This is a genomic window from Roseibium porphyridii (assembly GCF_026191725.2).
GTDB lineage: Bacteria > Pseudomonadota > Alphaproteobacteria > Rhizobiales > Stappiaceae > Roseibium > Roseibium porphyridii.
In genome coordinates this window covers 3,150,603-3,381,288 of record NZ_CP120863.1, presented here as the reverse complement: position 1 = coordinate 3,381,288, position 230,686 = coordinate 3,150,603, and the positions used below count along the sequence as shown (strand labels likewise).

Annotated in this window: 198 protein-coding genes, 3 tRNA genes, 1 pseudogene and 1 riboswitch (2 of these 203 only partly in view); of the genes and pseudogenes, 94 read left to right on the top strand and 108 right to left on the bottom strand. The window is 53.4% G+C overall.

Translation table 11 applies throughout. The features are described from left to right. The 4 genes in view from secD to K1718_RS15710 are tightly spaced (at most 27 nt apart) and all read left to right on the top strand, a layout consistent with a single transcriptional unit that may run on beyond the window. Positions 1 to 1,430, top strand: the 3' portion of a protein-coding gene (gene secD, locus K1718_RS15725; RefSeq protein WP_247649426.1) for a protein translocase subunit SecD. It extends 181 nt beyond the left edge of the window; only the last 1,430 of its 1,611 coding nucleotides appear in the window; its start codon lies off the left edge, out of view; it ends in the stop codon at positions 1,428 to 1,430. 15 nt (positions 1,431 to 1,445) lie between these two features. After that, positions 1,446 to 2,396 carry a protein translocase subunit SecF gene (gene secF / locus K1718_RS15720; RefSeq protein WP_247649248.1) on the top strand — a complete coding sequence of 317 codons (951 nt, stop codon included), beginning with the start codon at positions 1,446 to 1,448 and terminating at the stop codon, positions 2,394 to 2,396. A 12-nt stretch (positions 2,397 to 2,408) separates the two neighbouring features. Beyond that, complete coding sequence (locus K1718_RS15715; RefSeq protein WP_265681642.1) at positions 2,409 to 2,786, top strand: Mth938-like domain-containing protein; 378 nt, start codon at positions 2,409 to 2,411, stop codon at positions 2,784 to 2,786. 27 nt (positions 2,787 to 2,813) lie between these two features. Further along, a complete protein-coding gene (locus K1718_RS15710; protein WP_265681644.1) occupies positions 2,814 to 3,665 on the top strand; it encodes a phytoene/squalene synthase family protein in 852 nt (283 codons plus the stop codon). A gap of 27 nt (positions 3,666 to 3,692) precedes the next feature. Here the strand turns inward: K1718_RS15710 and trmFO are convergent, their stop codons facing one another. Together trmFO and K1718_RS15700 are read right to left on the bottom strand one after the other, a co-directional pair. Next, complete coding sequence (gene trmFO / locus K1718_RS15705) at positions 3,693 to 5,111, bottom strand: methylenetetrahydrofolate--tRNA-(uracil(54)-C(5))-methyltransferase (FADH(2)-oxidizing) TrmFO (RefSeq protein WP_265681645.1); 1,419 nt, start codon at positions 5,109 to 5,111, stop codon at positions 3,693 to 3,695. A 203-nt stretch (positions 5,112 to 5,314) separates the two neighbouring features. After that, positions 5,315 to 5,989, bottom strand: coding sequence for a hypothetical protein (locus tag K1718_RS15700; RefSeq protein WP_265681646.1), 675 nt, complete (start codon positions 5,987 to 5,989; stop codon positions 5,315 to 5,317). Between the two features lie 245 nt (positions 5,990 to 6,234). Between K1718_RS15700 and K1718_RS27590 the strand changes: the two genes are divergently transcribed. Beyond that, positions 6,235 to 6,612 carry a GFA family protein gene (locus K1718_RS27590; RefSeq protein ID WP_470424750.1) on the top strand — a complete coding sequence of 126 codons (378 nt, stop codon included), beginning with the start codon at positions 6,235 to 6,237 and terminating at the stop codon, positions 6,610 to 6,612. Between the two features lie 233 nt (positions 6,613 to 6,845). Here the strand turns inward: K1718_RS27590 and K1718_RS15690 are convergent, their stop codons facing one another. The 4 genes from K1718_RS15690 to K1718_RS15675 form a co-directional block, all read right to left on the bottom strand. Next, complete coding sequence (locus tag K1718_RS15690) at positions 6,846 to 6,995, bottom strand: DUF1127 domain-containing protein (protein WP_152501844.1); 150 nt, start codon at positions 6,993 to 6,995, stop codon at positions 6,846 to 6,848. A 410-nt stretch (positions 6,996 to 7,405) separates the two neighbouring features. Further along, positions 7,406 to 7,555 carry a DUF1127 domain-containing protein gene (locus K1718_RS15685; RefSeq protein ID WP_152501843.1) on the bottom strand — a complete coding sequence of 50 codons (150 nt, stop codon included), beginning with the start codon at positions 7,553 to 7,555 and terminating at the stop codon, positions 7,406 to 7,408. A gap of 246 nt (positions 7,556 to 7,801) precedes the next feature. Then, entirely contained in the window at positions 7,802 to 10,732 is a 2,931-nt protein-coding gene (gene uvrA / locus K1718_RS15680) for an excinuclease ABC subunit UvrA (protein ID WP_265681649.1), read from the bottom strand. Continuing rightward, complete coding sequence (locus tag K1718_RS15675) at positions 10,729 to 10,998, bottom strand: hypothetical protein (RefSeq protein WP_265681651.1); 270 nt, start codon at positions 10,996 to 10,998, stop codon at positions 10,729 to 10,731. Before K1718_RS15675 ends, uvrA begins: the two co-directional genes overlap by 4 nt. A gap of 306 nt (positions 10,999 to 11,304) precedes the next feature. On the opposite strand from K1718_RS15675, the gene K1718_RS15670 reads away from it, so the two are divergent. Further along, a complete protein-coding gene (locus K1718_RS15670) occupies positions 11,305 to 11,835 on the top strand; it encodes a single-stranded DNA-binding protein (RefSeq protein ID WP_152501840.1) in 531 nt (176 codons plus the stop codon). A gap of 57 nt (positions 11,836 to 11,892) precedes the next feature. Here the strand turns inward: K1718_RS15670 and K1718_RS15665 are convergent, their stop codons facing one another. Further along, on the bottom strand, positions 11,893 to 12,369 hold the full coding sequence (locus tag K1718_RS15665) for a hypothetical protein (RefSeq protein ID WP_152501839.1): 477 nt from the start codon (positions 12,367 to 12,369) through the stop codon (positions 11,893 to 11,895). Positions 12,370 to 12,806: 437 nt separating this feature from the next. On the opposite strand from K1718_RS15665, the gene K1718_RS15660 reads away from it, so the two are divergent. Continuing rightward, positions 12,807 to 14,804: a L,D-transpeptidase family protein gene (locus K1718_RS15660; protein ID WP_265681654.1), complete on the top strand. Its 1,998-nt coding sequence runs from the start codon at positions 12,807 to 12,809 to the stop codon at positions 14,802 to 14,804. A gap of 85 nt (positions 14,805 to 14,889) precedes the next feature. On the opposite strand, the gene K1718_RS15655 is transcribed toward K1718_RS15660, so the two are convergent. After that, the gene (locus K1718_RS15655; protein ID WP_265681656.1) at positions 14,890 to 16,155 is read right to left on the bottom strand and encodes a zinc ABC transporter substrate-binding protein; all 1,266 of its coding nucleotides are present in this window, start codon (positions 16,153 to 16,155) and stop codon (positions 14,890 to 14,892) included. Between the two features lie 169 nt (positions 16,156 to 16,324). Here K1718_RS15655 and K1718_RS15650 point away from each other — a divergent pair, with 169 nt between their 5' ends. The 8 genes from K1718_RS15650 (at position 16,325) to paaZ (ending at position 23,636) form a co-directional block, all read left to right on the top strand. Further along, positions 16,325 to 17,185: a PaaX family transcriptional regulator gene (locus tag K1718_RS15650; RefSeq protein WP_265681657.1), complete on the top strand. Its 861-nt coding sequence runs from the start codon at positions 16,325 to 16,327 to the stop codon at positions 17,183 to 17,185. A gap of 126 nt (positions 17,186 to 17,311) precedes the next feature. Continuing rightward, positions 17,312 to 18,304, top strand: a complete 993-nt coding sequence (gene paaA, locus K1718_RS15645; protein ID WP_265681659.1) for a 1,2-phenylacetyl-CoA epoxidase subunit PaaA — start codon at positions 17,312 to 17,314, stop codon at positions 18,302 to 18,304. 5 nt (positions 18,305 to 18,309) lie between these two features. After that, positions 18,310 to 18,792 (top strand): DUF3291 domain-containing protein, encoded by a 483-nt coding sequence (locus K1718_RS15640; RefSeq protein WP_265681662.1) that lies wholly within the window; start codon positions 18,310 to 18,312, stop codon positions 18,790 to 18,792. A gap of 24 nt (positions 18,793 to 18,816) precedes the next feature. Next, the gene (paaB, locus tag K1718_RS15635; protein WP_265681664.1) at positions 18,817 to 19,101 is read left to right on the top strand and encodes a 1,2-phenylacetyl-CoA epoxidase subunit PaaB; all 285 of its coding nucleotides are present in this window, start codon (positions 18,817 to 18,819) and stop codon (positions 19,099 to 19,101) included. Beyond that, on the top strand, positions 19,101 to 19,877 hold the full coding sequence (gene paaC, locus K1718_RS15630; RefSeq protein WP_265681665.1) for a 1,2-phenylacetyl-CoA epoxidase subunit PaaC: 777 nt from the start codon (positions 19,101 to 19,103) through the stop codon (positions 19,875 to 19,877). Before paaB ends, paaC begins: the two co-directional genes overlap by 1 nt. 5 nt (positions 19,878 to 19,882) lie before the next feature. Further along, entirely contained in the window at positions 19,883 to 20,383 is a 501-nt protein-coding gene (gene paaD, locus K1718_RS15625) for a 1,2-phenylacetyl-CoA epoxidase subunit PaaD (RefSeq protein WP_265681666.1), read from the top strand. Between the two features lie 64 nt (positions 20,384 to 20,447). Beyond that, complete coding sequence (gene paaE / locus K1718_RS15620; RefSeq protein ID WP_152501830.1) at positions 20,448 to 21,521, top strand: 1,2-phenylacetyl-CoA epoxidase subunit PaaE; 1,074 nt, start codon at positions 20,448 to 20,450, stop codon at positions 21,519 to 21,521. A 66-nt stretch (positions 21,522 to 21,587) separates the two neighbouring features. Continuing rightward, positions 21,588 to 23,636, top strand: a complete 2,049-nt coding sequence (paaZ, locus tag K1718_RS15615; RefSeq protein ID WP_265681668.1) for a phenylacetic acid degradation bifunctional protein PaaZ — start codon at positions 21,588 to 21,590, stop codon at positions 23,634 to 23,636. Between the two features lie 54 nt (positions 23,637 to 23,690). Here the strand turns inward: paaZ and paaK are convergent, their stop codons facing one another. The 3 genes from paaK to paaG are packed head-to-tail and all read right to left on the bottom strand — an operon-like array spanning position 23,691 to position 26,281. Beyond that, positions 23,691 to 25,001: a phenylacetate--CoA ligase PaaK gene (paaK, locus tag K1718_RS15610; RefSeq protein ID WP_265681669.1), complete on the bottom strand. Its 1,311-nt coding sequence runs from the start codon at positions 24,999 to 25,001 to the stop codon at positions 23,691 to 23,693. 39 nt (positions 25,002 to 25,040) lie between these two features. Next, positions 25,041 to 25,466: a hydroxyphenylacetyl-CoA thioesterase PaaI gene (gene paaI, locus K1718_RS15605; protein WP_265681671.1), complete on the bottom strand. Its 426-nt coding sequence runs from the start codon at positions 25,464 to 25,466 to the stop codon at positions 25,041 to 25,043. A gap of 20 nt (positions 25,467 to 25,486) precedes the next feature. Further along, on the bottom strand, positions 25,487 to 26,281 hold the full coding sequence (paaG, locus tag K1718_RS15600) for a 2-(1,2-epoxy-1,2-dihydrophenyl)acetyl-CoA isomerase PaaG (protein ID WP_265681673.1): 795 nt from the start codon (positions 26,279 to 26,281) through the stop codon (positions 25,487 to 25,489). A gap of 252 nt (positions 26,282 to 26,533) precedes the next feature. Between paaG and K1718_RS15595 the strand changes: the two genes are divergently transcribed. Further along, positions 26,534 to 27,853 carry an HlyD family type I secretion periplasmic adaptor subunit gene (locus tag K1718_RS15595; protein ID WP_265681675.1) on the top strand — a complete coding sequence of 440 codons (1,320 nt, stop codon included), beginning with the start codon at positions 26,534 to 26,536 and terminating at the stop codon, positions 27,851 to 27,853. A 6-nt stretch (positions 27,854 to 27,859) separates the two neighbouring features. On the opposite strand, the gene K1718_RS15590 is transcribed toward K1718_RS15595, so the two are convergent. Further along, positions 27,860 to 28,390: a GNAT family N-acetyltransferase gene (locus K1718_RS15590; RefSeq protein WP_265681676.1), complete on the bottom strand. Its 531-nt coding sequence runs from the start codon at positions 28,388 to 28,390 to the stop codon at positions 27,860 to 27,862. 285 nt (positions 28,391 to 28,675) lie between these two features. Next, on the bottom strand, positions 28,676 to 37,354 hold the full coding sequence (locus K1718_RS15585; RefSeq protein WP_265681677.1) for a cadherin domain-containing protein: 8,679 nt from the start codon (positions 37,352 to 37,354) through the stop codon (positions 28,676 to 28,678). A 330-nt stretch (positions 37,355 to 37,684) separates the two neighbouring features. Here K1718_RS15585 and K1718_RS15580 point away from each other — a divergent pair, with 330 nt between their 5' ends. Both K1718_RS15580 and K1718_RS15575 read left to right on the top strand, forming a co-directional pair. Beyond that, the gene (locus K1718_RS15580; RefSeq protein ID WP_285806017.1) at positions 37,685 to 39,277 is read left to right on the top strand and encodes an ABC transporter transmembrane domain-containing protein; all 1,593 of its coding nucleotides are present in this window, start codon (positions 37,685 to 37,687) and stop codon (positions 39,275 to 39,277) included. Then, positions 39,274 to 41,490, top strand: a complete 2,217-nt coding sequence (locus K1718_RS15575) for a peptidase domain-containing ABC transporter (RefSeq protein ID WP_265681680.1) — start codon at positions 39,274 to 39,276, stop codon at positions 41,488 to 41,490. Before K1718_RS15580 ends, K1718_RS15575 begins: the two co-directional genes overlap by 4 nt. Positions 41,491 to 41,499: 9 nt before the next feature. Here the strand turns inward: K1718_RS15575 and K1718_RS15570 are convergent, their stop codons facing one another. From K1718_RS15570 to K1718_RS15520, 10 genes are all read right to left on the bottom strand, one after another. Continuing rightward, on the bottom strand, positions 41,500 to 42,786 hold the full coding sequence (locus K1718_RS15570) for a BatD family protein (protein ID WP_265681682.1): 1,287 nt from the start codon (positions 42,784 to 42,786) through the stop codon (positions 41,500 to 41,502). Next, positions 42,783 to 44,312 carry a VWA domain-containing protein gene (locus K1718_RS15565; RefSeq protein ID WP_265681684.1) on the bottom strand — a complete coding sequence of 510 codons (1,530 nt, stop codon included), beginning with the start codon at positions 44,310 to 44,312 and terminating at the stop codon, positions 42,783 to 42,785. Before K1718_RS15565 ends, K1718_RS15570 begins: the two co-directional genes overlap by 4 nt. Then, positions 44,309 to 45,292: a VWA domain-containing protein gene (locus K1718_RS15560; protein WP_265681686.1), complete on the bottom strand. Its 984-nt coding sequence runs from the start codon at positions 45,290 to 45,292 to the stop codon at positions 44,309 to 44,311. Before K1718_RS15560 ends, K1718_RS15565 begins: the two co-directional genes overlap by 4 nt. Then, entirely contained in the window at positions 45,289 to 45,759 is a 471-nt protein-coding gene (locus K1718_RS15555) for a DUF4381 domain-containing protein (protein WP_265681687.1), read from the bottom strand. The genes K1718_RS15560 and K1718_RS15555 overlap by 4 nt, the downstream gene beginning before the upstream one ends. After that, positions 45,756 to 46,763, bottom strand: coding sequence for a DUF58 domain-containing protein (locus tag K1718_RS15550; protein WP_265681688.1), 1,008 nt, complete (start codon positions 46,761 to 46,763; stop codon positions 45,756 to 45,758). Before K1718_RS15550 ends, K1718_RS15555 begins: the two co-directional genes overlap by 4 nt. Positions 46,764 to 46,793: 30 nt before the next feature. Continuing rightward, entirely contained in the window at positions 46,794 to 47,798 is a 1,005-nt protein-coding gene (locus tag K1718_RS15545) for an AAA family ATPase (RefSeq protein ID WP_265681690.1), read from the bottom strand. Positions 47,799 to 47,846: 48 nt separating this feature from the next. Then, positions 47,847 to 48,824 carry an HAD family hydrolase gene (locus K1718_RS15540; protein WP_265681691.1) on the bottom strand — a complete coding sequence of 326 codons (978 nt, stop codon included), beginning with the start codon at positions 48,822 to 48,824 and terminating at the stop codon, positions 47,847 to 47,849. Positions 48,825 to 48,905: 81 nt separating this feature from the next. Further along, positions 48,906 to 50,510: an arylsulfatase gene (locus K1718_RS15535; protein ID WP_265681693.1), complete on the bottom strand. Its 1,605-nt coding sequence runs from the start codon at positions 50,508 to 50,510 to the stop codon at positions 48,906 to 48,908. 224 nt (positions 50,511 to 50,734) lie between these two features. Beyond that, the gene (locus tag K1718_RS15530; RefSeq protein ID WP_285806083.1) at positions 50,735 to 52,525 is read right to left on the bottom strand and encodes a cytochrome c3 family protein; all 1,791 of its coding nucleotides are present in this window, start codon (positions 52,523 to 52,525) and stop codon (positions 50,735 to 50,737) included. Between the two features lie 618 nt (positions 52,526 to 53,143). After that, positions 53,144 to 53,596, bottom strand: a complete 453-nt coding sequence (locus K1718_RS15520) for a MarR family winged helix-turn-helix transcriptional regulator (RefSeq protein WP_265681696.1) — start codon at positions 53,594 to 53,596, stop codon at positions 53,144 to 53,146. Positions 53,597 to 53,729: 133 nt separating this feature from the next. Between K1718_RS15520 and K1718_RS15515 the strand changes: the two genes are divergently transcribed. Continuing rightward, positions 53,730 to 54,275, top strand: a complete 546-nt coding sequence (locus tag K1718_RS15515) for a ricin-type beta-trefoil lectin domain protein (RefSeq protein ID WP_265681698.1) — start codon at positions 53,730 to 53,732, stop codon at positions 54,273 to 54,275. Between the two features lie 9 nt (positions 54,276 to 54,284). Beyond that, positions 54,285 to 54,833: a cytochrome b gene (locus K1718_RS15510; protein ID WP_265681699.1), complete on the top strand. Its 549-nt coding sequence runs from the start codon at positions 54,285 to 54,287 to the stop codon at positions 54,831 to 54,833. A 124-nt stretch (positions 54,834 to 54,957) separates the two neighbouring features. On the opposite strand, the gene K1718_RS15505 is transcribed toward K1718_RS15510, so the two are convergent. Further along, a tRNA-Gln gene (locus tag K1718_RS15505) sits at positions 54,958 to 55,031 on the bottom strand. Between the two features lie 445 nt (positions 55,032 to 55,476). Here K1718_RS15505 and K1718_RS15500 point away from each other — a divergent pair. The 5 genes from K1718_RS15500 (at position 55,477) to K1718_RS15480 (ending at position 61,178) form a co-directional block, all read left to right on the top strand. Next, positions 55,477 to 57,045: a Ppx/GppA phosphatase family protein gene (locus K1718_RS15500; RefSeq protein ID WP_265681700.1), complete on the top strand. Its 1,569-nt coding sequence runs from the start codon at positions 55,477 to 55,479 to the stop codon at positions 57,043 to 57,045. Then, positions 57,042 to 57,752, top strand: coding sequence for an RlmE family RNA methyltransferase (locus K1718_RS15495; protein WP_152501778.1), 711 nt, complete (start codon positions 57,042 to 57,044; stop codon positions 57,750 to 57,752). The genes K1718_RS15500 and K1718_RS15495 overlap by 4 nt, the downstream gene beginning before the upstream one ends. Before the next feature lie 73 nt (positions 57,753 to 57,825). After that, positions 57,826 to 58,194: a YunG family protein gene (locus K1718_RS15490; protein WP_265681702.1), complete on the top strand. Its 369-nt coding sequence runs from the start codon at positions 57,826 to 57,828 to the stop codon at positions 58,192 to 58,194. Between the two features lie 140 nt (positions 58,195 to 58,334). Further along, positions 58,335 to 59,837: an IMP dehydrogenase gene (gene guaB / locus K1718_RS15485; protein ID WP_152501776.1), complete on the top strand. Its 1,503-nt coding sequence runs from the start codon at positions 58,335 to 58,337 to the stop codon at positions 59,835 to 59,837. A gap of 48 nt (positions 59,838 to 59,885) precedes the next feature. Further along, on the top strand, positions 59,886 to 61,178 hold the full coding sequence (locus K1718_RS15480; RefSeq protein ID WP_265681704.1) for an RsmB/NOP family class I SAM-dependent RNA methyltransferase: 1,293 nt from the start codon (positions 59,886 to 59,888) through the stop codon (positions 61,176 to 61,178). A 26-nt stretch (positions 61,179 to 61,204) separates the two neighbouring features. Here K1718_RS15480 and K1718_RS15475 read toward each other — a convergent pair whose 3' ends face one another. Then, positions 61,205 to 62,368: a tetratricopeptide repeat protein gene (locus tag K1718_RS15475; RefSeq protein ID WP_265681705.1), complete on the bottom strand. Its 1,164-nt coding sequence runs from the start codon at positions 62,366 to 62,368 to the stop codon at positions 61,205 to 61,207. Positions 62,369 to 62,628: 260 nt separating this feature from the next. On the opposite strand from K1718_RS15475, the gene guaA reads away from it, so the two are divergent. Together guaA and K1718_RS15465 are read left to right on the top strand one after the other, a co-directional pair. Beyond that, the gene (guaA, locus tag K1718_RS15470; RefSeq protein WP_265681706.1) at positions 62,629 to 64,203 is read left to right on the top strand and encodes a glutamine-hydrolyzing GMP synthase; all 1,575 of its coding nucleotides are present in this window, start codon (positions 62,629 to 62,631) and stop codon (positions 64,201 to 64,203) included. Positions 64,204 to 64,425: 222 nt separating this feature from the next. Then, entirely contained in the window at positions 64,426 to 64,791 is a 366-nt protein-coding gene (locus K1718_RS15465) for a hypothetical protein (RefSeq protein ID WP_265681709.1), read from the top strand. Here the strand turns inward: K1718_RS15465 and K1718_RS15460 are convergent. Together K1718_RS15460 and K1718_RS15455 are read right to left on the bottom strand one after the other, a co-directional pair. Beyond that, on the bottom strand, positions 64,788 to 65,120 hold the full coding sequence (locus K1718_RS15460; protein WP_418068039.1) for a TraR/DksA family transcriptional regulator: 333 nt from the start codon (positions 65,118 to 65,120) through the stop codon (positions 64,788 to 64,790). The two genes, K1718_RS15465 and K1718_RS15460, sit on opposite strands and share 4 nt — an antisense overlap. A gap of 62 nt (positions 65,121 to 65,182) precedes the next feature. Beyond that, positions 65,183 to 66,196 carry a zinc-binding alcohol dehydrogenase family protein gene (locus K1718_RS15455; protein WP_265681713.1) on the bottom strand — a complete coding sequence of 338 codons (1,014 nt, stop codon included), beginning with the start codon at positions 66,194 to 66,196 and terminating at the stop codon, positions 65,183 to 65,185. Positions 66,197 to 66,303: 107 nt separating this feature from the next. Between K1718_RS15455 and K1718_RS15450 the strand changes: the two genes are divergently transcribed. After that, positions 66,304 to 66,708: a winged helix-turn-helix transcriptional regulator gene (locus K1718_RS15450; protein ID WP_152501769.1), complete on the top strand. Its 405-nt coding sequence runs from the start codon at positions 66,304 to 66,306 to the stop codon at positions 66,706 to 66,708. A 172-nt stretch (positions 66,709 to 66,880) separates the two neighbouring features. Next, complete coding sequence (locus K1718_RS15445) at positions 66,881 to 67,258, top strand: hypothetical protein (protein ID WP_265681716.1); 378 nt, start codon at positions 66,881 to 66,883, stop codon at positions 67,256 to 67,258. Between the two features lie 11 nt (positions 67,259 to 67,269). Here the strand turns inward: K1718_RS15445 and K1718_RS15440 are convergent, their stop codons facing one another. Beyond that, a complete protein-coding gene (locus K1718_RS15440) occupies positions 67,270 to 67,905 on the bottom strand; it encodes a MarC family protein (RefSeq protein ID WP_152501768.1) in 636 nt (211 codons plus the stop codon). A 302-nt stretch (positions 67,906 to 68,207) separates the two neighbouring features. On the opposite strand from K1718_RS15440, the gene gyrA reads away from it, so the two are divergent. Then, positions 68,208 to 70,949 (top strand): DNA gyrase subunit A, encoded by a 2,742-nt coding sequence (gene gyrA / locus K1718_RS15435; protein ID WP_285806082.1) that lies wholly within the window; start codon positions 68,208 to 68,210, stop codon positions 70,947 to 70,949. Between the two features lie 93 nt (positions 70,950 to 71,042). Here gyrA and K1718_RS15430 read toward each other — a convergent pair whose 3' ends face one another. Further along, complete coding sequence (locus K1718_RS15430; RefSeq protein ID WP_152501766.1) at positions 71,043 to 71,459, bottom strand: phosphopantetheine adenylyltransferase; 417 nt, start codon at positions 71,457 to 71,459, stop codon at positions 71,043 to 71,045. Between the two features lie 165 nt (positions 71,460 to 71,624). Between K1718_RS15430 and coaD the strand changes: the two genes are divergently transcribed. The 5 genes from coaD (at position 71,625) to tgt (ending at position 75,656) form a co-directional block, all read left to right on the top strand. Next, positions 71,625 to 72,131, top strand: coding sequence for a pantetheine-phosphate adenylyltransferase (gene coaD, locus K1718_RS15425; RefSeq protein ID WP_265681722.1), 507 nt, complete (start codon positions 71,625 to 71,627; stop codon positions 72,129 to 72,131). A 45-nt stretch (positions 72,132 to 72,176) separates the two neighbouring features. After that, a complete protein-coding gene (locus tag K1718_RS15420) occupies positions 72,177 to 72,704 on the top strand; it encodes a peptidylprolyl isomerase (protein WP_418068135.1) in 528 nt (175 codons plus the stop codon). Positions 72,705 to 72,747: 43 nt separating this feature from the next. After that, on the top strand, positions 72,748 to 73,221 hold the full coding sequence (locus tag K1718_RS15415; protein WP_152501763.1) for a peptidylprolyl isomerase: 474 nt from the start codon (positions 72,748 to 72,750) through the stop codon (positions 73,219 to 73,221). Between the two features lie 202 nt (positions 73,222 to 73,423). Continuing rightward, complete coding sequence (gene queA, locus K1718_RS15410) at positions 73,424 to 74,497, top strand: tRNA preQ1(34) S-adenosylmethionine ribosyltransferase-isomerase QueA (protein ID WP_265681723.1); 1,074 nt, start codon at positions 73,424 to 73,426, stop codon at positions 74,495 to 74,497. A gap of 7 nt (positions 74,498 to 74,504) precedes the next feature. Continuing rightward, positions 74,505 to 75,656: a tRNA guanosine(34) transglycosylase Tgt gene (gene tgt, locus K1718_RS15405; protein ID WP_265681725.1), complete on the top strand. Its 1,152-nt coding sequence runs from the start codon at positions 74,505 to 74,507 to the stop codon at positions 75,654 to 75,656. A 39-nt stretch (positions 75,657 to 75,695) separates the two neighbouring features. Here tgt and K1718_RS15400 read toward each other — a convergent pair whose 3' ends face one another. The 3 genes from K1718_RS15400 to galU form a co-directional block, all read right to left on the bottom strand. After that, a complete protein-coding gene (locus K1718_RS15400) occupies positions 75,696 to 76,130 on the bottom strand; it encodes a DUF4864 domain-containing protein (protein ID WP_152501760.1) in 435 nt (144 codons plus the stop codon). A gap of 183 nt (positions 76,131 to 76,313) precedes the next feature. After that, positions 76,314 to 77,618 (bottom strand): nucleotide sugar dehydrogenase, encoded by a 1,305-nt coding sequence (locus K1718_RS15395; protein ID WP_265681727.1) that lies wholly within the window; start codon positions 77,616 to 77,618, stop codon positions 76,314 to 76,316. 105 nt (positions 77,619 to 77,723) lie between these two features. Beyond that, positions 77,724 to 78,617, bottom strand: a complete 894-nt coding sequence (gene galU, locus K1718_RS15390) for a UTP--glucose-1-phosphate uridylyltransferase GalU (protein ID WP_152501758.1) — start codon at positions 78,615 to 78,617, stop codon at positions 77,724 to 77,726. Positions 78,618 to 79,008: 391 nt separating this feature from the next. Here galU and kdsA point away from each other — a divergent pair, with 391 nt between their 5' ends. Further along, a complete protein-coding gene (gene kdsA, locus K1718_RS15385) occupies positions 79,009 to 79,857 on the top strand; it encodes a 3-deoxy-8-phosphooctulonate synthase (protein ID WP_265681729.1) in 849 nt (282 codons plus the stop codon). A 145-nt stretch (positions 79,858 to 80,002) separates the two neighbouring features. Then, the gene (gene eno, locus K1718_RS15380; protein ID WP_152501756.1) at positions 80,003 to 81,277 is read left to right on the top strand and encodes a phosphopyruvate hydratase; all 1,275 of its coding nucleotides are present in this window, start codon (positions 80,003 to 80,005) and stop codon (positions 81,275 to 81,277) included. Positions 81,278 to 81,350: 73 nt separating this feature from the next. Here the strand turns inward: eno and K1718_RS15375 are convergent, their stop codons facing one another. From K1718_RS15375 to K1718_RS15360, 4 genes are all read right to left on the bottom strand, one after another. After that, positions 81,351 to 82,025: a DsbA family oxidoreductase gene (locus K1718_RS15375; RefSeq protein ID WP_152501755.1), complete on the bottom strand. Its 675-nt coding sequence runs from the start codon at positions 82,023 to 82,025 to the stop codon at positions 81,351 to 81,353. Positions 82,026 to 82,119: 94 nt separating this feature from the next. Next, the gene (locus tag K1718_RS15370; protein ID WP_265681732.1) at positions 82,120 to 83,301 is read right to left on the bottom strand and encodes a PleD family two-component system response regulator; all 1,182 of its coding nucleotides are present in this window, start codon (positions 83,299 to 83,301) and stop codon (positions 82,120 to 82,122) included. A gap of 9 nt (positions 83,302 to 83,310) precedes the next feature. Continuing rightward, complete coding sequence (locus K1718_RS15365; RefSeq protein WP_265681733.1) at positions 83,311 to 84,942, bottom strand: class I adenylate-forming enzyme family protein; 1,632 nt, start codon at positions 84,940 to 84,942, stop codon at positions 83,311 to 83,313. Positions 84,943 to 84,966: 24 nt separating this feature from the next. After that, entirely contained in the window at positions 84,967 to 86,838 is a 1,872-nt protein-coding gene (locus K1718_RS15360) for an extracellular solute-binding protein (protein WP_265681735.1), read from the bottom strand. 265 nt (positions 86,839 to 87,103) lie between these two features. Here K1718_RS15360 and K1718_RS15355 point away from each other — a divergent pair, with 265 nt between their 5' ends. Then, positions 87,104 to 87,715 carry an invasion associated locus B family protein gene (locus K1718_RS15355; RefSeq protein WP_152501752.1) on the top strand — a complete coding sequence of 204 codons (612 nt, stop codon included), beginning with the start codon at positions 87,104 to 87,106 and terminating at the stop codon, positions 87,713 to 87,715. Positions 87,716 to 87,806: 91 nt separating this feature from the next. On the opposite strand, the gene hspQ is transcribed toward K1718_RS15355, so the two are convergent. The 3 genes from hspQ to K1718_RS15340 form a co-directional block, all read right to left on the bottom strand. Then, complete coding sequence (gene hspQ, locus K1718_RS15350) at positions 87,807 to 88,130, bottom strand: heat shock protein HspQ (protein WP_152501751.1); 324 nt, start codon at positions 88,128 to 88,130, stop codon at positions 87,807 to 87,809. 102 nt (positions 88,131 to 88,232) lie between these two features. Then, entirely contained in the window at positions 88,233 to 89,276 is a 1,044-nt protein-coding gene (locus K1718_RS15345) for an HpcH/HpaI aldolase/citrate lyase family protein (protein WP_152501750.1), read from the bottom strand. Positions 89,277 to 89,369: 93 nt separating this feature from the next. Beyond that, positions 89,370 to 90,335 carry a lysophospholipid acyltransferase family protein gene (locus K1718_RS15340; RefSeq protein ID WP_265681737.1) on the bottom strand — a complete coding sequence of 322 codons (966 nt, stop codon included), beginning with the start codon at positions 90,333 to 90,335 and terminating at the stop codon, positions 89,370 to 89,372. Between the two features lie 228 nt (positions 90,336 to 90,563). Between K1718_RS15340 and K1718_RS15335 the strand changes: the two genes are divergently transcribed. Beyond that, the gene (locus K1718_RS15335) at positions 90,564 to 91,514 is read left to right on the top strand and encodes an AEC family transporter (protein WP_152501748.1); all 951 of its coding nucleotides are present in this window, start codon (positions 90,564 to 90,566) and stop codon (positions 91,512 to 91,514) included. Positions 91,515 to 91,532: 18 nt separating this feature from the next. Beyond that, positions 91,533 to 91,964, top strand: coding sequence for a DUF1801 domain-containing protein (locus K1718_RS15330; protein WP_265681738.1), 432 nt, complete (start codon positions 91,533 to 91,535; stop codon positions 91,962 to 91,964). A 15-nt stretch (positions 91,965 to 91,979) separates the two neighbouring features. Here the strand turns inward: K1718_RS15330 and K1718_RS15325 are convergent, their stop codons facing one another. Continuing rightward, positions 91,980 to 93,182: a UbiH/UbiF family hydroxylase gene (locus tag K1718_RS15325; RefSeq protein ID WP_265681740.1), complete on the bottom strand. Its 1,203-nt coding sequence runs from the start codon at positions 93,180 to 93,182 to the stop codon at positions 91,980 to 91,982. Between the two features lie 234 nt (positions 93,183 to 93,416). Between K1718_RS15325 and K1718_RS15320 the strand changes: the two genes are divergently transcribed. The 13 genes from K1718_RS15320 to K1718_RS15260 all read left to right on the top strand — a co-directional run bounded on the left by K1718_RS15320 (position 93,417) and on the right by K1718_RS15260 (position 108,495). Continuing rightward, entirely contained in the window at positions 93,417 to 94,337 is a 921-nt protein-coding gene (locus K1718_RS15320; protein WP_265681742.1) for a DUF2182 domain-containing protein, read from the top strand. Positions 94,338 to 94,525: 188 nt separating this feature from the next. Next, positions 94,526 to 95,242, top strand: coding sequence for a CDP-alcohol phosphatidyltransferase family protein (locus K1718_RS15315; protein ID WP_265681744.1), 717 nt, complete (start codon positions 94,526 to 94,528; stop codon positions 95,240 to 95,242). Between the two features lie 191 nt (positions 95,243 to 95,433). Next, positions 95,434 to 96,411 (top strand): quinone oxidoreductase family protein, encoded by a 978-nt coding sequence (locus K1718_RS15310; protein WP_265681745.1) that lies wholly within the window; start codon positions 95,434 to 95,436, stop codon positions 96,409 to 96,411. Positions 96,412 to 96,477: 66 nt separating this feature from the next. Next, the gene (locus K1718_RS15305) at positions 96,478 to 97,377 is read left to right on the top strand and encodes a LysR family transcriptional regulator (protein ID WP_209006577.1); all 900 of its coding nucleotides are present in this window, start codon (positions 96,478 to 96,480) and stop codon (positions 97,375 to 97,377) included. Between the two features lie 103 nt (positions 97,378 to 97,480). Continuing rightward, complete coding sequence (uraH, locus tag K1718_RS15300; RefSeq protein ID WP_265681746.1) at positions 97,481 to 97,831, top strand: hydroxyisourate hydrolase; 351 nt, start codon at positions 97,481 to 97,483, stop codon at positions 97,829 to 97,831. Positions 97,832 to 97,834: 3 nt separating this feature from the next. Further along, the gene (xdhA, locus tag K1718_RS15295; RefSeq protein ID WP_265681748.1) at positions 97,835 to 99,319 is read left to right on the top strand and encodes a xanthine dehydrogenase small subunit; all 1,485 of its coding nucleotides are present in this window, start codon (positions 97,835 to 97,837) and stop codon (positions 99,317 to 99,319) included. Beyond that, a complete protein-coding gene (gene xdhB, locus K1718_RS15290) occupies positions 99,303 to 101,639 on the top strand; it encodes a xanthine dehydrogenase molybdopterin binding subunit (RefSeq protein WP_265681750.1) in 2,337 nt (778 codons plus the stop codon). The genes xdhA and xdhB overlap by 17 nt, the downstream gene beginning before the upstream one ends. After that, a complete protein-coding gene (xdhC, locus tag K1718_RS15285) occupies positions 101,639 to 102,646 on the top strand; it encodes a xanthine dehydrogenase accessory protein XdhC (protein WP_265681752.1) in 1,008 nt (335 codons plus the stop codon). Before xdhB ends, xdhC begins: the two co-directional genes overlap by 1 nt. A gap of 60 nt (positions 102,647 to 102,706) precedes the next feature. Continuing rightward, positions 102,707 to 104,254 (top strand): ABC transporter ATP-binding protein, encoded by a 1,548-nt coding sequence (locus K1718_RS15280; protein ID WP_265682556.1) that lies wholly within the window; start codon positions 102,707 to 102,709, stop codon positions 104,252 to 104,254. Further along, positions 104,254 to 105,342, top strand: coding sequence for an ABC transporter permease (locus K1718_RS15275; RefSeq protein WP_152501739.1), 1,089 nt, complete (start codon positions 104,254 to 104,256; stop codon positions 105,340 to 105,342). The genes K1718_RS15280 and K1718_RS15275 overlap by 1 nt, the downstream gene beginning before the upstream one ends. Further along, entirely contained in the window at positions 105,335 to 106,249 is a 915-nt protein-coding gene (locus K1718_RS15270) for an ABC transporter permease (protein WP_152501738.1), read from the top strand. Before K1718_RS15275 ends, K1718_RS15270 begins: the two co-directional genes overlap by 8 nt. A gap of 97 nt (positions 106,250 to 106,346) precedes the next feature. Beyond that, positions 106,347 to 107,411: a BMP family ABC transporter substrate-binding protein gene (locus tag K1718_RS15265; protein ID WP_152501737.1), complete on the top strand. Its 1,065-nt coding sequence runs from the start codon at positions 106,347 to 106,349 to the stop codon at positions 107,409 to 107,411. 142 nt (positions 107,412 to 107,553) lie between these two features. Next, positions 107,554 to 108,495 (top strand): patatin-like phospholipase family protein, encoded by a 942-nt coding sequence (locus K1718_RS15260; RefSeq protein ID WP_265681756.1) that lies wholly within the window; start codon positions 107,554 to 107,556, stop codon positions 108,493 to 108,495. 20 nt (positions 108,496 to 108,515) lie between these two features. On the opposite strand, the gene K1718_RS15255 is transcribed toward K1718_RS15260, so the two are convergent. Together K1718_RS15255 and K1718_RS15250 are read right to left on the bottom strand one after the other, a co-directional pair. Further along, complete coding sequence (locus K1718_RS15255) at positions 108,516 to 110,165, bottom strand: alpha/beta hydrolase (RefSeq protein ID WP_265681758.1); 1,650 nt, start codon at positions 110,163 to 110,165, stop codon at positions 108,516 to 108,518. Positions 110,166 to 110,889: 724 nt separating this feature from the next. Next, the gene (locus K1718_RS15250) at positions 110,890 to 111,126 is read right to left on the bottom strand and encodes a hypothetical protein (RefSeq protein ID WP_265681760.1); all 237 of its coding nucleotides are present in this window, start codon (positions 111,124 to 111,126) and stop codon (positions 110,890 to 110,892) included. Here K1718_RS15250 and K1718_RS27550 point away from each other — a divergent pair. Together K1718_RS27550 and K1718_RS15245 are read left to right on the top strand one after the other, a co-directional pair. After that, a pseudogene (locus K1718_RS27550) lies at positions 111,028 to 111,240 on the top strand (hypothetical protein); the annotation flags it as partial. The gene K1718_RS15250 and the pseudogene K1718_RS27550 overlap by 99 nt on opposite strands. A gap of 42 nt (positions 111,241 to 111,282) precedes the next feature. Next, the gene (locus K1718_RS15245; RefSeq protein ID WP_265681762.1) at positions 111,283 to 112,143 is read left to right on the top strand and encodes an EAL domain-containing protein; all 861 of its coding nucleotides are present in this window, start codon (positions 111,283 to 111,285) and stop codon (positions 112,141 to 112,143) included. A 75-nt stretch (positions 112,144 to 112,218) separates the two neighbouring features. Here K1718_RS15245 and K1718_RS15240 read toward each other — a convergent pair whose 3' ends face one another. The 16 genes from K1718_RS15240 to K1718_RS15165 form a co-directional block, all read right to left on the bottom strand. After that, positions 112,219 to 112,428, bottom strand: a complete 210-nt coding sequence (locus K1718_RS15240) for a hypothetical protein (RefSeq protein WP_265681763.1) — start codon at positions 112,426 to 112,428, stop codon at positions 112,219 to 112,221. Then, a complete protein-coding gene (locus K1718_RS15235; protein WP_265681764.1) occupies positions 112,425 to 112,895 on the bottom strand; it encodes a hypothetical protein in 471 nt (156 codons plus the stop codon). Before K1718_RS15235 ends, K1718_RS15240 begins: the two co-directional genes overlap by 4 nt. A 4-nt stretch (positions 112,896 to 112,899) precedes the next feature. Beyond that, positions 112,900 to 114,138 (bottom strand): agmatinase family protein, encoded by a 1,239-nt coding sequence (locus K1718_RS15230; RefSeq protein WP_173006018.1) that lies wholly within the window; start codon positions 114,136 to 114,138, stop codon positions 112,900 to 112,902. Then, positions 114,135 to 114,980 carry an ABC transporter ATP-binding protein gene (locus K1718_RS15225; protein ID WP_265681766.1) on the bottom strand — a complete coding sequence of 282 codons (846 nt, stop codon included), beginning with the start codon at positions 114,978 to 114,980 and terminating at the stop codon, positions 114,135 to 114,137. Before K1718_RS15225 ends, K1718_RS15230 begins: the two co-directional genes overlap by 4 nt. Continuing rightward, positions 114,977 to 115,798 (bottom strand): ABC transporter permease, encoded by an 822-nt coding sequence (locus K1718_RS15220; RefSeq protein ID WP_265681768.1) that lies wholly within the window; start codon positions 115,796 to 115,798, stop codon positions 114,977 to 114,979. Before K1718_RS15220 ends, K1718_RS15225 begins: the two co-directional genes overlap by 4 nt. A 71-nt stretch (positions 115,799 to 115,869) precedes the next feature. Continuing rightward, a complete protein-coding gene (locus tag K1718_RS15215; protein ID WP_265681769.1) occupies positions 115,870 to 116,937 on the bottom strand; it encodes a putative urea ABC transporter substrate-binding protein in 1,068 nt (355 codons plus the stop codon). A gap of 111 nt (positions 116,938 to 117,048) precedes the next feature. Next, positions 117,049 to 117,166, bottom strand: a riboswitch (guanidine-I (ykkC/yxkD leader). 331 nt (positions 117,167 to 117,497) lie between these two features. Continuing rightward, positions 117,498 to 117,683, bottom strand: coding sequence for a hypothetical protein (locus K1718_RS15210; protein ID WP_152501728.1), 186 nt, complete (start codon positions 117,681 to 117,683; stop codon positions 117,498 to 117,500). A gap of 34 nt (positions 117,684 to 117,717) precedes the next feature. Next, positions 117,718 to 118,326: a CoxG family protein gene (locus K1718_RS15205; RefSeq protein ID WP_152501727.1), complete on the bottom strand. Its 609-nt coding sequence runs from the start codon at positions 118,324 to 118,326 to the stop codon at positions 117,718 to 117,720. A 23-nt stretch (positions 118,327 to 118,349) separates the two neighbouring features. Further along, complete coding sequence (locus tag K1718_RS15200; protein WP_209006576.1) at positions 118,350 to 119,222, bottom strand: XdhC family protein; 873 nt, start codon at positions 119,220 to 119,222, stop codon at positions 118,350 to 118,352. Between the two features lie 18 nt (positions 119,223 to 119,240). Continuing rightward, on the bottom strand, positions 119,241 to 120,440 hold the full coding sequence (locus tag K1718_RS15195; RefSeq protein ID WP_265681772.1) for a vWA domain-containing protein: 1,200 nt from the start codon (positions 120,438 to 120,440) through the stop codon (positions 119,241 to 119,243). Positions 120,441 to 120,443: 3 nt separating this feature from the next. Further along, positions 120,444 to 121,325 carry an AAA family ATPase gene (locus K1718_RS15190; protein ID WP_152501724.1) on the bottom strand — a complete coding sequence of 294 codons (882 nt, stop codon included), beginning with the start codon at positions 121,323 to 121,325 and terminating at the stop codon, positions 120,444 to 120,446. A gap of 155 nt (positions 121,326 to 121,480) precedes the next feature. Continuing rightward, entirely contained in the window at positions 121,481 to 123,901 is a 2,421-nt protein-coding gene (locus K1718_RS15185) for an aerobic carbon-monoxide dehydrogenase large subunit (RefSeq protein ID WP_152501723.1), read from the bottom strand. Continuing rightward, positions 123,898 to 124,407: a (2Fe-2S)-binding protein gene (locus K1718_RS15180; RefSeq protein WP_418068038.1), complete on the bottom strand. Its 510-nt coding sequence runs from the start codon at positions 124,405 to 124,407 to the stop codon at positions 123,898 to 123,900. Before K1718_RS15180 ends, K1718_RS15185 begins: the two co-directional genes overlap by 4 nt. Before the next feature lie 21 nt (positions 124,408 to 124,428). Continuing rightward, the gene (locus K1718_RS15175; protein ID WP_265681773.1) at positions 124,429 to 125,295 is read right to left on the bottom strand and encodes an FAD binding domain-containing protein; all 867 of its coding nucleotides are present in this window, start codon (positions 125,293 to 125,295) and stop codon (positions 124,429 to 124,431) included. A 422-nt stretch (positions 125,296 to 125,717) separates the two neighbouring features. Next, the gene (locus K1718_RS15170) at positions 125,718 to 126,971 is read right to left on the bottom strand and encodes an MHYT domain-containing protein (protein ID WP_265681774.1); all 1,254 of its coding nucleotides are present in this window, start codon (positions 126,969 to 126,971) and stop codon (positions 125,718 to 125,720) included. A gap of 134 nt (positions 126,972 to 127,105) precedes the next feature. Continuing rightward, positions 127,106 to 128,032 (bottom strand): LysR family transcriptional regulator, encoded by a 927-nt coding sequence (locus K1718_RS15165; RefSeq protein ID WP_265681775.1) that lies wholly within the window; start codon positions 128,030 to 128,032, stop codon positions 127,106 to 127,108. 79 nt (positions 128,033 to 128,111) lie between these two features. Here K1718_RS15165 and tcuA point away from each other — a divergent pair, with 79 nt between their 5' ends. Both tcuA and tcuB read left to right on the top strand, forming a co-directional pair. Beyond that, positions 128,112 to 129,497 (top strand): FAD-dependent tricarballylate dehydrogenase TcuA, encoded by a 1,386-nt coding sequence (gene tcuA, locus K1718_RS15160; RefSeq protein ID WP_265681777.1) that lies wholly within the window; start codon positions 128,112 to 128,114, stop codon positions 129,495 to 129,497. After that, entirely contained in the window at positions 129,487 to 130,554 is a 1,068-nt protein-coding gene (gene tcuB / locus K1718_RS15155) for a tricarballylate utilization 4Fe-4S protein TcuB (protein ID WP_265681779.1), read from the top strand. The genes tcuA and tcuB overlap by 11 nt, the downstream gene beginning before the upstream one ends. Positions 130,555 to 130,563: 9 nt before the next feature. Here tcuB and K1718_RS15150 read toward each other — a convergent pair whose 3' ends face one another. Together K1718_RS15150 and K1718_RS15145 are read right to left on the bottom strand one after the other, a co-directional pair. Then, positions 130,564 to 131,943 carry a sensor histidine kinase gene (locus tag K1718_RS15150; RefSeq protein ID WP_265681782.1) on the bottom strand — a complete coding sequence of 460 codons (1,380 nt, stop codon included), beginning with the start codon at positions 131,941 to 131,943 and terminating at the stop codon, positions 130,564 to 130,566. After that, positions 131,940 to 132,611: a response regulator transcription factor gene (locus tag K1718_RS15145; protein ID WP_265681784.1), complete on the bottom strand. Its 672-nt coding sequence runs from the start codon at positions 132,609 to 132,611 to the stop codon at positions 131,940 to 131,942. The genes K1718_RS15150 and K1718_RS15145 overlap by 4 nt, the downstream gene beginning before the upstream one ends. A gap of 127 nt (positions 132,612 to 132,738) precedes the next feature. Here K1718_RS15145 and K1718_RS15140 point away from each other — a divergent pair, with 127 nt between their 5' ends. From K1718_RS15140 to K1718_RS15115, 6 genes are all read left to right on the top strand, one after another. Beyond that, on the top strand, positions 132,739 to 133,845 hold the full coding sequence (locus K1718_RS15140; RefSeq protein WP_265681786.1) for a tricarboxylate transporter: 1,107 nt from the start codon (positions 132,739 to 132,741) through the stop codon (positions 133,843 to 133,845). Between the two features lie 76 nt (positions 133,846 to 133,921). Next, the gene (locus K1718_RS15135) at positions 133,922 to 135,949 is read left to right on the top strand and encodes a tripartite tricarboxylate transporter permease (RefSeq protein ID WP_265681789.1); all 2,028 of its coding nucleotides are present in this window, start codon (positions 133,922 to 133,924) and stop codon (positions 135,947 to 135,949) included. 64 nt (positions 135,950 to 136,013) lie between these two features. Then, the gene (locus K1718_RS15130; protein ID WP_265681791.1) at positions 136,014 to 137,105 is read left to right on the top strand and encodes a 4-oxalomesaconate tautomerase; all 1,092 of its coding nucleotides are present in this window, start codon (positions 136,014 to 136,016) and stop codon (positions 137,103 to 137,105) included. 41 nt (positions 137,106 to 137,146) lie between these two features. Beyond that, positions 137,147 to 137,386, top strand: coding sequence for a hypothetical protein (locus tag K1718_RS15125; RefSeq protein ID WP_265681792.1), 240 nt, complete (start codon positions 137,147 to 137,149; stop codon positions 137,384 to 137,386). Then, entirely contained in the window at positions 137,383 to 138,351 is a 969-nt protein-coding gene (locus K1718_RS15120; RefSeq protein ID WP_265681793.1) for a D-2-hydroxyacid dehydrogenase family protein, read from the top strand. The genes K1718_RS15125 and K1718_RS15120 overlap by 4 nt, the downstream gene beginning before the upstream one ends. A gap of 207 nt (positions 138,352 to 138,558) precedes the next feature. Beyond that, positions 138,559 to 139,098, top strand: a complete 540-nt coding sequence (locus K1718_RS15115) for a GNAT family N-acetyltransferase (RefSeq protein ID WP_265681795.1) — start codon at positions 138,559 to 138,561, stop codon at positions 139,096 to 139,098. Between the two features lie 139 nt (positions 139,099 to 139,237). Here the strand turns inward: K1718_RS15115 and K1718_RS15110 are convergent, their stop codons facing one another. Beyond that, positions 139,238 to 140,647, bottom strand: coding sequence for a nucleotide sugar dehydrogenase (locus K1718_RS15110; protein WP_265681797.1), 1,410 nt, complete (start codon positions 140,645 to 140,647; stop codon positions 139,238 to 139,240). A gap of 618 nt (positions 140,648 to 141,265) precedes the next feature. Between K1718_RS15110 and K1718_RS15105 the strand changes: the two genes are divergently transcribed. Both K1718_RS15105 and K1718_RS15100 read left to right on the top strand, forming a co-directional pair. After that, complete coding sequence (locus K1718_RS15105) at positions 141,266 to 141,967, top strand: hypothetical protein (RefSeq protein ID WP_265681799.1); 702 nt, start codon at positions 141,266 to 141,268, stop codon at positions 141,965 to 141,967. Between the two features lies 1 nt (position 141,968). Further along, positions 141,969 to 142,541, top strand: coding sequence for an NUDIX hydrolase (locus tag K1718_RS15100; protein WP_265681802.1), 573 nt, complete (start codon positions 141,969 to 141,971; stop codon positions 142,539 to 142,541). Between the two features lie 44 nt (positions 142,542 to 142,585). Here K1718_RS15100 and K1718_RS15095 read toward each other — a convergent pair whose 3' ends face one another. The 11 genes from K1718_RS15095 to K1718_RS15045 form a co-directional block, all read right to left on the bottom strand. Beyond that, positions 142,586 to 144,076 (bottom strand): sigma-54-dependent transcriptional regulator, encoded by a 1,491-nt coding sequence (locus K1718_RS15095; RefSeq protein WP_265681804.1) that lies wholly within the window; start codon positions 144,074 to 144,076, stop codon positions 142,586 to 142,588. 37 nt (positions 144,077 to 144,113) lie between these two features. Continuing rightward, a complete protein-coding gene (locus tag K1718_RS15090) occupies positions 144,114 to 147,611 on the bottom strand; it encodes a PAS domain S-box protein (RefSeq protein ID WP_265681807.1) in 3,498 nt (1,165 codons plus the stop codon). A 68-nt stretch (positions 147,612 to 147,679) separates the two neighbouring features. After that, positions 147,680 to 149,644, bottom strand: coding sequence for a hypothetical protein (locus K1718_RS15085; protein WP_265681809.1), 1,965 nt, complete (start codon positions 149,642 to 149,644; stop codon positions 147,680 to 147,682). 11 nt (positions 149,645 to 149,655) lie between these two features. After that, positions 149,656 to 151,164 carry an MBOAT family O-acyltransferase gene (locus K1718_RS15080; protein WP_265681811.1) on the bottom strand — a complete coding sequence of 503 codons (1,509 nt, stop codon included), beginning with the start codon at positions 151,162 to 151,164 and terminating at the stop codon, positions 149,656 to 149,658. 3 nt (positions 151,165 to 151,167) lie between these two features. Next, positions 151,168 to 152,394 carry an SEL1-like repeat protein gene (locus tag K1718_RS15075; protein WP_265681813.1) on the bottom strand — a complete coding sequence of 409 codons (1,227 nt, stop codon included), beginning with the start codon at positions 152,392 to 152,394 and terminating at the stop codon, positions 151,168 to 151,170. Next, on the bottom strand, positions 152,391 to 152,606 hold the full coding sequence (locus K1718_RS15070) for a hypothetical protein (RefSeq protein WP_152501702.1): 216 nt from the start codon (positions 152,604 to 152,606) through the stop codon (positions 152,391 to 152,393). The genes K1718_RS15075 and K1718_RS15070 overlap by 4 nt, the downstream gene beginning before the upstream one ends. Continuing rightward, a complete protein-coding gene (locus tag K1718_RS15065; protein ID WP_265681816.1) occupies positions 152,599 to 153,867 on the bottom strand; it encodes a hypothetical protein in 1,269 nt (422 codons plus the stop codon). The genes K1718_RS15070 and K1718_RS15065 overlap by 8 nt, the downstream gene beginning before the upstream one ends. Positions 153,868 to 154,032: 165 nt before the next feature. Then, positions 154,033 to 155,643, bottom strand: a complete 1,611-nt coding sequence (locus K1718_RS15060) for a glycosyltransferase (RefSeq protein WP_265681817.1) — start codon at positions 155,641 to 155,643, stop codon at positions 154,033 to 154,035. Beyond that, positions 155,643 to 157,232: a PilZ domain-containing protein gene (locus K1718_RS15055; RefSeq protein WP_265681818.1), complete on the bottom strand. Its 1,590-nt coding sequence runs from the start codon at positions 157,230 to 157,232 to the stop codon at positions 155,643 to 155,645. The genes K1718_RS15060 and K1718_RS15055 overlap by 1 nt, the downstream gene beginning before the upstream one ends. 274 nt (positions 157,233 to 157,506) lie before the next feature. Next, positions 157,507 to 159,402 (bottom strand): DUF4114 domain-containing protein, encoded by a 1,896-nt coding sequence (locus K1718_RS15050; protein WP_265681820.1) that lies wholly within the window; start codon positions 159,400 to 159,402, stop codon positions 157,507 to 157,509. Between the two features lie 281 nt (positions 159,403 to 159,683). Then, a tRNA-Ser gene (locus K1718_RS15045) sits at positions 159,684 to 159,773 on the bottom strand. A 756-nt stretch (positions 159,774 to 160,529) separates the two neighbouring features. On the opposite strand from K1718_RS15045, the gene K1718_RS15040 reads away from it, so the two are divergent. From K1718_RS15040 to K1718_RS15010, 7 genes are all read left to right on the top strand, one after another. After that, positions 160,530 to 161,648, top strand: a complete 1,119-nt coding sequence (locus K1718_RS15040; RefSeq protein WP_209006571.1) for a septal ring lytic transglycosylase RlpA family protein — start codon at positions 160,530 to 160,532, stop codon at positions 161,646 to 161,648. A gap of 126 nt (positions 161,649 to 161,774) precedes the next feature. Next, entirely contained in the window at positions 161,775 to 162,929 is a 1,155-nt protein-coding gene (locus K1718_RS15035) for a D-alanyl-D-alanine carboxypeptidase family protein (RefSeq protein ID WP_265681823.1), read from the top strand. Positions 162,930 to 163,022: 93 nt separating this feature from the next. Continuing rightward, a complete protein-coding gene (tmk, locus tag K1718_RS15030; protein ID WP_265681825.1) occupies positions 163,023 to 163,709 on the top strand; it encodes a dTMP kinase in 687 nt (228 codons plus the stop codon). Next, entirely contained in the window at positions 163,709 to 164,794 is a 1,086-nt protein-coding gene (locus tag K1718_RS15025; RefSeq protein ID WP_265681826.1) for a DNA polymerase III subunit delta', read from the top strand. The genes tmk and K1718_RS15025 overlap by 1 nt, the downstream gene beginning before the upstream one ends. 132 nt (positions 164,795 to 164,926) lie before the next feature. Further along, positions 164,927 to 165,733 carry a TatD family hydrolase gene (locus tag K1718_RS15020; RefSeq protein WP_265681827.1) on the top strand — a complete coding sequence of 269 codons (807 nt, stop codon included), beginning with the start codon at positions 164,927 to 164,929 and terminating at the stop codon, positions 165,731 to 165,733. Next, positions 165,730 to 166,566 (top strand): MBL fold metallo-hydrolase, encoded by an 837-nt coding sequence (locus K1718_RS15015; protein ID WP_265681829.1) that lies wholly within the window; start codon positions 165,730 to 165,732, stop codon positions 166,564 to 166,566. The genes K1718_RS15020 and K1718_RS15015 overlap by 4 nt, the downstream gene beginning before the upstream one ends. Next, positions 166,556 to 167,104 carry a regulatory protein RecX gene (locus K1718_RS15010; protein ID WP_265681831.1) on the top strand — a complete coding sequence of 183 codons (549 nt, stop codon included), beginning with the start codon at positions 166,556 to 166,558 and terminating at the stop codon, positions 167,102 to 167,104. The genes K1718_RS15015 and K1718_RS15010 overlap by 11 nt, the downstream gene beginning before the upstream one ends. A 466-nt stretch (positions 167,105 to 167,570) precedes the next feature. On the opposite strand, the gene K1718_RS15005 is transcribed toward K1718_RS15010, so the two are convergent. Together K1718_RS15005 and K1718_RS15000 are read right to left on the bottom strand one after the other, a co-directional pair. After that, on the bottom strand, positions 167,571 to 168,017 hold the full coding sequence (locus tag K1718_RS15005) for a hypothetical protein (RefSeq protein WP_265681834.1): 447 nt from the start codon (positions 168,015 to 168,017) through the stop codon (positions 167,571 to 167,573). A gap of 391 nt (positions 168,018 to 168,408) precedes the next feature. Then, positions 168,409 to 168,834, bottom strand: coding sequence for an Lrp/AsnC family transcriptional regulator (locus tag K1718_RS15000; RefSeq protein WP_265681836.1), 426 nt, complete (start codon positions 168,832 to 168,834; stop codon positions 168,409 to 168,411). Positions 168,835 to 168,961: 127 nt separating this feature from the next. Here K1718_RS15000 and ctlX point away from each other — a divergent pair, with 127 nt between their 5' ends. After that, positions 168,962 to 169,900: a citrulline utilization hydrolase CtlX gene (gene ctlX / locus K1718_RS14995; RefSeq protein WP_265681839.1), complete on the top strand. Its 939-nt coding sequence runs from the start codon at positions 168,962 to 168,964 to the stop codon at positions 169,898 to 169,900. A gap of 42 nt (positions 169,901 to 169,942) precedes the next feature. Here the strand turns inward: ctlX and K1718_RS14990 are convergent, their stop codons facing one another. Then, positions 169,943 to 170,470, bottom strand: coding sequence for an invasion associated locus B family protein (locus tag K1718_RS14990; RefSeq protein WP_265681841.1), 528 nt, complete (start codon positions 170,468 to 170,470; stop codon positions 169,943 to 169,945). A 50-nt stretch (positions 170,471 to 170,520) separates the two neighbouring features. Next, entirely contained in the window at positions 170,521 to 174,567 is a 4,047-nt protein-coding gene (locus K1718_RS14985; protein WP_265681843.1) for an autotransporter domain-containing protein, read from the bottom strand. Between the two features lie 106 nt (positions 174,568 to 174,673). Here K1718_RS14985 and K1718_RS14980 point away from each other — a divergent pair, with 106 nt between their 5' ends. Next, positions 174,674 to 176,524 carry a helix-turn-helix domain-containing protein gene (locus K1718_RS14980; protein WP_265681845.1) on the top strand — a complete coding sequence of 617 codons (1,851 nt, stop codon included), beginning with the start codon at positions 174,674 to 174,676 and terminating at the stop codon, positions 176,522 to 176,524. 113 nt (positions 176,525 to 176,637) lie between these two features. Here the strand turns inward: K1718_RS14980 and arfB are convergent, their stop codons facing one another. Continuing rightward, positions 176,638 to 177,099 carry an alternative ribosome rescue aminoacyl-tRNA hydrolase ArfB gene (gene arfB / locus K1718_RS14975; protein WP_265681847.1) on the bottom strand — a complete coding sequence of 154 codons (462 nt, stop codon included), beginning with the start codon at positions 177,097 to 177,099 and terminating at the stop codon, positions 176,638 to 176,640. Next, complete coding sequence (gene rutR / locus K1718_RS14970) at positions 177,096 to 177,776, bottom strand: HTH-type transcriptional regulator RutR (protein WP_265681850.1); 681 nt, start codon at positions 177,774 to 177,776, stop codon at positions 177,096 to 177,098. The genes arfB and rutR overlap by 4 nt, the downstream gene beginning before the upstream one ends. 484 nt (positions 177,777 to 178,260) lie before the next feature. Here rutR and aptA point away from each other — a divergent pair, with 484 nt between their 5' ends. From aptA to K1718_RS14915, 11 genes are all read left to right on the top strand, one after another. Further along, positions 178,261 to 179,607, top strand: coding sequence for an omega-aminotransferase AptA (gene aptA / locus K1718_RS14965; RefSeq protein ID WP_265681851.1), 1,347 nt, complete (start codon positions 178,261 to 178,263; stop codon positions 179,605 to 179,607). A gap of 48 nt (positions 179,608 to 179,655) precedes the next feature. Beyond that, a complete protein-coding gene (locus K1718_RS14960; protein WP_265681853.1) occupies positions 179,656 to 180,912 on the top strand; it encodes a Zn-dependent hydrolase in 1,257 nt (418 codons plus the stop codon). Then, positions 180,912 to 181,691, top strand: coding sequence for an endo alpha-1,4 polygalactosaminidase (locus K1718_RS14955; protein ID WP_265681855.1), 780 nt, complete (start codon positions 180,912 to 180,914; stop codon positions 181,689 to 181,691). The genes K1718_RS14960 and K1718_RS14955 overlap by 1 nt, the downstream gene beginning before the upstream one ends. A gap of 56 nt (positions 181,692 to 181,747) precedes the next feature. Beyond that, on the top strand, positions 181,748 to 183,205 hold the full coding sequence (gene hydA / locus K1718_RS14950) for a dihydropyrimidinase (protein WP_265681857.1): 1,458 nt from the start codon (positions 181,748 to 181,750) through the stop codon (positions 183,203 to 183,205). Between the two features lie 95 nt (positions 183,206 to 183,300). Then, positions 183,301 to 184,140 carry an ABC transporter ATP-binding protein gene (locus K1718_RS14945; RefSeq protein ID WP_152501679.1) on the top strand — a complete coding sequence of 280 codons (840 nt, stop codon included), beginning with the start codon at positions 183,301 to 183,303 and terminating at the stop codon, positions 184,138 to 184,140. Next, on the top strand, positions 184,130 to 184,609 hold the full coding sequence (locus K1718_RS14940) for a GNAT family N-acetyltransferase (protein WP_265681859.1): 480 nt from the start codon (positions 184,130 to 184,132) through the stop codon (positions 184,607 to 184,609). The genes K1718_RS14945 and K1718_RS14940 overlap by 11 nt, the downstream gene beginning before the upstream one ends. Then, a complete protein-coding gene (locus K1718_RS14935; protein WP_152501677.1) occupies positions 184,606 to 185,529 on the top strand; it encodes an ABC transporter permease in 924 nt (307 codons plus the stop codon). The genes K1718_RS14940 and K1718_RS14935 overlap by 4 nt, the downstream gene beginning before the upstream one ends. After that, complete coding sequence (locus tag K1718_RS14930) at positions 185,526 to 186,671, top strand: ABC transporter permease (RefSeq protein ID WP_152501676.1); 1,146 nt, start codon at positions 185,526 to 185,528, stop codon at positions 186,669 to 186,671. Before K1718_RS14935 ends, K1718_RS14930 begins: the two co-directional genes overlap by 4 nt. 1 nt (position 186,672) lies before the next feature. After that, entirely contained in the window at positions 186,673 to 186,909 is a 237-nt protein-coding gene (locus K1718_RS14925; RefSeq protein WP_265681861.1) for a hypothetical protein, read from the top strand. A gap of 27 nt (positions 186,910 to 186,936) precedes the next feature. After that, the gene (mazG, locus tag K1718_RS14920; RefSeq protein WP_265681862.1) at positions 186,937 to 187,764 is read left to right on the top strand and encodes a nucleoside triphosphate pyrophosphohydrolase; all 828 of its coding nucleotides are present in this window, start codon (positions 186,937 to 186,939) and stop codon (positions 187,762 to 187,764) included. 170 nt (positions 187,765 to 187,934) lie between these two features. Next, positions 187,935 to 189,158 carry an MFS transporter gene (locus K1718_RS14915; protein ID WP_152501674.1) on the top strand — a complete coding sequence of 408 codons (1,224 nt, stop codon included), beginning with the start codon at positions 187,935 to 187,937 and terminating at the stop codon, positions 189,156 to 189,158. Between the two features lie 57 nt (positions 189,159 to 189,215). Here the strand turns inward: K1718_RS14915 and hflX are convergent, their stop codons facing one another. The 9 genes from hflX to dusB all read right to left on the bottom strand — a co-directional run bounded on the left by hflX (position 189,216) and on the right by dusB (position 201,050). After that, entirely contained in the window at positions 189,216 to 190,652 is a 1,437-nt protein-coding gene (gene hflX / locus K1718_RS14910) for a GTPase HflX (protein WP_418068037.1), read from the bottom strand. Further along, complete coding sequence (hfq, locus tag K1718_RS14905) at positions 190,653 to 190,910, bottom strand: RNA chaperone Hfq (protein WP_173006241.1); 258 nt, start codon at positions 190,908 to 190,910, stop codon at positions 190,653 to 190,655. 187 nt (positions 190,911 to 191,097) lie between these two features. Next, positions 191,098 to 191,961, bottom strand: coding sequence for a D-amino-acid transaminase (locus tag K1718_RS14900; RefSeq protein ID WP_152501673.1), 864 nt, complete (start codon positions 191,959 to 191,961; stop codon positions 191,098 to 191,100). A gap of 102 nt (positions 191,962 to 192,063) precedes the next feature. Beyond that, complete coding sequence (gene trkA, locus K1718_RS14895) at positions 192,064 to 193,440, bottom strand: Trk system potassium transporter TrkA (RefSeq protein ID WP_152501672.1); 1,377 nt, start codon at positions 193,438 to 193,440, stop codon at positions 192,064 to 192,066. Between the two features lie 50 nt (positions 193,441 to 193,490). Next, positions 193,491 to 194,858 (bottom strand): nitrogen assimilation response regulator NtrX, encoded by a 1,368-nt coding sequence (ntrX, locus tag K1718_RS14890; protein ID WP_265681865.1) that lies wholly within the window; start codon positions 194,856 to 194,858, stop codon positions 193,491 to 193,493. Beyond that, positions 194,848 to 197,112 (bottom strand): sensor histidine kinase NtrY-like, encoded by a 2,265-nt coding sequence (locus K1718_RS14885; RefSeq protein ID WP_152501670.1) that lies wholly within the window; start codon positions 197,110 to 197,112, stop codon positions 194,848 to 194,850. The genes ntrX and K1718_RS14885 overlap by 11 nt, the downstream gene beginning before the upstream one ends. Before the next feature lie 343 nt (positions 197,113 to 197,455). Next, the gene (gene ntrC, locus K1718_RS14880; RefSeq protein ID WP_152501669.1) at positions 197,456 to 198,895 is read right to left on the bottom strand and encodes a nitrogen regulation protein NR(I); all 1,440 of its coding nucleotides are present in this window, start codon (positions 198,893 to 198,895) and stop codon (positions 197,456 to 197,458) included. Between the two features lie 2 nt (positions 198,896 to 198,897). Continuing rightward, on the bottom strand, positions 198,898 to 199,992 hold the full coding sequence (locus tag K1718_RS14875; RefSeq protein WP_152504293.1) for a two-component system sensor histidine kinase NtrB: 1,095 nt from the start codon (positions 199,990 to 199,992) through the stop codon (positions 198,898 to 198,900). 53 nt (positions 199,993 to 200,045) lie between these two features. Continuing rightward, positions 200,046 to 201,050, bottom strand: coding sequence for a tRNA dihydrouridine synthase DusB (gene dusB / locus K1718_RS14870; RefSeq protein ID WP_265681868.1), 1,005 nt, complete (start codon positions 201,048 to 201,050; stop codon positions 200,046 to 200,048). A 172-nt stretch (positions 201,051 to 201,222) separates the two neighbouring features. On the opposite strand from dusB, the gene K1718_RS14865 reads away from it, so the two are divergent. The 4 genes from K1718_RS14865 (at position 201,223) to K1718_RS14850 (ending at position 204,419) form a co-directional block, all read left to right on the top strand. Continuing rightward, entirely contained in the window at positions 201,223 to 202,476 is a 1,254-nt protein-coding gene (locus K1718_RS14865) for a bifunctional 2-C-methyl-D-erythritol 4-phosphate cytidylyltransferase/2-C-methyl-D-erythritol 2,4-cyclodiphosphate synthase (protein WP_265681869.1), read from the top strand. 24 nt (positions 202,477 to 202,500) lie between these two features. Then, positions 202,501 to 203,010, top strand: a complete 510-nt coding sequence (locus K1718_RS14860) for a CinA family protein (RefSeq protein WP_265681871.1) — start codon at positions 202,501 to 202,503, stop codon at positions 203,008 to 203,010. Positions 203,011 to 203,407: 397 nt separating this feature from the next. Next, entirely contained in the window at positions 203,408 to 203,884 is a 477-nt protein-coding gene (locus K1718_RS14855; RefSeq protein WP_152501665.1) for a hypothetical protein, read from the top strand. A gap of 100 nt (positions 203,885 to 203,984) precedes the next feature. Then, positions 203,985 to 204,419, top strand: a complete 435-nt coding sequence (locus tag K1718_RS14850) for a hypothetical protein (RefSeq protein ID WP_152501664.1) — start codon at positions 203,985 to 203,987, stop codon at positions 204,417 to 204,419. Between the two features lie 6 nt (positions 204,420 to 204,425). Here K1718_RS14850 and K1718_RS14845 read toward each other — a convergent pair whose 3' ends face one another. The 11 genes from K1718_RS14845 to K1718_RS14795 all read right to left on the bottom strand — a co-directional run bounded on the left by K1718_RS14845 (position 204,426) and on the right by K1718_RS14795 (position 213,465). Continuing rightward, entirely contained in the window at positions 204,426 to 204,878 is a 453-nt protein-coding gene (locus tag K1718_RS14845) for a type II toxin-antitoxin system RatA family toxin (RefSeq protein WP_152501663.1), read from the bottom strand. Between the two features lie 30 nt (positions 204,879 to 204,908). Continuing rightward, the gene (gene lipA, locus K1718_RS14840; protein WP_265681876.1) at positions 204,909 to 205,883 is read right to left on the bottom strand and encodes a lipoyl synthase; all 975 of its coding nucleotides are present in this window, start codon (positions 205,881 to 205,883) and stop codon (positions 204,909 to 204,911) included. Between the two features lie 56 nt (positions 205,884 to 205,939). Continuing rightward, complete coding sequence (locus tag K1718_RS14835) at positions 205,940 to 206,362, bottom strand: acyl-CoA thioesterase (protein WP_265681878.1); 423 nt, start codon at positions 206,360 to 206,362, stop codon at positions 205,940 to 205,942. A gap of 221 nt (positions 206,363 to 206,583) precedes the next feature. Next, positions 206,584 to 206,823 (bottom strand): GlsB/YeaQ/YmgE family stress response membrane protein, encoded by a 240-nt coding sequence (locus K1718_RS14830; protein ID WP_152501660.1) that lies wholly within the window; start codon positions 206,821 to 206,823, stop codon positions 206,584 to 206,586. 22 nt (positions 206,824 to 206,845) lie between these two features. Next, the gene (locus K1718_RS14825; RefSeq protein WP_152501659.1) at positions 206,846 to 207,094 is read right to left on the bottom strand and encodes a GlsB/YeaQ/YmgE family stress response membrane protein; all 249 of its coding nucleotides are present in this window, start codon (positions 207,092 to 207,094) and stop codon (positions 206,846 to 206,848) included. A gap of 25 nt (positions 207,095 to 207,119) precedes the next feature. Next, positions 207,120 to 207,575, bottom strand: a complete 456-nt coding sequence (locus tag K1718_RS14820) for a hypothetical protein (protein ID WP_265681880.1) — start codon at positions 207,573 to 207,575, stop codon at positions 207,120 to 207,122. Positions 207,576 to 207,636: 61 nt separating this feature from the next. Beyond that, complete coding sequence (lpdA, locus tag K1718_RS14815) at positions 207,637 to 209,085, bottom strand: dihydrolipoyl dehydrogenase (RefSeq protein WP_265681882.1); 1,449 nt, start codon at positions 209,083 to 209,085, stop codon at positions 207,637 to 207,639. 72 nt (positions 209,086 to 209,157) lie between these two features. Further along, the gene (locus K1718_RS14810) at positions 209,158 to 210,483 is read right to left on the bottom strand and encodes a pyruvate dehydrogenase complex dihydrolipoamide acetyltransferase (protein WP_152501656.1); all 1,326 of its coding nucleotides are present in this window, start codon (positions 210,481 to 210,483) and stop codon (positions 209,158 to 209,160) included. A gap of 16 nt (positions 210,484 to 210,499) precedes the next feature. Beyond that, complete coding sequence (locus K1718_RS14805; protein ID WP_265681885.1) at positions 210,500 to 211,885, bottom strand: pyruvate dehydrogenase complex E1 component subunit beta; 1,386 nt, start codon at positions 211,883 to 211,885, stop codon at positions 210,500 to 210,502. Between the two features lie 14 nt (positions 211,886 to 211,899). Next, a complete protein-coding gene (gene pdhA / locus K1718_RS14800; protein WP_152501654.1) occupies positions 211,900 to 212,949 on the bottom strand; it encodes a pyruvate dehydrogenase (acetyl-transferring) E1 component subunit alpha in 1,050 nt (349 codons plus the stop codon). A gap of 174 nt (positions 212,950 to 213,123) precedes the next feature. Continuing rightward, on the bottom strand, positions 213,124 to 213,465 hold the full coding sequence (locus K1718_RS14795) for an FtsB family cell division protein (protein ID WP_152501653.1): 342 nt from the start codon (positions 213,463 to 213,465) through the stop codon (positions 213,124 to 213,126). Positions 213,466 to 213,589: 124 nt separating this feature from the next. Between K1718_RS14795 and K1718_RS14790 the strand changes: the two genes are divergently transcribed. Next, positions 213,590 to 214,243 carry a protein-L-isoaspartate(D-aspartate) O-methyltransferase gene (locus K1718_RS14790; protein ID WP_265681887.1) on the top strand — a complete coding sequence of 218 codons (654 nt, stop codon included), beginning with the start codon at positions 213,590 to 213,592 and terminating at the stop codon, positions 214,241 to 214,243. 4 nt (positions 214,244 to 214,247) lie between these two features. Here the strand turns inward: K1718_RS14790 and mfd are convergent, their stop codons facing one another. Together mfd and K1718_RS14780 are read right to left on the bottom strand one after the other, a co-directional pair. Next, positions 214,248 to 217,733: a transcription-repair coupling factor gene (gene mfd / locus K1718_RS14785; protein ID WP_265681889.1), complete on the bottom strand. Its 3,486-nt coding sequence runs from the start codon at positions 217,731 to 217,733 to the stop codon at positions 214,248 to 214,250. A gap of 19 nt (positions 217,734 to 217,752) precedes the next feature. Further along, a complete protein-coding gene (locus K1718_RS14780; RefSeq protein ID WP_152501651.1) occupies positions 217,753 to 218,079 on the bottom strand; it encodes an FAD assembly factor SdhE in 327 nt (108 codons plus the stop codon). 227 nt (positions 218,080 to 218,306) lie between these two features. Between K1718_RS14780 and recG the strand changes: the two genes are divergently transcribed. Further along, a complete protein-coding gene (gene recG, locus K1718_RS14775) occupies positions 218,307 to 220,409 on the top strand; it encodes an ATP-dependent DNA helicase RecG (RefSeq protein ID WP_265681891.1) in 2,103 nt (700 codons plus the stop codon). On the opposite strand, the gene K1718_RS14770 is transcribed toward recG, so the two are convergent. Continuing rightward, positions 220,410 to 221,147 (bottom strand): DUF502 domain-containing protein, encoded by a 738-nt coding sequence (locus tag K1718_RS14770; RefSeq protein WP_152501649.1) that lies wholly within the window; start codon positions 221,145 to 221,147, stop codon positions 220,410 to 220,412. Between the two features lie 143 nt (positions 221,148 to 221,290). Between K1718_RS14770 and K1718_RS14765 the strand changes: the two genes are divergently transcribed. Beyond that, on the top strand, positions 221,291 to 221,686 hold the full coding sequence (locus K1718_RS14765) for a YbaN family protein (protein ID WP_265681893.1): 396 nt from the start codon (positions 221,291 to 221,293) through the stop codon (positions 221,684 to 221,686). A gap of 6 nt (positions 221,687 to 221,692) precedes the next feature. On the opposite strand, the gene K1718_RS14760 is transcribed toward K1718_RS14765, so the two are convergent. From K1718_RS14760 to glmU, 3 genes are all read right to left on the bottom strand, one after another. Further along, positions 221,693 to 222,130, bottom strand: a complete 438-nt coding sequence (locus tag K1718_RS14760) for a GNAT family acetyltransferase (RefSeq protein WP_265681894.1) — start codon at positions 222,128 to 222,130, stop codon at positions 221,693 to 221,695. Positions 222,131 to 222,133: 3 nt separating this feature from the next. Beyond that, positions 222,134 to 223,960 carry a glutamine--fructose-6-phosphate transaminase (isomerizing) gene (glmS, locus tag K1718_RS14755; RefSeq protein ID WP_265681896.1) on the bottom strand — a complete coding sequence of 609 codons (1,827 nt, stop codon included), beginning with the start codon at positions 223,958 to 223,960 and terminating at the stop codon, positions 222,134 to 222,136. A 120-nt stretch (positions 223,961 to 224,080) separates the two neighbouring features. Continuing rightward, positions 224,081 to 225,436, bottom strand: a complete 1,356-nt coding sequence (gene glmU, locus K1718_RS14750) for a bifunctional UDP-N-acetylglucosamine diphosphorylase/glucosamine-1-phosphate N-acetyltransferase GlmU (protein WP_265681898.1) — start codon at positions 225,434 to 225,436, stop codon at positions 224,081 to 224,083. 182 nt (positions 225,437 to 225,618) lie between these two features. Between glmU and K1718_RS14745 the strand changes: the two genes are divergently transcribed. Continuing rightward, entirely contained in the window at positions 225,619 to 226,845 is a 1,227-nt protein-coding gene (locus tag K1718_RS14745) for a hypothetical protein (protein ID WP_265681900.1), read from the top strand. 101 nt (positions 226,846 to 226,946) lie between these two features. Here the strand turns inward: K1718_RS14745 and K1718_RS14740 are convergent, their stop codons facing one another. The 3 genes from K1718_RS14740 to K1718_RS14730 all read right to left on the bottom strand — a co-directional run bounded on the left by K1718_RS14740 (position 226,947) and on the right by K1718_RS14730 (position 229,354). Continuing rightward, positions 226,947 to 227,687: a cytochrome c biogenesis CcdA family protein gene (locus K1718_RS14740; RefSeq protein ID WP_152501643.1), complete on the bottom strand. Its 741-nt coding sequence runs from the start codon at positions 227,685 to 227,687 to the stop codon at positions 226,947 to 226,949. 130 nt (positions 227,688 to 227,817) lie between these two features. Then, positions 227,818 to 228,768 (bottom strand): TAXI family TRAP transporter solute-binding subunit, encoded by a 951-nt coding sequence (locus K1718_RS14735; protein ID WP_285806016.1) that lies wholly within the window; start codon positions 228,766 to 228,768, stop codon positions 227,818 to 227,820. Between the two features lie 292 nt (positions 228,769 to 229,060). Further along, complete coding sequence (locus K1718_RS14730) at positions 229,061 to 229,354, bottom strand: hypothetical protein (protein ID WP_152501642.1); 294 nt, start codon at positions 229,352 to 229,354, stop codon at positions 229,061 to 229,063. Positions 229,355 to 229,725: 371 nt separating this feature from the next. Between K1718_RS14730 and K1718_RS14725 the strand changes: the two genes are divergently transcribed. Beyond that, positions 229,726 to 229,801: transfer RNA gene (locus tag K1718_RS14725), tRNA-Lys, on the top strand. A 240-nt stretch (positions 229,802 to 230,041) separates the two neighbouring features. Here K1718_RS14725 and K1718_RS14720 read toward each other — a convergent pair. After that, a protein-coding gene (locus tag K1718_RS14720) for an efflux RND transporter permease subunit (RefSeq protein ID WP_152501641.1) crosses the window boundary here: on the bottom strand, positions 230,042 to 230,686 show its 3' end. The gene runs 2,505 nt beyond the window's last position; 645 of the gene's 3,150 nt are visible here — the last part of the coding sequence; the start codon falls outside the window, past its right edge — the gene reads right to left on this strand; the stop codon is at positions 230,042 to 230,044.

Here is a 230,686-nt window from a genome sequence, read left to right as displayed (position 1 = left end):
TCGATCAGCAGGATTACATCCAAAAGCGCATGAAGGCGCTTGTCAGCGATATCCGGGCAACGTTGCGGGAAAATCCCAGAATTGGCTACACCGGACTTGGTGTGCAAGGGGAGACGGCCCAGGTTCGTATTCGCGACCTGACCCGGCTCGGCGAGGCGGAAGAGCGGCTTGAACCGCTGGTCAACCCGCTCGTATCCAACCTGTTCGGCGGTCAACCGGTCAATGAATTTGCGATGGCGGTTTCTGACGACGGCCTTGTTCGGTTCACTTACACCGAACAAGGGCTGGAAGATCGCCTGACCAACATTGTTCAACAGTCGATTGAGGTCATTCGACGCCGCGTTGATGAACTGGGAACGACCGAACCCAGCATCCAGAGACAAGGCGCAGACCGAATTCTGGTCGAAGCGCCTGGCGAAGATGATCCGGAACGCCTGAAAGACGTGATCGGAACGACTGCGCAGCTGACGTTCCACATGGTCGACACTTCCATGTCCGGTGATCAGGCGCTTCAGAACCGCCCTCCGGTTGGAACTATTGTGCTGATGTCGGTGGACGATCCGCCGATACCGTATTTGCTGGAAGAAGTGCCACTTCTCGCTGGTGAGGATCTGGTCGATGCGCAGGTCAGCTTCGACCAACGCAACAACGAACCCGTGGTCAACTTCCGGTTCAACCAATCCGGTGCGCGTGAATTTGCCCGTATTTCGACGCAGAATGTGAACAGGGCGTTCGCAATCGTGCTTGACAACGAAGTCATCTCAGCACCGGTCATTCGAGAGCCGATCACCGGAGGTTCTGGACAGATTTCCGGCAACTTTACCGTCGATAGTGCCAACAACCTCGCAGTTCTGCTGCGTGCGGGTGCACTTCCGGCTCAGTTGACAGTCATCGAGGAACGCTCGATTGGTCCAGGACTTGGTGCGGATTCAGTTGAAGCTGGCCGGATCGCCTCGATCATCGCAGGCGCTGCCGTGATCATCTTCATGATCCTGGCGTATGGCCGGTTCGGCGTAATCGCCGACCTCGCTCTGACGGCCAATATATTCCTGATTTTCGGTGCGCTCACATTTCTTCAGGCAACGCTGACCCTTCCGGGTATTGCAGGGATCGTATTGACAATCGGTATGGCGGTGGATGCCAACGTGCTGATTTTTGAGCGAATACGAGAGGAATCAAGAGCTGGGCGATCCGTCATATCAGCCATTGATGCCGGTTACAGTCGGGCTCTGGGCACAATTCTTGACGCCAACATCACCACACTTATCGCAGCTGTCATCCTGTTCCAGCTTGGGTCGGGACCAGTACGCGGTTTCGCGGTGACGCTTGCGATCGGGATTTTCACGACTGTCTTCTCAGCCTTCACCTTCAGTCGGCTATTGGTGGCTCTTTGGATCCGCCAGCGTCGTCCGTCGAAATTGCCGATCTGAGCCGGGAGAAATATCATGTTGCTGAGACTTGTTCCGGACAACACCAACATCAAGTTCATGTGGCTGCGGAAAGCCAGTTTTCCGCTGTCCATCGTCCTCGTCATCGCCTCGCTGGCAGGATTTTTCCTCGTCGGTATGAACTACGGCATCGACTTCAAGGGCGGAACGATCATCGAGATCAAGACCGATGGTCCGGCTGATATCGGTGCCATTCGTTCCGAATTGGGTGAACTCAATCTGGGTGACGTCCAAGTCCAGGAGTTCGGTGCATCCGACGACATCCTGATCCGTGTCGAGGAACAGCCTGGCGGAGAACTGGCGCAGCAATCGGTCGTCCAGCGCATCCGTACCATTTTTGAAGACGACAATGTCGACTTCCGCCGTGTGGAAGTTGTGGGGCCGCGCGTTTCCGGAGAACTGGCGCAGGCGGGCGCGATCGCGGTGATCGCTTCCTTGTTGGCCATAATGTTCTATATCTGGTTCCGCTTCGAATGGCATTTCGCCATAGGTGCAATCCTGACAACTGCCAATGACGTGGTGATTACCATTGGCTTATTCGTGCTGCTTCAGCTGGATTTCTCGTTGTCGAGTATCGCGGCGGTTCTAACCATTATCGGCTATTCGCTCAACGATACCGTTGTGGTCTATGACCGGATTCGTGAAAATCTTCGAAAATACAAGAAGCGTCCGTTGGCCGATATTCTTGATCAGTCCATCAACGAAACATTGTCGAGGACGACCATGACGTCCGTGACGACTCTTTTGGCACTGATTTCACTCTATGTCTTTGGCGGTGAGGTCATCCAATCCTTCACGCTTGCCATGATTTTCGGCATTGTTATCGGCACCTATTCGTCCATCTTCCTGGCAGCACCATTCCTGATCCTGCTGAACCTGCGACCAGACGCAATGTCGTCGAAGGATGATGATGGCAAGAAGGGATCGGATGCCGAGGCGACTGCATAGGGCTGGTTGGTAGTGGAAATCCGGGACGCGCATTTTCCGGGGCGAGCGCCGCTGGATGCCTATGGCGAAGGCGGCTTTCGTTTTGCCGAGATGTCTCATCGCGGATCGCTGCTGTGCGTCCCTAGCGGGATTTACGGCTGGGATGTCAGCGCACCCGAGAACTTCTCTCAAAATGCGTTTGAGAAGGTTTTCCAGGAACAGGAGGACATTGAGGTCTTGCTGGTCGGTACGGGGACAGAGCTGCGCCTCTTGCCGCAAGATCTCAAGACTTTGTTTCGCGAGGCAGGTATTCTGGCGGACCCAATGTCGACCGGTGCAGCCGTACGCACATTCAATGTTCTTTTGTCGGAAGACAGGGCTGTTGCCGCGGCCCTTCTGGCGGTGGACTGACAACCGAACCGGACCATATGTGCAGATATGACCACTGACTTTGATCACGCGGCCGATATTGCACGCCAATTCGACAAGGATCGTTATTTAAGCGCTCTTCTAGCGCCCGAGAAGTTCCGCCCGGGTCTCATGGCGCTTTATGCCTACAGTGCCGAACTTGCTCGAATTCGTGAATTGGTATCTGAACCATTGCCGGGGGAAGTTCGGCTGCAATGGTGGCGCGATCTTCTTGAAGGCACAGAACATGGGGCGGCCGCCTCTAATCCGGTTGCGAATGCTCTACTGGAAACGATTGCTCAGTTTCAATTGCCCAGGCAAAGTCTGATCGCCATGACCGAGGCGCGAATATTCGACCTCTACAACGATCCGATGCCATCTCTGAATGATCTAGAAGGATACGCAGGCGAGACCGCCTCTGGTCTCATTCAATTGGCGTGCTTGGTCCTCAACGACGGCAAGGATCCTGGCACAGCGACGGCAGCGGGTCATGCCGGGGTTGCTTATGCTTTGACCGGCTTGATGCGAGCATTGCCCTGGCACGCGGCCCGACAGCAAATGTATCTGCCGAAGGACTTGCAGGAACGCCACAATCTGGATCCGGCAACTGTATTCAAAGGTGAGACCACACCTCAACTGCTCGCGGTTCTAACCGAACTTCGTGCCCATGTGCGTCATCATCTCGAGCGGGTGAGGGCAGTATCCGGAAATGTGCCTGGCACCTGCGCTGCGGCTTTCCTTCCACTTGTGTTGGTCGAGCCCTTTTTGCAGAAATTGGAGGCAACCGGTTTTGACCCGCTTAAGCAAAGCGCAGACTTGTCGCAATTGAAGCGTCAATGGGTCATGTGGCGCGCCAGACGAAACGTATTTGGAAGGCTTTAAAAAGCTGGGCTGGTCACTGCAAGAAGCCTATTCGGCTGCAGTTTGTTGCAGATCCAAACTCGATTTCCAGGCAAGAAAGTCGACTTTTGCGCGGTCGGTCAGGGCTCGTTTTTTCGCCCTTGTCTTGTCTTTTCCTTTCAGGCGTTTGCCATCCTCATCCTTTGTGGGCGCTTCGATAGGAGGAAAGAGACCAAAATTGACATTCATTGGCTGAAATGAACCAGGTTTTCCAGCGCCATCCTCTCGGCTTATATGACCACCTGTAATGTGGCCGAGCAGAGCGCCCATTGCTGTGGTGTCAGGCGGGGTGAGAATGTCTTGGCCGCGCGTCTCTCGAACTGCAAACAATCCGGCCATACAGCCGACGCTTGCCGATTCAACATAGCCTTCACAGCCTGTTATCTGGCCGGCAAACCGCATGCGCGGATCAGCTTTGAGGCGTAGGGATTTGTCCAGAACCTTCGGCGAGTTCAAAAAGGTATTGCGATGCAGGCCGCCCAGTCGGGCAAACTGTGCATTTTCAAGGCCGGGTATCATTTTGAAAATTTCAGCCTGTGCGCCGTATTTAAGTTTGGTCTGGAATCCGACCATGTTGTAGAGCGTGCCTAGGGCGTTATCCTGCCTCAGCTGAACCACGGCATAAGCTTTGACATCAGGATTGTGGGCGTTGGTGAGCCCCATTGGTTTCATGGGGCCGTGTCGAAGTGTTTCGCGGCCACGCGCAGCCATTACCTCGATGGGAAGGCAGCCGTCGAAATAGGGTGTATTGGCTTCCCACTCCTTGAAATCGGCCGTATCCCCGGCAATCAGGGCATCAATGAACGCTTCGTACTGGTCTTTGTCCAACGGGCAGTTGAGATAGTCTTTGCCCGTGCCGCCCGGCCCAACCTTATCGTATCGCGACTGGAACCAGGCTTTGGAAAGATCAACGGAATCAAAGTGAACGATAGGTGCAATGGCGTCGAAAAACGCAAGGGCATCTTCGCCGCTCAGGTCCAGCACTGAATGCGACAGAGCTGGGGAGGTGAGTGGCCCAGTAGCAACAATTACCTTGTCCCAGTCTTCAGGCGGAAGACCTGCAACTTCGGCGCGGTCGATTGTAATTCTTGGGTGATCTTCGAGCGCTTTTGTCACCGCGTTTGAAAAACCTTCGCGATCGACTGCCAGTGCGCTGCCTGCAGGCACTTGATTGGCATCCGCCGAGGCCATGATCAGCGAACCGAGTTGACGAAGTTCATGATGTATCAGGCCAACGGCATTCTGTTCGTTGTCGTCGGACCGGAAAGAGTTGGAGCAGACGAGTTCAGCCAAGCCATCCGTCTGGTGCGCGTCTGTTTTTCTGACCGGGCGCATCTCGTGCAGTATGACGTCAATTCCGGCCTGGGCGATCTGCCAAGCGGCTTCCGAGCCGGCAAGGCCACCGCCGATTACATGAATGGGGTTCATTGGTCTTCCCTGGGAGCAATGCCGACAATGAGAGGCTTATTCACGCCACGCGCCGGTTCGAACACTGAGTTAGTGATTATCTACATTCAATGCCAACTGCAATCGTTTCCCAACAAACCCCTGGATCTGTGCAAAGCTGGAATCTGGCGGATATCTGCCAGGTGGATCTTCGATTTGCGACGGGCGAGTGGCTATGTACAGTCTTATCTTGCCTCGAACTCGTCTATTTTCTCGCCGAACACTTCTGAGAGTGGGCGTGCGAAAGCTGGCAGATCCATGCAGCCAGCACGTACCGTACAAAAAAACAGGAGTTCAATGTCTTCCGGCATTTCAACACCACTTGATTTAAGGTGCAGTCCATAAACCACTATTCTATTTGCAACTGAGAGATCTATTGCTTCTGCAATATCAGGATCAAGGTATTGATCACTCCAAGTGTCCCATCGCAGTTTTCCGTCAAACGCAGAATTGAGATGGTGAAAACATAGAATGCTGATGTCTGTCAGAAACGAGTAGATGATATTGCGCCCGTCAAAGGTCGCAACCCAATCTGATTTGCTCACCTTACTGAGATGCCTGGGAGCATGAGCGACGGAAACAGGCACCAGAACCTGCTCGATCAAGACACCTATATCATCCAGTTTCTGGAAAAAGTCGCGCCATCCGAGATTTGAAACTTCAATGCCATGGTCATTCAAAAATGCGGTTGAAATTTCTAAGCGCTCATCATGAACTTGGTACAGATGTTTTATGTTGGCCTCGACTTGCTCGATACTCAACTTGCCAGGGTCGCCGGGAAAAGGCCGATTAAATGATGGGTAGGAAGAAAAAATCTCTGGTGGTTCGTTCCGGCTCCCAAAGACACTGAACATCTGCATCGAACCTTTTAATGGGGACCAGCTAAACCCATGGACCGTAATAGACTTTCTGCCGAAGCCCGCCTTGTCCGCATGGCTGAAACTAGTGCCGAATGCATCAGGCGTGCAAGTGAATAAGTCCGCTGAGGCTGGCTAGCCGTTCTTTGAGATTGGATGGCCCAAGCTCCATCGCAAAGGCGTGAGCTCTTCACTTTTTTCAGGCCACAGGACTCAAATGTCGGGTCTGGCGAGCACAGGAGGAAAGGTTGCATAGCGGTTCTTGTCACTGCGGTCGGGTCGCGTTTCTGGTCGATGCAACAATCGATCACGCACGTCAATGCGATTGTACAATATGCAGAAAACGAGGGCTACTGACGTTCAGGGTGTCCAACGATGCGCTTCAACTGAAATGCGACTTGGCGGACCTGCTCCAATATCGTTGGGGAACAAGAACAGCTGTCGACTATTTCTGCCCAATTTGCGGTGTTTTGCCGTTCCGGCGACCCAGCCAGCTGACGCTTGAGGAAAGAACAGCTGGTCTGGACCCATTCGACGGTTGGTCCATAAATCTCAGATGCATCGATGAAATTGATCTCGACGCGTTGCCGAAGCGCCGGATTTTCGGAAGTCGTCTGCAAATCTGAGCAAGTTTCGGGAGTTGCAAGCTTCTTGGAACAGTTGACCCATGACCGGTCGTTGAGAATTGAGCAAGAATGCGTCTGGGACGTTTTTTGAAAGAACGCTCTCTGAAATCCGGACACAAAAAAACGCCTGCCGATGGGAGGAGGATCCGGCAGGCGTTTTTTTTGATCCTACGCGGTTGGCGTAGGTCTGCAGTCAGGAACTTGGGAGGAGGATAGCTCCAGACTGCTTATACTTATTTCGCGGACATACGTGCGTAGTGGCTGATGTCTGCGCGAGCAATACCCAGGTCGTTCAGTTCCCGGTTGCTCAGGTTGGACAGCTCGTCATATGTCTGACGGAAGCGTTTCCAGTTGTTGTATTTGCGAACAACGTTATCGATCATTTTTTAGGCCTTTCGCTATATCTGTGGCCATGGCACCGCGGATCGGCGTCTGGCCCGTTCATCTCTTACGTTTTTGAAGATAGTGATATTGTGCACTGCGAGGTAGAGGGAAAATCGCGTGACTGATATGCATTTTTTGCAGATCAACTTGCTCTTAAACCATTTGAATTCCTAGCGCACACCCTTTTGACGCATAGCTTTGGCTGCGCTCTTTCGCAGTTGCGAAGAGGCAGGATGTGGGAATTAAAACAGGGGAAAGAAACAGACCGCTAGACAAACGAACGCCCGCCAGCGGGAGGAGGTGCTGGCGGGCGTCGTTTCGACGTGACAGGGCTGGGAGGAGGATGCCCTGCGTGTCACACGTCCGTTGGCTGGGAGGAGGATGCCTCGGGACGCGATTCTAAACTGTGTTAGCCGTAGTGACGGCGAGCGACGAATTTAATATCGCTCCGGCTGATGCCGAGGTCGGTGAGTTCGCGATTGGAAAGACGAGACAGCTCATCGACCGCACGGCGGTAGCTCACCCAGTTGCTGTACTTCTGTCGCACAGTATCAAACATCTTCTTGTTCCTTATTCGGCGAGTGGCCTCAACCGCTCGCTCCGTTGTTGATCCATGATATAATTCACCGAGTGAAATAAAAGAAGTGCCATCTCTGCATGACAGGCATGCGTTTGATGCAATGCAAAAAAATTCGCTCGGTGAAATCAGTGTGATTAAAAAAACACACTGCAAATCAACAAATTAATAGATAGGGTGCAGTGCACATATTTCAAGAGTGTGTCACGCCAATCCGCTGTTAGGGCGTTATTCGGCTGCGTCAGAAGTTTGCTGCGGACGTCGTTGCAACAATTCGCGCAAAAACTGACCGGTGTAGCTTTGTTCAGCTTCTGCCACGTCCTCGGGGCGCCCTGTCGCCACAATTGTGCCACCGCCGTCTCCGCCTTCCGGACCAAGATCTATGATCCAGTCTGCCGTCTTGATGACTTCCAGATTGTGTTCGATTACGAGAACCGTGTTCCCCTGATCGACCAGCTCATGCAAAACGTCCAGCAGCTTGGCGACATCATGGAAATGCAGACCGGTTGTCGGCTCGTCCAATATATAAAGCGTGCGGCCCGTGGAGCGTTTTGAGAGTTCTTTCGCGAGCTTGACCCGCTGCGCTTCGCCTCCAGAGAGCGTGGTTGCCTGCTGACCAACCTTGATATAGCCGAGCCCGACCCTTGCGAGCGTCTCCATCTTGTCCCGGACTGCAGGGACCGCTGCAAAGAACTCTGCCGCCTCTTCAACGGTCATATCGAGCACATCGGCGATGGATTTGCCTTTGAATTCAACTTCCAGCGTTTCGCGGTTGTAACGTCTGCCTTGGCAAACGTCACAGGTGACATAGACATCTGGCAGGAAATGCATCTCAATCTTTATGACGCCATCGCCCTGACAGGCTTCACAGCGACCGCCCTTGACGTTGAACGAAAACCTGCCGGGTTGATAGCCACGTGCTTTTGCTTCGGGCATGCCGGCAAACCATTCCCGTATGGGCGTGAATGCGCCGGTATAGGTGGCCGGATTCGATCTTGGCGTTCGTCCGATTGGGGACTGATCGATATCGATCACCTTGTCCAGCACCTCAAGCCCTTCGATCCGGTCATGCGGAGCAGGGTTGTCGCGAGCACCATTCAGTCGACGTGCCGCGGCCTTATATAAGGTGTCTATCAGGAAGGTCGATTTTCCACCGCCGGAGACACCCGTGACGCAAGTGAACGTACTGAGCGGCACGTCCACATTGACGTCTTTCAGATTGTTTCCGCGCGCGCCTTTGACCGAAAGTTGCCGCTTCTTGTTTATCTTGCGTCGTCCATCCGCCCTGGAAATCATGCGTGTGCCAGACAAATACTCACCGGTGAGGGACTTCGGGTTCGCCATGACTTCGGCAGGGGTGCCTTTCGCAACCACTTGACCACCATGAACACCAGCACCTGGACCGACATCGACAACATAGTCCGCCGTAAGGACAGCGTCTTCATCGTGTTCAACCACGATGACAGTGTTGCCGAGGTCGCGCAGATGCTTCAGCGTTTCCAGCAGTCTGGCATTGTCTCGCTGATGAAGGCCAATTGAGGGTTCGTCCAGCACATAAAGAACACCCGTAAGCCCAGAGCCGATTTGCGAAGCCAGCCGGATACGCTGGCTCTCGCCACCGGAAAGGGTCCCGGAAGCACGTGAAAGTGTCAGATACTCCAACCCGACATCATTCAGAAATTTCAGTCTCTCGCGGATTTCCTTCAAGATCCGACCGGCGATTTCGCTTTGTTTTTCATTCAGTTGCGCAGGAAGCTCTTCAAACCAGTCACTTGCAAGTCGAATAGAATTCTCGGTTATTTCACCGATATGTTTTCCGGCAATCTTGACCGCCAATGCTTCTGGCTTCAGGCGAAAACCACTGCATGCCGGGCATGCATGGTCTGATTGAAACCGGCTGAGCTCTTCGCGTACCCATGTGCTCTCGGTTTCGCGCCAACGTCGTTCGATGTTACCGATTACGCCTTCGAACGTCTTTTCAGTCCGATAGCTTCTCACACCATCGTCATAGACAAATTCGATCGCGTCTTTTCCTGTCCCATGCAGTATGGCGTCCTGCACCTCAGATGGGAGGTCTTTCCAGGGAGTTGCCATCGAAACTTTGAAGTGTCCGCAAAGAGCCTCAAGCGTCTGGGTGTAATAAGGCGATGTCGATCCCGTCTTTGCCCAGGGCAAGACGGCGCCCTCTCGTAGCGAGAGGGAATGATCAGGGACAACCAGGTCTTCCTCGAACGCCAAAGTGGTGCCAAGCCCGTCACACGTCGGGCAGGCGCCGAACGGATTGTTAAAGGAAAAGAGCCGCGGCTCTATCTCCGGAATAGTGAAACCGGATACCGGGCAGGCAAATTTTTCAGAAAAAATCAGTCTTTTCGGATCGCCGTTTTCTTCAACCTGATCGGCAAATTCCGCGATTGCGATGCCATCGGCGAGTTTCAGTGCGGTCTCCAGAGAGTCAGCAAGTCTGCCCGCGATATCATCGCGCACGACTATACGGTCCACGACAACATCGATGTCATGCTTGAATTTCTTGTCGAGCGCCGGAGCATCCGCAATTTCGTAGAAGGTGCCGTCAATCTTGACGCGCTGGAAGCCCTTTTTCATCAGCTCGGCCAGCTCTTTACGATATTCGCCCTTTCTGCCGCGCACCATTGGTGCAAGCAGATAAAGCCTTGCGCCTTCGTCAAGATCCATGACCCTGTCGACCATCTGGCTCACAGTTTGACTTTCGATGGGCAGTCCGGTCGCCGGCGAATAGGGAACACCAACCCGTGCGAACAACAGGCGCATGTAGTCGTAAATTTCAGTGACCGTGCCTACGGTTGAGCGCGGGTTACGGCTCGTTGTCTTTTGCTCGATTGAAATGGCAGGCGAAAGACCGTCAATTTGATCCACGTCAGGCTTCTGCATCATTTCCAGGAACTGACGTGCGTAAGCGGAGAGACTTTCAACGTAGCGCCGCTGCCCTTCGGCATATATCGTATCGAACGCAAGCGACGACTTGCCCGATCCCGATAGTCCGGTCATGACTATCAGCCGGTCGCGAGGCAAGTCCAGGTCCACGCCTTTGAGGTTGTGCTCACGGGCACCCCTGACACTGATCACCTTGGTCGGGTCATTTTTCCAGCTGTTGTCCGACTTGGGTGTCTTGGGCTTGGTCATTCTTGTGTTTCCTGAAGGCCTGCACAGGCAATCGTATCGGCATGAGCAGGGAACTTTGATATCGGTGTGGCAAGTTTTTCCTGCCCGGATATAACAGTTTCCACCGGCGCTTCCAGTGGTCCAAATTCATGTTGCTGGAAGACTGGCATCTTTCCTTGGTGTTCGATTGAATCGGTTTTACAGAAATGATAAGAACAAAACAAGTACACGAGATATGCCGCGTCAGGAAGCTTGCTCTGATAGGGTCTAAATGCAGGCGCTTGCAAGAGTATCTTCCTGACAGCCTTTGGAGCAATCGTTGGGCTGCAGTGCTCCGTGCGCTCTGGTTATCTACTTTGAGATCGCTCCACGGTGCTGAGGCTGGCAAGAAAGATTGCGCTATGCCTCGTTAGCCAGGGCTGGCCTGTGGAAAATGAGCGCTTGTGCGGGAAAAAGCGGGCGAAGCTGTTGGCAGGCCGTTAGGGTTCTGGTTCAAGCCGCGAAGCCGGTGGCACGGTTGGACATCGACATGTTTGCCGAGAAGTGAACTGTCTTGTGATGTCAAACCGCAGAATGAAAAACAGGAGAGCAGAATGGCGGGCAGCGTCAATAAGGTAATTTTGGTTGGAAATCTGGGGGCAGACCCGGAAATCCGTCGGACTCAGGACGGTCGGCCGATTGCCAATCTGCGGATCGCGACGTCGGAATCCTGGAGAGACCGCAACAGCGGTGAGCGTCGGGAAAAAACCGAATGGCACCGGGTTGTCATCTTCAACGAAGGTCTGTGCAAGGTGGCTGAGCAATATCTGCGCAAAGGATCCAAGATCTATCTTGAAGGTCAATTGCAGACCCGCAAGTGGCAGGATCAGTCAGGTCAGGACCGCTATTCGACCGAAGTTGTGCTGCAAGGTTTCAACTCCAACCTGACTATGCTCGACGGGCGCGGTGAGGGCGGTGGCCAACCAGGTGGATTGCCAGACTACGGAAACGACCAGGGCGGCGGTTTCGGCGGAGGCTCCGGTAGTGGCGGAGGCTATGGCGGTGGCCAGAGCGGCGGCGGTTTCGGAGGTCCTTCGAGTGGTGGCGGTGGTGCCGGCCCGATGGACGATGAGATTCCATTCTAATCAAACGATAAAGGCACGAGAGGCCCTGTTTTAACAGGGGCCTCGTGTGTCCTCTGGTCATCCGCCGACATGCGGATCATACGGTGTGCTCGGATCGTCGACGCCGTCATAATATTCCTCCGAAGTACCCAGACCGCAATGATAGACGGCTTCTTCCGCACGGGTGTCTCCACCTGTGATCGGAGCACCATTATGATGTGCCAGCTCATGAATAATGGTCGCCAAAACCATCCAGCGTCCCATGTTGAATGCACGGTCGCCAATGGCGATTTCACCGGTTGGTACATGGATCTCTCCATGCAGTGGAGAAATGGTCGGGCCATAGTTCACCCAGATCGAACTGTCGTTGATCATAGCTGACAAGCTGCGCCCCTTGGGCAGGGTGCGGAAATAGGCATTGCAGGACGGATTGTTCTTGACCATCCGAAACAACTTGTTCCTTGCCCATTTGCATTTCGAATATTTCGAAGAATCGAAACTTGTATATTTCCAGATTGGCGAGGAATGGTCGCCGACATTGAACTGGAACGGCATTTTGCCTTCTCCTTTTGGCTCACGTTTTCGTGAGCTCTTATAGGAGCGCAGCGTTGTGCATATCGTGATGGCCATCACGCCCTGGCCGAATACTGCGAATGACGCACTCAGAAAGTGAGTGCATTTTCAATTGCATCTTCTGGTGGGTGAAATCGAGGCAATAACGTCACACTGAATTGAATTCAAAATCTGTGCACGACGCCCGCTCTTAACCATCTTCAGAAGCTTGATATAGTATCAACGAATTGAATTGGAATGATTTGCCCAGGCAGTGCGGCGGAAAAAGCCCTGCTTTTGCCTGGTGAATACACCAAACGCGACACAATTTCCCGGCAGAACGAACCGGGTGGCGTTTTTTCCTTGGCAGGGAATGAGAACATCCGGTCACCGTGGGCGCGCTGCCGGACCAAATTGACTTTAGTTTTCGGGTTGGAACAATGCGAACAGACACATCAGCGAATTGCAAGCAGGTTGGTGCCAAAGGCAAGACCGCCGTCAAGAGCCGCGCAGGAACCTTTTTCGGCACATCCTTGAAAACCGGCCTTATGGCTTCGGTGCTTGCGACAGGCTTTGCCATTGCACCTGTGGAACCGGCATCCGCCCAGAATTTCTTTCAGCGCCTCTTCAATCCGGAGCATCAGCGCCGCGAGCAGGAACGGCTTCGCCAGGAAGAGCTCAAAAGGAAGGTTTCGAAGGTGCGGGTCTCCGCTCCACGCTATTTGAATTATCGACCCGATGATTGGAAGCAGCTGCCGCTCGGAGAATTGTCTGAAAAGAAAACCGCAGAAATTCAGCCTGCGGCCCAGAGTGTCGAAGCCGGCGACCCGGCAACCCTGGACGCAGAACCGGCCACTGTTGTTCCTGTTGTACTGACCGCATTTGATGAAGCACGCCCCGCGTTGAAAGACATGACCCTGATGGGACTTCCAGAGGTTGGGGAAGCTCTTGTCGCATTTTATCGCGAACATCCCGATTTTGCCTGGACTGAGGACGGTCAACCGACAGCCAAGGCAAAGCAGCTCCGTGACGCACTCGAAAAGGCCGGTGACTTCGCCCTCAATCCGGCAGACTATTTTGTGCCGCTTCCAGAAGCCTCAGGTGCGGAAGAGGCCAATCAAGATGCTGCGACAATGCAGTTCGAGATGGCGCTCAGCGCTGCCGCACTGACCTATGTTCTGGATGCCAAGCGTGGCCGCGTCGACCCCAACCGGATTTCGCAATATCACGATCTGCCTCGCCATGATGTTGATCTGGTTGCTGCGCTTGAAAATCTGAAATCTGCAACGAATATTGCTGAAACCCTTCAATCAAACCAGCCGCAAAATTCCCATTTCAAAGAGTTGACCGCTGAACTTGAGCGTTTGAAGGCTGAAGACGAAGCAACCGATCAGATCGTGATAGCGCCCGGGACTTTCCTGAAGGCAGGCAAGTCCAGTCCGGAGATGAAAAACATCGTTGCTGCTATCCAAAAGAACGGATCGGTTGAGTTGAGGACCGCCCACTCCGGAACGCTGGAAGCGTATGAAGGTGACGACCTCTATTCACCTGAACTGGTCGAGTTGGTCAAAGCCTTTCAAAAGGAAAACAAACTGACGCCAGACGGTATTGTCGGCAAGAACTCGATCAAGGCCATGGTCGGAGAAACCAATGCTGCAAAGATCGCCAAAGTTGAACTGGCAATGGAGCGCAGCCGCTGGATGCCGGAAGAACTTGGCGAGCGGAAAGTCTTCATCAACCAGCCGGCATTTACCGCAACATACAGCGCCCCAGGGGAAGATCCCCTGTCGATGCGTGTCGTGGTTGGCAAAAAGTCCAACCAGACCAATTTCTTCTACGACAAGATCGAAATCGTGGAATACAACCCGTACTGGGGCGTGCCGTATTCGATTATCGTCAACGAGATGTTGCCTAAACTGGCAAAGGACCCGAGCTATCTGGATCGTGCGGGATACGAAGTGACAACGGCTGGAGGGCGGAAAGTATCGTCTTCGTCCGTCAATTGGTATGCCGTCGCTTCAAAACAACAGACGATCAATGTCCGCCAATATCCAGGTCGTTCGAATGCGCTTGGAGAGGTGAAGATACTTTTCCCGAACAGGCACCATATCTACATGCACGACACTCCCTCAAAGAGTCTTTTCAACAAAGACGTGAGGGCGTTCAGCCACGGCTGTATTCGTCTCCATGACCCAAAGGCCATGGCGGCGGCGGTGCTGGGGAAATCGAAAGATTATGTCAGCTCACGTATTTCGGCTGGACAGAACGAACAGGAGAAAGTGACCGGAGACCTCCCTGTTTACGTTTCCTACTTTACTGCCTGGCCAGAACTTGACGGTACAATCGCCTATTATACCGATATTTATGACCGCGATCGGCACCTCTTGAAGGCGCTTGAAAAAACCGAAGCGGTTAGGGCGAAAGCACGCGCGTCCTAAGCACAGACTCAATGCAAAAAACAAAGGCCGCTGGATAACAATCCGGCGGCCTTTTTAGTTAACACAGGATCTGCGAGTGTCAGGATTAACCTTTGAGGCAATCCGACAAGGAATTCGCTAGGCTTTGCAGCAGGTTCGGGTAAAGGTCCGGTCCATTTTCAAGGCCGGTGCCGAGAGGGTCAAGCGTGCCTTTTTGAGCACTGCTGCCTTCCATAACAACATCAACGAGCTTGGCATCGAATTGCGGCTCCTGGAAAACGCAAGTCACCTCCAGATCGCGTATTCGACCCTGGATATCAGCGACCCGATCAGCACTGGACAGCGCTTCAGGTGAGATCGTGATCGAACCACTCGCTTCGATGTCAAAATGATGTTCGAAATGATGATAGGCATCGTGGAATACGATGAACTTCTTGCCTTCAACCGGGTGGAGTTGTTCTTCAATTTTGCCTTCAAGTGCTTCGATTTTCGCCTGGAATGCAGTCGCATTCTCACGATACTTTTCAGCGTTTGTCGGGTCTACCTCAGCAAGCTTTTCTGCCATTGCGCCAGCAATTGCGATTCCGTTGTCTGGATTTAACCAGATATGCGGGTCGCCAGCATGGTCCGAGTGGTCATGCCCAGCATGTTCTTCATGCTTGTCGTGATCATGGTCGTCATGGTCCGCATGGCCTTCATCGTGGTCATGCTCTTCTTCCGCGTGAGCATGTTCCTCATGATCGCCATGTTTCTCCTTGTCATGATCGTCATGGGCATGTTCGTCATGGCTGTCGCCGTGCTTGTGCTCATCTTCAGCATGCGCGTGTTCTTCATGCTTATCGTGATCATGGTCATCATGAGCATGTTCGTCATGATGTTCTTCTTCATGCTCTTCATGGGAAGCTTCTTCAGCTCCATGATCGTGCCCATGCCCATGCCCATGGTCATGATCATGTGAATCGAAGTCTTTGCCTTCCCGAATGCCAAGGTGACTAACATCTTTAACATCCATGAAACTCAGAACTTCGGCGTCACTCGCCATCGAACTGATGGGCTTTTCCAATGACGGCGTTAGTTGCGGGCCAACCCAAAAGACGACATCTGCGCCTTCCAGAAGAGAAGCCTGAGATGGTTTCAGCGCAAAACCATGCGGTGAAGCCGCGCCATCGATCAAGATGTGCGGTGTTCCAACACCATCCATAACGGCGGCCGCGATAGAGTGAATCGGCTTGATGGTGGTGACGACGTTCGGGCTTTCAGCAAACGCAGTGGAACTAAGCAACGCACTTGCAGCGACGCTCGCAAGCGCGGTCGCAACGAATGTCTTGCGGCCTCGAGCCGTAGCACCTTTGGTATCGGATTTGTCAATCATGCGGGGAGTACTCGATTTGATGTAACAATGTAACGCGTAATTTTATAACGTTTGTGTATTGGCTTCGCAAGTGATCTAGATCCGAGAGTCTTGCAAGACTACTGGAGAAGACTTGGATTGAATTCGTCAGGCGGTTAAGGTCGAAAAAAACAAACGGATCAAACGTTTCATGCAGGAAAGTTCCGCATTTCGAGCCGAGAGGTTCCTGAAATCCTATCCACCGAAAGCCGCTCAGTTGATCGTCACGATTTATGGCGACATCGTAGAACCTCGTGGTGGCGTATTGTGGATGGGTGACCTGATCAGTTTGTGCAGCGGTTTTGGCGTCAATGAATCTCTTGTCCGCACAGCCGTTTCACGTCTCGTTTCAAAAGGTCAGTTGTCCGGTGAACGCGATGGCCGACGCAGCTTTTATGCGCTCACGGAAGAGGCACGAAACGAATATCACCTGGCAGCTGACTTGTTTTTCGGGCCGAGCGACAAAGACTGTGATTGGATTATCTCCATTTGCTCTGTTCCGGCTGAACAGGAGAAGCTTCTGAGAGGAGGGTTTGTCAGTCTGGGGGGAAGCGTTTTCATCGCGGCCGATCGACGTGACCGCCCGCTTAACGACGTCTCGTTCCGCTCGTCAGCGGTGGATCCGAAAAGCAAGTCTTTTCGAGCGCTGCTGAGATCTTCGTTTAAGCTGGATGAACTGAGCGTTGAGTACAGTGAATTCGCGAAGCGATATCAACCAATGAACACAGTATTGAAGAAGGCGCTGTCCGCTCAGGAAGCGTTATTGTGCCGCCTTGCTCTTGTCCATGACTATCGTGCCATACGCTTTCGCGACCCCAGACTGCCACCTGAAGCGCTCCCCAAAGACTGGCCGGGAAACGAAGCTCACAAGCTCTTCGCGATCCTTTATGCGGGTCTTTCGCAGGCAGCTGACAACTTCATTGGGCAGCACCTCATGAATCAGGCAGGCCTCTTGGACGCCGTTCCAGCATCCATCAGATCGAGACTGGAAACGATCTCTGCAAGAATTTGACACCTGGAGTTTGGCGGAAATCCGCGATTGGATCTAAAAGCATCACATTTTTTTCCAGAATGAACTTTTTCTGTGATGCATTGTGCGCTATCCTGACGCATCTTCAACATGACGAGAGGAGGCGTCATGTATGCGCAAATGGTGAAAACCGATACGACCAAGGTACTTGATCTATCGGAAATGTCGGCAGAAGAACGTGCGTTTCAGGAACGTATCGACCGCGGTGAAAAGATCGAACCAACGGATTGGATGCCGGAAGGGTATCGCAAGACCCTGATACGACAAATCGGTCAGCATGCGCATTCAGAGATTGTTGGTCAGCTTCCAGAAGGCAATTGGATTACGCGCGCTCCGACGCTGGAGCGCAAGGCCATCCTGCTTGCAAAGGTACAGGACGAGGCCGGACACGGTCTTTATCTTTACTGCGCGGCCGAAACCCTCGGTGTCAGCAGGGATGAGCTGATAGAACTCCTCCACGCCGGCAAGATGAAATACTCCTCGATCTTTAATTATCCGACGTTGACATGGGCCGATATCGGAGCTGTCGGTTGGTTGGTGGACGGTGCTGCAATCATGAACCAGGTCCCGCTTCAGCGCACTTCCTTCGGACCTTATTCGCGTGCCATGATCCGTATCTGTAAAGAGGAAAGTTTCCATCAACGCCAAGGCTACGACATCATGATGAAGATGGCCGGCGGGAACGAGGCGCAAAGGCGCATGGCGCAGGATGCACTCGACAGATTTTGGTATCCCTCCTTGATGATGTTCGGCCCCTCGGACAAAGAGTCCGTTCACTCTGCTCAATCCATGGTCTGGAAAATCAAGATCAATACCAATGATGAGCTTCGGCAAAAATTTGTCGATCAGACCGTCCCGCAAGCGCAGTATCTGGGCCTCACGGTTCCCGATGAGCATTTGACGTGGAACGAGGAAAAGGGCGGCTATGACTTTTCCGAACCTGATTGGAGTGAGTTCTTTGAAGTGCTCAAAGGCAACGGGCCGTGCAATCGGGAACGTATGGCAGCGCGGGTAAAGGCATGGGAAGACGGCGCATGGGTACGCGATGCGCTGATGGCTCACGCCGATAAGCATGAAGCTGCAAGAACAGCCGCGGAGTGAACCTAATGACTGATTTTAACATTGCCGAATTGAATGTTGCCCGGCTGAAACATGACATCAACGATCCGCGAATTTCTGATTTCGTGCGAAACCTGAACCGGATCAACTTCGCTGCCGAGCGCAGTGAAGGCTTTGTCTGGCGGCTCAAGGACGAGGCAGGCACGTCAGTTGCGATGTCCGCTGAAAATGACCCGATGGTTATTCCGAACCTGTCCGTTTGGACTGACGTCAAGTCGTTGGAAAACTTTGTCTTTAAGACGGTTCACAAACGGTTTTACGAACGACGCGCCGAATGGTTCAGCGTGATGGAAAAAATGCACTTTGTTATGTGGTTCGTGCCAACCGGGCACCGACCTTCGCTCGAAGAAGCCTGGGACCGGCTGAACCATCTCAACACGCATGGCGCTTCCGATCACGCATTCGGTTGGGAGCATATTGAAGATGCAAGTCTGTGGCGAACTGCAAGGTGCACATCGTCAGCGGCCTGAGCGATATTCCAGGGAGACGTAAACATGAAAAAGGAATGGCCGCTCTGGGAAGTGTTCATTCGAGGTCAGCACGGCCTCAATCATCGCCATGTCGGATCGCTCCACGCGCCCGATGCTGAAATGGCGATCAAAAATGCGCGCGATGTTTACACACGGCGCAAGGAAGGCGTCAGTATTTGGGTTGTCGCGTCATCACAAATCACAGCGTCAGATCCCGGATCCAAAGATGCCTTGTTCGAACCGTCCATCGACAAGATCTACAGGCATCCAAGCTTTTACGACATTCCTGATGACGTCGGAAAAATGTGATGACCGATACAGGCGATAATATCGCAAACGATATATTCTTTGACTGGCTTTTGCGGCGCGGTGACACTGCTCTCGTGCTTGGTCACAGAGTGTCGGAATGGTGCGGCCATTCTCCCGTTTTGGAAGAAGATATCGCGCTCGCGAATATCGCGCTCGATTTAATCGGGCAGGCGAGACTTTGGCTGTCATTGGCAGGAGAAGTGGAAGGCAAAGGGCGCGGCGAGAACGAACTTGCCTATTTGCGAGATGCCTGGGACTTCCGAAATCTGTTGTTGGCAGAACAACCAAATGGCGATTTCGGTCAGACCATGATGCGACAGTTTCTTATCGACGCTTATCAGGCGCAATTGTTGAAAGCTCTTGCAAAGTCCGCTGATGAACGTGTCGCTGAAATTGCGGTGAAAGCCGGTAAGGAAGTGGACTATCACCTCGACAGGTCAGCAGATCTGGTCATCAGGCTTGGTGATGGCACCGCAGAGAGCAGACAGCGAATGCAAATGGCCGTAGAAATTCTATGGCCTTATTCGGGAGAAATGTTCATCGGTGACGCCGTCGATCAGGCAGCGGCTGCGGCAAAAGTCGCTCCTTCACCTGAAGATCTCCGGCCCGATTGGGTATCGACCGTTGATGCAGTCTTCACTGCAGCGACTTTGTCAAAGCCAGAGACGGACTTTGCTCATACCGGAGGTCTGACCGGCCGTCATTCAGAGCATCTCGGACACATTCTGGCTGACATGCAGTTTCTGCAAAGAGCCTATCCGGGCGCTACCTGGTAAAGCCCATGCACGTTCCCACGCAAACGGTTTGGAGATGGTTGTCTGAAGTTCCGGACCCTGAAATCCCTGTCCTGTCGCTAACCGATCTTGGCGTAATTCGAGATGTTCGATGGGACGAGGGCATGTTGGTCGTTACCGTAACGCCGACCTACACAGGTTGTCCCGCGACAGCCGTTATCAATCTCGATATCGAAACCAAACTGCGGTCCAACGGAATTGAGAACCTGCGCCTGGAACAGCGTATCAGTCCGGCCTGGACGACGGCCTGGCTCAGTCCGGAAGGTCGTGAAAAACTCCGAAAATATGGCATTGCGCCACCAGTTGAAGGCACCGCGAATACCGGACGGATATCAAGATTGTCCAGCAAGAAAGCTTTGGTTGTTGCGTGTCCACGCTGCGGTTCTGACAAAACGGAAAAGATCAGCCAATTCGGTTCTACACCTTGTAAAGCTGCCTATCGGTGCCGGTCCTGCCTGGAGCCATTCGACTATTTCAAATGCCACTAGAACGATGGGCGGTCGTTGCAGGTCAGCTCAGCCTACTGTCATCACAACTCCAGGGAGGAACTAGATGTCGAGGTTTCACGCCCTCACGGTAACCGAAGTCGCACCCGAGACACGGGACGCAGTCGTGGTAACCCTGAGACCCCAAACAGGGGATGAGGAGGTTTTTCACTTTTCTCAAGGTCAATATCTGACGTTCCGACGAGACTTTGACGGTCACGAAGTGCGGCGTTGTTATTCAATATGCACCGGTACGGAAGATGGTGATCTGAAGGTCGGCATAAAGCGCGTCGACGGTGGCGCTTTTTCGTGTTGGGCAAATGAAGATCTGAAACCCGGCGATACCATAGAGGCGATGCCCCCTCGTGGCAGTTTCCATTCCGAGATTGATCCTGATGAAGCGAAATTCTATTTCGGCTTTGCCGGCGGTTCGGGAATAACGCCGATACTGTCGATTATCAAAACGGTGCTGGCCCGTGAGCCGGAAGCTCAATTCACGCTCGTCTACGCCAATCGTCAGGTTTCCTCGATCATGTTCCGAGAAGACCTTGAAGACTTGAAAAACCTCTATCTCGGCAGACTTCAAATCATTCACATTCTCAAGAATGACGGTCAGGATACGGAGTTGTTCTCAGGGCGCATTGACAAGGAAAAGCTCGAAGACTTGTTTCAGAACGTGGTTGATCCGCAAGATATCGACCAGGCGTTCCTGTGCGGACCTCACGGAATGATGGAAACCGTAAGTGAGGCCCTGAAAAACCACGGGGTCGAAAACGGCCGGATCAAGCAGGAACTCTTCAAATCCGATCAACCCGGGCGTTTGCCTGCCAAACAAAGACCGGCACTTACCGGAAACGAGGCAAAAGAGGCGGATCTCAAGCTGACGCTCGACGGTACGACCCGTGTACTTCACATGGAGCCTGGAGAAACCATTTTGGAAACCGCTCACAGAAACAGTATCGACGCTCCTTATTCGTGTTGCGCAGGCGTCTGCTCCACGTGCCGTGGCAAGCTTCTGGAAGGCGAAGTGGAAATGGCCGCAAACCACGCTCTTGAAGACGACGAAATCCGGGACGGATACATTTTGACCTGCCAATCCAGGCCCTTGTCAAAACGATTGGTGCTCACTTACGACGCCTGATCCGCGGAAAACATGGGCGCAATGGCCGGGTAGCGGCCAATCTTTCAAAGAACTGGAAGTGATTTCATGACGGTGGTTTCTCACAATGTCCGCGACCTTGAGAGTTTTCTCAGCGGTTCTTGGCGAAGTGGAAAAGGCGAGGGCAAGTTGCTTGTTGATGCAGCGACCAGTCAGCCTGTTGCTCGCATCAACGCAGACGGCCTCGATTTGTCTGAGGCGCTCAACTATGGGCGCAGCAAGGGTGGTGCCGCTCTTGGCAAAATGACCTTTCATGAGCGGGCGCTGATGCTCAAAAGTCTTGCGCAGATACTCATGGAGAAGAAAGAAATCTTCTACCAGGAGAGTTTTGCAACTGGCGCAACGCGCAAGGACAGCTGGATTGATATTGAAGGCGGCATCGGAACGTTGTTTGCCTATTCCTCAAAGGCGCGCCGGGAAATGCCGAACACGCGCGTTTTTACGGAGGGAGCAATTGAGCCGCTCTCGCGTGACAGCACATTTTCAGGTCAGCATATCCTTTCGCCGTTGAAGGGAATCGCAGTCCATATCAACGCCTATAACTTTCCTTGCTGGGGAATGTTGGAGAAGATTGCACCTTCACTGATTGCCGGTGTGCCTTGTCTCGTAAAACCGGCCAGCCAAACCGCCTACCTCACGGAACTCATGGTCAGGCACATTCTGGCAGCCGATATACTTCCAGAAGGAGCTCTTCAGCTGCTCTGTGGCTCAGCGAACGACCTTGTGGACCATGTGACGGGACAAGATGTTGTGACGTTCACCGGGTCTGCGGCGACTGGTCAGATGTTGCGTCAAAATCCGTCAATGGTTCGTAATTCGACGCGGTTTTCAATGGAAGCCGACAGCCTTAATGCAGCTGTGCTAGGATCGGATGCAAAGGCGGGGGAACCCGAGTTCGATCTTTTCGTCAAGGAAGTGGCTCGGGAGGTGACCGTCAAAGCGGGGCAAAAATGCACCGCGATCCGTCGGGTCATTGTCCCTCGTGACGCTGCTGAAGCTGTAAGTGACGCCTTGAAGGCTCGCTTTGAAAAACTGAGAATTGGGGACCCAAGAGATGACACCGTCACCATGGGGCCCCTCGCATCTGCCGGTCAAAGAGACGAGGTCCAATCGCGCGTCGAAGAATTGAGGACGGAGGCGGAAACTGTCTACGGCGGTTCGTGCAGTATTCCGGAAAAGGGAGCTTTCGAAGCTCCGGTCCTACTTTATTGCGACAGACCCTTGGCTTCAGAAGCCATCCACGCCGTTGAGGCCTTTGGACCTGTGGCAACGCTCATGCCATATGACACGATTGAAGACGCTGTCGCGCTCACCCACAAAGGCAAGGGGTCTCTTGTCGCTTCGTTGTTTACAAATGACCCAGCGATTGCCGAAGAAATGGTGCTCGGAATGGCACCGTTTCACGGTCGGGTCCTGATTGGAAATCGGCAGAGTGCAAAAACGTCAACCGGTCACGGCTCTCCGTTGCCAATGCTCGTGCATGGCGGTCCGGGCCGGGCAGGCGGCGGGGAAGAACTTGGTGGCTTGAGATCCGTCAAACACTTTATGCAAAGAACCGCCATTCAAGGTGCTCCAAATCTTCTTGGCGCCGTGACTGGACGATGGGTTGCCGGGTCAAACGGCAGAACCGAGAGCCGCCATCCTTTCAGGAAGTCTCTTGCCGAACTCAAAATCGGCGATCAACTCGTCACCAGGGAGCGGACGGTTTCTCTTGAAGATATCGAACACTTTGCGGAATTCACCGGAGATACCTTCTATGCCCACATGAACGAGGCAGCGGCTAAACGCAATCCATTTTTTGAAGGCCGCGTTGCGCATGGTTACCTGATTGTCTCATTTGCAGCCGGGTTGTTTGTTGAGCCGCAAGAAGGGCCCGTTCTTGCGAACTATGGCGTCGACAACCTGCGTTTCCTTACACCTGTCAATGCCGGGGATGCCTTGAAGGTCCAATTGACGGCCAAGGAAATATCGCCGCGCATCTCAGCCGACTATGGCGAAGTTCGTTGGGATTGCCTCGTCTCCAATCAGAACGACGAACCTGTTGCGCAATACGATGTCCTCACCCTGGTCGCCAAGGAGTGGCCGTCCTCCTCGTAGCCAATGAACGCAAGATTTGGATCGCTCGTCATTCTGGCGGGCGATCGTTTGTTTTTAGTCCTTTGGCCTATTGTCGACGACCCGTTTTGCTTTGCCGGCAGACCGTTCAATCTTGCCTGGTTCCGCTACATCGATTTGGGCGGACACACCAATGACGCTCTTGATATGGTGGCCCAGCTCTTTGGCGGCAGCGCTTCTTTGCTCAGATGATGCAGCGCCGGGCAGGGCTTCAACATGCACCGTCATGACATCGAGTCTGTTGTGCTTCGTCAGTTCAATCTGAAAGTGCGGCGACAGACCCTCGCATTTCAGCAACTGTTCTTCGATCTGTGTTGGAAAGACGTTGACACCTCTGAGGATGATCATGTCATCGGAACGGCCCGTGACCTTTTCCATCCTTCGCATCGAGCGTGCGGTCCCTGGAAGAAGACGGGTTAGATCCCGCGTCCGATACCGCACCATCGGCAAACCCTCCTTGGTCAGAGTGGTAAATACCAACTCACCGATTTCACCGTCAGGCATCACGTTCCCGGTTACGGGATCGATGATCTCCGGGTAGAAGTGGTCCTCCCAGATGTGCAGCCCGTCCTTTGTCTCTACACATTCATTGGCAACGCCAGGCCCGAGGATCTCCGACAAACCGTAGATATCGACCGCATGCATGTCGAAGGCGTCTTGGATTTCCAGTCGCATGGCGTTGGTCCAGGGTTCGGCTCCAAAAATACCAACAGCAAGGGAGCTTTCTCTCGGGTCAATGCCTTCGCGGCGAAATTCATCCAGGATCGACAGAAGGTACGAGGGCGTGACCATGATAATCCGAGGCTTGAAATCCTGGATCAAGGTCACCTGGCGTTCGGTCATGCCCCCTGAAACAGGCACCACCGTGCACCCCATTTTCTCCGCGCCGTAATGCGCGCCGAGCCCACCTGTGAAAAGACCGTATCCGTAGGCAATATGGATGATGTCACCAGGACGCCCCCCGGAAGCTTTGATCGAGCGCGCGACAAGCTGCGCCCACATCTCAATATCATTGGCAGTATATCCGACGACTGTTGGTTTGCCGGTCGTGCCTGAGGAGGCATGAATGCGCGAAATCTTTTCTCGGGGCACTGCAAAGAGACCAAACGGATAATTGTCTCTAAGGTCAGATTTGGTGGTGAAGGGAAACTTCGATAAATCTGCTAGCTGTTTGAGATCAGATGGATGAACACCTTTTGCATCGAACCGTTGTTTGAACAGCGGCACGTTCTCATACGCATGAGCGAGCGACCATTGCAGCCGTTTTAATTGCAGCGCGGATATCTCGTCTCTTGATGCCGTTTCGATAGGCTCAAGATCGCCAGGGCGTGGGGCCAGGTTTTCCATGTTTCTCTCCCTTGGAACGCTGAACAATCTGCGCTCACATTAGTCTGGCAAAATGGTGCCTTTGGTCGTCCTTGAGTTGCCGCGAAATTCCGCAATAACATCATCGTGCTGGTTTCGAACCGTCACGTCGTAAAGCCCTGATCGACCGGAACGGGACCTTTCGACTGCGCTTGCGGTCAACCGGTCGCCGAGGCGCGCTGGCGCCAGAAATGTAACGTCACAGTGCTGAGCAACCGTCACTTGATTGTATGTATTGCAGGCAAAGGCAAATGCGCTGTCGGCAAGCGTGAAGATGTAGCCGCCGTGGCAAATGCCGTGCCCATTGGTCATGGTTTCAGAGACTGACATCGACAGCTCGGACTTTCCCAGACCTACACTATCAAGGGCCATACCGAGACTTTGAGAAGCCGTATCTTGCGACCACATGCGATCGGCGCATGCTCGTGCGAGTTCTTCGGGGGACATACGCATCTCCGGCTGCTAGCTCATGATCCTGAAAAACGGGCAGGGCGCTTTTCAAGAAAAGCAGAAACGCCTTCTCGATAATCTGCAGTCCTGCCGGCTTGTCTTTGCGCATCCCGCTCGGCATCCAGCTGCTGGTCAAGAGACTGAACCGCAGCGTCCTGGATGAGTTGCTTCGTCAGCGCCAATCCGGTGGTCGCGCCTGCCGCGAAATGCGCGGCAAGTTTTTCAGCTTCCGGGTGTAGTTCTGCATCCGGATAAGTTTTCCAAATGAGACCCCATTCCGCAGCTGTGTCTGCATTGAGCGGTTCACCGGTCATTGCAAGGGCCTTAGCTCTTGCTTCGCCGATCAATTTCGGCAGCAACCAGGTGCCGCCTGAATCGGGCACGAGACCTATTTTCGAAAATGCCTGAATGAAACGCGCCGACCGTGCCGCAAGCACGATATCGCAGGCCAGCGCAATGTTGGCACCGGCACCTGCCGCGACCCCGTTTACCGCACACACGATCGGCTTCGGCATTGACCGGATTTCGCGGATGAGTGGGTTATACAGGTTTTCGAGGGTCAGACCGAGATCAGGAGCCGCGCTTCCATCACGCATGTCTCGGTCGGAAAGATCCTGACCAGCGCAAAAGCCTCGACCGGCTCCCGTCAACAGGATGCACCTTATCCCGTCGTTTTGACGTGCTGACTTCATATGCTGAAGCAGCGATTTGTGCATTCCTTCATTGAAGGCGTTCAAACGGTCGGGCCGATTGAGGGTGAGCAAAAGTGCGCCGTCCCGCTCTTCCGCGATCACCGTTTCTGTTTCCGACATGCGCCCTCCCAAAGCGTCACATGTTTTTGCAAAATGAACAGATACTTGTGACATTAATGCACGGAGTAACGTTTCGGTCAAAGCCTGAATCGGTGTTTTTTACCGTCCTCCGACGAACCACGGCACCAAATCAACGTGTGATCTGCCGAGACTTCCCCGACGAAAGGAACTCAATCTAAGAAATTGATTCAGTGGATGTTTACTTTAGTCGCCAATAGTTGGCTCCAAAGTACGGGGCAGCGTCAGGACCTCATGTTTAATCGTAAAACCACCGCTGAAGAAATTGCTCTCGACATCCCGTTGGAGCTCGAGGAAGGGCCACCGCCTGTTGCCTACAAACGCGTTCTTCAGATCCTTTCTATCAGTGCTGCAGCATTTTTAGCCTGGGCTGCGATAGGACAGGTGCGTGAAGTCGCCAAGGCGAGTGGTGAAATTGCACCTGCCGGCAAAGTCCAGACCGTCGGGCATCTCGAAGGTGGTATTGTTGCCGAAGTTTTGGTTCAGGAGGGACAGCTGGTTGACCAGGGAACACCTTTGGTGCGCCTCACGGAAACCGCTACTTCCAGCGATCTTGAACGGGTGCAGACAAGACTACGATTCTTGGCAACTGAAGAACAACGCCTTGCTACCAACACGTCGCGAGAGCAATCCTCAGGACTGCGTTTGGGGGATGGGGTATCTTTTTCCGAGGCCCAGCAAGCGGCTTTGATCGCACAACAAAGGGCATTCGAGCAGGAGCAACAGGCTCTGATGGCCCGCGTCAGCGAGAAGGAAGCTGAACTTTCAAGCGTGGTGGAGCGGATCGGGTTGCAAGAGACCCAAATCGAGATCGAACAGGAGAAGTTCGAGATCCAGCAATCACTCTTCGATCAGGGCTACACGTCCAAGCGACGTTTTCTTGATGCCAAGTCGTCACTTCAAAATGCGCAGAGTTCGCTCAGTGAATTGAGCGGTATGAAAGGCCGCGTCGAAGCGCAATTGAGAGAAGCAAAGGCGGGGTTGCAAAGATCAGTCGCTGTCGCCGAAGAAGAACTGGCAGAGGAAAGAAGCCGCGTTGTCCAGGAGCGCAATGAGCTGTCCTTCGAGGCAGAAAAACAGAAAGATCGGTTCGATCGTTTGTTCGTTCGTGCTCCTGCTTCCGGTCACATCAAAGCGCTCTATCTGAAGGGACCGGGCAGTGTTTTGGCGCCGGGCGATGTTGTTGCAGAAATCGTTCCGAGCGACAGCGAGCTTGTAGCCGATGTGCGGATATCGCCGCGTGATATCGGCCATGTTGAGGTTGGCGACGAGGCGGAGATTGCAGTCACGACCTTTGATCCAAACATTCAAGGGACATTGAAAGGGGAAGTGTCTGTCATCTCTGCTTCCAGCTTCCGGGATGAATATGGAAACTACTATTTCAAGGCAACGATACCTCTGACGTCCAACCAGATTGGAGCGGGCTCGCGTGCGGAAACGATTTCTCCGGGAATGGTGGTCGACGCAAAAATCGTCACAGGGTCCAAATCCGTACTTCAATACATGCTGAAGCCCGTCACACGCGCAATCGGTGACCCACTCAGTGAACGGTAAAATACTCTAACTTGGAAAGCGTCTTTGCTCGATTATGTCGGCAGCGAGAGCATTCATCTTGATTGCAGGTAGTTTTATGCCATCAAGGATTTCGAAGTATTCATTGGACACTTCGTGGAAACCTAAATATTTATAGAATTGTTTGGCCGAATGACTACTGTTCAGTACTGTTAGTTCGACCATATTTTTCGGGTCATGCTCTTTGATTGCTCCAAGGAGTAGTTTCGCGCCAATCCCCCTTCTTTGAAAGTCAGGCAACACATAGAAACCCCAAAGGTAAGTGGTTGCATGCCGGGCTGCTGATATTACGCTTCCACACAACAAGTTCTGTTGTTTGGCAAACAGAACTCTTTCGTCTTTGCTCGGAACCAAGCCCGCTAAGTCGTGTTCCATCAAGAGACTCAACAGCTGGGAAGTTACCGTTGCGCCGAGCTCTTTTTCGTAGGTTTCAAGCCAGCAGGTCTTGATCAACGCTCGCAAGTCTTTCCGGTCCTTGGGACACATCTGTCTGACTATCAAAGAAATATCGGTTGTCATTGTTTGAATTGTTCTTCGCCAGGAATTTCTGGAGCAATGGCCGATGCGATAACAGGAATTCTTGGTGACGGCGGACCACCAAAAAGATCACCTGAAATGAATTGACGAGTTGGCACCAGATTAATTCTAAGGTCTTTCTCATGGCCAGATACTGCGCTCGTTTCACAGCATAACTGCATTCCGGCACAGGGCACATGTGTGGCCACCTGGGACAATCTTAAATACGAAGAAGCCCCGCCATTTCTGGAGGGGCTTCTGTTAGTTTCCGCTGTCCGGTGACATCAGCTACCACCGGATCTCTTCAACGTCGTTAAAGGTAACGCGGCTTCCGTCAGAGAAATCGATATAGCCGTCCGCATCCTGGGAAAGATCAATTTTCCCGGCATCTGTATCCGTGCTTTCTATAGAACCGCTGGTAACCGTGACCGTCCAGTCGGTGCCGTAGTCGCCCGCCGATACCACTCCTGGTCCTCCACCCAGGTCGATTACATCGGTCCAGGCTGCACCTTGGCCTGCAGAGATAGTGTCGCTTCCATCGCCAAGACCATGCATGAAAAGGTCGGAGCCGTCTTGACCAAGGATGTTGTCATCACCAGTGCCTCCGATGATGACATCGTCTCCTGCACCGGCGTAAATATTGTCCGCGCCGCCGTCACCAAAGATCAAATCACGCCCGCCGCCGGCAGACAGGATGTCGTTCCCGTCTACGGAGCCACCTTCGAGGCGATCATTATAATCACCTGTATAGATTTGATCATCGCCACCGATGCCGTCAATGGACACCGACTGCGTTGTCTCACTGAAATAGCCGTTTGCCAGCCCCCCAGTTGCCTCATAGTCGTAATCTCCAGCGACAGAGATGCTGAAAGTTTCGCTGGATTGCGAGCCATCTGTCGACGTCGCCGTCACAGTAAGGTCAATTGAGCTTTCGGTTTGGCTGTCAAAAAATGCATGGTTCGCAACGGTAATTATACCATCATCACTGACCTCGAAGCGGTCGTCATTGAGCGAATAGCTTACGCTGTCGCCGTCAGGATCGGTTGCGGCGGCTGTGACACCAACAAGAGTGCCGCCACCATCTGTTTCGTGGATGGTGTTCGAAGAATTGTCACTGTCCGTCACGGCACCGACATTTGAATTGGTCAAATCACCTGCCAGAACGTCACCATCGGCAAAACGGAAGTTTTCGACGTTCGAGACCGTGTCTGTGCCATCGGGACCACCTGTGCGAAGGTCCGTGATTGTGTAACTGCCGTCCACATTTTCTGAAATGTCATAGTCGGCGAAGTTTCCGGAATAGATGGCAGTGTCGGTGCCTTCACCGCCGTCGAGTTCGTCATCTCCCGTTCCACCGGTTACAGTATCGCTTCCGGCATCCAGTGAGATTTTATCATCGCTTGACGAGCCGACGATGGTGTCATCGTTTGTCGTTCCGATGATCTCGTCAACGCCCGTCAAGGTAACATTCGAGAAGTCAAAATTCGCCTGAGCGTCTCTCGTACCCAGTTGATCGCCGGTTGCACCCGAACCATCGATCGCCTCTATGCCCGATGCCGCTGAGAAGTTGCCCTGAACACGGTACGTGCCGCTTCCTGAATTCAGGACAATCGTGTCGGTGCCGGACGTTCCGGTGTCAACGATCGTGTTGGTGCGTCCACCGTCGCTGTCATCCAGATAAATGGTGTCGGAACCATCACCGCCGTCCACCGTGTCAGCGCCGGATCCGGTATAAATAGCGTCGGCGCCATCGCCACCTGTCAGGGTATCCGCACCGGCACCGCCGAAAATTGTTCCGCCATCATCATGGGCAGTAATCGTGTCATTGCCGGCACCGCCCGTGATGCTCGTTTCACCAACACCCGTATCTGTGAATGTGACACCGACATCTGACAGCTGCTGGTTTTCCGCGACGTCCGTAACATCCAGCGTAAAACTCTGATCGGACGTCGACCCATCGGTCGAAGTTGCCGTCACCGTTATTGTGATTTGCGGTTCGCTTTCGTAGTCAAAGCTTGCGCCAGACGCCACCTTGACTGTTCCATCGGAATCGACGGTGAAACGACTATCGTCAACAGCGTAGGACACGGTGTCTGATGTGTTTCCGTCTTCGGCGAAAGCAGTCACGCCAACTGTTGTGCCCATACCAGCATTTTCAGAAAAGGTATTGGAAGTCGTATCGGCATCCCTGACGGTCCCGATATCCTCCGCAACAAGGTCGCCGGCAAGAACATCTCCGTCTGCAAACCTGAAGGTTTCAACGTTGTGAACTGTGTCTGTCCCGTCCGGTGTGCCTGACCGATTGTCAGAAACCGTATAGGACCCGTCATCGTTCTTGCTGATGGTATAATCAGCAAAGGAACCCGAGAAAACGGCCGTGTCGTTGTCGCTTCCACCGTCCAGATAGTCGTTGCCTGAACCGCCTTCCAGAACATCGTCGCCGGCTCCACCATAAAGGTTGTCATTGCCGGCATCGCCTGTCAGCGTATCGTTGTCATTTTCGCCGGATAGAATATCCGCTCCTTCACCGCCTATCAGTGTGTCGTCACCGCCGCCGCCATAAATTGTGTCGTTGCCGCCTTGGCCGTCGAGATAGTTGGCGTCTGTGTTGGGCTGCGTTCCCACTTCATCATCAATGAAGTCATTGCCATCGCCACCGTAGACGGTGTCGGCACCTTCGCCGAACATGATGTGATCGGCGCTGTCGCCACCATAAATCGTGTCGTCACCGCCACCACTGTAAATGGTTGCTCCGTCGTCGTGACCGGTAATTGTTTCAGCCGCATCTGTGCCGGTAATCGATGTTTCAGCGACACCGTCATCGGTGAACGTCGTTTGACCATCCTGAAGTTGATAGGCTTCTGCGACATCCGCAACTGAAACCTCAAAGGTTTCCTGAGAAGTGGTGCCATCGTCCGACGTCGCGGTAACCGTCAGATAAACCGTCGGCTCATTCTCGTAGTCAAAACTGGCGTTTGCAGCAACTGTGACGAGCCCGTCAGCATCAACGGTAAAACGGTTGTCTGACACCGTGTAGGTGACATCATCGGTAATGTCTGCATCACTTGCTTGTGCTGACACACCGACTTGGGTTCCTGCCACAACATCTTCAGAAAACGCATCGGCAGAAGCATCGGCATCCGTGACCGTGGAAATGTCAAATTCATCGATGTCTGACACTGAGACTGTGAAGGTTTCCTGGGAGGACGACCCGTCGGTTGAGGTGGCCGTTACGGTGATATCGACGGAACCTTCGGTCTCTGCATCGAAATCAGCTCCGGTGGCAACCGTGACAACACCATTTCCGTCAACGGAGAACCGACTGTCATCCACCGAATAGGAGACCGTGTCGGTGGCATCGGCATCCGAGGCCAGTGCCGTGATGCCGACTTGTGTACCCGCACTTGCGTTTTCAGCGATAGTGTTGGCAGTACCGTCACTATCGGAAACGGACGCTACATCCGTCTCGTCTACATCGGATACAGCGATCGTGACTTCTTCGGTGTGTGAGGCACCGTTTTCATCAGTAGATGTTACGTTGACCGTGATAGAGGCTTCACTCTCGCGGTCTAAGCTCACACCGTCTTTAAGCTTGAGTTGGCCTGCGACGACTTCAAATCGACTGTCATCAACGCTGTAGGTGTGGCTGTCACCGGTATCGGCATCAATAGTGGTGAGCGAGGCGATTACGGCACCTGCGTCATTTTCGGTTAAAGTATGTGGTGTCGCGTCAGCAGCAGCTCCATCAAGCAAGACCGCAGTTGGTGCGTTGTTGTACCCTTCGACGCTGATTTTCAACGTTGCGGTATCCGTCAATCCACCACTATCCGTAACCGTGTAAGTGAATAACTCTTCTGCGGTTTCACCCTCTGCCAAACCCTTGGTTTCGGTTTTCGTCTCGTCGAGGCTGTAGGTGTAGCTCCCGTCTGAATTGATCGTGATAGTTCCGTAGGTTCCCTGAATTTCAGTGCCTGGAACATGATCGGCACCTTCGAAGCGAATATTGCTGACCGACATGCTGTCTTCAGGGTCCAGATCGTTCGACAGCACATTGCCTTCAACCTGGCTTGAGACATCTTCAGATGAGGAACTGGTCGCGGCAGCGCCCCAACCTGAATCGTTCATCGAGTAATTGTCAGGTGTAGAGATTGCCCCGGTTTCCGGATCAATCTGATAAACCATCTTGTCATCGGTTAGGGCATAGAGATTGCCTGCCGCATCCCCAACAAGACCAAATGCACTCGTTGAGGGAAGCGTCGTCACAACACCGACTGTATCGCCGGTCGCCGGATCAACTTCGACGACGTCACCGGTAGAGGTCGCAAGATAGAGAGAGCCGCCGGCAAAGGCCAAATCTCCAGCGGAGCTGTAATCCATATCGCCAACCAGCGTCGCAACACCTGTGTCAGCGTCAATCGTGAAGAGTTCACCTGACCCACCAGCTGCGTAGAGTGTCCCGTCAGGTCCAAACTCAAGTGCATTTATGGAACTTGGAAAGAAACTCGTTGAAATCTGCGTTGCGGCACCAGTTTGCGGATCAACGCTGTAGAGATGACTGAAGCTGACACCATAAAGATTGCCATCCGGGTCCAGGGCAATGTCAGTAAGAGGCCCCACACCGGTTGAACCAATAACAGCATCACTGCCATCAGCTCCTATCAGGTGAAGTTCGCCGTCATCGTCACTGTAGTAGAAAGTCGTTGCCGTTCCGCCAACCGATGCACCGTCGTCATTTGCAACGACTTGCTCATTAACGTCGGTAACAGAAACGGCGAAGGTCTCTTGAGACGTTGAACCGTCCGTGGACGTCGCAGTCACTGTGACGTCGATGGACCCTTCGGTCTCCGCGTCAAAGGACGCACCGGATGCAACAGTCACTACACCGTTGCCGTCGACGGAGAACCGGCTGTCATCAACGGCGTAAGAGACTGTGTCGGTGGCGTCGGCGTCTGTCGCCAGGGCAGTGATACCGACCTGGTTGCCTTCACCGGCATCTTCAGCAATGGTGTTGGCAGAAGCATCTGTGTCCGAAACGGCGGACACATCAGCTTCATCGACATCCGACACAGAGACCGTGAACGTCTCTTGAGACGTTGACCCATCCGTCGAGGTCGCCGTTACTGTGACGTCGATGGAACCCTCAGTCTCCGCGTCAAAGGACGCGCCGGACACGACAGTCACAACTCCGTTGCCGTCGACGGAGAACCGGCTGTCATCAACGGCGTAAGAGACTGTGTCGGTGGCGTCGGCGTCTGTCGCCAGGGCGGTGATACCGACCTGGGTGCCTTCACCGGCGTTCTCGGCAACGGTGTTGGCAGTAGCATCTGTGTCCGAGACTGCAGACACATCAGCTTCATCAACATCGGACACAGAGATCGTGAAGGTTTCTTGAGACGTTGACCCATCCGTCGAGGTCGCCGTCACTGTAACATCGACAGAGCCCTCGGTCTCTGCGTCAAAGGACGCGCCGGGCGCAACGGTCACAACGCCGTTGCCATCAACAGAGAACCTGTTGTCATCGACGGAATAACTCACGGAATCAGACACATCCGCATCAGTGGCGAGGGCGGTGATACCAACTTGCGTGCCTTCACCGGCGTTCTCGGCAATAGTGTTGGCGTTGGTATCAGTGTCTGCGACCGCGGACACATCAGCTTCATCAACATCGGACACAGAGATCGTGAATGTCTCTTGAGACGTCGAACCATCCGAGGACGTCGCCGTTACGGTGACGTCGATGGACCCTTCGGTCTCCGCGTCAAAGGACGCACCGGATGCGACCGTCAGAACGCCGTTGCCGTCAACTGAGAACCGGCTGTCATCAACGGAATAACTCACGGAATCAGACACATCCGTGTCGGTGGCGAGGGCGGTGATACCGACCTGCGTGCCTTCACCGGCGTTCTCTGCAATCGTGTTGGCGGTGGTGTCAGTGTCCGAGACTGCAGACACATCAGCTTCATCGACATCGGACACAGAGATCGTGAAGGTTTCTTGAGACGTTGACCCATCCGTCGATGTCGCAGTCACTGTGACGTCGACAGAGCCCTCGGTTTCCGCGTCAAAGGACGCGCCGGACGCGACAGTGACAACGCCGTTGCCGTCAACAGCGAAGCGTGCATCATCGACGGAGTAAGAAACCGTGTCAGTGGCGTCGGCATCCGTTGCCAGGGCAGTAATGCCAACTTGTGCACCTTCACCGGCGTTCTCGGCAATCGTGTTGGCAGAAGCATCTGTGTCCGAGACGGCGGACACATCAGCTTCATCGATATCCGACACAGAGATCGTGAAGGTTTCTTGAGACGTTGACCCATCCGTCGATGTCGCAGTCACTGTGACGTCGACAGAGCCCTCGGTTTCCGCGTCAAAGGACGCGCCGGACGCGACAGTGACAACGCCGTTGCCGTCAACAGCGAAGCGTGCATCATCGACGGAGTAAGAAACCGTGTCAGTGGCGTCGGCATCCGTTGCCAGGGCAGTAATGCCAACTTGTGCACCTTCACCGGCGTTCTCGGCAATAGTGTTGGCGTTGGTATCAGTGTCTGCGACCGCGGACACATCAGCTTCATCAACATCGGACACAGAGATCGTGAATGTCTCTTGAGACGTCGAACCATCCGTGGACGTCGCCGTCACTGTGACGTCGACAGAGCCCTCAGTCTCCGCATCGAAAGACGCACCGGAAGCAACGGTCACAACGCCGTTGCCATCAACAGAGAACCGGCTGTCATCGACGGAATAACTCACGGAATCAGACACATCCGTATCAGTGGCGAGGGCGGTGATACCGACCTGGGTGCCTTCACCGGCGTTCTCGGCAATAGTGTTGGCGTTGGTATCAGTGTCTGCGACCGCGGACACATCAGCTTCATCGATATCCGACACAGAGATCGTGAAGGTCTCTTGAGACGTTGACCCATCCGTCGATGTCGCAGTCACTGTGACGTCGACAGAGCCCTCGGTTTCCGCGTCAAAGGACGCGCCGGACGCGACAGTGACAACGCCGTTGCCGTCAACAGCGAAGCGTGCATCATCGACGGAGTAAGAAACCGTGTCAGTGGCGTCGGCATCCGTTGCCAGGGCAGTAATGCCAACTTGTGCACCTTCACCGGCATCTTCGGCAATCGTGTTGGCGGCGGTATCAGTGTCCGAGACGGCGGACACACCTGCCTCATCGACATCGGCTACAGAAATCGTGAAAGATTCTTGAGATGTCGAACCGTCCGTAGACGTTGCCGTCACTGTGACGTCGATGGAACCCTCGGTTTCCGCGTCAAAGGATGCGCCGGACGCGACAGTGACAACACCGCTGCCGTCAACGGAGAACCGGCTGTCGTCAACGGAATAACTCACGGTATCAGACACATCCGCATCGTTGGCGAGGGCGGTGATACCGACTTGCGCACCTTCACCGGCGTTCTCGGCGATCGTGTTGGCAGCGGTATCAGTATCCGAGACGGCGGACACATCTGCTTCATCGACATCCGACACAGAGATCGTGAAGGTCTCTCGAGACGTCGAACCGTCTGTAGACGTCGCCGTCACTGTGACATCGATGGAGCCTTCAGTCTCCGCGTCAAAGGACACGCCGGGCGCAACGGTCACAACACCATTGCCATCCACAAGGAAACGGTCGTCATCCAGTGAATAGGAGACGGTGTCGGACCCATCAGCGTCGGTGGCGAGGGCGGTGATGCCGACCTTCGTTCCTTCGCCAGCGTCTTCGGCTATTGTGTTTGCAGATGTGTCGGCGTCCGAGACATCGGACACATCGGCCTCATTCACATCGGATACCGACAGGTTGAAAGTTTCCGTAGATGAAGAGCCATCTGTGGATGTCGCCGTGATTGCTATCGAGACGCTGCCTTCGTTTTCCGCATCGAAAACCGCATCTTCAGCGATCGTTACTATGCCGTTTTCGTCAATTTCAAACCTTGGATCATCAACCGAGTAGGAAACTTTGTCTGTGGAATCACCATCTGTTGCTGATGCCGTGATGCCAACTTTTGAACCTTCTTTGGCATCCTCGGCGAATGTGTTTGCCGACTGGTCCGTATCTGAAACTGAAGTGACGCCGTCCTCGTTCACGTCACGAATAGAAATTGTGAACACTTCAGATTGCGTTGCACCGTCCGGCGCGGTGGCGACAACAGTAATCTGGTGACTGGCCGCTGTTTCAGCGTCCAACTGGCCGGCAACCGCGACGATCCCGGTTTCTGGGTCTATCGAAAACAGACCATTGGCATCATCTAGCAAACTGTAGGTAACAACGGCATCTTGGCCGGCCGTCGCCGAAGCCTGAATTCCAGTTGACACTCCAATTGTTGAGTTTTCGTCCACGGTATTTTCAGACGCATCCACATCAACGACCGCAGACAAGGGTAGGGCTTGCGCAGTTTCACCCTGTTCAGTCGCTTCGGCCCTTACCTCATTTGACTGCACATCAACAGATGACCGACTTTCAGTTTGCTCATTCTCCTCGGTGCGCTCTGTTACCGGAATATCGAATTGAAGCGGTTCACGTGACAATATGGCCGCCGGGTCGGTTGCGCCGGAGCCAACGACATCAGCTTCACGACCGAGCCTTTCGTCGGCGATCTCGGCAGGGAGGGCCGCACCAAATGAAGCGCCGCTTTCAGTGGGCCCGATGTCCAATTGGGCAATCTTCGGAAGCTCGGCGGCCGGATCTGCCGTTTCATCGCTTGTCGAGGTATGTGCACCTTGCTCGCTGCTAAGCGGCTCTGGCGTTCGACTTCCAAGATGCAGATTTGCGTTTACCTGCTCCACGGATTCGCCCATGTCCTGGTCGAGATGGTAGTCGTGTGCCTTGTCCAGATGTTGGTCGCGAGTGTCGAGCATGCCCGAATGCAGCATGCTGTCAGAATTTACTGTTGTTCTGCTTTCACCTGACCCAGCTTCTGAAGAGTCGCTGTTTTTCGGGTCCCGGTTTTCAGTGTCGCTTGCCATAACGGTCGCACATCCGCACAATTTCCGATTATGGCAATCAACCTGATGCGTCTTAAAAAACAGCAAAAATCGCCGTTGATTCCTGAAGTTAGCGCCAATCTGAATTGTTAAAAACAGCCGTAAGGTAAACGCTTTTTAAACCTGATCGGCACAGTTTGAGCAGGTAGCTACTCGACACGCGTCAAACCAATGCTGAAATCTGTGTTCTCATCATTCTTTTTGCCCAGGCTTAGGGTGAAGCATTCCCCAACCGGCAAATGGATTTCCTCGCCAGGATTGCCGAGGGAAGTTGTTGTTGCGTCGATTTTTGCGAATGTGTTTGGACTGGCCATGCCGCTGGCGATTCTGCAGGTATATGACCGCGTGTTGCCAAACGCCTCCACCGATACGCTTCTGGTGCTTATGCTCGGCGTTTCTGGCGTCCTGATCGTCGATGCCTTTTTCAAGATCGCGCGGGCAGCAGTCGTTGGCCGTCTGGGAGCAGGGTTCAACCATCAGGCACACACAGAGCTTTTCCGCCGGGTCCTGGATGCAGATCCTGCAGACTTCTCAAAGACGCCCGTATCGGTACAAGTTCATAAGCTAAGGTCACTTCAATCGATCGCAGACCACTATGGCGATCAGGGGCGACTGCTGGCTATTGATTTGCCCGCAGGTGGAATTTTCCTTGCCGTGCTCGTGTTTATTGGAGGACCGCTGGCACTCGTGCCCGTTGTATTGCTTGGATTGTTTTTACTCTTTGCGTTGAAGCGAAATAAATATCTGCAGCAGGTTGTTGCCGACAGGGCAGAACAGGACGATCGCAAGTCAGACTTCATTCTGGAAGTCCTTTCCGGTGCCAAAACCGTGAAATCGCAGGCAATGGAAGCGTTGATCATGCGTCGGTTTGAACGGCTTCAGCGCACAACCGCCAATCTCAGCGCCAAGTATATGCGAATGTCTGGGCAGGCCAGGGACGCTTCAGCTCTCTTTGGCACCATGACGACGGTTTTGGTCGTCATTTTCGGAGCCTTGATGGTTATCCAAGGAACTTTCAGCATTGGTGGTGTCGCAGCCAGCACCCTGCTATCCGGCCAGTTCATTCAGCCATTCCTGAGGGCAATCAATCAACTCACCGACATGCAGCGTCTCAAACATGATTATTCGCAGGTCCATGAGTTGTTTTCGTTGCCCGAAGTCAAAATTCAACATGCAATCAAGGGTGAGACCGACGGATCGATCAATCTGGTCAATGTTGACGTCGATAAGGGAGATACTGGACGTCAAGTTTTCGCCAAATTGAATCTGACTGTCGAAACTGGACAGTTTGTCGGTTTTCGCGGGGCGGACGGAAGCGGAAAATCGACCTTGATGAAGGTCCTGACAGGCGAGTTGAAGCCGAATTCAGGCCACGTACTCATTGGTGGTCTTGACTATGACGGTCCTTATGAACACGCGCTTCGACGCACCGTGGCATATGTTGACAATCAATCCGCGATCTTCAACGGAACCATACTTGAAAACATAACCATGTTCGGGGCTGTCGCAGATATCGCGCATGCGCGCATGGCGGCGAAGCTGATCGGTCTGGAAAAGGAAATCCATCTTCTGCCGAAGGGCTATGAAACGCAGCTGGGGTCAGACCTTGGCGGAAAAGTTCCAACATCGACGCTGCAACGCATCTGTATTGCACGCGCATTGGCGAGCGAACCAAAAATACTAATCCTGGACGAAGCCAATGCCCAATTGGATCAAATAGCCGAAAAAAGCCTTATCCAGGCCCTCGTGCGTCTGAAAGGGTATCTGACCGTTGTCATCATCAGCCACCGTCCGTCCATGCTGGCGGTTGCCGACCATCAGTTTGAATTGAGAGGCGGGCAAATTCATGCCCTGGAAGCTTCCTTCGACACTGATCGTCAGCAAACGGGGGGACGGTCGGCATGAGCAGAAATCTCTTTGACCTCGACGACATCGAATACACGGATAACGCGGTTCATCGGCAATGGCAGGACTTGTCTGCAGAATTGTCTTCAACCACACAGTCGGAAAACCGACCGGCTGCATCTGAAAAAAGTGCGCATGCAGCTGAAAATTGCCTGGTCCCATTGCTTCGCGAAATGCACTGGCAAGGTAATGATCGATTGCTTTTCGAGGCATTGCCTCATTTTGACAAGATTGAAACCTTTCAGGACTTGCGAGTGGTTCTGAACCGGCTGAACGTCAAAACAACTCCTTACAAAGGCAGTGCCAAAGACCTTTCACAATCCCAGTTTCCCTGTCTGCTGGTTACTTCAAGCGATGTTCTGGTGATTGTCAGCCGGGCAGAAACAGGGGCGTTTCGCGCATATTCCGGCAAGAATGCCGCCGCCACCGAAATTGCTCCAAGTGCAATTCAGAAAGACAAAGTCTATCTGACGAGCGAAGAAGATGACACGGCGGAGCAAACTCCCGGAAACAGAACGTGGTTTTCCGGGGTCTCGAAAAAGTTCCGAACGAGTATTGTTGCCATCTTGGCTCTCGGCTTTGTCCTGAACCTGCTCGCACTCGGGCCGCCCTTGTTCATCATGGCGATTTACGACAAGGCCATGGGCGCCAAGTCGGTCAATGTGCTTTTGACCATGGCAGTCGGTATTGCAATCATTTTGCTGAGTGAAGTCGCGCTCAGAAAAACAAAGACCTGGCTGCAATCCTATCTGGGCGGACGCATCGATGCGATCGTTGGCAACAAGACCTTCGAACGCATCCTACATCTGCCGTATTCGATGTTGTCGGAAGCGCCTATCGGGACGCAGGTTATGCGTCTCCGCTACTTCGACAGTGTGCGTGATATCTTTCAAAGCTCGCTCTTTAACGCGATGGTGGATATTCCATTCAGTCTGATATTCATCACTGCGATCTTCCTGATTGGCGGTCCGGTGGCACTGCCACCGCTGGCACTGTTTGCGGTCTATGCTCTCCTGGCCGTTTATGTTCTCCCAAAGGTCCAGCGTGAAGTTGCAGCAGTAGGCGAACAAAAGTCCAAGCTGAACAGTTTCATGATCGAAACTTTCCGCAATCAGAGAGCACTGCGCAACCTGTCCGTGGAAGACATCTGGCTCGACAGGTTCTCCACAATGTCTACGACGTTCAACAAGTTGAACGTTCATGCCCGAACTCTGACGTTGGTGCTTCAAACCGTTTCACAAACCTTGATGACCATCTGCGGGGTGCTTGTGCTTGGGATTGGTGCCATTCAGGTCATGAACGGGGATATGAGCATGGGGGCTCTGATCGCCACAATGGCATTAGCGTGGCGTGTGCTGAACCCCATGAACCAGGCCTTCCTGAGCATCACGCAACTTGCCCAAAGTCGCACGGTCATCGAACAGATCAACAACTTGATGCAGGTGCCGCTCGAGCGTGAACCCGGACATCTCCCCAAGATCACCCGTGACATACGCGGTGACTTGAAAATCACCTCCCTTGTTCTGAGATATCCAGGCGCAACAGAAGCTGCGCTGAAGGGAATGGAGCTAACGATAAAACAGGGCGAGATGATCGCCATCACAGGACCCAGCGGTTCCGGTAAAACAGCGCTCTTTCAATCCATTACTGGCTTGTTCCAGCCCCAGGTCGGCTCAATACTGTTTGATGGTCTGGATGTTCGCCAGCTCGACACAGCCGAGTGGCGTTCTGCCATTGGTTATGCTCCGGACGATCTTGACTTCTTTTATGGCACGGTAAAGCAGAATTTGCTCCTTTCCGATCCAGGTGCAAGCGATCAAAGGCTGTTCGAAATTACGGATGATTTGGGATTGTTGTCTTACCTGGAGGAGAATTTCGAAGGCCTGGAAACCAGGTTGAACAACGAAAGTCTGGCTCAGATCCCGGACAACATGAAACAGAGGATTGTCCTGGCAAGGGCCTTTGTTAAAGCGGTGCCGCTTTATCTCTTCGACAATCCGGGAACGCATCTCGATTTCGAAGGCGACAAGAAGTTCATGGCAATGATTGCAGACCTCAAGGGCAAGGCAACGATCCTCCTCAACACTCAACGTCCAAGCCACATGAAAATGGCGGATCGAGTTGTGGTCATGAAATCGGGACAAATTGCCATGATGGGAACACCTGACAAAGTCGTGCCTGTGCTAATGGGGCAAACAGCCAAGGCCAGTTAAGCCGGCACATCAGGTCGGGTTTAGGCTCTTGAGTGAAGACCTACGCCTTTGCCTTTGTTCAACGTCCGCTTGTCGCCTGAGTTTTGAAACGGAATTCAATACCGAGTTCCAGGCAGCAATTTCCTGCTTTGAGCTTTGGTTCGTGGTATTCTCGAACTGTGACTTACCCAGTGCAAAGAGCGTATCGTCGACGCTGGTCATATCGAGCGATGCACAGTGCCGACCAATCCGGTCTTTCCAGTTGGAAACAGCCACTAGTGTGCCTGAATAATCACGCTTGCGAACCGAGTGTTTGAGCGTTTGATAGGCATGAAACTCAGACAAATTATAGGCCTTTAGACGGTACTTGATCCACTTCAAAACAGGTTGTCCGTAGGCCTTGATGAAGAATACAAATAGGACTGCGGCAACCATAACCGCCAACACACCGGTAAGAAACGATCTGGCACTGAAACTCTCCGAAACCGCTTCATTGTCAGGCACGACACCCGCCACGTCAAACTCAATCGCAGGAACTGTACTCGTCTCAACTTTGCCGCTTTCAAGATTGTACCAGGATACCGACAATTCACTGATCCGATAGCTACCTGCATTTTCCACCATCACGGTCACTTCTTCTGACCTTTTGCCTTCAATGACGCCGCGATTTTCACCTTCTTCCAGAACAGGTTCTTTGGGATAGAAGACCAGCCCGGAAATACCCTCATCTGGAGTAAGCGGCGGAACGAACATGGGCAAAACACCGGTTACGCCGACTGAGGTGCTGATAGAAAGCGAATCTCCGGCCTTGAGGTCGTCTGTGACCCCGTCAAAAGTTCGATCCAGTGTCAGGGTACGTGCTGCCAAAAATGGGCTCAGCGTATCAGCGCCAGCGGGTAACTGGCCGATGATTTCAAATGCGTCTGTTTGAACGTCTACGACAACTGGTTGGCTCGTTTGCGGGTCGGCATATGTAACTTTTATAAGTCCAGCCGGTATTTCAAATCGGCCGGCTGCCATGGGATACAGTCGATAGGACCGCGACACGCCTGACCAGGTCTCTCCATCAATCGTTTCGCTGATCGGTCCGCTGGCTCTTGAGGGCAAACGGACGGCGACATTTGGCACTTCAAAACTCGGAAACACTGGTGGTGAGGGTAACCAGGTTGGTACAAGAACACTGATGCGATAGATCAGCGGTTGCCCGGGTATGGCCGTGTTTTGTTCAAGGGATGATCGCACTATCGGCGACGTGTCGCCTTGTGCGAGCACAGGACCTGCAAGGGTCAAAAGGAGCAGCACGAGCCAGTGTCTCATTGTGAGCTCCCGGCAGCTTCCAATGCAAAACGGGTCTTCAGAAAATCTCCTGTTCGCGTATCCACGGTCCGCATCCATTGCTCGGCTGTTTCAGGCAGAGCTTCGCCGGTTGGCTGTTGCGTTTGGGTTCCACGCCCCGCCTCGTTGTCAAAGGCAACATCGTCTGCGCCGATCCCGCTTTCACCTGTATCGGATTGTTCGCGTGTCGTTTCGATATAGTCGAGTATGTACCTGGCAAGCTCCAGATTGTGCTGCGCAGCCTTGTTGTTGGGATCGCGAGCAACAGCCTTTTCAAACGCTGCAATTGCTGGTCTGTAAGCTCGTGATCGGAGCAAAGACATGCCTTCACCCATGGCAGCGTCCGTGCTTTCCTGCCAAGAATAAAGTTCAGCAGCATCTTCGTATTTTCCGAGCCGGTAGAGTGAAAAGGCCTTCCACATGGGGTCTTGAAACAAATCCGCGGCCTTTTCATATTGCTTGTCTTCAAACGCCATACGCCCTTGTTGATCGGGTGTGAAGAACCAGTCCTTCCAGCCATCTGCGCGCACCTCGGAAGGCTGCAGAAAAACACCAGCTGATAGCAGAATAGCGGCCCACTGCATTGTCCAGCCTCTGCGAAACCAGAAGAGCATGATCAGCGCTGCCGGGAATACCAGGAAGCGCCCCTGGTCCTTCCATTTTTGACGTTCATCATTCGCAAGAGCTGCCTGATAAACCGCGTTGATATTTCGAGAGATTTGCTCAACGTCTTTGCTGTCCGGCGTCATTTCGACCACCGGATACCCCGGTAAAGCGCTCAGTTTAGACTTAGATTGTTGGTCGCGGGACGCAAACCAGAACAAAGCAGGCGAATTTCCACTTTGAACATGTTGTGACAAAACCGCCGTATCTGCATCTGCTATCTCATCAACCATGAATAGAATCGCGCCAGGAACATCCTGAGAAGACAATATGTCCTGAGCCAGATTGAGAGCGGCCTTCAAACTGGTGCCGGCCTTCGGCATGACCGACGGGTCCAATCCTTCCAGAAACGGTTTCAAGACGGCTGGGTCTTCGGTAAGTGGCACAACCTGGTGCGCAGTTCCTGCATAGGCGACAAGTGCGGTCTTTGCCCCGGTTCTTTCGTCTAGAAGATCAAGGACCTTTTGTTTCGAGCGCTCAAGTCTGTTTGGAGCGACGTCGACCTGCATCATCGACTTTGTGACTTTCAGTGCCACGACAAGGGGCGCAGTGTCCGAAACAAGCGGGTTTGGAATTCGAGACCAGGTTGGTCCAGCCGCTGCCAACACGAGAAGTGAAAGAACAAGAACTGCACTGTCAACCGGTTGAATGCGCTGCCTGCTTTCTGAACCCACTTGAAGTGCCTTAGCCAGGTGCGGCGCAATAGAAGACGGAATAGATGCAGACCGACCGGCAGACCCACGAACCGACCACCAGAGTATTCCGACTGGAAACAAAAACAGGAGCCACAATGGACGGATAAAATGAAACGCGGAAAAGCTGTCGACAAATCCGTCCGGTATCATGCGAGCCTCCGGCGTTCTTTGAGTACATGCAGGAAAAGCAAGGTCAAAAAACCTGTAAACGCTGCAAGCGCCAGCAGGACATATCCGAGACTTTCTCTCGGCCGGTACGTTGACGTCTCGACAGTGCGAGTTTCTTGAGCGTCAATCCGTATGTAGATGTCGGAAAGCGCCGCCTCGTCTCCAGCAAAATAGTAGGACCCGTTTGCCTGTTCAGCGATTTCTTTCAGACTTGTCTCGTCGAGCCTTTGTTCTCCGCTTCCCGCCGGATCTCCGACGCCAATCGTAATGATGTCAATTCCGTCTTTTGCAGCGATGGCCGCTGCATTGATTGGTGTCATTCGGCTGCCGGTATCTGCGCCGTCGCTCAACACTATCAATAACTTGTCGGCAATCTCGCTTCCCTGGAACGTCTTGATTGCCAGTCCGATAGCATCGCCGAGCACAGTATGCGGCCCTGCCATGCCAACCTCGGTCTGTTCAAGTAGCGCCCGCACACTCTCCAGGTCTTCGGTGAAAGGTGCTTGCACAAACGCTTTTGCGCCAAACACGATCAACGCAATGCGATCGCCATCCCGCTCAGAAACAAACTTACCGACCACCCTTTGGACAGCCTCCAATCTTTGCGTTCTTTCCCCGTTGGTTGCCACAAAATCTCTCTGATCCATCGATCCGGAAATGTCGATCGCGAGCATGACATCTCGCGCAGCCTTTTCGAGCACGACGGGTTCTCCGACTTTTTCAGGGCCGGCAAGGGCACAAATTGTAAGCGTCCAGACCAGCACGGCAGCAACCAGTTGAACGACTGACCGGGAAAAAATGACCGATCCGGGTTTTGGATCTTTCCCCACAGCAGTTGCCAGTCGCCTGAAAAACGGCAAGCGCAGGGCCGAGACTCTTTCACGGTGTGCGGGAACCAGGAAATAGACGGCCAATGGTAGCGGCAGCAGCAAAAGCATAAGGGGCGCGCTGAACTCAATCATGACAATTTGGCCTGATGCGTAGAAATCCAGGTCCGTGCAATTGCATAAAGATCAGGGGATGCGTTTTGCTGTTTGTAAGGTGCGTCCGCGATTTGCCGCCCAGGGCCTTCAGAGAACCCGTTACCATTGTAGCTTCGATCCAGAAACGCGAGCCAGTCGGCACCATGGAGAGACGCTACTTCGGTGCGCGGATAGGCGGTGAGGGCTGTCCGTCTAACGATTTCCGCAATCCGTGCCGCGTCTTTCGAAGCAATCTTAAGCTCTGCAAGTGCCTGTTTGCGATAGGCGTTTTTGCGACGCTGTCTGATAGCTGCCCAAACAGATGCAATCACAATTGCCAGAAGGAGCAACCCGATCCAAATCCAGCCGGCAGTCTGAGGCGCCATTGAAACTGGTTGTGGAAGCGGCACAGGCTCCAGCAACTCGAAGAGCTCGGGCAGCGTAAGGCCTTTCCATTCTTCTTTCAAAGATCAGGTCTCCGCTTTTGAGGTGCTCCACCGGTCAGCAATCGCAACTGAGAAAGCGTCTCTTCTCCTGCACTCAGCGGAAGGACGATCAATCCGAAACGTTTTTGCCAATTAAGAAGATCAGCTAGGCGGCCTTTGGAGAATGTTTCGAGCCGCTTTCGCACGTCGCCGTGCGTTGTGTCGAGCTCTACCTGTAACTCGCCATCGGAAACGACGATTTTCAAATCGTTCGGAATCTCTTGAGAGATGGGGTCCGTTATCGGGCACAAAATTACGTCGTTTCGACGCGCAATTCCGGCGACCAATGTCTCGGTACGGTCGTCAATTCCGTCAAAATCGCTCAAGATGACAACCAAATGATCGCGCTTCGCAATACGCGCAACCATAGAAAGCGGTTGGTTGAGGCCCATTGGTTCGTGGCCGATTAGGGCATCCGCTTTTAACATTCGGTTGGCGCGTTCCAGAGCGCAAAGGAGACGATGGCAGGCATTTCTGCTGTTTCTCGGTCGCACTTCACTCAGCAATTCATCACCGAAGACGATACCTCCGATGCGATCACCCTGATCCAGTACTCTGAACACAATGAGTGCTGCAGCTTCTGCGGCGGTCACGGATTTCATCGCATGTCGGGTTCCGAAAAACATGGACATGCGTTGATCGACAACAACTAGGGTAGGGCGGTCGCGTTCTTCGCTATACACCCGAACATGAGGTTCTCCCGTTCTCGCGGTCACTTTCCAATCGATCGTGCGCGGATCATCACCTGGAAGATATCCGCGCAACTCTTCGAAATTCAGCCCCCTGCCACGAAGGCGCGATGCATGTCGACCGTTCAAGACACTCGAGGACGGTTGTTTTGAGGGAAGCAGCCTCAATGACCTGACATGTCCCTCCATGGATTTCAGGTGATCTAAGGTGACATGAATGCGCAGGTCGGCTTGGTTCGATCTGGTCGAATTTGAGCTGACCAGTCCCGTTCGAACTCTTGCGGCGTGATCCCTCATGTTGAATGGTCCTGCCTTGCTGCGGCTCGTCTATGACAAGGCAACGTTCTTGATGATCTCTTTCACGACATCATCTGGAGTTACCCCATCTCCCTCGGCTTCAAAGCTGATGGTCAATCGATGTCGCAGTACATCGCAAGCGATAGCTTGAACATCCAGAGGATCTACATAGTCGCGACCGGCAAGCCAGGCATGTGTACGCCCGCACTTGTCCAGCGCTATCGAGGCACGCGGACTGGCTCCAAGTTCGATCCATTTTGCCAGGTCGTCGGAGAATTTGTCCGGATAGCGCGTTGCGTGGACGAGATCTGCCATATAACGCTCAATTGCCGGCGATACAGCGATGGCTCCGATCTCCGCCCGCGCAGAAAAGACGGTATCCTGAGAGATTTGGGGACTTTGTTCCTTGCGCGGCGTCTTTGTCTTGTCGTTTTGACTTGCTGCGATGGCCTCTTTTTCTTCGTCTCGCACCAATTGGACGACTTTCACCTCGTCTTCGACAGGAGGGTAATTGATCAGCACATGCATCAAGAACCTGTCCATCTGGGCTTCCGGCAGCGGGTAGGTGCCTTCCTGCTCAACTGGGTTCTGAGTGGCCATAACCATGAAGAGAGGCGACATTTCGTGAGTTTTGCCTGAAACGGTCACTTGCCGTTCTTCCATAGCTTCCAACAATGCAGCCTGTACTTTGGCTGGCGCGCGATTGATCTCGTCAGCCAGGACGATGTTTGCGAAAATAGGTCCCTTTTCGAAGCGAAATGTTCCCGCACCGCCCGACTGATGATAAACCTCTGTCCCGGTCACATCCGAAGGAAGTAGATCGGGTGTAAACTGGATCCGACTGAAGTCTGCTTGCAGGTTTTTCGCGAGTGCCTTGATCGCCCGTGTTTTCGCCAGACCAGGCAGACCTTCGATCAGCAGGTTCCCATTCGCAAGCAGTCCGATAATCAGGCGATCAATGACATCGACCTGGCCGATTATCGACTGCTGCATTCGTTCTTTCAGCTCATTGATCTGATCTCGGGTGCCGGGCATGAAGGTTTCCAGTTGAACAAAGGGGCAATGACATTCGGCCCTTGGGCCTCAATTGGGAGAGCCGCTCCAGACACGGTTCCAGTCTTTCGCCATATCGACTAGCAACCAACCGCGATCAGGTCCTTCATCCAGTCCCCTGACAAGCTTGCCAACATGACTGTTCCGGTCATAAGCCCATTCGCGTTCCGCATCCGTGTGATGAACGATGAGCCCGAACCTGGGACCGTCTCCTGACGTTGCCCATTCCAGCATCTCAAAATCACCGTCCGAGTTGCCGCCCACGAAAATCGGTTTTTTCCCGATCTTGTTGTCTATTCCCACCGGTTTGCCCGCCTTGTCGTCGATAAAGGCAATTCCGGGATCCTTTAAAATCGTCGGTACGCCTTCAACCACGGCGTATCGTGTCACACCTGCACTGCCGATTACTTTTTCTGGAGGAATTCCATAAGCTTCTTCGACGAAAGCCCGCATGAAATGGATACCGCCGCCGGACACAATATATGTGTCAAAACCCTCGTCTCTGAGGAAACGCAGCAGTTCCAGCATGGGCTGATAAGTCATGTCCGTATAAGGCACATTTCTTGTTGGGTGTTTTGCGCTCTTTATCCAATTGGCAACGTCTTGTGTGAACGCATCGACTGAAAGCCCGGCATGAGACGCCATGACTATTTCCAATAAGCCTTCTTCACCTGACTTTGCCACTGCATCCATATCGCCGGCCGCTGCGGCTTCCAACGTTGCGCTGGTCAGTATTTCTGGGTTGGCGGCAGCCTTTTGCTTCAGTTTGTCGAGGGCATAAAGCAATTGGAAATAAACGGGTTTCTCAGCCCAGAGTGTCCCGTCATTGTCGAAAACAGCAACCCTTTGGATTGGGGTTACGTATTCAGGAGAGGCTGGATCGGTGACCGAACCGACAAAGTCAATAATCTGTGCCTTCGCGGCATTATCGTTCCAGGAGGGCAGGGGATCAGCGATTGCACTCCCCGTTACCATCAGAACAACAGCAATCGAACAGAACAGGCGCATGCGGGCCTCCTGACAGTCTCTAAAGTGAAATGAAAAACCGCGATGGATATTTGAAGTCCACCGCGGTTGTGCAATCAGCTTTTATTGAGCACCGCCTGGTGTGCTGAGTTTGTCCATGACCTGATCGAGAGAGAAACTCGCAGCTTTTTGGCGCGGAGGAAATTCCTGGAAAGTGGCAAGGAAATTTCCGACATACTGCTGTGCAGGCACAAGCATATAAGCCCGGTCGATCAACCAATCATAATAGGTATTGGAAGTTTGATAGGACCGCTCGTAAGGATCACGTCGCAGATTGAAAATGAGAGGCAGACGCAAAACCGTGAATGGCTCAATCCATGCCCGCAAGGTCTTGTACTGTTTCTGCTCCATGAAGATCAGTTTCCAGTCGTTCCAGCGCAGAGCCGTCAGATCTCCGTCATCGGAAAAATAGAATATCTCTGCTCTTGGACCGGCGTCTTCTTCACCCAAAAGCACAGGCAAGAAGTTGTAACCGTCGAGATGGACCTTGTATTCGCGACCGATCGCTTGAACGCCACCTTCTTTCAGCTGCTCTTTGATCTCCGGAGCACCTGCAGCCGCCAGGTAAGTCGGCAACCAGTCCATGTGGTGCATGATCTCGTTGGAGACAGCTCCTGCCTCAATCTTGCCGGGCCAGCGTACCATGGACGGAACGCGCCATCCGCCTTCATAGTTGGTGTTCTTCTCACCAAAGAACGGTGTTGAAGCGGCATCTGGCCAGGTGTTGTAATGAGGGCCGTTATCCGTTGAGTAGTGGACGATGGTATTGTCAGCAATGCCGAGTTCATCGATCAAATCAAGAAGCTGACCGACATGCAGATCATGCTCGATCATGCCCGCTGAATACTCATCGAGATTTCTGCCTGCAAGCTCATTCGCTCTTTCACGCATTTCCGGCTTTACGTGTGTGCGGAAATGCATCCTGGTCCCGTTCCACCAGACATAGAAGGGCTGTCCCTGATCATTCGCTCGTTTGATGAAGTCGATAGCGGCGGTTACCGTTTCATCATCAACGGTTTCCATACGTTTTTTGGTTAGAGGGCCCGTGTCTTCAATCGTACCGTCCGCAGATGACTTGATAACGCCACGAGGACCAAAGGCTTCGCGGAAGGTCCTTCCGTCAGCCAGCGTCATGTTACCGGGGTAATCCTCGTTTTCGGGCTCTTCCTCGGCATTCAAGTGATAAAGATTGCCAAAAAACTCATCGAAACCGTGATTGGTCGGCAGGTGTTCATCCTTGTCGCCGAGATGGTTCTTACCAAACTGACCGGTCACATAGCCTTGTGCTTTCAGGAGGCCGGCAATTGTTGGGTCTTCTTCCTGCATGCCAAGATCGGCACCCGGCAATCCAACCTTAGAAAGTCCCGTTCTGAAAACACTTTGTCCAGTGATGTAGGAAGATCGACCCGCTGTGCATGACTGCTCACCATAATAGTCGGTAAACATCATGCCTTCTTTCGCAATTCTGTCGATATTGGGAGTGTTGTATCCCATCAAACCGAATGTATAGGCAGATATGTTGGATTGGCCGACATCGTCACCCCAGATGACGAGAATGTTGGGCTTACCTTCTGATTGTGCCAGCGCAGGCAGTCCTCCGGCGAGGCCGCAGGCCCCAAAGGCACAGGCTGCGAACAATGCGGCCCTGAAATTATACTGAAATGGCATGTTCGATTATCCTCCCATGTACACTGGCACTGTGTAAAATTGTTATTAGTACCAATGCGTTGGACGTCGGTTCATCAATCAGATGTCGAATTTGCCCTTGCGTCAATACAGAAAGCGAAATTTAATTTTCTAAAGGTCATCAGCCTCGTAAAGAATGCCAAGGCCCTGTCATTTTTCGAAGCAAAAATACAGCTAAAAGTGGAAATCCGACGACTGTTTTCCAGTCAACGGCCTTTCAATAGCCGCTCAAAGTCGGCAAGCCGAACGTCTTCCGGGATCAGTTTTTTCGCTCGTTGAAGCGTGATCTGCGCGTTGGTGTAGTCCTGAAGCGCCATAAAAAGACGGATCTGCATAATCCAGGCATCTGACAATTGCGGATCGAGTTGCGTGGCTTCCTGAAACGCCCTGATAGCAGCTTTTGGGTTTCGCAAGGTCAGAGCTGTGCCTGCGATAACCATATGAGTTTCTGGATAATCCAGTTTGGAAGAAAGAGCGGTACGCCACTCGTCATTTGCATTCTGGACAGCGTCCTGAATTCCTTGTTCTTCTCCCCTTAATGAAACGCCCAGAAGCTGCCTGGCTGTGGCAATACGTACAGACCTCAGAGGGTCTTCCAACAATTTGGACAGCAGCTGGACTTGAGTGCTGGCCGGCAGAGTAGCCGTCAACGAGACGGCGGCGGCCCGCACAAGAGGATCGGAGTCGCTCAAGAGCGAAAATGCATCACTTGGTGCCTCGGATCCTGAGTGTTGTGCGTACAAATTTATTGCCGAAGCGCGCACGATTCCAGGCAGCGTCTCTTGAAGCGCAATGTTGAGCAATTGTTCTCCAAGTCCCGTCACCCCTCTGCGTGCCGGGGCAAAAACCGAAGCAAAATGGGAAGAACGATGGGCACTATCAGGAAAACGCATCTTCAGCTCTTCCGCAGCCCAGGTCGCAGGCTTGTCGGTGTGACAATCCGTGCAGGCGTTCGGCGTTCCGAGAGACGCGCTGAGATCCGGCCGCGGCACCCTGAAGGAATGGTCGCGGCGTCCATCTATTCCCATGTAAGTGCGCTCGATCATGTGACACGAAACGCATTGCGCACCTGCGGTTCCGGCTTCGTGGAAGTGATGGTCCGGGCTGTCATATCTTTTCAACGTCAAGGAGGGAAATGTGTCGTTACCCACTTGAGAGTGACATTGGGTACAAACCCCGTTTCCCTCTGCCTTTAACTGGCCGGAGTGGGGTTCATGACAGTCCGTGCATCGGACGCCTTCAGCATACATTTTTGATTGAAGAAAAGACCCGTAGACATAGACTTCGTCATGGATCTGACCGTCAGCGTGATAAAGTCCATCCCGCAGCAGCGCCAATCGATAACTGTCGTGAAAGGGCGTGCCGGGAAGCGGATTGCCGTCTTGGTTCGGCTCGCGCCTTGAATGGCAAGCCGCACACTGTTCGATTTCCGTATGCGGAAATGCGTCTTTGAAACCAACGATAAGGCCTTGATCGTCTGTTCCTTCAAAGACGGATAGTTCTGACGAAGAAGCACCATTCGCCCAGGCAAGGTGTGCTTCCCCCGGTCCATGACAAGCTTCACATCCTACACCGATCTCAGACTGAGTGCTGGAGTAACGTCGCGTTCTTGGGTCATAGTTCTTTTGAAACCCTGTTGCGTGGCATTCTGCGCAGCGCGAATTCCAGTTCTTGTATGGTCCAGACCAATGATAACCATCATTGGGTGCCAACGCCTGATCCGAGTAAAGGTGATACCAGCGGTCGTTTTCCTGGTCCCACGCAATATCTAGTGACTGCAAGCGCCCTGGTTCAGTCTCAATCAGGTATTGCTGCAAGGGTGAGATGCCGGCAACCCCTTTGACTTCAAGGACCCTGCTGCCTCCATCTATGTCGGATGTCTCGACGAAGTAGCGGTCACCATCTTTGAAAAAACGTGTCTTGCGACCTCGATGCTCAAATGTGGAATTGTTGAAGTCGCCATCAACGTGCTCATCATCAACGGGGAGCCAGGCCATGGCATGGTGACTGGATTTCCAGTCTTGAAAAGCCCCATTGTGGCACGACTGACAAATGGCGCTGCCTTGATAGCCAGGAGTTCTTTCGTTTGCACTCGCATGCACTTGTAAAAGCATGAAAGAAATCATGGACCAGCATAGAAAAGACCCAATCTGCATCTGGCCCCACAGGTTCAACAGCTTGCCAGAGAAAATTCGAAACAAGCAACAGCTTCAGAGCTTAACGAGGCTCTGGCGACCCAACAAGTGATGGAACTGACGATAATATCCTTTTGGTCGCAGTTCGAAAGGCTCTTTGCTTTGGGAAGGTTTAGGAAGGGCAACGAGCGTTTCAGCTAGAATATGTAGGTCTCTGATATGTGGTGAGTTGCCCCTTTGGAAGTATGGTTCGTGGCCAAGTTTCGGGTGGCAGTCAGGTTGGTTCAGGACACACCTATTGTGAGCAGGCCGAACTGCTTCGACCGACATATTTTGGGCGACGCGGAAGCCATTCCCAATGGCTCGATGAGGTCTATCTAGGACACAGTGCCAATTTGCTGTGATGATTTCGCGTCATGTTTCGACAATTCGATAGAGAGTTGTGACTACCTATTTTGGAGTGGGGCCGAGGGCGGAGACTCACGTCTCGTGCCGTTCTTTTTCCGGCTGCGTGCCCCCCAAAGCATTCCGGAGCTTCGTAGAAAGGACCGTGAGTGTCTCGGCCTGGTTTTCACCGAGTGCCGAGGTGATCAGGCCCGTTGCCTCCTGCCAGACAACCCATACTTTCTTTAGAACTTCCCGGCCGTCAGGTGTCAGGTCAAGAATATCACTGCGGCGATTTTCGGGGTTCGTGATTTGGGTGATGAACCCGAGCGTTACCAGCCGTTCTGTCATAGAACTCATGCTGCCCGCCGAAACGTCAAACTGTTTCGCCAGATGCCTCTGTGAGGTCGGCCCGATCTGCGACAAGGCATCCAGGATGAGAGCCTGTCGGTGGCGGATCCCAGTTGGTCTAAGCAGGATTTCAATCCGCTTTTCCAACAAGGTGGCTGAATGCAAAACGGGGTGGATGGTTATCAGTGTCTGTTTCATGACCTGACTGCGCTAATAAATAAACTCATGATCCTGGCACATTACGGTCACAAAGTTCTGATGTAAACTGTTTGGATTAGAACAATCAATCGACGGCGAATTGCGCTGTCATAGGCACTCAAGGGGTATCATCATGAAACCGGTCACCGGGATAGCGCTCGCATTTGTTGGCTTGGCCTCGCTGGACGCACCAGCTCAATCAGCCGAAAACCTGGTTGAAGTCCAGTTGACCGACAGGTTGGACGACGCACGCGGCTACTGCCTGGATATCGCTGGTGGGCAGGGCAAGAATGCACCGCTGGACAAGGGGCTGCAGGCTCACACTTGCTATAACTACACGGGTGGCATCCTGGAAGATCAGGGCTTTGATGAGGAACTCATCGGCAAAGGAGAGTTTCGAATTCCCTATTTCGATGTCTGTATGACAGTCCCATCCGTCGAGGCCGGAGCGCCGATTGTGCTCAACCAATGTGCGGGCACCGCCACTCAGAAGTTCACGTTGAACGAAAATGGTCAGTTGGTCGCCCAGGCCGATCCGCAGTTGTGCGTGACAGTTAGCAGTACGGAGAAGCGGGAAGGGCGTGGCGGCTCCCCTGTTCATGTGATGCGGCCCCTGTCTCTCCAGCCATGCGAAGAAACCAGCAAGTCCTACCAAACCTGGAATTTGTTCGAGTTGTAGGAGCATTCGATGAGCCCCAACCTGTCGAAAACCACGACGTATGACGGTATTTCACGGTTCAATCACTGGATCATTGCCGTTGCAATTATCGGGATGATAGGCTTCGGTTTTTACCTATCGGAATTCCTTGAAAGCGGTCCGGGCAAAGGACAACTGATTGGTATTCAAAAGGCAGTTGGAGTGCTTGTGCTCATTTTTGGGCTGTGGCGCGTGGGGTACCGGTTGAAACAGGGCTTTCTGGAGGATGCTACCGTGATGCCCACCTGGCAGCGCCTCACATCCAAGCTGGTTCACATCGTCTTGCTTGCCGGAATCATAGTCATGCCGCTCTCAGGAATAATCGGGTCCTATTTTGGCGGCAGAACTACCAGCGTATTTGGCCTTTTCACGATCCCTGCAGGTGACAAAGTAGAAGCGTTCTCCGCAATGGGGCACTGGCTCCACGGTGCCTGTGGCTGGCTGATGGTTGGCGCACTGGTGCTGCATGTTGCTGGCGCGCTGAAACACCATTTCGTCGACCATGACTCAACTCTGACCCGCATGATACGCCAGCAATAAGTGACCGTTGCGCCGAGTCTGGGATGTTAACAACCGAAAAGAAAAACTGAATTGCCAAGAATGCCGATATGAGCCGATCCAGAACAGAATCGAACCTCTTAATATCAATGGCTTAATGAATATTTGGCTGGGGAACCTGGATTCGAACCAGGACTAACGGAGTCAGAGTCCGTGGGTCTACCGTTAACCTATTCCCCATTCCGGCTCATTTTGTGAGCTTGGCGATTGTCCGAAGCAGAGCATTGCGCCGCTTCGATCAAGTGAGCCGCATATACATCCATCATATTCTTTTTTGCAAGGCCCGTTTTTGACTTTTTTATGAATTCGTACAGACAGCGGTGCTGACACCGCTCCAGCTGGTTCCGGTCTCGGAAGTTCTTTTCCATCCGCGTTCAACCTGTTACAGTTTTTGCAACGATAGATACGGTTGTGAGCTGCGCCCATGGAAACATGTAGGCTGCGGCGGCGGCCTGAAAGGCAAAAAGTGACTCAGTCAGGTCAGGAACCGCCCGATTCCGGGCGTGGTATCCCTGATGAGTCCGGGAACAGCGGAGCTTCTTCTGAGCTCCGGACCACGGGCAGAAGGCGCCGTAAGCGTCGTTCTGGCAGTGGTCCAAAAGGCTCTCCCGTCACACAGAACGGTGTGGCGGCTGCGTCTGTTGAAGGGACGGGTCAAAGCCCGACCCTTGTTGTCTCCGGATCCATCAGCACATCGCACAGCAAGCAGGCACAACCTTCGCCTGATGAAGAAGGTCTGTCGTCGACACAAAAACGGCGCAGAAAGCGCCGACGCGGGCGTGCAAAAAACCAACCAGAACTGGCCACCGGCACGCATCATCAACAGCGCACTCCTGACCTGAATTCTTCCTCGCAACCGCAAACGGGTGGGGAGGGAATCACCAGTCCAAAGGGAAAGAAAGCAGCAAGGCGGCGAGGCCGTAAACGCTGGCAAGCGCGCAACACTCAAGGTGTCGAGCAACGGACTACAGGTGCTGATCAGTCCGGTGACTTAGCTTCGCAAAGGTTCTCAGGTTCGAGCGAAAAAAGCCTGAAGCCACAATCGAAGCAAAGGCCCGAGACAAAATCCGATAATCGGGGCCCCTCTGCAACTGGTGAGGTTCAAAGACCGAAAAGAACGCAAGGTTTTCGCCAAAAAACGCCTTATGGACAAAACAACAGTCCGCTTTATGCCGCACTGGACCTTGGCACCAACAATTGTCGTCTTCTGATTGCGAGGCCGGAGGAGCGTGGGTTTCGTGTTGTCGATGCCTATTCCAGGATTGTTCGACTGGGCGAAGGCGTCGACTCGCAAAAGAGGCTAAGCGATGCGGCGATGGACCGGGCAATAGAAGCGCTCGCGAATTGTCATCGAAAACTCTCTGACCGCGGTGTGGCGCGCTCAAGGCTGATTGCGACGGAAGCGTGTCGGGCAGCTGAAAACGGGTCAGAGTTCATTGACCGGGTGAAAACGGAAACAGGCCTGGCCTTGGAAGTGGTCAACAGGGAAACAGAGGCACGTCTGGCAGTTGCCGGATGCGCGTCGCTTGTCGACCACGAAGCAGATGGCGTCATTCTGTTTGATATCGGCGGCGGATCGTCCGAAATAGTCTGGCTGGATCTTCGCAACCGATGTGGCGCCCGCGGCTATGCGCTGACACGTTTTATTAGATCCTGGATTTCGCTACCAGTTGGAGTGGTAAATCTGGCGGAACGGCACGGCGGCGTTCATGTCACACCAGATATCTTCGAAGCGATGGTTGAAGACGCAGCAGACCACCTTGCTGCTTTCAGTCTTGCAAACAACCTTACTGAAGCAATCGCTTCCGGGCGGGTTCATATGCTTGGCACCTCTGGTACGGTGACGACGCTGGCAGGTGTCCATCTCGGGCTTAAGCGCTATGACCGGCGCCGGGTCGACGGAACGTGGCTCGACGACAGCGATGTTTCCAGAATGATTGATGAGCTTCGCGACATGCCTTATGAGGCGCGCATGGAGAACCCTTGCATCGGTGCGGATCGCGCTGATCTCGTGCTGGCAGGCTGTGCAATACTGGAAGCAATTCGGCGGCGTTGGACGTGTCCAAGGCTGAGAGTTGCCGACCGGGGATTGCGTGAGGGGATCCTGACCGAGTTAATGGCGGCCGATGGAGTTTGGGCGCGTCGTAGATCGAGGTCGCGTTTCGATCGTGGCCGCCAAGGAAACAGAGTATGAGCCGTTCAAAAAAAGGATCTGGAGATCGCGGGCTCCACGTCAAGGTGAAAACCGCAGCTGGACGGCGGGAATCGTCCACGCGCTGGCTGGAGCGTCAATTGAATGATCCCTATGTGCGGCGCGCCAAGATCGACGGCTATAGATCCAGAGCAGCCTATAAGCTGATTGAAATCGACGACAAGCATAAGCTCCTTAAGCCAGGATACCGTGTGGTTGACCTTGGCTGTGCGCCTGGAGGTTGGTGTCAAGTTGCCGTTCAGCGGGTTCAATCAAGCATCGAGGCCCCAAAAGTGGTTGGGATCGATTACCTGGATATGGACCATGTCCGGGGTGCAACCTTCCTGAAGAAAGACTTTCTGGATGATGATGCACCGGACGTGCTGATGGAGGCTCTTGGGGGACAAAAACCCGATGTCGTCCTGTCTGACATGGCGGCTCCAACAACCGGTCATAAGCAAACCGATCACCTTCGGACAACTCATCTATTTGAGATCGCCGTTGATTTTGCACGTCAAAACCTGGTTCCAGGAGGATCATTTCTGGCGAAGGTATTCAGGGGCGGTACGGAAAACGCGCTCCTGCGGGATCTGAAACGGGATTTCAAAACCGTCGCACATCTGAAACCGCCGGCAAGCCGCAAGGAAAGCCCGGAACTATATGTAATTGCAAAAGGCTTTAGAGGTATAGAGCCTGGATCGAAGACCTAATGTGACGGTCAAGGAGATCAAACTTTGAAGCGTTGATTGGACGAACTTGACCATATCTCCGGGACCCTTTGCGATGACAAAGACAGAAGACTTCGAAAGGGCACTTCAAAAGTCATGGAGCCTTGAATCCAGCACTCTTTGGTCAGAGGAAACACCTACAGCCGGTCAATGTGGCGTAACAGCCCTTGTCGCGAATGACATTTTGAATGCTCTGATCGTCAAAACCCGCTTTGGACTGACTTGGCATTTTTACAACTTGATCGACGGGAAACGCTACGACTTTACAAAAGCTCAGTTTGAGTATCCGATCGTTTACGATGACATTCCAGCCTCAAGGGAAGAGGCTCTGGCCGACACGAACGACCAGCAATATGGTTATTTGAGTAAGGCGGTCACTGCCGTGCTCGCGACAGACCTCACTGGGGATAATTCCTCGGATTGAGTATGACCCTTTTCATTCTGTCACCTGCGTGTTATTGACCCGCGCCAACTTCTCCGGCACAGCCGAAGCGACTCAACAGATGCTGGCGTTCAATGAGAACGACCGGTGTTTCAGCTATTTTTCATAAAGGGGAATTGGCCATGGCATCATTCTTTGTCCCGTCTACCGGACAGCAAGCCCTGACATTCGACGATGTTTTGCTGATACCCGGCCACTCTGAAGTCATGCCTGGTGACGTTGACCTGAGAACGAAGGTCACGCGTGATCTGGAATTGAATATTCCGATTCTTTCGTCTGCAATGGACACAGTCACTGAAGGCCGGCTGGCAATCGCCATGGCGCAGGCCGGTGGCATCGGTGTCGTTCACCGCAACTTGTCACTTGATCAGCAGGCTGAAGAAGTCCGTATGGTCAAGAAATTCGAATCTGGAATGGTTGTAAATCCACTTGTGATCGGACCTGACGCGACATTGCAGGAAGCGTTGGATCTTATGAAGCGCTTCGGCATATCAGGTGTTCCAGTTGTCGAAAATGGGGGCTCTGGTGGACAGTCGACTGGCAAACTCGTCGGAATTCTGACCAACAGGGACGTTCGGTTCGCTTCAAATCCGAACCAGAAAATCCACGAACTGATGACGAGCGAAAACCTTGTCACTGTCAGCGACAATGTCAGCCAGGAAGACGCCAAGCGTCTGTTGCACCAGAACAGGATTGAAAAGCTTCTCGTTGTTGATGACGACCGCAATTGCATTGGGTTGATCACCGTCAAGGATATGGAAAAGGCGCAGCTCAACCCCAATGCGTCCAAGGACGATCAGGGTCGCTTGAGGGTCGCTGCGGCAACAAGTGTCGGGGAAGAAGGCTTCGCGCGTGCAGAGCGACTGGTTGACGCAGGCGTTGATATGCTTGTGGTCGACACCGCTCACGGTCATTCCCAGAAGGTTCTGGATATGGTCGGGCAGGTCAAGAAACTGTCAAACTCCGTTCAGGTCCTCGCCGGCAATGTTGCGACATCGGAAGCAACGAGGGCATTGATCGACGCCGGTGCAGACGCTGTAAAAGTCGGGATTGGCCCAGGTTCAATCTGTACGACAAGAATTGTTGCTGGCGTTGGCGTTCCGCAATTGACCGCAATCATGGAATCCGTCGAAGAAGCCAGCAAACAGGGCGTGCCCGTCGTTGCGGATGGCGGCATCAAGTTCTCTGGGGACCTTGCGAAAGCCATCGCCGCCGGTGCAGGCTCTGTCATGGTCGGGTCGCTTCTGGCTGGCACTGAAGAAAGCCCAGGTGAAGTCTACTTGCATCAGGGCAGGTCCTATAAATCGTATCGCGGAATGGGATCCGTGGGAGCAATGGCGCGAGGCTCTGCTGACCGTTACTTCCAGGCCGAAGTTCGTGACAGTCTCAAACTGGTGCCTGAAGGAATTGAAGGTCAGGTGCCGTATAAGGGCATGCTCGGCAGCGTGCTGCATCAGTTGGCAGGCGGCTTGCGTGCCGCCATGGGTTATGTTGGTGGCAAGGACATTCTTGATTTCCAGGAAAAGGCCAGGTTTGTGCAGATATCCGGAGCAGGATTACGGGAAAGCCACGCACATGATGTTACGATCACACGGGAAAGCCCGAATTATCCTTCAAACGTCTGATCGAGTTTGGCAGCTTGATAAGCGCAGCAAGCAGTACAAGGGATTTGCATGAAAGACGGTGGACGCCTGACGGCTGCAATTGAAGTTTTGCAGGAAGTCGAAACGCGGCATCGCCCCGTTCAAGCTGCACTAAGAGATTGGGGAACGGCACATAGGTTCGCAGGGTCTGGAGACCGTACCGTAATAGGAAACCTGGTCTTTGATGCGCTGCGCAACAAGGCATCACTCAGCGCCGTCATGCAATCTGGTGACCCACGAGGGCTGGTCTTCGCAACCTATGTCAAAACCTGGGAAAAAGGGCTCTTAGCTCTCGAAGATGCACTCGCTCAGGATAGGCATGCGCCAGAGCCATTGTCGGAACAAGAAAAGAAACTCCTTTCAGAAGACGCACAACTCAGATCGTCTCCTGCCGAGGCTGCAGACGTACCCGATTGGCTATGGTCCCGTTTCGAGGCAAGTTTGGGCGAAAATGCGGTCACTGAAGGGCAAGCGTTGGCAAGGCGTGCGCCAGTCGACCTTCGCGTCAACACATTGAAATCGAACCGCGACAAAGTTCTGAAGCGTCTGGCCCATACGGGTGCAAAGTCTTCGTCTTTGTCACCAGTTGGCATCCGAATTGAAGCAAAACCCGGTCTTGGTCGCATGCCACATGTCCAGGCTGAAGAGGGTTATCAAAAAGGATGGTTTGAGCTTCAGGACGAGGCGAGCCAACTGGCGGCTCAATTGGCGAAGGCAGAACCCGGCGAACAGGTACTCGACTATTGTGCTGGTGGTGGTGGCAAGACGCTCGCCCTGGCTGCAAGCATGCAGAACAAGGGGCAACTCTATGCCTTCGATGCCGATCGACTTCGGCTCGCACCTATTCATGAACGGTTGAAGCGGGCAGGCATACACAATATCCAGGTTCGCGACCCTGCCAGTACGGATTTGAAAGATCTTGAAGCACAAATGGATCTTGTGTTCATCGATGCGCCTTGTACTGGAACAGGCGTTTGGCGCAGGCGGCCTGACTCAAAGTGGCGATTGTCGGAAAGAGCGCTCGAAGATCGCATAAAAGATCAGCGGCATGTGCTTGAAAACGCAAAGAAATACGTCAAAAATGGCGGCCGCTTGGTTTATGCAACGTGTTCTGTTCTTCGCGAAGAAAACCAATCTCAGTCGGAGTGGTTCCTGGAACAGAACCCCGAATTTCAGGCGTTGTCAGCGCTCGATATCTGGAAAGAGTTGTTGCCGGAAAAAGCCTTACCGGATCACGTATCGGAAAGCGGCTCTGTCATGCTGACGCCGCACTCGACAGGTACCGACGGTTTTTTCATTTCGGTATTCAAAAAGCAAACCTAGTTTCGAGACTGGATTGACCCGGGAGTTCAAGATCTGTCTTGTCGGTTGAGGCCAAGAACATTCGGTTTGCCTTCTACGCCGGGACGCAAAGGCTCATTGGATAGTAGAACAGTCGATGTCTCTGATTGGTGCTGCGCGGCATCTAGACTGGTTTCAACGCTTTCGTTCTCAAGCTTGGTGTGAACTTTGGATTTTTCCGGTACCAGCTCACGATCCCTTTCTTCAGCGATCAATGACTCGATCAACTGTCGAACAGCTGGCTCTAACTCTTTCTGTGATGTTTGACCGGTCAAAACTTTTCTTGCTTCTGTTGCGTATTTCAACGAGGCAAGAACTGATCCCAATGCATTGAAAGGTTCCGCCGCGCTTGTGTCCTTGTCATGCGCAGCCAGTGCATAACGTAGTGCAGAAACGGGATCCCCGAGCTTTCGCGAAAGTATGCTCAGTTGCATCGTAGCCAGGAAAGACTGCGGATCCAGTTCCAACGCGGCTTCCGATGCTTCTCTCGCATCTTCAAGCGCACCTTTGCCAGAAAGCGCATCGGAAAGCAGCGACAAAGGATAAGCATCGGTTTTAGACAGTTGGCTGGCGCGAACGGCTAGCTCGATGACTTCATCATATCGTTTTCTGAGCAGAAGAATCTCCGATAGGCCGATCAGTGCCGGCGTATGCTCCGGATCAATCTTTAAGGCTTTGCGATAGGCTGCGATAGACGCAGGGACCTGACCGGTCTTGCCTTGTGTCTCCGCAAAGAGCGTAAGAACAGCTGGTGTTTCAGGCAGCAATTCAACGAGACTTCTTGCAAGTCTCTCTGCCTCTGCCGCCCGGCCTTCTTTTAACAGCACCGTAGCAAGACCAAAAAGCGCATTTCGATTGTCAGGGGCTTGGTCAAGCACATCGCGGAAGTTCTGTTGGGCGTTTTCCAGATCTCCTTGCAAGAGCTGGCAACTTCCAAGGCTTCCACGCGCATTCAGATGTTCCGGTTCAGCAAACACAATTCTGCGCAGTTGCGATTGTGCTTCCTCCAGATATCCAGCCTGCAAAAGCGCTGAAGCCGTTCGATAGGCAATTTCAGTATCCTGTGGCGCAAGTTCCTGAGCCTTGAGATAAGACACAAGCGCCTTGTCCAGGTTTCCAGATTGTTCAAGAGCGACAGCGTCATCAAACGCTTTACGGGCAGCTGCGGTCATATGGGCCTGGCATCCTTGTGCACCGTGTCACCGCCCGGCATTGGACAGTTCGGGCACGATCGAAGTCCAGACTAAGTAGCCAAAGGACATGCGTCAAAACCGAAATTCAGCCGTACACAGCTTGTCGGATGACCTTGAACTCGACCAAAGATGAAAACTTCTGTGCAGTGGGCGACGGAGGCCTAAAAAATATTGTGAGGGAGCATTCGCACCGCCAAAAACAGGTTCAATTTGGAGAAAAGACCGGATAGAAGCTGGCCATGACCCATCATCACGACCGCCTACTTATCATCGACTTCGGTTCACAGGTGACGCAACTTATTGCGCGGCGCCTTCGAGAACTCAGCGTATATTGCGAAATTCACCCTTATCAGAATGTAAGCGAGAGCTTTCTTGAGGAATTTCGACCTAAGGCAGTGATCTTCTCCGGCGGCCCGGACTCAGTCGTCAGGGAAGGGGCTCCCCGGCCGCCAAGTGCGGTTTATGAGCTGGGTGTCCCGATCCTTGGAATCTGTTACGGCCAACAGGTCATGATGCAGGACCTCGGCGGCAGGGTAGAAGGTGGCAAGATTTCAGGCGGAGGTGGCACAGCTGAATTCGGTCGCGCCTTCGTCACCCCGATGGGCAATCCGCTGCCAATCCTGAAGGACTGGTTTGCCAGCGGCAAAGAACAGGTCTGGATGAGCCATGGAGATCACGTCAGTGAGCTGGCTCCGGGCTTTGAAGTGTTTGGCGTCTCACCAAATGCGCCATTTGCCATAACGGCTGATCAGGGCCGGAACTTTTTTGCGGTCCAGTTTCATCCGGAAGTTCATCACACGCCCAATGGCAAAACGCTTTATGAGAACTTTGTTCGGCTTGCAGGATTTACCGGTGACTGGACGATGGGTGCTTACAAAGACGACGCCATAGACAAAATTCGTGAGCAGGTCGGCGACAAGAAGGTCATTTGCGGACTTTCAGGCGGAGTGGACAGTTCAGTGGCCGCGGTCCTCATTCACGAGGCGATCGGGGACCAACTGACATGCGTCTTTGTTGACCACGGCCTATTGCGTCTGAATGAAGCAGACGAAGTCGTTTCCATGTTCCGTGATCACTACAACATACCGCTTATCCATGCAGACGAAACCGAACTGTTCCTGGGAGAATTGGATGGCGTTTCCGATCCGGAAACAAAGCGGAAAATCATTGGCAAGCTGTTCATCGATGTTTTCCAAAAACATGCCAATGAGATTGAGGGCGCAGAATATCTTGCGCAGGGCACTCTTTATCCAGATGTCATTGAAAGCGTGAGTTTCTCAGGCGGCCCCTCGGTCACCATCAAGTCCCACCACAATGTAGGTGGTTTGCCGGAAAAGATGGGTCTCAAACTCGTTGAGCCATTGCGTGAACTTTTCAAGGACGAGGTGAGGGAACTCGGCCGCGAGCTTGGACTGCCAGACAGTTTTATCGGTCGTCATCCATTCCCGGGACCAGGGCTTGCAATCCGTTGCCCTGGCGAAATTACGCGCGAAAAACTGGAAATTCTGCGGAAAGCCGACGCAGTCTACATTGATCAAATTAGAAAACACGGGCTCTATGATGAAATCTGGCAGGCCTTCGTTGCCATTTTGCCGGTTCGTACAGTCGGTGTTATGGGGGACGGGCGAACCTACGATTATGCCTGTGCGCTTCGGGCTGTAACGTCAGTCGACGGAATGACGGCAGACTATTACCCGTTTGAACACGATTTCCTTGGTGAAACCGCAACGCGTATCATCAATGAAGTCCAGGGTATTAACCGCGTCACCTATGACATCACGTCAAAACCTCCCGGTACGATTGAGTGGGAGTAACGTGCTTCGGCATGAGAGCTCTTTGAAACCCCTGGAAAACCAGAAAGCAATATCCTGGTGTCAAACTGCCAGAACAACGCTGATCAGATTGACCTGAGTCCCGATTGCTCAGCGTGCGCTGCTCTTTGCTGTGTTGTATTTGCGTTCGACCAATCCGAGTCCTTCGGAATAGACAAGGCTGCCGGTGAGGAGTGTCCCAACCTGGACACTCAGAACAGATGCATGATTTTCCAAAAAAGAACACAACTCGGCTTTGCCGGTTGCGTTACATACAACTGCTTTGGGGCCGGTCAGCGTGTCACTCAGGAAGTCTTCAATGGAAAAACCTGGCGGGAAAACGATCACTTGAAACAGCAGATGGGGGCAGCTCTTTCTGTGTTACGTCGCATCCACGAACAGCTCTCGTTGTTGCGCTCTTCAAGGAATCTTCCGCTTAGCAAAGAGGAACGCAGCTCAGTCGAGTTTCTGGAAAACGAGCTTTCTCGGAAAGAAAAATGGACCGAGGCAGACCTTCAACACTTTCCAATTGAGCAAAGAGAAAAAGAAATCCTATCATTCCTGAGCGGGCTTAGACGGCACGTCGTTTAACTGGCACATCTGATGCAAAATGCTGCAGCAGGGTCAACAGCAAGCCGACCGGGCGCAATGTCATCTCCGCATTCAACGCAGTACCCGTAGTCTTTTGTGTCCAAACGGTGCAGCGCTGCCTCGATGCGTTGTATTTGCGAACGTCGCTGCCGTTCGGAAGCCTGGGCCATTGCTTGACCCTGAAGTGCATCCATACGCGAAAGTCGACCAACTGATTGCTGATCCAGAGTAACTGGTGCGCGTGCCTCTTCTGAGATTTCGCTAAGTGCTTCCAGTTCCTCTTTCAGCGACAGCAATTTGTTGCGCACAGAGCTTTCATCTATCGGCATCGTCATCCTCCAGGTATGAGGATGACGAATACGATTGTTTCGTGCAAGGCGTGGGAACGTTCTCAGAAATCTTCGAGAACGATTTTCCCAACGGTCTTTTGACTTTCGACTTGTTGATGGGCTTGTCGCAAATTCTCGGCATTAATTGGCGAAACAACGCCTGACAATGTGGTTCGGACACGTCCCTGATCGACAAGATCAGCAACTTCTGTCAGCAACCGTCCTTGTGCATCCATATCCGCCGTCTGAAACATCGACCGGGTAAACATGAATTCCCAATGGATCGAAACAGCCTTTTGCTTGAACGGCATGATGCTGAAATCCTGAGGGTCGTCTATCAGAAGGAACCGGCCTTGGGGCGCGATCGTTTCTGCAAGGTCTTGGAGGTGATGCTCGGTATGCGTCGTTGAAAAAACTAGGCCGGGTGGGTTCAGGCCCGCTTCTTCAAATTGGGGCGCAATTTTTCGGGAATGATCGAAGACATGATGTGCTCCCAGCTCTTTAACCCAGGATTGGCTTTCAGGCCGCGAAGCTGTCGCGATAACGGTCAGGTTAGTCAACTGGCGTGCAAGTTGGATTGCTATTGATCCGACACCGCCAGCACCACCTACAATAAGTAGACTTCCGGCACCATTGCCGACTTTGTCCTGCACTTTCAGGCGATCGAACAAAGCTTCCCATGCAGTAATTGTCGTTAGCGGCAAAGCCGCAGCCTCGGCGAAACTCAGGGATTTAGGCTTTCTTCCAACGATCCGCTCGTCAACAAGATGAAACTCTGAATTTGTGCCGGGCCGAGTAATATCGCCCGCGTAATAGACTTCGTCGCCAGGGCGAAAACCCTCAACATCCGGACCGACTTCAACAACCACACCTGCAGCATCGTAGCCCAGCACAACCGGCTGACCGTTTTCAGACTGTCGCCTCATGCGCACTTTGGTGTCGACGGGATTTACTGCGATTGCCCTGACTTCGACCAAAAGATCGCGACCTTGGGCAACTGGTTTTGGCAGGTTGAATTCTTCCAGCGACCTTTGATCACTCGCTGGCAGCGAAGTTGTGTAACCGATAGCACGCATTTCGTTGTTCTCCATGTTTGCGTACCGGTCAAATTGGCCATAATCTTTCACCACGCAAGTATGTACAATTCAAACACATACTGACAAGAATGGTAGATAGGCACACAATGGATACTGTAGAGATTCCGAAAAAGGATGAACTTAAGAACAGCTATGATTGTCACCCAGGGTGTGCGGTCGAGGCGGCTCTCAGTCTCATCGACGGAAAGTGGAAGGGCGTGATCCTTTTTCTGTTGCTTGATCGAAATGTCATGCGTTTCAACGCGTTCCAAAAGGCATTGCCGAACATCACGCAAAGAGTACTGACATCCCAACTGCGCAGCATGGAAGCAGATGGTTTGATCGACCGAACTGTCTACCCGGTGGTGCCTCCAAAGGTAGAATATCGCCTAACTGAACTCGGCCTGTCGCTTGAGCCTGTCGTCAAGTCACTCGCAGAGTGGGGCAACGGTCATAAAGAGCTTTGGCCATTGGGGTTCAAACGCGACAGTCATTTGCAAACCGTCAAATAGTCCCTGAAACATGCGGATTTGAAGAGTTTCAAAGGGTTTCTTTACCAAAGAAATTCGGATACACAGACACGACTTCCACTTCAGATTTGCCTATGACGCAATCTTTACTTTGTCTCCTTGAATGGCCGTTGCAAGGATGGCGGTCAAAGGTCTTCATTTGGAGTTCAAGAACATGAAAAACGGTTTGAGACGACTGTCTGGAACAGCACTCATACTCACATCCTTGATGATCGGCACTGCTGTAGCAGGTGAGGTAAAGATCGTCGGAGCTGAAGCCAGAAAGTCGGGCAATAGCTGGACGTTTTCGGTCACGCTGGAACATGGTGACACCGGTTGGGATCACTATGCCGATCTCTGGCAGGTTTTCACACCGGACGGTGACCTGTTGGGAGAACGTGTTCTCCATCATCCTCACGTGAATGAGCAACCCTTCACGAGATCATTGTCAGGTGTCAAAATCCCAGACGGTATCAATGAGGTTGTCATCAAGGCGAGAGACAGCGTCCACGGTGTGGCGGCTCAGGAGTTCAGGATCTCTCTCACTCAATGAACAGCCCGGGCTTATCCTTGAATGAAGGCAAGAATGCCGTCAGCAACGAATTGAACAGACAATGCGGCAAGCAACACTCCGAGCAGCCGGGTGATAACCAACTGTGCGGTATCACCCAACAGGCGTTCAATTTTGTCAGCCAGCAGGAAAGCGCCCATGCAGCTCAACAAGATAATGGCAATCACACCGCCAAGACCCGCATAAGTCAGCGTGTCTGGTGCCTGACTGGACAGCAGTATAATCGCAGATATCGCTGCCGGACCTGCGATAAGTGGAATGGCTAGCGGAAAAATTGCCAACTCGTGGATGGAACCTTGATGGGTCTCTGACTCTATCGCCTTTTCGGCAGTTTCCGATTTACGTTGCTGCCTCTTTCCAAAAATCATCTCAATTGCGATCAGGAACAACAAGATGCCGCCCGCAACGCGAAACGCGGAAACAGAAATACCCAGTACATTAAGTACGGTCTGACCGGATGCGTAAAACACCAACAGAATTGCTGCTGCCGTAAGCGTCGCCCTGATGGCGACCCTGCGCCTGTCCGCCTGACTCATTCCGGCTGTGATCGCCAGGAACATCGGGGCCAAACCGACCGGGTCAATCGTGACGAACAACGTTGCAAAAGCGTTGATGTAATAGTCAATCATTTCCCATACCCCGGACAATCAATCTGGCCTGATTTGTGTCTTACTACAGGGGTTTCGACACTGCGACGACCCGCATCTGCAAATTCATTTTTCGACCCTGTGTATACTGTCTGCAAGTTATTGTTTTTATGGTGTTTTTGCGCAAGCGAAAATCGGCCATTTATTTGGTCCTGATGATTGAATCGGATATAAAAGACACAGCAATAACAATTAAATGAGTGTCTTCCTTGGCCGACCAGGACAACAGCACCCCTTCGGACGGATTTTCGTCCGATATCAAACCGATTTCCATTGTCGACGAAATGAAGAGCAGCTACCTCGATTACGCGATGAGCGTAATCGTATCGCGTGCACTTCCAGACGTCAGAGACGGTCTCAAACCGGTGCATCGGCGCATCCTGTATTCGATGCATGAGAATGGTTATGAGTGGAATAAGCCATACCGCAAGTCAGCGCGCGTGGTCGGTGACGTCATGGGTAAGTATCACCCACACGGCGACAGTGCGATTTACGACGCTCTGGTCCGAATGGCACAGAATTTTTCCCTGCGTCTTCCACTGATTGACGGACAGGGTAACTTCGGATCAATCGACGGCGATCCGGCCGCGGCTATGCGGTACACGGAATGCCGACTGGAAAAAGTCGCCCACAGGCTCCTTGACGATATCGACAAGGAAACCGTCGACTTCCAGGAAAACTATGACAATTCGGAAAGTGAACCGGTTGTTCTTCCGGCAAAATTCCCGAACCTTCTGGTCAACGGTGCCGGCGGTATTGCGGTCGGCATGGCAACGAACATTCCGCCACACAATCTGGGTGAAGTGATCGACGCCGCCATCGCAATCATGGAAAATCCGGCGATGCCGCTGGAAGAGTTGATGCAAATCGTTCCAGGTCCGGATTTTCCGACTGGTGGCATGATCCTTGGTCGGTCAGGTATCCGCAACGCCTATGAAAGTGGGCGCGGCTCGGTTGTCATGCGGGCAAAAGTGGATATCGAAGAGGTTCGCAAGGACCGCAACGCCTTGATCGTCACGGAAATTCCCTATCAGGTCAACAAATCGACTATGATCGAGAAGATTGCCGAACTTGTGCGCGACAAACGCATTGAAGGCATTTCCGATATCCGGGACGAGAGCGACCGCTCAGGTATGCGGGTCGTCATTGAACTCAAGCGAGATGCGGTCCCGGATGTTGTGCTGAACCAGCTCTATCGCTTCAGTCAGCTGCAAACGTCTTTCGGCGCCAATATGGTGGCACTTAATGGCGGCAAGCCGGAACAGATGAACCTGTCCGACATGCTGCGTGCCTTCGTCGCTTTCCGCGAAGAAGTCATTCAGCGCAGGACCCGTTACCTGCTCAAGAAAGCACGCGATCGTGCGCATATCTTGGTCGGTCTGGGTATTGCCGTTGAAAACATCGATGAGGTCATCAAACTGATCCGAGCTGCTCCCGATCCCGCAACTGCTCGAGCGCAGTTGATGGAACGGAACTGGCCAGCGCGTGACGTTGAGGCGTTGATCCGCTTGATCGACGACCCGCGCCACATGGTTCAGGAAGATGGCACCTACAAACTGTCCGAAGAACAGGCAAGAGCCATTCTCGATCTCAGACTCCAGCGCCTGACGGCAATGGGCCGTGATGAAATCGAGGAGGAGCTGAACAAGATTGGTGCGGAAATTTCCGATTTTCTAGACATCCTGCGCTCTCGTGCGCGCATTCAGGACATTGTCAGAACGGAAATGCTCGAGATCAAGGAAGAATTCGCGACACCGCGACGGACAGAGATTGTCGAAGGCGGTGCTGATTTCGATGACGAAGACCTGATCCAACGCGAAGATATGGTCGTGACCGTTTCACACGGCGGTTACATCAAGCGCGTTCCTTTGGCCACTTATCGTGCACAAAGACGCGGTGGCAAAGGCCGCTCCGGCATGGCAACCAAAGAAGAGGATTTCGTCACCCGTCTCTTTGTTGCAAACACCCATACGCCGGTGCTCTTTTTCTCGTCACGCGGCATTTGCTACAAGATGAAGGTCTGGCGTCTACCTCTTGGCGGCCCGACCTCACGAGGCAAAGCGCTCGTCAATATGCTGCCTCTCGAGCAGGGCGAACAGATCACGTCGATACTGCCGTTGCCTGAAGACGAAGACAGCTGGGCAAATCTTGATGTCATGTTTGCGACGGTGCGCGGCACCGTCCGGCGCAACAAGCTTTCTGACTTCGTCAACATCAATCGAAACGGCAAGATTGCCATGAAGCTGGAGGACGGTGACGGAATTGTCGGTGTGGACACATGTTCAGAACACGACGATGTCATGCTCACCACCAATTACGGCCAGTGTATCCGTTTCCCGGTTACCGACGTGCGCGTCTTTGCCGGCAGAAACTCAGTTGGTGTTCGTGGCATTAGACTTGCCGATGGTGACTGTGTCATTTCAATGCAGATCCTGCACCACATCGATGTCGATGCGGAAGAGCGCGCCGCCTATCTTAAATTGTCGCGTGCAATGCGCGGGGAAGCGGATGAAAATGGCAACGGAGCGGATGAGGACGGTGTTGTAGCCGGCGATCTGCCACAAGAACGATACGCTCAAATGAGCGCAGCCGAACAGATCATTCTGACCATTTCCGAAAACGGCTACGGCAAACGGACCTCGTCATTTGAATACCGGGTAACAGGCCGTGGCGGTAAGGGTATCACGGCGATGGCCGTCAACAACAGAAACGGTGGATTGATCGCATCCTTCCCGGTGGAGGATAGCCACCAGATAATGCTGGTCACCGATGGTGGGCAGTTGATCCGGTGTCCTGTCGACGGCATTCGCATCGCAGGCAGAGCCACGCAAGGTGTCATTGTCTTCAAGACCGCTGACGATGAGAAAGTCGTGGCTGTTGAGGGGATTTCGGAAGTTGATGACGAAGACGTCATCGACGAAGAAGGTGAGGGCGCAAAAAGCGGTGACAACACTGAAGACAGCGCGAACTCCGGTGATGCTGATGACAGTTCCTCAGAGCCGGACGGAACGCCTCCGGAAGGTTGATAGAGCCAAACGACGCGCTTAAAACGACAACAGCGGCCAGGGTGGAACCTGAGCCGCTGTTTGCCGTTGGGGAGGGAGGTCTTGTGATAAGACTTAGTTTGCCGTTGGGTAACGGGCCAAAATTGTTTCGTTTACGGACGGGGTCTGTTTCTCAACGGTGACGAAAGAAACGTTGCGAACCTTGCTTGCGCCAGTCAATGCTGCTGCACAGTCTTCGGTCCAGGCACCCCATGCCTGTGTTTCACAGCCATTGGCTGTCTGAGAGATTGCTGCACGATCACCTTTGGTAGCCATCATGCCTTGTGTCGCCAGGCTGTTCAGATCCTGCGCCTGCGAGGCATTGCTCGGGTGCATTGTCATTACGCCCGCTGCGATCATTGTCAGCAACGCCAACGTAAAGATTGCAACCATCTTGAAGTTGGCCACCGGATCAACGGCCTTGGCCTGAATGATAAATGACTTTGCCGCGGTCTGATCTGCGGTCCGGTCGATAGTTTCGTAGCTCCTCATTGTCTTGGCTCCTGCTCACGCCATCTGTTTTCGATGACCTCACTTTGCCTCATAGAAGAAAAGACAGATGTGATGACCGTCACAAAATGTCAGTTGCCCGCAAAAATTCAAATGTACTGGGGCTTTGGCTTGTGAGTGGAGTATTGCCGGAGTATTGAAGAGGCCATGACTCGTATTGCGCTCTATCCCGGCTCGTTTGATCCGGTCACCAACGGCCACATGGATATTCTTCGTCAGTCACTCGCCTTGGCTGACAAGGTGGTGGTGGCGATCGGGATTCATCCCGGAAAAACACCGCTATTCTCATTTGAGGAACGCGTTGAACTGCTGCATACCTCTGCTAGAGCTGAATTCAGTCCCGAAGAAGCTGCCCGAGTTGAGGTAATTTCATTCTCAGATCTGGTGATCAACACGGCCAAAACACAAGGTGCCGCCTACCTTGTGCGCGGTCTCAGAGATGGAACGGACCTTGACTATGAAATGCAAATGGCCGGCATGAACGGCACACTTGAACCAGACATCAAGACGGTTTTTTTGCCTGCTTCTCCGAAAGTACGCCACATCACGGCCACGTTGGTACGTCAAATCGCAAAAATGGGCGGAGAAATATCCGCGTTTGTACCGGAGCCGGTTGCCGAGCCTCTCAGACAACGGGCGTTACCCGGTTCATGATTCAATTTCCTCTGACCTGAACCTTAGGAGTCTCCAGTGTCACGATTGTTTACTGTTTTCGCCGTACTGGCGTCATTTCTGATCCTTCCCGTTTTGGGTGCTCACGCAGCGGATCCCGAAAACACCCTTTACCTCGACTTGAAGGATGGACGGGTAACGATAGAACTTCGGCCCGACGTTGCGCCCAACCATGTGGAGCGCATCAAGCAATTGACCCGAGAAGGTTTCTACGACGGCATCGTCTTTCACCGGGTGATTGATGGTTTCATGGCCCAAACCGGTGATCCGACCGGAACCGGCAGAGGTGGATCTAACCTTCCTGACATTGCTGCCGAATTCAGCAATGCGTCCTTCAAACGCGGTACGCTTGGGATGGCTCGCGCAGCAGATCCGAACAGCGCCAACTCACAGTTTTTCATCATGTTCAACGATGGCGACTGGCTGAACGGACAATACACCGTGTTCGGTGAAGTGGTTGATGGCATGGATGTCATTGACAAGATCACCCGCGGCGAACCGCCTGCAAACCCGGACAAGATCATTAAGATGCAGGTTGCCGCAGACGCCGGCTAATCTGCTTAACAACGCCCTGTTTAGGACTCAAGGAGTGAATGAAATGGCAGAAATTGCAGATGCCGAAAACACATTGATCATGGAAACCAGCCAGGGTCAGGTCGTTATCGAATTGAAACCCGACCTTGCGCCGACGCATGTTGCCCGGATCAAGGAACTTGTCCGCGAAGGCTTTTACGACGGCATCGTGTTTCACCGCGTCATCGATGGCTTCATGGCCCAGACCGGTTGTCCGCAAGGAACAGGCACCGGCGGTTCCGGTCAAAAACTGAAGGCCGAGTTCAGCCAGGAAAAACACATCCGCGGCACTTGTTCCATGGCCCGTGCCATGGATCCCAATTCAGGCGATAGCCAGTTTTTCATCTGTTTCACCGATGCACCTTGGCTTGATGGTCAGTACACGGTTTGGGGCGTCGTAATCGACGGCATGGACAATGTCGACAAGATCAAACGCGGCGAACCAGTGGTCGATCCCGACAACATCGTGTCGTTGAAAGTCGCCGCCGACGCGGCTTGATACCAGAATTTGCAGTTTTTTCTATTGAAACGGCGCGGCAGAATATGCCGCGCCGTTTTAACTGGTGCCGGAATTGGGTTCCTTGTGTTGACCGGATCTCGATCGCCCTTTATGAGCCGCTGACCTGATCTTGTCCGGTTCACCTCAAGCGGTGCTGTGCACGTAGTTCAGAAACTCAAGACTAGCGAACAATCTGAGCGTCATGCGCGTTGATACCTTTGATTTTGACCTCCCAAACGAGCGGATCGCATTGCGTCCGGCAAGGCCGCGGGATTCGGCACGTATGCTTGTTGTCAAACCCGATGAAAACCTCCCGCTATCCGATAAGGGCGTACGGGATCTGAGCAATATATTGAAGCCCGGCGATGCACTTGTATTCAACGACACGCGCGTAATTCCTGCGCAACTTGAAGGGACACGATTGCGCGGTGACATCAGCGCTGGAGTGGGCGCAACCCTCCATATGCGGACTTCTTCAAACAGCTGGAAGGCTTTTGTCCGTCCGGCAAAGAAACTTCAAGTTGGCGACGCCATCCTATTCGAAGGATTTGGGGCAAGACTGACTGCAGAAGTTGCGGAAAAAGCTGACGGTGGTGAAGTTCTTCTCGTTTTTGACAGAGACGGTCCCGCACTTGACGAGGCCATCGCGGCCGTAGGGCATATTCCTCTACCACCTTACATCGCCCAAAAACGCGGAGAAGATGAACAGGATCGCAAAGACTACCAGACAATATTTGCCGAAAAGGACGGCGCTGTAGCAGCCCCAACCGCCGGTCTGCATTTTACGCCGGATCTTCTGGAAGCATTGACGCAGCAAGGTGTGGAACAGCACCGCGTGACGCTACATGTCGGTGCCGGAACGTTTCTGCCGGTGAAAGCAGAAGACACCAACGACCACAAGATGCACGCCGAGTGGGGAGCGATCTCCGAACAAACTGCCAAAGCGCTGAGGGCTGTAAAAGCGCGGGGCAACAGAGTTGTCAGTGTCGGAACGACCTCATTGCGTATTCTGGAAAGCTCTGCCCAGATCACGGGTGAAATAACCGCGTTTGCCGGTGAGACCGCAATCTTCATTACTCCCGGTTATCGCTTCCGCGCGATCGATGCTTTGATGACCAATTTCCATCTTCCACGATCTACGTTGTTCATGCTTGTGTCGGCGTTTTCCGGGCTTGAGACAATGCGCACCGCATACCAACACGCGATTGAACAAAACTATCGCTTCTATAGCTATGGCGACGCCTCTTTGCTGTTTCCGCAGCAAGGCGCGGTTTAGGAACATCATGACCGAGCAGAACAAAAAGTTTGGTTTCAAGTTGATTTCATCCGACGGAATGGCGCGTCGGGGAGAAATTACAACACCACACGGCGTGGTCCGCACTCCTGCCTTTATGCCGGTGGGCACACAGGCAACGGTCAAGGCCATGTATCCTGAACAGGTGCGTGAAACCGGTGCGGATGTTGTCCTTGGCAACACCTACCACCTGATGCTTCGACCAACGGCCGAGCGGGTCGAAAAACTTGGCGGATTGCACAAGTTCATGAATTGGCCGCATACGATCCTAACCGACAGTGGCGGATTTCAGGTGATGTCTCTCGCTCAACTGCGCAAACTGGATGAAGACGGCGTCCGTTTTCAAAGTCATATCGATGGTTCCAAGCATCACTTGACACCGGAACGCTCGGTCGAGATTCAAGGCTTGCTTGGATCGGATATTCAGATGCAGCTTGATGAATGCATCAAACTTCCAAGCCCGAAAGAAGAGGTGCAGCGCGCCATGGAGCTGTCGCTTAGGTGGGCAGAACGCTCCCGAAGGCAGTTTGAAGACATGAGCGGTCCCCAAAAAGGGCAAGGACTTTACGGAATCGTGCAAGGTGGCGATCAGCCGGACCTTCGGATCCGATCAGCACAGGAACTCGGGAAAATGCCCTTTGAAGGATACTCAGTCGGAGGGCTTGCCGTAGGAGAACCACAAGAAGTTATGTTGAGTATGCTCGACATCACGACACCTGTCATGCCGACTGACAAGCCTCGGTATCTTATGGGAGTAGGCACTCCTGATGACCTTCTTGAAAGTGTCAAGCGAGGTATTGATCAATTCGATTGCGTTATGCCAACGCGAGCCGGCCGACACGGCTTGGCCTATACCCGTTTTGGCAAGGTCAATCTAAAAAACGCGCGTCACCAGGACGATCCAAGGCCACTCGATGACGAGAGCAGTTGCCCAGCCTCCAGCATCTACAGCAGGGCCTATCTGCATCACCTGGTTCGATCGGGGGAAGGGCTCGCAGGTATGCTGTTGACCTGGAACAACATTGCTTACTACCAGCACCTCATGCAGGGCATGCGTGATGCCATCGAGGCGGGTCACTTTGACGACTTCTATTCAAGAACCAAGGAAGATTGGGCACGGGGTGATATTCCCGCGCACTAAACCCGCCGTGATGACAACGACAACGCTGATCCTGCCGGATTAAGCAGAAATCCCGTCTGACTTGGTCAGGTAACAGCCAGATATGCGCCAGGAGCCATCGTCCTGTTTTTCGAAACTGTAGAGCGCAAGCCAGTTTTTACCCTTGGGTCCAGTAACGTAAACTTCCTGGGTTGGCCCCAGCTTCGTCATCTTGGATTGCCCAAAGGTAACGCTCTTGGGCCGGAACACCGGTTGGTATCCCTGACGCACCATTTCCATGAAAAACTCAGGCGTCTGGAATTGCTGCTGAAGAGAGTTAGTGGCGAAAGAGAAGGCCGCCTTGGCATTCCCGGAGGCAAAGGCTGTCATCTGGTTTTTGATGATTTTTTGGAAAACGCCACTGTCTGGCGCTTCCTCAGCCTGTGCGGCGCCCAGACATAAGAGAGCGCCAAGACCCGCAGCTGCCGCTGTCTTCCAGAAACGAGTTTGAGCCATGATCGGTGTCTCCTTTTCTGAACCCGATCAGTATACGGCGCAATTGTTTAACCAGATCGCAAAATGAGAGTAATCCCCGACGTCAACAGGCAGTCTTCTTTTGCCGAAAACGAAATAATAATAATAAAGACGTCTATAATTTCCTGTTTTTACTCGGTTGCGATTCTAAAAAAGCTTGAAAAATCAAAGGCGCCACAGCGTTACGTTGTCAGGCACAGTTTCGCGATCAAGAACAGCTGGTATGTCTGCAACAAGGCCCGTGCTGTTTTTCAAAACCGAGGTCGTCATCTGCCAGCCATCATGGCCTTGTAAAAATTGCGTATGCGGAACCGCAAGTACCACAACATGTGATTCTTGTAGCTGATCAAGATCGCTCAGGTCGATGCCATATTCTTCCCTGACCTGATCATGATCGGCGAGTGGATCATGGACGAGAACCTCAGCACCGAACTTCTCAAGCTCGTGTATCAGGTCCACGACCTTCGAATTTCGAGTGTCTGGAACGTCAGCCTTATAGGTAATTCCGAGAACCGCAATTTTCAGCGGCATCGGCTGACCGAGCTTCACGCTTTCCTGGATGACCTTCCCGGCAACAAATCCAGGCATCGCTTCATTGGTACCTCGGCCAGCCAGGATTACTTGCGGCGTCATACCGATTTCATGTGCCTTGTGGGTGAGGTAGTAGGGATCTACCCCGATACAGTGGCCACCGACCAATCCAGGTTGAAACGGTAGAAAATTCCATTTCGTCGCGGACCCGGCCAAAACATCTCGAGTGTCGATCCCTATTTGGTGAAACATCATCGATAGTTCGTTCATCAATGCGATGTTCAGATCGCGTTGAGTGTTTTCAATAACCTTGGACGCTTCCGCCACCTTGATAGAAGGGGCCTTGTGTATGCCGGCACTGACCACACTGCCATAGAGGTCTGCGAGGATTTCTATGGCTGTTTCAGAAGACGCGGAAACAATCTTGGTAATGTCGGAAAATCCGCGTTGGCCATCGCCCGGGTTTATTCGTTCGGGCGAATACCCGACCTCAAATCCATCATTCAAAGTTAGCTGTGACGCGTGTTCAAGCAGGGGCACGGCAACCTCTTCGGTTGCCCCAGGAAAAACCGTCGATTCAAAAACGACAATTGAGCCGCGCTTCATATTGCGACCGACAGTTTCAGCGGCACCTTTGAAAGGTGTCAGGTCCGGTCGTTTTGCGTCATCCACAGGCGTGGGGACTGCAACGATAAAAACATCGCAGTCTTTGAGTAATGCCTCATCTGAGGAAAAAGACAGGCAGTGCTGGTTGAGCTCTGCCGTCGAAACCGAAGCTGTGCTGTCGCTTCCAGCTTTCAACTCATCAAGTCTGCCTTGGCTGATATCGTAGCCAAGAACATCGTAGCCCTTCCCAGCAAACGCGACAGCCACCGGCAAGCCGACATATCCAAGACCGATAACGGCTATCTTGAGCTGGGAAAGATTACGAGAAATCATGGAGGTTCCTGAAAAATGAAAGAGCCGAACCACCTGCTGGTGATCCGGCTCAGTCCTAATCCGTTCTTTGAAGTCTTTTCAAGCCCGCAGGCAATCTGGCCGCTTTTATTCAGCGGCCAGTGGCTGCCGGATCATTTCCTTCATGAATGGAACCAATTCTTCCGCAAGAGCAGGATCGTCCATTCCGAATGCGATGTTAGCTGACAGAAAGCCCGGTTTACTGCCGCAATCGTAGCTTCGGCCTTCGAACTTGAGCGATGCAAAGGACTGATTTTTCATCATGGAGAGCATACTGTCAGTCAGCTGAATCTCGCCGCCAGCGCCTTTGGTCTGGTTTGACAAAAGTTCAAAAATTTCGGGTTGTAGAATATATCTGCCAGTTATCATCAGGTTTGAAGGTGCGGTACCCGGTGCAGGTTTTTCAACCATATTCGAAATCTTGCTGGCATTGTCGTTGATCTTTTCGGCAAGCTCGACAATCCCATATTGATGGGTCTGATCTTCCGGAACTTCCTCAACAGCGATCACATTGCCGCCTGTCTGGTCGTACAGATCAACCATCTGTCTGAGGCAACTGACCTGGGATTTGATAATCACATCTGGTAGCAGGATCGCAAATGGTTCATCGCCAATAATATCTCGGGCACACCATATCGCGTGCCCAAGACCAAGGGGCGCTTGCTGGCGGGTGAAACTTGTGGAACCAGGCTCAGGCCGGTGTTTCTCCAACAGGTCGAGCGCAGCATCCTTGTTCCTGGATCGGAGGGTGTCCTCAAGCTCGTATGCCATGTCGAAGTGATCCTCGATGACATGCTTGTTGCGCCCGGTCACAAAAACAATGTGCTCAATTCCAGCCGCTCTTGCTTCATCGACAACGTATTGGATGATTGGCCGGTCAACAATTGTGAGCATTTCCTTCGGCACGGCCTTGGTGGCCGGCAGAAATCTTGTCCCGAGACCGGCGACAGGGAGCACGGCCTTGCGAATTGGCTTCTTCATTTTTGCCTTCCAATGCTTTGCGTCAGCTGCTTTTGAAACGATGAGGCCTCTGTGCGGCCCCATTGTTCAAACTACGGATCTAAAATCGCTAACAAAGGGTTATCTTCTGAATGTCGATCTTTGCAGGAACGAGAATATGACCGCGCGAAACATTTGTCGATTTCATTTTTGTGCAACGCAATATTTTTACCGGTTGTAGATTTGATCTCAAGCTTGGAAAGGGCGGGATCAGCGGGTGCCTATTCCGCCGGATCTTCCAAGACTTGGCTGGTGCGGACCGTGGTTGCAGCCGATGCAAAAGAAGGTTATGCAATGCCGGAATCCTGTCCGCAGCCAAAGTTGTATGAGACATGCGCGATCCGCGCCGTCTTGTGCTGAAAAGTGGTGATTGATGTCCGAGCCTAATCGTGAAGTATCTGTTGGAAACGTAACGTTCAGCAATTCAGCCCCGTTCAGTCTGATTGCCGGGCCGTGCGCTATGGAAAGCCGTGCTCATGCATTGGAATGCGCCGAGGCAATCAAAGACATTGCCGACCGCCTCGGCATCGGGTTGGTCTATAAGAGTTCCTTTGACAAAGCCAACAGGACCTCACTCTCAGGTGGAAGAGGTGTCGGATTGAGCGAAGCTCTCCCAATCTTTGCAGAGGTCAAGGAGAAGTTCGGGCTTCCCGTCATCACTGACGTTCATGCTGCCGAGCAATGCGCTCCCGTCGCCGAAGTGATCGACGTGCTTCAGATCCCGGCGTTCCTCTGCCGGCAAACAGATTTGCTGGTTGCCGCAGCAAAGACAGGTAAGGTCATCAACGTTAAGAAGGGACAATTTCTTGCACCCTGGGACATGAAAAACGTTCTGGCCAAGGTCACAGGATCCGGCAATCCGAATGTTCTCTTGACTGAACGGGGCGCCAGTTTCGGATACAACACTCTCGTAACCGACATGAGAGCTCTGCCAATCATGGCGCAGACAGGGGCTCCGGTCGTGTTCGACGCCACTCATTCCGTGCAGCAACCAGGCGGGCAGGGAGCATCCACAGGTGGCGACAGGACAATGGTTCCTGTTCTTGCTCGTGCGGCAGTTGCCGTTGGTGTCGGCGGTTTGTTTATTGAGACACATCCAGATCCAGACAAAGCACCATCAGACGGACCGAATATGGTACCGCTCAACAAGTTGGAAGCTTTGTTGAAACAGCTGCAGGCACTTGATGCCGTCGTGAAGTCACCGGCTGTTGCAGCCGAATAGTGTTTGGGCCGCGCCGAAAAGTGCGGCCTTTGTCTTTTTGGAGCTTTGCTCCGACCCCTAAGCCTTTCTACAGGCTATCAGCAGTGCCGGTTCCAACACCTGGCTCGGTATTAATTCAAGTCCATCCCGACGAGGAGCTCTATCCATGACCGCCATTATCGATGTTGTCGGCCGTCAGATCTTTGACAGCCGTGGCAACCCAACCGTAGAAGTTGATGTCTTCCTTGAAGACGGTTCTTTTGGCCGCGCAGCTGTGCCGTCCGGAGCCTCGACAGGCGCTCACGAAGCGGTGGAACTGCGAGACGGCGGAAGCCGTTTCATGGGAAAGGGCGTTCAAAAGGCGGTTGATGCAGTCAACGGTGAGATCTTTGAAACGATCGGTGGCCTGGAAGCAGAAGACCAGCTTCAGATCGATCAGGCCATGATCGACCTTGACGGGACACCGAACAAGGCGCGTCTTGGTGCAAATGCCATCCTCGGAGTGTCATTGGCGACGGCGCGCGCTGCTGCTCAAGCGTCGGGCCTGCCGCTTTATCGGTACGTTGGCGGTACGTCTGCTCGCACTTTGCCTGTACCGATGATGAACATCATCAATGGCGGCGCACATGCCGACAATCCAATCGATTTCCAGGAATTCATGATCATGCCGGTCGGCGCTGAAAGTCTCAGCGACGCAGTGCGCATGGGTTCGGAAATTTTCCACACACTGAAAAAAGCCCTTAACGCTGCCGGCCACAACACAAATGTCGGTGACGAAGGAGGCTTTGCTCCAAATCTGGAATCGACAGACGCTGCAATCGGCTTCGTCATGAAGGCAATTGAAACTGCCGGGTACAAGCCAGGCGATGATGTCTATCTCGCCCTAGACGCAGCCTCGACAGAGTTTTTCAAGGATGGAAAATACGTCTTGGAAGGTGAGGGCAAGACTCTCGCCCCCGAAGAAATGGCCAAATATCTCGATGATCTCGTGTCTCGTTATCCGATCATCTCAATTGAAGACGGTTTGGCTGAAGATGACTGGGAAGGCTGGAAGGCGACGACAGATCTCGCCGGAAACAAGTGCCAGCTCGTGGGCGACGATCTTTTCGTGACCAACTCGGAGCGTTTGCGCAAAGGCATCGACATGGGTGTTGCGAATTCGATCCTGATCAAGGTCAATCAGATCGGAACCTTGTCTGAGACGCTTGATGCGGTCGAGACAGCACACAAGGCGGCCTACACTGCGGTCATGTCACACCGGTCTGGTGAAACAGAAGATTCGACCATCGCAGACTTGGCTGTGGCAACGAATTGCGGCCAGATCAAAACGGGCTCACTGGCTCGTTCTGACCGGTTGGCAAAATACAATCAGCTCATCCGTATCGAAGAAGAACTTGGTCTTCAGGCGCAATACGCAGGTCGTTCGATCCTGCGCGGCTAAAACTGTTGTGAACAGCATAAAACAAAAGCCCCGCAGCATCGCGGGGCTTTTTTACGTCCAGCCGTAGCGTAGGTCAGTTTACGGATTCAGTTTCCGGAAACGTGCGTGTTTCCTCCGCATGTTTCAACGCTGCGGCAATGGTTTCAGCCTTTTCTGCACCAGCCAATACAAACCGGCCATCAATGATGAAACACGGCACCCCTGTAATCCCGGATTCTTGCGCCTTGCCTATTTGAGCAATGGTCTTGTCCAGATCGGAATCCGTTTCAAAAAGCTGCTCGACCAGGTCGGATTCCATGCCTGCCTCGTCTGAAATCCTGACGAGCGTCTCCGATTTCGTCAGGTCTTCTCCATCAAGGAAATAGGCTTTGAAAAGCCGCTCGACCACCTCGTCCTGAAGGTCATCTGCTCGAGACCACAGAATGAGACGGTGACAATCCAGTGTATTCGGCGACAGCTTGATGGCATCAAATGCGAAGTCAATTCCTTCCTCAAGTCCAGCAGCCTTGATCTGGCTGTAAAAAGCATTTGCCTGGTCCAAACCGCCAAATTTGTCGCTAAGGTATTTTTGCCGGTCTTTTCCTGTCTTGGGAAGCGTGGCGTCGAGTTGAAACGGATGCCAGCGAACCAATACATCGAGATCCGGAACGGATCTGATCGCTGCCTCCAACCGTCTCTTGCCGATATAGCACCAGGGGCACATGACATCGGAGACCACATCGACGGTCAAAGGGGCAACATCGGTCATTCATCCATCCAACATGAGTGTCGTTCAACAAAGGCTAACGCCTGAAACGGATATGCCAACCCCAATTTCGGGGCAATCTTGTGGCAATCAAGGTTCAAAGAACAGTATGACTCAAGATCGAGTTAATGCGTTTTTGAAGCCTTTCAGTCCCTGCCTCGTTTTTCAGGACCGCCACCGGGCCGAAATCCCTCACCAGACAAACCAAATCCTCGTCCCGGCTCGTGGCGTCAGCAACCGATAGCAGGGTTGCATTGATCTCTTCGAGATTGAAATCACTGGATACGGTCAAACCGAAATTTTCAGGCTGAAGCCTCATTTCCCATAGATCGAGACCTCGAACGGCCAATGCGTTGCTGCAGGATTCAAGATAGTTTGTGTAATACTCAACACCGAGGCCGCCGTGATTGACCTGTTGCCGCAACCAGACATGACTTTCAGCAAGCACCCGATCGGCAAGCCGGCGCCGTTTTCCGAACCGGATGGCAGCTTTCAGTCTCCGACTCAGCGTTTCCTTTCGGTTTTCTCCGGCGAGCACATCAGAGGCACCGTTCCGAAACAGTAGCACAAAATCCTCTTCACGTTCGCAAACCGCCAAGACAGGCAAACCGGCAAACCGGGCATCTCTTCGAATTTGCTGCATATAGTCAATCGCATCATCAAAGGGAGCGTCTACAACAACCGCGTCAAAGGCGCGTTGAGACATGAATTCTACCGCCATATTGCCGTCAAAGGCTCCGACAACTTCAACCTTGTCGTCACTGGCGTCCTGCCATTCCAGAAAACGGCCGCTGAGACCTACCACCATAAGGCTGCTCGTTCCGCTGTGGTGCGGAGCGGTTCCAAACCCCGGAATACGGCCAAAAACCCTTCTTCGCAGCTGAGCCTCCTCAGACCGCAAGATTGCGCGCTGATGAATGCAGATCAACATAATCAACACGTCATCCGGCACAACCCGATCAATAATTGCAGTTGCCGGCAGATCATCGGGCAATACATCTTCACTGCCGGTCAGAACGTAAAAGGGAACTTCACACGGCAATTTGGAGATCTCGTTTAAAAGCCAGCTGAAAAACGGATCCCGTTCGGCTTCCTCAAGTTCAGAAATGTCGACTACGATGGCGGCCGGAAGTGCTGTCGGCAGGGTATTGCCGCGCGCAAACATGTCATGAAGGGAAACATCCAGATCTTCAGGATCGTCCCCGACATTGGTTCGCCTTGGACGTCGCCCCGCATACCAATAGGGACCACGCCAGGAAAGCGAAGTTTCAACGTCCATTCCCACTCCCTATGCCACAGCAGCCGGCAGCCGCTGCGTCCGCATTGTCAGCCGGTCCCTGCAAAGCGTTCCATCGGCATTTCGAGGCAAAGACTGCAAGATCAGTACACGATGGGGTATTTTGGCAAGGTCGACGCCTTCCGCATCAAGATATGCAAAAAAGGCACCCGCATCGGGCACGTTGCCCGGTTCTGGCACAAGGGCCGCATACATTCTCGCGCCAAGAATTCCATCCTCAACGACGAAAGCGGCTGCTTCCCTGATGCCTGGATACCTTGAATAGATAACATCGATCGTCTCGAGATTTCCGGTTCCAAGCGCATACTGGCCCGGAATGCCAAAACCTGAGATGCCTCCATCGGTCAATTCGACCTTGATATTGGTATTCAGATAGCCGGTTCCTTCCCAACGCACGCGTCGCTGTTCGCTGTTGATCGTGCGCCAACCTATTTCGGGAACCATCGCCCCTTTCACCAAAAGCGTGGGTGTCTGATCTTCCACTTCGTCATTGACTGAGACTTCCAGGAGGGCTGGCCCGCTTTCGCACCCGTTCGGCCCGCTATACTTTCCCAGCGCAGTCGCCTTCATTTTGGCAGAAGGCCCCCGGGCCTTGGCAACAAGTGCAAACTCATCTGCAACATGAAGGTCGACTAGCCTGCGACGCGCCACGAACGTAGTCGGATGCGGTGCGGCTATGTTCCAGGCTGCGAGTACCGACGTGTTGTTGTTTTCAAGCTTCCGGTCCAAAGTTTGCGCAAGTGGACCAGGTGTCATGACAACATCCGCACCAACGTCATTCGCATGAGCGGCAAGGTTTGCCAGTGATGTCGGGTGATGCAAATGCAGTGTTCCACCGGTCTGCAGCCAGGGAACCAGACCGCCACCAAGTCCCGTCAATCCGCTGAGCGAATAGGGCACCAGGATGTTGCTTTCTTCCTTGATATGGGCTTCGTGGACAACCATCTGGCCTGCGGCCATCCAATGGTTGTGGCATCTGCTCACCGGAACATTTTCCTCGCCGCTACGGCTCCAGCAGATCGTGGCGGTATGGTCGGCCGGATCCGGACGTTCGCTGGACGAGAATTCCAGATCGTCTGCCATATCACGAAGCAACGGCCCGAGTTCAATCAGTCCATCGGGAACGTCTTTGCCAAGCCCGAATACAAAGCGCAGTGAAAAGAGGTCGGCGGCAACATCTCGCGCGGCGACGCCAACATCTCTGGTCTCCACACGGTCAGCCGCAATAAAGCCTTTCGCGCCAATTGAATTCAACGCCTCAAGTACATTCTTTTGGCGCCAATGCAGAGGCAATGGGGAAACGATGAGGTCAGCTCTGAGCGCTGCCAGAAGAGCAATCACCGTATCGACCGTATTAGGTGCCTGAACGCCGATGACATGGTCGGAGGACAGTCCGACTGTGCTGTAGAAAGCTGCCAGTCGGTCTATTTCACGATCGGCCTCCGCATAAGTCAGCGATCTGGGCCCACCGCCTGTCCAGTCTGCCCGATCTGGTGCATCCACAAGGGCAAGTCTGTCAGGGTGTTCTGAGGCAGTCTTTTTCAGGAGTTCGTCAAGCGGCACATCGGACCAGGCTCCGCTTTCATGGTACTCCTTTGCAAGGCTTTCTTGAGTGACTTTCATATTATCCTTCGTCCATAGGTCCGATCATTGAGCGGTGGCTGACCACCAAGTGTCGAATTCGTGTCCGTAAAGAGAGTGTGACTGCGGCGGGATGACTTTTTTCCAATGGGCAACCCAGTCGTCTGACACGTGATACAGCGGAACGGCATAAGCTCCTGAAATGAGCACACGATCGAAGGCCCGAACGGCGTCGACAAAATGCTCGCGGCTGCGTGCCCCGACGATTTCATCGATCAAAGCATCAATTGCCGGCTCCCGAGCGCCCACGAAATTAAAGGAACCTTCCTGGTCCGCCGCTTTTGAAGACCAGCGTCCATATTGTTCGGCACCTGGTGACAGCGACGCCCTCCAGGTGTTGAAAACCATATCGAACTCACGCTTGGTGCGGCGGTCTTCAAACTGTGCCGGATCAACACTTCGAACAGTTGCTTCAATGCCCAGAAGTTCCAATGTGCGGATGTAGGCGAGTGCAAGCTTTTCTTCGTCTTCGTTCTTTGCAAGGATCTCGAATGAAAGCGGCTTTCCGGTTTCCTTGTTCACGAGCTTCCGGTTTTCCAGGCTGTAACCAGCCTCGCCAAACGTTCCGAGCGCTTCACGCAGGACTTTCCTGTCACGACCTGAACCATCGGCATCTGCAGGCCTCCAAGTTCCAGCCATGACTTCCGGATCGACTGCGTCAGGGAAAGGCGCCAGCAATTCTTTTTCCCGGTCGCTTGCAGGCCGCCCGATAGAGGAAAGATCGGAATTGTCCCAATACCCGGCGGTTCGCTGATAAAGCCCGTAATAGAGGTTTTCGTTCACCCACTTGAAATCGAAGAGCATGCTGAGCGCTTTGCGAACGTTTTTGTCCTTAAACTGCTCACGCCTGGTGTTAAAGGCAATGCCTTGCATCTTGGCCGGGATACCGAATGCAATGGAAAGTTTTTCAACGTCACCGTTTTCGGCCGCAGGAAAGTCAAATCCGGTTGCCCACCGTGCCGGGTCCCGGAATTGAAGCGCATTCACAAGGCCTTTCTTGAAGGCTTCCTGAAGTGTCGTTTCATCCCGGAAGTACTCAACGCGGATTTCATCGAAATTGTCGAAACCGGCCTTAACGGGCAGATCCTTTGCCCAGTAGTCTGGGTTCTTTTCATAGACAACCAATCGACCGGCTTCGATCGTCTTGAAGGTATAGGGGCCGGACCCGATCGGCGGGTTGAGCGAGGACTTGTCAAAATTCTCGACATCTGTGTGTTTTTTAGAGAAGATTGGCGCCAGAGCAATGAGCAGCGGCAATTCGCGATTGTCTCCATTTTCAAACACGAGCTTCAGCCGGTTAGGCGCAGTGACCTGCTTTTCCTTGATGGCTGCGTACCAGTTGCGATAGGGCGGCCGTCCCTTTTCTTCAATGACCTCGAGGGAAAAGATAATGTCATCAACGGTCAAAGGTGTACCGTCGGAGAACTTGGCATCCGGGTTCAACTCAAACTCGATCCATTCCCGGCTGTCGGGCATGCGAACGCGCTGCGCCACGAGCCCATAGAGTGAAAATGGTTCCGCATAGGAGCGAACGAGAAGGCTCTCCAGGATGTTGTTGCCGAATTGGCGTTCGCGCATGCCTCTGGCGGAGGTCCAGCCGCCTTGAACAATGAACGAATTCATGCTGTCGAAGGTTCCCTGAACGCCAAGCGTTATTGAGCCGCCCTTGGGAGCATCTGGATTGGCGTAGGGAAACGGTTCATCCGGTCCAAGGGCAGGGGATCCGTGCATGGATATGCCATGAACCCACGGCACGTCTTTATCATCGGCAAAAGCTGTTGAGCCCGAAAATGGCACCGCCGAAAGGGAAAGCGCAAGCGCAGCCCCAAGGACACCGTTCTTCAGAAGTGAATGCACAGCACTATCAATAAAACGCATGACAACCGCCCGAGATACCGTTGATTCTCACCCTTTAGCCTAACACAAGGATTGTTGAGACGCGCCCGGCGCAAGAAATAAACACCAAGATATTCAGATTTGAATCCAGGACAGGGCCTACGTTGCAAATCGGCCACCCTCTTGCCCTAATTAAGTGCGTTACCATGTTTTCACGGATCAAATGTTCTATCGGGTCTTGCGGTTACATCCGGAATGGCTCAGAACAACGCGAAAGTTTCGCACACGCACGATTGAGGACGTTTCGATGAAGAGTGTTTTGAAAAGAGGATTGTTTGGATGCGCTGCAGGAGCGTTCCTGGCTGTGTCTTCTTTTGCAGGTGCTCCCGCAATCGCCCAGGAAGAAAATAGCCCTTGGACGAAGGCGTGTAACACCAATCCGAAGACGCAGAAGGAAATCTGCTTCATCTCGATTGAACTGCGCACCAACACAGGCCAATTCCTGAGCAACATTGCTATTCAGGAAACGGAAGGTGAAGCACGCAAGAAGCTGCTTGTCGCAGTTCCGACCGGTGTTCTAATCCAGCCAGGCTTGCGCATTCAAATTGACGACAGCAAGCCGGTGCAAGGCAAATACAGCATCTGTGCACCCAATGCCTGCTATGCTGAACTTGCCATTGATGACACATTCATCAACGCGATGAAGCAGGGCGGCGAAATGCGGGTTGCACCATACAACCAGCAGGCCAAGGAAATCGTCTTCAAGATGACGCTGATCGGATTCACCAAAGTTTATGACGGTGACCCAATGAACATTGCAGAATTGCAAGAGCGTCAGGAAGAACTTCAAAGCGAATTGCAAAAGCGCGCTGACGAAGCCCGTCAGAAGCTGATCGACGCTCAAAAGGCCAGCGAATAGTCGCAAGTACTAGTTTCTGCACCAATGCAAAAAAGGCCGGAACAATCGTTCCGGCCTTTTTTGTTGTCATTTCAAAATGACTTAAATCTGTTTAATGGATCTCGACACTTCGCGGCAAATAGGAACCGTCGGTCTGTTCCTCAAAAATCTCTTCCACCTGCGGATGCCGCACGGGCTCACCAGTCATGTCCGGCTCAAGATTTTGTTCGCTCACATAAGCGACGTATTCAGTTTCTTCGTTTTCTGCAAGCAGGTGATAAAATGGCTGGTCACGTTGCGGTCGCACATCCTCAGGAATGGCGTTCCACCATTCTTCCGTGTTGCTGAACGTTGGGTCGACATCGAAAATTACCCCCCTGAAGGGATAAATCCGGTGTCGAACGACCTGTCCAATTCTGAATTTTGCCGTCCGCATGGTTACTCGTCCGCCTACTGCATGCAATGCCGGGATACCGTGTCAGCAGCCTGCTTGCAAGCGTTGTCACATTAAACCTTAGACATCGAGCCTTGCGAAAGTCTAAAGGCCATAGATTTCAGCAAGCTCACTGTCCTTCGATGACACAAGTTTCGCCAAATCTACAATCACCTTTGCTTGTTTCCATGTGGCATCGTCTTGCATCTTACCATCGATCATAACCGCACCCGTGCCGTCAGGCATGGCGTCTAGAATTTTCTTCGCAAATGCGACCTCGGCCGGATCGGGAGAGAATACCTTCTTGGCAATATCAATCTGGGTCGGGTGAAGTGACCACGCGCCCAGACATCCCATCAGGAATGCATTTCGAAACTGGCTTTCACAAGCTTGAGCATCGGAGAAATCGCCGAAGGGTCCATAAAAGGGTTTCAAGCCATAAGACAGGCAGGCATCGACCATCTTGCCCACGGTGTAGTGCCAGAGGTCTTGCTGATAGGCTGTCCGTGCATTCCCCGTTTCATCAGGATCGGACAGAACCGCATAATCGGGATGCCCTCCGCCGACACGCGTTGTTTTCATGCCGCGTGAAGCCGCCAGATCTGCTGGCCCAAGGCTCATGCCATGCATTCTCGGACTGGCAGCGGCAATTGCCTCCACGTTTTTAACGCCTTCTGCTGTCTCCAGAATGGCGTGGATCATGATTGGCTTGTTAATTCCAGACTTGGCCTCAAGCTGTGCCAGCAGCTGGTCAAGGTAGTGGACGTCCCAGGGCCCCTCTACCTTGGGCAGCATGACGACATCGAGCTTGTCGCCCACGGCAGGAACGATTTCCAGGAGGTCATCCAGAAACCAGGGGCTGTTCAGGCAATTGACGCGTGTCCACAATCCCGTTGAACCGAAGTCGTTTTCTTTCGCGAGCTGTATGAAGCCGTTGCGGGCATCGGTTTTTGCGTCTGCCGGGATGGCATCTTCCAGGTTCCCAAGAACGACATCGACCTTCTTGATCAGGTCGGGCACTTTCGCACGCATTTTCTCAATATGGGGCGGGACGAAATGAATCATCCGCTCAAGAGTGACTGGCAATTCCCTGAACGGCGACGGTGCACCAATCGCAAGAGGTTGATAAAATGCGCTCGGGGTCTTCATGTGTCTGCATCCTCCACCAGTATGGCTGATAGCTATAGCGTCAATGCTGCGCTGCAACCATCCCCCGAAAGGCGAAAGGGCTCACCAACAAAATCAACCCGTATTGAGCTTGGCAACCGCGGCTTTGCGCGCCTGTTTTTGAGCAGAGGTCTTGCCGGGAGGGGCCCATTTCTTGTGGATCCACATCCATTGATCGGGGTATTCGCGTATCCATTCCTCAAAAACTGCGTGGATCTGTGCCGTCGCTGTCTCGATGTCTACCTGCCGGTTGTCGGTAATCGGGACATGAATGGCCCTGCCTTCGACACGAAAATGCACGCCACTCTTTCGGATAACTCTTCCAAGTACGATTGGAACATTGCAGGAGCGTGCAAGCGATGCTGGAACGGGGTTGGCATAAGCCAATTGTCCGAAAAACGGCACTTGTATGCCTCTCGTTTCCCGCAGATCCCCCATCATGGCGACCACGCCACCTGACTTGAGCGTTGCAAGTATCTTGCGAGCCGTTTGGTGACTCTTGGAAAGAAGGCCGCCTTTATAGAGATCCTGCCGGAGCGCCTGCAGCGCCTTGTCAGCCTCCGGATTGCGCAATGCCTGATAAATTCCGGTAATCGAAAGCCCATTTTGAACAGCCGGCTGGACACAAAGCTCCCAGTTAGCGCTGTGAAGCGAGACAAACAAACATGCCTTGCCGCCCTTCAGCAGCTCTTGTGTCTCTTCGTCAGCATCTGCTTCAAACCGTTTTTCTTTGCGCAATAGCCGATCGATATGAAAGGTTTCCGCCGCAACCCGACCAAGGTTTTCCCACATGCCTCGGACAGTTCTTTCGCGCTCTTCTGGCGCCATTTCAGGAAACGCTTTTTCCAGATGTCGAAGCGCACGCTTGTGCCTTGCATTCAAAGGCGCAAGCCGTCGCCAGAACGCACCCATAACGAAAGAAGCAACATCAACCGGAATGAGCCGAAACACCCAGATCGCGGCATGAAGGGCGATCCCTTCGACCCAATTCTGCATAGCTGTCAGTTTGGGATGATTGCGCTGTCTTTTCTTCCGTGACATTTCGGACAAGTGCTCTCGGTTTTTGCGCCTCTTTCCTTGGAAGAGGGCTTGTCCCAATCCGGTCCGCTTGAATGTGACCTTGCGATGTGGTTTCAGACCTGATTGGAATGCAGGACAACGTGTTGGCCCTTAAGTCACGCGTCCTAGCCAAGCCAGGCGCAAGATGCAAGCGCCTTCCGTTTATTGCCCGGTATGAACCGTCACAGTTTGTCGAAATCTGGAAGTTGAATGCAGGACGTCGTTACACTTGCCTTGCCGTTTTTCGGTCTGATTCTCCTTGGGTTCGGCGCAGGCAAGTTGCGCAACTTGCCCGAAGCAGGTTTGAGCTGGATGAACTTCTTCGTCGTCTATCTCGCCTTGCCGGCTTTGTTCTTTCGTCTTTTGTCAGAAACACCTTTTGAACAACTGGCAAACGTGTCTTTCGTTGCTGCCACAACATTTACAACATACATCGTCTTCGCAATCTCGTTCTGTATCGGCGTCTTGGCAACTCGCGGAAATATTGGCGAATCTACCATTCTCGGTATTGCCGGAGCGTACTCAAATGTCGGCTACATGGGTCCGGGCCTGACACTCGCAGTACTTGGTGAGCAGGCAACCGTACCTACTGCCTTGATCCTGGCATTCGACAATGCGCTGATGTTCATCTTGGCGCCGCTCCTGATGGCGCTCGCCGGCACCGAGAACGACAGTTTCCTGGGAACGTTGAAACAAATCGGCACGCGTATTTTCACCCATCCGTTCATTCTGGCGACGATTGCCGGCGTCATGGCCGCAGCGTTTGAATTTCGGCCCCCTCAGGCGGTTGACACACTGTTGAGATACCTCAGCAATGCTGCTGCTCCCTGCGCTTTGTTCGCTATGGGTGTGAGTATTGCGCTTCGGCCGGTCGGCAGAATTCCGCTCGAATTGCCGGTCGTTCTGGCCATAAAACTGGTTTTGCATCCGGTTCTTATTTTCTTGCTTTTGAGTTTTCTTGGCGGCTTCGACCCGAGTTGGGTGGCGACCGCCGTTCTCATGTCGTGTTTGCCGCCTGCAACAAATGTCTTTGTGATTGCGCAACAATACGGAACCTATGTTCAAAGGGCCTCGAGTTTCGTACTGATTGGAACCGCAATTTCCATTGTGACCGTCACCTTCTTCATCTGGGCGATTACGACGGGACTTTTGCCAACTTGAACAGCCTGGAAAACTTCAATGAGCAAAATGCAAGACAACCCGGATGTGCTTTCCGTCATAGATGGTTACTCAGATGAGGTGAGGGCTGCAATTCTCAAACTGAGAACTCTTATTGTAGAAACAGCAAATAGCAGCGACGCTGTCGGGACGCTTGAAGAAACGCTCAAATGGGGACAGCCCAGCTACCTGACAATTCGTCCAAAATCCGGAACAACGGTTCGTATCGACCGGGATACATCTGATGCAGGCGATTACGCGCTTTACGTCAACTGTCAGTCTTCACTTGTGTCGGAGTGGCGCGGCCTGTTTCCGGACATGACGTTCGGCGGAGATCGCAGTGTTCATTTTCGTCTGGATACCGCACTGCCGGAGGACGACGTTCGGCAGATGATCCTAATGGCACTCACTTACCATGCCAACAAGAACAAGCGAAAAACAGCTTTGTCGTGATCTGGTCGACTTCTGCTAACGGCCAAACCTGAAAGCAGATCCTGGCGCAAGTCCCTCGCGCATGAGCATTCGCCGAAATGGGCCGACACGTTCGGCCAGGTGCATACTTATGCTGCGTGCAGCCTGAACCGGCAGGAAATCGGTTAAAAGAGATCGGTTGAGCGCGTCAACGGCATTGGTACGCGAACGGATGTCGCTGGCACGCTTTGTATCATATGCCTTGAGTACGGCTTCGCGGCCTATGTCCTGATGTTTCATGCGCGCTGCCAGAAGGACACCGGAAAGGTCCAGGACATCCCGCAGTGACAGGTTTAGGCCCTGTGCACCGATCGGCGGGAAGACGTGCGCGGTTTCTCCGACAAGTGCCAGTCTGTCCTTGACCAAGGTCTGCGCAGTAAGTCCTGAAAGGGGAAAACTCTGTGGTTTCGACGCCAAGGACAAACGTCCCAGTATGGAGTGCGCGCGACGCTCCAACTCAAACTCCAACTCATGATCTTCAAGTGAAAGCAAGGCTTCTGCACCTTCTGCCGTTTCGACGCACACGAGCGACGATTGTCTGCCGGGCAGTGGGACAAGCGTGAACGGACCTGTTGGCGTGTGAAATTCAGTTGAAATGTGCTGATGCGGCAAACGATGCTCAAGGTTTAGAACCACGGCTACCTGAGGATAGGACCATCGGCGAACGGGGATCCCGGCTGTTTCTCTGAGTACGGAGTTTCGCCCGTCTGCAGCAACGACCAGACGCGCTTCGATGGTTTGACCGGACTTTGTGGTCAAAAGCGCAGTTTCATCGCCAAATTCGACCTGCGCTGCGCTGTCGTCCAGGTCGGCAACGTTGTTATGCGCGTCGCAGTGTTTCTCAAGTATCTTATTAAGTTCATGATTTAAGATATTGAAACCAAATACTTCCAAACCGAGTTCAGCGCTGTCAAACACGACTTCCGGCGCACGAATGAGACGACCTGTATCGTCAATCATGCGCATCTTCTTAAGCTCGCAAGCCGTGTTGGCGAGCTCGTCCCAGACACCGATCTCCTGCAACAGCTCGATAGACCTTTGCCAAAGAGCTGTTGTGCGCCCATCCTTTATTGTTGATCTGGGAGCTACGAGAACACAGGAAAATCCGTTTTGCGCCAGTGTCAGCGCTGCAATTCGTCCTGACGGTCCACCTCCGACGATCGCTATGTCATAGATCTGGGACAATTTTGCTTTCGGCATAATCCAGGCTCACTTGATAGGGATTGGCTTAAGATCGATCGCAGAAAGGAGAAATTCAACGAGACGAAGTTACGCAGCCTGTTTGATACCGCGAACCCTGCTTTTAAGCATATGTTGCCATAGTGAGCGAAATCAAACGCTTCGCATCGCAGTCCTGCTAACTAATCTGATCACACAGGTGCCAAATCAGCAGGCTTGTTCAATAGCAGGGTTATCGGATTGAAGGAATTGACAGTGCCATTGACCACGGCCAGCAATACTCAGATGGAAAGTGGATTTACGCGCGGCTGGCCATTGGTTCTGCTTTTCATCACGCTTTTGACGCTCTCCGGTTGGGCCTATCTTGTTGCGATGGTCGCCGACATGGTTCCTGTAATGGACATGACTGAAGCTGGTCCCGGCATGGGATTGCTGAACCAATTCAACCTGTTCAAGGGCCTGACTGCAGACGCAAGAGCTGCACTTGCGGTCCTATGTCTTCCAGCTGGCGCTACATTCGGAATGCCTGGCCCGGCAATGGCTGCTACTGACGTTTTGAAGATCTTCGTGATGTGGGCCATGATGGCATTCGCAATGATGCTGCCGAGCGCAATTCCCATGTTGCGGGCCTATCACCTCAAGTTGGGCCAAGATACAAACTTAAAGATCAATCCAGCCTCTGCCGTCATCAGTGCATCAATGGGCTATGTGCTTGTCTGGCTGGGCTATGCCGCGGTGGCAACGTCCGCCCAAGTGTTGCTTTTCAAGATAGGCGCGGTCAGCGACATGATGGCACCGGCAACGCTCGCACTGACAACAAGCGTCCTTTTTGCCGCGGGTCTTTACCAATTCACACCTGCCAAAAAAGCATGCCTCGCGCGTTGCTGGTATCCACGCTGGGTATTTGCTGAGACGAATACAGGAAACCGCGTTGCAACCGGCATGAAAGAAGGGGTCGTACAGGGCTGGGCATGTCTTGGCTGTTGCTGGGCGGTGATGACGGTTATGTTCGCGGTCGGACTTATGAACGTCATATGGATCGCATTGCTGGGTGCGGTCATGGCTCTGGAAAAGACATTCCCGAGCCGTATCTTTCCCAATCTTCTGGGTGTCTTCTTCCTGATGTGGGCAGGCTTCCTGACCACACTTATCCTCGTTGATGGCAATGCATTTTGAAACCGAAGCCTTTGATGACATCAAGATTGGCAAGGAAAGTGAGCTGGGGCTGTTTTTTCGGTTCACACTGTCATACGATTGCAATAAAGGTTTCCAACCGCTCCAGCGCAGTGACAGGTAATTCCAAAAATTGATCCAGTCCTACCGCTGTCAGCCTTATTCACCCTGGATTGGAGTGAGGACTTCGCGTGACGGACATTCCGACAGGTAAAGACAGAGCCGAACCGGCCCTGTTTCTGATTCATATCCTGACGGCGTCCGGTGCGCCCATTGCCCTTGTCGCGCTCTTGGCCGGAGCCCAGGGAAATTGGGCAGAAATGTTCGCCTGGCTAGGCTTGGCTTTCTTTATCGACGGAATCGACGGACCGCTCGCTCGCCGATTCAATATCGCTGAAAAGCTGCCCCGCTGGTCTGGCGCTTCCCTTGATTTTGTCATCGATTACGCGACTTACGTTTTTCTGCCCGCATTTGCGCTCTCCTGGAGCTTGATGTTGTCGCAGCCCTGGAACTGGATCTGCGGTGGATTGATCGTTTTCACGGGCGCGCTTTACTTCGCTGACAACGGAATGAAAACGCCGGATGGATCGTTCAAGGGATTCCCTGCTGGCTGGAACATGGTCATATTCGGCTTGATGGTTCTGTCGCCATCGGAAGGCTTCACCATTGGGTTCATCCTGCTTTGCTGTGCTTTGACGTTCGCGCCGGTCCGTTTCGTTCATCCGGTGCGGGTGCGACGCTGGCGTGTGCTGACGCTCCCGGTGACGCTCCTCTGGATGGGTCTGGCAGCGCTTGCCATTTTGGACGACATGACCTTGAACGCTCCCATGGCAATGCTTTTTACCGCTGCAAGCATTTACCTGTTCTTCGTTTCCGCAGTTCAGCAAGTGTTGGACCGGGTCGATTGAGCTATTCAGGATCGCGAATTCTCGATCTCTAATTCTTTGGTCCGATCACACATCTGACTGTCCAGCAAGGCGCTGGTTGGATGCAATGTGCCTAAGGTCTTTTCCGATACCAGCCCTGTCAGTAGAGTTCTTTCAAAGACAACCGCCGCAATGCCATCTGTGCAGACCGGCCAGAACGCTGAGGTTCTAAAATGGTTCAAGCGATTTGCATTCATGAAACGGGTGGCCCCGAAGTCATGCGGTGGGAACATGTCGAAGTCGGAGAACCCGGACCTGGCGAAGCACGCATCAGACAAACTGCAATCGGCCTGAACTTTATCGATACCTATTTCCGGTCTGGTCTTTATCCGTCTCCTGATGGAACACCGTTCAGTCCGGGGAATGAAGGCGCAGGGGTCGTTCAAAGCGTTGGCGAAGGCGTAAACCATCTCCGCCCAGGTGATCGTGTGGCCTATGTCGGCCCGATAGGCGCTTATGCGCAAGAAAGGGTGCTGCCCGCAGACAAACTGGTTGTCCTGCCGGAGGGTATCGATGAGAAGACAGCTGCCGGAATGATGCTCAAGGGTATGACGGCCCAGTACCTTCTGCGCCAGACTTTCAAGGTCGACAGCGACACAGTACTTCTTTTTCACGCCGCTGCAGGTGGGGTTGGTCTCATCGCAGGGCAGTGGGCCGCCCACCTTGGCGCAACCGTCATTGGAACCGCAGGGTCAGATGAAAAGATCGCACTGGCCAAAGATCATGGCTATCAGCACATGATCAACTACCGCACCGAGAATTTTGTCGAACGTGTTCAGGAGATCACAAATGGAAAGGGCTGTGATGTTGTCTACGATTCTGTCGGCAAAGACACGTATCCCGGATCTCTTGACTGTTTGAAGTCTCGCGGACTTTGGGTCAGCTTTGGACAGTCTTCCGGCCCGATAACGGATTTCAACCTTGGTTTACTGGCACAAAAGGGCTCGCTTTTCGCAACACGGCCAACGCTCTTCAACTACATTGCAACCCGGGATGCCCTGGAGGCGACGGCAGGTGAGCTTTTCGAGGTCGTTCAAAAAGGCATCGTCAAAATAAACGTCAACCAGGAATACCGGCTCGCCGACGCTGTCCAGGCCCATCAGGATCTGGAAGGCAGGAAAACCACCGGGACCACGGTTTTGGTCCCCTGAGGCGTATCGGCAATTATGCGATCGGTAAGGGCACAAGATCTATCAAGGAACCTATACAGTCCGGCAATGCGCTACTTCCTGGCGGTTGCTGAAGCTGGTTCAATCCGAGCTGCGTCCCGGGAACTCAATGTCGCGTCTTCGGCAGTCAACCGACAAGTGCTCTGGCTTGAAGAAGCGCTAGGATTGCAGTTGTTCGACCGGGTCGGTCGACGATTGAAACTGTCTCAAGCAGGCGAAGTTCTCCTGGCCCACATTCGTCGAACATATTCGGACTTTGAAGGCACAGTTGCCGAACTTGATGCCCTGAAAGGATTGAGACGGGGAACTGTTTCGATCGCCAGCGTTGAAAGCGTCGCTGAAAAACTGCTGCCCGCGCTGATCAGCAGTTTCCGAAAAAGCTATCCAGGAATTCACGTAAACGTATCCGTGTCGTCTTCTCATGAGGCCGCCAGGAAAGTCGAGGCTGCAGAAGCAGACGTCGGGTTCACGTTTGATCCACCGGAAACCTCTGCACTTTCAGTTGCGTTCCAGCACGATCTTGGAATCGGCGCTTTGATGACGCCGGATCATCCACTTGCAAAGTCAAAGTCGCTCAGTTTGCAGGAGTGCCTGAAATATCCAGTCGCATTGCCTGCACAGGGGCTCTCCCTTAGAACGCGTATAGATCTTGTCAGAAACAGGATACCCGGCGCTTCCAGAACTTACGTTGAAGCCAATTCGCTGCGTCTGATGCGTGCTCTTGCGCGAGAGGAGCAGGTAATAGGGTTCCAAACACTGATCGGTTGCGAAGATGATCTATCGTCAGGGGTTCTGGTATTCAAACCATTGTCGGACGCACCGCTTCAGGCCGATCGCCTTTGTGTGATAACCTCTTCCTTGCGCGCGCTTGCCTTGGCGCCCGGTATGTTCTTCGATCACTCTGTGCTCACACTGAAGGATCATTTGCCTACTATTGATGCCAAATAGGCATCATAAAGCTCTCAAATGAGCGCTTTGGTTCGGCAAATTTTTAAGGCACATTTTTCTTGAAGGATTTTGCGGCATTTCACCGCAGACAGGAGAGGTATAGATGGGGCGCCTGACCACGCATGTTCTGGACACAGCTCTTGGCAAGCCAGCAAAAGGTTTGAAAATTGAACTTTGGACAGCGGAAGACACACCCCGCCATATCTCGACGCACGAAACCAACAATGACGGGCGGGTCGACGGCCCAATTCTCGATGGCGCGGCCTTCAGGACTGGTTCTTATGAATTGCGGTTTCATGCAGGCGAATATCTGAAAGCTACGACCCAACAACTTTCCGAACCGCTCTTCCTTGACATTATTCCAATCCGATTTGGTATGGCAGAACCCGATGGCCACTACCATGTGCCGCTTCTTTTGTCGCCGTTCGGCTATTCGACCTATAGAGGAAGCTGAACCATGCGTGACACCATTCGCTTCTTGAAAGGTGGACAAGTCGTCGAACTTTCCAATGTCGGGCCGAGCGAGACACTTTTGGATTATCTACGTCTGCGGCGCATGGAAACCGGTACCAAAGAGGGTTGCGGAGAAGGGGATTGTGGTGCCTGTACCGTGGCTCTCGGTCGGCTGCAGGGTGGACGCATTGTCTACCAACCCGTCAACAGCTGTATTCAGCTGCTGGGAATGATCGACGGTGCGGAACTTGTTACCGTCGAAGACCTGATCGAAGACAAACGTTTGCATCCGGTCCAAAGAGCCATGGTCGACTTGCATGGATCGCAATGCGGCTTCTGTACGCCCGGTTTTATCATGACGCTCTTCACGCTCTACCATGCGGAGGGGGAGCACAAGTCGCGCAAAACTGTTACGGAATGGCTGGCAGGAAATCTATGCCGCTGTACTGGGTATCGACCGATCATCGACGCTGCCCTTGAAGCTTGTTTCGAGGCGGCGGACGATGCGTTTACCTGGCGGTCTAAGCAAACACGCGAAAGTCTCCAGATGCTTGCTGACAGCCGCGATGTTTTCTTGGGCGACAGCAACAAGTTTTTTTCATCGCCTGCAACGCTTGACGGGCTCGCCGCACTGTTCGGCCAGCATCCGGATGCAACGCTTGTGTCCGGTGCGACCGACGTCGGCCTTTGGATAACCAAGCAGCTGCGTGACCTGAAGAAAATGATCTGGCTTGGACGGATTGAAGGTCTCGATCGGGTCGAGGAAAGCCCTTCAGGCGTTCTGATTGGAGCAACAGCCACCTATCAGGCGACTGAAAGTGCGATGAACGCCCTTTCACCAAATCTTGCCGAGCTCTGGAGAAGAATTGGCTCCAAACAAGTGCGCGCCTCCGGCACCGTTGGTGGAAACATTGCAAATGGATCTCCGATCGGCGACACCCCGCCTGCCTTGATAGCGCTCGGAACCACGCTGGAACTTCACTCAGCGGAAGGCTCGCGGGCACTGCCGTTGGAAGATTTCTTCATCGACTACGGCAAGCAGGACCGGCGGCCTGGAGAATTTGTAACAGGTCTCTTCGTACCGCGCCTTTCGGCCAATCAGGCATTCCGTTGCTACAAGATTTCCAAAAGGTTCGATCAGGACATCTCTTCTGTCATGGGAGCATTCAGATTTACGGTTGCTCCGGATGCCACGATCATTGAAGCACGCGTCGCCTATGGCGGGATGGCGGGCACGCCCAAAAGAGCGTTTGAAACTGAAGCCGCTCTTGTGGGAGTTTCTCTTGAAGATCCGTCCACCTGGGGTACAGCAATGCAATCGCTATTGTCTGACTTTACGCCCCTGACCGACATGAGGGCCAGCTCTGAATATCGGATGGAGACCGCAAGAGCACTGCTGGCAAAGGCGCTCATGGAAGTCAGCGGCACTGCACCGGAAGACATTCGCGTTCTAGCAAGGCGGGAGGCTGGCCATGACCGCGCCGCTTGACCAGACCACCCATGAGCTGCCGCTGAAACAGGTTCGCAAGGCTTTACCGCATGACAGTGCCGAGAAGCACGTCTCAGGTACAGCCACTTATATCGACGACATGGCAGAACCTGTCGGAACGCTTCATGTCGTTCCGGGATGGGAAAGAAGAGCAACACGGGGCCGTATCCAGTCGATTGACCTGGAAGATGTTCGAAACGCACCCGGTGTTGTTGCCGTTTTGACGGCGGAGGATGTTCCTGGAACAAACGACTGCTCATCCGCATTTGGCGATGATCCCGTTCTCGCATCGGGTGAGGTCTTGTTCTTTGGGCAGGTCATTTTTGCCGTTGTGGCTGAAACACGGGAAGCTGCACGCAGAGCAGCACTTCTGGCCAAGATCGATATCTCGCCGATCACACCAATTCTGACGGTGGAAGATGCCGAAGACGCCGACACCACCGTCTTGCCGGACTATCAGTTTCGGAGAGGGTCCCCGGAAACAGGCATGACGGCGTCAACGTCGCTTCTGGACGGATCCATGCGCATTGGCGGCCAGGAACATTTCTATCTGGAAGGCCAGGTGGCGATGGCACAGCCACAAGAAGACGGTGGCATGCTGGTCTATTCATCCACGCAGCACCCGACCGAAATCCAGCACACGGTGGCCAAGGTTCTTGGCGTGCCGGATGCGCGTATCACCGCAGAGGTGCGCCGCATGGGTGGTGGCTTTGGTGGCAAGGAGTCTCAGGCCAACCAATGGGCGGCGCTCGCGTCAATCGCTGCTCAGATAACCGGAAAGTCCTGCAAGCTTCGGCTTGACCGGGACGACGACATGATCATGACCGGGAAACGACACGATTTCCGGGTTGATTGGAAAGTCGGGCATGATGGCACCGGTAAGATCCGGGCCGTTGAAATGGAGTTTTTGTCCCGCTGCGGCTATTCGGTCGACCTGTCGCTTGGTGTAAACGACCGCACACTGTTTCACGCGGATTCGAGCTACTTCTACCCCGACGCTCAGATCCGGTCACGCCGACTCCGCACAGACACATGCTCCAATACGGCTTTTCGCGGCTTCGGCGGTCCACAAGGCATGCTGGCAGCGGAGCGCATGATCGATGCCATCGCGATCAGTGTCGGAAAAGATCCCTTGGAAATTCGAAAGCTGAATTTCTACGACGGTGAGCAAAACTTGACGCCTTTTGGCATGCCGGTTGAAGAATACGAGGTCATGCATGATCTCATTGCGCAGCTGGAAGAAAGTTCCAGTTACTGGGATCGTCGGGAAGCGATTACGGCATTCAATGCAGAAAACGCGGTCCTAAAGAAGGGCCTGGCACTGACGCCCGTCAAATTCGGCATTTCATTTACGCTCAAGCACCTCAACCAAGCCGGAGCCTTGGTGCATCTGTATACCGACGGTTCAATCCATCTGAACCATGGTGGCACGGAAATGGGTCAGGGCCTTTATCAAAAGGTGGCTCAGGTAGTTGCCGAAGAATTTGGTGTCACTCTCGATAAGGTTCACATCACGGCAACCAACACATCCAAGGTTCCCAACACCGGTCCAACGGCAGCGTCATCGGGAACGGATCTCAATGCAATGGCTGCAAAACTGGCGGCCAAAGAAATCAGGAACCGGCTCACCACATTTCTGTGCGAACAACATCAGTGCGGTGAAGAGGCGATACATTTCGGAGACAACAAGGTTCTGATCGGCGAGCAAAGCTTTACATTGGCAGAGATCGCCAAGCAGGCACATATGGCGCGGATCCAGATGTCTCATGCGGGCTTTTATGCAACGCCCGGGATCACTTGGGACAGAGACAGCGCAACAGGCCGTCCATTCTACTATTTTGCCTTTGGTGGAGCATGTGCCGAAGTCACCATCGACACGATGACTGGTGAAATGACCGTGGACCGGGTCGATATTCTTCACGATGTCGGCCACTCTCTCAACCCGGCCATCGACCTTGGGCAGATTGAAGGTGGTTTCGTGCAGGGCATGGGATGGCTGACCACGGAGGAGCTGATCTGGGATGAGGCTGGTCGCCTTCGAACTCATGCACCATCCACCTACAAGATACCAACGGCTTCAGACATTCCAGAAGACTTTACAGTCAACCTCTATGAAGGGTCGGGCAATCCTCAGGCGACCGTATACCGTTCAAAAGCGGTTGGAGAACCGCCTGTAATGCTGGCAAATGCGGTTTTCTGTGCGATCACGGATGCGGTTGCCAGTCTCAATCCGGGAGAAGTGCCGACGCTCGATGCCCCCGCGACGCCGGAAGCGATCATGAAAGCCGTCCAGGACATGCGCCGGAGAAGGGCAACTTGATGAAAACCTGGGCACACATTGCCAGTTTGCTGAAAGAAGGCGATGCCTGTGCTCTCGTTACAGTGTCCCGTGTTGAAGGTTCCGCACCAAGGGAAGCAGGGGCAAGAATGGTTGTTGCTCCGAATATGAGGTTTTCAGGAACAATTGGTGGGGGCACACTCGAGTTCGAGACAATCCGCAATGCGGCCATGGCAGCTCGGGAAGGACTAGCCGTTTTCCGGCAGCAAAACGTTTCTCTAGGACCTGATCTGGGACAATGCTGCGGTGGCCGCGCACAGATCACGATTGAGGTTCTGACCAAAGAAAGCTTGAAATTGGCGGAAGAGCTTTCTTCACAAGAAGCCGTGCTCGGAACGTTTGCGACCTGCGCAACTCTGCATGACAAGATTGTTGGAGAACGGCGGATATCGAGCTCATCGCCTGAGTTTCCTTTTACCATTGAAACGGTCTCGGATGGCAGCCAGCAGCTTGTAGAGGTCTTTGGGCAGGCTCGACGTCCTGTTGTGCTCTTCGGCGCAGGCCACGTTGGAAAGGCTCTGGTGCTGGCGCTTGCACCGCTGCCCTTCGACGTTTCATGGATTGACAGCCGTCCGGATCAATTCCCGGGCGCTGTTCCGCCAAATGTCCGCAAAATCTCCATGACTGATCCGGCAATGGCACTGGAAAATGCCAAGGATGGTGCGTTTGTGCTGGCAATGACGTACTCGCACGCGCTTGATGAAGAGATCATGGCACGTGCCTTGCTTCATCAACGTTTCGGTTATTGCGGTGTTATCGGATCCAGAACCAAGAAAATGCGGTTTCAGAAAAGGCTAAAATCCAGAGGGATCGCCCCGACGCTGATTTCGCACATGGTTTGCCCGATAGGCAGCTCGACCATCAGGTCCAAAGCACCCGCTATCATCGCTGCCGGTATCGCCGCAGACCTTTTGGAACGGGATGAGGCACTTCATCAACAGGCCGGTGCAGGCGGGGGGCTTGCACAAAATATACCACATGGTCAATAAAGCGGCATTCGCCTGGGGGACAGCGTGTCAGATAACAGCCTTTCACAGAATGGCAGCAACATGGTTCAGCAACCGAGATCCGGAAAGGACACTTTGCTGGACGCTCGTGGGCTTACCAAACGGTTCGGCGATATCCTTGCCAATGACCGCGTGGACCTTGTCATAAACAAGGGTGAAATCCACGCATTGCTCGGCGAAAACGGAGCCGGCAAATCGACACTCGTCAAGATGTTCTACGGGTCATTGGAACCTGACAGCGGAGACATTCTGTGGCAAGGATCTCCGGTCAACATCGGCAACCCGGCCGCGGCACGCGAACTGGGTATTGGCATGGTGTTCCAACACTTTTCGCTATTTGAAGCCTTGAGTGTCGTTGAAAACATTGCGCTCGCATTGCCGAACCCGGGTCGAATGACCGAACTTGCCAAGCGGATTGAAAGCGTGTCCCGGGATTATGGGCTGCCACTCAATCCGGCCGACATTGTTGCCGACCTTCCGGTCGGAATTCGTCAACGGATTGAGATCGTCCGCTGCCTTCTTCAGGAACCACAGCTCATTATCATGGATGAACCAACATCCGTGTTGACACCTCAAGAAGCTGACCAGCTTTTCTTGACGCTTGATCGTCTGGCAAACGAAGGCTGTGCGGTCCTTTACATCAGCCACCGCCTGGAGGAAGTAAAGCGCATCTGCCATCACGCGACTATTCTGCGCCACGGCCAGGTTGTGCGCGAGTGCGACCCAACAAAAGAAACACCTGCATCCCTTGCAAGCATGATGGTGGGCGCAGACGTTGCGTCGGTCAGCGCTAGCGAGCAGAAGCCACAAGTCGGTGACGTACGCTTGGGACTGAACGACCTATCCGCAAAGGCAGCAACACCTTTTGCCACAGCGCTCAACAGCATCTCTCTTGATTTAAGGGCAGGTGAGGTGGTTGCGATTGCCGGTGTTGCCGGAAACGGTCAGGGAGAACTCTTTGACGCGATTTCAGGTGAAATGCCGGTTGAAGCCTCGATGGTGCAGATCGATGGGCAGGCTTGCGGCAAAAAAAACATCACCTGGCGGCGGCGGCAGAACGCCGCCTTCGTCCCCGAAGAACGGCTGGGCCATGGCGCTGTCCCAGGAATGAAGTTGTCACAGAACATCGTTCTGACAAGGCATTCGACAGGAGACAAATTGGTTGGCAATGGTTTCGTCTCGAATGCCCAAGCCGGAGACATGGAAAAGCGGATCAAACAGAATTTCGATGTCCGTATGTCGCATGACGACCCCGAAGCGCGCTCTCTTTCCGGCGGCAACCTTCAGAAATTTGTAGTGGGTCGCGAGCTTGACCGCAAACCCGGTGTTCTTGTCGTCAATCAGCCTACATGGGGGGTGGACGCCGGAGCAGCCGCACTCATTCGACAGGCGCTTATCGATCTGGCCCGTGAGGGATCCGCTGTCCTCGTCATCAGCCAGGATCTTGATGAAATCTTTGAAATTGCGGATCGGATTGCTGTGATCTCCAGAGGCTTCTTGTCTGAAGCAGAACCGGCTGAGGACATGACCCGTGAGCGGGTCGGACTTCTGATGGCCGGTGGTGCAGAAACCCATGGGGAGGTGGCCTGATGCGTATTGAATTGGTCAAACGCAAAGAGCACAGCCAGATGATGGCGATGCTGTCACCACTCATCGCAGTAGCGCTGACTGCATTGGCTGCTGGAATCATTTTCTCAATTTCCGGTCACAACCCATTGGTTGGTCTTTATAAATTCTTTATTGAACCCTTGACCCAGCAATGGTCATTTGAGGCCACGATCGACAAGGCAACGCCACTTATCCTGATCGCCTGTGGACTTTCAGTCTGCTATCTGTCCAACAATTGGAATATCGGGGCAGAGGGGCAGTTCGTGATTGGAGCTCTGTTCGGCTCTATTCTGCCAGTGCTCTTTCCTTCGTTCGAGAATGCAGCAACCTTGCCGCTTATGCTCATATTCGGTGCTATAGGCGGGGCTCTCTGGGCACTTGTTCCAGCTCTCTTGAAAACGCGCTTCAATACGAACGAAATTCTCACCAGCCTGATGCTCGTCTATGTCGCAAGCCTTGTGCTCGACTATCTGGTGCGCGGACCCTGGCGTGATCCTGACGGGTATAACTTTCCTGAATCCAGGATTTTCTCCGACGCGGCGACGTTGCCAGAAGTCTTCGGTGGCGCCATGAGCCTGTCGGCACCGATCACCATCCTGATTGCCATCATCTTGGCAATAGTCCTGGCAAAAACGCTAAAGGGCTTTGAAATACGCGTCATGGGCGAAAGCCCGCGTGCGGGCAGTTTCGCGGGCTTTTCGGCCAAAGGGTTGACGCTCTTTTCCTTTGCTCTGGCCGGAGCACTCGCAGGTCTCGCTGGCACGATGGAAGTGTCAGGTGCCTTGAACCAGTTGCTGCCGTCCATTTCACCCGGATATGGGTTTACGGCGATCATCGTCGCTTTTCTGGGCCGTTTGAATCCCATCGGGATCATCATTGCCGGATTTGTTTTGGCGCTCTCCTATATCGGCGGAGAAGGCGTTCAGTCTGCCATGGGAGTGACCAATGAAATAGCAAGCGTTATCCAGGGGTTGCTGTTGTTCTTCGTTCTTGCATGCGACACGCTTATTCTCTATCGGATCCGCTTCGTCTCCCGTCATGGTTCACAAGGGGAGGCGTCCCATGTTTGAAGCCGTTCTTCTGACAGTCATCACCGCCGCAACACCGCTTTTGATCGCTGCACTTGGTGAATTGGTCGTGGAAAGATCTGGTGTCCTCAATCTTGGCGTTGAAGGCATGATGATCATGGGAGCTGTCGTCGGGTTCGCCGTCGCAAACCAGACAGGTTCAGGTTTTCTGGGTGTGGTTGCGGCGGTTGGTGCCGGCATGGCCATGTCCGCGCTATTCGGCTTTCTGGTGCTTGTGCTGGTCACCAATCAGGTTGCGACAGGCCTGGCACTGACCATTCTCGGCATCGGATTTTCAGGAATGATCGGTGAAGCTTTTATCGGCGTTCCGGGATTGAAAATACCGGAACTCTATATTCCGGTCCTTTCGGACATACCCTTTATCGGACCGGTCTTTTTTCAGCAGGACGCGATTGTCTATCTCAGTTTCGCACTGGTTGCGGCTGTTGCCTACTTCCTGTTTCGGACAAGGCTCGGCTTGGTTCTGCGTGCCGTTGGTGACAACCACGGCTCCGCCCATGCCCTTGGTTACTCCGTCATTCGCATCCGATTTGCCGCCGTGCTTTTCGGCGGTGCATGTGCGGGTCTTGCCGGAGCCTATATGTCGCTTGCCTACACACCGCAATGGGTTGAAAACATGACAGCGGGCAGGGGCTGGATAGCTTTGGCACTGGTTGTTTTCTCATCCTGGCTGCCCCTGCGTGTGGTCGTCGGCGCATATCTATTTGGAGCTGTGAGCGTGCTTAACCTTCACGCGCAGGCTGTTGAGCTGGACATCCCGTCCCAGCTTCTTTCCAGCTTGCCTTATCTTGCGACTATTTTGGTGCTTGTGCTCATTTCCGCAAACCGCAGACTGACACTTGTGAACACCCCGGCTTGTCTGGGCAAACCATTCGTTCCAGACCGGTAGCTTCGCCTTCCGGTCTCAGGGATCCAACGCGATCGGAACCCGATTCAATCAACAAGATCGCAAAACAGAGAGATCAAACAAGAGGGGAATGAACCACATGAAGTCTCTATTGAAAGCAACCGTGGCAGCCCTTGCCTTTGCCGCAGCCGGCTCAGCGGCTCAAGCGGCCGACGTCAAGGCGTGCTTCATCTATGTCGGTCCAGTCGGTGATTTTGGCTGGTCCTACCAGCACGATCAGGGCCGGTTGGCCGTGGAAGAACACTTCGGAGACAAGGTCGAAACCGCGTATCTTGAAAGTGTGCCGGAAGGCCCTGATGCAGAACGCGCAATCGAGCGTTTCGCGCGGGAAGGCTGCAACGTCATCTTCACGACCTCCTTCGGCTACATGAACCCAACCATCAAAGTGGCCAAGAAATTCCCGGACGTGAAATTCGAGCACGCGACCGGCTACAAAACCGCCGACAACGTGGCGACCTACAATTCAAAGTTCCACCAGGGCCGCTACATCATTGGTCAGATCGCCGCCAAGCAATCCAAGTCGGGTGTTGCAGGCTATATCGCTTCGTTCCCAATCCCTGAAGTCGTGTCTGGCATAAATGCGTTCCTGCTGGGTGCTCAGTCCGTCAATCCGGACTTCAAACTGAAAGTGGTTTGGGTGAACACCTGGTTTGACCCGGGCAAGGAAGCCGATGCGGCAAAAGCACTGATCGACCAGGGTGCCGATATCATCACCCAACACACAGATTCCACAGCTCCACTTCAAGTGGCTCAGGAACGCGGCGTGCACGGTTTCGGTCAGGCGTCCGACATGGTCAACTTCGCCAAGGATGCGCAATACACCGCCATCATCGATGACTGGGCACCTTACTACATTCACCGCGTGCAAGACGTTCTTGACGGCAAGTGGGAAAGCGGCAGCTCCTGGGAAGGTCTGGCGGAAGGGCACGTCGTAATGGCGCCTTACACAAACCTTCCAGCAGATGTCGTCGAAATGGCCAAAGCCACAGAGGCGAAAATCAAGGACGGTTGGGAACCATTTACAGGCCCAATCACCAAGCAGGATGGCAGCGTCGCAGCTGAGGACGGCGTCAGGCTGGACGACGGCGCGATCCTAGGCATGAACTGGTATGTCCAGGGTATCGACGACAAACTGCCTCAGTAAGATAACAGAGATCGGGCCGGAGGGGATCTTCCGGCCCGTTTTCAAAAAACAATTGACCTTCTCCGGTATCTCGGCACGCTGTTGCCGTAAGAATAGCGTCTGCTACGCACGTTCAGACAGCTAATAAGCAACCGGTGACCTCATGATCCAGAGACGAGATTTGATGCTAGCTGCCGTTTCGGCAGGAACCGGCACGCTAACGGGCATCAAGCCGGTCAAAGCGGACAGTTCGTCACAATTGGTAAACGAGACCAATCGCAAGACCGAAGGCTTTGCATTGGCTTTGGGCGGAGGTGCAGCCAAAGCTTTTGCCCATATTCCAATCCTAGAAGCGATGGATGAACTTGGCGTTCAACCCGTCGAGATTGCTGGTACATCCATGGGTGCGATCCTGGGTGGCTTTTATGCCAGCGGAATGAGCGGCAAGGAAGTCAGGGAAATCACAGTCGACCTTTTCACCCGCAAGACCCAGCTGTTTCAGAAACTGTTCTTGAACGACGGACGAACCTGGACTTCTTTGTTCAATGTCGTTCGCCCCGCCATCATTGATCCGATCGTGCTCTTCGAGACTGTGTTTCCTGCCGGACTTGCCTCAAACTTTTCGGATCTCCAATTTCCATTGAAGATCATCGCGACAGATTTCTATACCCAGTCTCAAGTCGTATTGAGCGAAGGCGAGTTGCTTCCGGCAATTGCTGCGTCCTCAGCATTGCCGATGTTGCTAACGCCCGTCGAAATCAATGGGAGAGTTCTGATAGATGGCGGGTTCGTAAACCCGACCCCATTTGATGTGTTGCAAACAGACGGTTATCACACCGTTGCAATAGACGTCACTGGCAGTGAGTTCGATCAAGGCAAAGGATTGCCGAGTGGCCTTGAAACCTGGATCGGGTCCTTTTCGATCACTCTTCACTCTTTGGTCGCGGCAAAGTTGGCTTGTTCGAAGCCTGATGTGTTGATCGAACCACCGATAGGTCGATTCAAGACCATGGATTTTTTCAAGATCGAAGACTTGTTACAGGCAGCAGAACCAGCCAAAGAGGACTTCAAACGTGGATTGTCTGCGCTGCTCAATGCCCAATAAAAACATACAAGAAACCACCTTTAGAATGGGGCAGGGCGGCGAGAAAAGACTTCCTTGAGTTCTTCTGCCCGGCCTTGTGTCCAACCTTCCGGTTCAAGGACTGCGGCCCATCCGTCGATATAATCCGGGGCGACGTAGTAGTGGCCATATCTTTCGATATCGAGCGCAAACATGGAATCGAGCACCAACTGCAACATGGTGACAATCGGGAACCAGGAAAGCTTGTCTGAAACATCCGGGGCCCTCGGTTCCGCAAGCCAGGCAGGTGCGCGAATAGCGCTGTCAAAAGTGAAATTGACGATCGGATCGCTGCCGTAATTCAAGAACACTGCTCTGACCGGTCCCCAAGGCAGGTAGTCGCCCTCGAGGCCACCATACTGGTTCATGACACGGATCAATGAGCCGTTGCCATAGTTGGGCCGCCAGGCCGGGCTTCCGGGGTTTCGTTGATCTCTCACTTCAGCCCAGTATCTGGAAAAGAAGGGAGACCCTGCCCAGAATGTGCCCTGGATTGGGTCACCGAGCATATCCAGCAGAGGTAAGGTCGCCTGCGAATTGAAGGCTCCCTGACTAAGGCCGTGCACATAGAACTTGGGCCGCTGATCCTTGGGCAATGTTGTCCAGTGATCGTAAATGGCATTGAACAAGGCCCGAGCCTGATCAACGCCGTCATCTGGATGTGCAACAAGCGCCAGCATGCTGGAAAGGTAGGAATATTGAACGGCGACGGTGGCCACATTGCCGGCAAGTATGAAGTCCAAAGTGTCCTGGGCCCCAGGATCCATCCAACCAGTCCCGACCGGCACCATAACCACCAGCACCGCCCGCTCGAACCCTCCGACACGGATCATCTCCTCCAGTGCAAGCTTAGCGCGGTCTTCCGCTGTGTCGGCAGATCTGCGTCCAACATAAACCCGAATGGGATCAATGACGGGTCCTTTCTGAAACTCTGAGATCTCCTGGACCGTGGGGGCAGTAGCGATAAACTGTCGTCCACGTCGCCCGATTTCGTCCCATTTGATCAGCGAAGCAGAACTGCCGGTTTTCAAAGGGTCTTCGGGTTGAACAACATCTGGTTCCATCAGAATGTCGGCAGCAAGAAAAGACGCATCAGCAGCCTTGAAGAGATTCCTGACCAAAGCTCCATCGACCAACGCCCACAAAAGCCAACCAACAATCCCGACTGACAACACCACACCTAGACGGCGCGGTACCATTCGTTCCAATTGCAAAGCGACAAAATGGCGAAGCGCGCCGGCCATCCGAAACAGCAGCCACAAGCCTAGGCCGATCATAGAGCCCACAAGAAAAATATAGACAGGTGCCGCACTTTCCAGGGGCATCATACCGACGGCCGCACGCGTCGCATCCTGCCAACTTGCTGCCCTGGTCAGAGAAAATGCGATGATGGCGAGGCTTGAAGCAAGTGCAGCCCAATTCCACCAAGCAGCCAATCTTCCGCCGAATTCCGGCAACTCCAGATAGCGCCACAAAGTGCGAACCAGGAGCACTGTTTCATACCCAAGAACCGCCGCGACACCACAAAGCGCAGCCTGAACCAATGGGTCTCTTGGCATCAGGGAAGGGGTCAGGGCTGCCCCAAAGAAACTGACAGCTAGCACCAGAGCAAAAGCTGACCATCCTGCCTTTGCTATCTCCCAGACTTTCATGAGTGCCGCTCCAAAAAATTATCAAAAACTTTTTCTTCTGATCAGATAACGAACGAAAATCTTATTTCAGTCAGGGCCTTGCAAGACGAGGAGGGAAAATCAGCTCGATTTTCAACCAAAAACTGTTAGGTTTCCAAGCTTGCAATTTAGACGGCTTTAACGGTTCTACTCTCTATTGATGCATCCGTGACGCTTGCGACTATTCTCCAATGCGCAACGCTAAACTTCAACAGCTGCCATCTATGCTGCGTCGGGTATCGGGACCCTTCTAATGGTGAAAAGGCAGCAGAAGACAAGAAACTCACAGACCCGCATTTTTAGATCGGGCTGAGCAGACTTTTGAGACCAACCGGGGGGCGCCGGTTAGTCCGACAATCGACTTTCAACCGGCGATATCAACCGCGCACTTCCGACTGATCGGAAATGCTCAATTGACCATGCGGATGAACCGAGCGGTATGTTTGCTTTTTTGGAACGTTGGGGCACTTGGCTGTGCCTTGTTGTTGCACTGCTATCGTTTTTGGCCAGTTTAGTGGCCACCTCGTCGACTTATCTCGTACTTGTTCTGTGTTTGGTTGTTCTTTGCCTGTTATTGTTCGCCCAAACCAAGAACAATCGTTTCCGCGATACCAGAGGGACGCTGGAGAGACCATCTGATCGCCCAAGCCCGCTCAATACCAGCGACCAGAACTTCGGACTGCTGAACCGTCAACAGTTCATACGACTAGTTAAGATGGCCGAGTGTCGGTCGAATGCGGTCGAGACCCTTGCTGTCTTCAGGTTGAGGTTTGAAGCCGCGAACACAGAAATTCTGGTTGCGAAGAGACAGGTGGAAGACTCCATCCTGGCCACCGCTACAGAGCTGCTTCACCACTATGCTCTTGGGGCTGATCTTGAAACCCTTGTTGCGCGCTTGAAGGGAAACGACTTCGTGCTCGGCGTCGCTCTTGCCGAAAACCAAGAGCAAGCTGCGATGGAGATCGCAAAGCAAATATCAGATCTTTTTCGCCAACCGCTCTTGACCGGTTCAGGATCTTTCAGAACAAATCTTGCGATTGGAGTGGCAATTGCCGACCCCGTCGATTGGAGGCCTGAACTCATACTCAAGAATGCGGAATTGGCGCTTGAAAATGCTTTTGTGAAAAAACAGTCCCGAGTTTCCCTATTCACACCTGCGATGCAGGCGAAATACCAGCGTCGGGAAAAGATCCATTCGTCTTTATCAAACGCCTTCGAAAACCACGATTTCATTCCTCATTTCCAACCTCAGTTCAATCTAAAGACTGGCAAGATCATTGGCGTCGAAGCACTTGCAAGGTGGCAACACAATGAACTGGGTTGGATCAGCCCTTCAGAATTCATTTCAGCGGCTGAAAGCACTGGAGATATCATCAGGCTGGGTCGCATTATTCTTGAAAAATCTTGCATGCAACTGCAAAGATTGCCTGCTGATTTGACGTTGTCCGTAAACCTCACATTGTCTCAGATCCTGAACGAAGGTCTGCCCGAAATGATGCTTGAGTGCCTCACAGATGCAGGCATTGAGGCACACCGTTTGAAGATCGAATTTTCCGAGACGCAACTGCCTACAAAACTGGACAGTGTTTGGCGGTCACTTTCCGAAATCCAAGAATGTGGTATCGCCGTTTCGTTGGACGACTTTGGTTCAAAATTCGCCGCATTACGCCATTTGACTGAATTCGAGTGGGATGAAATCAAGATCGACGCGCGCTATGTGGATCGTGCATTCAACAATGAAAGACATGCTGAAACACTTCTTGCTGCCCTAAGCTTGATCGCCAATATGAAGAGCAACACGGTAATAGAGGGGGTCGAAACAGTAGAACGCCTCGACGCACTTGTCGAACTGGGTTGTGATCATGGCCAAGGCTACCTGTTCAGCGGCCCAATGGATATCGATCAACTGATCACACTGTTTTTTTCACGTGCTCGAGCGGAAGAACTCGCGAGCGTTTAACTGCTACTTCCAATCTCATTTTTGACAATGATTAATGCCGCCGGTCACCTAAACGAAGTGTCGGCGGCATATTTTTCAAACCTGAGGTTTGCGAGCGAAGAACAAGTATAGCACGACGGCAAACACCGAAAGAACGGCACCGGCAAGCAATGCAATATGGAAGGGTGAGTCCAGGAAGTGGCGGACAAAACCGCTCATTCCATGGACATCGTTGTGCGAACCGGGATGCGCAAACGCGGAAGACGCGAGCAGGCTGTAAATTAGTGCAGTCAGTAGGTGCTTCATTCAGCAATATCTCCTTGCTTAAGGCGGTCAGTCAAAACTTCGATTAGGTCGACATCCGAGCGCTCGGTTAGCGATACATACGTGAAAGTCATCGTCTCTCTTGCCTGCACCATGGAACCGGGAAAAGGCATATAGGCCAACTCACGGGATGCGAAGGCAGGTGAGGCCGTCCCGATCTGCCAGTTGCTTTCAATTTTCGCGTCAACGAGGTGCTGCACCAGTCCGTCAGCACCCGGTCTGTGAAACGAAATGCCTGCAAGACGAAGGTAGCTTGTCTTGTCTTCCGCAGAGCGGAACCCGTCAATGAAACTTGAGCTAAGCGCCTGCATTTCATCGACTTTGTCCGCGTCGGAAATACCGTGAACATGCGAATGAAGATGATCGTGACCGCCAAGATTGTGTCCATGCATGTGGGCATGCGCATGGTCGTGGTCATGATGATGAGAATGGGCGTGATCTGAACTCATGCGGTTACTCCACTTCCGGGCCAGCGGGGATGGACACGGGTTTGTCTATGATCGACCGGTGAGAGCCCATTTTGCCATGTGAAACCAATGTTCCGAGAACATCGACGATCACGCGTGTTGCGAGCAGTGCGGTGATATCTGAACAGTCGTAAGGCGGTGACACTTCGACGACTTCTAGGCCGCAGATACCTTCTTTGGCGACTAGAGACACAAGTTCAAGCGCTTCACGGGGCAGGAAGCCGCCCGGTTCAGGCCAACCCGTACCAGGCACGAAACCGCAGTCGACACTGTCGATGTCGAAGGAGATGTAAACGGCATCGGCATCTTTCCAGGCCAACTCCAGGGCACGTGCCGCTGTTTCGGCCAGACCAAGTTCTTCAACGTCACGCATCGTGAAAATGTTGGTATTGCGCTCGCGGGCAACCTCCACCCCTTCGCGCGGCACCTGCCAGCCACCAATGCCGATCTGAACGAGATTGACCGCCGGAACATTCACCAGATCCGTCGCATGGAACCACGGCGTTGTGTGCATGCGCTCGTCGAGGTCTTTTTCCTGAATATCTATATGTCGATCGAAATGAACGATACCGATACGTTTGGAGGTACATTGCGCAATGCCGCGAACACACGGGAAACCGATGGAATGATCACCGCCGATCATGATTGGCAAAGCGCCAGAAGACGCCACATGTGAAACGGCCCGCGTTATCTGGTCGAACGTTTTTTCGATATTTGCAGGTATGGTGAAAATGTCGCCGACATCGCAAAGCGTCATCTGTTCGCGGAGGTCAACACCCATTTCATAGTTGTAGGGCGTGTAGAGTGCCGAAATCCGGCGCACACCTTGAGGCCCGAAACGGGTGCCCGGGCGATAAGTCGTCCCACCATCAAACGGAATACCAATGACGGCAGCATCATACGCGCCAACTTTCGTGACGTCTTCGATATAGGGCGCTTTGAGGAACGTATTGATGCCCGCATAGTGGGGCAATTCACCACGTGCAAAGGTTGGAATGGATTTGTCGGTAAGGCTGTCAGATCCAGTCAACCCCATTCTGAGAGCCCACGCCTTTTCTTTCTCCCAGGCTGCGCTTGGCAAAGCGCCTTCTTTTTCCGCGGCCTTCCAACCACGCAACTGAAGCTTGTCGAAGTCCGGATGGTGTTGCCTTGTCGTGGGGTCTCGCCGGACCAGACCAGCTGCTCTTTGCAGTGTTGCCGGGACAGATCGATCAAACAGGCTCATGAGCGTTCCTCGTGTATTTTGGGTAGTTGGGCATTGGGAAATGGTTGTTTTTCCGGTCGACGGATCGCACCTGCGATATCTTCCGGCAGTTTTTCCGGCGAAGAATTCGGCGATGACAAAGGCAGGTCGTAAGTGATGGTTGCCCCATAGGCGTCCGGGGCCTGCGGGTCGTGGCGAACCTTGTCGAATACCAGCAGACGAGTGCCAAGTTTGAAGGCTTCATGGATGTCGTGCGTGACCATGAAGATGGTCATGCCAAGGTCTTTCCAAAGACCCAAAAGCAACTCGTGCATGTCGACGCGAATGCCTGGATCCAGGGCGCCGAAGGGTTCATCAAGCAACAAGATGTTGGGCTTCTTGATCAGCGCCTGCGCTATTGCCAACCGTTGCTGCATCCCTCCCGACAACTGCACGGGGTAGCGGTCTGCCGCTGCTTTCAGGCCAATTCGGTCCAGAATTTCATCTATGTCACCCATCGCTTGACGACGGGATTTTCCGAAAAGCCGACCTGACAACGGAGCAGCCGCGAATTCCGCGGCTAGGATAAGGTTCTCCGCAACGGTAAGATGGGAAAACACCGAATACTTTTGGAATACGATACCCCTGTCCGGCGTTGGTTCATCGGGGAGGGGTTCACCATCAAGGAGAATTTGGCCGCGTGTCGGCAGCTCCTGCGACAACAGCATGCGCAAGAACGTAGATTTACCGCAGCCTGATGCGCCAACGATCGTGCAGAAAGATCCGTCTTCGACCAGAAGGTCGACCCGTTCCAGCACAGGTGTCCCGTCATATGATTTGGTAAGTCCCTGTACCGACAGCTTGGGCGTGGTGACCGTGCTCATAGCGCTTCGCTCCCGAGATGGTTCCAGCGAAAAGCGCGTCGAGAAAGCAAAAGAAGCAAGCGGTCGAGCAAAAATGCCAACAGAGTGATCCACACCACATAAGGGAGGATCACATCCATCGCCAGATATCTTCGGACGAGAAAAATCCGGTATCCGAGCCCAGTGGTCGACGCGATCGCCTCAGCCGAAATCAGAAAAATCCAGGCAGGCACCAGCCCCAATCGCAATGCCGTGATGAGTTTTGGCAAGACCTGAGGCAAAACCAACCGTGTCACCATCTGCCAGACGGATGCCCCAAGCGTTTCAGCCTTTATGATCATTTCCCTTGGAATGTCGAGAACGGCCTGCGCGGTCGAGCGCACCATGATCGGTGCCGTACCGATAACGATCAGCGCGATCTTCGAAACCTCTCCAAGCCCGAAGGTGATAAAGAGTATGGGCAGGATCGTAATCGGCGGAATAAGCGAAAATGTTGCGATATAGGGAGCCAGAGCGCTTCGAATGTGCGGTATGAACCCGATTGATATTCCAAGAACGAGCGCCAGCAGTGTTGAGACTGCCATGCCACTGCCCAATCGCCACAGGCTGTCAAACGTATCCACCCACAAGAGCAGGTCACCAGAACGTCTGTCAGGTACAGCTGCCATACGCCAGAACGCCTGACCCATGCTGTCCAGTGACGGCAGCAATTTGTCTGCAGGATTTTCAAGCCTGCGATAGTGGCTCGCGACAGCATAGACGAGTAAAGTCGCGATGAAGGGCACAAGCCCAAGGGCAAGGGCAGGGAGCCGAGAAGGCCGCCGGTTGATAATGCGCATGAAACGCCCCTCGTGATCCTGGAAAAAGGACCGGCACAAACGCACCGGTCCAAAAATGCGAAACCGGGAGCTTAGAGAGCGCCTTCAGCAGCCATGGCCATGAAACTTGGATCAAACCGGAGTTTCACATTGTTCTGGTCGCCATAGACAGAACCATCGGCAAAGGCGACGCCGACGAATTCAGGACTTGGCGCGCCTTCACCAAGAATGCCTTTGTCGAACAGAAACTCAGCGACGAATTTCATCGTGCTCGGGAGCTCCGCTGATTTCGTGAACTCGACTGCGTCAGTTGGCGTATAGAACATCTTGGTGGTGGCAAGCTGAGCATCATATCCGGCTAGATCCGTCCCTGAGGCTTCTGCCATGGCAGTGCGTGCCGCAACACCTTCGTCGCTGTCGGTCGACATGATCCCCATGAGCTCATACCAGGCACCGACAAGAGCCTTGCCGAAGTTGGGATTGTCCGCAAGCGTTTCGGTGTTCACCATCATCACATCAATGATCTCACCTGGAATACCGGAGCTGTCGAAAACCTTTGTGGCATTCGGTTGCGCTTCGATTTCAGACAGAAGTGGATTCCACGTGACCACGGACGTCACTTCAGGCGTTGCATAGGCTGCAATCATATCCGCGTCTGACGTGTTAACGACCGTCAGGTCCCTCTCACTAAGACCGACAGAGTCAAGAGCACGTGCAAGTAGGTAGTGAGAAACAGACAGCTCGACCAGATTGACCGTCTGTCCTTTGATCTCGGCAAGGTCAGTCTTGTCCTTCAGGATGATCCCATCATTCCCGTTGGAATAGTCACCAACAATCAGGGCTGTCGTATCAACACCGCCACCAGCAGGAATAGACAAGGCATCCATGTTGGTCATGGAGCAGCCGTCATATTCTCCGGCTGTGTACTGATTGATCGATTCCACGTAATCATTGATCTGAACAATCTCGACACTGATGTCGTATTTGTCCGCCCATTTTTTCATGATGCCACTGTCTTGAAGGTATCCCCAGGGCATCCAACCGACATAGATGGACCAGCAGACTTTAAAGTCGGTTTTCTCTTCCGCGTGCGCAGAAAAAGAAAGAGGCAGCGATAGTGCGGCTGCTAGGAGTGAAGCTCTAGCGAAGGATTTCAACATCTGTGCGCGTCTCCTTAATTTTCCCCCGACAGGGAAGTCCAATCGGGCGACCATCATTGAGGTTTGCGCACGTCCGGGAGCAGGTTCGCGCGCGCGAAACCTCGTGCAGTTGTCTCCCGGGCTTTTGTCCCGCCGTGTCACCGGATTATGTCGGCTGAAGAGCCAATTCATCCAGCTTGCACCTCTCGGTCCTGCGTCTTGTCAGACCGGATCCCTAGGCGCGCTGCACTAAGCAAAGAATTGCAAGGTTGGTGCCAGCCTCTAAATCAGAGATCATTTCTAATATTTTTCAATAACTTATAAAATGATCCGCTCAAAACGCTAAACGCTGAGGTCTAATGGAATGCGGAAATTGACTAAAAAAACGGCAGGCCTGAACAGTTCGCAGTCACATTCTCACGACCTGGTTTGCAACCAAAGCCGGTTTGATCACCTGGAGACTTGGAGAAGGGCACTAGTATTTACATTGGCTGGAAACCACATCTCAAATCCGAGGCTGCCGAACGAGCGCCGCTAAATGCGAAAGGCGCTCGCCAGCTGTTTTCGAGGTCAGTCCTCAATCAACCTGCAAAGGAACAAATCTGCAGAAGTGGCGCAAGATGCTGATCGACCAAGCCAATACAGCAAGAGTGAGCCACCAGCAGAAAGGCTGTCAGCAGCGATCCCGTCCCAAGTGCCATCAAAAGGGAGGGGTCTCGGGACAACTCCTGAAGACCGGTTTCCTCGCGAAGTTCGGCATTGGTCATCTCATTTCCTCCCGCTTACTGTCTTATCCTAGGCTCATTCGGCCACATCTGCGAGCTTGTCTTCATCGGCCTGCTGTTTCTTTTTGCCGCCAAACAAACCCCCAAGCCAACCCTTCTTTTCTTCACCGGAAGATGCGTCTTGCGAAGCGTCTCCATTGGCTTGATCTTGCTCGCTTGAAGAAACGGTCTCTGTTTCGGGACTTGGAGCTACTTGCTGTGCAAAGGATGCAAAGAATTCTCCGGCAAGTCTCTTTGCCGTTGAGTCGATCAGACGGGCACCGAGCTGAGCGAGCTTGCCACCCACTTTCGCATCGACATCGTAGTGCAGAATTGTTGCATTCGGCCCATCTTCTTCCAATCGAACAGTCGCGCCACCGCGCGCAAAACCCGCAACTCCTCCAGATCCTTCTCCGTCGATCTTGTAGCCGTTTGGCGGATCGAGATCGTTCAGGGTGACCTTTCCGCCAAACGTAGCCTTGACTGGCCCAACCTTGAGCTTGACCTTTGCTTCCAGTTCCGTGTCAGAGTGCTTGATCAGCTCTTCACAGCCTGGGATCGAAGCCTTGAGAACATCCGCGTCGTTGAGCGCTTCCCAGACCTTCTCACGCGGCGCTTCAATCCGCTGGCTATCTGTCATTTGCATGGATTCATCTCCAATTCCGGGTCTTAAACGTGTTGTATTCTGGACAGTCGCTGGTTTTTGCGGCGGACCATTAGCAGTTCGGCAAGGATCGAAAGGGCGATCTCTTCAGGAGTGATGGCGCCAAGGTCCAGGCCTGCCGGCCCCTTGATGCGCTCCAGAGCATCGGAGTTGATGCCCTGGTCTTTGAGTTTTGATTTCAGGGTATCGATTTTCCGGCGGCTTCCAACAAAACCCACATGCCGAGCATTCGTCTTGATGGCAGCATCCAGGGCGGCAAGATCGCCTCGGCCCTGTGTGGAGACAACGATATAGGTGTCTGCGCTGTTGGAAGTATTGACGTTGAAACCGTCATTCCTGCGCATTTCACCTGGAAAGCCTTCAAAATCTTCTAGCGGCCCGCAAATGGTGACATCAAATCCGATTGTGGGCCCTTGAATTGCGAGTGCCAGAGCAACTGGGCTGGCTCCGAAGATGGCAAGTTGTGGGCGAGGCAAAACCGGCTCTATAAAAATATCCATAGTGCCCTGGCTGGGGCACATGTTTTTGGCAAATTGAACACCTTCACGTTCTTCGCCGGGTTCAACACCCAGTTCAGACAAGAGATCGGCTGGTTGAATCGATATCAGCCTGGCCTCACCGTCAGCAAAAGCAGTTCTTGCGGCTTTGATTACAGCCGATTTTGCACAGCCACCACCGATCCATCCGCCGACAATCTCCCCCTCGCTGGAAATGACCGCTTTGGCACCTGCCTTTGCAGCCGTGACTGAAATGGTGCGAACAACGGTTGCCAGCACGAAAGGTTCGTTGCTGGTTTGCATCTGGTGGATCAGATCCACCAGATCACCCGTCAATTCGGCCGCGGCTCTTGAACCTGAAATGGTGCCTGTATGCTTCATCGGTGCATCTCCCATGGATTAAAGCCTGGCCAGGTAAGGTTCAAGCGCAGCAAGACTTTCAAGATTGTGTGCAGGTGCAAAGAGGTCGACATGCGGCAGTGCTGCCTGCATGCCACCCGCCGAGGGCTCGTAACCTTCCCAACCAATCAGTGGATTAAGCCATACAATCCGGCGACAACGGCGCCTGAGACGCGCCATTTCTTCTCCCAATACATCGGGCGCGCCAGTGTCGTATCCATCAGACAAAATCATTACGCAGGTACGCGAATGAATTACGCGCGCTGCGTGCCAGCGATTGAAATCAGCCAGAGCTTCGCCGATTTTGGTGCCACCACCCACGCCTTGCGCCATCAGCCCCAAGCGATCAAGTGCCCGACCGGCGTCCCGTTCTGAAAGCGCAGAAGAGACATGGACGAGACGGGTGTGAAACAGGAACGCTTCAGCTTCGCGAAAGTTGTCCAGAATGCCGTGCACAAAACGCGTAAAAACGCCTGTGTAGTTGTTCATGGAACCGGACGCGTCCAATAGGACCACAAGCCTGAGCTGTTGCTGACGCGGTCCTTTGCGGATTAGTTCGAGCGGCGTTCCGCCATGGGCGATGGAATGACGGATGGTTCGGCGCAAGTCCAAGCGGCGCGCCTTTCGTTTCTGACGGTCTCTGCGCGTCAGCCGCACCCGCATGGAGCGCGCCAGTTTTTCAGCAAGCTCATGTGCCTGTTTCAACGCCTCGGGATCTTCCATCTTCCTGAAATCGATCTGTCCGAGATTTTCGGCGATGCTTGCGCCCTCCCGGCGACCGGAAGGTGTTTCACCGGTTTCTTCATCTTCTTCGCCTGGTTGACGTTCGACATTTCCAGCGATCGTGTCCTGCCGATTGCCCTGCGCATCAACCAACTCACGGATGGTTTTCATACCTTTGCGCGGGCTGGTTCCGCTGACTTTCACACCGGACTTCACGCCTTTGCCGACCCAATAGGCTTCAAACAGTTCGTCGAACTTTTTCCAGTCAGCCAGACGTCCGCAAAAAAGTGTTCTAAACGATGCCTTCAGCCTGTCCTGTCGGTGTACAAGCGGCGTCTGAAGAAGACGCAAAGCATCGCTTGTCTCTGCCATTCCTACCTTGAAACCGCTGTCGCGCAATGATCGAACAAAGCCTGCAAGCCGGGCACGCAGCACGGCTCCTAGGTCTTCACGGGTTTCAAAATGAAGAGCGCTCATTACTCAAGCCACCTTGCCAAGCAGCCTGTCGGTAACCTCGACTGTCACCCGGGATTTGTCTTCGCGGGTTTTCAAGACACAGGTCAAAGTGTCGAAAACCAGTTCTCTGTTTTCGTGAAGATCTTTTGCCCCCAGCCCCAACAACGCGGCAGCCCAGTCAATCGTTTCCGCGACCCCGGGAACCTTGACCAGATCCTCCTTGCGCAGTTTGCCCATAAGTTCTGCAATCTGAAGCGCCAAACTTGCATCGAGGCCACTAACCCTTGAGAGCAGAATACGCGCTTCACGGTCGGGTGTCGGATAGTCGACATAGTGATAAAGACATCTGCGTCGTAAAGCATCGGACAGTTCGCGCGTTCCATTTGAGGTCAGCACAACACGCGGGATTGTGACGGCCTCAACTGTGCCAAGTTCAGGTATCGAGACCTGATAGTCCGAAAGAATTTCGAGAAGGAATGCTTCGAATTCCTCGTCAGCCCGGTCAATTTCGTCAATCAACAGAACAGGCGCTTCAGCTTGCCTTATCGCTGACAGGAGAGGGCGCTCCAAAAGGTACTTTTCAGAAAAGACTGCTTCTTCAACGCTATTGGCGTCGTCGCCCGATCCCTCCCTTGCCTTGATCGCGAGGAGTTGTCGCTGGTAGTTCCATTCGTAAATGGCATCGGACCGGTCAAGACCTTCGTAACACTGCAGACGGATGAGATTTGTTTCCTCAAGACGTGCCAGTGCCTTGGCGACCTCCGTTTTGCCGACACCAGCTTCGCCTTCAAGGAGCAAGGGTCGGTTCAGCATTTCGGTCAGAACAAGAGCGGTCGCCAGTCCCTCATCGGCGACATATCCCGTTTTCGCCAATGCCTCTGCAATTTGGTCTTTGGTCTTGCTCATCCGGTTGCATTTCGTTCGAGTTGAAAAGATGAGGAGCAGCCTTCACCACCGGGAACCTTTCCCGGCAGCGAAATTAAACTGAGGTTCTCCTGGCAGCTTCCACCAGGTGCCCCATGGGCCGCAATCTTGGAGAGCGGCCCATGGTTTGAACTGTCTCAACCGTGAGCGCCGAGATCCTTGGCAGCCTGCCAAATTCGCCATGCATCGTGCGGCATCTGGATATGAGTGCTCCCAAGGAACTGGAAGGCATCATTCACGGCGTTCGAGAACGCCGGTACGCCGCCGACATTGGGGCTCTCACCCACGCCTTTTGCACCGATTGGATGATGCGGGCTGGGCGTTACCGTATGGTCGGTTTCCCAGTGAGGCGTTTCAACAGCCGTTGGAATGAAGAAGTCCATGAAGGACGCCCCCATCACGTTGCCTGTTTCGTCGTAGCGGATCTCCTGACCCATTGCGATCGCGAAAGCTTCCGTCAAACCACCATGAACCTGTCCCTCGATGATCATTGGATTGATACGCGTGCCGCAATCATCGAGCGCGTAGAAGCGCCGGGTCTTGGCGACACCTGTATCAACGTCGATATCCATGACGCAGAAATAGGCACCGAATGGGTAGGTCATATTGGGCGGATCATAGTAGCTGACCGCTTCAAGACCAGGTTCAATGCCTTGAGGGGGAGCATGATAGGCCGCCCAGGCGATTTCCTTCATGGACTTACGCGCTTGCGGGTTGCCCTTTACCTGAAAACCGTCGACGTCCCACTCCAGATCATACTCGGACACCTCCAACATATGGGCCGCGATCATCTGAGCCTTGTTGCGAATTTTTCGTGCCGCAAGTGCAATTGCTGCACCGGCCACAGGTGTCGAGCGGGAACCGTAGGTACCAAGGCCATAAGGCGCAGTGTCCGTGTCGCCTTCTTCGACCATGATATCATCGGCCGGAATACCGATTTCAGTCGCGATGATCTGGGCCCAAGTTGTCTCATGCCCTTGACCCTGAGACTTGGTTCCCATCCTTGAAATCACAGAGCCGGTCGGATGGACACGGATTTCTGCGCTGTCGAACATGGCCACTCCGAGAATATCGCAGTTCTTGGAGGGGCCAGCGCCGACAATCTCAGTGAAGAAGGAAACGCCAATCCCCATGATTTCGCGGGTCTCGCCGCGATTGAACGCCTCTTGTTTGGCCTTTTGTTCTGCGCGCAGCTCCCGATAGCCGATTGTATCCATCGCCTTGTGCATGGCGGTGTGATAATCGCCGCTGTCATACTCCCAGCCGAGTGCTGACTGATAAGGAAACTGTTCGGGTTTGACAAAGTTCTTGATCCGCAGGTCTGCGGGATCCATGCCAAGCTTCTGGGCCAGAATATCCATGCCCCGTTCAATACAATAAGCAGCTTCCGTCACACGGAACGAGCATCGGTATGCGACACCTCCAGGTGCCTTGTTGGTATAGACTCCATCAACTTCAAGATGGGCTGTTGGGAAGTCATAGGAACCTGTGACGATGTTGAAGAAGCCTGCTGGCCATTTGGACGGATCGGCACACGCATCGAACCCACCGTGATCGGCAAGAACATGTACTTTCAGACCGGTTACCGTGCCGTCGTTTTTCGCTGCGATTTCCGTGGTCATATGATAGTCACGGGCAAAGGACGTCGTGGAGAGGTTCTCCATCCGGTCTTCAACCCATTTGACCGGTACGCCGGTCACGATGGAGGCAACAATTGAGCAGATGTAGCCAGGATAAGCGCCAACCTTGTTACCAAAACCACCGCCAATGTCCGGTGCAATTACGTGGATCTTGTGCTCAGGAATGGTGGACAGTAAGGACGCGACCGTTCGAATGACGTGCGGTGCCTGGAACGTCCCCCAAACCGTCAGTTCGCCCTTCACTTTGTCCATGGAGGCAACGCACTGACAGGTTTCGAGCGGCGAAGGGTGAGTGCGGTGATAGGAAATCATTTCCTTCACCGTGACATCAGCCTCCGAGAAGGCACGTGATGTTTCGTCCTTGTCGCCGACTTCCCACGTAAAGATATGGTTGTGATGTTTGCGGGGGCCGTGTGCGCCTTCCATCTTGCCGTCGAGATCCGGTCTCAGAACCGGCGCGTCTTCGTCCAGTGACTTGAACGGATCTGTCAGAACAGGAAGTTCTTCGTATTCCACTTCAACCAGCTGAATGGCGTCATCCGCAATGTAACGGTTTTCGGCCACCACAAAGGCAACTTCCTGGTTCTGATAAAGAACCTTGCCGTCCGCTAGCACCATCTGAACGTCACCTGCAAGCGTCGGCATCCAGGCGAGGTTCACGCCTTTGAGATCTTCGGCCGTCAGAACGGCAATGACGCCGGGCAGTTTCAGAGCCTCGGATGCGTCGATCTTGGTGACCTTTGCATGGGCATAGGGAGAGCGAACAAAGTCGCCAAACACCATGCCGGGCAGTTTCAGATCGTCCACATACTGGCCTTTGCCTTGTGTGAACCGGATGTCTTCAACGCGTTTGCGCTTGCAGCCCATGCCTTCCAGGGCCGCTTCACGCTGTTCCCGTGTCGGGGTCATGTCGTTCATTCTGCAGCCTCCTGAATATCAGTGCCGTTCAGCTTGGCCGCGGCGTACTGGATGGCCTTGACGATGTTCTGGTATCCGGTGCAACGGCACAGGTTGCCTGAAATTCCCATGCGGATTTCGTCTTCCGTCGGGTTGGGATTTTCCTTCAGCAGCGTGTGGGCACGCATGATCATACCTGGAGTGCAAAAACCACACTGAAGACCGTGCATCTGTCGGAACCCTTCCTGGAGCGCAGACAGCGTTCCATCCGGGTTGGCCATGCCTTCGATCGTGGTTAGCTCTGCGCCATTTGCCTGGACGGCAAAAACGGTACAGGTCTTCACCGACATGCCGTTCATCTCGACAGTGCATGCTCCGCAATGAGATGTTTCACAGCCAATATGCGGCCCGGTCAGGTTTAGTTCTTCACGCAGAAAATGGATCAGAAGTGTGCGTGGCTCTACAAAGCGCTGCACCTTCTTGCCGTTTACGGTCAGGCTGACCGGGACCTGTTCAATCTCACTCATTAGTCTCTCCCAAAATCCTGATCAGCCCTGAGTCCGGTCTGCTGCGCGTGCAAGCGCACGTTCCAGCATGACACCGGCCATTTTTGTCCGATATTCAGCAGGTCCACGGCCATCTGAGGCCGGTTCTGTAATGGCTTCTGCGGCAGCGACCGCCCGCTTGATCGTGTCAGCGTCAAGCGATGAACCGGTCAGAATTTCGCCGGCCTCTTTCGCAAAAAGCGGTGTATCGGCAACATTGGTGAGCGCAACAGAGCAAGTGCTCACCGTCCCGCCTGACATTGTGAGAACAACCGCCGCGGCAGCGGTCGCATAGTCTCCGACTTTCCGCTTGAGTTTCTCATAGGCGTAGCCATGACCGGCCGGTGGCACCGGAATACGGATGGCAGTCAGGATCTCTTCAGGTGCAAGAGCGGTGAAATAAGCGGCCTCATAAAAATCCCGGGCCGAAACATGTCTGTCGCCATCAGGACCTGTCAGAACGTAATCGGCATTGAGGCATTGCATCAGAGCCGGCATGTCGTTGCCAGGATCCCCGTTGGCGACATTGCCACCAAGCGTGCCAAGATACCTGATCTGCGGATCGGCAATCAGTTCAGACGTCTCGCGAATGATCGGCAGTTTCGCGGCGAGCAAATCCGAAGCAATCAGCTCGTTCTGTGTGGTCATGGCCCCGATAACGATTGTGTCGCCGTCTTCAGCCACGCCTTTCAGGTCGGCAATCCCGCCCAGATCGACAAGATGCTCAGGAGCGGCCATCCGTAGCTTCATCATGGGAATAAGGCTGTGCCCTCCCGACAACGGTCTTGCTTCATCTCCATGGCTAACCAGGATAGCAACTGCTTCGGCCACTGATGATGGCCGGTGATAGGTGAATTCACCAGGTATCACGTCCGTTTCCTCCCTCAATCGGTTCTGACAGAGAACCGAAGCCGGACACCTCAACACGTCGCGAAGCGCTTGGTCCGGCCAGATCGTGCATCGCCTCCAGGAGTGGTGGCAGATTGTCACATGCTTGAAGGTTGGGAAAAGGTGCGCTGCACACTCAAGGCAACATGCATTAACAGCACCGGCTTATGCACTAATGGCGCAATCGCTTGCACGAAATGCGGCAATAATTCTTACGCATTTCATGAGTGCAACACCCCGAAGGACCGTGAAAACGAAGTAAAAACAATATACTAAATTAAGAAACAGCCTTCGTGGGAACGGTAGGAGGTTTGAGCCTACTTTCGTGCAAATCTGCACGAACGGCGAAGAATTCGAATGCATTTGCACTGCACAAGCGATATCCGCATCTGAAATATTTGGAGTTATTGCGCTACGGCTGTGTGTTCTGTTGCTGCTTCTGCCATTGCAGATAAGCGCGCCTTGACACGCCCCCACCGAGACCGACTTACGGGTACGGTTTGTGCGTCTTCTCCATCCAGAACAAGCACTCCACCATCGCCCGAGCGTTTGTAACTCGCTACACGGCTGATGTTGACAATGTGGCTTCTATGTACCCGGTTGAAGGTCTTGGGATCGAGCTGCTGTTCCGCTTCGCTGATCGACAGGGGACAGAAGAATTCACGAGATCCGTCGTAAAGCCGCGTGTAGTGCGCATCCGCATGAATAGCATAGATTTCCTTGATACCGATCTGGCTCTTCTGGCCGTCTTTCTCAATCGGGATCGTCCGTTTTGCCAATGCGGACTGGGCACGCGCAGCAACTGTTGCAGCTTGCAGTCCTGCAGCGGTCTTTCGAACATGTTGCGAGGTCTGTATCGGAGGTTCTTCCGCAAACTGAGTGCGCGCAAAGTTGGTTTCGTCTGGCAGCTGCGCATCTGACGCTGCATCCACGACATCATTCGAAGGTTCCGAGCCCTGTGCTGGAACCAGGGCAAGCAGGAAGAGACCAGATACAAGAAATGCAACGCAACACACGACAATCGCCAGAACGCCAGGACTAAATGATGGACCTCCAACTCCTGTCGCTGTCTGCTTCAATTCATACGTCAGACCGGTCATCGCGGTGTAATGCATTGCGGAGATGGCAAGTGCGAGTACCGCCGCGGAAAAGACAATAGGTGGCCGGCGTCCGAGGCCGAAAAGGAGCCACATCGCAAGGCCCGCTGCGTTAAACGCGACAAGAAAACTGGCAAGCACATAGGCCGGTTCATGAATCATGTTGAGCGACTCATGAAGGGCATACATACCCAGGTAATGCATTGTGCAAATGCCGCTTCCCATCACAAAAGCAGCTAGTCCCAATCTGAGAGGTGTGAGCCGTGAATTGCTGGCAGCAAAGACAGCGATTCCAACCACGAGAACACAAACAAGGAACGAAAGCAGGGTTGGCAAAACAAGAAAGTCGACGGCTATCGGCAATCGTGCCGCAAGCATGCCCACAAAGTGCATGGACCAGATGGCCAAGGCGAGCGTAAGTGCCGCTCCGGCCAATAGAAACCGCCGGCGCGGGTCGACGGCGTTCCTGACTTGAACCGCCAGGCTTAGTCCGACAAAACTTCCCTGAAAGGCCATCACAAGGGATAGCGCCACGAGCCAGGGCTCGTGCGTCACCGGCATGTTGCTCCGAACCTCCCATTCCTTCCGGTGTTGAATCGCACCGGTCTCCTCATGGCGCATGATGATAGGCCAAAGCCACGGGTGCGGCAAATGGTCAAGGCCTTAACTTCAACCGCCTGTCACAGACAAACACTTCAAACTGCAGGCTCATCAGGATTCTTCAACGTCGAGCGCAACAGGTTTATTAGAACCTCGGCAGGCTTGCTGATGGAAACACCGGTCCTGGTCAATAGGCCGATCGTGCGCCTGACATCCAAATCCACAACCGATCTGAAGGTCAGGTCTCGGCTCATATGAGATTGCGTCGCTGTTTTGGGCAACAACCCAATACCAAGTCCACTCAATACCAGTTCCATAGCAGTCGTTGACCGTCCCACCTCAAAGGTCCATTGCGCGGAAAGGCGACGAACGGCCAAAGCTTCATCAATCAGCACGCGATTTCCCGTGCCGCGAGCTGGAAGGATGAGCCTTTCCTTTACAATGTCCTGCCATTGAATAGCTTCCTGTTCCGACAAATGATGGGTCGCGGGTAGGGCAAGCACAATTGTGTCATCGAGAAGAGGTTCAAAATACGTGTTCGGATCCAAGACACCAATGGAACAGACCCCAAAATCCGCATCACCATGAGAAACCGCTTCGGAAACTTCGTTGGTCGCCGCGTCGAGAAGGCGAATTCTTGGTGAAAAGCCCTGATCTTCAAACCTGCGAATAGCAGGCAGGACGCAACTGGGGATCACGGTCGGTATCGCGGCAACATTGACCAACATGCTGCGTTGATATTCATAGGCGACACTTTCATCTCGCATGGCACGGGTGGTATCGGCCGCAGTCACCAGCATATCCGCGGCTCTTGCCTGCAGCCTTTTGGCAGCAAGAGTTGGCCGCACCATACGTGTCGTGCGTTCAAAAAGCACAGATCCGAGTGCCTTTTCCAGTTTTTGAACCCGTCGGGTGACAGCAGATTGTGAGAGGTTCAAACGATCAGCCGCGTTGTGGAATGAACCAGTTTCCAAAACCGCCAGAAAAGCTTCAAGATCGCTGAAGTCGAAATTAATGTGCATTACGCAATAATTCTTTAAAAAGCATCATTGGTCAAATCAATAGAGTGTCTGGTAGACGGGATCCGAGAGGACCCGGCACATGAGATCTGACATTGATATCGTTGTAATCGGCGGCGGCAACGCAGCTCTATGTGCTGCTATGACTGCAGCGGAATGCGGTGCAAGTGTTTGCATCCTTGAAACAGCACCGAAGCCTTATCGTGGCGGAAATTCCAGACACACGCGAAATTTTCGCTGCATGCACAAGGGCCCCCATGGACCTCTTGTCGACGATTATTCCGAAGACGAGTATTTCAGCGATCTATTGAAAGTCACAGCAGGCAAGACCGATGAAAAACTGGCGCGACTTGCCATCCGAACCTCTGAAGAATGCCTGACCTGGATGCAGGAACATGGTGTGCATTTTCAGCCTTCGCTTTCCGGAACGCTTTCACTCGGCCGGACCAATGCGTTTTTCATGGGTGGAGGCAAATCCCTCGTAAATGCCTACTACCGCAAGGCTGAAAGTTTGGGCGTGACAATTCTCTATGAAGCCCATGTCACCCATCTAGAACTGGTTGATGACCGGATCGAACTTGTAAGTTTCGCCCACGAAGGAAAAGAAAAAAGGCTGGTGCCGAAAGCAGTAGTTGTCGCTTCCGGTGGGTTCCAGGCTGATACGGACTGGCTGACACGCGCCTGGGGCCCGCCAGCAAAAAACTTCCTGATCCGCGGAACTCCTTACAACCGGGGCGTCGTCCTTGCAGACCTTCTGGATCAGGGCGTCAGCTCCGTCGGCGACCCGACACAGTGCCATGCGGTCGCCATTGATGGCCGCGCACCCAAATTCGATGGAGGCATCGTGACCCGATTGGACTGTGTGCCGTTCTCTATCGTGGTCAACAAGCACGGGGAGCGGTTCTACGACGAAGGGGAAGACGTCTGGCCCAAACGTTACGCGATCTGGGGCCGGTTGATTGCTCAACAGCCTGATCAGGTCGGGTATGTAGTCATAGATGCCAAATCGCTGGAGCTCTTCATGCCGTCGGTTTTCCCGCCGATCAAAGCCGACAGCCTGGAAGAGCTTGCAGCAAAAATGGATCTGCCACCGAAAAAACTTTCAGACACGGTTGCCGAGTTCAACCTGGCCTGCGGCAACACGTCGAAGTTCCACCCGACCGAACTGGATGGTGTCGCAACCTCCGGCCTGCTGCCTGCCAAAACCAACTGGGCACGCCCGATAGATGAACCACCCTTCTATGGCTACAGCCTCAAGACCGGCGTGACCTTCACCTATCTCGGTTTGAAGGTGGATGAAAATGCACAGTGCAGCACTGGGCAGGGGCCTGTTCGCAATTTGTGGGCAGCTGGAGAAACCATGGCCGGCTCAATTCTCGGACAGGGCTACCTGGCAGGATTTGGCATGACCATTGGAACCGTCTTCGGCAGGATCGCGGGCAGGGAGGCAGCGAAATATGCAAACTGATTTCTTGCAGGAAGCTCGTCGCCAAGCTGAAATTTGCAACGCCTGCCGATATTGCGAAGGATATTGCTCCGTCTTTCCCGCACTTCACAGTGAACGGGTATTCAGTGATGGCGACCTCACCCAATTGGCCAATCTGTGTCACAATTGTCGCGGCTGTTACTACGCCTGTCAGTATACATCCCCGCACGAGTTCGATCTAAATCTCCCCAAGGCCCTGGCAGAGGTACGTCAGGAGAGTTGGGAACACTTCGCGTGGCCTGAAGCGTTCGCGAAACGCTTCCAAAGCAGCGGTTTGATGATTGCCATTGCATCTGTTCTTTGCTTCTCCGTCTTCTTTCTGACCATTCGCACGCTCGGATCAGCAGGAGGTGAGGGGTTCTATGCAGTCCTGTCACATACGGCCATGGTCTCGATCTTTCTTCCTGCGTTCGTATTTCCTCTTTTCAGCCTCGCCATCAGCATGCGGCGATACTGGAGCGCAACGAACGGAGAACCTGTGAGGCTTTCGCATATCGTTGAGGCTTTTGGGTCTGCGGCCCGAATGAAAAACCTGGCAGGCGGTCATGGTGATGGATGCAATTTTGAAGACGAAGACAGGTTCAGCCAGTCCCGACGTCTTGCTCACCAGGCAGTCATGTACGGCTTTCTGCTTTGTTTCGCCTCAACTTCTGCCGCGACCATTCTGCACTACGCGTTTGATATGCCCGCACCGTATCCAATTTGGTCGTTACCAAAACTACTTGGATTGCCCGGTGGCATATTGATGGTCGCGGGATCTCTTTGGCTGATGGCATTAAAGTTGAAAGCAGACAAGAACCTGGGAGCGCCGTCCGCCTGGGGTGGAGAAATGGGTTTTGTCGCACTTCTATTGCTGGTCGCGTTGACTGGATTGTTGCTTTACGCAATGGGCAGCACAAGTCTGATGCCTTTGCTCCTTGCAATTCACTTGGGCTCTGTTCTGAGTTTTTTTCTTCTCACTCCGTATACGAAAATGGCGCATGGCTTCTATCGACTTGCCGCGCTGATCAGGGAGGCGCAGCGCAAGCGCACAAATTGAAGAATTGAACTAGTGCTTACCGGTAAAGCCAGCCGGCAACGAAATCCGAGCTTTTAGACCCGGTTCGCCTGTTGTGAGTTCCAATGATCCGCCGTGGCGTTCAGCAACCCGAACAACAATTGGCAACCCAAGACCGCTGCCGTCACTATTTGCTGACACTTGCCCGAAACGTTGCAAAGCTGTTTGGATTTCTTCCTGGTTCAAACCTCGTCCGTCGTCCTCGACCGATATGGACACAGCAGCCTCATTGCTCTCGCAAGATACCGATATCCGGGAGAGCTTCGGCCCTCCATGCTTCAATGCGTTGTCAATCAGATTGGCAACGGCCTCACGTACCATCGTCCTGTCAGCTGTTATTTCCAGAACCTCATCACCCAGTGAAGCGTCAATTTCGATGCCACGATGCGGCACTGCTTGAAATTCCAAGACAAGTTCATTGAGCAGATCCCGCAGAGAAAAGATTTCCTTCTCCGACGCCGGACTTATGGACTTTGCGCGCTCATAGGTCAGAAGTTTTTGCGCAAGCTGGCTTGTCTCTTTTGCTGCCTTTACGAGATCTTCGGCGCGCTCTCGCATAGCAACTTCTGATCTTGCCGAGCGGACGGATTCGGCCAGCGCCAGCACACCGGCCAGGGGATTGCGAAGTTGATGAGCCGCATTTGAAATGAATTCACCTTGCGTTGCCATCGCATCGGAAACCTGGCCAAGCAACCGGTTGAGCGTTCGCACAATGCCTTTCACTTCCGCTGGAACCGCGCGTTGGATCGCTTTCAAGTCATCGCCGGATCTAAGGTCAATTGCTTGCTGCAGATCGTTCAAGGGCCTCAGCCCGATCCTGACGCCGAACCAAACGATAAGTGCAAGAGACAGGATAATCGACGAAATCACGACGAGGGATCGCAATATCAGCGCGCGAACAAAGGTTGAGCGGATCCTGACATCCTGCCAGACGGTCGTTGTGAACACCCCGCTAAATCCATCCACTTGCATATGGGTACGCATGCGATAACCACGGACTTCGCGACCCAGATACTCGCCGTTGAAGTATACCGCATTGAGGTCTCCGTCCGTCGCGGTTGGAATGCCTGCTGGTGGCGTCGCATATCCCGCAACAATGACACCGTCGGGTGCATAGACATGATAGTAAACGCGCCCGCCGGAGGTGTCGGCAAGGATCCTGCGCGTTTCGACCCCTAGCGCATCGCCGCTGGAAAGGGCGACGTCATTGGATACAGCAAGTGCGGCTGATTGCAGGCTTCTGTCGAACACGTCTCCAGCAGTTAGTCGTGCATTGTTCAGCTGCCAGAACCCCGCAGCACCGGCAACGAAGAGGAGGGGGATGAGAATGATTAGGGTCAGACGGATGCGAAGAGAGTACGACCTCTTCATGATGTGGCCCTGTTCAAGGAATAGCCGATACCTCTGTGAACGTGGATATTGACGCCGTGTGGGCTCAGCCTTTTGCGCAGGCGAGAGACATAGACTTCAATGACCTTTTCATCGGTTTCGCTGCCAGCTCCGTATAGCTGATCGAGCAGGCTGGCCTTGGAGACAGTGCGGCCATTGGCGTTCAAGAGTGCGGCCAGCAGCGCAAGTTCTCTCCTTGGAACTTCCAGGACCTCATCCCCATCGAGAAGCTGCATCGAACCGATATCGAATTTGAGTGCGCCAACATCTTCAAGTTGCCGGGGTGCGGTGGCTTTGCGCCGGCCTAGCGCACGAATGCGTGCAGCGAGTTCTTCCATCTCGAATGGCTTGACGAGATAGTCATCCGCACCTGCGTCAAGTCCAAGAACCCGATCCTGCGTATCTGATCGCGCAGTCAACAGAATGACAGGACGAGGGTCGTCTCGTTCCCGGAGTTCAGCCAGAAGCTCAAGCCCGCTCTTGCCCGGCAAGTTGATATCAAGAATGATCAGGTCTCCATCTTCCTGTTTCAGGAAGAACTCGGCATCTTCTCCGTCATGGAGAATGTCCACAGAGTGCCCGGCATCCCGCAATTGGTAGGCTATGCCTTTGGCGAGGCTCACATTATCTTCGACCAGCGCGATCCGCATGTTTTTTCTTTTCGATGAAAGCTTGCTGCAAGCTTCGCAGGGAAATCTGGATGCATCAAGCCGCTTTTCGGGCGGTCTGAACGCGCAGCAGTTCAAACCAGATTGACTGCGCCATTGGGAGGAGAAAATGGTTCTAAATAAACTAGCGCGCAAGCTCGCGCTGAGTGTCATGTGCGCAGCCGGTACTATGGTTCCAGCGCAAGCGATTGCCGAAGGTCTTGATCTGGCGGGGAAAACCGTGGAATGGGTAATCCCGTTCTCAGAGACAGGTGGTTCGGCAAAATGGGCAAACTTCTATGCGCCCTTGTTGAGCGAAGCGCTGCCCGGTACTCCGACGGTCGTTGTCAAATTCATGCCTGGTGCCGGTTCCACCAAGGGAGCCAACTGGTTTCAGAACCAGAAATTCGGCGACAGCGAAGGCACTGTGATTTTCGGTTCCTCCGGCTCGACCCAGTTTCCGTATCTGCTCGGAGACCCTCGCGTTCGTTATGAGTACAAGGATTGGAACGTTGTTCTGGCGTCTGGAACCGGCGGTGTCGCCTATTTGCCGCCAGACCTTGCCGGAAAAATGAATGGAAACGATGCCAGTGCGCTTCGTGAAACAGACTTCATTTACGGCTCACAAGGAGCAACCCGGCTCGATCTTGTCCCCTTGCTAGCCTGGGAAATGCTCGGTTTGAACGTGGAGCCTGTCTTCGGCATCAAAGGCCGCGGCGATGGTCGTCTGATGTTCGAACGCGGTGAGGCGAATATCGACTACCAGACGTCTTCCTCCTATCTGAAAGGCGTTACACCGTTGGTCGAAGCCGGCACTGCTGTCCCGATGATGAGTTGGGGTGCGTTGGATGCAGAAGGCAACATTGTCCGTGATCCGACCTTCCCGGAAATGCCGACATTCAAGGAAGTCTGTGAAGCAACTGAAGGATGTGAAACCTCGGGTGCCAAATGGGATGCCTGGAAAGCCTTCTTCATCGCCGGATTCCCGGCGCAAAAAATGGTGTTTCTTCCAAACGGCGCGTCTCAGGAAGCGATCGACACCTATTCAAAAGCCTTTGAAACCGTAAAGGCACGTGGAGACTTTGCCGAAATATCGTCGGGTCGCCTCGGAAAATATCCGCAAATGACCGGTACAGAAGCCGACGGCGCACTGAAGAGTGCAACGGAAGTTCCAGGTAGCGCCAAGGAATTTGTGGTTGGCTGGTTGCAGGAGCGCTACGGCGTTTCGCTGAAATAGACCGAACGGACCCTCGACCCGCCCGGGTTTGACCGGGCGGGCACTGCAAAACTTCTTTCAAATCAGAGACGATCCAGTGGACATTCTCGGTACCGCTATGCCTGCGCTCGCCCAGGCCTCAGCGATGATCTTTCAGCCAGCAGTTCTCGGTTACCTCGTCCTCGGCGTGGTGATGGGATTGTGTATCGGTGTCTTTCCCGGACTTGGGGGCATTGCAGGCTTATCGCTGCTGCTTCCCTTCATGTTCGGTATGGATCCAGTTCTTGGCCTTGCGTTGATGATTGGCATGGTCGCGGTTGTGCCGACATCCGATACGTTTGCCTCTGTACTCATGGGAATTCCCGGATCTTCTGCGTCTCAGGCAACGGTCCTTGACGGCTTTCCGCTTGCGAAAAAGGGCGAAGCAGCACGCGCCTTATCTGCAGCCTTTGCATCGTCCCTGTTCGGCGGTCTGGTTGGCGCCGCGTTCCTCACGGTTTTCATTCTGGTTGCCAGACCTATCGTGCTTGAGTTTCGCACACCTGAACTGTTGATGATCACTTTGTTTGGTTTGTCGATGGTCGGAATTCTGGCCGGGCAGGTGGCTATCAAGGGCGTCGTCGCTGCCGGCCTGGGCTTGATGGTCGGCACGATCGGTGAGGGCGATAGCGCCGGCGCCCTGCGCATGGCCACATATGACATGCCATATCTCACCGACGGGCTGAAACTCGTCATCGTTGGTCTCGGCATCTTCGCGATCCCCGAAATTGTTGCCCTTCTTCGTCAGGACCGCGCAATTTCCGAGCGCTCAATGCTCGGGGGCGGCTGGCTGCACGGCGTTCGTGACTGGTTTGCCAATATCTGGCTCAGCGTGCGCTGCTCACTTATCGGTGTCACGGTTGGCGTCATCCCGGGGCTCGGCGGTTCGGTTGTTGATTGGATCGCCTATGGCCACACCGTCCAGACGTCGAAAGACAAATCGAAATTCGGCAACGGAGACGTGCGCGGGGTCATCGGGCCGGAAAGCTCCAACAACGCCAAGGAAGGCGGCGGCCTGGTGCCGACCTTGCTCTTCGGAATACCCGGGTCGGGTTCAATGGCGGTTTTCATCGGCGCGGTAGCCCTGCTCGGGTCGGGTCAGATCGAGGTAGGCCCCTCGATGCTGAAGAACAATCTCGACGTGACATACGCGATTGTCTGGCTTCTGGCTCTGGCGAACGTGGTCGGTACGGTCATCTGCATACTAGGCTCCGGTGGCATAGCGCGTTTGACCACCATTCCGTTCGCTTTGCTTGCCCCATTCCTGTTCATGATCATTTCATTCGCTGCCTTCCAGTCAGGTCAAAACCTGATGGATCTGGTCGCACTTTTCGCCATAGGTCTTCTCGGCATTCTGATGCGTCGGTTCGACTGGTCACGGCCGGCGTTCCTGATCGGCTTTGTGCTTTCCAATCCGGCGGAAACCTACGCCAACCAGGCAGTGCAGATTGCCAGTTCGCGGTTCCGCAAGGGATTTGCAGAAGGCATGGAATACATCTTCTCGCCAATCGTGATCATTCTCATCTTGGTGACGATCGTTTCTATTGTGGTCGGATTGCGCCAATCCAAGAATATCCGTGCAGAAGGCGATGTTGCGACCGGAACCAAGCGCGCACCGCTGGTCTTCCTTTTGGCCATCCTTGGCTATCTCGTATTTGCCTTTACCGATGCTTCGCTAATCCCGGACTATGCATCGGCCGACAGGGTCTTCCCGCAATTTGTCGGTCTCGTCTCAATTGTTGGCTGCCTTATACTGCTGTTTCAAATGCGTGGTGTGAGTGAAAGACACGCGCTCTTTTGCGACAGTGAAGCGGGCAATTCCGAAGACAACCGGCACGGGCTCTGGAGCACGTTGGCGTGGTTTGCCGGTCTCCTGATCCTGACCTCGCTCATCGGCTTCATTCTTGCACTTGCCGTTTTCCTGGTTGCCTTCATCCACTATCGCGCAGGACGCAGCTTTGCTTACGCCGCGATCTACGGCGCTAGCGGCATAGCCTTCATGTGCGGCATGGCCTGGCTTTTGAACCGCGATTTCCCACCAGGCCTTTTGCAGTCCTTCGCAAAACTTCCTTGGCCACTGACGTGAAGACGACCAGTCGAATTCCACCGCTACCGACCAACGCAGTTGAGCTGATCAGGGAGACGGCCGAATGCTCCAGACATCTACACCTTTCATTTTCATGCGCGGCGGTTCTTCGCGCGGACCTTACCTCAAACGAAGCGACCTGCCGCAGGATCTGGATGTCCTGTCAAAAGTGCTAACCTCAATTCTTGGGTCCGGTCACCCCTTCAACATTGACGGTATAGGCGGTGGAACGGCTGTCACGACCAAGGTGGCCATGCTGTCGAAATCCGACGACGCGTGGGCAGATGTAGACTATTTCTTTGCACAGGTTGGGGTAGAAGAAGAATTGGTCGACTTCAAGCCTTCTTGCGGAAACATTCTGGTCGGTGTTGGCCCTGCGGCAATCGAAATGGGTCTTGTGATACCGACAGGTGACGTGACCGAGGTAAAGATCAGGGCCGTCAATACCGGAATGCTGGTCTCGGAAATCGTGCAAACGCCCGGTGGTGTCGTTGAGTATGACGGTGATGCCAGGATCGATGGCGTTCCAGGGACCGCAGCTCCGATCCAGCTTCAATTTATGAAAGTGGAAGGAAGCCTGACCGGGGCCTTGTTCCCGACAGGACATTCGATGGAGGTCATCAACGATGTCCCGGTGACCTGCATGGACGTTGCCATGCCGATGGTGATTGGTCTCGCGCACGACTTCGGACTGACCGGCGAAGAAAGAGTGGAAGATATCGACAAAAACAGAAGCCTGTATGAGAAGATGGAAGCCATCAGGTTGATTGCTGGCGAGCGCATGGGTCTTGGGGATGTTCGAAAGTCCGTAACGCCGAAATTCGGATTGCTGTCGAAACCAAAACACGGCGGAACGGCATCTGTTCGCTACTTCATGCCCTGGAACTGCCACCCGACATTGGCTGTCACCGGATCCCAGTGTCTGGCATCCTGTTTGTTGGCTCCCGGCACAGTCGGCGAAGGGCTCCTCGAAAAACGTCCAGCCACGCCAGCGACATTGCAGCTTGAGCATCCGATGGGCAAAATGGAAGTCCTGATAGACTACGAAATCCAGCAGGGAAAGTTCACCGTCAAGTCGGCGGGTTTGCTCAGAACCGCCCGCAAACTCGCGACTGGTGAGGTGTTTGTGCCTGCAACTGTCTGGTCACGAAACTGACGGAATTGCCATTCATCGAATTCCACAAACGGGTGCTAAGCGTGAAAACCGAATACGATGCACATATCGAGGCCGCAATCCTTGCACTTCTGATCGCTCGTCAACAGATAGCCGATGAAATCAAGAACTACCCAACGCCTGTCGCCGGCTGCGACGTCCAATACAACGGCCTGTTGTCCAAACGGGCGCAGGTGACAAGGGCACTCGATGCCATCAACTCCGAGGTGTTTGTTCCCACCCCAAGAACGCTTGTTGCAGGAGGCGGCGCAGAAAATCGATGAAAGTACATATTCTGGATGACTGGTTTGACACGCTGCGCAGCTTGGCCTGCTTTGACAAGCTTCAAGGTCATGACGTCACGGTCTGGACCGATCATGTTGAAGACATATCAACCCTTTCTGACCGTCTTCAAGAGGCAGACTGTCTTGTGCTGTTTCGAGAGCGAACAAAAATTACCGCTGAGCTCCTCAAAAAGCTGCCAAACTTGAAGCTGATTTCCCAGCGAAGCGTCTACCCACATATCGATGTTGCAGCCTGCACACAAAATAACGTCCTTCTTTGCTCCAACATGCATTCAGGTACGCCGTCTTATGCCGCGGCGGAGCTGACACTCGCACTGATGCTTTCAAGCTATCGGCAAATTCCGGAACAGGTTGCATCGATACGCGAAGGAAACTGGCAAATGGGTGTCGGTCGAACCCTGCGCGATCGCACGCTTGGTCTTTATGGGTATGGGCGCATAGCAAAAGCAGTTGCCACATATGCGCAAGCCATAGGTATGAACATTCAATGGTGGTCCTCTGAAGCCGGCAGAGAAAGGGCAAGGGCAGACGGCGTACAACTCGCAGAAAATCGCGAACTCTTTTTTGCAACATCAGATATTGTAAGCCTGCATGTCCGGCTGAAACCCGAAACACGTGGGATCATCACCGAACAAGACCTGGCGGCGATGAAGCCACGTTCGTTGTTGGTCAATACATCCAGATCAGGCTTGATCGCGCCCGGTGAACTGGAGGCTGAGATAGCAAAAGGTCGTATCTTTGCGGCAGTTGACGTCTTCGACACAGAGCCAATGTCCGATGTCAAAAATCCGCTTTTGACCTCTCCAAATGTTTTGGCAACGCCGCATATTGGCTACGTCACCGAAGACGAATTCGATCTTCAGTTTTCTGATATCTTCGATCAGATCGTTGCTTATGCAGATAACAAGCCCATACACATGATCAATCCGGAAGTTATGGTCTGACGCAGAAAGCAAGACCTCACCGGATTCGCGATCCAATTCACAACCATTGACTTGGATCACCTACGGGCGACCTGGCTTAAGATATCCGATCTTGATTGCAGCACCTAAAGACCTTAGGCACATCTCAATCCTTGTGGTCGCGACGGATATTGAATTTGAAGCAGGTCGACCAAAGCTAATTGTCATGACCCGGGCGGATAGGTTCCCATGAAGTTCTTTGAGAACGCGAGCGGTCGCGAAAGCGACATTTGCAAACTCTTCGGCAACGTTTTTGCAGAAGCAGAAGGTGCTGAAGAAGGAAAACTGATCGGGCAACTGTCGCGTGATCTCCTGCGGGAGACTGCCTCGGGTGATCTTCATACGTTCTATGCTATCGACAAAGAAAACGTTGTCGCAGCCATCATGTTCTCCCGGATGGTCTTCAATCAGGATGATCGCGATGTCTTCGTGCTCGGACCTGTCGCAGTTGCGACAGCACGCCAAGGTGAAGGGATTGGTCAAAGCCTCATAAGCTTCGGATTGAAAACGCTCGCGCAAGCCGGTGTCGAAGTTGCCTTGACCTACGGCGATCCGAAGTTTTATTCACGGGTTGGCTTTAAACCGATCACCGAGGAAGACGTGGCTGCGCCATTCAAGCTGCAATACCCATTCGGATGGCTCGGGCAATCCCTGACAGCGACACCTCTGACCTCCATCAAGGGATCATCCCGGTGTGTTACAGCGATGGGAAAACCGATTTATTGGTGAATTCCGATCTTTGCACAGCGCCCCAGATCAATCGATCCGCTTAGAACTTCAATGCCAGGCACTTGGCCTGGCAAAGAGTATCCGCTCCCTTTCTTAGGTGGGCGATGGGGCGAAAGGGAGCGGATGGGAGTGTGCGGTCCTACCAACCAATTCCAGTGTAATTGGAAGAGGCAGGGAGCGGAGCTGAAATACGGACGAGGTCCACAATCACTGCGTCTTCTTTTTTGGACTCCAACACACTCCGAAGACCTGGGATCTTCTGCGATACGATAATCGCATCAGCGTCTTCGACTGCTTCTGCGGCAGCCTCCTTCAAAAACTCCGGCAGGTCTTCAACGACATCCTTAAGGTGAGGGGCTGCGTATTGCATGTAGTCAAATTGTTGTTTGATGTGCGGTCCCGGCTGTATAGCGGGATCAAAAGCCGTAACTTCGACACCTCTATTCTTGAGTTCTGCAATGACCTCGAGTGTCGGACTTTCCCTTAGGTCGTCAGTGCCGGGCTTGAAGGCGACGCCCAGGATCGCGACCTTTTTCGCACCGCTTCTTTCTACAAGACCAACAGCCTGATCGATCTGTTTCTGGTTGGACGGCATCAATGCATCAATCATCGGCAAATCGACGCCAAGTTTATCGGCAAGGTGACTGACTGCCCGAACCTCCTTGGGCAGGCAGGAACCGCCGAAGGCAAATCCCGGCTTCAGGTAGTAAGGAGAAAGGTTGAGCTTCGTATCCTGAACGAAGATGTCCATGACCGCATGACTGTCGATGCCCATGGGTTTGCAAAGTCGGCCAACTTCGTTTGCAAAACACACCTTTGCGGCATGCCAGACGTTATCGACGTATTTTACGAGTTCAGCGACTTCAACGGTCGTCACGATAGGAGACTTGTCGACTGGTTCGTAGATCTTCGACAGAACCTCCGCAGTCTTGGTATCCGTTACACCAATCACAGTTTTGGGCGGTTCATGAAAGTCTGCGACTGCCGTACCTTCACGCAAGAACTCCGGATTGAACCCAATTCCAAAATCGACACCGGCAACCTTGCCCGAATGCCGTTCTATGATCGGCTTCATAATATCGAGCGTCGTACCAGGGGGAACCGAACACCGAAGAACCACAACATGAAACGCGGTTTTGTCTGCGAGTGCCTCACCAATGCCTTTTGCAACAGCCTCAATCGCTCGCGTATCGCAACCACCGTCCTTGCTGGTCGGTGTGCCAACGGAGACGAATGTAACATCCGTTTCGCGAACAGCTCTTTGCAGATTGGTGGTGGCAGAAAGCAGATCTTCGGAAACGCCACGGGTCAAGAGTTCGGACAGGCGGTCCTCATGAATAGGGCTGTTGCCCCAGGCAATTGAGTCAACTTTCTTCTGGTCAATATCGGCACCTACAACGCGGTGCCCGAGAGAGCAGAGACAGGCAAGGGAAACCGCACCGACATAGCCAAGACCAATGACGCTGATCGAAGCCTTCGGCTCTACAATGCTGAAGGGAAGCCTGTCGATTTTCTGGGCTGTATTGAGGTTGCCGATATACATGTTCATCTGTTTTCTCCTGGAAACATCGTTCTGGGATACAGAGAACAAGGACCGTGCCAATACGTAGGAAATTGAATTATATAATATTTTACAGATACTTATCTAATCTAACGCTGAATGGATAAGAGTTTGCAATTCCGAAAATCAAAAAAAGCGAATTCAAATTTGCGCAAATTGAAAAATCCGCCAGGTAGCTGCAGGCAGGAGTTAGGGCTGCCCAAAATTTGGGGCCCGTTCTTGCCGAGCCATATGGGCGTATATTTATAATGAACATGGCAAGCGATCGCAGGCTTGGCAGGTTTTGCAAATTCAGATGTCTCAGTTGTCGTTTCGCAAAAACCAAACTGGCAAAGTCACAATCGTCTCAAAGGCATTATATCGTAAATATCTGTTTTATTTCACATTTTAGATATTTTCCAATTGAGGGAATAACTGGCGAAGTCTTTGCAACTGCTTCAACAAACCCTTTTCAAAGGAGAAGCAGATATGTTTCCGAAGCCAACTTTCGCCCCGGTCGGTCGTGTATCCGGACCCATCGCTCGCACTGTAAGCCAACTGAATAATGTCTTTCTTTTGGACTTGGACGTGTTGGTCCGCAACGATCAAGCGCATTTGGAACATGACTTGGCGAGCTATCTTGAAGACTTCGCGAAACTGCGTCCCTGCTATCTGCTGAGCCGGTCAAGCTACAACGATGTCCTGTTGCGCCTATCTGAAAGGCTCATCAGATCATTGACCGGAGTTTTTGCAAACTCCGGCTCTGAACTCTGGTCTCAGAACGAGATCATGATCAGGCATGAGCACGACTTTTCCGACGATCTTTTCGAATTCGTCGCGAAGGTTGTGCAGCAAAGCTCTTATCCAGCCAAGCGAACGCCAACAATCGAATGTGGTCCGGCATCACTCCGCATTTGCCTTGCCGGCACCAACAGCACCGCAAAACAAATCGAGGACTACAAGAAATGGGAGAATGAACACAATGAGCTCACGGTCATTTTGGATGAGTTCAGTGCCCGTTTCCCGAGTTATGAAGTCTATCGGGATACAGACCACAGTCTTCTGATCATGCCGAGTTCTTTCAACAGCTCGATTGTTCGCAACCATATAATCAAACGGCACAAATCAGCGCGCCTGATTTCCTATCTCAAGCCCCGTTCGGTCAGCGGTTTTGCCCGGCCATTGCACAACGCTTTTTCCGAAGTAGACATTTGCACGGTCGTAGGCGGCCCCTGTGACGTCAGTCAGCTGTTGAGCTACGAAAAACGTTGTATGTCCGGACAAGAATACCTCTTTGATCTGCCGGCATCCTTACTCGAGGAGGCCTGAGATGCGTTCCTTACAGCCAAAAACCAGCGACCCGGTTGGATGGTCGGTACTGGACAGCCGAAAGGTCTTTGAAGCTGGCGACCGTCTTCGTGTGCTCCGCCAGACGATCAGTCTGCCGGACAGTCGCATAGTGGACGACTACTATCAGATCGATCTGCCTTCATTTGCCAGCATCTATGCCGTCACGGATCAAGATGAAGTGCTCATTCTTCAGCAATACAAACACGGGGTAGGGCAGACCTGTCTCACTCTTCCTGGTGGGCAAATTGATGCCTGTGAAGATCCCGAATTCTCGGCACGTCGGGAATTGCTTGAGGAAACCGGCTATGGTGGCGGCAAATGGGTTGCAGCCCCTACGATGGTGCTTCACGGCAATCAGAAAATTGCCAAATCGCATGTCTTTATCGCCAGTCACGTGATCAAATTGTGTGAGGCTAATTCGGGAGACCTCGAAACATCGACATTGCTCACTGTTCCACGCAAGGAAGTGAAACGGTCAATGCTGAACGGAAAAACCCCCATCGCCTCACATGTCGCCGCAATCGGTCTGGCGGAAATGTATCTTGCCGATTAGCAATCAATGGGAAATGAGGAAACTGACTGACTGCCAGCGAACAGTCAGTTCTCCACCGCATGGGTGATTGAAGCTTCATCGTCAGTTTCGATCGACTGTGCTTCTTCATCTTCCTGAGCTGCCCATATTTCCTTTTTTCGGTACAGCGTGGACGGACTGACCTCTAGCACACGAGCCGTTTTCGGCAAACTGCCGCCACAGGCATCAATGGTTGCTTCAATAAGTTGTCGTTCCAGAGTGTCGTAAGACTGCCCCAGCGAAAGTGTGATATTTGGCCAATCGCCAGCGACGCCACTTTCAGAACCAAATGACCGGTTTAGCGATTCTGGCACCGGACGAGGAACGGCAACAGTTTCACGTGCGGTGTTCGGCACACGACCGGCCAAAGTCGACAGCATGTCGGTTTCGACGATCGGTCCTTCGTTCAAAACAACGAGATTTCGTATCGTGTTTTGCATTTCTCGAACATTTCCGGGCCAGGAATGCCCCAAGAGCATTTCTTCCGCTTCGACAGAAAAGCCTTCGAATGCCTTTTGTTCTTCTTTGCCGAACTGCAATAGGAAGTGGCGAGCGAGCTCCAAAATGTCAGCGCCTCTGGCACGCAGCGGAGGAAGACCAATCGGCAATACGTGCAGTCGGTAGTAAAGATCCTCACGAAAACGACCGGCTTCAACCTCTTCCAGTGGATCTCGGTTGGTGGCGCAGACAATGCGCACATCGATCTTCTTCAAGCTGTCACTACCGACTTTCTGCACCGTTCCGCTTTGCAGAAATCGGAGAAGTTTGGCCTGAAGGTTCAATTCAAGTTCACAGATTTCATCCAGAAACAGTGTTCCACTATCTGCTCGTGCAGCAGCACCATCCCTGTCCGAGGTTGCGCCGGTGAACGCCCCTTTGACGTGTCCGAATATCTCCGACTCGATAAGGTCTTTCGGAATTGCAGCGCAATTGAGCGGAACGAAGGGCTTTTTGACACGCGGACTGGATTTGTGAATGGCCTCGGCGCACACCTCTTTACCGGTTCCACTTTCACCCGTGATGAATACAGATGCATTCGAACGGGCGACACTCTCGATCATCTTGTAAACGGCCGTCATGGGAAGGGATGAGCCGACAAACCCGTGATTGGTTTTCTGGGTCGTCGGTTTCCGCACTTCTTCGACGACTTCGGTAAGCGTTTCACGTTCCAGCGCATTGCGCGTCGTTGTCACCAATCGTTCTTCGGCGACGGGTTTGACAAGAAAGTCGTAGGCACCGGCCTGCATGGCCTCGACAGCCGTCTTGATTGAGCCGGAACTCGTCACAACCACCACTGTGACAGGCAATTGTTCCTCACCAATCAAAGTCAGCACGTCGTGCCCGCTCATATCCGGCAGTTGCAGATCAAGAAGGACAACGCTGATGCCCCCCTTGCGCAATCTGTCTATGGCATCCTGACCAGTTTCGACATGTAGCGTATCAATACCAGCCCGTGAAAGCTGGTGGCCATAGACGGTGGCAAGCGGGAGTGCATCTTCTACGATCAGAACTTTCAAATCACACTCCTCCGGGCGAACGGCACAAAATTGGCTCTCAAATGGATAAAGCGATGCCCATTTCGTCAGCTAAAGCTTTCACTTCCCCTAACGTTCTGTCACATGTCTCTTCCAGTTCGTCCAGCCTGGACATGGCCGCGATAGATTTATTGTCTCTTGCAAGAGTGTTGATTGCCGCAGCCACATTTGTGAGTTCTCCCGCCCCAAAGGTGCCGGCAACGCTCTTGAGGGCGTGTGTCGCGCGTTCAAGTTTCTCCAGATCATTGTTCTCAACCGCCAGTTTCGCAGCCTCGCGTCTCTTGGTCGTGTCCTCAATGAATTGGGTAAGAAGCTTCTTTTGTAGCTCTTCAGGCATGGTGCTCAGGATGTCCCGGGCTGCCGAAAGAGTGTTCTCTTGATTGTCTTGAAGGTCATCGGTTGACTGAATTTCACGCTGGCCGACATTTGATGAGATGCAGGCGAGCAGGTCTTCTTTCTCGACTGGTTTAGCCAGAAAATCCGTCATCCCGGCTGCAATAAACCGTTCACGATCACCTCTGAGAGAATAAGCGGTCAAGGCGACGATGGGTGTTGTCGCGTTTCGGCGACCGTTCTTGATCAGCTTGCTTGCTTCCAGACCATCCATCTCGGGCATCGAGATATCCATCAAGATGCAGTCATAGTCCCGTTTTTGTGCCGCCTGCACGGCTTCCTTGCCATTGTTGGCAATGTCGATGTCACATCCCGCATTTTCCAGCGTATGGCTAACAACAATCTGATTTGTCGCATTGTCTTCCGCCAGCAGAATGACCAATCCCTCTGGAAAGTCCGTTTCAGGATTTTCATGGGACGGTTCGTCAACAGCCGTCTGATCATCGGCAAGTTCTATTGGAATGGCAAAGTGGAAAGTGCTGCCCGCTCCAGGCAAGCTTTCAACGGTCAATTCACCGTCCATCAATTGAGTAATCTGATTGCAGATCGCCAACCCCAAACCAGTACCACCCTGTTTTTTGGTGTAGCTGCTGTCGACCGTGACAAATTCTGCAAAGAGGCTTTCGTGTTTGTCTTTTGGAATTCCGATGCCTGTGTCTTTGACGGAAAAACGGAAAGTCGGACGACGCTCATCTTCTGAAGCAATTGCGACCGTTATCTCAACCGAACCTATTTCGGTAAACTTGATCGCATTCGAGACGAGGTTCAATACGACCTGCCGCAGGCGGCCCGCATCACCGACGACATGAACGGGTACGTTGTCCGGATAGTTCAGAAACAGTCCCAATCCCTTGTCCTGAGCAGTCGGCTTGAAAAGATCCATGACGCTCTTGACCAGAGTGTTCAGTCGGAAAGGGGCATGCTCAAGTTCCATGCGTCCGGCTTCCAGCTTGGAAAAGTCCAGAATATCGTTGATGAGCTCCAGCAGTGAGCGGCCGGATTCTCTTGCTGTTTTGACATAGGCCTTCTGCGACGGATCGAGATCGGTATCGCGCAACAAGCTCAAAATCCCGAGCACGCCGTTCATAGGTGTGCGGATCTCATGGCTCATCATGGCCAGGAACTTAGCCTTCGCCTCATTCGCAGCCTCGGCCTTTTCCTTGGCATCCCTCAAAGCGGCATCGGCAGCCTTTCGTTCGGTGATGTCACGAACATAGCCCAGGAACAAAGGACCTTCCGCTCCCTTGGTATGGCGGATGGCAAGTTCCACGATCATCTCGTTGCCTTCTTTGTGAAGCCCTTCAATTTCTATCCTTTTGCCAAGAACCGGTCCTTCGCCTGTCTCCAAGAAACGCTCAAGCCCAGTGTCGTGCATCTGTCGATATTTTTCAGGAATGATGTAATCGGACATTTTCTGGCCGATGATCTCGTTGGCAGACCATCCGAAAACGTCTTCGGCAGCCGGACTGAAATCCAGAACAATGCCTTCACCGTTCATGACAATCACACCATCAAACGAGGCATCTACCACGTTGCGCAAAAGGTCCTGACTGCGCCTCAGTTCTTCTTCGCGCTTTTTGAGCTCTGTGATGTCGACGCGGAAGCCAACGAGACCGCCTTCGCTGGTTCGGGATTCAATCACGCGGAGCCAACGACCATCATCCAGGTGCTGTTCCATCGGCGCACCGGGGTTGCGATGGCGTTCCATGCGCAAGGCAACCCATTCTTCAAGGACGTGATCGGACACTTGATATTGGCCGCGTTTGGCGCCACCTCGGATAATGTCTTCGAACTTCTTGCCGATTTCGATCAGATCCGCGCTTCTGTTGTAGAACTCCTTGTATTTGCTGTTGCACAAAACAAGCCGATCGTCGGCATCGTAAAGAACGAAACCATCTGGCAGAGACTCGATTGCGTCGACGAGGCGCGTTTCAGCCTGCTTCAGCTTCTCAGCTGCAGCCTTTTGAGCAGTTAGATCTCTTAGGATCGCCGTATAGATGTCTGTCGAACCGGATCTGGACTTGGTAAGCGACAGCTCAACAGGCGTTTCGTGGCCGTCCATGCGTTTGCCAACCGATTCAAATCGCATTCCGGCGGCCGCAATCTCCAGGGGCCGAGTGCCCTTGTTGCAGCATTCAAATGGAAGGTCTGAGTTTTCGGTATCAGGTAGAAGATCACAGATTTTCAGATCGACAAGTTCCGAGGGTGCCTTCGCCCCGAACATGTCGCACGCCGCCGGGTTTACACTCAGTATCTTTCCATCGGTTCCGATCGAAAGAACACCATCCAGCATGGTCTCCAAAATTGCACTGACCTGTGCTTCGCCGGCCTCTGCACGACGTGTAGCCGCGACAAGTGCCTCGTTTTTCTCCCGCTCCGCGGTCGCCATATCAGATAAACGCTTGGTAGCCCGTTGTCGTTGATTGGAGAGCACAAGTGTCAACGCCACAGCTGCAACGAAGGCAACAGCAAGCATGAAGATCAGATTGTTGATTGACGTGAAACCAGTTCCGAAAAGAGCACTCGCCGGTATGACGACTTCCTGCAAACCACGAATGTCACCAATTTCCCAATCCTGTTTCGGAGATTGAGGATGTGTGTTGTGACAGGCAACGCAGCTTCCTTCCATGCGTACTGCCGTGGCACTCCGAAAGACCGCTCCGTTGTCTCTTTGCTCGAGCCGTTGAAAGGGTTCACCCGGGTTTTCCTGTAACGCCTTGAGCGCCTCTCTTTCGAAATCGTCCAGCTGACGATCATTGCGCCAGGGCCACGGATAATCGGAGAGCATCCTGATTGTACTGTCCGAACCCTGACGGCTGAGTTCTTCCTCCAAGGCTAGTGTCATGGACACCGGGGCAGGTATCGTCAGTTCCTTGTCGTGATATTCATGGCTGACGCTGACATCAGATGAATAGAGTTTGTCGATGACTTCCCTGGAATAAAACGATCGGGTTGCCGTCAGTAGATCAGACTGTGCTTTCGCGGCTGCTGATAGGTCCGCTGTTCGCGTCTTTTGCCCGAAATCAACCGCGAGCACATAGGCGGCGATGGCGGAAGCGGATATGAAGATCAGAACCAGCCAAAATGTTGCATCTTGGCTCATCTGTTTAATCCAGGTGCGCATGGTTTTGGTCCTTCGCTCCGCCGTCTTCGGGCCCGCAACCTTGGAAGGGCCTTGGCTATCATGCCTGCTCATGGTTTATAAAAATTCGATTTCTCGAAAAATTCCTCTGATGCAATTTCGCTATCGTTTCGCGCCTCAGCCTGTCGAAGTTGAAAGAGTGGATTTTCGGTTAGATAAGACTGCCAGTTCTCATAGGTGAATTGCCTTTCTCGCCGGCAGATGTCGGCACAAACGAATATGTCCATTGTCAGTTGAAACGGCTTATCGGGATCGAAAAGCGCAGCATAGGTGTAGAGAGCGTCGGCGGAACGCCACCCGGGCACTGGGCCACTCAGCGCCGCCTTGAACTTATCGGTCGCGAAATTTGCCCAACCGCCGGATGGAAACCATCGACCAGATCGCGGACCTTTGCCATCAAGGTCGCGTGGAGTGTCTGTACCGAATGATAACAAATAGTCGAGTCGGGCCCCAACGGAGCCAATGTCGGCTATCAGGTCTTGATTCGGAATACGGCCAAGACTCAGCAAACTTATGCCGGCATGGCCCGTGTCTTCAAACCGCTGTTTTTTCAATTGCACCTCTTTCAGACCGTTCTCCTGATAGTAGGCGTCAGGCCAATAGCGCCATAACGCGCCATCCGAGTTGAACTTCCAGGATTTCAGGAATCGCCTTGCAATCTGGCGAGCGCGCCAACGAAGGGAACCATCGTCGCTACGGTCCAGAACCTCGGCGAAGGCAATTTGCCAGTTCCAGGGCGCGACGGATCCCGCAAACCGGAAACCGGCATCAGCGTCGATACGGTAAAGCCCGGCCTTCGCGTCAAATTGAGGTTCGAAATGTTGGACCAGGCACATCGACATATCGGCTATCCGCTCAGCAACATGTTCAGGGCAGGTGGGCCCAAGGAGGTCACAGCCGGTCGAAAGAGCATTCGAAATCATGGCTTGATTGATCATGAGACTGAGCCGTTCACCCGGCTTGGTCCCATAAATCGTTGAACTCCAGCCACACGAAGGATTGTCGGGGCCTGCGCGTCCGGCCTCACCATCGTTTGTAGCAAGGCTTAAGCGCATCGACTTGCGAGCCATCCCGGAAAACACGGAAGCGCCGGTCTTGGCATAAAGGGTCGCCAACGCTCTCAGTCGATAACTCTGGTTCCAGCTTTGCATGCCTTCAGCATCAGACGAACACGCCTTCACTTCACCTGTTTGCGAAAGCAAGAGACCATTCAGCGCAAAATGAAAGTGTTTCGCTGCAGGTGAACCATCTATGACCGCGATGGTTTCACCTTTGCTCAGGTCGAACGTCTTGGGCAGCGTTACAAAGTCTGCATCAGGATTGGACATTTCTGGCAACCCGATTTCGCCCGTTTTCAGCGAAATGCGGTAGATACCCTTTTGAGCATCTTCATCACAGTCTAGCCATGCCCAGAGATCGTCGCCCTTGAGACGTAGTCGACCAGGTTTGCAGCTTCTGAAGTCGACAAGCTCTTCCCGGTCGGACATGGTTTCACCGCTTGAATTTCGACGATATCGGAAAAGTTTTGCCGCCTGATCACCTTGCTCTTCTAGGACAGCCACATCTCCTGTCCGAACCTGTAGCAATCGGACAATAAAGCCGCGTTTCCAGGTCAGGACGACCCGACCGTCCTGCAGCAACTCTGTTTGCTTGTCACCGGTTTTCCATTTGCGAAGTGCAAATAGAGAGCCGTCTCTAGAAAGCCTGAGGCTGCCCAGTCTTGCTTCGCCGGTTACGGCTTTGATCCATGAGACGGGGGTCTTGTTCAGCGTGACTGACGGCGCATCGTCGCCAGGCATTTTCTGAACAACCAATTGGTGACGACCTGCTTGTGAAACCTGCTCAAGACACTGGCCGGTCGCGCCTTTTCTCGATACCTCCCCAGAATTAAGGTCAACACTTATCCCTTGCGCCGGGAGAACCAGTTGGTCGATTGCCTGCTTCTGATGAAGTTCTGCTGCCCAGGAGGGACAACAGAACACCAGGATCATCGGGAGCATTAAAACAATTCGCATGCCATGCTCCGTCAGAAGTTGAAGTAGATGAATTCGGTCATTTCAGCCAGGCGATAGGTCTGGATGAGGGCAACACCGAACAGAATGGAGACTGCGGCAGCCCACCTGGCGTTTGGTTGCCAACGAACCGGAAGAAACCCTTCGCTGCGCCGCTGAGCGGCAAACTTCTTGAGACCGAGAATAGGATTGTACTTTTCCGTGAATTCAATGGAATTCGGGAGCAGAAACACAATCGCTGCTAGACAGATCAAACCGGCCCAAATCGGTGCGGTCCCTGTCACCAGGCCTTCCCATAACTTCGGTTCGTAGACCGTCGACAATCCGGTCATACCGTGAAGAATATTCGTAGCACCTGCAAAGCTCTCGGCACGGAAGAATACCCAGGCAACGACGACGGCCAGCAGGGTGAGTGCACGGGACAGAAAGAGGCCTACCGACCGAGGCAGGACATTCGGAACATAGCCCTTTTCCGACAGCGCGGACCAACCATGATTGATCGCCAGGTAGGCACCATGCAGGCCGCCCCAGAAGACGAAAGTCCAACTGGCACCGTGCCACAGTCCACCAAGCAGCATTGTGATCATCAAATTGCCGTAACGGCGCCACGGTCCTGAGCGGTTTCCGCCCAAGGGGATATAGAGATAGTCCCGCAGGAAATGGGAAAGCGTAATGTGCCACCGACGCCAGAAGTCGGAGATGCTGGTCGCTTTGTAGGGGGAGTTGAAATTTACAGGAAGGCGAATCCCGAACATTCTGGCAAGGCCCAAGGCCATGTCGCAATATCCGGAAAAATCGAAATAGAGCTGGAATGTATAGGCAAGTGCTCCAATCCAGGCCGCTTCGAAGGGTACTCCGCCAGTCGTCTCTGCCAAGTTGAAGACACCATTGGCGTAAGGTGCAATGCCGTCAGCAAGAACAATCTTCTTGAACAGTCCAATTGCGAACAGAGTTCCGCCAACTGCGAGGTTCAACACAAGTTTGTTGCGGAAAACCGGCAGCCTGAACTGCGGGATGGTTTCCTTCTGCATGACGATCGGTCCGGCGATCAACTGCGGAAAGAAGACGACAAACAGCATGTATCGCGGAAAATCGCATTCAGAGATTTCGCCCTTGTAGGTATCAACCAGAAAGGAAATTTGCTGGAAGGTGAAGAACGAAATCGCGAGTGGCAACGCAAGATGCAACAACGGAATGTCAGCACCGGACATCAGGTTCGCATTGCCGATAAAGAAGTCCGCATATTTGAACACTGCAATGAGCGCCAGATTGAAACAAATGCCGGCAACAAGAATGAACTTGTCGCGGATCTGCCTCAGGATGCGGTGAAATCCGTAATTGATGACAACCGACCCCAAGAGAAGGGGCAGGTATATGGGTGTCCACCATGCGTAAAACACAAGTGAGGCGATGGTTAGCCACCAAATGATGCCGTTCTCCCAACCCCAATGCCTCAGCAAAAGGTAGCCGACAAGAACCGGTGGCATGAACAGATACATGAATTCCAATGAACTGAAGACCATGACTTAGCCCTCCGTCTTGTTCTGGTTTGGTTGGAAAGAACGCTCGATGACCGTAAGATTGGCCTCGTTTGTTTTTTGAAGTTCCTTCAAGAGGCGGGCGCTGCCCTGGTGTCCTCGGTCCGCGCCTTTGCCCGCAAGTTCCATGGCTTTGGTCCGGTCTTGCGGAACCAGTTGCCCAATGGCGTAAAGCCTGCCGAGTTCTTCCATTGCCCCTGGATGGCCGACTTCAACTCCGCGTTGGAAAAAGTCGACAGCTTCCTGTCTGGACAAACCGTGGACTTCCTTCAAATGCAGCCTGCCGAGTGCTGTAAGGGCTCCGCCGTGCTCTGCTTTTGCTGCTAGCCGCAACCATTTGAGAGCGTCCTGAACGTCGTCTGCATCCGCGTCGCCCGTCAGGATCATCAAACCCAAATCGTGCATTGCGCCAGCATCCCCGAGATCGGCTGATCTCAGGAACCAGTCTTTCGCAAGTGAAGGATCTGCAGGCAGAAATTCCCCGTCACGGAAAATGCGACCAAGCGTCTTGGCTGAACTTGCAGATCCGTCCCGGGCCTTCTTTTCCAGACCCTCAATTGCTCTGCTTGCCCAAAAGGCAGCTCTATCCGGGTCCGCAATAGTGCCATACCGACCGGTCAGCAAAATGCGGGCATAATTGATCGTGGAGGACGGATATCCGTGAATGGCCGCTTTTTCGTAGTGATCAAAAGCTGCAGGCAGGTTCCGCTCTGTGCCAATGCCGCGCTCATAATGCTTGGCAAGTTGTACATGCGCCTTTGGGTAATCCCAGGCCAACGCCTTGTGGAACCACTGCAGTGCGATTTCCGCACAGCGCTCACCAGACGAACGTTGAAACAGGCGTCCCAGTTCATAAGCGGTTTCGCCCCTGAAGCTGAAGGAATACCGAACTGCTTCCATAAAGATCAGCCGAGCCTGAGCGTGATCGGCTTCAACGCCCCAACCGTTTTTGTAAGCCCGGCCCAAATGATAGAGCGCAACAGGGTGCCCATCATTGGCTAGCTGTGTCAGCAGGTCTGCTGCCGCGTTCCAGCGTCCAACCTTCTGCAGTCCACGCGCCTGTTTGATCATTTCTTCAATTGTCGGATCGATGCGTTCAGATCTGACAGTCTCCGGTACGATATCGCCTGAAAGGGCAATTGCGCCTGAGACACCGAAAACTGTACCAAGCAGCATCAGTTTCCAGATCGACAGTCTTTTGGTGGTCCTGTTCATTTTTGCATCTCCGGATCAAACAGACGGTCAAAGTTTCCGGTGCAGGACTGGCACGACAAGGCATTCGATCTGTCGAAAAGCCATTCGACTTTTTCCGGCACCAGGTTGTCTTCGTCTTGACCGGTTGCGAGGAATGAAACGGTTGCTGCCCCGATCATGAAGCCGGCAAGACCGACCATCAGATCACTCATAAGGTTGAGCTTCTTACCCATTGGTCCGCCTCCAGATTCGGCAGGAATTGCCTTCCAGTAGCGTCAAGGTTCCTTCGCTGTGACTGTTTTTGACGTCATCGCCGGAAACAGGACACGCCAGGCCCTTGCGGCGAGCGATCGCTTTGGTTTGCTGGTCATCGTTACTGTCCGTCAGTAGAATCAGTTCACCGACAATCTTGCGCGCAGGATCAGAACCGAAGTGATAAGCGTCGGTGAAATTGTTCAGCTCTCGCGTGAATGGAGCGTCGAAATCAAGGTCGACGACCATGGCCAGCTCAGACAACCGCTCCCGGAATTTATGGTTCGCCGCCGACAGTCCGAAATCTGAAATCCTGCGCTGCATTTCGGAAATGGTCGGAGGGATCAGAAAAATGAGTTCGACGTCATTTTCGTTACTCCAACGCGCGATTTCCTCAACCTTGTCCCAGAGATCGTCCGATTGCTTGAAGCGCCTCCAATCAGCGGCTCCGTTGGTACCAACCTGTTTGGCAAAAAGCTGAGGAAGGTCACGATCAATGGTGATCTCCGGCCAGTATCTCGCCCAGTGCCCAAACCCGAGACCACCATGGCGATGGATTGCCGGCAGAACGAGCGTTCCGTTCGGTGTAGTGAGAACGCATTCGTCACAGAGCGCGGGATCCAGCAATGCTTCAACACTCAGCATGTCACGCCCGGCAAACTCGGCAGCATTCGCACGTTGGACGGGCCAAAGCGAAATGTCGTTCAATGAAGCGAAGACAGAGGGATATCTGTCTTTCAGAAGCGTCCAGCCGGTTTTGGCGACAAACCAGTTCGTGTAGTAGGCGAATGGATCATTCGCTATTGAAATCGCTTCTGGAACACGGTTCATGCCGCCTTTGAAACGCGCATCCATACTGCGCAGCGGTAGGCTGACTATCAGGGTCTCAAGGTCAACGTTTTTACGCAGATAGTCGAAGGTGTCGTAGATTTCGTAGACGGTCGCACCGCCATAGGCAAAATTGTAGACATCGTTGCGTCCCAGCTCTTGCCAATAGCGGTCTTGCAGCGCACGGGCGCGACTGTCGCCGAGGACAACCGTTGAGGCCTTGATGCGCGGATATTCGATCATTTTGTAAAGGGGATAGTGCGCCTTGACGCTGATTTCCCGCTTGTCGAGCCCCAGATCGAACAGTCTGTTGTGATCATAGGCGTCAACAACCGCATTGAACACAACGGGACCAAGGGCCACGATGCCGGTCAGTGCCAATGCTGCGGTGTAGACTATCGGTCTCAGTTTCATCTGAAGGCCTCCGAGTTTTTTTGCTGCCACTACAGAAACAAAACTCGGGCCACTTACGAGTGAAACTAAAGATCATTATTATTCAGTATGTTATGGTCTTGTTTGCATTTTGCAGCCCTGATCCACTTTCGGAATTGAAAAGGGCTATTTGCATTTTGGAAAACTTCAGGACATTGGCCGACTTGATGAAAGGCCAAGCAGGTTTGTGACCATGCCGCTGCTTGGCGGCTCGATGAGCCCGGCCATCAGACAAACACCGACAAACAGCATGGTGACGTAGAGCAACGTCAAATAGCTTGCCATCAGGTTCTGCAGTCTGGCGACCAACCCGTCGCCTTCACCGGCCCGTTGGTCGCCCCGATTGGACCAGCGCTGCTTGGACAGGCGGAATATGCAATAGACCTTTACGGACGCATTGATGAGCTGGTTGAAATAGAGAATGAACGGATAGCTGAGATCCACCTTGCGCGCGTAGCCATAAAGGAAAAGCGACAGGAGCATGCGCGTGATGCAGATGAAGACCACATAGCCGAAAATATAGTAGGGGTCGTACAGAACCGAGGTACAAATCGCCAGAACGGGACTGACCAGCATGGTCCACATGGATACCCTCTGGTCGAGCAGGCACCACCAAATGAAAAAAGGCATCCTATGCGGACCGAGTGCGAGGGCGCGCGCACCGTTGCGCAGCATGTTTCCAGACCAACGGCGGAAGTTCTGCACCATCCGGTCCATGCCGGAACCTTCAATGACCTCAACGGTATATCCCATCGCATCCGGCACATAGAGCATGCGGCAACCTGACTGCAGCATGTAGTACCAGGTGCTTTTGTCATCGCCAGACAGAAATCTGAATTTGCCCCAGAGCCAATGCTCTAGATGGTCAGCTTCCAAAAGCCGGATGAACTTGAGTTTCAAAAGATGGTTGGCACGAAAAACCGACATGCGGCCGGTCAAGGTTAAGACTCTGCCGGACAAAGAGTGTGACTGCATGGCCAGGCGTCTTTGGGCAAAACGCATGGTCAGCCAATTGGCAATCCACTTCGGCCCGATGCAAAGCACTTCTTCGTCTGTCGTACAGGCTTGCAAATCTGGGTAGAGCTTGAACAGCGGCAGACAGGCGCCAACAGCATTTTTCGCGAGAATGAAATCTCCATCCATGAAGATGATCAGATCATCCTTCTCAACATCTCCCCGGCTCATCGCTCTTAAGACCAGACCGATGGCAAGACGCTTGCCAGGCTGGTTCTGTCTTACGATGTGAAGGGTCACATCAAGATCAGACCACTCCCTCTGCAAGAGCTCGGAGATCAGTTCCTCATCGAACCGATCTCCTGACCCGAGCCAGATGGTACCTGGAACACCAGCGTCGCGAATTTCCCGGCAAATCGATCTGATGACCTTCTCGGTGATATCGCGATGTTCCTTGTAGGTCGTCATCATGAAATGAAGGTGCCGAGGCCGCCACCCGTCATCCCAGACCTTTCGACCGGCATCCCGCATGGAAGGATAGACAAAACGGCCATAGATCCAGGCCCTGACCGCGTGTGTGAACCACCAACCGTATCGCCAGATGCCGAGCAGGCCGATAACGAAGGTTATTTCCCGGGTTGCCGGACTGAAAAAGACATTTTCAAAGGTGGTCAGACCGATGAAACACAGTCCGAAATACAGCGTGATCTGAAAAATCGCGAAGGGCGTCCACTTCGCCCAGCCTTTGGGGCGATGTGTAATTTCATCGACATCATAAGGGCCCGTGATCTCGCGGCTGTCCATCAGATCGCCTCAAAAATCTGCTGCGCCGTGCGAAACACCAGGTTGTTTCGATACCGTTGAAAATAGACGGTCGCCGGCGTGCCGCTGGCGGGTAGGGCGCCGGAGACCGGGGCCAGGGTCACTTTTGCCGATCGAGCGTCGGGAGCCCGGAAACGATGCGTTTCCGTTACCTCATCCACGAAACCTGCGGTTCTGTCGATCGCAGCGACTTCCACAGAAATCCATCTGTTTTCGGTTGGCAGGAAGAGATTGGCGGGGCTGCCGATGCGAACCTGCGCCGCTTCTTCCTGTGTCAGAAATGCTGTGACGGTTTCCGCACCGGTTTCTTCCAATACCAGCAACGGCTCGCCTTGTTTGAGAATGTTCCCGGACGCAACCAGTGTCTCGACAACACGCCCATTGAAAGGAGCCAAGATTTTTTGATCGGTGTCTTTTCCAGCCAGCTCCGTTTCAAGATGCGCATAATGATCCTGAAGTGCCGTCAATCGCGCGACCTTCGCTTTCAATTCAGCTGTGCGCCCGGCAAAACTGTTTCCGGTAAACAGACGAACACTAGCGCCGCCATCAATCAGCTCCTTGAGTTCCTCAATGTGTATCTTCTTGCGCTCAAGGTCGGAAACGACCGATCTGACTTCCAGTTCCGCTGCCTCGACATCATCTGCGCGCACAAGACCTTTGGCGGCCAATCCCCGGACACGTTCCAACTTGAGCAACGCGTTGTCCCTTGCGAGCGCCAATCCGGACAGTTGAGATTCCGCCTGGCGTACGTTGTTCCTGGCCACAAGCTCGTATCCCTTTGAGCGGCGCTCTTCTTCTTCGAGCATGACGGTCGTTTCAGCAAGTTCTGCACGGGTCTTGGCGAGATCGGACCTGACCCGCTGTAAGTTGGCGTTGTGTCCCGTATCCGCCATTACGGCAATCAGAGCACCGGCAACGGCATGTGTCCCTTGACGATGGTTCAATTCCAGGAGACGTCCATTGAATGGAGCAGAAATCTCCATACGTTGTGCGCTTATAACAGCTGACTGGATTTCAAGGCGAAATAGGGTTGCAAACGCATATACGCCGACATAACCGAAAACCACGGCGCCGAGCACAAGGTAAAAGCAGGACATGACAATCTGCCTGACCGGCCAGCGTCGAACGGGAATATCAGTTGCCGGATTTGGGTCTGGCTTGACAGGAACAGGTGTTACCGGCGTATCGATCCGCACGATTGTATCGGCAACATCGGTCATCTTGCCGCGAACCAGGTCTTCGACAAAATGCTGCATCAGAGCAGTTTCTCGGTCACCCAGATCTGTAAATCGAAAGGCCAGCTGATTTGTGTCGTCGTGTCGGCGCACGACTTCTGCTTCGGCTTTCAGAGTTATGTTGAAGCCTTGAAACGGCAACGTACAGAAGAGAGTATGCTGGGAACCGATATCGGGCTGGTCCCCCGAAAGACCAGAGATCCGGCATCCACCAAGACCCCAATCAACAGCATCAACGGTCTGCTCGCCAAGTGTCACGCGCATCGGCGCCGTCACCCGGTAGTGCAGCCGTTGGCTGGGTCTTTCGTGAATAATCTCCAACTGAACAGTTCCCATTGGTTTTCCGATGACCGATAGAACGCAAAGAGGATGCCAAGTGACTGAACAGAGGAAAGAATTAATCTTATGTATTAGAAATCAGATCTAAATATCTGTTTTTTAGTTATTTTAATGGTTTTTCGGAATTTTGTGATCTTACTGGCTTTGCAAAACAGAAATATGTTTCGGCCGGAGGATCGGGTTTGGTTTTTCAATTTTGCAAATGAACAGGCCTTCTGAAAGGAAAGGAGACCGGATCGCATTTGCCAAAATGCGATCCGGTTCAATCATTTTAAAAGATGAAGCAATTGCTATCGAACAGTGACGTGACCGACTGATTGTCGATATTGTTCAATGTGCAAATGTCCTGATAGGTCCCGTTGTCCTGCAGATCCACCGAGAGGGTCGTGTCGCCATCCGTGCTGGTGGACTGTAGACGTGCCAGGAAGGTCTGGTCATCATCCTGACCGGCGAGGTGGCTGAAATCCAGAAAGTCGAGACCGATCGCAAAGTCCGTGATCACGTCAACCCCGACAAGGTCATAAGTCCGGAACACGAACGTGTCTGCACCGTCACCGCCTGTCAGCGTGTCACTGCCTCTGAGCGATCGGATCTGGTCGTTGCCTGCACCAGCATCAATCGTGTTGACACCAGACGTTCCTTTCAGAATGTCGTTGCCGCCACCTGAAACAATATTGTCGATGAAGTTCAGGCTGTCGGTTCCGATCTCCTGTCCATGGGCTCGCTTGTTGTGCAGCAGGATCGACAGATCGACGTCAAAGTCGGAATAGTCGACTGTATCATTGCCGCGACCACCATGGATGTAGTCATTGCCGGCATCACCGTAAAAGACGTCGTCATCATGACCGCCGTAAAGCTTGTCGTCCTGATGCCCGCCTCGCAGTTCATCGTTTCCGGCACCGCCTTTCAGTGTGTCTTCACCATAGCCACCGATGAGCACGTCATCACCGGATCCGCCAATCAGGCTGTCGTCGCCGGTCCCGCCATCAAGACTGTCATTTCCGGTACCGCCATTCAGATTGTCGTTTCCGGTTTCGCCATAGAGCGTGTCGTCTCCGTTGTTGCCGTTGAGGTCATCGTCATGCTGGCCTCCGTAGAGGACATCATCGCCGGAGTTCCCGTAAAGGCTGTCATTGCCGGAACCGCCGTCAAGAGAATCGTTACCGCTACCTCCGTGCAGGGAATCATGACCGTTGTTGCCATAGAGCTGATCATCGCCAGAGCGGCCATGAAGTTCGTCCGCTCCAGACCCGCCGTGCAGAACGTCATTGTCTGACCGTTCAATTACGACCGGCTGGTCACCGCCATTGCCTTCAGGGTCTGTCCCGCCGGTTTCCTGCTGATAATGCGCGTTGAGCAGCAAGGCGTTGGCCAAACCGATATCTACCGTAAAGACACTGTCATCGAAGTCACGGTCGCCACCATTGAAGAGATCTTCAAAGCCAAGTGTGATCGTGCCTTCGTCAGTCTTTAAAACACCCGTTGTGTGCAGGATGTTGTCCGGATTGAGCCCAACTGTGTCACCATGGGCGGCAGTATGGTAGGGATCATATTTGATAAGGGTCTGAGTGCCGTTTTGGTCAAGGTGATAGAGCCGCGGACTGTTGCTGTTCAGCGTTGCCGGCGAGCCATCGGCATTCAGAAAATGCAATGACCCGTTTTCCAGATCGAGACCATTGTAACCGTTGTTGCGGCCATATCCGTTTGAAACGATGAAGAAGGCAATTTTATCGCCCGCTTGCACATTCAGATATTCCCGGGATTGTCCCTGGATCAGGTTGCCGCCGCTGCCTTGCAAGGACGCGTTTGGCCAGACGAACTCGACATCATAAATGGTTCCGTCTTCGGCCACCTTGTAATAGCCGAATGTGTTCCGGTAGCCGGCGGTTTCGCCTTCGAACACAACTGACACCGGATAATCACCGGTGATTTCCATACTGGTGACCTGAACCAGGTTCGGGCCGCCGGATCCATAGAGGATGTCGTTGCCGTTGTTGCCGTAGAGCGTATCGTCACCGGTACCGCCCCAAATCTCGTCATTGCCACCTTGGCCGGTCATGAGATCGTCGCCAAAACGTCCGGACATCACGTCCGAATGCCTGGTTCCGTTCAGCACATCGTTTTCATTGGTCCCGATCATGGGACGCGTTGCGGGCAAACTTGCCATTTTTCTCTCCTTTGTCTGACTCGCCGAAGCGATGGTCACCAAAGGAGTTGCAGGCACCGGGCCAACCGGACGAAAACAAGAATTTCTATTTTAACAAGCAAAAACAGATAGATAGAGACCGTGAATTTTAACCTTGTTGACCAGATTCGCGAATTGGAAAGTTCAATTTTCAATTTGGAAAAAGACGATGCACAAACCAGACGATCACTCGTCAGCAGTTTGATTGCCTTTCATACCCGACCGGAAGGGACAGGTGCTCAATTCGACATCTGTAAGAAGAATGGCGGTGAGGGTGGGATTCGAACCCACGGTACGCTCTCACGCACGGCGGTTTTCAAGACCGCTGCCTTAAACCACTCGGCCACCTCACCATTTGCAACTGCGATCCATACAGGATGTGCGATTGCTAACCCCGTTTCGTCGGAATTGAACGGAAAGTCAAGGCCGTGTTTCAGCTTGCGTTTGCTGAAGGCTGAAATTCGTGTGGAAGGACTGCGAAAGAGATTGGAGATCCTTGGCATGTTCCGGTCCCGTCGCTTTCAGGGGTAGGGGCAGGACGTGCGAGCGGCACCGGAACATAACCAAGATAGGGGCCGCCGGTCCGGTGTCGTGGGCAGGGTTTTGAACCGGCGGCCGAAGCTGGAGGTGGGGTCCAGCATTGCTGTGACAGGGCGGTCATCAGCAATGAGCTCAACCTAGGCGGATTTGACAGGGGTGGATGTGACGCACATCACAAACTGAGTGTTTGACGTTTTTTCCGTTACTGTGTTTATGACGCAACACACTTAACCATCAGAAAAATCACGATTTTTCCTATATATTACAATATGTTACAAAAAGACCGGAAAGGCCTTGCAACCCTCCGGACAATTTCGGCGGTGCAAAGGCTGTTTTCATGGCCAAAACTCCCTCGACTGAAGGTTTACTTTGAAGTAACACGTTTGAGGTTTAACAGGGCATTCGTGGAACGTGCAGCGGGGGCAGTGTGTCTTCACGGTGACTGATCGGTGAGATCAATCAAAATGCTTTAAAACCGGCACAGCTGATAAGCGCCGGGTTAAGCGCGTGAGCTGCGGGGCCGCCGGCGCGTCAGTGAGTAGGACGGCAGTATGCAAGGGATAGGCGAAATGACCTGCAAAACCGCGGGATCGTCTTTAGGGGTACCTGAAAAGGATGAACGTCCAGCCAGATCGATCTGGTCTCAGGTGTGCGCCGGGTTGGTAACCCTGGCAGCCGTGTCGGCTTTGGCCGCCTGCAGTTCTGCCCCGACCGAACAAAAAGCAAAATTCAGTCCTAAAAAATATGGCGTAAAAGCCAGCCCGCGTATGGTTGCACAAGGCAAGCCCGTACCGAAGGGCGGTGGACGCTATGTCGTCGGCAAGAAATACAAGATTGCCGGAAAATGGTACTACCCGAAAGAAGACCCCAACTATCGGAAAACCGGACTTGCCTCATGGTATGGCCCGACCTTCCACGGCCGCAAGACGGCCAATGGTGAAATCTTCGACCGGAATGCGCTTACGGCCGCTCACACAACAATGCCGCTTCCATCTTATGCCCGCGTGACGAACGTCGCCAACGGACGATCAATGATTGTTCGTGTCAACGACCGTGGACCCTTCCACGGAAACCGCGTGATTGACCTTTCTGAACGTGTTGCAACCATGCTCGACACCAAAACGTCCGGCGTTGGCAAGGTGAAGGTCGAATATGTTGGCCGCGCACCACTTCACGGTCAGGATGAAGAATACCTGATGGCAAGCTATCAAGGACCAGGAGCTGTACAGCCGGGTGCAACGCGCCCAGGCACATTGCTTGCACTTGCCGAACCTCAGGCGACACCGCCGGTCGTTTTCAACGGACGAGTTCCTGCACCGGGGCCAAGACCTTATCTCGCACCGACATCAGTCACTGCGTCACGCACGCTTTCGGCGCAACGCGTTGCCGTTGCCTTTGATCCTGCGATTGCGTTTGAATCCGGCAATCAGACAATCAAGGTTGCGTCCAACAACAGCTTCAAGCCAGTTGAATCCGCCTATTCACCATCGGGTGCACCGGCAACAGGTACACTCGGTGTTTTGCGAGTACCCGCACCGGCACAGCCGACTGGCCTGGTTGGCGGCAGCGCAATCTCCTCATTTGCTGCAAACAAGCGGATTTCGGATGCGCACGCAGCACTGACGCATGTGTCAGGTCAAGGCCTGTCCATGCGGCAACTGGCAGCCAATTCCCGAAACGGAAACTAGCACGGACACACGGCTGGTCCATCGCCAGCCGGTTTCCGCTCGAGACCGTTTTGCACATAAAGAGCAAGCGGACTCATGTGGCTTAGGTTCTGCAAGACCCATTTTCCAAAGTTGATACGCTTGCCCATGCGTGCGCTCGTGCTTGCGTCGCTTGGAAGCCTGACTGGTTTTCCGAGTATCGCAAATGCTGCCGAAACCATCGTCACCAAAGCGCCGATGGCATTTTTGTTTGAGCCCGGGTCCGGAACAATCCTTTTTGCAAAAGAGCCGGACAAACCCTTTGCGCCTGGTGCGCTGGTCAAGGTCATGACCGCGGCGACAGTCTTCAAAGCTCTGAAAGACGACGAGCTCAAACTGGATCAATTGTGCAAGGTCAGTGAACATGCATGGCGCAGCGGGGGGGCTCCCTCCGGACGGGGCGCAACCATGTTCGCGGCAATCAAATCGGAAATCTCGGTAGAAGACCTTTTGAAAGGTCTTTTGGTCCACAATGGCAACGATTCGGCGATTATCCTGGCCGAGTGCCTGGATGGTTCCGAAGATGCTTTTTCAAAACGAATGACCGATCTGGCTCAAACGATCGGAATGACAAACAGCAAGTTTGCCAATCCCACCGGTTATCCTGAAGTTCCGAGCCAGACCACGGTACGCGATCAAGCCCGGCTGGGAGAATACCTCGTTGAGGAACACGACGATCTTTACCCCATGTTTGCGATACCGGAATTCACATGGAACAAGATCTTTCAACGCAACAAGAACCCACTGCTGGGCGAAATTCGCAATCTCGACGGATTGGGTGGCGGCAACGATCCCAATGACGGCTTCTCCGGTCTTGGGTCGGTGGATAGAAACGGCCGACGCGTGATTGCGTCCGTCGCAGGTCTCACTTCTGACAAGCACAGGCTTCAGACATTGAAAGAAGTCCTTGAAGGCGCCTGGGACTATTTCATCGTCAAAACCGTGTTTACCGCTGGTGAAACGATTGCCGACGGCCGTGTCCATGGCGGCGTGGAAAGCACTGTTCCGCTCGTTTCTACCAGAAATATCGATGTGCTTTTGCCAAATGGTGAAACACTCGAATATCGCATTCGTGTCGTCTACGAAGGTCCTTTGCAAGCACCCGTGGAGGAAGGCACCAAAGCAGGCGAAATCAGGGTTATCGGCAAAGACGGTATTGTATATCGCGCTCCTGTCGTGACCGGGCAGTCTGTTGCCGAAGGGACGCTTTTCTCGCGTGCAATTGACGGATTGCAGGAGCTGCTGTTCGGCTGGATTGGATAAATTTTCAGGACCAGTCCACACACTTTAGATTAGCTGTTAAAAGACCACCGAAGAACTTTAAAGATCGACACAGTCTGCGGAGCCAGAGCCAAGGTGGCGGGACACTTTATTACATTCGAAGGCGGTGAGGGGGCAGGGAAGTCAACTCAGATTGCCCGCTTGAAGACCTTTCTGGAAAGCTGCGGAATAAAGGTTGTCGTGACCCGTGAACCTGGAGGGTCTCCGGGCGCAGAAAAAATCCGGGCGCTGCTGCTTTCCGGCGAAGCCAGAGAACTCGGCCCAAGGGGGGAAGCCATGCTTTTTGCGGCCGCCCGCGCAGACCACGTCGATACGACCATACGGCCTGCCTTGGAACAGGGAACCTGGGTACTGTGTGACCGGTACGCCGATTCAACGCGAGTCTATCAGGGTGAAGCCGGTGTTGATCCCGACTATCTCAAATTGTTGGAAACCGCCGCTGTTGCAGGCGTTTATCCGGAATTGACGATCCTGATCGATGTTCCTGCTGACGTCGGGCTCAAAAGGGTTGTTCAACGCTCTGAGACAGACGCCAGTGGCGGACCTGACCGGTTCGAGGGCGAAGCCCTCACGGTCCACGAACGCAGACGGCAGCTTTTTCTGGCACTGGCAAAGGAAGAAGATTACCGATTTGCTGTCATTGACGGTCAGCAAGATACTGACCAGGTGGAATCTTCCATCCGAAACGCAGTGCTAAATGCTTTTCAACAAGAACTCGAGCGCACAGAAACCTTTACCGACAAGGCAGAGGCAGCCTCCTGATGGCTCGTAGAAACGAACCGGTCGAGATACCGGAAGTTGATGCGATCTCCGGGTATCCATTGCCCCATGAAAGAGATCGACTCATCGGGCACTCCAGGACTGAAGCAGCGTTGCTTGAGGCCTACAGGTCCGAACGGTTGCACCATGCCTGGATCCTCGGCGGGCCAAAGGGGATCGGCAAGGCCACGCTGGCATTTCGGTTTGCCCGTTTCGTCATCGCAAACCCGGACCGTTTCGGGCCTTCGGTGACAGCTGCAAAAGACCTGTCTGTGTCAGAGGATAATCCTGTTTCCAGACAATTGTCAGCAGGCGGCCACCCGAACATTCTGCATTTGCGCAGGCCCTGGGATGAAAAAGGAAAACGGTTCAAATCCGACCTGCCCGTCGATGAGGTCCGGAGAACCGTTTCATTCTTCGGAACCACCGCCTCTGCAAAGGCATGGCGCATTTGTATTGTCGACGCCGCCGATGACATGAACATAAGTTCCGCCAACGCACTGCTGAAAATACTGGAAGAGCCACCCGCGCGGTGCCTGTTTCTGGTACTCAGTCATGCGCCGGGGCGTTTGTTGCCAACCATCCGTTCGCGTTGCCGCCGGCTGGATCTTGCAACACTGTCGCCAGAAGAAATCGGAAGCGGTTTGGCAGACCTTGCGCCTGATCTTGTTCCATCAGGTAATGACCTGGCAGAGCTTGCTGAGGCTGCGGATGGAAGCCTGCGGTCGGCAATTACGCTTTTGTCCGGCGATGGTCTTGCGATTGCCAAGGGCATGAAGAAACTTGCCAACCAGGGTGCACAGGTTGATCTCGCCGCCGTTCACGCTTTGGCTGACGTTGTTGCAGCACGTGGCCAGGCAGATAACTGGGAGAGCTTCCAGCACATGGCCCAGGCCTGGCTTCATGAATGCATGCGCCGGGATGTCAGTTCCAGTGTTCGGAACGCATATGGATTTGTTGAGCTCAGCGAAAAAACAAACCAGGCAATCCGAGATGCAGATGCGCTCAATCTCGACCGAAAACAAGTTGTGCTGGACTTCTTTCTCTCCCTCAGAGCAGCATCCAGCCAAGGCAAGCCCTTTACGTAATGTCTTTTCTGACACCTGTCGTTGTCCGTGACCATTGCCAAATCTGCCTCTTGGGATCTTGTCTGTTTCCCTGTATCAAGGCCTGCTGAATCACTGTGTTGCGACCTCTAATACAACCATCTTGGAAATTTCATGCTTGTTGACAGCCATTGCCATCTCGACTTTCCCGACTTTGACGGCGAACGTTCCGAACTGATCGCGCGAGCAAAGGCCGCTGGTGTCGAATTGATGGTCACAATCTGTACCCATGTGCGGAAATTTGATCAGGTGCGCGCCATTGCCGAGGAGTTCGACAATGTCTACTGCTCCGTCGGGACGCATCCGCACAACGCAGGCACAGAGCGCGGTATACCGGTTGACGAAATTGTGCGCCTTGCTGCCCACCCTAAGGTGGTCGCGATCGGCGAAGCAGGTCTCGACTACTTCTATGACAAGGCGCCAAGAGAGGCCCAGGCCGAAGGGCTGCGCGTCCATATCGAAGCCTCTCGGCAAACAGGGTTGCCCTTGGTCATTCACGCAAGAGACGCTGATGAAGACATGGCCGCCATCTTGCGTGAAGAGATGGGGAAGGGGCCATTTCCAGCTCTTCTTCACTGCTTTTCGTCCGGGCGCGACCTTGCCCTCACGGGTATTGAACTCGGGCTTTACGTTTCCTTCTCCGGTATTTTGACATTTAAACGCTCAGAAGAGTTGCGCGATATCGCGCGCGACCTGCCTGCAAACCGTTTGCTTGTAGAAACCGACGCGCCTTATTTGGCACCGCAGCCCAGGCGCGGAAAGCGCAACGAGCCGGCCTATACCGCTATGACCGCAGCCGTTTTGGCCGAAACACGGGGTGTTTCCGAAGCTGAAATTGCGCGCCAAACGACTGAAAACTTCTTTCGTTTGTTCAAGAAGGTGCCAAATCCTGCAAAGCTCACCCAGGTAGCCGCCCAATGACGGTAACCGCGACCATTTTGGGATGCGGGTCATCTGGCGGCGTGCCACGCATCGGCAACGACTGGGGCGATTGTGACCCAGGTGAGCCGAGGAATCGACGTCTGCGCTGTGCAATCCTTGTGGAAAAGCGTGTGGACAACAAGTGCACAACCGTGTTGATTGATACTGGACCAGACCTGAGGCACCAGCTATTGGCAGCTAATGTGCAGAACGTCGATGCGGTCCTATACACCCATGCTCATGCCGATCACGTACACGGAATTGACGATTTGCGCGGCTTCTGGGTCAAGAGCGGCAAAAAAACTAACGTTTACATGGACTTGGAAACCTATGGAAGAGTTCATTCTGCGTTTTCATATTGCTTCGAAACACCCAAGGGCTCCAATTACCCGCCTATCCTTGAGCATCAACCAATTCAAATCGGGAAGCCTATCGAAGTCTCCGGCGCTGGGGGAACAATAAGCTTCGAACCGATTGAAGTCGTTCATGGTGAAATCAATGCACTGGGGTTCAAAACCTCCGGCCTTGCTTACGTTCCGGACGTTTCCGATATTCCGGAAAAGAGCGAGAAAGCACTGAAAGATCTGAACATTCTGGTTCTCGATTGCTTGCGACGACGACCACACCCTAGCCATTTCTGCCTTCAGGTCTCACTTGAATGGACAAAGAGGTTGGCTCCCAAAAAAGCTGTTTTCACCAATCTTCACAATGACTTGGACTACAGAACTTTGTGCGATGAACTGCCGGCTGGCATAGAACCGGCCTATGATGGACTGCAGCTGGTTCTGGACGATGCCCACGACGAGTTTGCCTTGTCGGACTATGCAGGCTAAAGCGCGCTACAAGAAACCGACCGAAGAACGATTGAAGCGTTCGGCGCTTCATTACCTGGAGCGTTATGCATCATCTGCAGCCAATCTTCGCAGGGTTCTGCAACGCAAGGTCTCAAAAGCCTGTCGCAGCCTTGAGTTGGAGCCGCAAGACTACGAGCCAATGATTGACCGCGTTGTCTCATTGTGTGTCGAGACCGGCCTGATCAATGATCTTCATTACGCTGAGACAAAGGCAGCCAGCTTACGTCGGCGTGGAGGATCCAAACGCAAGATTGAAGCGCAACTGATCGCCAAGGGCGTTGACCGCGACATACTTCAGAACGTGCTTGAAAGTGATGATGAAGCTGAGCTTCAGGCAGCGATCGCATTTGCACGCCGGCGACGTCTTGGTCCGTTTCGCAAAGCCGCGGACCGTGATCAGCGCCGGGATAAGGATCTTGCTGCATTGTGCCGAGCCGGATTTGCTTTTGAAGTCGCACGACAGGTCATTGACGCACATCAAGAGATCGAACACGACCAGAGCGGTTTTTCTGACTGAACGCTACGCGGTGTTGAGACTGAGTGGTCGCTGACAACGGTAAGCCTTTGGTTTCAGGGTCATTCCTGCCTAAGTAAAAATATTCCATAATATTGATTATGCGAATTTGATGTGTGGATGCTCCTCTGCGGTGTCACGGGTTTGTCCATTCAAGAATGCGGCACTTCCCGCTTTGACGCTTGAGCTGGTAGATGCGACATCAGATAAGTTTTGATGAGTGAGCGAGACGAAAAAGCAAATTGAAGCTCTGCCTCTGGTCAATGGCGATGAATTCAACGTTTCGACCGCGCCTATCTCATGAACATGTCAAACGGCATATCTTACGCCTTCAAACATATCCCGATCCAAAGTCACTCCCGGAGTTCGGCGCATCATATGTAGTCGTCACACGTACGATGCCATCACAGTGAGTCAGAACATCGCTTAGGTCGATCTGCAACCTGTCTGAAAACCCTGATGACAGTCTTTAGGTAATCTTGAAATCGACGACCTCTCGACCACGTATGATGCATTGCGCGCTTCTGGATGAATATGAGGTCCCCGGTTCGTCCAGTTCAAAGCTTACTCGGATCGTTTGTCTGTATCCGCCACTGATGTTATGCACGGTCTGATTTCTGATGACCGGATACGGCATTCTTTTCCTGGCGAACTCGACACAAATTTCGTTGGCCAGACTTGCACTGATAGTGTCGCGTTTCTCCTGTTCCTTTTTGCGCTCCTTCTCCAGGTCTTCTGCAGTCTTGCGAGCAATTTTTGCCGTTGCCAGGCATTGTGAAAACTCAATTGTCCCCGGGACAAAGCCTGAATCGATACAAATCAACTCGTCCTTGCTTGGCCGGGATGAAGCTGAAGTATCGTCTGTTACGCACCCACCGAGTGCAAGAAATGGCAATAAACAAAAGACTTTTTTCATGTCCGCCTCACAGAAACTGTAGCAGCCTGAAGTGTTCTGAATTGTGACCAAGATGCCCTGCCAAGACATTGCAACTTCTAGGTGAGGTAAATGGATATCTTATTGGTATTTGTGTCAATGCCTTTCTTGTTCCGTCCAGCGCTTCGACTTAACTTGAAGAGAAAAGTGATCATTGTTTTTGGTGGTCACTCACAAATGCGGCACTTCTCAATCCTTTCAAACTGGACAACGTGTGCGTTTAAAGGAGAACTAAACTCGACCCGAGTGAGTGTTTAAGAACCTCTCTACCAAACAAGCGATCTCGACAAATAAGGAGTTTGCTCAGGTCGTACCCCCCCCTACTTGCGCCCTTTATGCCTCGCTCAATTTCAAGATAGTCGCCAGACGTACCTCACACGGAACTCAGCAAAATCGATGTTTCGCTGTTCGTGATCCCGTCAACGCCTCTGACATCCCTGAGCACTCGGTCAAAGTCCGTGAGATTGACGGCGGTCAATTGGGCGACGAGATCCCACTTGCCGTTGGTCGAATGAAGTTGTCGCAGTTCCGGAAGACCGCGCAACTTTCGAATGACGCTGGTTGTCGATTTGCCGGAAACTTCGATCATCATGATTGCATGCACGCCATCCGGGCCGTGGTCTTCTCTTGCGCGAATGGTGAAGCCCAGAACGGCACCGCTGTCCAACAGCCTCTCGAGCCGGTTTTGCACCGTCGCCCTGGAGACATTGAGGATCACGGCAAGCTTGGCAACGGGTGCACGACCATCCTCTCTCAAGATCGCAATCAATTGGCGATCGAGTTTGTCAAAAACATGCATTGCATTTTGCTCGTTGATTGATAGCAATTTGCTCAAAGATACCAGACATAATGTATGGTTTGGCTATAACTTTTGCAAATACGAAGGCATATCTTTGTGCCGGCACCCGAAGTCGCCGGAGAGCAAGATGCACAACAAATCGATACAAGCACCACAATCGGTGGTGATGATCAGACCTCATCACTTCACACCAAACACCCAGACAGCCAAAGACAATACGTTTCAAGGACAGGTTGCCGGCCACACAGCAGAACAGATCGCCTCGCGAGCGTATAGTGAAGTCACTCAAGCAGTCAGCGCGTTGTCAGATGCCGGTATCAAGGTCCATCTTTTTGAGGACGAAGGCACTACGACACCGGACTCAGTCTTTCCGAACAACTGGTTTTCCACGCACTCGGGCGGCCATATTGCAGTCTATCCGATGTACTCACCCAACAGACGCTCAGAACGCCGGCACGACGTGTTGGAACTGCTGAAACAGAGATTTCGGGTTCAGGACATCAGAGACTATTCCGGTCTGGAACAAGACAGCCTTTTTTTGGAAGGCACGGGAGCCATGGTCATCGATCATCTTGAACGTGTCGCCTATGCGGCCCGTTCCAGACGAACCAGCGAAGTCTTGCTGGAGCGCTTTTGTGCGCATTTCGACTACGAGCCCATGGTATTTGACGCATTCGATTTGTCAGGAGCGCCGATCTATCACACCAACGTTCTGATGTGCATTGGAACCGGGTTCGCTATGATAGGCGTTGATTGCATCCAAGATAGAGTACGGAGACAAGAGGTTCTGGACCGTATTCACGCCGGACACCGCGATGTCATTGAACTCTCGCAACAGCAAATCGCCGATTTTGCAGGAAATGCTATTGAATTGTCCGGTTCAGACGGCCCTGTGTTGGCGTTGTCTCAGCGAGCCCTGGCCTCGCTGAACTCACGCCAGAAAGCACTTCTTGAAGCTCATGTCTCGCTGTTGCCGCTCAACATTCCAACCATAGAGCTTGCAGGCGGTTCCGTCCGCTGCATGATTGCAGGCATTCATTTGAGTGAAAGACCGCAAGCGATTTGAACACCTGATCTAACTCGGTTCTCTTATGCCTGATTGCAGCGTTTAACGGTCCATGAGTTCCAGAGACCCGGAGAAGCCGGTCAATGAAAGTTCCATTTTCGCGCTTTGGTTCCCTGCACTGACAACCCCGATCCGCATCACCTGCCCCGACTTCATGTCTGCAATCATTTTGGATGGCAGCGCAACCCGCACGTATGCGCCGTGTTTGTCGGCTGTCTTGAACGGGTATCGAGTTGTAGTGCCGTCATCAATCGAGACTGCTACACCTGAGGTCAAGTCGAGACCATGAGGCAGCAACAACCCCATGGCCCAAGCCTCGCTATCTTTCACAATTGTAGCGCTGACAAGCCGTTTTCGCGATTGAGTTTCAAGAACAGTCTGAGACATGGTACAAAATTCAGACGCCTGCCCGCTTTGATTGCCACAATTCACAATCCAGTCTGAACCGTTTTTTCCAACCACTGCGTTGGCTTTCGATTGTGCCAAAGCAGGTGGCACACAAGCAATTGTCGCAGCAATCAAACTTGATGGCAGGAGAGCCCACGCTGACCGGTGGCTAAGCTGGTTCATGGTTGAACTCCTTTTCAGATTGGAAAGACTGGATTGACGGCGAGGCCGCGTTAGAATTTCAGCGATGCTTTGATGAAACCTGCATGCTGGCGCGTACCAGGTGACAAACGACCCTGATAACCAAGTTCGAGTGCTGTGTTGCTGCCGGAAAGCAGCATTACGCCGGCTTCCACATCGGCAAGAACGTTGTCCACGTCAGACGTGCTCTCAAAGCCTGGCGCGCCGGCCGGAGCACCTGCAAAATGGGCGGTCAGAGAGTTCTGGCCTTGCGAAGAAAGCGTGACACCGGCCTTGAGGCGCATGCGGGCTGTCCAGCCATTGGACAGTGCATGCTCGCTTCCGATTTCAATCGCGGGCGTGACCGAAAAATTCGTTTCTTCGGAGCTGTCCACACTGAGCGCTGTCGCAGAGTTTCCGGTCTCGGTGAAGCCGTCGCGGTCAAGATAGGCAAGATACAGATCCACCTGCGGCTTGGCGTAAAAACCGCTTTCTTCCAGCAAATAGGCAAGACGCATCTGGGCGCCTGCATAGGAGATGTCGTAGTCGCCTTTGTTGACCGCACGAAGACCGCCGAAGTTGACACTTCTGGTGGTTTCATAAGCGCCGACGCCGCCGGAAACAGCCCCTGCGATCAACAGAGCACCATGTTGGTACTTCAGCGTGCCCCCGAGATGAAGGCGGTCGCTCCGGGCACTGGCACCGGCGTTGCTGTCCAGGGTGCCCTGCTCGTATCCAAGCCCGAACCCGGCGTGCCAGTCTGTCCAGACCTGGTACTGCCCGCCAACGGAAACGCCTCCGACGCGTTCCTCAAAGCCGATCCGGTCCTCTGTTTCGTCAACACTCAGAAGACGCCCCTGCGGGCGTAGCCAAAGGCAATCGCCCTCGCGTATGAACGCATGGGCCCCACCTTCAACGGGACACGAGAACAGACTGTTCGTAAAGTTAGCCGCGGAGAACAAAGAGGCCGTCTCGGTGTTGAGCGCGATCTCCGGAGAAAGCTGATTGAGTGCTGTCCTCATTTCCCCGACAGATCCCAAATTGAACAATCCCTGGATCACCGGACCTGTTTCGCCGGTATGGCCGGTGTTGATCGCGTTGAGCGTGGTCAGTGTGTTTGTCTGGTTCGAGTTGAAAGTGCCGGCCTCGGCATTGAAGCTGAAGTTGAGCGCCACATCGTTCGCGTTCGGGTAGACCAGCTGAACCTCGGTCAGCGGATTGGTGAAGGTCTGCATGGTGCCGAGCGCAAGTCCAGTGTCGGTGACCCCTCCCCCTGCACTGACAATCGTAAAGAGCCCGACAGGATCAGCGCCTGTCAGATTGAGATCGACGGTACCGGCCAGATCTGCCGTGCCGGTGACCGTTAAACGATCATTGGTGCTGCTTGCCCTGTCCACATCGACAACAAGAGATCCGTCGGCCGTCTGCACGAGATTGCCATTGATGGTGACCGCTGCAATTGCCCCGCTGCCGCCAGTCGAGAAGACACCCCCGTTGGTAACAGCTCCGTTGATCGTGCCGGTCGCATTGAGGGTGCCCCTGTTGGTCACCGCCCCATTCAACGTCCCGGTGGTCGTGAGTGTCGCGCCAGTCGCGTTGGTCAAGCCGCGGGTCACGGTCAACGTCCCCGCATTGGAGAACATCGCGCCTGTGCTGTTGACGATCGAATCGGCCGACAGCAGCCGCCCTGCTCCAACCGAGACACCGGACGTGGCAGTGGAGGTGTTGGTCAGCACGCCGATACCGGTCATGTCACCGCCTGCGACACCGAGCTGTCCGCTGCCCTGATTGGTGAGGTTGCCGCTCACCAGAACATCGCCGTCAACGACATTGATGGTGCCGTCATTGAAGATCGAACCGGTTGTTGTTGAGGCAAATGTTGCTGTGCCGCCGGGGCCATTGAAGTTGATGACGCCATTAGCCAGATTGTTGATCGCTCCGGCATCGCTCACCGTGCCATTCGTGGCAACATCGATGAGAGAACTGTTGTTCAGGGTGTTGCCGGTGCCTTGAAGCGTCGCATTGGCACCGACCCGGATCGTGCCGCTGGAATTGGTGATGACGGCCGCGGCAAGCGTATTGCCCGCGCCAATTGTCACCGTCCCCGCATTGGTCAGCGTGGTGATCGTCTCATCGCCCTCCAGCGCAAACGTTCCGCCAGTCACCTGAACACCGGCCGTGGCCGCAAGCGATCCGCCATCGGTGGACAGCGTTCCGCCGTTGACGGTGACGCTGGCAGACGAAAGAGTCCCAGTCCCATTCAAATTCAGCTGTCCACCGCTGACAGTCGTGTTGCCGACAAGCGTTCCGCCTGCGTTCTGATTGAACACACCGCCCGAGACGACAAGCGCACCACCAATCGCCCCGGTGTTGGTTGTCGTGCCGTCGCTGTTGGAGGCGCCCGCGGTAATCGTTCCCGTGTTGGTGAAAGTGCCACCGGTGTTGATCAGAGACGCAATCGTGCCGGCATTCGATCCGGTGCCGGCACTGGTAACCGCCCCCGTCGTGCCCCCGGCCTGATTGGTGAAGCTTGCGTTATTGACAACAGCCCCGGCTATTGTGCCCTGGTTGACGAGCGTGCCCGACGTCACCGTCGTGTCGCCGGTATAGGTGTTGGTGCCGGTCAGCGTCAGCGTGCCCGCACCCGCCTTGGTCACGGTGCCGGAACCGGAGATGACGTCTGACAGGGTCACTGCATCCGAGCGGTTGAAGATCAGCGCCGCGTTGTTGGTGATGTCTCCGGCCACACTGCCGGTCGTGCCGCCGTTGCCGAGCTGCAAGGTCCCCGCAGTCACCGTCGTGCCGCCGGTGTAGGTGTTGGTGCCGGTCAGCGTCAGCGTGCCATCGCCGATTTTCTCCATCGGTCGCGCCCCGCCCGTTTCAGATATCACACCTGATTGTGTTGCTGAGCCTGTCAGCACCTGTAGCTGGGTCGTGTTCGAATTGATGTCTATCGGCGCTGCACTGGTCACGCCGTCGGCGTAGTCGATCACCGAGCCGGTTGTGGTGATGGAAAAACTGCCATCGCCGCCCGCGGCCGTCGTTGCCAGGCTCAAGGTCCCTTCGGAGACGGTGACCGTGCCGTCAAACCCTGTATTGTCGCCGGAAAGCGTGAAAGTGCCCGTACCGCGCTTGTTGAGAATGCCGCCGCCGCTGAAAGACCCTCCAAAGGTGGTGCTGGCATTGTTGCCACCAGTGGTCAGCGTATGCAGAGAACCATCAGGGTCCTCAACGTGGACCGTTCCGCCCGTCCCGGCGAGGGACCCGATTGTTTCGGATACGTCAAGGATCAATTCACCTCCATTCACAAGGACGGCATTGCTATCCAGGATCACCCCCTCACCTGGGGGGGGACTATTCAGACCGATGGTCAATGTTCCACCATTGACTGTCGTAGACCCGGTGTATGTATTTTCTGCTGCAAATTGATGGAGGTCGCCGGCATTGATAACAACACCGCCAGTGCCGGACATCACTCCGTAGAAAGTACTTCCAAAGCCGGCGAAAGTCAGCGTATTTGCATTCAGGACAAAGGAACCAACTCCTGAAATCCTGCTTACCGTTTCATCTGTCTGCAAACTGATGGTAGCCCCACTCCTTACTGTGAGACCATCTGTGTCACCGATGGCGTCGCCGTCGTCGTTGTTTAAGATCAAGGTTCCGGCTTGGACGATAACACTTGTACCGGAGAGTTTACCTGTCATTGTCAACGTTCCGGTTCCACCATCACCATTGACTAAAGTGATCCCATTTCCGCCATTCCTTCCTATGTTGCTGTCAATGAAGGCGGACCCGCTTCCCGTGACGTCAATAGTTGTAGGAGTGCCGTTCGCCTGCAGCAGCCCGGTGCCATCTAGTCTTCCATCACCGGCGAAATTGATGTCATCAAACGGTGTCAACGTGTTGATCGTTGTGGTCTGACCGTCGGCAATATCGATCTGCTGAGCCTGCACATCGGTTACGGCAAAGGTGATAGTGCCCGCGGCGACAAGTGACGTGGACGCCAGAAGGTGTGAATTCAGAAGCCACCTGGTTGGCGCACCACACGACCTTGAAACCGGGGTCCGGTTCCCACGAAAACCAAACTTGCAAAGTGTCACATCGATCCGTTTCGTCGTTACAAAATCAGCTAGACCTGTTGGAACGACATGCGCGTTGAAGCGCCGCCCCCCGAGGTTCGGATGTTGTTACAGGCGATCGGAAAGATTGGAACGTATCATCCGTATTTTGACGGATATGCGCTTGCATTTGTCCGATATGCGCGCGAATGTGCAAGCTGCCGGTCAGATCGAAGTTCAGAGGTTCATGAAGAGATATAAACCGCGAACTGCGCTTGTGTTCGCCACATTATTCTTGATCTTCATAGCGACTGTTAAGTCAAAAGCTGAAGATCCCGGAAACACATGCGCGACCGGTTTTATCAATGGACTTGAAAACACTCTTTCGGAAAATCAAAGCGATCAACTGCGCTCACTGAATGCGGAATACTATATTGATCTCTCAAACTCGCTGGAGACCAGTGAGATTAGCCAAAAAGAGTTTTCCAAACTTCCCTGTGCCACGGCGCTACAAGCGCCTTTGCCCGGCCAAACCCTATGGCTCCGCTTTGCTGTAAACAACGACCATGAAACAAGAAAACACTGGCTGGTCGCATTTGCTGAAACCATTTTCGATGACGTAATTATTTATGAACAAACCCGAGACGACTTAGTCTTGATAGCTCAAGATGGCCGGACCGTTCCTCAATTGGAAAGAGCATCCCGTTCCATGAAGCCCGGTCTGCCTCTTGTTGTGGGGCCAGGCGAGAGAAAAGTGTTCTATCTTCGTGTTGCCGGAACCGTGGAACCGACTTTGAAACCGGTCATCATTACGCCGAACCTGTTTGCAGACTGGTCCACCGGCATGATGATATTGAATGCATTGTTTTTGAGCTACGTGTTATCAATCACGATCTTCAGCCTGATCATTTTTCGTCAGATAGAAACCCGTTTTTACAAATATTATTCGCTCTATCTCGTCAGTCAGTTTTTGTTCTCGTTTCTCTATGATGGGTGGCTTCATAAAATTCTGGGCATCACCCTGCCCGTGTCAGTGATCTCGCCGGTCATGTTCTTTTTTACCGGGGTCGCAGCCTTTGCAAATGTCCAATACTGTAGAATTTTGCTCGAGGTTGATGCCGGCCAGAGACGCCTGACGGTTTTGTTTTCCGTCTTGTCTGTGACCACCATTATCTCAACTGTTCTTGCGGTCCTGGATCCATGGACACTGGCAGTGCCATTGCATGTTATTTACTTCTTCTGCCCCTTGGTCCTGTTGATCGTCGCTCTGCGCAAGATCAGAGAAGGATTGCCACAGGCAAAGCCGATTGCTCTTTCGTTATTGTTCTTTACCAGCGGCCTTGTTGTCGCGGTCTACTTTTTCTCCTTCCCACTTGAAATTACCAACGCCACCTACGCCTACGAACTCATCATTCGCTACCCAATTTCCTGGGGCTATTACATTGCGATCATTGGGGAAACGACATTCATGCTAATTGCGATCTCTGTCATGGTCAAAACCATGCAGAGCCAGAAGCATGCTGCGATCATGGAAGCCAACCTATTGCGGAGCGATGTAACGGTGAAGGCCGAGGCACTTAAAGACACCGGTGCACGTATAGACGCATTGGAAACGATTTTGACGGAGGATCCGAACAACAATCTGCTGGCGCCGGCGGAAAAACGATTTCTCGAACAGGCTACAGATTGTGTTCAGGTTCATATCAAAGACGAGAATTTCGGCGTCAAAGAACTGGCAGCCGCTCTGGCTATGAGTGAAAAGACACTGGGCAGGCGAATAAAGAAGGTCAACGGGCTGACATCGGCAGCCTTCATTCGATCAGTACGTTTAAATCAAGCTCGCGATCTGATCCTTATGCGTCAACACAACACAATCGCGGAAATCGCCCATGCATCCGGATTTTCGAGCGTCAGTTATTTTTCGAAAATGTATCGTCAGGCCTTCAATGAAACTCCCGGTGACGCGCTGAAAAATGCAACGGCCGATCCTCAAAAATGACCGTCGCCCTGTCAGATCTTCTATTCGAGAGAATTGATTGAACAGCGCTTTGCTCACAGTTGCATTGCAACCAATCGTGACGAGGTAACGGAAGCGACGAGCAGACTGTACACTTAGTCATCCTGCCGACCTGCACGCCCACGCATCTTCTTGATATTGCCCCGTTGTTTCTTTGCTTCCAGGCGACGCTTCTTGGAAGCCAGGGTGGGCCTGGTTGCCTTGCGCGGCTTTTGCCTTTCTGTCGACTTTCGCAACAACTCCAGCAGACGCTCCAAGGCGTCTTCTCGATTGCGCTCCCGGGTTCTGTATCTGTCGGCACGCAACACAATTTCGCCGTTCAAGGTCAACCGGCTCCCGGCCAACCTTGCAGCGCGCGATTTGATATCCTGCGGCAGTGTTTCGTTTCCAGCCAGGTTAAAGCGCAGCTGCACGGCGGTAGACACCTTGTTGACATTCTGGCCGCCGGGCCCGGAGGCCCTGATGAAATCCTCCGACAGATCTTCTTTCGAAATATAGAAGCGATCGGTTACGGAGATCCGCGAACTGTCGGGCAGATCTGAAGGCTCATCGGTCATTGGTTTTGATCGGCTGCCTCAGGCAAGGCCAAGCCGACACCGTTCAGGATCAGCGTTGTCACTGCTTGAACCGTTTCCATATGAAATCCGGGGTCACTCAGGTCTTTGCCCGTTAGCGCTCTGATCTGGACGGAAAAATCCGCATAGTGTTGTGTGGTCGCCCATATGGTGAAAATCAAGTGAAGCGGATTGACCTGTTGCATCTTTCCGGCCGAAATCCAGTTTTCAATCACCTGGCTCTTTTCTTCCACGAGACGCTTCAGATCCGTTTCCAGTATCGGGAGGATTTGAGGAGCTCCCTGCATCACTTCGTTTGCAAAAAGACGCGACGCTTCTGGAAATCTCGCCGACATTTCAATTTTTTGCCGAATATAGTCTGCAAGCTCCGCAGCTGGTTCACCATCTGGCTTCAACGTCTTCAACGGCGCGAGCCACACTTCCAGAATATGCGCCAAAGTTGCCTTGTAGATCGCTTCCTTTGAAGAGAAATAATAGAGAAGATTGGATTTCGACATGCCTGCTTCCGCGGCAATTCGCTCTACGGTTCCCCCTGAAAATCCCTTTCTGGAAAACTCGGCAAGCGCGGCCTCCAGTATCAGTGTTCTGTTCTTTTCCTGAATGCGGCTCATGCCGCCCGGTTTAAGTGATGCCGTATCCTGACCGCTCAGACCTGTCATCAAATTCGTCCGTTTCAGCCCATGTGGGCGCCAATCTAGATGTCCAAAATGTAAGCTGATTCCCCTCATGGAAGCAGCCCGCCCGGACCTTTTGCTGCGCGTCGCATCGGCAGGTGACCACAAATTGGTCATGTCGATTGGATTTGCATCTTGACCATTTGGTCAAATCCCTCCTAGGGTAAATTGACCAGATGGTCAGAAGGCTAGTCGATCACCAAAGCGCCCGCAATAGGCAACTCTTGATCGTTCGGCAGCATCTGACCATCATGGTCGTGATCCGGCGACAAGCCGTGATTGGCGTGAGCCATCCAGAAAGAAGGATCGTCAGGAAGAGGCAAAAGCCCGCCCGAGGATCATGAGGGACAGTGTAGGGAGAGGATCTGATCGGCGTTGCATTGCCGCCAATGCTCCGTTGCTCATCATCCTTTCTTTTTGAGATCAACAGTCGACCTTGAGCGCAGCAAAAGGGTCGCAAGGAGGACGCATGTCATCACCGGCATCTCCGGCAGCATCGAGCCACGCTGCCACAAACAATCTTGAAGCATTCTGGATGCCGTTCACGGCAAATCGTCAGTTCAAGCAAACACCGCGCATGTTCGTTTCGGCCAAGGATATGCACTACACGACCGCAGAGGGGCGTCAGGTGCTTGACGGAACTGCAGGTCTTTGGTGCTGCAATGCGGGCCACTCGCGCCCAAAAGTCGTTGAGGCCGTGCAGCAACAAATCGCGACACTCGACTATGCGCCCGCCTTTCAGATGGGGCACCCGAAGGCATTTGAGCTGGCAGCCAGACTGGCTGCATTGATGCCCTCTCCTCTTGATCATGTCTTTTTTACGAACTCCGGCTCGGAGAGCGTCGACACAGCACTGAAAATCGCGCTGGCCTACCAACGTTCCATTGGTCAGGGGACACGAACACGCCTGATCGGGCGTGAGCGCGGGTATCACGGTGTGGGTTTTGGCGGCATCTCAGTTGGCGGCATCGTCGCGAACCGCAAGACCTTCGGCACCATGCTGGCGGGGGTCGACCATATGCGTCACACGCACGACCCGGACCGCAATGCATTTTCCCGGGGGATGCCGGAAAATGGCGCAGAATATGTGGAAGATCTGATCCGCATCATCCAGCTACACGACCCGTCGACGATTGCGGCAGTGATCGTTGAACCCGTGGCCGGTTCAACAGGAGTTCTGATCCCCCCCAAAGGATATCTGGAACGGCTTCGCGAAATATGTACCCAACACGGAATTCTGCTGATTTTCGACGAAGTTATCACAGGTTTCGGCAGACTTGGTTCGCCCTTTGCGACAGACTTCTTCGGCGTCACACCAGACTTGGTCACAACGGCCAAAGGACTGACATCAGGTGTTGTGCCCATGGGAGCGGTATTCTGCTCTTCCGATATCTACACCGCTTTCATGACCGGCCCGGAACACATGATCGAATTGTTCCACGGCTATACTTATTCCGCCCACCCGGTCGCTTGCGCAGCGGCTCTTGCGACCCTTGATACTTATGAAGAAGAAGGTCTTCTGACGCGCGCCGCGGAGCTTGCCCAACATTGGGAAGACGGTCTGCATGCCTTGAAAGACTGCCCGCATGTCATCGACATACGCAATCTCGGTCTGATCGGCGCAGTTGAACTGGAACCGATTGTCGGAGAACCGACCAAAAGAGCATTCTCGGCCTTCCTGAAGGCCTATGACGACGGTATCCTGATCCGCACCACGGGCGATATCATTGCCCTGTCACCACCGTTGATCATCTCCAAGGACCAGATAGACGAATTGTTCAGCAAATTGCGCAGTGTTTTGAATGCGATAGACTGAACAAAAGCTTGTCAACGAGACACCGACACCTTTCTAGGAGACACGCAAATGGCCGCTCCAGGCGAAAACTTGAAGATCAATCCGGACAGGCTCTGGGACAGCCTGATGGAAATGGCAAAGATCGGCCCGGGTGTCGCTGGCGGAAACAACCGGCAAACCCTGACTGATGAGGATTCAGAAGGCCGTAAATTGTTTCAAAAATGGTGCGAAGAGGCCGGACTTTCGATGGCCGTTGATACTATGGGCAACATGTTCCTGACCCGGCCGGGAACGGATCCCGATGCTCTGCCGGTCTATGTCGGGTCTCATCTCGATACCCAGCCAACAGGTGGTAAATACGACGGTATCCTCGGAGTTCTGGGCGGGTTGGAACTTGTGCGGACGATGAATGACCTTGGTCTGAAGACCAAACATCCGATTGTCGTGACCAACTGGACCAATGAGGAAGGCACGCGTTTTGCCCCAGCCATGCTTGCTTCCGGTGTATTTGCCGGTGTTCACACACAGAACTGGGCTTATGATCGCGAAGACGCCGAAGGCAAGAAGTTTGGTGATGAACTGAAGCGCATCGGCTGGGTGGGCGACGAAGAAGTTGGCGCTCGCAAGGACAAGATGCACGCCATGTTCGAGCTTCACATTGAACAGGGGCCCATCCTGGAAGCTGAAGGCAAGGACATTGGCGTTGTGACACACGGTCAGGGGCTCTCCTGGACGCAAGTTACCGTGACCGGAAAAGACAGCCATACCGGTTCGACGCCGATGCCAATGCGCAAGAATGCAGGGCTTGCCATGGCGCGCATTCTGGAACTGGTTGACGAAATTGCCTGGTCTCACGCCCCTCATGCTGTTGGCGCGGCGGGACACATCGACGTCTACCCGAACTCGCGAAACGTGATCCCCGGCAAAACCGTCTTCACCATCGACTTCCGGTCGCCCGACATTGCCGTTATCAAGGACATGGAAGACCGGCTGAAAATCGGTGGCAAGAAAATCTGCGACGAAATGGGACTTGAAGTCGAATTCGAAAAAGTCGGCGGTTTTGATCCGGTAGAGTTCGACCAGGGCTGTGTCGACGCGGTCAGAAATGCTGCCGAACGGCTTGGCTACTCCCACCAGAATATCATTTCCGGCGCGGGACATGACGCGTGTTGGATCAACAAAGTCGCTCCGACAGCAATGATCATGTGTCCGTGTGTCGACGGCCTGTCGCACAACGAGGCAGAAGAAATCTCCAAAGACTGGGCGAAAGCAGGTGCGGATGTTCTTTTCCATGCCGTGGTGGAAACGGCGGAGATCGTCGAATAATGCGATTTTTTGGAAAAGCGATGGCATTGGCAGGCAGCGTTCTCATGCTGTCCCTGCCCGCCTTCGCCTTTTCCGCCGGCGACAGCTGGGATTGGCAGTTAACGGAACCGGCTGATCTCAACAGGCCCGTCAAGGTGCTGGATCTGCATCCGTCTATCGTATCGCCCGAAGACTTGGCCGCTCTGAAATCCAAAGGCATCAAGACGATTTGCTATGTCAGCGTGGGTACGCTTGAAAGAACATCACCCGACAGGGCAAATTTTCCGTCGGAAATCATCGGCAACACTTATGACGACTGGCCCGATGAACGCTTTCTCGACATTCGCCGCCTCGATGTCCTGTTACCGCTCATGGCAGCCCGTTTCGAAAGTTGCAAGTCGATGGGGTTCGATGCAATTGAGCCAGACAACATGGATGTCCATGACAATGACAGCGGCTTCCCGATCACAGAGCAGCACGCGGTCGCCTATATTCGCTTGCTTGCCGGCACGGCGCGCGGTCTTGGTTTGAAGATCGGACAGAAGAATGTACCGGACCTGACCGAGAAACTGATTGACGTGCTCGACTTTGCCATTGCGGAAAGCTGTTATCAGGACCGAACCTGCAAGGCTTACAGCGCCTATAATGACGCAGGCAAGGCCATCTTTGATGCGGAATACATCGACAAGCCGATACACTTCACCAAAGCGTGCACCATCGCTGAAAAATACGGGATCTCGATGATCCTCAAAGACCGGGACCTGACGGCTCCCGCGCTTTGGTGCCCTGAACCCAATTGAATGATCAACCGGGCAAATCCGCCGGTGAAACTTATGTGAACGAAAGGGAAACGACGATGGCAAGCAAAGTGATCAAAGGTGGCACTGTTGTCACTGCTGACCTGTCCTACGAAGCCGACGTGAAGATCGAAGACGGCCGTATTGTCGAAATCGGCCCGAACCTTTCAGGTGACGAAACCCTGGACGCGACCGGTTGCTACATCATGCCGGGCGGCATTGATCCGCACACGCATCTGGAAATGCCTTTCATGGGCACATTCTCATCTGACAATTTCGACAGCGGGACCCGTGCAGCCCTATCCGGTGGCACGACAATGGTCGTTGACTTTGCCTTGCCCTCACCCGGTCAGTCGCTGCTTGAAGCGCTGCAGATGTGGGACAACAAGTCCACAATGGCGCATTGCGACTATTCCTTCCATATGGCCATCACTTGGTGGGGTGAGCAGGTCTTTGACGACATGCAGGAAGTGGTCCAGAAAAAGGGCATCAACACGTTCAAACACTTCATGGCGTATAAAGGCGCTCTGATGGTGAATGACGACGAGATGTTCGCCTCCTTCCAGCGCTGCGCTGAACTTGGCGCTTTGCCCCTGGTCCACGCTGAGAACGGCGACGTTGTCGCAACGCTTCAACAAAAGCTGCTGGCAGAAGGTCACAATGGCCCCGAAGGCCATGCACACTCTCGCCCACCGGAAGTTGAAGGGGAAGCAACCAACCGCGCTATTATGATCGCCGATATGGCAGGTGTCCCTGTTTATATCGTCCACACCTCATCCGAACAGGCACATGAAGCAATCCGTCGGGCAAGGCAGAATGGCATTCGCGCTTATGGCGAACCTTTGATCCAGCACCTGACACTCGATGACAGTGAATATTATCATCATGATTGGGACCATTCCGCCCGCCGCGTGATGTCTCCGCCGTTCCGCGACAAGAAGCACCAGGACAGTCTGTGGGCAGGCCTGGCCTCGGGTTCCCTTCAGGTGGTCGCGACGGACCACTGCGCTTTCACAACCGACCAAAAACGTACCGGCGTGGGGGATTTCACGAAGATCCCCAACGGCACCGGCGGTTTGGAAGACCGCATGCCAATGCTCTGGACTTTCGGAGTTGGAACCGGTCGGTTGACGCCAAACGAATTTGTCGCGGTTACTTCAACCAATATTGCAAAGATCCTGAATATCTATCCGAAAAAAGGAGCTGTTTTGGTTGGAGCGGATGCCGACCTGGTGGTCTGGGATCCGCAAAAGGAAAAGACAATCACAGCTACCAACCAGCAGTCAGCCATCGACTACAACGTCTTTGAAGGCAAGGCTGTCAAAGGGCTTCCTCGATACACACTGACACGTGGACGTGTCGCGGTCGAAGACGGCACCGTCAATCACAAACAGGGCCATGGTGAGTTTGTCGCCCGTGAGCCTTTCCAGGCTGTGAACAAAGCACTTTCGACGTGGAAAGAGCTGACTGCTCCGCGCAAAGTGGAACGTACGGGCATTCCAGCCAGTGGTGTCTGACTGAAGATATTCCCTCCCCGTCTGGGGAGGGAACCGTGCCAAGGGAGGGCCCGTTTGTCGGCCAGTTTTCCAATGGCTCGATAGCGAGGAAATGAATGACTGCTCTTGCCAGCGCAAAGGACACCGAAACGGTGGAACAGACGACCAGCGCCAGCCCGAAACGCGTTATCGACATCGACAATCTGTCGCTGACGTTCGAAACCAATGACGGACCGGTTCACGCCCTTTCCGACATCGACCTCAAGATCGACGAAGGTGATTTCGTTTCGTTTATCGGCCCGTCCGGTTGCGGCAAGACCACGCTGTTGCGCGTGATCGCCGATCTGGAACGGCCAACGGCCGGATCAATAACAGTCAACGGTGTCTCACCGGAGAAAGCCCGCCTGAACCGTGCTTATGGCTATGTATTTCAAGCTGCGGCTCTTTATCCCTGGCGCACGATCGCCAAGAATGTCGCCCTGCCCCTTGAAATCATGGGACTGCCCAAAACTGAGCAGCAGGAGCGGATCGCCCGGAACATGGATCTTGTGAACCTGTCCGGGTTTGAAAAGAAATATCCCTGGCAGCTCTCCGGCGGCATGCAGCAACGCGCCTCTATTGCACGTGCGCTGGCCGTTGAACCGGATCTGCTTCTCATGGACGAGCCATTCGGTGCCCTGGATGAGATCGTTCGCGACCATTTGAATGAACAGCTGCTCCAATTGTGGGCAAAAACCAACAAGACCGTCGTTTTCGTGACCCACTCAATTCCGGAGGCCGTTTTCCTCTCGACCAAAATCGTTGTGCTCTGCCCTCGCCCGGGCCGCATCTATGACGTTATCGACAGCGATTTGCCGCGCGAGAGAAACCTGGACATTCGCGAAACACCGGAATTCCTGAAGATCGCCCACAGGGTACGTGACGGCCTTCGTGCCGGTCATTCTTATGAAGACTGAAGCGACCATGGTAATTGAGATCAAAAGCGCGGTCGAAGAAGACATGATAGCTTGCGGCAACATTTTGAACGATTGGATTGACGAAACGCCATGGATGCCGCGCGTCCACCCACACGATGATGTTTTGCGGCACTATGTTGATTTTGTGTATTCAAACCGCTGTGTGTTGGTTGCAAAAGACAGCGACGGATTTGTTCAGGGCTTCTCAGCAACAAGTAGCGATGGTTTCGTCACAGGGCTGTATGTCGCAAAAAGTGCCCGCAAAGACGGATTGGGCAGCCGGCTACTTGCTAACGTGAAACAAGATTTTTCCGATGGTGTCAGCTTGTGGACCTTCGTTGCCAATACTGATGCACAAAAGTTCTATTCAATGCGTGGCTTCCACGAGGTTCGCCGAACTGATGGCGACAACGAAGAGAACCTTCCGGACATACTATTTTCTTGGAAGCCATCCGGGGTGCCTCAATGACAGACACTTCTCTCCCCGGAAATCGCAGCACCAACCCTTTTTCTGGCCTGATGTCAGGAACCGTCGGACCCGTTATCGTGGTCGTCTCTGCCATTCTAGCGATCTGGTACATAGCTGCTGTTGCACTCAACACGCCCTTTCAGCAGGAAATCTATGAGCGTGCGAGCCAGACCGATGTTCCTGTCAGCCAGCTTATAACCGACACACTCGCCCAGGAACGCCCAGTGCTGCCAGCACCTCATCAGGTTGTCATAGAGATCTGGAAAACAACGGTTGAGAAGAAGATCACATCCAAACGCTCGCTGATCTATCACAGCGGCATTACGCTTTCTTCGACCTTGATGGGATTTCTTATCGGAACAACGCTCGGCATTCTGCTTGCGATCGGCATTGTTCACTCCCGCGTACTCGACAAATCCCTAATGCCGTGGATCATATCCTCGCAAACCATCCCGATCCTGGCCATCGCGCCGATGATCATCGTCGTTCTGAATGCGGTCGGGATTTCCGGATTGCTGCCGAAGGCCCTTATCTCAACTTATCTCTCCTTCTTTCCGGTTGCGGTCGGCATGGTGAAGGGGTTGCGGTCGCCTGAAGTGATCCACATGGATTTGATGCACACCTATTCTGCCACCCGCGTTCAGGCATTCTGGAAACTCCGCCTTCCCTATGCAGTGCCGTTTCTATTCACCTCCATGAAGATCGGCATGGCCGCTTCACTGGTTGGAGCGATTGTCGGTGAATTGCCAACTGGCGCCGTTGCAGGACTGGGGGCAAGACTTCTTGCAGGCTCCTACTATGGCCAAACTGTTCAGATCTGGTCCGCATTGCTCATGGCAGCCTTCCTTGCCGGGTCTCTTGTCGCGCTGATAGGCGTTTTGGAAAAACACACCCTCAAACGTATGGGCATGGCAAGATGAGTGCACAAGCAGCTGCCAAACGCAGATTAGACATGCCGGCCCTTCTTGCCTGGTTTGTTGTGCTGATGGTGATTGTCGGGCTTTTCAGCCCAATCTTCGGGCCTGACTACGGCATCATGGACGTGCCGAGACTGGCAGCTTGTCTGGTGATCCTGGCCATTGCAGGTGTCCGGTATGAACTTGGTTTCATGCGCAACTGGATCGGGGATCTCATACTCGGGCTTGTTGCTGCCGCGTCGGCCTGGCTGTTGGTTTCAACTGTGTCGCAGCATGTCGGAGAAGCGAAACTGGGTTTCTGGGCACTGGCAATTGCGACCTGGGCAGCCTCCTGGCTGTTTGTCGAGAGACTGGCAATCTGGAAAAGCCGTTCGCAGACTATGGCCCGCATCGTGAATTTGGCGATACCAGCCATATTCGGCATCACGATACTTGTTCTTTGGCAACTGGTGGTGACCGGTGCAGGTGTGCCGAAAGTACTGTTGCCTGCCCCTTCTGAAATCTGGGTGCGGCTCATCAATTCTGTCCCGACGTTGTGGGCTGATTTCCAGCAGACTTTCCTTAAAGCGGTTCTGGCAGGCTACATAATCGGCTGCGGTTCGGCATTTCTGATTGCAATCCTTGTTGACCGGGTCCCGTTTCTGAGAAGAGGCCTTCTGCCCATCGGCAATCTGGTATCCGCTTTACCCATCATCGGCGTTGCACCGATCATGGTAATGTGGTTCGGCTTCGATTGGCCATCCAAGGCGGCGGTCGTCATCATCATGACGTTCTTTCCAATGTTGGTGAACACTGTTTCGGGCCTTGCCGCGTCAGATGCCATGCAGCGCGATTTGATGCGTACATATGCCTCCAGCTATTGGCAAACGCTCTTCAAGTTGCGCCTGCCCATGGCCATGCCGTTCATCTTCAATGCGTTGAAAATCAATTCGACCCTGGCTCTGATCGGGGCCATTGTTGCTGAATTCTTTGGCACTCCAATCGTCGGCATGGGGTTCCGGATCTCAACGGAAGTCGGTCGCATGAACGTCGATATGGTGTGGGCGGAAATCGCTGTTGCCGCTCTTGCAGGATCCTTGTTCTACGGCGCAGTGGCGCTGGTGGAGCGGGCCGTCACATTCTGGCACCCGTCCATAAGGAGCTGAATTGCCTGAGTTTTCGTTGCTCGAAGTCATCATAACAGCAATAGTTGTTGCGGTAATTCTTGCGACCTTTCTACTTTCTGACCTGCTGGAATTATATTCAGATCACCGAGAGAGACGTGCGCCTTATGATGGCTTCAAGGGGCACTCCAGACCGCTGCGGATTTTCATGACTGTCGTCGGCATACTGGCCTTTGTCGGTGCAGTGTTTATGATTTTTGTGGGTATTTTCTCCGCCTAAGACTTTTCACCTAAACTTGGAATGCCAATGACACCCAGCCGCAACATAGCCCGCCTCATCGAAATCATGGCGGCCTTGAGAACGCCCGTAACAGGTTGTCCCTGGGACCTGGAGCAAAACTTTTCGACTATTGCTCCCTATACGCTCGAAGAAGCTTACGAAGTCGCAGATGCAATCGCAAAAAATGATCTGCTGGAACTGCGAGAAGAGCTTGGCGATCTGTTGCTCCAGGTGGTCTATCACGCGCGCATGGCCGAGGAAGGCGAGCACTTTGATTTCGGCGATGTCGTTGAAGGCATAACCAAAAAACTGATCCGTCGCCATCCTCATGTTTTCGGCGATGAAAACGGTGAAAAGGCGGAACACGTCAAAGGTATCTGGGAGCGGATCAAAGCCGAAGAGCGGACTGAAAAACGGGCCGAACGCAAAGCTCTCGGACTTTCTGAGCCGAGCAAAGGCTATCTTGACGATGTACCGACCGCCTTCCCTGCTCTTCAGGAAGCCGACAAACTGCAGCGCCGGGCGTCAAAGGTCGGTTTCGACTGGAATGATACCAGGCTCGTACTCGAGAAGATCCGGGAAGAAACGCACGAATTAGATGCAGAACTTGCCAAAGGAGACCCGGACAAAGACCGCATGAGTGACGAACTTGGCGACACTCTGTTTGCACTCGCCAACCTCGCCCGCCACCTCGACATTGATCCAGAGGAAGCTTTGCGCCGAACGAACAGAAAATTCCGAACCCGGTTTGCTGCCATTGAAGACGAAGCCAGTCGGACCGACACAACGCTTCAGGACATGACACTCGAAGACATGGAAGCAGCTTGGCAAGCAGCAAAAAAGAGACAGTCATGAATTTCAGAACTCCTGGAGGTCTCCTGCCCAGCTTGGCGAGCCTGGTTCTTGAACTTCAAGTTGCTTTTTTCCGTGCCAACGGCGAGATACCCTTCAATTGTAAGACGTGATTTTCGATCCGGAGCTTGTGACAATTGGCCGTCATTGCATCTTCAGTGGAAAGACGAACTTTGTCTTTGCTGGCCGGGCAAACAAGTCTGGCACAAACAGCCTGGACAATGGCGAGCCCGTCGATTGTCATCACGTTTCTGGCCGTATCAGTCGGAATGCCAGTCTTTTTGGTTGGTGCCCTCGTGTCTGTTCGACAACTTGCCAGCTCGCTGACCGACATCTTTCTTTTTGAGAGAATTGCCAAGGTTAAAAATCGAAAGTTGGCGCTGTCTCTGTGTGACATGATCTTAGCGCTCTGTTTTGGCGCTACGATTGTCTCTGTGCTTTTCGGAACCCAGACCCAGACAAGTATCGTTTTTGTTGTCTGCATTTTCACAATGGGGGTCGCAGACGAATTTCAGCATTTGCTGATGACTGACTTTTTGGCAGACAACTTGCAATCAAAATCGCGCTTGTTGCTTCAATACACGCAGATGGCGATCGGTGGCGGATTTGGCGTTGCCTTGGCTTGGATCGCGCATGAGCTCACACTGGAATTGCCACCCCTTAGTCGGCACTCCATTGTGGTTACGATCGGCATCGCCTGTTTCGCTCTATCAGCGCTTGCAATATTGGCCGTGGAAGACAGTGCTCCAACTAACGCAGCGCGGCCATCGGCAACACGGTCTCCGCTTAGATTGGTCAGAAACTACTATCTCAACGTGCTGGCCATGATGAAACAATCATGGTTTCGCCAGTATGTGGTCATCACGACAGTTTTTTCAGCTGTGATACTCGCCGTTCCGTTCTTCGCCCTTATTGCTGCAGAGACCCACCACACAACGAGCAAGGGGCTGACGGCAATGGTCACCTCCTATGCCTTGGGCTACATCGTGGCAGGCCCGCTTTGGGGTACCTTGAACAACGTTTCTCACCGGTTGGTAATGATAACCTGTTCACTTCTGGTCGGCTTTTGCGGGTCCATCCTGGCGACACTGCATATGTTGAACCTGCAACACGATTTGAGAATACATGCCATCGCAATCTTCGTTGTCACTGTGGCAGTCCGCGGAATAATAGCGGTCTTGCAAGTCTATTTTATGGAAATTGCGCCAAAGGGTCAGCGCGTCAAAGGAATTGCGGTGGCAAGATCGTTTGGCAGACTTACAATGATTTGCCTTTCAGCGCTTTTGGCAGCAGTTGCCCACCTGCAGGAAACCGTTTGGGCAATCTTCTTCATTGCCTTTGTGAGCTTCGCGACGGCCACAATTAGCTACTTCTTCGCCAGGAAATTCGAAAAATAACTTGGACTCGACGCTCAAAATCAAGCGGTCTTCCTCACAAGTACCCTTTTGGAAACGTCAGTCTTCGGAGCTCGTGTCCAACCGGCCAGCGAGATCGAGCAGAAACTCCGAAAACAAATCCCTGAAGGGCCCGCGTTGTTTGTCGGAAACACGCACCTCAGCCGTCACGAAGTCTTCCGCATCTGAGCGTTCCAGCACTTCAGACATCTGGTAAAGCTTTGCCAGAAGAGCACCTTCTGCAACCGGTATCTGAATGGAGAAGATATCGTCGTGCATTGCCATGAACGCGTCGATGCGGTCAGACAAGCCATCGATACCTTCACCTGTCAAAGCCGACAGAGAAACAGGCCCATCATGGCCGGCATCGTCGAGCAATTTTTCCCGAAGCGCAGGATCAAGGCAGTCGATCTTGTTCCATACTTCAACGACCGGTGCGCCGCTTTGGGCGTCAACCCCGAGATCGTTCAAGGTCTTTTTGACATCCTCAGCCTGCGCATCTGTATCCGGGTGCGAAATATCGCGAACATGCAGAATAAGGTCGGCCTCCAGCACCTCTTCCAAAGTCGCCCGGAAAGCAGCAACAAGGTGGGTCGGCAAATCGGAAATGAAGCCAACCGTATCCGACAGGATAACTTCCCTGCCATGTGGCAGCTTTATCTTGCGCAACGTCGGGTCAAGAGTTGCAAACAAGAGATCTTTGGCAAAGACATCTGCCTTGGTCAACCGATTGAAAAGTGTTGACTTTCCGGCGTTGGTGTAACCGACAAGTGCCACAACAGGCTGCGGTATCTTCTTGCGTTTCTTACGATGGAGATCGCGTGTTCGTCGGACGCTTTCCAACTGCTTCTGCAGCGCAATGATGCGCTCTTGTATCTGGCGACGGTCTGCCTCGATCTGCGTTTCACCAGGCCCCCCCATAAAGCCGGCACCGCCCCGTTGCCGCTCGAGGTGGGTCCAGGACCTGACCAATCGGCTCTTCTGCCAGGTGAGATGCGCAAGATCGACCTGCAACTTACCTTCCTTGGTTCGTGCTCGGTCGCCAAAAATCTCCAGAATGAGTCCGGTGCGGTCAATCACCTTTGTCTTAAGGCGTCGTTCCAGATTTCGTTGCTGAACAGGCGTCAATGGATGGTCAATGACGACAAGGTCGAGGTCTTCGCTGGCAACAATACCGGCAAGTTCGGCCACCTTGCCTTCACCAAAGAGCTTCGCTGGTTTGGGATTGTTGACCCGAACAACGCCTGAGTGAACGATGTCGAGGTTAATGGCAGCGCTTAGGCCAACAGCTTCTTCAAGCCGTGCCTCAGGGCTTCTATTTCCACGCAGTTCGCCGGAACCTTCCCCCCGCAATTGGAGGACAGGCTCTAGGATGATCGCACGAAAAGGCTGAGGCAGGCGATCTACCCCAGTGTCTTTCACGCGAAGTGATTTCTGGCCCGGCTCTTCAGTACCGTTTGATTTTGAAAAATCGTCTGCCCGAGACTTCGGTTTCAATCAGCTTGCCTTTTCAGCGTTTTCCTCTGCCTGATCGAACAACTGAACAGGCCCGTTTGGCATAATTGTGGAAATCGCGTGCTTGTAGACAAGCTGAGAATGCCCGTCGCGACGAAGCAGGACACAGAAATTGTCGAACCAGGTTACGACGCCCTGCAATTTTACACCGTTGATCAGGAAAATTGTCAGAGGAGTTTTTTGCTTGCGAACGTGATTGAGGAAAGTGTCTTGGAGATTTTGTGCGCGCTCAGCCATCAGTCTTTTTATCCTATTTGTCCCGGATGCGGCCGAGCATCCGGCGTTCCACAGCAGCTTACCGTCAAAAGACGTTCAAGTTCAAACGCTAAGGTTTGACAACCGCTCGCTTTTTGCATTGCCCACCAGAAGAGCTGTCTGCCCCAGCTCTATATTGTTTCGAATTCGCCGCCCAACAAGGCCAATCGAATCATACCGCCTGCAAATCAGTAGCAGTATGGAACAATTCGCGCAATCGGGTTGCAACAGATCCAGGATGGCCATTTCCGATAATCCGGCCGTCCAGACGTGTCACTGGCATCACCACAGTGGTCGCCGCGGTGACGAATGCCTCCTTGGCCTCAAATGCCTCTTCAAGACTAAATGGTCTTTCTTCAAAGGTCATCCCGTCCTTTTGAACGAGTTCCAGCACAACGGCGCGAGTAATACCACGCAATATGCCGCTTTCCGCCGGCCGGGTAACCAGAACGCCCTCCTTGGTGACAATCCAGGCATTGGTCGACCCGCCTTCGGTCACATTGCCATCCTTGTCGATATACCAGGCTTCTTTGCCACCATGTTCCTTGGCATTTTGTTTGGCCAGAACATTGGGAAGCAATGCAACGGTCTTGATGTCCACTCTCGGCCAACGGTTTTCAGGGTAGCTGACGACGCCAATCCCCTCCTCCGCCGCGGCTTGTGCAGCCGCAGGGTCGCTGGAGCGAGCCGTTACCACAATGGACGGCGCCACATCTTCGGATGGGAAAACATGATCACGCCGGGCCACGCCGCGTGTCACCTGAATATAGACAAGACCGTTGCGCACCTTGTTGCGTCTGACGACCTGATGAAGCACAAATTTGACAGCGCTGCGCGCCATTGGCCAATCTATGCGCAATTCGTTTAAGGAACGGTCAAGCCGGTCAAGATGGCGAGGAACGTCGACAATCTTGCCTTGCCAAACTTCGCAGACCTCATATACGCCATCAGCGAACTGGTACCCTCGATCCTCCACATGGACTGCGGCATCCGCATGACGGACATATTGACCGTTGACATAGGCAATTCGGCTCATGCTTCCTCCGTAAGGGGCCAGGATCAAATCAAACCAATCGATATCGGGGTCATTTTTGACCTTTCGGTCAGGCAAATGCAAGGCTAGAAAATCGGCAAACGATCAGAAGAAGTCGAGACTGACGCGGAACATTTGCTCCACCTGACGAACCCTGTTGGCAACCGCAAAGATCACGATGCGATCCTGTGCCTGAATCTGCAGATCACCATTGGGTGTCAGAACCTTACCCTCGCGGAAAACGGCCCCGACACGAATACCTGACGGCAGATCAATCACCCTCAGAGGCTTGCCGACAAGTGGTGAGGTGTCCAGCGCTTCCGCCTCAACGATCTCGGCAGCACCGTTTTGCAGAGAGTGAACGCCCCTGATCCGGCCTCGGCGAACATGCTGCAGAATGCGCGAGATCGTCACCGCTCTAGGATTGATGAAAGCGTCGATACCGAGCGCATTCGCAAAGGCGGGATAGCTCGGGTTGTTCAACAAGGACAAAGAGCGCTTGCAGCCGAGCTTCTTCGCCATCACCGACGACAGAATGTTGACTTCGTCCTCGTTGGTCAGAGCGACCATCGTGTCGGCATCGCCGGCGTCCGCTTCATTGAGGATCGTTTGATCGAGAGCGCTGCCGTGAAGAATGACAGATCTTTTAAGGTCATCCGCCACGGTAATCGCACGTTCACGCGAAGCCTCGATAAGCTTGATTTTCGTTCCGGACTGACGCTGCTCAAGAGCCTTGGCAACATAAAGGCCGATATTGCCGCCTCCGGCGATAATCACCTTGGCCGCTTCCGGCTCTTCATGCCCGAAAATGCTGAGTGTACGCCTGACCTGATCTCTGCGGGCGACCACATAGGCGAGATCACCGGTCAGGATAGAGTCACTGCTCTTTGGCACGAACAGCCGATTGTTTCGGTAAAGGCCGACTACAACGGCTCCCAAATCGGGAAACAGCTCGGTGAGCTGGCGCAGCGGCGTGTCGATTACCGGGCAATCGTCTTCGCACATGATCCCGACAACAACCACCTGATCATCGGCGAACCGAACAGTTTCAACCGCCCCCGGCAATGCCAGGCGGCGCAGCACCATTTCGCCAACTTCAATCTCTGGCGAAATGATCACGTCGATCGGCATGTTGTCGCGCGAAAAGAGATTGCGCCAACGACCCTGCAGATAGGACTGTGCGCGGATCCGGGCCACCTTGGTCGGCACATTGAACAGGGAATGCGCCACCTGGCAGGCCACCATGTTGACCTCGTCATAGAGCGTGACGGCGACAATCATGTCGGCTTCTTCAGCGCCGGCCTGTGCAAGAACATCCGGGTGCGCACCATGACCGACAAAGCCGCGCACATCCAGTTGATCGCCAATCGCATTGATCAGCTCAGGTGCGGAGTCGATCACGGACACATCGTTTTGTTCTGCGGCCAATCGTTCGGCGATGCCGTACCCGACCTGACCTGCGCCGCAAATCACGATTTTCATGGAAAGAACCCTTCCCCACTCTGCTGACTAGTTCCGATGTTCACCGGGTGTCAGGTCATACCCAGGGTCTTCAGTTTCCGGTGAAGCGCAGACCGTTCCATACCGACAAATTCTGCAGTCCGCGAGATGTTCCCGTCAAATCTCTTGATTTGCGCCTGTAGATATTCACGCTCGAAAATCTCGCGCGCTTCGCGCAACGGAACGGACATGAGATGTTCTCCAGTGCCGGAACTCGGCAGGCTCGGCAAGGTTTCTCCGATTTCAGCCGGCAACAAGTCCGCCGTGATTGTGCTGTCGGGGTCACCGCGGCTCAGGATCATCAGTCGCTCAACATTGTTGCGCAGCTGACGGACATTGCCCGGCCAGTCATGCGTCTGAAGAACCGCCATTGCATCATCGCCGATCGGCCGGAGCGGAATGCCCGAAGCACCTGATATTTGCTCCATGAAATGATGCACGAGAACCGGGATGTCCTCACGCCGCTCGGCAAGCCCTGGAACCCTGAGAGGAACAACACTCAAACGGTGATAAAGATCCTGTCTGAAAAGCCCTGAAGCTATATGCTCTTCAAGGTTCTTCGACGTTGAAGACAGAATCCGGATATCAACCTGAACTTTCTGAGTTCCGCCGACACGCGAAAAGCTCTGCTCGACAAGCACCCTCAGAATCTTGCCCTGGGTTTCGGCCGGCATGTCTGCAACCTCATCAAGGTACAATGTGCCGCCATGGGCTTCCTCTAGTGCACCTATCTTGCGCAGATTTCCGTTTTCGTCCTCGATACCGAACAGCTCTTCTTCCATTCGCGCTGGCGTAATGGTGGCCGCATTGAGAACCACAAACGGGCTTTTGACCCGGGGCGACAAATCATGGATCATCCGCGCCGCACGCTCCTTGCCTGCTCCCGAAGGGCCGACGATCAGAATACGGCTATTGGTACCGGCAATCTTCTGGACAGTCTGTCTGAGACCATGAGCGGCAGAAGAGTTTCCAATGATATCACTGGTTTCGCCGCTTCGCTGCTTGAGGTCGCGAATCTCACGCTTGAGACTTGAAGCTTCCAGGGCGCGTTCGACGATGTGAACCAGACGATCAGCTTTGAACGGCTTTTCGATGTAGTCATATGCGCCGCGCTTGATTGCCGATACAGCCGTTTCGATGTTGCCATGACCCGATATGATGACAACGGGCATGTCCGGGTCGGTTTCCTTGAAAAGATCCAAGAGCGCCAAGCCATCCAGTCGGCTTCCCTGAAGCCAGATGTCGAGAATGACGAGCGACGGTTTACGCTCTTTTACCGCAGCGAGTGCGCTGTCTGAATCATGCGCAGTTCTTGTGCCGTAACCATCATCATCCAGAATACCGGCAATCATCTCTCGAATGTCGGTTTCATCGTCTATAACCAAAATATCATGTGCCATGAGCAGTCACTGCTTCTTGTTGTTGCTCGGGTTCCGGCTCGATCTCGGCCTTGGCGGCCAAAGTCAGGCGAACAAGAGTTCCCGTGTCTGAAGGATCGTTTTTGGGCGCGTCAAGCAATTCAATTCCGCCCCCGTGGTCTTCCAAAATTTTCCGCACGATCGCGAGACCCAAACCGGTCCCTTTCTCACGCGTCGTCATATATGGTTCCAGCAAGCGGCTGCGATTTTCCTCAGGCAAGCCCACGCCATTGTCGATCACATCGATGACGATGCGGCCCGACTGGTCCGGCCCTTCTCCTGAAAGACGAACCTTGACAGTGCCCTTTGGCGCATCCTCACCTTCGCGGGCTGAAACGGCTTCGGTGGCGTTCTTCACGACATTGGTCAATGCCTGGCCGATAAGCCTCGCGTCGAAGACCGCCTTGACCGGCGTGTCCGGAACATCCGCAGTCACGCTGATTTCCGGATTAGCAACAGACTGCATGAATGCAGCATCTCTTACGGCTTCCCGGAGATCTCCCGAAGACTTGTTAGGTTTGCGCATGCGGGCAAAGGACGAGAATTCATCAACCATCTGACCGATATCGCCCACCTGCCGGACAATCGTGTCAATGCATTGGTCGAAAACCTGACGATCTTCTTCAATGCGTTTGCCATATCGTCTCCGGATGCGTTCCGCAGACAGCTGAATTGGCGTTAGAGGGTTTTTGATTTCATGCGCAATTCTGCGGGCGACATCCGCCCAGGCTGAATTGCGCTGGGCCGACACAAGATCCGTAATGTCATCCAGGGTAACAACAAATCCGTGTTCGCGTCGGGTTGATTGTTCGGTCGTAATGCGAACGTTAATTGTCCTCAGCCGTCCGCCACGCGCGATTTCGATCTGTCTCTCAGGCAGGCGGTCACCATCATTTTCCAGGAGCTCCCGGATGCACTCATTCAATTCAGGAACAACCTCCATCAAGGGCTTGTTCAGAATCTGGATCTCATCAAGCTGCAGAAGCTCCAATGCTGACCGGTTGATCAACATGATTGACGCTTCATCGTCTATCCCGATCACACCCGTAGAGACCCCTGACAACACCGCCTCATTAAATCTCCGGCGCCGGTCAATCTGTTCATTGGCAGCAAGCAAAGCATCGCGTTGACCGAGCAACTGCCCGGTCATCTTGTTGAATGTCGTTCCAAGATTTGCGAGGTCTCCGCCCGATTTTTCCGTTCGGACCTTCACTGCAAGATTGCCTTTGGCAACTTCGTCGGCCGCCGAAATCAACGTTCTGATTGGCGACACAAGCCGGTTGGCAAAACCAAAGCCGATCCAGATGGCTGACAAGAGAAGAACCAGTGCCACACCGAGATAGACAAGAGCAAAGGCGACTTGCACCCCGAACCTGCTACTCTCCATCTGTTGGTATTGAGAGGCCCCTGTCTCTGCCAGACGCAAATATTCGACAACACGCGGATCGATGGCGCGCACGGCGTAGAGATAGAAGTTGTCGTATGCAGACAGTTTCATGATTCCGCCGACGATATTGGAACTTCCTGGTGCAATCAGGATCGGATCACCGGACTTTGCCTTGAAAAAACTGTCAGCCGGCGGCAGTGGAACATCGGCATTTGGATCCAGCACAACACGCGTGACAACCTTACCTTCGCTGTCGAGGATAAACGCCGCCAGAATCCCACGCAAAGATACTTGCGTCGCGAAAAACTGATCAAAGCGCGTCGGTTCGAAGTCGTAGACAGCTTTGGCACGATCAATGTCGTTGGTCATGGCGATCAGATCGCCGCGCAACACGCGCGCATGTTCCTGCAGATAGGCCTGCGCAACCGTAAGGGCATTGTCGATAATCTGGCGGGTGCGCTCCTCAAACCAGCGATCGAGACCCCGATCCAGCGTAATAGCGGCCAATATTGCCATAAGAATAGCTGGAACCGCTGCAACGACACTGAAAAGAGCAACGACCCGCACATGAAGACGGGCAGCCGCACGACCGCGCCGTCGCGCCTGCCATAGCTTCAGAATTTCAACGGAAATGACGCCAAGCAGAACTGCAGCTAATGCGCCATTGATCGTCATTGCAGTGACAATGACTTCCCGAGTCGGGTCGATGGTTGTAAGCCCCATCAGAATGGCAAATGTCACGCCAATCGAAATCAGGGCGACAACCATGATTGCGAGGCCTGCGCGGCGCCAGAGTTTACCTGCCGCACTCGACTGCGCTGCCGATCGCTGTTCCGCTTCCAGTATCATTAAGCCTCAGCACAGCGGCCGTGAAATATCGACCGCATTCAATATCGTTTTATGCGGCAAACTTATCACACAATGTTGCGAAATTGCGACAGGGCGGCAGCATCACCGAAAAAATGCGGTGGAAGATTTCTTAAATAGACTTAAGAGATTGTTATATATGTATTTTTTCAATATCAAGTCTTTGTCAAACGCTTGATCGAAACCCCTTCTATCTGCCCGGCGCGGCTTCGGAACAGATTCAGGCGTTCACATCTGTTCCCACGCCTGGCTTGTTGACGCAGGAACTTGGTCTTTCGTCATCAATTTGTCGACTGGTACTTCAGCGACAAACGCTCAGCAGCAGTCAACGAACCGAGCGCATAACCTGAATGTCCAGATCGCGGATCTTTTTCCTCAAGGTGTTCCGGTTCACGCCGAGGAGTTCCGCTGCCTTGATCTGATTGCCGCGCGTCGCCGCCAGTGCTGCACTGATGAGTGGATACTCAACTTCCCGCAAGATACGATGATAGAGCCCTGGAGGTGGCAAAGCCTCTCCAAAAGTATCGAAATAGCCTGCAAGGTAGCGTTCAACCGATCCACCGAGATTGATGTTCTCAGTCGTTTCTTCTTCAACCGAAGCAACAGAAGGCTGGCTAAGCTCCTGTTCAAGCAGATTTTCGCTGATCACATCCTGCGGATAAAGTGCTGCCAGCCGACGGACAAGATTTTCAAGTTCTCGAACGTTCCCCGGCCAACGATACCGGCGCAGAAGGTTGAGTGCCTCTTGGTCAATCTGTTTTGCTGGCAACCCTTCCTTTTCAACCAGTGAGAAGAAGTGCCTGACAAGATCGGGAATGTCTTCGATCCGTTCACGAAGAGGTGGCAACCTGATCGGCACCACGTTGAGGCGGAAATAGAGATCTTCCCGGAAAAGCCCCTGATTGATCAGATGCCTTAGATCCTTGTTCGTTGCAGCTATAATGCGGACGTCCGTCTTGATGGGCGTACGACCACCGACCGTCGTATATTCGCCTTGCTGCAGAACCCTCAACAGGCGGGTCTGGGCTTCCATGGGCATGTCGCCAATTTCATCAAGAAAGAGCGTGCCACCGTCTGCCTGCTCGAACCGGCCGGAGCTGCGATTCTGGGCACCTGTGAACGCCCCCTTTTCGTGACCAAAGAGTTCGGCCTCGATCAAGTCTCTCGGAATGGCGGCCATGTTGATTGCAACAAATGGCCCATTTCGTCTTTTGCCATAGTCATGAAGGGCGCGCGCAACCAGTTCCTTGCCCGTTCCAGATTCGCCGTTGATCATGACCGTCAGATCGGTCTGCATAAGGCGCGCCAGAACGCGGTAGATCTCCTGCATTGCCGGAGAACGACCAACAAGCGGCATTCCCTCACCAGCATCATCCAGGTCCAGGGACGGCCGCTTTTTCGGCTCCTCCATGGCGCGTTGAACAATGCTGGTCAGTTCCTTGAGGTCAAATGGCTTGGGAAGGTATTCATAAGCGCCTTTCTCAGACGCCTTGATTGCTGTCATGAATGTGTTCTGGGCGCTCATGACAAGAACAGGCAACTCGGGACGCATTTTTTTCATGCGCGGAAGCACATCAAAAATATTTTCATCCGGCATCACAACGTCGGTGATAACCAGATCTCCGTCGCCTGAAGAAACCCAACGCCACAAGGTTGAAGCGTTGGAGGTCAGCCTGACAGTGTACCCGGCCCTTGAAAGGGCCTGATTGAGGACTGTGCGAATGGCCGCGTCGTCGTCTGCAACTAGGATCGTGCCGGTCGGCATGGTCAGCTATTCCCTTCGTTCGGCTTTTGGGAGTGGGAGGCTCCTTCGCCGGAAAAAGCGGGCATGAGGATTCGGAAGACTGTTTTGTGGCGCTGGCTGTCGCATTCGATCACACCGCCGTGGTCGCCGATGATCTTCGCAACAAGCGCAAGCCCTAGTCCGGATCCGTTGGTTTTGGTCGTAATGAATGGTTCGAAAAGGTGCGGCAGCAGGTCGTCTGGAACACCTGGACCATTGTCCTGAACGCAAAATTCAAGCGGCAGACTGACCCTTTCATCCGTTCCAGGCACCGACAATCTGACACCGGGTCTGAAAGCCGTTGAAACACGGATTTCACCGTCGGGGTCATCGCCAATAGCTTCACTGGCATTCTTGATGAGGTTCAAAAACACCTGAATGAGCTGATCCTTGTTGGCATAAACAGGTGGCAAGGACGGGTCGTAGATCTCAACGATACGCTTGTCTCTTGCAAAACCGCTGTCTGACAGACGCTTCACATGGTCTAGAACCACGTGAATGTTGACAGGTTCGCGCTCGATCGGACGTTCATCGGAAAAGACTTCCATCCTGTCGACCAGTTTCACGATCCGGTCTGTTTCGTCCATGATCAGCCTGGCAAGTGCCCGATCCTCACTTGGAACGGATTGTTCCATTAACTGAGCAGCGCCGCGTATGCCGGAAAGTGGATTCTTGATCTCATGCGCGAGCATGGCTGCGAGACCCGTAACTGTGCGCGCGGCTCCGCGCGACGTCAGCTGGCGGTCGATCTTTTCAGCCATCGTGCGTTCCTGAAACATCAGCACTACAGCACCCGGTCTATCGGAGACAGGAGCGGCATTGATGTCCACGACCTTCGGCGCGCCAATGCGAGGTGAACCAATGTCGACCTTGTACTCATTGACCGGTGCCGCGCGCTCTCGCACCTGGTCGATGAGTGTCAGGAGGGGGCTGCCGAAAGGCACAAAATCACTGATCGGATGTCGGCGCAGTACCGAGACGCTTGATCGCATAAAAATTTCTGCGGCCATGTTTGCCGACTCGATCACCCCGTCCGGGGCCACAAGCAGAACAGGATGCGGCAATGCATCCAGTATCATCGGTCCATCGCTGGCCAGCGCGGCTGTTCGTCCCGTTTCAGACTTGAGATCACTCACGCAGCTGTCCGTTCATTTGCTGAAGAGATCCAGTCATGGGCAATGCGGGTCACTTCTTTGGGATTTTGGGATGTCATCAAGTTTGCTTTGAGCGCAGCAGGCATCGGTATCGCCCCTTGCGTTTCGGATTGTTCCAGGTACCAGCCGACATGTTTTCGGGCGATACGAACACCCTTACGTTCGCCATAGTGGCTCAGAATGCTCTCGTAATGCTCGATCACCAGATCCGCGAGGTCATTCCCCTCCGGCTCGGACAGATGTTCGCCGGTCGCAAGAAAATGCCCGACGAAACCCGGAAGCCATGGTCGTCCATATGCGCCTCGCCCGATCATGACAGCATCCGCCCCAGATGCTTCAAGCATGTTCAGTGCGTCGGTGTTGCTCTTACAGTCACCGTTGGCGACCAAAGGAACGGAAATAGCCGCCTTCACCCTCGAAATAATCGACCAGTTTGCAGCACCCTTGTAGAACTGGTTCCGGGTTCGACCATGAACTGTAATGAGTTTTATTCCGGCCGCTTCTGCGCGTCGGGCGAGCTCAGGTGCATTGATTGACTGTTCGTCCCAACCGAGACGCATTTTCAAGGTCACAGGAACATCAACAGCCGCAACGGTCGCATCAATCAGCGTCAGTGCGTGATCAAGATCGCGCATGAGCGCTGAGCCTGAGTAGCCAGATGTGACCTTCTTGGCCGGACACCCCATGTTTATATCGATTACATCGGCACCAAGATCGGCAATGACCTTGGCCGCCTCACCCATCCAGCGTGCTTCGCGTCCGGCAAGCTGGACAACATGCAAGCCCTGGTCATGGGCCTCGGCACGCATCTGCGTTTCCGCATCACCCTTAACAAAGGACTCGCTGGCGACCATTTCACTGACCACCATACCGGCACCAAAGCGCGCCGCGATCCGCCGAAACGGCAGATCGGTTACGCCGGACATTGGCGCGAGCACCGCCCTGTTCGGCACTTCATGCTTGCCAACCTTTAGTGTCTTCATCACAGGTAACACGCGATTCTCATTTTTTGCTTAATGCCTGTGCACTTTCTTATCTGCCTATATTGTAGACAATTAATGCAATGCAACAAGACATAATTTGCGGTCTAAACAGGTTCTTAGTTAAAGACGGCCTGTCAGTTTGAATTTTTTGGAAAGCCTGGAGAAAGCGATCATGGCAAAATCCGCGGCAGCCCTGATCGTTGCCGCTGGGCGTGGAACGCGCCTGGCAGACGCAACCGACGACCGGCCGAAGCAGTATAAGCTCCTCGCGAACAGTCCTGTTCTGAGCCATACACTGAACGCTTTGGGAAATCATCCACGGATCACACATATTGTGACCGTCATTCATCCTGACGATACAGATCTCTATTCAGAAGTATTTGCCGAGATCGAGCAGCCTATCCAAAAAAAGGTTGGCGCGGCTGTTTTTGGTGGCGCAACCCGACAAACATCGGTTTTCGAGGGATTGAAGGCACTGGAAAGCGTGCCTTGTGACTACGTCCTCATTCACGATGCAGCACGTCCCTTTGTCGACACGGGAACCATTGACCGAGTGCTGGAAAGGCTTGACCAGGGCGCCGAGGGAGCACTGGCTGCGGTACCTGTTGCTGACACGCTCAAAAAAGCAGACCAATCCAGCGGCAACCTGGAAACGATTGACAGAACCGGCTTATGGGCAGCACAGACACCTCAGGGATTTCCGCTGCAAAGTATCCTTGCAGCACACATGCGCGCGAACGAAGCTGGACAAACGGCTTTTACGGACGACACAGGTCTTGCGGAATGGAATGGCATGACCATTTCACTTTCAGAAGGCGATCCAGCCAACTTTAAGATCACAACCGGCGCAGACCTCAAGCGCGCTGAAAAACAGGCAACCTATTTTAAGATGAAAGCTGAAACTGCCGCACCCCGACCTCTTAGTGAATTGGCGGACGTGAGAGTCGGTATAGGCTATGACGTCCATGCTTTTGAGGACGGTGAAGCAGTCATCCTTGGCGGCTTTTCCATACCGCATTCCAAGCGCCTGAAAGGACATTCAGACGCCGATGTTGCACTTCATGCCATTACCGACGCGACGCTCGGCGCAATCGGAGACGGAGACATCGGTCAACACTTTCCACCCAGTGACCCTGAATGGAAAGGCGCATCTTCTGATCAATTCCAGCAACACGCCATCAAGAGACTGGCTGCCCTTGGTGGCCGCATTGCACATATTGACCTTACGATAGTTTGCGAGGAACCGAAGATCGGCCCCCACCGAGAAGAAGTTCGGGCATCTGTTGCGCGTATTTGCGAGCTCCCGCTTTCGCGTGTCTCGGTTAAGGCGACGACCTCCGAGAAACTGGGGTTTACCGGCCGAAAGGAAGGTATTGCAGCGCTTGCAAGTGTTACAGTTCGCCTCCCTCTGAAAGACGATGAGTAAAAGTTCAGCCTGATGACAACTCCAATGAGCAGCCCTGCACCACGCAATCTGGACGATCTCATTCCCCTGGCAACCGAAGTCTTGGACGCAATGAAAGCCAAGGGTTTGATGCTTGCAACAGCGGAATCGTGCACCGGCGGCTTGATCAGCGGTGTTCTGACAGAAATCGCCGGATCTTCGGCCGTCGTTGACCGTTCTTTCGTCACTTATTCGAATGAAGCCAAGTCAGATATGCTGGGTGTTTCAGCTGGGCTCATTCAAAGTGCCGGCGCCGTCAGCAAGGATGTTGCAATGGCAATGGCAGAAGGCGCATTGAAGCACTCCAATGCGGATATCACCGTCTCCGTAACAGGTATCGCAGGTCCAGGCGGCGGAAGTGAAGACAAGCCGGTCGGGACAGTTCATGTAGCTGTTGCAGTTCGGGGAAAGACAACACAACACATGCATTGCTGGTTTGCAGACCGTGGTCGTCAGTCGATCAGACTTGAAACCGTACAGACCGCCCTAACCTCTGTTCTCAATGCGGCCACTTAGGTATTGCTTTCAAAGATAGGACTAATTCCAGACGGACAGAGCGCAACACAACGGATTTGGTTCAGGTTGTTGTGATCTTCCTCGTATCCAGTTTTACAAAAAGTACAAAAGTTTTCCTGACCAAAGCCAAAGACCAGCTTCAAAGCCGTCTGCCGACGATGGGAGAAGGTTTCACATGGAAGCGGCCATAAAGCAAAAGCTCCAGTTTTCACCATGAATAGTGAGCTGAACACTTGCCTTTAAATCCAAGAACCCGGTTTTTCTCTGAGGTCCTCGGACCATTAAATTTTTAATCAACTTCAATTACCAGTAGCAACAGGTTTTACAAACACTTCTCATATGGTCACGCTCGGGAAGAACCAAGACGCGATCTATTTCGCGAAACGGGAATGAGTAAATGACTGTCGCACGGATGCTTCTTGCAGCAGGAACACTGCTAGCAGGTGGAGCAATTGCAAAAGCGGAGAGCGAACAACTGGCCGTCGGAGACACCTATATTGTGTCTCGGGACGACTATAGTGCGTTTCGTGGGTCCCACCGCATCTACAGCAGGATGTCAGACGGACTGGTTCAGGTTGAGTATTGCGGTCGCAAGTACTGGGTGCGCTACGCGACTGTGGCGTGGACCGAGCTCGAAGTGGAACAAAACTACACTGTTCGAGTTGAGTACAACTGGGGCAAAGGCTGGCGACCGATTTGTGCGCATCCCGAAGAACAAGTCACGTTGGAAGGGCTTGGAATTTACGACGATCCCAGAGTGATCGTTCAAAACGACGGGTCGACGGTGAAATCGGTGAACAGATTTGCTGCAATCAGAGAGTCTTTCCGCCCGACAACGGTCGAGGACGCTGCAAACACGTTGCGAGGCAATTAATCCAAAAACGAGCCGCCAAAGGTAAGGCTCGGGTAACAACAATACATGTAGACTTAGACATTGCAGGCAATAAGGGGGCCGAGCAAAAAGGACCAACCGCATGAAACGCGCCCTTGCGTTCCTGACGTTATCAACGATATCCGCTGTCTACATGGCGGGCGCTGCGCATGCGCAGGGCGATTTCTATATCCGTTCAAACTATTCGAACGGTGGGTTCAACGGATCTCACGAAATCCTCACTCTACCCAAAAAGGGCTATCACGAAGCTCGCTATTGCGACCGCACATTCTGGGTGTCTTCCGGGACGGTTGTCTGGACGGAAGAAGAAGTTGCAGCGGGCCGAAGTCTGATAGTTGAAGAAAATATTGGCGCTGAAAGACGTGTGGTTTGTTCGGACTATTCCGCGTTTGCGACTCTTGATGATCTTGGTTTGAAGAAGCGAGAAATCGAACAGATCCGGCGCAGAAACGAACCGCTCGACATGAAATCGAGTCGTCTGCGTACAATCAGGGATGCATTCAGTCAGTTCAAATAGGCCTAGTCAAGCGCCGTAGACCTGATCCGCCCGCGCTTCAAACGCGCTGGAAAACTTGCGGAATGCCTTGTCGAACATCACGCCCATGAGCGACCCCAGCGTGCGGCTGCGGAACTCGTATGAGATAAAGAACCCAACCTTGCTCTTGCCCTCACCTGTGTCCTCAAAGGTCCACTTGTTCTCCAGGTGCTTGAACGGTCCATCCAGATACTCCACCAGTATTGTCCGGTCTTCAGGGCGAAGTTCGACACGGCTGGTGAATGTTTCCTTGAACAGTTTGTAGGCAACAGTCATATCGGCGACCAGAACCGTGTTGCCATTTTCAAGTTCCTTGCGGCCGCGCACGTGCAGTCCCTGGCAGAGCGGTACGAACTGCGGGTACTTTTCGACATCTGCTACGAGGCGGAACATATCATCCGCCTTGTGATTGACCGTGTGGTTGGAAGTAAAACTCGGCATGCGGCTCAACAGATCCAGTTCTGGTCCGGCTCAGTGGCCGAGCTTCGCTTTTCGCGCAGCCCTGAGGTCGGCGAAATCCTCGCCCGCATGGTGGGAAGACCGCGTCAAAGGCGTTGCTGACACTTTCAGGAAACCCTTGGCATAGGCAATTCGCTCATAGCCCTTGAATTCCTCCGGCGTGACAAAAGACATCACTGGGTGGTGTTTTTTTGAAGGCTGCAGATATTGTCCGATTGTCAGGAAATCAACATCTGCTGCGCGCAGATCGTCCATAAGCTGGAGGACTTCATTTCTCTCTTCGCCCAGTCCAACCATGATGCCTGATTTCGTGAACATCTCTGCATCAAGTTCTTTCACTTTCTGCAGTAGACGAATGGAGTGGAAGTAGCGCGCGCCCGGCCGCACCTTCAAATACTTGGACGGGACAGTCTCCAGATTGTGATTGAACACATCGGGTTTCGCATCTACCACAATTTCCGCGGCACCCTCTTTTCTCAGAAAGTCCGGCGTCAGAACCTCGACTGTCGTTGTCGGAGAGGTTTTGCGGATTGCGTTGATAACGTCGGCAAAATGCCGAGCTCCACCGTCCTCAAGATCATCACGGTCAACTGACGTGATGACGACATGCTCCAGTCCCATGGTCGCAACCGCATCTGCGACGCCCTGTGGTTCTTTGGGGTCGACCGGACCGGGCATTCCCGTGCGCACGTTACAGAAGGCGCATGCCCGCGTGCACGTATCGCCGAGAATCATGAAACTTGCATGCTTTTTGGACCAGCATTCACCGATATTCGGACAACCGGCCTCTTCGCACACGGTCACCAGATTGTTGTCGCGCACGACATTCTGGGTCTCGCGGTAAACCGGCGAGGTCGGTGCCTTGACGCGAATCCATTTTGGTTTGCGTTGGACCGGATTATCGGGACGATGAGCCTTCTCCGGATGACGCGGTCGCGCATCGGATTTTTCATTCGGGCGATTTAGCGTGTCAACGATCGTAACCATGGGCTTTAAGTGTCGTTTTTCCCTTGAAAGGTCAATACGGAAAGCTGTTGAGCCAGCTATGTGTTTAGCGCAGGACTGCGGAGTTTCTCCAGCTTTTGCCGCGCTTCCTCCGTGAGCGGATGGGATTTTCGCGTCGATTCATTCATCTGAACAATTACCGTGACCGCCTTTGCCACAGGACTGCCATCCTGGAATACCGATTGAAAAAGACGGAACGAGCTGCGCCCGATATCCAGGACAGATGTTCCAATTTCCACTTCGCCTGGCCAATTCACTTCCGAAAGGAAATCAAGCTCAAGGCGAGCAATGACGAATGATGCCCCTGCATCTGTAAGCGCTTGGCCAAAAATGACTTCCACCCTTCCCGTTTCCAGAAACGTGGCAAAGACAGCATTGTTGATGTGACCTTGCCGATCTGTATCCGCGTATCGAAGTTTATCAATCGCGCGAAGGGGAAAATCACTGATCGTTGGGATCATCAATCTGGTATCCTCGGACTTTACAACATGCTTGCGCACACATGAATGTCTGAGCCCTGCTCCGTCTTTGCTGCATTATCAGGACATCAGTCTCATTTTATTCATCGGCATACGTTCAACCGATGTCTCATTTTATCATCGCCAGTTGTTGCCATTCCCAGGCTCGACGAAACGGGTTCAGCATCGAGAACGACACGAACTTTCCGTACCAACTTGTCAAATCAGCTGCGTATTTTTCGCCACAAAAACAGAAACAGGATCGAGCCGAGAACAGCAATGATCAGCCGGTCGAGAATGCCACCCGTCAAATTGAGGTTTAAAATCGACGCAAGCTCACCACCGATCAACGCACCTATAAGGCCAACGACGAGGCTTCCGAGAAATCCACCACGGCTGTTGAGCACCCGGTGTGCGACGGCACCCGCGATCAGACCGATAATGATAGTGATGATCCATCCCATCGCGGGTCTCCCACTTCCCTGGCTAAGCGATCAGGCGCGCAAGCAACACGACGACGACGGCGCCGATCGCTGCGACAACGATCTCGTTGACCAGTGTGTTTCCCAGATTGATGTTGATGCCGGCTACCTTGAACAGGAATCCGCCGACAAATGCGCCGATCAATCCCGTAATCAGATAGCGGATCAATCCACCGCCACCCACTACGATACTCGCCAGCCAACCGGCAAGAATACCGATAGCAACCCAGATCAAAATTGCTTTCATATCCATTTTGCGCACTCGCCTATTTTTGGTTTCAGTCAGAACCGTGCTCGGCCCGATCAATAACAGCAGTGTATCCAATCGAACTATCATCACAACTTGCCGATATCACATCAACACCCACGTGCCTGAAGAAGCTGCTTGGTTTTGAAAATTCCAATCCGAACACGAGCCCATCATGAAGTACGAGTTTGCCTGAAACCTTACGGTCTCCCGCTTTTAGTTTCACACTTATGAAATGGTCGCCAACCGCGTATTTTCCCGTCAAACGGGAAAGGCGACCTTCAGCATAGTAGCGGAAACACGGAATACGGCCGTCAGACTGTCGTTCGACGAAAAACTGCTCATCAAGCTGTTTCTTTGCCAGCGCTGTTTGATCATCAGGCAGTATCGCCAGAGCAGCCCATATCGTCTTCTCTTCATGAGGCTTGAGAGACCAGCTTCCCTCACGAAACAAAAACCTCAATCCGTCAGAAAGATAGGCAAGCATATCAGCCTCATCGCCCGCATCACTATGGCTCCGGCCGTTTGTCCGGCCGGAGACTTCTCGGTCAAGCGTTGAGAACTTTGCCGTATGCGTCGAGCACAGCTTCCTTCATCATTTCCGAAAGTGTCGGATGCGGGAAAATCGTGTGCATCAACTCTTCTTCGGTCGTCTCAAGGTTCATTGCAACAATGAAGCCCTGAATAAGCTCCGTCACTTCGGCTCCACACATGTGTGCGCCCAGAAGCTCACCGGTTTTCTTGTCGAAGATGACCTTGATCAAGCCATTGTCTTCGCCAAGGGCGATCGCCTTACCGTTCGCATTGAACATATAACGACCGACGCGGATGTCGCGGCCCTGCTCCTTGGCCTTGGCTTCAGTCAGTCCGACAGAAGCGACCTGCGGGTTGCAGTAAGTACAGCCAGGGATTTTGCGGTGATCCATCGGGTGGACACCTGGGACGCCGGCAATCTTTTCAATGCAGATTACACCTTCATGCTCTGCCTTGTGTGCCAGCATGGGCGGACCGGCAACGTCACCGATGGCATAGATGCCCGGAACACTGGTCCGGCCATATTCATCAATGACAACACAGCCGCGATCGGTTTTTACGCCAAGTGCCTCAAGGCCGATATTCTCGATATTGCCCTGAACCCCGACCGCCGAGATCAGATGATCTGCCGTGATCTGGCTGACTTTTCCGTCCTTGGTTTCAACATGCGCGGTGATGGAGTTCGCTGCTTTGTCGACTTTCGTGACCTTGGCTTCGGTAATGATTTTCAGCCCGCGCTTTTCCAAAGCCTTGCGAGCGAATTTCGAGATTTCCTCGTCCTCAACCGGCATCACGTTGGCCATCAGTTCGACAACCGTCACATCAACGCCCATCGACAGATAGAAAGAGGCGAACTCGATGCCAATCGCGCCAGATCCCATGACAACAAGCGATTTTGGCATCTTGGCTGGCTTCATTGCCTCGAAATAGGTCCAGATCAGTTTTCCATCCGGTTCGATACCAGGCAGTGCCCGCGGACGGGCGCCGGTCGCAACGATGATATGCTTGGCGGTATAGGTGCCCTCGCCCTTAACGCCCTTGGGCACCGGATGCTGAGGTTCAACGGCGGGCTTGGAAGACTTCCCGACAACAATTTGCCCCGGCTTTGCCAACTTGGCTTCGCCCCAGATTACATCGATCTTGTTTTTCTTCATCAGAAAGCCGACGCCGCCGTTCAAACGCGCCGAAACACCGCGCGAACGTGCAACAACGTCCTTCACGTCTGCTTTCATTGAACCTTCAAGCGTCAAGCCAAAGCTCTTGGCATGATTGGCATGATCGAGAATTTCTGCCGACCGCAGCAGGGCCTTGGTCGGGATGCAGCCCCAGTTGAGGCAGATGCCGCCAAGATGTTCCCGTTCAACGATTGCGGTCTTCAATCCCAGTTGGGCGGACCGTATGGCAGTGACGTAACCACCTGGCCCGGAGCCGATGATGATGACGTCGTAGTTGGTATCAGCCATGGTGTTTTCCCCGGCAAATGAAACTTCATTTGAAAAACGGCGCGGCGTTGCCGCCGCGCCGGAGCTGAGGTCTTAAACCAGCATGCTCATTGGATTTTCGATGTAGCCTTTAAATGCGGCCAGCAGCTCCGCACCGAGCGCACCGTCCACGCAACGGTGGTCGGTGGAGAGCGTCACGCTCATCACGGTGGCAACGGCAAGTTCGCCGTCCTTGACGACAGGGCGTTTTTCACCGGCGCCAACTGCAAGAATGGTGGCGTGCGGTGGGTTCACGACCGCAGAGAAGTTCTTTACGCCCATCATGCCCATGTTGGACACAGCAGTCGTTCCGCCCTGATATTCTTCAGGCTTCAGCTTGCGTTCCTTCGCCCGCTTGCCGAGATCCTTCATCTGATTGGAGATGACGGAAAGCGATTTCTCTTCTGCACTGCGGATGATCGGCGTAATCAGACCGCCGGGAATGGACACGGCGACGCCCACATCGGCATGCTTGTGCATGACCATGTTGTCATCTGTCCAGGACACATTTGCGTCCGGAACGTCACGAAGAGCCAATGCAAGCGCTTTGATGGTCATATCGTTGACCGAAAGCTTGTAGGCCGGCTTGCCGTCCTTGTCTTTTGCAGCAGAACCATTGAGCTGCGCGCGCAATGCCAACAGAGCATCCAGTTCCACGTCGACAGACACATAGAAGTGCGGAATCGTCTGTTTGGATTCCGTAAGACGCTTCGCGATTGTCTTGCGCATGCCATCATGCGGCACCAGCTCGTAACTGTCTTCATCGAAGAGTTTCAGCACCTGATCGGCGGAAGGTCCGCTTGCCGGAGCTGCAGCAGCAGCCTTGGGAGCTTCTGCGGCAGGAGCAACCTTGCCTGTCCCGGCTTCAAGAGCAGTCTCAATATCGCGTTTTACAATCCGGCCGTGGGGACCGGTTCCCTTCAAAGCGTTGAGATCAAGCGAATTCAGTTTGGCAAGCCGCCTCGCGAGCGGCGAAGCAAACAGGCGCGTTCCGTCAGAAGCCACCGGAGCTGGCCCCGCAGGAGCTGCAACAGCAGGCGCCGCAGTGGCTGGAGCGGTGTCTGCCGCCGGTGCCGGTTCGGCAGCTGAGGCTGCCGGAGCTGCTGCACCAGAGGTATCGATAGAACTTGCGTCTTCGCCCTCTTCCAGCAAAACAGCGATCAGTTCGTTGACCTTGACCCCTTGGGAGCCCTCAGCAACAAGGATTTTGCCGACTGTTCCTTCATCAACGGCTTCCACTTCCATGGTTGCCTTGTCGGTTTCGATTTCTGCGATCACATCGCCCGCCGAAACCTGATCGCCTTCCTTGACCAGCCATTTGGCCAGGTTGCCCTCTTCCATGGTCGGAGAGAGGGCCGGCATGGTGATATTAATTGGCATGTCCGTCTCCCCCGCCTCAGGCTGTGTAGGTCACGGCTTTCACCGCTTCGATAACTTCAGAAACAGTCGGCAATGCGAGTTTTTCCAGGTTTGCGGCATAAGGCATCGGAACGTCCTTGCCAGTCACCCGGGTTATGGGCGCATCGAGATAGTCGAAGGCCTGTTCCTGAACCTGATAAGCAATTTCCGACGACACTGAGCACATCGGGAAAGCTTCCTCGATGGTCACCACACGCCCCGTTTTGCGAACTGACGCAAGAACTGTGTCGATGTCCAGAGGGCGGATTGTACGCAGATTGATGACTTCGGCTGAAATGCCCATTCCGGCCAATTCTTCAGCAGCCTTGAGCGTGTAGGTCATGCCGATGCCCCAGGAAACCAGGGTCACATCGGTTCCGCCACGTTCCACCTTGGCCTTGCCAATCGGAAGTACAAAGTCGTCAACATCCGGGATTTCAAACGAATGACCATAAAGGATTTCGTTTTCCAGGAAGATGACCGGGTTGGGATCACGGATCGCAGCCTTTAAAAGACCTTTTGCATCCGCAGCCGAATAAGGCTGAATGACTTTCAGCCCGGGAACATGCGCATACCAGGAGGCATAGTCCTGCGAGTGCTGCGCGCCAACACGCGCCGCAGCGCCATTGGGTCCGCGGAAAACAATCGGGGCACCCATTTGGCCACCCGACATGTACAGCGTTTTGGCAGCAGAGTTGATGATCTGATCAATACCCTGCATGGCGAAGTTGAACGTCATGAATTCAACGATGGGCTTCAACCCTGCCATTGCAGCCCCAACGCCGAGACCGGCAAAGCCGTGCTCCGTGATAGGAGTATCGATAACGCGCTTTTCTGAAAACTCATCCAGCAAGCCTTGCGTGATCTTGTAAGCGCCCTGGTATTCGGCCACCTCTTCACCCATGACAAAGACGTCCGGATCCCGGCGCATTTCCTCTGCCATGGCATCGCGCAGTGCTTCACGCACCGTTGATGATTTCATCGGCGTTCCCGCAGGAACCTCCGGATCCTCGACGACTTCAGCCACCGGCGCTTGCGGCGCAGCGGCAACAGCCGGTGCACTCGGAGCTTCTGCAGCAGCAGCAGGAGCCGCAGCAGGAGCAGGCGAAGCCGCAGCAGCGTCGATCGCGCTGGCATCCTCACCTTCGCCAAGCAAAACGGCGATTTTCTCGTTGACCTTTACGTTGTCGGTCCCTTCGGCAACAAGGATCTTGCCAAGCGTTCCTTCATCGACGGCTTCCACTTCCATGGTTGCCTTGTCTGTTTCGATTTCCGCGATGACGTCGCCCGCGGACACAGTGTCGCCTTCGGCCTTGAGCCATTTGGCGAGCTTACCCTCTTCCATTGTCGGCGAGAGCGCCGGCATCAAAATGTCGATCGGCATGTTTTCCCCCGGCGTTAAAGCAGAATGTCAGTGTAGAGTTCAGACGCATCCGGTTCCGGATCAGTCTGAGCAAATTCAGCAGCTTCGGCGACCCTTGCCCGGACATCCTTATCGATGCCTTTGAGGTCGTCCTCGCTTGCCCACTTGTTTTCCAGAAGGCGCGCACGAACCTGCTCGATCGGATCGTGTTCGGTCCGCATTTTCTGCACTTCGTCCTTGGAGCGGTATTTCGCCGGATCGGACATCGAGTGACCACGATAGCGATACGTGATCATTTCCAGGATGAAGGGACCCTTGCCTTCGCGGCACCAGGTCAGCGCTTTTTCGGAGGCAGCCTTGACTGCGCGAACATCCATGCCGTCGACCTGTTCGCCCGGGATCCCGAAGGAAGCGCCACGCTGGGAAAGGTCGGTCATTGCAGATGCGCGTGCGACGCTCGTGCCCATGCCGTATTTGTTGTTTTCGATCACGTAAACAACAGGGAGCTTCCAAAGCTCGGCCATATTGAAGCTTTCATAGACCTGCCCCTGGTTGGAAGCGCCGTCACCGAAGAAAGCCATCGCAACATTGCCGTTGCCCCGGTATTTGTTGGCAAAACCAAGACCTGTTCCAAGCGACACCTGAGCGCCGACAATCCCGTGTCCTCCATAGAAATGCTTTTCCTTGGAGAACATGTGCATGGAACCGCCCTTGCCTTTCGACAAGCCGCCGCGGCGCCCGGTAAGCTCCGCCATCACGCCCTTGGGGTCGAGGTCCATGGCCAGCATGTGCCCGTGGTCGCGGTACCCGGTGATCATCTGATCGCCGTCTTTTTTGGCCATCTGCATACCAACGACGACAGCTTCCTGCCCGATATACAAATGGCAGAACCCGCCGATGAAGCCCATGCCGTATAGCTGACCGGCTTTTTCTTCGAATCGGCGAATGAGTAGCATTTCGCGGTAGGCGTGGAGTTCATCGTCTTTGTCGAACTCGGCGATCGCAGGCTTCGCTTTTTTAGCGGAGCTGCGGGTCCGGCTTGTGCTCTTTGAGCTAGCGGAAGTGGTCTTTCTTGCTGCGGCCATAACCCTCTTCTCGGCGTGACGTTTCCCCTAAGACAGGTAGGAGCAACTTATCCGCTCCCTTCTGTCAATCCAATCCATCGTTTTCTGATTCTTGAATTGATTTAAATGTCTGCTTTGGATGGTGAAATTAACGTTTAACTGAAAATCGATTAACTCTGAACAATAAACTTGTTTTCAGTTCATATCGTATCTATGCCCAGGACGAAGCACAACCAACTCGGTTTCGTGAACCAAATTGAGATTGAGGCGTGCGCGCTCATCAAGCATATCGGGATCAAGGCTTTCAGGACGTAGCAGACTGACCCTAGCCACAAGTTCCTGCCGCTCTGCGGATAATTCAGCCAACTCAGCCTCAAGTTCAGAAACCTGCCGCTCGATCATTGCTCTGCCAACCACGCCGAGTTCACCGCTCATGGCATGAAAACCAAAATAGCCAAGCGCTGCGATTGCGATCGCAGGCGTAATAAGGCGGCGAATAAAGGATTGCTTACGCTGACGGGTAGCTGCTCGGGGCACTCTTTGGACCTTAACGCTTCAACTCTGGTCTCTTTGTCAGAGTACTATGAGGCGTTAGGTTTAATAGAGTCTTGAGACGCGACAAAAATGCTCGTCTTCGTTGTGAACGACTGGAACCACACACATGGACCCCTTTGCCGCAGAACGTCACCAAATGGTTCTCGTCCAATTGGAAAGGCGCGGTCTGAAAGATGCCAGAGTGCTGGAGGCAATGCGGTTTGTCCCCAGACACCTCTTTGTGCCAGATGAGCAGCGATGCGACGCTTACTGGGATGGTCCGATGTCAATCGGACACGGTCAAACCATTTCCCAACCTTACATCGTTGCGCTAATGGCAGAAGCCTTGCAGTTGAGAGATTGTAGCGTTTGCCTGGACGTCGGAACCGGATCCGGTTATGCGGCAGCCGTTTTGTCCAAGCTCTGCGCCCATGTCGTCAGTATCGAGCGATTTTCCCTGCTCGCAGAGACGGCGAGAAACAATCTCGTCACCGCTGGATTTGAAAATGTTGACGTCATCTGTGGTGACGGCAGCCTAGGCTATCGTGCGAAAGCACCTTATGACGCAATTACAGTTGCTGCGGGAGCCCCTTTTGTTCCCCAAGAGCTCAAGGAGCAACTGAAGCCTGGAGGGCGCTTGGTGATTCCAGTTGGTTCCTCCCGAAGTCTTCAGGATCTAATCGTTGTCCGCCGCGTTTCTGATGGAACCTATGAATCCAAAAACTTCGGCAAGGTCGCATTTGTTCCCTTTGTCGGTGCACAGGCCTGGCCAGAGCACTAAAGGTTTACGCCGCAGCCAGACGCGCCAATTTCGTTAGCACAGTCGCTGTCCCCTTCAGACGGGTGTCCGTGTTTTCCCATTCCCGCGTGAGTACAATTTTCTGGTCGGGACGTATTTTGGCCAGCACGCCCTGTTCTGCAATGTAAGACACGAGACCTGGCGGATTTGCGAATTCAGAATTGCGGAAACTGACAACTATGCCTTTCGGACCCGCATCGACTTTCTCGACATTGGCCTTGCGGCAAAGCCCTTTGATGAAAACGATCTTGAGAAGGTGTTGAACTTCGTCCGGCAACGGTCCGAACCGATCAATCATTTCAGCGCCAAACGCATCAATTTCTTCCGCCTCAGTCACGTCACCAAGCCTGCGATAGAGCTGCAGACGCAGCTGTAGGTCGGCGACATAGTCCTCGGGAATGAGAACTGGTGTACCAATGTTGATCTGCGGCGACCATTGTTCATCACCGAAGTCAGCGCCACCGTCTTTCAACTGCGCGACAGCTTCCTCCAACATCTGCTGGTAGAGCTCAAACCCAACTTCCTTGATATGACCCGATTGCTCTTCACCCAACAGGTTCCCTGCTCCGCGAATGTCCAGATCGTGGCTGGCCAATTGGAACCCGGCCCCAAGCGTCTCCAGAGACTGAAGCACTTTGAGCCGCCGCTCCGCAGTCGCGGTCAGTGTCTTGTTTGCCGGCACAGTGAAAAGCGCATAAGCACGTGTTTTGGATCTGCCAACGCGGCCGCGCAGCTGGTAAAGCTGTGAGAGACCGAACATATCGGCTCTGTGCACGATCAAGGTATTTGCAGTTGGAATGTCGAGGCCAGATTCCACAATCGTTGTCGACAGAAGCACATTGTATTTGCCCTCATAAAAGGCATTCATGACGTCTTCCAGTTCGCCAGGCGGCATTTGACCGTGGGCGACCGCGACCTTCAACTCCGGCACCTGCTCTTCCATGAAGGCCATGCGCTCAGCAAGGTCAGACAATCGCGGACAGACATAAAAGCTCTGACCGCCCCGATAGTGCTCACGCAACAGGGCTTCGCGAACCACTAGCGGGTCAAAGGGCGAAACGAATGTTCTCACCGCCAGCCGATCAACAGGCGGTGTTGCAATGAGGGATAGTTCCCGAACACCGGTCAAGGCAAGTTGCAATGTCCTCGGAATTGGCGTCGCAGACAACGTCAGAACGTGGACATCCGACTTCAGCTCTTTCAGGCGCTCCTTGTGCTTCACGCCGAAATGCTGCTCTTCGTCGATGACAAGCAAACCGAGATCGCGGAATTGAACGGATTTACCGAGCAGCGCATGCGTTCCGACAACGATATCTATCGAACCATCTGTCAGACCCTTCTTAGTCTGTGTCAGTTGCCGGGTTGGCACGAGTCGTGACGCATGAGCGACATTGATCGGGAGTCCATGAAAGCGGTCCGAGAAGGTCTTGAAGTGTTGGCGGGCCAGCAATGTGGTCGGCACCACAACTGCAACCTGTCGCCCTGACATGGCCGCGATGAAGGCTGCTCGCAGCGCGACCTCAGTTTTGCCGAACCCAACATCCCCGCAGACAAGCCGGTCCATCGGACGGCCAGAAGAAAGATCCTCGAACACGGCGTCGATTGCCGTCATCTGGTCATCTGTTTCTTCGTAAGGAAAGCGCGTAGCAAATTCGTCGTAGACACCTTCCGGCGTCTCCACAACAGGCGCAGTCTTCAAGGCACGCTGCGCGGCCGTCTTGATCAATCCATCGGCAATTTCGAGTATGCGTTTCTTGAGTTTAGCCTTACGGGCTTGCCAGGCTCCTCCACCCAATTTGTCCAGTTGTGCTTCCTGGTCCTCCGAGCCGTATCGAGACAACAGTTCGATGTTTTCAACCGGCAAATAGAGTTTGTCTCCTCCCGCATATTTCAGCTCGAGACAATCATGTGGAGCACCAACGGCTTCTATGGTCTTCAGACCGATAAAGCGGCCGATGCCATGCTCAACGTGAACGACCAAGTCCCCTTCCGACAGGCCGGTTGCTTCTGTTATGACGTTGGCGCCCTTGGCTTTGCGACGCGATTTACGCACCAGCCGGTCGCCGAGAATGTCTTGCTCGCCGATAAAGGCGATGTCCTGAAGTTCAAATCCATGTTCGATACCAAGGACGCAAAGCGCTGAAGTCTTTGCCTGCAGGGTTTTTGTCTGTTCGAAGGTATCGACTTCCTGAACCGAGCCCAGTCCATGGTCGGCCAGAATCTGCCCCAGACGGTCACGAGAGCCATCTGACCAGCAGGCAATAACAGTACGTTTTCCCGATGCCTGCAGTTCCCGCACATGAGCTGTGAGGGCATCGAAGATGTTTACATCTCCTGCGGCCCGCTCTGCGGCAAAACTGCGTCCTTGCCTGCCACCAAGTGCAACGACTGTTTTCCCGCTTCCCGGCGGTGGTGTAAATGCATCCAGCGCTGCACTCGCCCTGTCAGCGATGGCAGCAGTCCAGTCTTTTTCTGAAATGTAAAGCCGGTTCGGTTCGATGGGCATATAAGGTACAGTGCCTGCGCCAGCGCCCATCTCGCGAGCCTCCTGGCGCGCCCTGTAATGCTCGTTGATCTGCTCGGCGCGTTCGCGAACCGCATCAGCACTGTTGGTGTCGAGAACGATAGGAGCATCGCCGACATAGTCGAAAATCGTTTCGAGACGGTCGTGGAACAGCGGTAACCAGTGTTCCATCCCAGCATAGCGCCTGCCGTCGCTGATCGACTGGTAGAGGACATCTTCGCGACTGGCTGCGCCAAAGCTTGCCAAATATGACTTTCTGAATCGCGAAATTGCCTCGTCCGACAAAACAACCTCGCTCATAGGCACAAGGTCAAGGCGCTTCAGTTGTCTGGATGTCCGTTGTGTTTCGGCATTGAAAGATCGGATTGACTCAAGCGTGTCTCCGAAGAAATCAAGACGAACAGGCTCTTCCGAACCAGGAGCAAACAAATCGACAATTCCGCCGCGGACAGCGTATTCACCTGTTTCCCGCACTGTGGGTGTGCGCGAAAACCCGTTCATTTCCAGCCAATTGGAGATTGCGGACATGTCAACCTGATTGCCCGGCGCCATCGAAAAAGTCTGATCGGCCATGAACGACCGTTCCGGCACACGCTGGAGAGCGGCATTGAGCGTTGTGAGCAGGATCGTTTTCTGTCCGGCCTGGATACCACGGGCAAGCTGACCCAATGCAAGCAAACGCCGCGCACTGATAGCTGTATTTGGTGAGACCCGATCGTAAGGCAGACAATCCCATGCCGGCAGCTGAACGATATTCGCAGAAGGATCAAAAAATGCGAGCGCTTCACTGACCATCGCCATGCGAGTCGCATCACGCGCAACAAAAACAAGCGAAAGTCCTACCGCTTCACACTCGGAAAGCAGCTTTGCAAGCGCATAGCTTTCAGCGCCGTCAGGTACACCGGCCAACGTGACATTGGCCTGGTCTTTCAGAAGGCTGTCAAACACAGCAATTGTCCTTAGAAGTCTATTTCGAGAAACCGGCCGGACCGGCTTTTTCATGGTAAGCGATTATCCGACGATAAAGCGGCCCATCCCACTCCTGAGGCAGAGGTTTGCGGCCGGTCATCCACGCATAGAGGTCTTGATCATGTGCCGTGAGCAGATGCTCCAATTCCTGCATTTCTTTTTCGTCGAGACTGTCTATCTCGGCGTCTGCAAAGCCTCCGAGCAACAAGTCCATCTCTTTCATACCACGGTGCCAACAACGGAAGAGAACCTTCTTGCGGCGGGAATCTCTAGCTGCGCCTTTCGGGATGCTCTGAGATCCGGGAGTTCTGGATGCGTCTGTCATGGCTGGCTTTCAAGATAATGATCCGTTCTGCGGACATTGGAGTGTCGCAGATCTATTGGATCGCACCGGGCTGAAAAAATTGGTCGCGGATATATAACCCCGGTAGTGGGACTTGTCAGCGCCCGAGTTCTCAGAATGTTCTATTTGTTGCGAAACTGTCTCTCTTCATGCCAGAACAGTATCAGGTCGCGAAAGGACCGATTGTAAAAAGGTATGTGACCAGCAAGATGCGCCCACCGGTTCTCGACCCATTGTTTGCCCCGGTTTCCACACTGCCCGGCATCGGACCGAAAATCGCAAAACTCTTATCCGGACTGGTCGGATCACAGCCAGACCGCGATGCCACCGTTGCCGATCTCCTGTTTCATATTCCTCACAGCTTGATCGACAGACGTCACAGACCGGGCATCGCCTATTCTGAAAATGGAGATATTGTCACGCTTGACGTGACAATCGGCAGGCACGCAGCACCGCCCCGCCATTCCAAGGCACCCTACAAGATCACTGCGTTTGACGAGACCGGTCAAATCAGTTTCGTTTTCTTTCACCCCCGAAGAGACTGGTTGGAAAAGAACTATCCCGAAGGCGAAAGGCGGGTCGTTTCCGGAAAGGTCGAGTGGTTCCACGACAAGCCACAAATGGTGCACCCCGACTATTCTCTGGCTCCTGAAGAAGCCGAACAGATGCCCCCTATTGAGCCGGTCTACCCGTTAACAGCCGGGGTCGCGGCAAAAACGCTTCAAAAGGCGATGAAGGCTGCGACCGGCAAGGTGCCTCATCTGCCAGAGTGGTTGGACGAAGCTTACTTGCAAAAAAATGGTTGGCCGGGTTTTACCGAGGCGCTCAGGGTACTTCACGCACCTGAAGAGCGGCAGGACCTGGACCCCCACTCAGCCTATATGGAACGCCTTGCCTATGATGAACTTCTGGCGAGCCAGCTCGCGCTCGCCATGGTTCGTAAGCACATGCGCACACTTGGTGGTGTCTCACGTGCACCTGAGGGAAGATTGCAGACCGCGGTCATTGGATCTCTGCCCTTCCGACTGACCGGCAGCCAAGTACAGGCTATCAAAGAAATCAACGATGATCTCGCAGAACCCGTGCGAATGCTTCGTCTCCTCCAAGGCGATGTCGGTTCCGGCAAGACGGTCGTGGCGCTGGCAACGCTTGCTCAGGTTATCGAAACGGGCGCACAAGGCGCTCTTATGGCGCCAACTGAAATATTGGCTCGGCAGCATTTCAGTTCCATGGCTCCCTTGTGTGAAAAGGCCGGTATCCGACTTGCACTGATGACGGGCAAGGACAGCCAAAAGGAAAGACGTTTGAGGCAGGAACAGCTGGACCGGGGAGAAATCGATCTTGTAGTCGGCACTCATGCCCTTTTCCAGGGAAACGTCACTTTCAAGGATCTTGGAATGGTGGTGGTTGATGAACAGCACCGCTTTGGAGTTCATCAGCGGCTTGCCCTGTCGGCGAAGGGGCAAGGCGTCGATGTTCTCGTCATGACCGCGACACCTATCCCGCGAACGCTCGTCCTCACAGGTTTCGGAGATATGGATGTCTCGAGGTTGACGGACAAACCTGCAGGTCGAAAACCGATAAAAACCGTGTCTGTTTCTCTGGACCGCCTTGACGAAATCATAGGACGCGTCGGAGCAGCTGTCTCCGAGGGACAAAAAGTCTACTGGGTCTGCCCACTGGTCGAGGAATCGGAGAAAACTGACTTGGCAGCCGTTGAGGACAGACATCGTGTTCTGGAACATTTTCTGAACCAAAGGGTTTCGCTGGTACACGGCCGCATGACTGCGGATGAGAAAGACGCTGCGATGGCCGATTTCAAATCCGGCAAGACCAAAATTCTTGTAGCAACCACCGTCATCGAGGTCGGGGTCGATGTCCCTGACGCCACCATCATTGTTATAGAGCATGCCGAGCGTTTCGGGCTTGCTCAATTGCACCAGCTCAGAGGACGTGTCGGTCGCGGAGACAAGGCTTCTTCATGTGTACTGCTCTATAAAGGTCCGCTTGGTGAAACTGCAGGGGCACGTCTCAACATCATGCGGGAAACGAACGATGGTTTCCTCATCGCAGAAGAAGATCTGAAGCTGCGCGGTGGCGGAGAAATCCTAGGAACAAGGCAATCCGGCACGCCTGGCTTCCGAATTGCCAGGGCCGATGAGCATGCGGATCTGATGGAAGTCGCCCGAGACGACGCGAGGCTAATTCTGGAAATGGATCCTGAGCTTGAAAACACGCGTGGCCAAGCTCTGAGAGCCCTGCTCTATCTGTTCGGACGGGACGCCGCAATCAGGCTGTTGCGAGCCGGATAGTCAAGCGTCCTCTCGTTCCCTAATCTGCTTCAGCTTTTCAGGGTCCGCTATGACGTCTTCCAGAATTTCAGGATAGTCCGGGCTGACAAGACCAGCCGAAATCACCAGTTTGGCGGCCTCTTCGACACTCATGGACAGTTCAACAATATCTTCTTTCGGGACGAAAAGCAGAAAACCAGACGTCGGATTCGGCGTTGTTGGCAAAAACACCGACATCGTGTCGGCCTTGCCTTTCAACCGCCTCTCGACTTCTCCCTTGGTTTCCGTGGAAATAAACGCAATCGCCCAAAGCCCCTTACGTGGATATTCAATCAAGGCTGCCTTGGTAAAACTGTTGCCACGCTCATCAAGTACTGTCTCAAAAATCTGCTTTAAGCCACTGTAAATATTACGAACGAGGGGCATTCTTCCAAGTAAACTCTCGCCAACCGAGATCAAACTGCGTCCGAGAAAATTTGCCGCGAGAAAGCCAACAATCGTCAAAACAAAAATCGCGACGATTAGGCCGAATCCTGGAACAGGGAACGGCAGATACGTCTCAGGATTATAAATCCGGGGCACAAATGGCTTTACCCAGCCGTCGACCCATTTGATAAAGGTCCATGTCAGCCATAGCGTGATGCCAATCGGCCCGGTAATGACCAAGCCTGTCAGAAAGTAGTTTCGCAGGCGAGTTGCCGCACCGGGTCTGTGACCTATCTTGTGCGGATCATCTGAATTATCTTTGTGCCTGGTCATGAATAAAAACCGACTGACTTTCCTTTTGTGCTCGTCATTCCGTGTGACGTGACTTAGATAAGCATCATTATCGCAAGGCGGTATGCTTCGCTTGATTTATTTTTCGGCGATATACCCCAAAATTGCCGAATTCGGAGGCAGCGTTGCGGCGAGCCACGTTCAAACTGTTGGGAACCGGCTGTGTTGGGCTCGGAATTGTCGGTGCATTTCTACCGCTCCTTCCCAGCACGATCTTCTTCATTCTGGCAGCAGCCTGTTTTGCACGGTCGTCTCCCGCGCTTGAAACCAGGATTTTAAATCACCCGGTGTTCGGACCACCGGTCGTTGCCTGGCGAGAACACGGTGCCATTGGTCGTAAATCCAAGGCAATTGCGGTAGCAGGCATGACATTCGGCTATGGAATGTTCTTCTATACGGCCCAACCATCTGCCTGGCTGGCTGTCCTGGTCGGCCTCTTCATGATCGGATGCGCAACTTATGTGCTGAGCCGACCTTCGGACCTAAAGCCTCGTCAGGTCAAAGAGCAACCAGAAACTTGAACGGCATCAGTTGTCCGGAATGAGCCGCTTTCCGAGCGGAACTGCCTGATCTTCCGCATATCCAAGTTTTTCATAAAACTGCAGAACCTGCTCGTTTCCACGACGCACAAACAGGTTAATTTTGGGACATCCGAGCTCTTGAAGAAATGTCTCGCAGTGATCCATCAGCAATTTGCCGAGACCGGACGATTGATGGTCCGGGTCCACGCTTAGATAGTAGATTGAACCTCGGTGACCGTCGTAGCTGGCCATAACCGAACCAATGAGCTGATTTCCCAAGAGCAAAACAAAAAATGCCCCGTTCTTGTCAGTTAGCTTTCGGTCGATGTCTTTGTTTGGATCATTCCAGGCCCTCGTCAGCCCGCACCTTTCCCAAAGGCTGATGACATCGTGCCGAAAGCTTTCCTCAAAGTGGCTGATGCTTGGTTCCGGAGATGAAGTCATTGGCTATTCCACTGTCACTGATTTGGCGAGGTTTCGAGGCTGATCGACATCCGTACCCATGAAAACCGCAGTGTGGTAGGCAATGAGCTGTACCGGCAAGGCATATATGATCGGCGCAACAATATCCGACATATCCGGCAGAACGACGGTATTTTGCGCTGCATTCCCGCATTCTCGTGCGCCGCGCTGGTCTGTAATGAGCACAATGTTACCACCGCGCGCGGCAACTTCCTGCATATTGGAAACGGTCTTTTCGTAAATTCCATCATATGGAGCAATAACGAAGACAGGCATGTTCTCATCGATTAACGCGATAGGCCCGTGCTTCAACTCACCCGCCGCATAACCTTCCGCGTGGATATAGGAAAGTTCCTTGAGTTTGAGCGCGCCCTCCAAAGCAAGCGGGAAATTTGTTGCCCGTCCGAGATAAAGCGCATTGTTGGCTTTCGAAAGAGGTTGCGAGAGCCTTTCAATATCGGCTTCCAATCCAAGTGCCTTCAGCGCAAGGCTCGGTACTTCCGTCAGCTCTGCAACGAGTGAATGTTCGCGTTCAGGTGAAAGCACCCCGCGTTCCCGGCCAGCCTGAAGCGCAAGCGCTGCAAGAACAGCAAGTTGGCACGTGAAAGCCTTTGTTGACGCGACGCCAATTTCCGGGCCTGCGATTGTTGGAAAGACCATGTCAGCTTCGCGCGCGATCGTGCTTTCCGGAACATTGACGATGGCCCCGATTGCTGCCCCGTGCTCTTTGCAATACCTCAGCGAAGCTAGTGTGTCGGCCGTTTCCCCGGACTGCGAGATGAAAAGCGCTGTATCCCGCTCTCCGACAGGAGTTTCCCGGTACCGAAACTCGCTTGCTATATCGATTTCGACTGGAAGACGCGCGTATTTCTCAAACCAGTATTTGGCAACAAGGCCAGCCAGATATGCGGTTCCACACGCTGTCACAATCAGCCTGGAAAGGTCTTTGAATTTGAGTGCTTGCGCGCCATCAACCCTCGCCGTCTTTGCAGAATAATCAAAGTACCGAGACAGTGTATGACCAAGCACTTCTGGCTGTTCGTGAATTTCCTTGGCCATAAAATGCTTGTAGTTGCCCTTGTCCATCAGGCTGGACGTCACTGAAGACCTGGATTCAGGGCGAATTACTTTGTTGTTGTCCTGGTCAAAGATCTCGGCACCCGAACGGGTCACAACAGCCCAATCACCCTCTTCCAGATAAGTGATGCGGTCCGTGAAAGGCGAAAGCGCGATCGCGTCAGAGCCTAAAAACATTTCTCCTTCACCATGGCCAACGGCCAATGGCGACCCCTTGCGCGCACCAATCAGCAAGTTCTCTTCGCCTTCAAAAAGAAGGGCGAGAGCAAAGGCTCCCTTCAGTCTTGGCAGCACATGGGCAACGGCTTCTTTGGGAGACATCCCTTCAGCCATTGCAATATTGATGAGATGTGCGACAACTTCCGTGTCTGTCTCAGTATCCAGAATGGCTCCGGCGGCAACAATTTCGTCCCGTAAATCGAGATAGTTTTCAATAATGCCATTGTGAACAACCGAGACAGCGCCAGCCTGATGCGGATGGGCATTTGAGACCGTGGGTGCTCCATGCGTTGCCCATCGCGTGTGCCCTATCCCGGATGTGCCGGAAAGCGGCGCATTTTCGAGGGAATTTTCCAAATTGCGCAGTTTGCCTTCCGCACGACGGCGCACGATCTTTCCTTCGACCAGCGTTGCCACGCCGGCAGAGTCATAGCCACGATATTCCAGTCTTTTCAGGGAATCTATGATCCGGGGAGCTGCTTCAATATCGCCCAGAATGCCGACAATGCCACACATGAGAAATGCCTTAAAAACCTGATTTGTCTGATTGCATTGCTTTAGACGACTGAGCCTCAGGGACTGAAATCAAACCCTGTTTCAGAACGTGACAAGCAATTGCCTAAAGCCTGAAAACCATCAGGATTTTGCATCCTTGGCTGCCTGCAATTCTTCACGAAGCTTTTTCGCCCGTCCGGGTTTTTCGGTTTGCTTCGACCGGCCAAAGACAAGCGAATCTCTCGAAACATCGTCAGTGATCACGCTTCCAGCTGACACAAAAGCGCCGTTGCCGAGCTTGACAGGAGCAACAAGTGTTGAGTTGGATCCGACAAAACTTCCGGCACCAATCTCTGTTCTGTGCTTGAGGTAACCATCGTAGTTACAAGTTATTGTTCCCGCGCCTATATTGGATTTTGATCCAACACTGGCATCGCCGATGTAACTGAGATGGTTGGCCTTTGCGCCGGAACCGAATGTCGCGTTCTTCACCTCAACAAAATTCCCGACACGCGTATCTGTTCCAAGCACAGCACCTGGACGCAAGCGGGCATAAGGCCCAACGATACTGTCAGCTCCGACAGTGGCTCCTTCCAGATGGCTGAATGCCCGGATTTTTGCCCCTTTCGCCACTTTCACCCCAGTTGCAAAAACGACATTCTGTTCGACAATGACCCCGGTTTCGAGATCAGTGTCGTGCGAAAAGAACACTGTGTGAGGTGCAAGAAGCGTGCAGCCTTTCTCGAGCGCTTCCTTGCGCATTCGTTTCTGGAAATCGGCTTCGCAAGATGCAAGCTGAAGACGCGTGTTGATCCCTTGGGTTTCGGTCTCTGAACCGGTGACCGCCACGACTTTCAAACCGCGCGTATTTGCAAGTTCAACCGCATCTGTAAGGTAAAACTCGTTCTTTGCGTTATTATTTCCGATCGCCTGTAGCAGCGACAAGGCATGTTTCCCTGCAAAACCCATTATGCCTGAGTTACAAACTGTGATTTTGCGTTCTTCTTCACTTGCGTCCTTTTCCTCGCGAATGGCTATCAGTTGCTCGTCTTTGATGAGCAAACGGCCATATCCAAACGGATTTGCAGATCTGAACCCCAGAACGGCGACATCAGCACCTGATTGCAAAGCCTGACGAACCTTCATGATTGTCGAAGCGGTCACCAGAGGCGTGTCCCCGAAAACCACGACGACATCATCGGCTTCGATTTCCAATGCAGGTTTAGCCGACAAAACAGCATGCGCCGTTCCAAGCCTTTCATGCTGGACATAACAACGCGCTGTTGATGCTAGTCGATAAACGAGCTCTTCAAGCTGTGGCATATCAGGGCCGGTGACCACTGATATTCTGTCAGAACCGGCTTGTTGCAACGTTTTTAATACATGCCCAACCATCGGCAGGCCACCGATTTCATGCATCACCTTTGGCAAATCAGACTTCATGCGTGTGCCGAGGCCGGCGGCAAGGACAATTGAGAGGCAGCTGCGCGTTGTCATGGAAGTCCCATTTTTGAAGGCATGTGACGATCAGGTGGAATCGGTCTTTATATGCCCCGATCCACAGAACATTGAAAGATCTGACTTAAGCACCATTTCCGTTTGCTGTCCGTTAACCATAATTAGCACCTGATACGTTATTCTCAGTGAGATTCGTTATTCGCGATCGGGAAACCGGGTAATTGGCAAAGACTCAGGAACAAAAAACATTCAAGGATACCATCCGTGAAACCTTCACGCCTTCGCGCGTCGGGCTGCTTTCCTGGGCATTCATTGCGGTTATCATGGGAACAATTGGAGTTGCCTCCTATCAGTTCGGTGGTGACACTCCCAATCGATCCTCAGGATCGCTGGTAACGTCCGGCCTCGTGCTCCCGCCCGCAGGCGATATCGAGACAACTGCGTCGATCCCCACATCTGGGCGCATTCCGGTGGAAATCCTCCAGGTGCCGCCAAACAGGCTGGATTTTGATGCGGTTAATCTGAATCAAAGCCAGATTGAAGTTCTTCAACGCGAAATTGTCGGCCTTCGCCGGAGGCTCAGCGCGTTGACCGAACAGAATATGGCGTATTCTCAGCGAATAGCGGCTCTGGAGAAGCAGGTGGCGGTTGCAAAGCTTTCCGACGCTGCCCAATCAAAAGCACAAGGCGACGCAAGCATTGAACCTGTACCGGGTGTCGTCATCACGAGGGCGAAACCTGACCTGCAAAGCACAACGGACTCTCAGCCAGCGGTCCCAGGCAAACCGAGCTTCGCCGTGGAATCAAAGCCTGAAAAAGAAATACAGACCGGCAACAATCGGGAAAACACACAGAAAAACGTCCCGCCTCGCCGAATTGCAATTCACACACCCCAAGGCACCCCGCCCGGCGATCCAGTCGCAAATGTCGAAAACCAGGAACCTGTTCGGATCGTGCAATTGCCGGAAGTTGAACCCGGTCCAATCGTGACCGGTTCAATACCAACCCAGGCAATAGATACCTTCCCTGAACAAACAACGCCTCCAGCTGCTCCATTTGATGCCAATCCGACACAAACCCGCGCCAAACCCACAATCATATCTCCGTCGAGCGCAGCAGGAAGATTGCGTGGAGGTGGTGAAAACCAGATCAAACGCAGTGATTTCGGTGCGGTGATCGGTCACTACAGCAGCATCGCTGCTGCCGCGAAAGCCTGGGCCGACTTTAAAGAGCAGAACGAAGAACGCATGAGAGATCTACGCCCACTTCTCATGAACAGGCAAGTCGCTGAAGGCGGTGTCGCCCTTCTTGTCGGACCTTTTGGAAATGCCGCCGATGCAGCTGTCGCCTGCCTACATTTGCTGGACGTAACAAGCTTGTGCCACCCTGCCCTTTATGCCGGTGAGCCTTTGATTGCAGCGGCCGAATTCAGGGACAGTGCGTTCTAGGAACAAGTCGTTTCTTGAACGGAACGTGGTGAACCGAGATCGGCAGCTCCCAAACCTGGTTTCTCGACTCATCCGTCACAATTCCAAGAGTTGCTTTTGTCTTATCCGATGTACTGAAACGCTGGAAATGTCTCCAGTAGCCAATATGAGAATACGGCCATTTGTCCGGTCAAAAACAGCACCCCGGTTAGTACAAGCACACCACCCATGGCTTTTTCCACCGCCCCCATATGCTTGCGGAAGCGTTTCATGAAATTGAGGAACGGGCCTGCGAAAAGGGCTGCGATCAGGAACGGAACGCCCAGTCCGACTGCATAAGCACTCAAAAGAAGCGCTCCCTGACCGACGGTATCCTCAGTGCCCGCCACAAACAGGATAGCGGCAAGGATCGGACCGACGCACGGCGTCCAGCCAAATCCGAAAGCTAGCCCGATGACATAAGCACCCAACGGGCCCGCGGGCTTTCTATCAACGTGCACTCTTGCTTCTCGATACAGAAGACCGATCCGAAACACCCCAAGAAAGTGAAGACCCATGATGATGATTGCGACGCCCGCGATATATCCGAGGTAGTCAAGATAGGCCCGGATAAACTGACCAAGAAAACTTGCTGTTGCGCCTAACAGTACAAAGACTGTCGAAAATCCGAGCACAAAAATCAACGCGCTGAAAAAAACTCGGCGGGTCGCACTATGCTTGTCCTCATCTTCACCTGTGAGCTCTTCAAGCGAAACTCCGGCAAGAAAACCGAGATAGGGAGGCACGAGAGGCAGCACACATGGAGAGACGAATGACAGGACACCTGCCAATGCGGCGCCAACTATTGTCACATCCTGGATCATCTAGGTTTCCGGCTTAGATTGCATTGAGTTCCGACCGCAGCCGGGTTGTTTTATCTTCAAACCTGTTTAACTGGAGAGGCGGTTTGCAAAAAGACAAAAGCCACTCACCTTTTAGCGAGGTGACCGCTTCTCAATCGGCTGATGTCGGTTCTGACGGCAATAAGCCCTGTTCCTGGAAGAAGCGCAATGCGCCAGGATGTAGCGGCGCTGCTTCGCCAAAATCGGTCATATCGTTCGCACTCAGTGCCCCAAGCGCCGGGTGAAGATCCTTGAAACCATCAAAGTTCTCGTAGACCGCTTTCACAAGAGTTCTGACGATTTTTTCCGGCATCTTCGCCGATGTCATAAAAGTCGCAACAACACCGAACGAGTCGATTGCTTTTTCATTGCCATAGGTTTCGGCGGGAATGACGGCCCTTTTGTAATAGGGTGACTGTTGAAGCAGGGCTTCGACTGCAGAACTCTCGATACCGAGCAGCCTGACACCGCAAAGCTGCTGTGTTTCTTCAATCAACGCCGCCGGATGACCAATTAACACGAAATATGCATCAATTGAGCCTGTGCAAAGCGCGTCGGCTAATTGCGATGTCCTCAGATTTGAGAGGTTTCCTTGGTCTTCCTCTGCCCAACCTATCCGACGAACAATTGCGGACCAGGAAGCAGCCGAACCGGAACCGCTGCTACCTATATTAATCCGAGCCCCTTTCAAGTCATCGAACTGCCTATAGTCTGAATTTCGCTTCACAACGATGGTGGCAACTTCGGGATGTAACGAGAAAACGGTCCGAAGATCCTCGAACGGTTCGGAAGAAGCAAAGACGGAAGTCCCGTGATAGGCGTGGTGCGCCCAATCCGACTGAACATAGCCAAAATCAAGGTTCCCTTCCCTCAACTGATCAATGTTGGAGATTGAACCAAGCGTGGTTTCAGCCGAGCACCTAACACCATGATCATGACGACTCAGATTGACGATCCTGCAGGTCGCTCCACCAGAAGGGTAGTATACGCCGGTTACTCCGGCGGTGCCGATCGTGACGAAAGATTGTTCAGCGCCCGAAGCCGGGCTATTGGCCGTGGTCAAGGCAGCTGCGATTGTGACAACGGCTAGACAAGAAGATAAAAAACCGCTTCTTGACCCTGGTTTTGTAGAAACAGAATAGATGAACCCAACTCCTCGGCAAGCTCGCACCTTTTGTTTGGCAACGAATACCAAACCAAATGATTTCTGACCAGTTCAGCTTGTCTGGTGAGGTTGGACTAAAGCACTTTACGATATTCAACAAAAAAGGCGCTCAAGCGCCTCATTGTAACCCAGCATTTCCCTTAAGGAACATGCTCCGGCCCCCAACCCAAGGCCGGTCACATTCGTACGTCTAGTTTGCCTTCCCTCCATTAATGACTTCGAACAGCTGCCCTTCCAGAGTCTCCTGATCTGCACCGTCTCTCAAACCCTGGCGCCACTGATCGAGGATCAATCGCAAACCAAGCGTTTCACGGCTATGGGGGAGATCCCCGACGAAAGACGCGAAAAATGCATCCAGCTGTTGTCTGTCTATCAAGCCTTGATCAATCAGTCCGTGAATCAAGGTCATCGTTGCAGCGATGTGCCCTTTCACGAAATCGAACTCCACCGAGCTCGTGTGTGTGTCCATAGTTGTTGATTGCATGTAACCTCTCAAGTGCTCAAAGACGTTACCCCACAAAGCTTTATTGCGCCACCTGACAGTTTTTGCAGGAGAATGATCATTATTTTCTTAAATTTGAATCTACTTGATTAGCATTTAAATTGTATTTGAAATGATTGTATGTATTTGCAATTTTACATCACTATTAGTTTTTGTTTTTATTTAAAAACTCTTTCCCGTTTGAGTTCTCATGAGCGTTTATTCGCCGTTCAAACAGCATTCGCTATGTTTTTTTCGAGGCTGTTGAAAAAATCAAAATTGCCTCTTGCAATGTCCTCTTTGTCGGCCTAAACACACGCCACCAACGCGGCGGCGACGAACGCAGACGCTGTTGTTGCACCGGAAATTGGTGAGAGCCGATAGCTCAGCTGGTAGAGCAACTGACTTTTAATCAGTAGGTCCAGGGTTCGAACCCCTGTCGGCTCACCAATATTTCCAACGACTTAGCAAGCTCCTCCAAAATACAAATGGATTTTTGCCAGCGCGACGCGTGAACGCTGACGCGCAGTTTTTTGTGTTTTCTGAATACACTTGCAAGTCTGTCGGCCCTTCAATGCTGAGCCGGTTCTGATCTCGCTCAAGCCCCCTTAAGAAACGAACCAATTGCTTGGTTGGTTCCATGTATTGGCGCTTAAGACTTCGATAAGCAAGAAAGCTGAAAATCCGGACTTATCCGACCGGATTTTCCTTCTGAATGTGCGTTTCGCCACCCAAGAGGCTTTTCACCTTCTCACGGAGCGTCTGCAGGCTCACATAAAGAATTGGGATCAAGAGAACACCAATCGAGGTTGCAAACAGCATTCCACCAAACACCGCAAAACCGATGGCTTTCTGGCTTGCTGCACCGGCACTAGAAGCCGTCATCAACGGCACAACACCCAGCAGGAACGACAGAGCGGTCATCATGACGGCACGAAAGCGCAAATGCGCCGCCTCAACAGCCGCATCGCGAATACCTTTACCGCTGTCACGTTGTTCCATTGCGAATTCGACAATCAGAATCGCATTCTTGGCCCCCATGCCCACAAGCATGATCATTCCGATCTGCGTGTAGAGATTGACGTCGCCGCCCGTCACAAAAACCGCAACCAGGGCGCCAAGAATTGCAAATGAGACCGACATCAAAATGGCGACCGGCATCGTCCAGCTCTCGTACTGAGCAACCAGGAACAAATAGGTGAAAAGCACCGACAACATGAGAATGAACATCACAATGTTGCCAGACCCTAGCTGCTGGAGTGCGGTGCCCGTCCATTCATAGGTATATCCGGGTGGCAAGGCTTCCTGAGCAGCAGTCTGAACCTCGTTGATGAC

Excerpts from the sequence above, each read along its gene's own strand:
- secF (WP_247649248.1), top strand. The coding sequence starts at position 1,446 with ATGTTGCTGAGACTTGTTCCGGACAACACCAACATCAAGTTCATGTGG.
- K1718_RS15710 (WP_265681644.1), top strand. The coding sequence starts at position 2,814 with ATGACCACTGACTTTGATCACGCGGCCGATATTGCACGCCAATTCGAC.
- trmFO (WP_265681645.1), bottom strand. The coding sequence starts at position 5,111 with ATGAACCCCATTCATGTAATCGGCGGTGGCCTTGCCGGCTCGGAAGCC.
- K1718_RS15700 (WP_265681646.1), bottom strand. The coding sequence starts at position 5,989 with ATGCAGATGTTCAGTGTCTTTGGGAGCCGGAACGAACCACCAGAGATT.
- K1718_RS15690 (WP_152501844.1), bottom strand. The coding sequence starts at position 6,995 with ATGATCGATAACGTTGTTCGCAAATACAACAACTGGAAACGCTTCCGT.
- K1718_RS15685 (WP_152501843.1), bottom strand. The coding sequence starts at position 7,555 with ATGTTTGATACTGTGCGACAGAAGTACAGCAACTGGGTGAGCTACCGC.
- uvrA (WP_265681649.1), bottom strand. The coding sequence starts at position 10,732 with ATGACCAAGCCCAAGACACCCAAGTCGGACAACAGCTGGAAAAATGAC.
- K1718_RS15670 (WP_152501840.1), top strand. The coding sequence starts at position 11,305 with ATGGCGGGCAGCGTCAATAAGGTAATTTTGGTTGGAAATCTGGGGGCA.
- K1718_RS15665 (WP_152501839.1), bottom strand. The coding sequence starts at position 12,369 with ATGCCGTTCCAGTTCAATGTCGGCGACCATTCCTCGCCAATCTGGAAA.
- K1718_RS15660 (WP_265681654.1), top strand. The coding sequence starts at position 12,807 with ATGCGAACAGACACATCAGCGAATTGCAAGCAGGTTGGTGCCAAAGGC.
- K1718_RS15655 (WP_265681656.1), bottom strand. The coding sequence starts at position 16,155 with ATGATTGACAAATCCGATACCAAAGGTGCTACGGCTCGAGGCCGCAAG.
- K1718_RS15650 (WP_265681657.1), top strand. The coding sequence starts at position 16,325 with ATGCAGGAAAGTTCCGCATTTCGAGCCGAGAGGTTCCTGAAATCCTAT.
- paaA (WP_265681659.1), top strand. The coding sequence starts at position 17,312 with ATGTATGCGCAAATGGTGAAAACCGATACGACCAAGGTACTTGATCTA.
- K1718_RS15640 (WP_265681662.1), top strand. The coding sequence starts at position 18,310 with ATGACTGATTTTAACATTGCCGAATTGAATGTTGCCCGGCTGAAACAT.
- paaB (WP_265681664.1), top strand. The coding sequence starts at position 18,817 with ATGAAAAAGGAATGGCCGCTCTGGGAAGTGTTCATTCGAGGTCAGCAC.
- paaC (WP_265681665.1), top strand. The coding sequence starts at position 19,101 with ATGACCGATACAGGCGATAATATCGCAAACGATATATTCTTTGACTGG.
- paaD (WP_265681666.1), top strand. The coding sequence starts at position 19,883 with ATGCACGTTCCCACGCAAACGGTTTGGAGATGGTTGTCTGAAGTTCCG.
- paaE (WP_152501830.1), top strand. The coding sequence starts at position 20,448 with ATGTCGAGGTTTCACGCCCTCACGGTAACCGAAGTCGCACCCGAGACA.
- paaZ (WP_265681668.1), top strand. The coding sequence starts at position 21,588 with ATGACGGTGGTTTCTCACAATGTCCGCGACCTTGAGAGTTTTCTCAGC.
- paaK (WP_265681669.1), bottom strand. The coding sequence starts at position 25,001 with ATGGAAAACCTGGCCCCACGCCCTGGCGATCTTGAGCCTATCGAAACG.
- paaI (WP_265681671.1), bottom strand. The coding sequence starts at position 25,466 with ATGTCCCCCGAAGAACTCGCACGAGCATGCGCCGATCGCATGTGGTCG.
- paaG (WP_265681673.1), bottom strand. The coding sequence starts at position 26,281 with ATGTCGGAAACAGAAACGGTGATCGCGGAAGAGCGGGACGGCGCACTT.
- K1718_RS15595 (WP_265681675.1), top strand. The coding sequence starts at position 26,534 with ATGTTTAATCGTAAAACCACCGCTGAAGAAATTGCTCTCGACATCCCG.
- K1718_RS15590 (WP_265681676.1), bottom strand. The coding sequence starts at position 28,390 with ATGACAACCGATATTTCTTTGATAGTCAGACAGATGTGTCCCAAGGAC.
- K1718_RS15585 (WP_265681677.1), bottom strand. The coding sequence starts at position 37,354 with ATGGCAAGCGACACTGAAAACCGGGACCCGAAAAACAGCGACTCTTCA.
- K1718_RS15580 (WP_285806017.1), top strand. The coding sequence starts at position 37,685 with ATGCCGCTGGCGATTCTGCAGGTATATGACCGCGTGTTGCCAAACGCC.
- K1718_RS15575 (WP_265681680.1), top strand. The coding sequence starts at position 39,274 with ATGAGCAGAAATCTCTTTGACCTCGACGACATCGAATACACGGATAAC.
- K1718_RS15570 (WP_265681682.1), bottom strand. The coding sequence starts at position 42,786 with ATGAGACACTGGCTCGTGCTGCTCCTTTTGACCCTTGCAGGTCCTGTG.
- K1718_RS15565 (WP_265681684.1), bottom strand. The coding sequence starts at position 44,312 with ATGATACCGGACGGATTTGTCGACAGCTTTTCCGCGTTTCATTTTATC.
- K1718_RS15560 (WP_265681686.1), bottom strand. The coding sequence starts at position 45,292 with ATGATTGAGTTCAGCGCGCCCCTTATGCTTTTGCTGCTGCCGCTACCA.
- K1718_RS15550 (WP_265681688.1), bottom strand. The coding sequence starts at position 46,763 with ATGAGGGATCACGCCGCAAGAGTTCGAACGGGACTGGTCAGCTCAAAT.
- K1718_RS15545 (WP_265681690.1), bottom strand. The coding sequence starts at position 47,798 with ATGCCCGGCACCCGAGATCAGATCAATGAGCTGAAAGAACGAATGCAG.
- K1718_RS15540 (WP_265681691.1), bottom strand. The coding sequence starts at position 48,824 with ATGCGCCTGTTCTGTTCGATTGCTGTTGTTCTGATGGTAACGGGGAGT.
- K1718_RS15535 (WP_265681693.1), bottom strand. The coding sequence starts at position 50,510 with ATGCCATTTCAGTATAATTTCAGGGCCGCATTGTTCGCAGCCTGTGCC.
- K1718_RS15530 (WP_285806083.1), bottom strand. The coding sequence starts at position 52,525 with ATGGCCTGGCTCCCCGTTGATGATGAGCACGTTGATGGCGACTTCAAC.
- K1718_RS15520 (WP_265681696.1), bottom strand. The coding sequence starts at position 53,596 with ATGAAACAGACACTGATAACCATCCACCCCGTTTTGCATTCAGCCACC.
- K1718_RS15515 (WP_265681698.1), top strand. The coding sequence starts at position 53,730 with ATGAAACCGGTCACCGGGATAGCGCTCGCATTTGTTGGCTTGGCCTCG.
- K1718_RS15510 (WP_265681699.1), top strand. The coding sequence starts at position 54,285 with ATGAGCCCCAACCTGTCGAAAACCACGACGTATGACGGTATTTCACGG.
- K1718_RS15495 (WP_152501778.1), top strand. The coding sequence starts at position 57,042 with ATGAGCCGTTCAAAAAAAGGATCTGGAGATCGCGGGCTCCACGTCAAG.
- K1718_RS15490 (WP_265681702.1), top strand. The coding sequence starts at position 57,826 with ATGACAAAGACAGAAGACTTCGAAAGGGCACTTCAAAAGTCATGGAGC.
- guaB (WP_152501776.1), top strand. The coding sequence starts at position 58,335 with ATGGCATCATTCTTTGTCCCGTCTACCGGACAGCAAGCCCTGACATTC.
- K1718_RS15480 (WP_265681704.1), top strand. The coding sequence starts at position 59,886 with ATGAAAGACGGTGGACGCCTGACGGCTGCAATTGAAGTTTTGCAGGAA.
- K1718_RS15475 (WP_265681705.1), bottom strand. The coding sequence starts at position 62,368 with ATGACCGCAGCTGCCCGTAAAGCGTTTGATGACGCTGTCGCTCTTGAA.
- guaA (WP_265681706.1), top strand. The coding sequence starts at position 62,629 with ATGACCCATCATCACGACCGCCTACTTATCATCGACTTCGGTTCACAG.
- K1718_RS15465 (WP_265681709.1), top strand. The coding sequence starts at position 64,426 with ATGATTTTCCAAAAAAGAACACAACTCGGCTTTGCCGGTTGCGTTACA.
- K1718_RS15460 (WP_418068039.1), bottom strand. The coding sequence starts at position 65,120 with ATGCCGATAGATGAAAGCTCTGTGCGCAACAAATTGCTGTCGCTGAAA.
- K1718_RS15455 (WP_265681713.1), bottom strand. The coding sequence starts at position 66,196 with ATGCGTGCTATCGGTTACACAACTTCGCTGCCAGCGAGTGATCAAAGG.
- K1718_RS15450 (WP_152501769.1), top strand. The coding sequence starts at position 66,304 with ATGGATACTGTAGAGATTCCGAAAAAGGATGAACTTAAGAACAGCTAT.
- K1718_RS15445 (WP_265681716.1), top strand. The coding sequence starts at position 66,881 with ATGAAAAACGGTTTGAGACGACTGTCTGGAACAGCACTCATACTCACA.
- K1718_RS15440 (WP_152501768.1), bottom strand. The coding sequence starts at position 67,905 with ATGATTGACTATTACATCAACGCTTTTGCAACGTTGTTCGTCACGATT.
- gyrA (WP_285806082.1), top strand. The coding sequence starts at position 68,208 with ATGAAGAGCAGCTACCTCGATTACGCGATGAGCGTAATCGTATCGCGT.
- K1718_RS15430 (WP_152501766.1), bottom strand. The coding sequence starts at position 71,459 with ATGAGGAGCTACGAAACTATCGACCGGACCGCAGATCAGACCGCGGCA.
- coaD (WP_265681722.1), top strand. The coding sequence starts at position 71,625 with ATGACTCGTATTGCGCTCTATCCCGGCTCGTTTGATCCGGTCACCAAC.
- K1718_RS15415 (WP_152501763.1), top strand. The coding sequence starts at position 72,748 with ATGGCAGAAATTGCAGATGCCGAAAACACATTGATCATGGAAACCAGC.
- queA (WP_265681723.1), top strand. The coding sequence starts at position 73,424 with ATGCGCGTTGATACCTTTGATTTTGACCTCCCAAACGAGCGGATCGCA.
- tgt (WP_265681725.1), top strand. The coding sequence starts at position 74,505 with ATGACCGAGCAGAACAAAAAGTTTGGTTTCAAGTTGATTTCATCCGAC.
- K1718_RS15400 (WP_152501760.1), bottom strand. The coding sequence starts at position 76,130 with ATGGCTCAAACTCGTTTCTGGAAGACAGCGGCAGCTGCGGGTCTTGGC.
- K1718_RS15395 (WP_265681727.1), bottom strand. The coding sequence starts at position 77,618 with ATGATTTCTCGTAATCTTTCCCAGCTCAAGATAGCCGTTATCGGTCTT.
- galU (WP_152501758.1), bottom strand. The coding sequence starts at position 78,617 with ATGAAGAAGCCAATTCGCAAGGCCGTGCTCCCTGTCGCCGGTCTCGGG.
- kdsA (WP_265681729.1), top strand. The coding sequence starts at position 79,009 with ATGTCCGAGCCTAATCGTGAAGTATCTGTTGGAAACGTAACGTTCAGC.
- eno (WP_152501756.1), top strand. The coding sequence starts at position 80,003 with ATGACCGCCATTATCGATGTTGTCGGCCGTCAGATCTTTGACAGCCGT.
- K1718_RS15375 (WP_152501755.1), bottom strand. The coding sequence starts at position 82,025 with ATGACCGATGTTGCCCCTTTGACCGTCGATGTGGTCTCCGATGTCATG.
- K1718_RS15370 (WP_265681732.1), bottom strand. The coding sequence starts at position 83,301 with ATGGACGTTGAAACTTCGCTTTCCTGGCGTGGTCCCTATTGGTATGCG.
- K1718_RS15365 (WP_265681733.1), bottom strand. The coding sequence starts at position 84,942 with ATGAAAGTCACTCAAGAAAGCCTTGCAAAGGAGTACCATGAAAGCGGA.
- K1718_RS15360 (WP_265681735.1), bottom strand. The coding sequence starts at position 86,838 with ATGCGTTTTATTGATAGTGCTGTGCATTCACTTCTGAAGAACGGTGTC.
- K1718_RS15355 (WP_152501752.1), top strand. The coding sequence starts at position 87,104 with ATGAAGAGTGTTTTGAAAAGAGGATTGTTTGGATGCGCTGCAGGAGCG.
- hspQ (WP_152501751.1), bottom strand. The coding sequence starts at position 88,130 with ATGCGGACGGCAAAATTCAGAATTGGACAGGTCGTTCGACACCGGATT.
- K1718_RS15345 (WP_152501750.1), bottom strand. The coding sequence starts at position 89,276 with ATGAAGACCCCGAGCGCATTTTATCAACCTCTTGCGATTGGTGCACCG.
- K1718_RS15340 (WP_265681737.1), bottom strand. The coding sequence starts at position 90,335 with ATGTCACGGAAGAAAAGACAGCGCAATCATCCCAAACTGACAGCTATG.
- K1718_RS15335 (WP_152501748.1), top strand. The coding sequence starts at position 90,564 with ATGCAGGACGTCGTTACACTTGCCTTGCCGTTTTTCGGTCTGATTCTC.
- K1718_RS15330 (WP_265681738.1), top strand. The coding sequence starts at position 91,533 with ATGAGCAAAATGCAAGACAACCCGGATGTGCTTTCCGTCATAGATGGT.
- K1718_RS15325 (WP_265681740.1), bottom strand. The coding sequence starts at position 93,182 with ATGCCGAAAGCAAAATTGTCCCAGATCTATGACATAGCGATCGTCGGA.
- K1718_RS15310 (WP_265681745.1), top strand. The coding sequence starts at position 95,434 with ATGGTTCAAGCGATTTGCATTCATGAAACGGGTGGCCCCGAAGTCATG.
- K1718_RS15305 (WP_209006577.1), top strand. The coding sequence starts at position 96,478 with ATGCGCTACTTCCTGGCGGTTGCTGAAGCTGGTTCAATCCGAGCTGCG.
- uraH (WP_265681746.1), top strand. The coding sequence starts at position 97,481 with ATGGGGCGCCTGACCACGCATGTTCTGGACACAGCTCTTGGCAAGCCA.
- xdhA (WP_265681748.1), top strand. The coding sequence starts at position 97,835 with ATGCGTGACACCATTCGCTTCTTGAAAGGTGGACAAGTCGTCGAACTT.
- xdhB (WP_265681750.1), top strand. The coding sequence starts at position 99,303 with ATGACCGCGCCGCTTGACCAGACCACCCATGAGCTGCCGCTGAAACAG.
- xdhC (WP_265681752.1), top strand. The coding sequence starts at position 101,639 with ATGAAAACCTGGGCACACATTGCCAGTTTGCTGAAAGAAGGCGATGCC.
- K1718_RS15280 (WP_265682556.1), top strand. The coding sequence starts at position 102,707 with ATGGTTCAGCAACCGAGATCCGGAAAGGACACTTTGCTGGACGCTCGT.
- K1718_RS15275 (WP_152501739.1), top strand. The coding sequence starts at position 104,254 with ATGCGTATTGAATTGGTCAAACGCAAAGAGCACAGCCAGATGATGGCG.
- K1718_RS15270 (WP_152501738.1), top strand. The coding sequence starts at position 105,335 with ATGTTTGAAGCCGTTCTTCTGACAGTCATCACCGCCGCAACACCGCTT.
- K1718_RS15265 (WP_152501737.1), top strand. The coding sequence starts at position 106,347 with ATGAAGTCTCTATTGAAAGCAACCGTGGCAGCCCTTGCCTTTGCCGCA.
- K1718_RS15260 (WP_265681756.1), top strand. The coding sequence starts at position 107,554 with ATGATCCAGAGACGAGATTTGATGCTAGCTGCCGTTTCGGCAGGAACC.
- K1718_RS15255 (WP_265681758.1), bottom strand. The coding sequence starts at position 110,165 with ATGAAAGTCTGGGAGATAGCAAAGGCAGGATGGTCAGCTTTTGCTCTG.
- K1718_RS15240 (WP_265681763.1), bottom strand. The coding sequence starts at position 112,428 with ATGAAGCACCTACTGACTGCACTAATTTACAGCCTGCTCGCGTCTTCC.
- K1718_RS15235 (WP_265681764.1), bottom strand. The coding sequence starts at position 112,895 with ATGAGTTCAGATCACGCCCATTCTCATCATCATGACCACGACCATGCG.
- K1718_RS15230 (WP_173006018.1), bottom strand. The coding sequence starts at position 114,138 with ATGAGCCTGTTTGATCGATCTGTCCCGGCAACACTGCAAAGAGCAGCT.
- K1718_RS15225 (WP_265681766.1), bottom strand. The coding sequence starts at position 114,980 with ATGAGCACGGTCACCACGCCCAAGCTGTCGGTACAGGGACTTACCAAA.
- K1718_RS15220 (WP_265681768.1), bottom strand. The coding sequence starts at position 115,798 with ATGCGCATTATCAACCGGCGGCCTTCTCGGCTCCCTGCCCTTGCCCTT.
- K1718_RS15215 (WP_265681769.1), bottom strand. The coding sequence starts at position 116,937 with ATGTTGAAATCCTTCGCTAGAGCTTCACTCCTAGCAGCCGCACTATCG.
- K1718_RS15210 (WP_152501728.1), bottom strand. The coding sequence starts at position 117,683 with ATGACCAATGCCGAACTTCGCGAGGAAACCGGTCTTCAGGAGTTGTCC.
- K1718_RS15205 (WP_152501727.1), bottom strand. The coding sequence starts at position 118,326 with ATGCAAATGACAGATAGCCAGCGGATTGAAGCGCCGCGTGAGAAGGTC.
- K1718_RS15200 (WP_209006576.1), bottom strand. The coding sequence starts at position 119,222 with ATGAAGCATACAGGCACCATTTCAGGTTCAAGAGCCGCGGCCGAATTG.
- K1718_RS15195 (WP_265681772.1), bottom strand. The coding sequence starts at position 120,440 with ATGAGCGCTCTTCATTTTGAAACCCGTGAAGACCTAGGAGCCGTGCTG.
- K1718_RS15190 (WP_152501724.1), bottom strand. The coding sequence starts at position 121,325 with ATGAGCAAGACCAAAGACCAAATTGCAGAGGCATTGGCGAAAACGGGA.
- K1718_RS15185 (WP_152501723.1), bottom strand. The coding sequence starts at position 123,901 with ATGAACGACATGACCCCGACACGGGAACAGCGTGAAGCGGCCCTGGAA.
- K1718_RS15180 (WP_418068038.1), bottom strand. The coding sequence starts at position 124,407 with ATGAGTGAGATTGAACAGGTCCCGGTCAGCCTGACCGTAAACGGCAAG.
- K1718_RS15170 (WP_265681774.1), bottom strand. The coding sequence starts at position 126,971 with ATGCCGGTGACGCACGAGCCCTGGCTCGTGGCGCTATCCCTTGTGATG.
- K1718_RS15165 (WP_265681775.1), bottom strand. The coding sequence starts at position 128,032 with ATGCACATTAATTTCGACTTCAGCGATCTTGAAGCTTTTCTGGCGGTT.
- tcuA (WP_265681777.1), top strand. The coding sequence starts at position 128,112 with ATGAGATCTGACATTGATATCGTTGTAATCGGCGGCGGCAACGCAGCT.
- tcuB (WP_265681779.1), top strand. The coding sequence starts at position 129,487 with ATGCAAACTGATTTCTTGCAGGAAGCTCGTCGCCAAGCTGAAATTTGC.
- K1718_RS15150 (WP_265681782.1), bottom strand. The coding sequence starts at position 131,943 with ATGAAGAGGTCGTACTCTCTTCGCATCCGTCTGACCCTAATCATTCTC.
- K1718_RS15145 (WP_265681784.1), bottom strand. The coding sequence starts at position 132,611 with ATGCGGATCGCGCTGGTCGAAGATAATGTGAGCCTCGCCAAAGGCATA.
- K1718_RS15140 (WP_265681786.1), top strand. The coding sequence starts at position 132,739 with ATGGTTCTAAATAAACTAGCGCGCAAGCTCGCGCTGAGTGTCATGTGC.
- K1718_RS15130 (WP_265681791.1), top strand. The coding sequence starts at position 136,014 with ATGCTCCAGACATCTACACCTTTCATTTTCATGCGCGGCGGTTCTTCG.
- K1718_RS15120 (WP_265681793.1), top strand. The coding sequence starts at position 137,383 with ATGAAAGTACATATTCTGGATGACTGGTTTGACACGCTGCGCAGCTTG.
- K1718_RS15115 (WP_265681795.1), top strand. The coding sequence starts at position 138,559 with ATGAAGTTCTTTGAGAACGCGAGCGGTCGCGAAAGCGACATTTGCAAA.
- K1718_RS15110 (WP_265681797.1), bottom strand. The coding sequence starts at position 140,647 with ATGAACATGTATATCGGCAACCTCAATACAGCCCAGAAAATCGACAGG.
- K1718_RS15100 (WP_265681802.1), top strand. The coding sequence starts at position 141,969 with ATGCGTTCCTTACAGCCAAAAACCAGCGACCCGGTTGGATGGTCGGTA.
- K1718_RS15090 (WP_265681807.1), bottom strand. The coding sequence starts at position 147,611 with ATGCGCACCTGGATTAAACAGATGAGCCAAGATGCAACATTTTGGCTG.
- K1718_RS15085 (WP_265681809.1), bottom strand. The coding sequence starts at position 149,644 with ATGCGAATTGTTTTAATGCTCCCGATGATCCTGGTGTTCTGTTGTCCC.
- K1718_RS15080 (WP_265681811.1), bottom strand. The coding sequence starts at position 151,164 with ATGGTCTTCAGTTCATTGGAATTCATGTATCTGTTCATGCCACCGGTT.
- K1718_RS15075 (WP_265681813.1), bottom strand. The coding sequence starts at position 152,394 with ATGAACAGGACCACCAAAAGACTGTCGATCTGGAAACTGATGCTGCTT.
- K1718_RS15070 (WP_152501702.1), bottom strand. The coding sequence starts at position 152,606 with ATGGGTAAGAAGCTCAACCTTATGAGTGATCTGATGGTCGGTCTTGCC.
- K1718_RS15065 (WP_265681816.1), bottom strand. The coding sequence starts at position 153,867 with ATGAAACTGAGACCGATAGTCTACACCGCAGCATTGGCACTGACCGGC.
- K1718_RS15060 (WP_265681817.1), bottom strand. The coding sequence starts at position 155,643 with ATGGACAGCCGCGAGATCACGGGCCCTTATGATGTCGATGAAATTACA.
- K1718_RS15055 (WP_265681818.1), bottom strand. The coding sequence starts at position 157,232 with ATGGGAACTGTTCAGTTGGAGATTATTCACGAAAGACCCAGCCAACGG.
- K1718_RS15050 (WP_265681820.1), bottom strand. The coding sequence starts at position 159,402 with ATGGCAAGTTTGCCCGCAACGCGTCCCATGATCGGGACCAATGAAAAC.
- K1718_RS15040 (WP_209006571.1), top strand. The coding sequence starts at position 160,530 with ATGACCTGCAAAACCGCGGGATCGTCTTTAGGGGTACCTGAAAAGGAT.
- K1718_RS15035 (WP_265681823.1), top strand. The coding sequence starts at position 161,775 with ATGCGTGCGCTCGTGCTTGCGTCGCTTGGAAGCCTGACTGGTTTTCCG.
- K1718_RS15025 (WP_265681826.1), top strand. The coding sequence starts at position 163,709 with ATGGCTCGTAGAAACGAACCGGTCGAGATACCGGAAGTTGATGCGATC.
- K1718_RS15020 (WP_265681827.1), top strand. The coding sequence starts at position 164,927 with ATGCTTGTTGACAGCCATTGCCATCTCGACTTTCCCGACTTTGACGGC.
- K1718_RS15015 (WP_265681829.1), top strand. The coding sequence starts at position 165,730 with ATGACGGTAACCGCGACCATTTTGGGATGCGGGTCATCTGGCGGCGTG.
- K1718_RS15010 (WP_265681831.1), top strand. The coding sequence starts at position 166,556 with ATGCAGGCTAAAGCGCGCTACAAGAAACCGACCGAAGAACGATTGAAG.
- K1718_RS15005 (WP_265681834.1), bottom strand. The coding sequence starts at position 168,017 with ATGAAAAAAGTCTTTTGTTTATTGCCATTTCTTGCACTCGGTGGGTGC.
- K1718_RS15000 (WP_265681836.1), bottom strand. The coding sequence starts at position 168,834 with ATGCATGTTTTTGACAAACTCGATCGCCAATTGATTGCGATCTTGAGA.
- ctlX (WP_265681839.1), top strand. The coding sequence starts at position 168,962 with ATGCACAACAAATCGATACAAGCACCACAATCGGTGGTGATGATCAGA.
- K1718_RS14990 (WP_265681841.1), bottom strand. The coding sequence starts at position 170,470 with ATGAACCAGCTTAGCCACCGGTCAGCGTGGGCTCTCCTGCCATCAAGT.
- arfB (WP_265681847.1), bottom strand. The coding sequence starts at position 177,099 with ATGACCGATGAGCCTTCAGATCTGCCCGACAGTTCGCGGATCTCCGTA.
- rutR (WP_265681850.1), bottom strand. The coding sequence starts at position 177,776 with ATGACAGGTCTGAGCGGTCAGGATACGGCATCACTTAAACCGGGCGGC.
- aptA (WP_265681851.1), top strand. The coding sequence starts at position 178,261 with ATGTCATCACCGGCATCTCCGGCAGCATCGAGCCACGCTGCCACAAAC.
- K1718_RS14960 (WP_265681853.1), top strand. The coding sequence starts at position 179,656 with ATGGCCGCTCCAGGCGAAAACTTGAAGATCAATCCGGACAGGCTCTGG.
- K1718_RS14955 (WP_265681855.1), top strand. The coding sequence starts at position 180,912 with ATGCGATTTTTTGGAAAAGCGATGGCATTGGCAGGCAGCGTTCTCATG.
- hydA (WP_265681857.1), top strand. The coding sequence starts at position 181,748 with ATGGCAAGCAAAGTGATCAAAGGTGGCACTGTTGTCACTGCTGACCTG.
- K1718_RS14945 (WP_152501679.1), top strand. The coding sequence starts at position 183,301 with ATGACTGCTCTTGCCAGCGCAAAGGACACCGAAACGGTGGAACAGACG.
- K1718_RS14940 (WP_265681859.1), top strand. The coding sequence starts at position 184,130 with ATGAAGACTGAAGCGACCATGGTAATTGAGATCAAAAGCGCGGTCGAA.
- K1718_RS14935 (WP_152501677.1), top strand. The coding sequence starts at position 184,606 with ATGACAGACACTTCTCTCCCCGGAAATCGCAGCACCAACCCTTTTTCT.
- K1718_RS14930 (WP_152501676.1), top strand. The coding sequence starts at position 185,526 with ATGAGTGCACAAGCAGCTGCCAAACGCAGATTAGACATGCCGGCCCTT.
- mazG (WP_265681862.1), top strand. The coding sequence starts at position 186,937 with ATGACACCCAGCCGCAACATAGCCCGCCTCATCGAAATCATGGCGGCC.
- K1718_RS14900 (WP_152501673.1), bottom strand. The coding sequence starts at position 191,961 with ATGAGCCGAATTGCCTATGTCAACGGTCAATATGTCCGTCATGCGGAT.
- trkA (WP_152501672.1), bottom strand. The coding sequence starts at position 193,440 with ATGAAAATCGTGATTTGCGGCGCAGGTCAGGTCGGGTACGGCATCGCC.
- ntrX (WP_265681865.1), bottom strand. The coding sequence starts at position 194,858 with ATGGCACATGATATTTTGGTTATAGACGATGAAACCGACATTCGAGAG.
- K1718_RS14885 (WP_152501670.1), bottom strand. The coding sequence starts at position 197,112 with ATGATACTGGAAGCGGAACAGCGATCGGCAGCGCAGTCGAGTGCGGCA.
- ntrC (WP_152501669.1), bottom strand. The coding sequence starts at position 198,895 with ATGCCGACCGGCACGATCCTAGTTGCAGACGACGACGCGGCCATTCGC.
- K1718_RS14875 (WP_152504293.1), bottom strand. The coding sequence starts at position 199,992 with ATGATACTGGATGCATTGCCGCATCCTGTTCTGCTTGTGGCCCCGGAC.
- dusB (WP_265681868.1), bottom strand. The coding sequence starts at position 201,050 with ATGAAGACACTAAAGGTTGGCAAGCATGAAGTGCCGAACAGGGCGGTG.
- K1718_RS14865 (WP_265681869.1), top strand. The coding sequence starts at position 201,223 with ATGGCAAAATCCGCGGCAGCCCTGATCGTTGCCGCTGGGCGTGGAACG.
- K1718_RS14860 (WP_265681871.1), top strand. The coding sequence starts at position 202,501 with ATGAGCAGCCCTGCACCACGCAATCTGGACGATCTCATTCCCCTGGCA.
- K1718_RS14855 (WP_152501665.1), top strand. The coding sequence starts at position 203,408 with ATGACTGTCGCACGGATGCTTCTTGCAGCAGGAACACTGCTAGCAGGT.
- K1718_RS14850 (WP_152501664.1), top strand. The coding sequence starts at position 203,985 with ATGAAACGCGCCCTTGCGTTCCTGACGTTATCAACGATATCCGCTGTC.
- K1718_RS14845 (WP_152501663.1), bottom strand. The coding sequence starts at position 204,878 with ATGCCGAGTTTTACTTCCAACCACACGGTCAATCACAAGGCGGATGAT.
- lipA (WP_265681876.1), bottom strand. The coding sequence starts at position 205,883 with ATGGTTACGATCGTTGACACGCTAAATCGCCCGAATGAAAAATCCGAT.
- K1718_RS14835 (WP_265681878.1), bottom strand. The coding sequence starts at position 206,362 with ATGATCCCAACGATCAGTGATTTTCCCCTTCGCGCGATTGATAAACTT.
- K1718_RS14830 (WP_152501660.1), bottom strand. The coding sequence starts at position 206,823 with ATGGGATGGATCATCACTATCATTATCGGTCTGATCGCGGGTGCCGTC.
- K1718_RS14825 (WP_152501659.1), bottom strand. The coding sequence starts at position 207,094 with ATGGATATGAAAGCAATTTTGATCTGGGTTGCTATCGGTATTCTTGCC.
- K1718_RS14820 (WP_265681880.1), bottom strand. The coding sequence starts at position 207,575 with ATGCTTGCCTATCTTTCTGACGGATTGAGGTTTTTGTTTCGTGAGGGA.
- lpdA (WP_265681882.1), bottom strand. The coding sequence starts at position 209,085 with ATGGCTGATACCAACTACGACGTCATCATCATCGGCTCCGGGCCAGGT.
- K1718_RS14810 (WP_152501656.1), bottom strand. The coding sequence starts at position 210,483 with ATGCCAATTAATATCACCATGCCGGCCCTCTCTCCGACCATGGAAGAG.
- K1718_RS14805 (WP_265681885.1), bottom strand. The coding sequence starts at position 211,885 with ATGCCGATCGACATTTTGATGCCGGCGCTCTCGCCGACAATGGAAGAG.
- pdhA (WP_152501654.1), bottom strand. The coding sequence starts at position 212,949 with ATGGCCGCAGCAAGAAAGACCACTTCCGCTAGCTCAAAGAGCACAAGC.
- K1718_RS14790 (WP_265681887.1), top strand. The coding sequence starts at position 213,590 with ATGGACCCCTTTGCCGCAGAACGTCACCAAATGGTTCTCGTCCAATTG.
- K1718_RS14780 (WP_152501651.1), bottom strand. The coding sequence starts at position 218,079 with ATGACAGACGCATCCAGAACTCCCGGATCTCAGAGCATCCCGAAAGGC.
- recG (WP_265681891.1), top strand. The coding sequence starts at position 218,307 with ATGCGCCCACCGGTTCTCGACCCATTGTTTGCCCCGGTTTCCACACTG.
- K1718_RS14770 (WP_152501649.1), bottom strand. The coding sequence starts at position 221,147 with ATGACCAGGCACAAAGATAATTCAGATGATCCGCACAAGATAGGTCAC.
- K1718_RS14760 (WP_265681894.1), bottom strand. The coding sequence starts at position 222,130 with ATGACTTCATCTCCGGAACCAAGCATCAGCCACTTTGAGGAAAGCTTT.
- glmS (WP_265681896.1), bottom strand. The coding sequence starts at position 223,960 with ATGTGTGGCATTGTCGGCATTCTGGGCGATATTGAAGCAGCTCCCCGG.
- glmU (WP_265681898.1), bottom strand. The coding sequence starts at position 225,436 with ATGACAACGCGCAGCTGCCTCTCAATTGTCCTTGCCGCCGGCCTCGGC.
- K1718_RS14740 (WP_152501643.1), bottom strand. The coding sequence starts at position 227,687 with ATGATCCAGGATGTGACAATAGTTGGCGCCGCATTGGCAGGTGTCCTG.
- K1718_RS14730 (WP_152501642.1), bottom strand. The coding sequence starts at position 229,354 with ATGCAATCAACAACTATGGACACACACACGAGCTCGGTGGAGTTCGAT.